This is a genomic window from Streptomyces sp. NPDC042100, from assembly GCF_055582325.1.
In genome coordinates this window covers 1-230,686 of record NZ_JBVJDK010000003.1, presented here as the reverse complement: position 1 = coordinate 230,686, position 230,686 = coordinate 1, and the positions used below count along the sequence as shown (strand labels likewise).

180 protein-coding genes, 5 pseudogenes and 1 riboswitch (1 of these 186 cut by a window edge) are annotated in these 230,686 nt (G+C 74.6%); of the genes and pseudogenes, 90 read left to right on the top strand and 95 right to left on the bottom strand.

Features of this window, described 5'->3' with window-relative positions; all coding sequences use genetic code 11:
• From ACZ6J5_RS08420 to ACZ6J5_RS08400, 5 genes and pseudogenes are all read left to right on the top strand, one after another.
• Positions 1–1,265 carry the 3' portion of a VWA domain-containing protein gene (locus ACZ6J5_RS08420; protein WP_469389033.1) on the top strand. 142 nt of this gene lie to the left of the window's left edge, so 1,265 of the gene's 1,407 nt are visible here — the last part of the coding sequence; its start codon lies off the left edge, out of view; the stop codon is at positions 1,263–1,265.
• 38 nt (positions 1,266–1,303) lie between these two features.
• The gene (locus tag ACZ6J5_RS08415) at positions 1,304–1,888 is read left to right on the top strand and encodes a nucleosidase (RefSeq protein WP_469389031.1); all 585 of its coding nucleotides are present in this window, start codon (positions 1,304–1,306) and stop codon (positions 1,886–1,888) included.
• A 390-nt stretch (positions 1,889–2,278) separates the two neighbouring features.
• The gene (locus ACZ6J5_RS08410) at positions 2,279–3,403 is read left to right on the top strand and encodes an LLM class flavin-dependent oxidoreductase (RefSeq protein ID WP_469389029.1); all 1,125 of its coding nucleotides are present in this window, start codon (positions 2,279–2,281) and stop codon (positions 3,401–3,403) included.
• Entirely contained in the window at positions 3,400–4,761 is a 1,362-nt protein-coding gene (locus ACZ6J5_RS08405) for an NtaA/DmoA family FMN-dependent monooxygenase (RefSeq protein ID WP_469389027.1), read from the top strand. The genes ACZ6J5_RS08410 and ACZ6J5_RS08405 overlap by 4 nt, the downstream gene beginning before the upstream one ends.
• A gap of 53 nt (positions 4,762–4,814) precedes the next feature.
• Positions 4,815–5,740, top strand: a pseudogene (locus ACZ6J5_RS08400) (IS5 family transposase).
• 9 nt (positions 5,741–5,749) lie between these two features.
• Here ACZ6J5_RS08400 and ACZ6J5_RS08395 read toward each other — a convergent pair.
• Positions 5,750–5,971, bottom strand: a complete 222-nt coding sequence (locus ACZ6J5_RS08395; protein WP_469389627.1) for a hypothetical protein — start codon at positions 5,969–5,971, stop codon at positions 5,750–5,752.
• 219 nt (positions 5,972–6,190) lie between these two features.
• Here ACZ6J5_RS08395 and ACZ6J5_RS08390 point away from each other — a divergent pair, with 219 nt between their 5' ends.
• A complete protein-coding gene (locus ACZ6J5_RS08390; protein ID WP_469389025.1) occupies positions 6,191–6,409 on the top strand; it encodes a heavy-metal-associated domain-containing protein in 219 nt (72 codons plus the stop codon).
• Between the two features lie 72 nt (positions 6,410–6,481).
• Here ACZ6J5_RS08390 and ACZ6J5_RS08385 read toward each other — a convergent pair whose 3' ends face one another.
• From ACZ6J5_RS08385 to ACZ6J5_RS08370, 4 genes are all read right to left on the bottom strand, one after another.
• Complete coding sequence (locus tag ACZ6J5_RS08385) at positions 6,482–8,395, bottom strand: CocE/NonD family hydrolase C-terminal non-catalytic domain-containing protein (protein ID WP_469389023.1); 1,914 nt, start codon at positions 8,393–8,395, stop codon at positions 6,482–6,484.
• A 199-nt stretch (positions 8,396–8,594) separates the two neighbouring features.
• Positions 8,595–9,740: a PP2C family protein-serine/threonine phosphatase gene (locus tag ACZ6J5_RS08380; RefSeq protein ID WP_469389021.1), complete on the bottom strand. Its 1,146-nt coding sequence runs from the start codon at positions 9,738–9,740 to the stop codon at positions 8,595–8,597.
• A gap of 39 nt (positions 9,741–9,779) precedes the next feature.
• Positions 9,780–11,153: an MFS transporter gene (locus tag ACZ6J5_RS08375; protein WP_469389019.1), complete on the bottom strand. Its 1,374-nt coding sequence runs from the start codon at positions 11,151–11,153 to the stop codon at positions 9,780–9,782.
• Complete coding sequence (locus ACZ6J5_RS08370) at positions 11,150–11,809, bottom strand: TetR/AcrR family transcriptional regulator (protein WP_469389625.1); 660 nt, start codon at positions 11,807–11,809, stop codon at positions 11,150–11,152. Before ACZ6J5_RS08370 ends, ACZ6J5_RS08375 begins: the two co-directional genes overlap by 4 nt.
• 447 nt (positions 11,810–12,256) lie before the next feature.
• Here ACZ6J5_RS08370 and ACZ6J5_RS08365 point away from each other — a divergent pair, with 447 nt between their 5' ends.
• The 7 genes from ACZ6J5_RS08365 (at position 12,257) to ACZ6J5_RS08335 (ending at position 19,402) form a co-directional block, all read left to right on the top strand.
• The gene (locus ACZ6J5_RS08365; RefSeq protein ID WP_469389016.1) at positions 12,257–12,841 is read left to right on the top strand and encodes a TMEM165/GDT1 family protein; all 585 of its coding nucleotides are present in this window, start codon (positions 12,257–12,259) and stop codon (positions 12,839–12,841) included.
• Positions 12,842–13,033: 192 nt separating this feature from the next.
• Positions 13,034–13,675 (top strand): TetR/AcrR family transcriptional regulator, encoded by a 642-nt coding sequence (locus tag ACZ6J5_RS08360; RefSeq protein WP_469389014.1) that lies wholly within the window; start codon positions 13,034–13,036, stop codon positions 13,673–13,675.
• Positions 13,659–15,311 carry an acyl-CoA dehydrogenase family protein gene (locus ACZ6J5_RS08355; RefSeq protein ID WP_469389012.1) on the top strand — a complete coding sequence of 551 codons (1,653 nt, stop codon included), beginning with the start codon at positions 13,659–13,661 and terminating at the stop codon, positions 15,309–15,311. The genes ACZ6J5_RS08360 and ACZ6J5_RS08355 overlap by 17 nt, the downstream gene beginning before the upstream one ends.
• A gap of 83 nt (positions 15,312–15,394) precedes the next feature.
• Positions 15,395–16,720, top strand: coding sequence for a M20 metallopeptidase family protein (locus ACZ6J5_RS08350; RefSeq protein WP_469389010.1), 1,326 nt, complete (start codon positions 15,395–15,397; stop codon positions 16,718–16,720).
• Between the two features lie 111 nt (positions 16,721–16,831).
• A complete protein-coding gene (locus ACZ6J5_RS08345) occupies positions 16,832–17,110 on the top strand; it encodes a polyprenyl synthetase (RefSeq protein WP_469389008.1) in 279 nt (92 codons plus the stop codon).
• Positions 17,103–18,161, top strand: coding sequence for a polyprenyl synthetase family protein (locus ACZ6J5_RS08340; RefSeq protein ID WP_469389006.1), 1,059 nt, complete (start codon positions 17,103–17,105; stop codon positions 18,159–18,161). Before ACZ6J5_RS08345 ends, ACZ6J5_RS08340 begins: the two co-directional genes overlap by 8 nt.
• Before the next feature lie 77 nt (positions 18,162–18,238).
• The gene (locus ACZ6J5_RS08335; protein ID WP_469389004.1) at positions 18,239–19,402 is read left to right on the top strand and encodes an oxygenase MpaB family protein; all 1,164 of its coding nucleotides are present in this window, start codon (positions 18,239–18,241) and stop codon (positions 19,400–19,402) included.
• Between the two features lie 2 nt (positions 19,403–19,404).
• Here ACZ6J5_RS08335 and ACZ6J5_RS08330 read toward each other — a convergent pair whose 3' ends face one another.
• Positions 19,405–20,304 (bottom strand): LysR family transcriptional regulator, encoded by a 900-nt coding sequence (locus ACZ6J5_RS08330; RefSeq protein ID WP_469389002.1) that lies wholly within the window; start codon positions 20,302–20,304, stop codon positions 19,405–19,407.
• Between the two features lie 89 nt (positions 20,305–20,393).
• On the opposite strand from ACZ6J5_RS08330, the gene ACZ6J5_RS08325 reads away from it, so the two are divergent.
• Positions 20,394–22,034, top strand: a complete 1,641-nt coding sequence (locus ACZ6J5_RS08325; protein ID WP_469389000.1) for an MFS transporter — start codon at positions 20,394–20,396, stop codon at positions 22,032–22,034.
• A gap of 51 nt (positions 22,035–22,085) precedes the next feature.
• Here ACZ6J5_RS08325 and ACZ6J5_RS08320 read toward each other — a convergent pair whose 3' ends face one another.
• The 4 genes from ACZ6J5_RS08320 to ACZ6J5_RS08305 all read right to left on the bottom strand — a co-directional run bounded on the left by ACZ6J5_RS08320 (position 22,086) and on the right by ACZ6J5_RS08305 (position 27,756).
• Complete coding sequence (locus tag ACZ6J5_RS08320) at positions 22,086–25,520, bottom strand: molybdopterin-dependent oxidoreductase (RefSeq protein WP_469388998.1); 3,435 nt, start codon at positions 25,518–25,520, stop codon at positions 22,086–22,088.
• 164 nt (positions 25,521–25,684) lie between these two features.
• Positions 25,685–26,185, bottom strand: a complete 501-nt coding sequence (locus ACZ6J5_RS08315) for a tetratricopeptide repeat protein (RefSeq protein ID WP_469388996.1) — start codon at positions 26,183–26,185, stop codon at positions 25,685–25,687.
• Positions 26,186–26,219: 34 nt separating this feature from the next.
• On the bottom strand, positions 26,220–27,044 hold the full coding sequence (locus ACZ6J5_RS08310; RefSeq protein WP_469388994.1) for a cache domain-containing protein: 825 nt from the start codon (positions 27,042–27,044) through the stop codon (positions 26,220–26,222).
• Positions 26,995–27,756, bottom strand: a complete 762-nt coding sequence (locus ACZ6J5_RS08305) for a FadR/GntR family transcriptional regulator (RefSeq protein ID WP_469388992.1) — start codon at positions 27,754–27,756, stop codon at positions 26,995–26,997. Before ACZ6J5_RS08305 ends, ACZ6J5_RS08310 begins: the two co-directional genes overlap by 50 nt.
• Before the next feature lie 185 nt (positions 27,757–27,941).
• Between ACZ6J5_RS08305 and ACZ6J5_RS08300 the strand changes: the two genes are divergently transcribed.
• The 7 genes from ACZ6J5_RS08300 to ACZ6J5_RS08270 all read left to right on the top strand — a co-directional run bounded on the left by ACZ6J5_RS08300 (position 27,942) and on the right by ACZ6J5_RS08270 (position 37,157).
• Positions 27,942–29,084, top strand: a complete 1,143-nt coding sequence (locus ACZ6J5_RS08300; protein WP_469388990.1) for an ABC transporter ATP-binding protein — start codon at positions 27,942–27,944, stop codon at positions 29,082–29,084.
• A 130-nt stretch (positions 29,085–29,214) separates the two neighbouring features.
• Entirely contained in the window at positions 29,215–30,414 is a 1,200-nt protein-coding gene (locus ACZ6J5_RS08295; protein WP_469388988.1) for an ABC transporter substrate-binding protein, read from the top strand.
• Positions 30,415–30,423: 9 nt separating this feature from the next.
• Complete coding sequence (locus tag ACZ6J5_RS08290; RefSeq protein ID WP_469388986.1) at positions 30,424–31,326, top strand: ABC transporter permease; 903 nt, start codon at positions 30,424–30,426, stop codon at positions 31,324–31,326.
• A gap of 49 nt (positions 31,327–31,375) precedes the next feature.
• Positions 31,376–32,191 carry an ABC transporter permease gene (locus ACZ6J5_RS08285; RefSeq protein WP_469388984.1) on the top strand — a complete coding sequence of 272 codons (816 nt, stop codon included), beginning with the start codon at positions 31,376–31,378 and terminating at the stop codon, positions 32,189–32,191.
• A gap of 144 nt (positions 32,192–32,335) precedes the next feature.
• Complete coding sequence (locus ACZ6J5_RS08280) at positions 32,336–33,856, top strand: threonine/serine exporter family protein (protein WP_469388982.1); 1,521 nt, start codon at positions 32,336–32,338, stop codon at positions 33,854–33,856.
• 132 nt (positions 33,857–33,988) lie between these two features.
• A complete protein-coding gene (locus ACZ6J5_RS08275) occupies positions 33,989–36,553 on the top strand; it encodes an ATP-dependent Clp protease ATP-binding subunit (RefSeq protein WP_469388980.1) in 2,565 nt (854 codons plus the stop codon).
• A 112-nt stretch (positions 36,554–36,665) separates the two neighbouring features.
• Positions 36,666–37,157 carry a DUF6069 family protein gene (locus tag ACZ6J5_RS08270; RefSeq protein ID WP_469388978.1) on the top strand — a complete coding sequence of 164 codons (492 nt, stop codon included), beginning with the start codon at positions 36,666–36,668 and terminating at the stop codon, positions 37,155–37,157.
• A gap of 2 nt (positions 37,158–37,159) precedes the next feature.
• On the opposite strand, the gene ACZ6J5_RS08265 is transcribed toward ACZ6J5_RS08270, so the two are convergent.
• The 4 genes from ACZ6J5_RS08265 to ACZ6J5_RS08250 all read right to left on the bottom strand — a co-directional run bounded on the left by ACZ6J5_RS08265 (position 37,160) and on the right by ACZ6J5_RS08250 (position 40,257).
• Complete coding sequence (locus ACZ6J5_RS08265) at positions 37,160–37,504, bottom strand: CU044_2847 family protein (protein ID WP_469388976.1); 345 nt, start codon at positions 37,502–37,504, stop codon at positions 37,160–37,162.
• A 17-nt stretch (positions 37,505–37,521) separates the two neighbouring features.
• Positions 37,522–38,871 carry a L,D-transpeptidase gene (locus tag ACZ6J5_RS08260; RefSeq protein WP_469388974.1) on the bottom strand — a complete coding sequence of 450 codons (1,350 nt, stop codon included), beginning with the start codon at positions 38,869–38,871 and terminating at the stop codon, positions 37,522–37,524.
• A gap of 187 nt (positions 38,872–39,058) precedes the next feature.
• A complete protein-coding gene (locus tag ACZ6J5_RS08255) occupies positions 39,059–39,622 on the bottom strand; it encodes an MBL fold metallo-hydrolase (RefSeq protein WP_469388971.1) in 564 nt (187 codons plus the stop codon).
• 149 nt (positions 39,623–39,771) lie between these two features.
• On the bottom strand, positions 39,772–40,257 hold the full coding sequence (locus ACZ6J5_RS08250) for an SRPBCC domain-containing protein (protein ID WP_469388969.1): 486 nt from the start codon (positions 40,255–40,257) through the stop codon (positions 39,772–39,774).
• 388 nt (positions 40,258–40,645) lie between these two features.
• Between ACZ6J5_RS08250 and ACZ6J5_RS08245 the strand changes: the two genes are divergently transcribed.
• A complete protein-coding gene (locus tag ACZ6J5_RS08245) occupies positions 40,646–41,224 on the top strand; it encodes a PadR family transcriptional regulator (protein WP_469388967.1) in 579 nt (192 codons plus the stop codon).
• A 73-nt stretch (positions 41,225–41,297) separates the two neighbouring features.
• On the top strand, positions 41,298–41,753 hold the full coding sequence (locus tag ACZ6J5_RS08240; RefSeq protein ID WP_469388965.1) for a peroxiredoxin: 456 nt from the start codon (positions 41,298–41,300) through the stop codon (positions 41,751–41,753).
• 9 nt (positions 41,754–41,762) lie between these two features.
• On the opposite strand, the gene ACZ6J5_RS08235 is transcribed toward ACZ6J5_RS08240, so the two are convergent.
• Complete coding sequence (locus ACZ6J5_RS08235; protein ID WP_469388964.1) at positions 41,763–42,164, bottom strand: SHOCT domain-containing protein; 402 nt, start codon at positions 42,162–42,164, stop codon at positions 41,763–41,765.
• A gap of 5 nt (positions 42,165–42,169) precedes the next feature.
• A complete protein-coding gene (locus ACZ6J5_RS08230) occupies positions 42,170–42,616 on the bottom strand; it encodes a DUF6325 family protein (RefSeq protein ID WP_469388962.1) in 447 nt (148 codons plus the stop codon).
• 164 nt (positions 42,617–42,780) lie between these two features.
• Between ACZ6J5_RS08230 and ACZ6J5_RS08225 the strand changes: the two genes are divergently transcribed.
• The 5 genes from ACZ6J5_RS08225 (at position 42,781) to ACZ6J5_RS08205 (ending at position 46,933) form a co-directional block, all read left to right on the top strand.
• Positions 42,781–43,182 (top strand): SHOCT domain-containing protein, encoded by a 402-nt coding sequence (locus tag ACZ6J5_RS08225; protein ID WP_469388960.1) that lies wholly within the window; start codon positions 42,781–42,783, stop codon positions 43,180–43,182.
• A gap of 137 nt (positions 43,183–43,319) precedes the next feature.
• Positions 43,320–44,297: a hypothetical protein gene (locus ACZ6J5_RS08220; RefSeq protein WP_469388958.1), complete on the top strand. Its 978-nt coding sequence runs from the start codon at positions 43,320–43,322 to the stop codon at positions 44,295–44,297.
• 36 nt (positions 44,298–44,333) lie between these two features.
• The gene (locus ACZ6J5_RS08215) at positions 44,334–44,780 is read left to right on the top strand and encodes an RrF2 family transcriptional regulator (protein WP_469388956.1); all 447 of its coding nucleotides are present in this window, start codon (positions 44,334–44,336) and stop codon (positions 44,778–44,780) included.
• A 120-nt stretch (positions 44,781–44,900) separates the two neighbouring features.
• Positions 44,901–46,088: a globin domain-containing protein gene (locus ACZ6J5_RS08210; protein WP_469388954.1), complete on the top strand. Its 1,188-nt coding sequence runs from the start codon at positions 44,901–44,903 to the stop codon at positions 46,086–46,088.
• A gap of 104 nt (positions 46,089–46,192) precedes the next feature.
• Positions 46,193–46,933, top strand: a complete 741-nt coding sequence (locus ACZ6J5_RS08205) for a rod shape-determining protein (RefSeq protein ID WP_469388952.1) — start codon at positions 46,193–46,195, stop codon at positions 46,931–46,933.
• Between the two features lie 16 nt (positions 46,934–46,949).
• Here the strand turns inward: ACZ6J5_RS08205 and ACZ6J5_RS08200 are convergent, their stop codons facing one another.
• The 4 genes from ACZ6J5_RS08200 to ACZ6J5_RS08185 all read right to left on the bottom strand — a co-directional run bounded on the left by ACZ6J5_RS08200 (position 46,950) and on the right by ACZ6J5_RS08185 (position 49,982).
• On the bottom strand, positions 46,950–47,321 hold the full coding sequence (locus tag ACZ6J5_RS08200; RefSeq protein WP_469388950.1) for a peptidase inhibitor family I36 protein: 372 nt from the start codon (positions 47,319–47,321) through the stop codon (positions 46,950–46,952).
• 55 nt (positions 47,322–47,376) lie between these two features.
• Positions 47,377–48,093, bottom strand: coding sequence for a hypothetical protein (locus tag ACZ6J5_RS08195; RefSeq protein ID WP_469388948.1), 717 nt, complete (start codon positions 48,091–48,093; stop codon positions 47,377–47,379).
• Positions 48,094–48,525: 432 nt separating this feature from the next.
• Positions 48,526–49,308 carry a polysaccharide deacetylase family protein gene (locus ACZ6J5_RS08190; protein ID WP_469388946.1) on the bottom strand — a complete coding sequence of 261 codons (783 nt, stop codon included), beginning with the start codon at positions 49,306–49,308 and terminating at the stop codon, positions 48,526–48,528.
• A gap of 296 nt (positions 49,309–49,604) precedes the next feature.
• A complete protein-coding gene (locus ACZ6J5_RS08185; protein WP_469389623.1) occupies positions 49,605–49,982 on the bottom strand; it encodes a hypothetical protein in 378 nt (125 codons plus the stop codon).
• A 90-nt stretch (positions 49,983–50,072) separates the two neighbouring features.
• Between ACZ6J5_RS08185 and ACZ6J5_RS08180 the strand changes: the two genes are divergently transcribed.
• Positions 50,073–50,603, top strand: a complete 531-nt coding sequence (locus tag ACZ6J5_RS08180) for a DUF6328 family protein (RefSeq protein WP_469388944.1) — start codon at positions 50,073–50,075, stop codon at positions 50,601–50,603.
• A 70-nt stretch (positions 50,604–50,673) separates the two neighbouring features.
• Here ACZ6J5_RS08180 and ACZ6J5_RS08175 read toward each other — a convergent pair whose 3' ends face one another.
• The 9 genes and pseudogenes from ACZ6J5_RS08175 to ACZ6J5_RS08135 all read right to left on the bottom strand — a co-directional run bounded on the left by ACZ6J5_RS08175 (position 50,674) and on the right by ACZ6J5_RS08135 (position 59,924).
• On the bottom strand, positions 50,674–52,221 hold the full coding sequence (locus ACZ6J5_RS08175) for an ATP-dependent DNA ligase (RefSeq protein ID WP_469388942.1): 1,548 nt from the start codon (positions 52,219–52,221) through the stop codon (positions 50,674–50,676).
• A 217-nt stretch (positions 52,222–52,438) separates the two neighbouring features.
• On the bottom strand, positions 52,439–53,305 hold the full coding sequence (locus tag ACZ6J5_RS08170; RefSeq protein WP_469389621.1) for a DUF6397 family protein: 867 nt from the start codon (positions 53,303–53,305) through the stop codon (positions 52,439–52,441).
• 255 nt (positions 53,306–53,560) lie between these two features.
• Positions 53,561–53,716: pseudogene (locus ACZ6J5_RS08165) on the bottom strand (DUF6397 family protein); the annotation flags it as partial.
• Between the two features lie 60 nt (positions 53,717–53,776).
• Positions 53,777–54,199: a roadblock/LC7 domain-containing protein gene (locus ACZ6J5_RS08160; protein ID WP_469388940.1), complete on the bottom strand. Its 423-nt coding sequence runs from the start codon at positions 54,197–54,199 to the stop codon at positions 53,777–53,779.
• A 116-nt stretch (positions 54,200–54,315) separates the two neighbouring features.
• The gene (locus ACZ6J5_RS08155) at positions 54,316–54,930 is read right to left on the bottom strand and encodes a GTP-binding protein (RefSeq protein WP_469388938.1); all 615 of its coding nucleotides are present in this window, start codon (positions 54,928–54,930) and stop codon (positions 54,316–54,318) included.
• Complete coding sequence (locus ACZ6J5_RS08150) at positions 54,911–55,327, bottom strand: DUF742 domain-containing protein (protein WP_469388935.1); 417 nt, start codon at positions 55,325–55,327, stop codon at positions 54,911–54,913. Before ACZ6J5_RS08150 ends, ACZ6J5_RS08155 begins: the two co-directional genes overlap by 20 nt.
• A 12-nt stretch (positions 55,328–55,339) precedes the next feature.
• Positions 55,340–55,774 carry a roadblock/LC7 domain-containing protein gene (locus tag ACZ6J5_RS08145; protein ID WP_469388933.1) on the bottom strand — a complete coding sequence of 145 codons (435 nt, stop codon included), beginning with the start codon at positions 55,772–55,774 and terminating at the stop codon, positions 55,340–55,342.
• Positions 55,771–58,920, bottom strand: coding sequence for a sensor histidine kinase (locus ACZ6J5_RS08140; RefSeq protein ID WP_469388931.1), 3,150 nt, complete (start codon positions 58,918–58,920; stop codon positions 55,771–55,773). Before ACZ6J5_RS08140 ends, ACZ6J5_RS08145 begins: the two co-directional genes overlap by 4 nt.
• A gap of 107 nt (positions 58,921–59,027) precedes the next feature.
• Positions 59,028–59,924: an MHYT domain-containing protein gene (locus ACZ6J5_RS08135; RefSeq protein ID WP_469388929.1), complete on the bottom strand. Its 897-nt coding sequence runs from the start codon at positions 59,922–59,924 to the stop codon at positions 59,028–59,030.
• A gap of 184 nt (positions 59,925–60,108) precedes the next feature.
• On the opposite strand from ACZ6J5_RS08135, the gene ACZ6J5_RS08130 reads away from it, so the two are divergent.
• The 5 genes from ACZ6J5_RS08130 (at position 60,109) to ACZ6J5_RS08110 (ending at position 66,728) form a co-directional block, all read left to right on the top strand.
• Complete coding sequence (locus tag ACZ6J5_RS08130) at positions 60,109–60,711, top strand: class I SAM-dependent methyltransferase (RefSeq protein ID WP_469388927.1); 603 nt, start codon at positions 60,109–60,111, stop codon at positions 60,709–60,711.
• Positions 60,712–60,842: 131 nt separating this feature from the next.
• Positions 60,843–63,011: an InlB B-repeat-containing protein gene (locus ACZ6J5_RS08125; RefSeq protein ID WP_469388925.1), complete on the top strand. Its 2,169-nt coding sequence runs from the start codon at positions 60,843–60,845 to the stop codon at positions 63,009–63,011.
• 140 nt (positions 63,012–63,151) lie between these two features.
• Positions 63,152–64,033, top strand: coding sequence for a hypothetical protein (locus tag ACZ6J5_RS08120; protein ID WP_469388923.1), 882 nt, complete (start codon positions 63,152–63,154; stop codon positions 64,031–64,033).
• 192 nt (positions 64,034–64,225) lie between these two features.
• The gene (locus tag ACZ6J5_RS08115) at positions 64,226–65,677 is read left to right on the top strand and encodes a tannase/feruloyl esterase family alpha/beta hydrolase (protein WP_469388921.1); all 1,452 of its coding nucleotides are present in this window, start codon (positions 64,226–64,228) and stop codon (positions 65,675–65,677) included.
• 115 nt (positions 65,678–65,792) lie between these two features.
• On the top strand, positions 65,793–66,728 hold the full coding sequence (locus ACZ6J5_RS08110) for a MurR/RpiR family transcriptional regulator (RefSeq protein ID WP_469388919.1): 936 nt from the start codon (positions 65,793–65,795) through the stop codon (positions 66,726–66,728).
• Positions 66,729–67,045: 317 nt separating this feature from the next.
• On the opposite strand, the gene ACZ6J5_RS08105 is transcribed toward ACZ6J5_RS08110, so the two are convergent.
• From ACZ6J5_RS08105 to ACZ6J5_RS08095, 3 genes are all read right to left on the bottom strand, one after another.
• On the bottom strand, positions 67,046–68,710 hold the full coding sequence (locus ACZ6J5_RS08105) for a phospholipase D-like domain-containing protein (protein WP_469388917.1): 1,665 nt from the start codon (positions 68,708–68,710) through the stop codon (positions 67,046–67,048).
• A 153-nt stretch (positions 68,711–68,863) separates the two neighbouring features.
• Positions 68,864–69,463: an MOSC domain-containing protein gene (locus ACZ6J5_RS08100; RefSeq protein WP_469388915.1), complete on the bottom strand. Its 600-nt coding sequence runs from the start codon at positions 69,461–69,463 to the stop codon at positions 68,864–68,866.
• Between the two features lie 87 nt (positions 69,464–69,550).
• Positions 69,551–70,657, bottom strand: coding sequence for a fatty acid desaturase family protein (locus ACZ6J5_RS08095; protein ID WP_469388913.1), 1,107 nt, complete (start codon positions 70,655–70,657; stop codon positions 69,551–69,553).
• 491 nt (positions 70,658–71,148) lie between these two features.
• Between ACZ6J5_RS08095 and ACZ6J5_RS08090 the strand changes: the two genes are divergently transcribed.
• Positions 71,149–74,004 carry a DEAD/DEAH box helicase gene (locus tag ACZ6J5_RS08090; protein WP_469388911.1) on the top strand — a complete coding sequence of 952 codons (2,856 nt, stop codon included), beginning with the start codon at positions 71,149–71,151 and terminating at the stop codon, positions 74,002–74,004.
• Positions 74,001–75,446 carry an SWIM zinc finger family protein gene (locus ACZ6J5_RS08085; RefSeq protein ID WP_469388909.1) on the top strand — a complete coding sequence of 482 codons (1,446 nt, stop codon included), beginning with the start codon at positions 74,001–74,003 and terminating at the stop codon, positions 75,444–75,446. Before ACZ6J5_RS08090 ends, ACZ6J5_RS08085 begins: the two co-directional genes overlap by 4 nt.
• A gap of 86 nt (positions 75,447–75,532) precedes the next feature.
• Here the strand turns inward: ACZ6J5_RS08085 and ACZ6J5_RS08080 are convergent, their stop codons facing one another.
• Both ACZ6J5_RS08080 and ACZ6J5_RS08075 read right to left on the bottom strand, forming a co-directional pair.
• Positions 75,533–76,312: a hypothetical protein gene (locus ACZ6J5_RS08080; RefSeq protein ID WP_469388907.1), complete on the bottom strand. Its 780-nt coding sequence runs from the start codon at positions 76,310–76,312 to the stop codon at positions 75,533–75,535.
• A gap of 148 nt (positions 76,313–76,460) precedes the next feature.
• Positions 76,461–77,315 carry a bifunctional 5,10-methylenetetrahydrofolate dehydrogenase/5,10-methenyltetrahydrofolate cyclohydrolase gene (locus ACZ6J5_RS08075; RefSeq protein ID WP_469388905.1) on the bottom strand — a complete coding sequence of 285 codons (855 nt, stop codon included), beginning with the start codon at positions 77,313–77,315 and terminating at the stop codon, positions 76,461–76,463.
• 28 nt (positions 77,316–77,343) lie between these two features.
• A riboswitch (ZMP/ZTP riboswitch) is annotated at positions 77,344–77,448 on the bottom strand.
• A 274-nt stretch (positions 77,449–77,722) separates the two neighbouring features.
• On the opposite strand from ACZ6J5_RS08075, the gene ACZ6J5_RS08070 reads away from it, so the two are divergent.
• The 7 genes and pseudogenes from ACZ6J5_RS08070 (at position 77,723) to ACZ6J5_RS08040 (ending at position 84,275) form a co-directional block, all read left to right on the top strand.
• Positions 77,723–78,961 carry a GAF domain-containing protein gene (locus tag ACZ6J5_RS08070; protein ID WP_469388903.1) on the top strand — a complete coding sequence of 413 codons (1,239 nt, stop codon included), beginning with the start codon at positions 77,723–77,725 and terminating at the stop codon, positions 78,959–78,961.
• A 49-nt stretch (positions 78,962–79,010) separates the two neighbouring features.
• Positions 79,011–80,534 (top strand): acetaldehyde dehydrogenase ExaC, encoded by a 1,524-nt coding sequence (gene exaC, locus ACZ6J5_RS08065; RefSeq protein ID WP_469388901.1) that lies wholly within the window; start codon positions 79,011–79,013, stop codon positions 80,532–80,534.
• Positions 80,535–80,691: 157 nt separating this feature from the next.
• Entirely contained in the window at positions 80,692–80,892 is a 201-nt protein-coding gene (locus tag ACZ6J5_RS08060) for a hypothetical protein (RefSeq protein ID WP_469388900.1), read from the top strand.
• A gap of 212 nt (positions 80,893–81,104) precedes the next feature.
• Entirely contained in the window at positions 81,105–82,703 is a 1,599-nt protein-coding gene (locus tag ACZ6J5_RS08055; protein WP_469389619.1) for an eCIS core domain-containing protein, read from the top strand.
• A 165-nt stretch (positions 82,704–82,868) separates the two neighbouring features.
• The gene (locus ACZ6J5_RS08050) at positions 82,869–83,408 is read left to right on the top strand and encodes a transposase family protein (RefSeq protein WP_469388899.1); all 540 of its coding nucleotides are present in this window, start codon (positions 82,869–82,871) and stop codon (positions 83,406–83,408) included.
• Between the two features lie 13 nt (positions 83,409–83,421).
• Positions 83,422–83,619 (top strand): hypothetical protein, encoded by a 198-nt coding sequence (locus ACZ6J5_RS08045; RefSeq protein WP_469388898.1) that lies wholly within the window; start codon positions 83,422–83,424, stop codon positions 83,617–83,619.
• Positions 83,620–83,887: 268 nt separating this feature from the next.
• A pseudogene (locus ACZ6J5_RS08040) lies at positions 83,888–84,275 on the top strand (TIGR03618 family F420-dependent PPOX class oxidoreductase).
• A 206-nt stretch (positions 84,276–84,481) separates the two neighbouring features.
• Here ACZ6J5_RS08040 and ACZ6J5_RS08035 read toward each other — a convergent pair.
• Positions 84,482–85,306, bottom strand: a pseudogene (locus tag ACZ6J5_RS08035) (transporter).
• Between the two features lie 313 nt (positions 85,307–85,619).
• Between ACZ6J5_RS08035 and ACZ6J5_RS08030 the strand changes: the two are divergent.
• Positions 85,620–85,787, top strand: coding sequence for a hypothetical protein (locus ACZ6J5_RS08030; RefSeq protein ID WP_469388897.1), 168 nt, complete (start codon positions 85,620–85,622; stop codon positions 85,785–85,787).
• A 1,804-nt stretch (positions 85,788–87,591) separates the two neighbouring features.
• Here the strand turns inward: ACZ6J5_RS08030 and ACZ6J5_RS08025 are convergent.
• The 6 genes from ACZ6J5_RS08025 to ACZ6J5_RS08000 form a co-directional block, all read right to left on the bottom strand.
• Complete coding sequence (locus ACZ6J5_RS08025; protein WP_469388896.1) at positions 87,592–88,611, bottom strand: ferritin family protein; 1,020 nt, start codon at positions 88,609–88,611, stop codon at positions 87,592–87,594.
• Position 88,612: 1 nt separating this feature from the next.
• Positions 88,613–88,972 (bottom strand): MmoB/DmpM family protein, encoded by a 360-nt coding sequence (locus ACZ6J5_RS08020; RefSeq protein WP_469388894.1) that lies wholly within the window; start codon positions 88,970–88,972, stop codon positions 88,613–88,615.
• On the bottom strand, positions 88,972–89,328 hold the full coding sequence (locus tag ACZ6J5_RS08015) for a Rieske 2Fe-2S domain-containing protein (protein WP_469388893.1): 357 nt from the start codon (positions 89,326–89,328) through the stop codon (positions 88,972–88,974). Before ACZ6J5_RS08015 ends, ACZ6J5_RS08020 begins: the two co-directional genes overlap by 1 nt.
• A complete protein-coding gene (locus ACZ6J5_RS08010) occupies positions 89,325–89,570 on the bottom strand; it encodes a toluene-4-monooxygenase system B family protein (RefSeq protein ID WP_469388892.1) in 246 nt (81 codons plus the stop codon). The genes ACZ6J5_RS08015 and ACZ6J5_RS08010 overlap by 4 nt, the downstream gene beginning before the upstream one ends.
• Position 89,571: 1 nt before the next feature.
• Positions 89,572–91,062, bottom strand: a complete 1,491-nt coding sequence (locus ACZ6J5_RS08005; RefSeq protein ID WP_469388891.1) for a YHS domain-containing protein — start codon at positions 91,060–91,062, stop codon at positions 89,572–89,574.
• Positions 91,063–91,248: 186 nt separating this feature from the next.
• Positions 91,249–92,472 carry a glycosyltransferase gene (locus ACZ6J5_RS08000; RefSeq protein WP_469388890.1) on the bottom strand — a complete coding sequence of 408 codons (1,224 nt, stop codon included), beginning with the start codon at positions 92,470–92,472 and terminating at the stop codon, positions 91,249–91,251.
• 143 nt (positions 92,473–92,615) lie between these two features.
• Between ACZ6J5_RS08000 and ACZ6J5_RS07995 the strand changes: the two genes are divergently transcribed.
• Both ACZ6J5_RS07995 and ACZ6J5_RS07990 read left to right on the top strand, forming a co-directional pair.
• On the top strand, positions 92,616–93,458 hold the full coding sequence (locus ACZ6J5_RS07995; RefSeq protein WP_469388889.1) for a PP2C family protein-serine/threonine phosphatase: 843 nt from the start codon (positions 92,616–92,618) through the stop codon (positions 93,456–93,458).
• A 147-nt stretch (positions 93,459–93,605) separates the two neighbouring features.
• Positions 93,606–94,625: an MASE1 domain-containing protein gene (locus tag ACZ6J5_RS07990; RefSeq protein WP_469388888.1), complete on the top strand. Its 1,020-nt coding sequence runs from the start codon at positions 93,606–93,608 to the stop codon at positions 94,623–94,625.
• 43 nt (positions 94,626–94,668) lie between these two features.
• Here the strand turns inward: ACZ6J5_RS07990 and ACZ6J5_RS07985 are convergent, their stop codons facing one another.
• Positions 94,669–95,634 (bottom strand): LysR family transcriptional regulator, encoded by a 966-nt coding sequence (locus ACZ6J5_RS07985; RefSeq protein ID WP_469388887.1) that lies wholly within the window; start codon positions 95,632–95,634, stop codon positions 94,669–94,671.
• A 160-nt stretch (positions 95,635–95,794) separates the two neighbouring features.
• On the opposite strand from ACZ6J5_RS07985, the gene ACZ6J5_RS07980 reads away from it, so the two are divergent.
• The 3 genes from ACZ6J5_RS07980 (at position 95,795) to ACZ6J5_RS07970 (ending at position 98,190) form a co-directional block, all read left to right on the top strand.
• The gene (locus tag ACZ6J5_RS07980) at positions 95,795–96,301 is read left to right on the top strand and encodes a hypothetical protein (RefSeq protein ID WP_469388886.1); all 507 of its coding nucleotides are present in this window, start codon (positions 95,795–95,797) and stop codon (positions 96,299–96,301) included.
• A gap of 162 nt (positions 96,302–96,463) precedes the next feature.
• Positions 96,464–97,690 carry a hypothetical protein gene (locus ACZ6J5_RS07975; RefSeq protein WP_469388884.1) on the top strand — a complete coding sequence of 409 codons (1,227 nt, stop codon included), beginning with the start codon at positions 96,464–96,466 and terminating at the stop codon, positions 97,688–97,690.
• Between the two features lie 2 nt (positions 97,691–97,692).
• Positions 97,693–98,190 (top strand): hypothetical protein, encoded by a 498-nt coding sequence (locus tag ACZ6J5_RS07970; RefSeq protein ID WP_469388883.1) that lies wholly within the window; start codon positions 97,693–97,695, stop codon positions 98,188–98,190.
• Here ACZ6J5_RS07970 and ACZ6J5_RS07965 read toward each other — a convergent pair.
• From ACZ6J5_RS07965 to ACZ6J5_RS07950, 4 genes are all read right to left on the bottom strand, one after another.
• Positions 98,177–100,273: an MMPL family transporter gene (locus tag ACZ6J5_RS07965; RefSeq protein WP_469388882.1), complete on the bottom strand. Its 2,097-nt coding sequence runs from the start codon at positions 100,271–100,273 to the stop codon at positions 98,177–98,179. The two genes, ACZ6J5_RS07970 and ACZ6J5_RS07965, sit on opposite strands and share 14 nt — an antisense overlap.
• 99 nt (positions 100,274–100,372) lie before the next feature.
• On the bottom strand, positions 100,373–100,933 hold the full coding sequence (locus tag ACZ6J5_RS07960) for a hypothetical protein (RefSeq protein WP_469388881.1): 561 nt from the start codon (positions 100,931–100,933) through the stop codon (positions 100,373–100,375).
• Positions 100,930–101,871, bottom strand: coding sequence for a DUF6286 domain-containing protein (locus ACZ6J5_RS07955; protein ID WP_469388880.1), 942 nt, complete (start codon positions 101,869–101,871; stop codon positions 100,930–100,932). Before ACZ6J5_RS07955 ends, ACZ6J5_RS07960 begins: the two co-directional genes overlap by 4 nt.
• 63 nt (positions 101,872–101,934) lie before the next feature.
• Positions 101,935–102,429 carry an Asp23/Gls24 family envelope stress response protein gene (locus tag ACZ6J5_RS07950; RefSeq protein ID WP_469388878.1) on the bottom strand — a complete coding sequence of 165 codons (495 nt, stop codon included), beginning with the start codon at positions 102,427–102,429 and terminating at the stop codon, positions 101,935–101,937.
• 144 nt (positions 102,430–102,573) lie between these two features.
• Here ACZ6J5_RS07950 and ACZ6J5_RS07945 point away from each other — a divergent pair, with 144 nt between their 5' ends.
• The 4 genes from ACZ6J5_RS07945 (at position 102,574) to ACZ6J5_RS07930 (ending at position 105,032) form a co-directional block, all read left to right on the top strand.
• On the top strand, positions 102,574–103,161 hold the full coding sequence (locus ACZ6J5_RS07945; protein WP_469388876.1) for an RNA polymerase sigma factor: 588 nt from the start codon (positions 102,574–102,576) through the stop codon (positions 103,159–103,161).
• Entirely contained in the window at positions 103,152–103,880 is a 729-nt protein-coding gene (locus tag ACZ6J5_RS07940) for a hypothetical protein (RefSeq protein WP_469388874.1), read from the top strand. The genes ACZ6J5_RS07945 and ACZ6J5_RS07940 overlap by 10 nt, the downstream gene beginning before the upstream one ends.
• Positions 103,877–104,293 carry a hypothetical protein gene (locus ACZ6J5_RS07935; RefSeq protein ID WP_469388872.1) on the top strand — a complete coding sequence of 139 codons (417 nt, stop codon included), beginning with the start codon at positions 103,877–103,879 and terminating at the stop codon, positions 104,291–104,293. Before ACZ6J5_RS07940 ends, ACZ6J5_RS07935 begins: the two co-directional genes overlap by 4 nt.
• Before the next feature lie 148 nt (positions 104,294–104,441).
• On the top strand, positions 104,442–105,032 hold the full coding sequence (locus ACZ6J5_RS07930; protein ID WP_469388870.1) for a helix-turn-helix domain-containing protein: 591 nt from the start codon (positions 104,442–104,444) through the stop codon (positions 105,030–105,032).
• A 59-nt stretch (positions 105,033–105,091) separates the two neighbouring features.
• On the opposite strand, the gene ACZ6J5_RS07925 is transcribed toward ACZ6J5_RS07930, so the two are convergent.
• Positions 105,092–106,369 (bottom strand): NAD(P)/FAD-dependent oxidoreductase, encoded by a 1,278-nt coding sequence (locus ACZ6J5_RS07925; RefSeq protein WP_469388867.1) that lies wholly within the window; start codon positions 106,367–106,369, stop codon positions 105,092–105,094.
• Between the two features lie 142 nt (positions 106,370–106,511).
• Here ACZ6J5_RS07925 and ACZ6J5_RS07920 point away from each other — a divergent pair, with 142 nt between their 5' ends.
• The 3 genes from ACZ6J5_RS07920 (at position 106,512) to ACZ6J5_RS07910 (ending at position 109,571) form a co-directional block, all read left to right on the top strand.
• Entirely contained in the window at positions 106,512–107,000 is a 489-nt protein-coding gene (locus ACZ6J5_RS07920) for a MarR family winged helix-turn-helix transcriptional regulator (RefSeq protein ID WP_469388865.1), read from the top strand.
• A gap of 84 nt (positions 107,001–107,084) precedes the next feature.
• Positions 107,085–108,020: a LysR family transcriptional regulator gene (locus ACZ6J5_RS07915; protein ID WP_469388863.1), complete on the top strand. Its 936-nt coding sequence runs from the start codon at positions 107,085–107,087 to the stop codon at positions 108,018–108,020.
• 186 nt (positions 108,021–108,206) lie between these two features.
• The gene (locus ACZ6J5_RS07910) at positions 108,207–109,571 is read left to right on the top strand and encodes a carbohydrate-binding protein (RefSeq protein ID WP_469388860.1); all 1,365 of its coding nucleotides are present in this window, start codon (positions 108,207–108,209) and stop codon (positions 109,569–109,571) included.
• A gap of 78 nt (positions 109,572–109,649) precedes the next feature.
• On the opposite strand, the gene ACZ6J5_RS07905 is transcribed toward ACZ6J5_RS07910, so the two are convergent.
• A complete protein-coding gene (locus tag ACZ6J5_RS07905; RefSeq protein WP_469388857.1) occupies positions 109,650–110,996 on the bottom strand; it encodes an ROK family transcriptional regulator in 1,347 nt (448 codons plus the stop codon).
• A gap of 138 nt (positions 110,997–111,134) precedes the next feature.
• Between ACZ6J5_RS07905 and ACZ6J5_RS07900 the strand changes: the two genes are divergently transcribed.
• The 6 genes from ACZ6J5_RS07900 (at position 111,135) to ACZ6J5_RS07875 (ending at position 119,490) form a co-directional block, all read left to right on the top strand.
• Positions 111,135–112,451, top strand: a complete 1,317-nt coding sequence (locus ACZ6J5_RS07900; RefSeq protein ID WP_469388855.1) for an ABC transporter substrate-binding protein — start codon at positions 111,135–111,137, stop codon at positions 112,449–112,451.
• A gap of 11 nt (positions 112,452–112,462) precedes the next feature.
• Positions 112,463–113,455, top strand: a complete 993-nt coding sequence (locus ACZ6J5_RS07895) for a carbohydrate ABC transporter permease (RefSeq protein ID WP_469388853.1) — start codon at positions 112,463–112,465, stop codon at positions 113,453–113,455.
• A 22-nt stretch (positions 113,456–113,477) separates the two neighbouring features.
• Positions 113,478–114,317, top strand: coding sequence for a carbohydrate ABC transporter permease (locus ACZ6J5_RS07890; RefSeq protein ID WP_469389617.1), 840 nt, complete (start codon positions 113,478–113,480; stop codon positions 114,315–114,317).
• An 80-nt stretch (positions 114,318–114,397) separates the two neighbouring features.
• A complete protein-coding gene (locus tag ACZ6J5_RS07885; protein ID WP_469388851.1) occupies positions 114,398–115,768 on the top strand; it encodes a GH1 family beta-glucosidase in 1,371 nt (456 codons plus the stop codon).
• Positions 115,769–115,839: 71 nt separating this feature from the next.
• Entirely contained in the window at positions 115,840–118,026 is a 2,187-nt protein-coding gene (locus ACZ6J5_RS07880) for a discoidin domain-containing protein (RefSeq protein ID WP_469388849.1), read from the top strand.
• An 81-nt stretch (positions 118,027–118,107) separates the two neighbouring features.
• Positions 118,108–119,490, top strand: a complete 1,383-nt coding sequence (locus tag ACZ6J5_RS07875) for a GH1 family beta-glucosidase (protein WP_469388847.1) — start codon at positions 118,108–118,110, stop codon at positions 119,488–119,490.
• Between the two features lie 19 nt (positions 119,491–119,509).
• Here the strand turns inward: ACZ6J5_RS07875 and ACZ6J5_RS07870 are convergent, their stop codons facing one another.
• The 5 genes from ACZ6J5_RS07870 to ACZ6J5_RS07850 form a co-directional block, all read right to left on the bottom strand.
• A complete protein-coding gene (locus ACZ6J5_RS07870) occupies positions 119,510–120,172 on the bottom strand; it encodes a deoxynucleoside kinase (protein WP_469388845.1) in 663 nt (220 codons plus the stop codon).
• Between the two features lie 238 nt (positions 120,173–120,410).
• Complete coding sequence (locus tag ACZ6J5_RS07865; RefSeq protein WP_469388843.1) at positions 120,411–121,073, bottom strand: M15 family metallopeptidase; 663 nt, start codon at positions 121,071–121,073, stop codon at positions 120,411–120,413.
• A complete protein-coding gene (locus ACZ6J5_RS07860) occupies positions 121,057–121,407 on the bottom strand; it encodes a hypothetical protein (RefSeq protein ID WP_469388841.1) in 351 nt (116 codons plus the stop codon). The genes ACZ6J5_RS07865 and ACZ6J5_RS07860 overlap by 17 nt, the downstream gene beginning before the upstream one ends.
• Entirely contained in the window at positions 121,404–123,830 is a 2,427-nt protein-coding gene (locus tag ACZ6J5_RS07855; RefSeq protein WP_469388839.1) for a glycoside hydrolase domain-containing protein, read from the bottom strand. The genes ACZ6J5_RS07860 and ACZ6J5_RS07855 overlap by 4 nt, the downstream gene beginning before the upstream one ends.
• Before the next feature lie 373 nt (positions 123,831–124,203).
• Positions 124,204–125,229 carry an MBL fold metallo-hydrolase gene (locus ACZ6J5_RS07850; RefSeq protein ID WP_469388836.1) on the bottom strand — a complete coding sequence of 342 codons (1,026 nt, stop codon included), beginning with the start codon at positions 125,227–125,229 and terminating at the stop codon, positions 124,204–124,206.
• A 514-nt stretch (positions 125,230–125,743) separates the two neighbouring features.
• On the opposite strand from ACZ6J5_RS07850, the gene ACZ6J5_RS07845 reads away from it, so the two are divergent.
• Both ACZ6J5_RS07845 and ACZ6J5_RS07840 read left to right on the top strand, forming a co-directional pair.
• Complete coding sequence (locus ACZ6J5_RS07845; RefSeq protein WP_469388834.1) at positions 125,744–126,538, top strand: AfsR/SARP family transcriptional regulator; 795 nt, start codon at positions 125,744–125,746, stop codon at positions 126,536–126,538.
• Between the two features lie 52 nt (positions 126,539–126,590).
• Positions 126,591–127,847 carry an MFS transporter gene (locus tag ACZ6J5_RS07840; protein ID WP_469388831.1) on the top strand — a complete coding sequence of 419 codons (1,257 nt, stop codon included), beginning with the start codon at positions 126,591–126,593 and terminating at the stop codon, positions 127,845–127,847.
• A 14-nt stretch (positions 127,848–127,861) separates the two neighbouring features.
• On the opposite strand, the gene cs1 is transcribed toward ACZ6J5_RS07840, so the two are convergent.
• Genes cs1 through ACZ6J5_RS07815 form a run of 5 tightly spaced genes read right to left on the bottom strand, consistent with a single transcriptional unit; the run spans position 127,862 to position 134,381 of the window.
• Positions 127,862–128,839 (bottom strand): clavaminate synthase Cs1, encoded by a 978-nt coding sequence (cs1, locus tag ACZ6J5_RS07835; protein WP_469388829.1) that lies wholly within the window; start codon positions 128,837–128,839, stop codon positions 127,862–127,864.
• Between the two features lie 2 nt (positions 128,840–128,841).
• Positions 128,842–129,780: an agmatinase gene (gene speB, locus ACZ6J5_RS07830; RefSeq protein ID WP_469389615.1), complete on the bottom strand. Its 939-nt coding sequence runs from the start codon at positions 129,778–129,780 to the stop codon at positions 128,842–128,844.
• Positions 129,781–129,833: 53 nt separating this feature from the next.
• On the bottom strand, positions 129,834–131,114 hold the full coding sequence (locus tag ACZ6J5_RS07825; protein WP_469388827.1) for an ATP-grasp domain-containing protein: 1,281 nt from the start codon (positions 131,112–131,114) through the stop codon (positions 129,834–129,836).
• Entirely contained in the window at positions 131,111–132,658 is a 1,548-nt protein-coding gene (locus ACZ6J5_RS07820) for an asparagine synthase-related protein (protein ID WP_469388825.1), read from the bottom strand. The genes ACZ6J5_RS07825 and ACZ6J5_RS07820 overlap by 4 nt, the downstream gene beginning before the upstream one ends.
• A 1-nt stretch (position 132,659) precedes the next feature.
• Positions 132,660–134,381 (bottom strand): thiamine pyrophosphate-binding protein, encoded by a 1,722-nt coding sequence (locus ACZ6J5_RS07815; RefSeq protein ID WP_469388823.1) that lies wholly within the window; start codon positions 134,379–134,381, stop codon positions 132,660–132,662.
• A gap of 157 nt (positions 134,382–134,538) precedes the next feature.
• On the opposite strand from ACZ6J5_RS07815, the gene ACZ6J5_RS07810 reads away from it, so the two are divergent.
• The 4 genes from ACZ6J5_RS07810 (at position 134,539) to argJ (ending at position 140,282) form a co-directional block, all read left to right on the top strand.
• Positions 134,539–135,621, top strand: coding sequence for a GNAT family N-acetyltransferase (locus ACZ6J5_RS07810; RefSeq protein ID WP_469388821.1), 1,083 nt, complete (start codon positions 134,539–134,541; stop codon positions 135,619–135,621).
• Positions 135,621–137,249: an ABC transporter substrate-binding protein gene (locus tag ACZ6J5_RS07805; RefSeq protein WP_469388819.1), complete on the top strand. Its 1,629-nt coding sequence runs from the start codon at positions 135,621–135,623 to the stop codon at positions 137,247–137,249. Before ACZ6J5_RS07810 ends, ACZ6J5_RS07805 begins: the two co-directional genes overlap by 1 nt.
• A 68-nt stretch (positions 137,250–137,317) precedes the next feature.
• Positions 137,318–138,964: an ABC transporter substrate-binding protein gene (locus tag ACZ6J5_RS07800; RefSeq protein WP_469388817.1), complete on the top strand. Its 1,647-nt coding sequence runs from the start codon at positions 137,318–137,320 to the stop codon at positions 138,962–138,964.
• Between the two features lie 142 nt (positions 138,965–139,106).
• Positions 139,107–140,282, top strand: coding sequence for a bifunctional glutamate N-acetyltransferase/amino-acid acetyltransferase ArgJ (argJ, locus tag ACZ6J5_RS07795; RefSeq protein ID WP_469388815.1), 1,176 nt, complete (start codon positions 139,107–139,109; stop codon positions 140,280–140,282).
• A gap of 73 nt (positions 140,283–140,355) precedes the next feature.
• Here the strand turns inward: argJ and ACZ6J5_RS07790 are convergent, their stop codons facing one another.
• Both ACZ6J5_RS07790 and ACZ6J5_RS07785 read right to left on the bottom strand, forming a co-directional pair.
• The gene (locus tag ACZ6J5_RS07790; protein ID WP_469388814.1) at positions 140,356–142,716 is read right to left on the bottom strand and encodes a M9 family metallopeptidase; all 2,361 of its coding nucleotides are present in this window, start codon (positions 142,714–142,716) and stop codon (positions 140,356–140,358) included.
• A gap of 243 nt (positions 142,717–142,959) precedes the next feature.
• On the bottom strand, positions 142,960–144,234 hold the full coding sequence (locus ACZ6J5_RS07785) for an MFS transporter (RefSeq protein WP_469388812.1): 1,275 nt from the start codon (positions 144,232–144,234) through the stop codon (positions 142,960–142,962).
• Positions 144,235–144,496: 262 nt separating this feature from the next.
• On the opposite strand from ACZ6J5_RS07785, the gene ACZ6J5_RS07780 reads away from it, so the two are divergent.
• The 4 genes from ACZ6J5_RS07780 to ACZ6J5_RS07765 all read left to right on the top strand — a co-directional run bounded on the left by ACZ6J5_RS07780 (position 144,497) and on the right by ACZ6J5_RS07765 (position 161,459).
• On the top strand, positions 144,497–148,336 hold the full coding sequence (locus tag ACZ6J5_RS07780; RefSeq protein WP_469388810.1) for an amino acid adenylation domain-containing protein: 3,840 nt from the start codon (positions 144,497–144,499) through the stop codon (positions 148,334–148,336).
• 45 nt (positions 148,337–148,381) lie between these two features.
• Positions 148,382–149,431 carry a MupA/Atu3671 family FMN-dependent luciferase-like monooxygenase gene (locus ACZ6J5_RS07775; RefSeq protein ID WP_469388808.1) on the top strand — a complete coding sequence of 350 codons (1,050 nt, stop codon included), beginning with the start codon at positions 148,382–148,384 and terminating at the stop codon, positions 149,429–149,431.
• Between the two features lie 101 nt (positions 149,432–149,532).
• Positions 149,533–157,491 (top strand): amino acid adenylation domain-containing protein, encoded by a 7,959-nt coding sequence (locus ACZ6J5_RS07770; protein WP_469388806.1) that lies wholly within the window; start codon positions 149,533–149,535, stop codon positions 157,489–157,491.
• Entirely contained in the window at positions 157,488–161,459 is a 3,972-nt protein-coding gene (locus ACZ6J5_RS07765) for an amino acid adenylation domain-containing protein (protein ID WP_469388804.1), read from the top strand. The genes ACZ6J5_RS07770 and ACZ6J5_RS07765 overlap by 4 nt, the downstream gene beginning before the upstream one ends.
• A 137-nt stretch (positions 161,460–161,596) precedes the next feature.
• Here ACZ6J5_RS07765 and ACZ6J5_RS07760 read toward each other — a convergent pair whose 3' ends face one another.
• The 25 genes from ACZ6J5_RS07760 to ACZ6J5_RS07640 form a co-directional block, all read right to left on the bottom strand.
• A complete protein-coding gene (locus ACZ6J5_RS07760) occupies positions 161,597–162,991 on the bottom strand; it encodes a sulfate adenylyltransferase subunit 1 (protein WP_469388802.1) in 1,395 nt (464 codons plus the stop codon).
• A gap of 2 nt (positions 162,992–162,993) precedes the next feature.
• A complete protein-coding gene (gene cysD, locus ACZ6J5_RS07755) occupies positions 162,994–164,001 on the bottom strand; it encodes a sulfate adenylyltransferase subunit CysD (protein ID WP_469388800.1) in 1,008 nt (335 codons plus the stop codon).
• Complete coding sequence (gene cysC, locus ACZ6J5_RS07750) at positions 163,998–164,543, bottom strand: adenylyl-sulfate kinase (protein ID WP_469388798.1); 546 nt, start codon at positions 164,541–164,543, stop codon at positions 163,998–164,000. The genes cysD and cysC overlap by 4 nt, the downstream gene beginning before the upstream one ends.
• Positions 164,540–165,505 (bottom strand): LnmK family bifunctional acyltransferase/decarboxylase, encoded by a 966-nt coding sequence (locus tag ACZ6J5_RS07745; RefSeq protein WP_469388796.1) that lies wholly within the window; start codon positions 165,503–165,505, stop codon positions 164,540–164,542. Before ACZ6J5_RS07745 ends, cysC begins: the two co-directional genes overlap by 4 nt.
• Positions 165,502–166,587 (bottom strand): histidinol-phosphate transaminase, encoded by a 1,086-nt coding sequence (locus tag ACZ6J5_RS07740; RefSeq protein WP_469388794.1) that lies wholly within the window; start codon positions 166,585–166,587, stop codon positions 165,502–165,504. Before ACZ6J5_RS07740 ends, ACZ6J5_RS07745 begins: the two co-directional genes overlap by 4 nt.
• A gap of 68 nt (positions 166,588–166,655) precedes the next feature.
• The gene (locus tag ACZ6J5_RS07735) at positions 166,656–166,886 is read right to left on the bottom strand and encodes a phosphopantetheine-binding protein (protein WP_469388793.1); all 231 of its coding nucleotides are present in this window, start codon (positions 166,884–166,886) and stop codon (positions 166,656–166,658) included.
• Between the two features lie 55 nt (positions 166,887–166,941).
• Entirely contained in the window at positions 166,942–167,979 is a 1,038-nt protein-coding gene (dmpG, locus tag ACZ6J5_RS07730) for a 4-hydroxy-2-oxovalerate aldolase (RefSeq protein ID WP_469388790.1), read from the bottom strand.
• Entirely contained in the window at positions 167,976–168,869 is an 894-nt protein-coding gene (locus ACZ6J5_RS07725) for an acetaldehyde dehydrogenase (acetylating) (protein WP_469388788.1), read from the bottom strand. The genes dmpG and ACZ6J5_RS07725 overlap by 4 nt, the downstream gene beginning before the upstream one ends.
• A gap of 52 nt (positions 168,870–168,921) precedes the next feature.
• On the bottom strand, positions 168,922–169,719 hold the full coding sequence (locus ACZ6J5_RS07720; protein ID WP_469388786.1) for a 2-keto-4-pentenoate hydratase: 798 nt from the start codon (positions 169,717–169,719) through the stop codon (positions 168,922–168,924).
• Between the two features lie 320 nt (positions 169,720–170,039).
• Positions 170,040–170,999: a helix-turn-helix domain-containing protein gene (locus tag ACZ6J5_RS07715; protein ID WP_469388783.1), complete on the bottom strand. Its 960-nt coding sequence runs from the start codon at positions 170,997–170,999 to the stop codon at positions 170,040–170,042.
• 66 nt (positions 171,000–171,065) lie between these two features.
• Positions 171,066–171,431 (bottom strand): hydroxyisourate hydrolase, encoded by a 366-nt coding sequence (uraH, locus tag ACZ6J5_RS07710; RefSeq protein WP_469388781.1) that lies wholly within the window; start codon positions 171,429–171,431, stop codon positions 171,066–171,068.
• Between the two features lie 309 nt (positions 171,432–171,740).
• Positions 171,741–172,058, bottom strand: coding sequence for a hydroxyisourate hydrolase (locus ACZ6J5_RS07705; protein WP_469389613.1), 318 nt, complete (start codon positions 172,056–172,058; stop codon positions 171,741–171,743).
• 261 nt (positions 172,059–172,319) lie between these two features.
• The gene (locus ACZ6J5_RS07700) at positions 172,320–175,388 is read right to left on the bottom strand and encodes an AfsR/SARP family transcriptional regulator (protein WP_469388778.1); all 3,069 of its coding nucleotides are present in this window, start codon (positions 175,386–175,388) and stop codon (positions 172,320–172,322) included.
• Between the two features lie 154 nt (positions 175,389–175,542).
• Positions 175,543–178,293 carry an AAA family ATPase gene (locus tag ACZ6J5_RS07695; RefSeq protein ID WP_469389612.1) on the bottom strand — a complete coding sequence of 917 codons (2,751 nt, stop codon included), beginning with the start codon at positions 178,291–178,293 and terminating at the stop codon, positions 175,543–175,545.
• A 172-nt stretch (positions 178,294–178,465) separates the two neighbouring features.
• Positions 178,466–178,681 carry an MbtH family protein gene (locus ACZ6J5_RS07690; RefSeq protein ID WP_469388776.1) on the bottom strand — a complete coding sequence of 72 codons (216 nt, stop codon included), beginning with the start codon at positions 178,679–178,681 and terminating at the stop codon, positions 178,466–178,468.
• A gap of 112 nt (positions 178,682–178,793) precedes the next feature.
• Entirely contained in the window at positions 178,794–180,122 is a 1,329-nt protein-coding gene (gene lat, locus ACZ6J5_RS07685) for an L-lysine 6-transaminase (protein ID WP_469388774.1), read from the bottom strand.
• 1 nt (position 180,123) lies between these two features.
• Positions 180,124–180,768: an HAD family hydrolase gene (locus ACZ6J5_RS07680; RefSeq protein WP_469388772.1), complete on the bottom strand. Its 645-nt coding sequence runs from the start codon at positions 180,766–180,768 to the stop codon at positions 180,124–180,126.
• On the bottom strand, positions 180,768–181,658 hold the full coding sequence (rfbD, locus tag ACZ6J5_RS07675; protein ID WP_469388770.1) for a dTDP-4-dehydrorhamnose reductase: 891 nt from the start codon (positions 181,656–181,658) through the stop codon (positions 180,768–180,770). Before rfbD ends, ACZ6J5_RS07680 begins: the two co-directional genes overlap by 1 nt.
• The gene (locus ACZ6J5_RS07670) at positions 181,658–182,332 is read right to left on the bottom strand and encodes an RraA family protein (protein WP_469388768.1); all 675 of its coding nucleotides are present in this window, start codon (positions 182,330–182,332) and stop codon (positions 181,658–181,660) included. Before ACZ6J5_RS07670 ends, rfbD begins: the two co-directional genes overlap by 1 nt.
• A gap of 13 nt (positions 182,333–182,345) precedes the next feature.
• The gene (locus tag ACZ6J5_RS07665; protein WP_469388765.1) at positions 182,346–184,271 is read right to left on the bottom strand and encodes a transketolase C-terminal domain-containing protein; all 1,926 of its coding nucleotides are present in this window, start codon (positions 184,269–184,271) and stop codon (positions 182,346–182,348) included.
• A gap of 26 nt (positions 184,272–184,297) precedes the next feature.
• On the bottom strand, positions 184,298–185,107 hold the full coding sequence (locus ACZ6J5_RS07660) for an SDR family oxidoreductase (RefSeq protein WP_469388763.1): 810 nt from the start codon (positions 185,105–185,107) through the stop codon (positions 184,298–184,300).
• Complete coding sequence (locus ACZ6J5_RS07655; protein ID WP_469388761.1) at positions 185,091–186,158, bottom strand: N-acetylneuraminate synthase family protein; 1,068 nt, start codon at positions 186,156–186,158, stop codon at positions 185,091–185,093. Before ACZ6J5_RS07655 ends, ACZ6J5_RS07660 begins: the two co-directional genes overlap by 17 nt.
• Positions 186,159–186,162: 4 nt before the next feature.
• Positions 186,163–187,485 (bottom strand): aminotransferase-like domain-containing protein, encoded by a 1,323-nt coding sequence (locus tag ACZ6J5_RS07650; RefSeq protein WP_469388759.1) that lies wholly within the window; start codon positions 187,483–187,485, stop codon positions 186,163–186,165.
• Entirely contained in the window at positions 187,482–188,591 is a 1,110-nt protein-coding gene (locus ACZ6J5_RS07645) for an alpha-hydroxy acid oxidase (protein ID WP_469388756.1), read from the bottom strand. Before ACZ6J5_RS07645 ends, ACZ6J5_RS07650 begins: the two co-directional genes overlap by 4 nt.
• Positions 188,588–189,610, bottom strand: a complete 1,023-nt coding sequence (locus ACZ6J5_RS07640; RefSeq protein ID WP_469388754.1) for a VOC family protein — start codon at positions 189,608–189,610, stop codon at positions 188,588–188,590. Before ACZ6J5_RS07640 ends, ACZ6J5_RS07645 begins: the two co-directional genes overlap by 4 nt.
• Positions 189,611–189,867: 257 nt before the next feature.
• On the opposite strand from ACZ6J5_RS07640, the gene ACZ6J5_RS07635 reads away from it, so the two are divergent.
• From ACZ6J5_RS07635 to ACZ6J5_RS07625, 3 genes are read left to right on the top strand one after another with little or no spacing between them, the layout of a single operon-like run.
• A complete protein-coding gene (locus ACZ6J5_RS07635; protein ID WP_469388752.1) occupies positions 189,868–192,534 on the top strand; it encodes an AMP-binding protein in 2,667 nt (888 codons plus the stop codon).
• 6 nt (positions 192,535–192,540) lie between these two features.
• The gene (locus ACZ6J5_RS07630) at positions 192,541–193,722 is read left to right on the top strand and encodes a cytochrome P450 (RefSeq protein ID WP_469388750.1); all 1,182 of its coding nucleotides are present in this window, start codon (positions 192,541–192,543) and stop codon (positions 193,720–193,722) included.
• Between the two features lie 23 nt (positions 193,723–193,745).
• A complete protein-coding gene (locus tag ACZ6J5_RS07625; protein WP_469388748.1) occupies positions 193,746–194,042 on the top strand; it encodes a phosphopantetheine-binding protein in 297 nt (98 codons plus the stop codon).
• A gap of 216 nt (positions 194,043–194,258) precedes the next feature.
• On the opposite strand, the gene ACZ6J5_RS07620 is transcribed toward ACZ6J5_RS07625, so the two are convergent.
• Positions 194,259–201,320, bottom strand: coding sequence for an amino acid adenylation domain-containing protein (locus ACZ6J5_RS07620; RefSeq protein ID WP_469388746.1), 7,062 nt, complete (start codon positions 201,318–201,320; stop codon positions 194,259–194,261).
• 207 nt (positions 201,321–201,527) lie between these two features.
• On the opposite strand from ACZ6J5_RS07620, the gene ACZ6J5_RS07615 reads away from it, so the two are divergent.
• Both ACZ6J5_RS07615 and ACZ6J5_RS07610 read left to right on the top strand, forming a co-directional pair.
• On the top strand, positions 201,528–210,875 hold the full coding sequence (locus ACZ6J5_RS07615; protein ID WP_469388743.1) for an amino acid adenylation domain-containing protein: 9,348 nt from the start codon (positions 201,528–201,530) through the stop codon (positions 210,873–210,875).
• Between the two features lie 53 nt (positions 210,876–210,928).
• Positions 210,929–211,903: a class I SAM-dependent methyltransferase gene (locus ACZ6J5_RS07610; protein WP_469388739.1), complete on the top strand. Its 975-nt coding sequence runs from the start codon at positions 210,929–210,931 to the stop codon at positions 211,901–211,903.
• Between the two features lie 140 nt (positions 211,904–212,043).
• On the opposite strand, the gene ACZ6J5_RS07605 is transcribed toward ACZ6J5_RS07610, so the two are convergent.
• The gene (locus tag ACZ6J5_RS07605; protein ID WP_469388737.1) at positions 212,044–213,174 is read right to left on the bottom strand and encodes a hypothetical protein; all 1,131 of its coding nucleotides are present in this window, start codon (positions 213,172–213,174) and stop codon (positions 212,044–212,046) included.
• 126 nt (positions 213,175–213,300) lie between these two features.
• The gene (locus tag ACZ6J5_RS07600) at positions 213,301–213,936 is read right to left on the bottom strand and encodes an ArsR/SmtB family transcription factor (protein WP_469388735.1); all 636 of its coding nucleotides are present in this window, start codon (positions 213,934–213,936) and stop codon (positions 213,301–213,303) included.
• Positions 213,937–213,992: 56 nt separating this feature from the next.
• Between ACZ6J5_RS07600 and ACZ6J5_RS07595 the strand changes: the two genes are divergently transcribed.
• From ACZ6J5_RS07595 to ACZ6J5_RS07580, 4 genes are all read left to right on the top strand, one after another.
• Positions 213,993–215,294: an MFS transporter gene (locus ACZ6J5_RS07595; RefSeq protein ID WP_469388732.1), complete on the top strand. Its 1,302-nt coding sequence runs from the start codon at positions 213,993–213,995 to the stop codon at positions 215,292–215,294.
• Between the two features lie 80 nt (positions 215,295–215,374).
• Positions 215,375–216,439 carry a sulfotransferase family protein gene (locus ACZ6J5_RS07590; protein ID WP_469388729.1) on the top strand — a complete coding sequence of 355 codons (1,065 nt, stop codon included), beginning with the start codon at positions 215,375–215,377 and terminating at the stop codon, positions 216,437–216,439.
• 28 nt (positions 216,440–216,467) lie between these two features.
• Positions 216,468–217,499 (top strand): quinone oxidoreductase family protein, encoded by a 1,032-nt coding sequence (locus ACZ6J5_RS07585; RefSeq protein ID WP_469388727.1) that lies wholly within the window; start codon positions 216,468–216,470, stop codon positions 217,497–217,499.
• Positions 217,500–217,562: 63 nt separating this feature from the next.
• Positions 217,563–218,636 (top strand): NAD-dependent epimerase/dehydratase family protein, encoded by a 1,074-nt coding sequence (locus ACZ6J5_RS07580; protein WP_469388724.1) that lies wholly within the window; start codon positions 217,563–217,565, stop codon positions 218,634–218,636.
• A 195-nt stretch (positions 218,637–218,831) separates the two neighbouring features.
• Here the strand turns inward: ACZ6J5_RS07580 and ACZ6J5_RS07575 are convergent, their stop codons facing one another.
• Both ACZ6J5_RS07575 and ACZ6J5_RS07570 read right to left on the bottom strand, forming a co-directional pair.
• Positions 218,832–219,941 carry a sensor histidine kinase gene (locus tag ACZ6J5_RS07575; protein ID WP_469388721.1) on the bottom strand — a complete coding sequence of 370 codons (1,110 nt, stop codon included), beginning with the start codon at positions 219,939–219,941 and terminating at the stop codon, positions 218,832–218,834.
• Entirely contained in the window at positions 219,938–220,747 is an 810-nt protein-coding gene (locus ACZ6J5_RS07570) for a response regulator (RefSeq protein WP_469388719.1), read from the bottom strand. The genes ACZ6J5_RS07575 and ACZ6J5_RS07570 overlap by 4 nt, the downstream gene beginning before the upstream one ends.
• Before the next feature lie 117 nt (positions 220,748–220,864).
• Here ACZ6J5_RS07570 and ACZ6J5_RS07565 point away from each other — a divergent pair, with 117 nt between their 5' ends.
• From ACZ6J5_RS07565 to ACZ6J5_RS07555, 3 genes are read left to right on the top strand one after another with little or no spacing between them, the layout of a single operon-like run.
• A complete protein-coding gene (locus ACZ6J5_RS07565; protein ID WP_469388717.1) occupies positions 220,865–221,572 on the top strand; it encodes a glycosyltransferase family 2 protein in 708 nt (235 codons plus the stop codon).
• Positions 221,569–222,201: a TIGR04282 family arsenosugar biosynthesis glycosyltransferase gene (locus ACZ6J5_RS07560; RefSeq protein WP_469388714.1), complete on the top strand. Its 633-nt coding sequence runs from the start codon at positions 221,569–221,571 to the stop codon at positions 222,199–222,201. The genes ACZ6J5_RS07565 and ACZ6J5_RS07560 overlap by 4 nt, the downstream gene beginning before the upstream one ends.
• Positions 222,198–222,848, top strand: coding sequence for a class I SAM-dependent methyltransferase (locus tag ACZ6J5_RS07555; RefSeq protein ID WP_469388712.1), 651 nt, complete (start codon positions 222,198–222,200; stop codon positions 222,846–222,848). The genes ACZ6J5_RS07560 and ACZ6J5_RS07555 overlap by 4 nt, the downstream gene beginning before the upstream one ends.
• Before the next feature lie 140 nt (positions 222,849–222,988).
• Here ACZ6J5_RS07555 and ACZ6J5_RS07550 read toward each other — a convergent pair whose 3' ends face one another.
• Genes ACZ6J5_RS07550 through ACZ6J5_RS07540 form a run of 3 tightly spaced genes read right to left on the bottom strand, consistent with a single transcriptional unit; the run spans position 222,989 to position 224,784 of the window.
• Entirely contained in the window at positions 222,989–223,186 is a 198-nt protein-coding gene (locus tag ACZ6J5_RS07550) for a hypothetical protein (protein ID WP_469388710.1), read from the bottom strand.
• 18 nt (positions 223,187–223,204) lie between these two features.
• On the bottom strand, positions 223,205–223,618 hold the full coding sequence (locus ACZ6J5_RS07545; RefSeq protein ID WP_469388708.1) for a hypothetical protein: 414 nt from the start codon (positions 223,616–223,618) through the stop codon (positions 223,205–223,207).
• Positions 223,615–224,784: a molybdopterin-dependent oxidoreductase gene (locus tag ACZ6J5_RS07540; protein WP_469388705.1), complete on the bottom strand. Its 1,170-nt coding sequence runs from the start codon at positions 224,782–224,784 to the stop codon at positions 223,615–223,617. Before ACZ6J5_RS07540 ends, ACZ6J5_RS07545 begins: the two co-directional genes overlap by 4 nt.
• A gap of 113 nt (positions 224,785–224,897) precedes the next feature.
• Between ACZ6J5_RS07540 and ACZ6J5_RS07535 the strand changes: the two genes are divergently transcribed.
• Positions 224,898–226,253 (top strand): glycosyltransferase 87 family protein, encoded by a 1,356-nt coding sequence (locus ACZ6J5_RS07535; protein WP_469388703.1) that lies wholly within the window; start codon positions 224,898–224,900, stop codon positions 226,251–226,253.
• A gap of 5 nt (positions 226,254–226,258) precedes the next feature.
• Here the strand turns inward: ACZ6J5_RS07535 and ACZ6J5_RS07530 are convergent, their stop codons facing one another.
• Positions 226,259–226,762, bottom strand: coding sequence for a carboxymuconolactone decarboxylase family protein (locus ACZ6J5_RS07530; protein WP_469388701.1), 504 nt, complete (start codon positions 226,760–226,762; stop codon positions 226,259–226,261).
• A 106-nt stretch (positions 226,763–226,868) separates the two neighbouring features.
• Between ACZ6J5_RS07530 and ACZ6J5_RS07525 the strand changes: the two genes are divergently transcribed.
• Both ACZ6J5_RS07525 and ACZ6J5_RS07520 read left to right on the top strand, forming a co-directional pair.
• Entirely contained in the window at positions 226,869–227,792 is a 924-nt protein-coding gene (locus tag ACZ6J5_RS07525; RefSeq protein WP_469388699.1) for a pirin family protein, read from the top strand.
• Positions 227,793–227,870: 78 nt separating this feature from the next.
• Positions 227,871–228,224, top strand: a complete 354-nt coding sequence (locus tag ACZ6J5_RS07520; RefSeq protein WP_469388697.1) for a GNAT family N-acetyltransferase — start codon at positions 227,871–227,873, stop codon at positions 228,222–228,224.
• Between the two features lie 10 nt (positions 228,225–228,234).
• Here ACZ6J5_RS07520 and ACZ6J5_RS07515 read toward each other — a convergent pair whose 3' ends face one another.
• Positions 228,235–228,822 (bottom strand): molybdopterin-dependent oxidoreductase, encoded by a 588-nt coding sequence (locus ACZ6J5_RS07515; protein WP_469388695.1) that lies wholly within the window; start codon positions 228,820–228,822, stop codon positions 228,235–228,237.
• 256 nt (positions 228,823–229,078) lie between these two features.
• Here ACZ6J5_RS07515 and ACZ6J5_RS07510 point away from each other — a divergent pair, with 256 nt between their 5' ends.
• The 3 genes and pseudogenes from ACZ6J5_RS07510 to ACZ6J5_RS07500 form a co-directional block, all read left to right on the top strand.
• Complete coding sequence (locus tag ACZ6J5_RS07510; RefSeq protein WP_469388693.1) at positions 229,079–229,864, top strand: class I SAM-dependent methyltransferase; 786 nt, start codon at positions 229,079–229,081, stop codon at positions 229,862–229,864.
• A 103-nt stretch (positions 229,865–229,967) separates the two neighbouring features.
• On the top strand, positions 229,968–230,357 hold the full coding sequence (locus ACZ6J5_RS07505) for a TOBE domain-containing protein (protein WP_469388691.1): 390 nt from the start codon (positions 229,968–229,970) through the stop codon (positions 230,355–230,357).
• A gap of 66 nt (positions 230,358–230,423) precedes the next feature.
• Positions 230,424–230,686, top strand: a pseudogene (locus tag ACZ6J5_RS07500) (molybdate ABC transporter substrate-binding protein); the annotation flags it as partial.

Sequence of the window (230,686 nt, the reverse complement as noted above, 5' to 3'; positions counted from 1 at the left end):
TCGCCGCGACGCTGCTGCACGGCCAGGCCCTGCGGCCGGTGTTCGACCGGGTCTTCGACCTGTACTTCCCGCTGGTCGAGGCGCTGCCGGACGCGGCGGAGGCGCCCCGGGAGCCGCACGACACGGCCGCCGTCCCGCCCGGGGAGCTCGCCCGGCTGCGCGAGGAGCTGCGCGAGCGGCTGGCCCTCGCGCTCGCCGCCGGTGACGACGCGGCCCTGAACCGGCTGGCCGGGGAAGCGGTGGGCGGGCTCGGGGCGTACGGCTCGGGCGCCGCGCCCGGCTCGGACGGCTGGTCCTCGTACCAGACGCTGTCCCGGCTGCGCCCCGAGACGCTGCTGGCCCGGGTCCGGGCGATGCTGCGCGCAGGGGCCGCCGGGGAGCCGGAGTTCGCCGACCGGCTGACCGACGACGAGATCCGGCACCGTATCGAGGGCTTCCGGGAGCGGGTGCGCACCGAGGCGCGCCGCCGGGTGGCCGAGCGTCAGGGCCGGGACCGGGTGGCCCGCCGGGCGGTCGGCACGCCGCCGGACCGGATCGACTTCCTGCTCGCGGGACGGGACCAGCTCGACGAGCTGCGGCGTACGGTACGGCCGCTGGCCCGGCTGCTCGCGACCCGGCTGGCGGCACGCCGCCGCCGGGCCGCGCGCGGCGAGATCGACCTGCGGCGCACCCTGCGGCGTTCGCTGGCCACCGGGGGCGTGCCGGTGCGCCCGGTGCTGCGGCGCAGGCGCCCCGCGCGGCCGGAGCTGGTGCTGCTGTGCGACGTCTCGGGTTCCGTCGCGGGCTTCGCGAGCTTCACGATGCTGCTGGTGCGGGCGCTGCACGACCAGTTCGGCCGCGTCCGGGTGTTCGCCTTCGTCAACCGGACCGACGAGGTGACGGACCTGGTGGCGCGCGGCCGGGACGATCCGGCCGGGCTCGGCGCGCGGATCCTGGCCGAGGCGGCCGTGACCGGCTGGCACGGGCAGAGCGACTACGGGACGGCGCTCGACGAGTTCACCGAGCGCTACGCGGACGCGCTGGGACCCCGTACCGTCGTGTTCGTGCTCGGCGACGCCCGCACCAACCACGCCGACCCCCGGCTCCCGGCGCTCGCGCTGATCGCCGGACGGGCCCGCCGGGTGTACTGGCTCAACCCCGAGCGGCGCGCCCTGTGGTCCACCGGCGACTCGGTCGCCCACACCTACGCGGAGCTCGTCGACATGCGGCCCTGCCGGGACGCCCGGCAGCTCGGGGAGCTCATCGGGCGCCTCCTCCCGGTCTGAGCGCCGACCGCTCCCGGGCACCGGGTAGCGTGAGGCGCATGGAACTCTCGGGTGAGATCACCGCCGGCCGTCCCCTCCTCGTCCTCGCGGTCAAGGAGGAGGCGCAGTACCTCGACACGGACCTGCCGGTCCTGCTCACCGGCATAGGCAAGGTGAACGCGGCGACGGCGCTCGCCACCGTGCTCGCCCGCGGCCCGCTCCCCTCCGAGGTGGTCAACCTCGGCACGGCGGGCGCGCTGCGTCCCGGCTGGACCGGCACCCACGTCGTCGGCACGGTCATCCAGCACGACCTCGACAGCGACGTCCTCGCGACCCTCACGGGCGAGACGTACGGGGCGCCGCTCACCCTGCCGGCGGGCGGCGACGTGGTCCTCGCCACCGGTGACGCCTTCATCTCGGACGAGGCCGCGCGGGAGCGGCTCGCCGAGCGGGCGGCGCTGGTGGACATGGAGGGGTACGCGCTGGCGACCGCGGCGCGGCTGGCGGGCGTCCCGGTCCGGCTGGTCAAGCACGTCAGCGACGAGGCGGGCGAGGGAGCGGCCCGCAGCTGGCGCGAGTCGGTCGCCGACTGCGCCCGGGTGCTCGCCGACTGGGCGGCGGCGAACACCCCGTACCGGGCGTAGCGGACCCGGAGCACCCCCTTTCCCGGCCCCGTGCCGCCGTGTGCGGCCGGGGCCGATGTCCGCCTGGCAGAAGCTTCTTGACAGCCCCGAACACCGCCTGCCTAAGGTGGGGCGTTCCCGTTCGGATCCTGGAGGCTCCCGTGCCCGCACCTCTCGCCGCGCCGCGTCGCGGGCGTGGTGTCGTGTGCTCCGGGGCCCTGCTGAGCTGCCGGCGGCATGTCGACTTCTGCCGCACCGCCTCCGCCATCTGTCCTTCCGCGCACCGCTGAATCCCACCCCGCCGCCGCGCACCTCGCGCGCGTCCGGGGCCGGCCCCGTCCCGTATCGCCGTGTCCTCGGCTCCGGGCGGTGTGCCGTCGTGTTCGCCGTGTCGTTCCGGAAGGACCCCCGATGCCTCACCCTGCCCTGCACCTGGCCGTCGAGATCGACGGTGACGGTGCGCATCCCGCCGCGTGGCGCCGTGCCGCGCACGCCCCCGGAGAGCTGCTGACGCCGCGCCGGACCGCCAAGGTCGCGGCCGTCGCCGAGAACGCCGGGTTCACCCTGGTCACCCTGGACGACTCGATCCTGCCGCCCGCCTCCGCCGCGGGCGGCGGTCCCGCGGGGCGGCTCGGGGCCGTCGAGCGGGCCGCCTTCATCGCCGCGTCCACGAGCGTGATCGGCGTGGCCCCGGTGCTGGCCACCACCTACGCCGAGCCGTTCCACGTCTCCACCAGGATCGCCTCGCTCGACCACGTCTCGGTCGGCCGGGCGGGCTGGGTCCTCGGCGTGGAGGAGAGCGCCGAGGCCGCCCGCGCCTGGGGCCGGCCCCGGGTCGAGGGCGAGGCGGCGCTGCGCCGCGAGGCCCTGGACGGGCTCCGGGTGGCGCGGGACCTGTGGGACTCCTGGGAGGACGACGCCGTCATCCGGTCCGTCGCCACCAGCCGCTACCTCGACCGGGAGCGGCTGCACTACATCGACTTCGAGGGCGAGACGTACAGCGTGAAGGGCCCGGCGATCGTGCCGCGCCCGCCGCAGGGCCGCCCCGTCGTCCTCGCGCCGGCCGGTCTCGTCCCGTCCGGTCTCGTGGACGTGGCGCTGGTCGACGGCGCCACCCCGGCGCTGCTCGGCGAGGCGGCCGCCGCCTCGGGCGCGCCCCTCGCGTTCGCCGAGCTGGAGGTCGCCCTGGACACCCCCGGCGAGACCGCCGCCGACCGGCTCGCCGACCTGGACCGCTCCACCGCCTGGGCCGGGCACCCCGGCCGGCTGCGCTACACCGGCTCCGCGCGCGGACTGGCCGATCTCCTGGAGGAGTTGAGCGCCCTGGTCGACGGGGTGCGGCTGCGTCCGCTGGTGCTCGACGAGGACCTGGCGGTGCTCTCCCGGCTGGTGCTGCCCGAGCTGTTCTCCCGGCGGGTCGCCGCCCGCCCGCTGCCCGGCACCACCCTGCGCGCCACCCTCGGACTGCCCCGGCCCGAGAGCCGTTTCGCCACCGCGGGCCCCGCCTCCACCACGACCCGGGAGGGGAACCGATGACCGGCACCGACCCGTACGACGTCCCCCGTCCCGACGCCCGACTGCACTTCGGCGTCTTCTTCCAGGGCGTCAACCACTGGACCATCTGGTCGGACCCGGCCAGCGGCTCGCAGATCGACCCCGGCTCCTTCCGCAAGGTCGCCCTGACCGCCGAACGCGGCCTGTTCGACGCCTTCTTCCTCGGTGACGGGCTGCGGCTGCGCGAGACCGACGGGCACATCCACGACCTGGACGTGGCCGGGCGCCCCGACTCCCTGGCGCAGCTCGCGGCGCTGGCGGCGGTCACCCACCGGATCGGCCTGGTCTCCACCTCCAACACCACCTTCAACGAACCGGCGGACCTCGCCCACCGGCTGGCGAGCCTGGACCTGCTCTCCCAGGGCCGGGCCGGCTGGAACGTCGTCACCACCGACAACGCCTGGACCGGCGCCAACTTCCGGCGCGGCGGCTTCCTCGACCACGCCGACCGCTACACGCGCGCCGAGGAGTTCCTGGCCGTCGCCCGCGCGATCTGGGACGGCTGGGCACCGGGCGCGGTGAGCGAGAGCGCCGAGGCCCGCGCCTGGTCGGTGCCCGGCACGATCGGCCGGGTCCGGGCGGCGGGCGCGCAGTTCGACGTCGACCTCGTACCGGCGCTGCCGCGCGGCCCCCAGGGGCATCCGGTGATCTTCCAGGCGGGCGACTCGCCGGCCGGGCGGGACTTCGCCGCGCGCAACGCCGACGTCATCTTCTCCGCGCACGGGCGGGACTTCGCGGACGCGCTGGGCTTCGCCGAGGACATCCGGCGGCGGCTGCGGGCGGCGGGCCGCCCGGAGGACGCGCTGCGCATCCTGCCGGCCACCGAGATCGTCATCGGCGCGACCGAGAAGGAGGCGGAGGAGAAGGCCCGCTGGGTGCGGCTGGAGCAGGTCACCCCGGCGACGGCGCTGGCCGTGGCGAGCCGGCTGTGGAACATCGACCTGTCGGAGCGCGACGCCGACGGCCCGCTGCCCGCCGAGGACCCGGTGGTCGAGCAGAACACGGGCGCGTTCGGCTCGGCGCGGGTCGCCGACCCGCACGGCGTGGTGGCCACCTGGCGTGCCAAGGCGGAGGCCAACGGCTGGTCGCTGCGGGAGACGGTGATCGAGCTGGGGCCCCAGCGCGGGCACGTCGGCACGGCGTCCGGTCTCGCCGACACCTTCGCCCACTGGGTGCGGCACGGGGCGCTGGACGGCTTCAACGTCTCGCCGTATCTGATCCCCGACGGCCTGGACGACATCGTGGACCTGCTGGTCCCGGAGCTCCAGGAGCGCGGGGTGTACCGCACGGCGTACACCGGGACGACACTGCGGGAGCACCTGGAGCTGCCGCCCGGCTAGGACTTGTCCGGCCGATCATGTGACTCCTCCGCAGTCGTGTCGTTGATGCGGGCATGGGGCGGGGTGATCTGACGGATGCCGAGTGGGAACGGCTGCGGCCGTTCCTGCCGGTCAGCAACGGGCGTTGTGGCAGGTGGCGTGATCACCGGCAGGTGATCGACGGGATTCTGCACCGGGTGCGAACCGGGGTTCAGTGGCGTGACCTGCCTGAGCGGTTCGGCCCGTGGAAGACGGTCTATGAACGCCATCGTCTGTGGTCGGCCGACGGAACCTGGGAACGCCTGCTCCAGCAGGCCGAGGCCGACGCGGCCGGGGAGATCGACTGGGACATCTCGGTCGACTCCACCATCGTGCGGGCACATCAGCACGCTGCCGGCGCCCGTACCGAACCACCGCCGTCTCCCGCCTCAAAAGGGGCCGAACTGGCGGAACACCAGGACGAGACGCCGTGGCAGAGTCTCGTCGCCCGCCTGGTGGAGGTGGTGCGGGAGGTGAGGGCCTGGGCCGCTCGCGGGGCGGGTTCACCACCAGGCTCCACCTGAGCGCGGACGGCCGCTGCCGCCCGCTGTCCCTGATCGTCCACACCAGGCCAGCGGGCGGACTGCACGCAGTTCAAGCCAGTGCTGGAAAAGATCCGCGTGCCGCGGCCAGGGCCGGGCAGACCCCGCCAGAAGCCGGACAGTCTGGCGGCCGACAAGGCTTACAGCAACGGTCCCTGCCGCGAGCATCTGCGGCGCCGGGGCATCCGGCACACGATTCCGGAGAAGACCGACAGCCAGGCCGCCCGCCTGCGCAAAGGCTCACGCGGCGGAGGCCACCTGGCTTCGATGAAGAGCGGTACAAGAAACGCAACACCGTCGAGCGGGCGATCAACCGCTTGAAGCGGCACCGGGCCGTCGCCACTCGCTACGACAAGCGCGGCTACGCCTTCCTCGGCACCGCGACTGCTGCAACCCTCGTCACCTGGCTCCGTTCGTGAAGACCAGAATCAGTCCTCATCCTCAGGCAGGTGGAAGTACACGGTCCCCGACCGCCAGGGGCCGTGCTCGGTCATCTCCGACGCGATGACCACGTCCTGGATCTCGGCGGGGCCCAACGCCTCGATGGAATCCGCGAGCCGCCGCAAGAGCGCCGGAACACTGTCGCAGCCGGGGCCAGCGGGGTTGGCCTGTGAGAAGTGGCGCACGGTCCAATGCATTGGCTTATCCATCACGGATAGATCGTAAGACCTGCCATCGCTTGAACTGTGATCGCCCGGAGGGCGGCCTCGCGGCGTCAGGCGCGTGCGCTCGGCGTACTGGGCGCCCGGCGTTCCTGGCCTGAGCCCGTCGGCCGGAACTCCTCCTTGCGCGGGATACCCCCCGGGGGTACAAAGGGATCAACGGAATACCCCCACGGGGTATCACGCGCACACGCTCAGGAGGTTCCCATGTCCGCTTTCTCCACCACGTACAAGGTTTCCGGTGTCAACAGCGGTCACTGCAAGGCGATCGTCTCGGAGGCCCTGCGCGGCCTGGACGGCGTCGACACGGTGAGCGTGGAGATCTCCACCGGCCTGGTCACCGTCAACACCGCCGCCGAGCCGGACGACACGCTGATCTCGACGACGATCGACGACGCCGGCTACGACTTCCACGGCCGCGCCTGACCCAGGGCGCGGGACCGGGGAGGGGAGGCGGGGAGGGGTCGGGCGGCACGCCCGGCCCCTCCCCCGCGTGCGTCAGCCGAGCGGAAGCTCCAGCACCGCGGGACCGCCGACGGCGGTCTGCGTCCAGACCGCGGCCACGTCCCGGTACAGCGGGTCCCTGCTGTCGATCACCAGCATCAGCCGGTGCCCCTCGGCGAGGTCGTACGCGGCGGCCTGCAGCCGCCACTCCACCCGGCGGACCTCGCCGGGGCGAAGGTTGGTCACGTTCAGCGGCTCGTGGGTGACGATCCGGGCCGTCTCGTCCGCGGCCACGTCGAAGAGGTGGGCGAAGAGGCTCGCCGAGCCGGTCGTGGAGCGGACGGCCAGGCGCAGCACCGGGACGCCCCGGATCCGCCGCGCCGCCGTCCCCGCGCCGCGCCCGGCGCCTGTCCGGGGTGCGGTGAGCGGCTCCGACGTCCAGACCAGGGCGTGGACGCGGTCGATCTTGCGGGTGTCGTAGATCTTGGGGTCGCCGGCCCACTCCTTGCGCCCGGTCTCCACGATCCGGTCCAGGACCGTGGCCGCCGTGTCCACGCCCGCGACGAAGGACCGCTCCCAGCCGCCCGCCGCGCCCGCGCCCGCCCCGGTCACCGCGTCCTCGCCCGCGCCCGCGCCCGCGCCCGCGACGAGCGCGCCGTCCGTGCCGCCCGCCCCGCCGCCGGTCAGGGCGAAGGGCTCGGTCCGCGCGGTCACCTCGCGCCAGCCCGGCCGGCCCTCGCGCAGTGCCGGGGCGACGATCCGGTGCTCGCCGGTCGGCCGCCCGGTCTCGGGGTCGCGCACCGGGACCGTCCGGTACGTGAACATCACCTGGCTGCTGACGGCCGGCCACTGCTCGACCCCGTTGCGCTCGCCCTTGAGGTGGTGGTCGAGCCAGGCGTACGCCTCCTGCATCGGGATGTTGACGTCGCCGGAGCGCGCGGGCGGGGCCAGCAGCCCGCGCCCCTCGGGCACGAGGTGGTCGCCGATCCACAGGTTGAGCCGCTTGGGCACGGTGAGCGCCTCGAAGTCCGCGACCGCCTGGTTGACCGGGAAGAGGGCCTCGTGCCAGGCGTGCGAGAGAAGGGTCGGCGTGCCGAGCGCGTTGGCCCGCTCCAGATAGGCCCGCGGGGCGCGCCTCGCGGCCCAGGCGGCGAAGACCTCGGGGTCGGTGCCGTCCCGTAACTCCGCGAGGGCCGCGCGGTTTCGTGTGTCGAACTTCTCCTCGACCGGGCCGCCGGCCAGGGCGAGCAGGGCGTCGAGGGCGGCCACATGCCGGACCCCGTTGCCGTGCAGGGCGCCGGCCAGGTCACCCCAGGCGCTGAGGGCGACGACGGCGCGGGCGCGCGCGTCGTGGGCGGCGACGAGCCGGCCGATCGCGGAGCCGTACGAGACGCCGAGGAAGCCGGTGGCGCTGGGGCCGAAGCGCTCCACGGCGTAGTCGAGGACGGCGAGGCCGTCGGCCAGGTCGTTCGGCCCGGCGAGGTCGACGAACCCCGGCGAGGTCGACGGCAGTCCCCGGGTGCCGAGCCCTCGGGGGGTGTACGCGAGGACGTGGTAGCCCTTCAGCGCCAGCGTGAGGTACGCGTACATGAACGGCGTCCAGCCGAAGGGCTGCCAGGCGGCCGGGAGGATCACGAGGGGGTGCGGGCCGGGGGCGCGCCGGCGCAGGGTGAGGGCGGAGAGCCCGAGTCCGTCGTGGGTCTCGACGGCCGTGACGAGCGGGAGAGCGGTGGCCCGCACCTGCGCGACGAGCTCGGCGAGCTCCTCGGTCAGCAGGTCGGTGCGCCCGCCGGGTTCCAGGGCCGCGGCCAGGTACTGGCCGATCCGGGCGGCGTCGGGGTCGACCGTCCCGTCGGGCGCCCACAGTCCGCGGGCGGCGACATGGGCGACGTCGGCGTCCGTGAGGGCCCGCGCGGAGCGGGCGCTGAGGAGGGAGCTGAAGCGGGGCTGGGGGGTCTCCTCGGGCACGTGCACCCGGTCCTCTCGTCTGGTCCTGCGATTCCGTGTACGGACGTCCGCATTGCGGACGTCTGACGTACGGTCAGCAAGCCTGGGCCATGGCGGAGTGTGTCACCAGGGAGCGCACGAAGGGCGCGTGAGACACCGCGCCGGGGCGGCGGCGACACCGCTCGCCCGGTTTCGCACGTTTGAAAGGGGCCCCCGGCCGCTACCCCCGGACGGTCCCGGAGCGGGCGGCGGGCGCGGCGGCCGGTTCCGGCGGGCGGACCAGGAGCAGCGCGGCCACGTCGTCGTCGAGGCCGCCCGCGCTGTAGGTGTCGAGGTCGTGGTGGAGCAGCGACAGGACCCGGTCGCCCGGCTCGTCCGCCCAGGCGCCGAGCCGCTCCTCCAGCGGGTATAAGTCACCGGCCCGGTTCCGGGTCTCGCTGACCCCGTCCGTGAAGAGCAGCAGCCGGTCGCCCGGCCCGAACGGCACCACCTCGACCCGGTGCCGGGAGGGCAGCAGTCCGGCCAGGTTGACCGGCAGCGACGGGTCGGTGAGCGGGACGGGCGCGACCCGCCCGGCGTGCTGGAGGAGGGGCGCCGGGTGGCCGCAGCTCACCAGCCGGACGACGTCCTCGTCATCGGGGAGTTCCAGGAGCAGCACGGTGGCGAAGCGTTCGGTGACGTCGGACTCGGGGTCCCAGACGCCGTAGCGTTCCAGGCCCTCTTCCAGGCGGTCGGCGAGGGCGGGGAGGTCGGGCGCGTCGGTGACGGCGGCGCGGTAGGCGCCGAGCAGCACGGAGGCGCTCTCGACGGCGCCGAGGCCCTTGCCCTGGACGTCGCCGAGCATCACGCGGACGGCGCCGGGGACCCGGACGGCCTCGTAGAAGTCGCCGCCGATGCGGGCCTTCGCGGCGGCGGCGACGTACAGCAGGTGCAGTTCGTCGCGGCCGAGCCGGGGGGCCAGCGGGCGCAGCAGCACCCGCTGGACGACCTCGGCGACGGCGGTGACCTCCCGCATGTCCTGCTCGTAGCGGGCCCGGACCCGGCTGACCCAGACGGCGGCGGCGATCACGACGGCCAGCACCGCCTCGGCGGCCAGGATGTCCTTGGCGGGATCTCCCTGCGCCAGGGCGAGCCCCAGGCGCAGCGCCATGGCGAGCAGGCCGATGGCGACGGTGCCGCGCACGTTCCAGGTGACGGCGGCGAGCGCGGGGCCGATGACGAGCAGCCGGTCGAAGTGCTGCCCCTCCGCGCTGGCGAGGTCGAGGACCACCACCATCGCGAGGGCGAGCAGCGGCAGTGCGAGGCCGATCGTGAACTGGGTGCGCGTCCCCTTGGGCGTGGGGAAGCGGTGACCACCTGTGGGCATGACCCGATCGTACGTAGGGGGCGGGGCCGGACCCCGTCGTTACGGTGCCGGTGGCGTGTCCGGGTCCCGGCGCGGGCCCGGCAGGGCGAGGGCGGCGGGGACGGCGAGCAGGGCGACGCAGGCCGGCACGGACAGGGTGGTGCCGGGTCCGGGCAACAGGGCGGCGAGGGCGACACCGAGGACGGGGCCGGTGTTCATCGCGGTCTGCTGGAGCCCGCCGGCGACCCCGGCGTGCCCGGCCGGCGCGCGGCGCACGACGACGGAGGTCGCGGTCGCCATCACGGCCCCGAAACCGGCGCCGGTCAGCGCCGCGCCGACGCCCGCCGCGAGCGCGCCGCCGGATCCGCCCGGCAGGCCGAGGAGCAGCACCCCGAGGGTCATGAGCAGGATGCCGCCGAGCACCGTGGCCCGGGGCCCGTAGCGGCGCTGGAGCACGGCCCCGGCGGGCGCCCCGGCCATGAGGAACAGGGCCAGCGGCAGCATCCGCAGCGCGGTGTCCAGGGGGCCGAGGCCGAGACCGTCCTGGAAGAGGAAGGTGGCCGCGAAGAGGGTGCCGGAGAGCGCGGCGGACACCGCGAGCAGCACCCCGAGCCCGGCGGCGACCGGCCCCGGTCCCAGCAGCCCCGGCGGCAGCAGGGGGTGCGGGGCGCGCCGTTCACGCCGGACGAGCAGGAGGGCGGCGAGCCCGGCGGCGGCGAGGGCGGCCGGGGATCCGGCGGCGATCCCGTGCACGAGGCAGGCGAGGGCGAGCCCGAGCAGACCTGCGCCGGGGAGGTCGAGCGCGCCACGGCCCCCGGCCGCCTCGTCGGCGGCGGGGCGGCGCTCGGCGACGGCCAGGCCGAGCGGGGCGAGGGCCGCCGTGGGCGCGACGCCGATGAGGAACACCGCGCGCCAGCCGTACGCGTCGACCAGCCAGCCGCCCAGCAGCGGTCCGGCCGCGGCGGCGAGGCCGATGGCGCTGGTGCGCAGCGCGACCGGCATGGCGAGCCGCTCGGGCGGATAGGCGGCCCGGAGCATCCCGAGGGTCGCGGGCTGGAGCAGCGCCCCGGCGACGCCCTGGACGACCCGCAGCGCGATCACGGCGCCCAGCCCGGGGGCGACGGCGATCCCGGCGGAGGCGGCGGCGAAGCCGAGGCAGCCGACGGCGAAGAGGCGACGGTGCCCGTAGCGGTCCCCGAGCCGGCCGGCGAAGACGAGCAGTCCCGCGACGGCGATCAGATAGCCGGTGCTGGTCCACTGGACCCGGCCGAGGCCGCCCCCGAACTCGCGCTGGAGGGCGGGCTGGGCGACGGTCAGCACGGTCCCGTCCAGCGCGACGACGGCGGCGCCGACGACGGAGCAGGTCAGGGCGGCGAAGCGGGACCGGGACCCGGCGGCGGGCGCGGTCCGGGCCGGGGCGGCGGTGCCGCTCACCGGGGGCCGCCGGCCGGGCCGAGGTGCGCGGCGAGCGCGGCGTCGAGCAGCGGGGCCACGTCGTCGGCGCCGGTCGCCAGCGACAGGCTGCCCCAGCGCCAGAGCTGGGCGATGCCGTGCAGAGTGGCCCAGAGCGCCCCGGCGGCGACGGCCGGGTCGGCGCCCGGGCGGGCCTCGGCGAGCAGGGCGCCGAGGCGGGCGAAGAGCGGGAGGCTGGTGTCGCGCAGCCCGAGCCGGCCGCTCTCCAGCAGGTCGTGGCGGAACATCAGCTCGTACATCCCGCCGCGCCCGTCCGCGAAGTCGAGGTAGCAGCGGGCGACCGCCTCGATCCGCCCTCGGGCGTCCCCGCGCCCCTCGGCCTCGGCGCGCTCCTCCGCGCGGGCGGCGCGGTCGCCGAGCTCGCGGAAGCCCTCGCGGGCGATGGCCGAGAGCAGGTCCAGGTGGGTCGGGAAGTGGCGGCGCGGCGCGCCGTGCGAGACCCCGGCCCGGCGGGCGATCTCGCGCAGCGACAGCGCCTGCGCGCCCTCCGCGTCGACGAGCGCGACCCCGGCCCGGACCAGCCGCTCGCGCAGCCCGGTGCCGGGGGGCGTCGCGGAGGGGGCGGGAGCGGGGGTGGAGGTGGGGGCGGGCTCGGGGAGCGCGGATTCATGGGGCATGGGGGTCATGGCGACCGTTCTAGTCGATCAACGTAGACACTGTCTACTCCCCGTCTGCCCCCTTGCCGTCTGCCCCCTTGCCGTCTGCCCCCTTGCCGGCGCCCCGTCCACTCCCTGTCTTCTCCCTCGCCCGATCCCCCGGCACCTCCCGGCACCTCCCGTCGTCAAACCCTGCCCCGCCCCTGCCCCCGCCCTCGCGGAGCCGTCCGTTACACTGGTGTCAGCGAAGGGGAGTAGCCCTGCGAACCGGTCGTCGACACACTGGAACCCCCGGGTTCCCGGTGACCGGGTCCGTGCGGAAGCGCGGACGGGCGAGACCTTCGGCCAGGCATCATCGCCACGTCCGCAGAAGTGGGCGTGGTTCGTCATGCCGGGCCGAGTGGTCCTCCCGTCGCCAGCCCAGGCGCCGTGTCGGCCCGGGCCCGGTCCGAGCAGAGAGCTCCCGGTATGCACCTCGACCCCTTGGCGATCATCACCGCCTTCGGGCTGATCTTCCTCGCCGAGCTTCCCGACAAGACGATGTTCGCGTCGCTCGCGATGGGCACGCGGATGCGTCCGCTGTACGTGTGGTTCGGCACCTCGACCGCCTTCATCGTCCATGTGGCCATCGCCGTGGGCGCCGGCAGTCTGCTCGGGCTCCTGCCCGACTGGAGCGTCAAGCTCGTCTCGGCCCTGCTGTTCGCGTTCGGCGCGTTCATGCTGCTGCGCGGCGGGGGCGACGAGGACGAGGAGGACGCCGGCGGCAAGACCGTGACCGGCTTCTGGCCCGTCTACTCGACCGCCTTCATGGCCGTCTTCATCAGCGAGTGGGGCGACCTGACCCAGATCACCACCGCGAACCTCGCCGCCACCAACGGCACCTGGTCCACCGCGATCGGCTCCGCCGCCGCCCTGATGAGCGTCTCGGCGCTCGCGCTCGTCGCGGGCCGCTTCATCGCGAAGCGCGTCCCGCTCAAGACCGTGCAGCGCATCGGCGGTCTGTGCATGGCCGGCCTCGCGATCTGGTCCCTCGTGGAGATCTTCACGGGCTGAGGCCACCCGGCCGACCGCCGAACGACCGGCCTACCGGCCTACCGGCTGTGCCGAACCGAACCCGGGGACATGCCCGTGCGCCTTCCAGGCCGCGGGCATGTCCCTTTCCCGTTCCGGGGCCGGGGCCGGGTCCGGGGACCGGACGCCCGGCGGTTCCTTGCTGAAGCAGTGAATCACTGCTTCACTCCTTCCATGCCCTACCGACGCACACCGGCGGTCCAGGCCCGGCTCGACGCCCAGCGCGCCACCGTGGTCGAGGCGGGCCTCGGCCTGCTCGCCGAGCACGGGTACGCCGGGTGCACCATGGCCGCCGTCGCCGCGCGGGCGGGCATCGCCACCGGCAGCGTGTACCGCCACTTCCCCAGCAAGGCCGCACTCTCCGTAGAGCTGTTCCGCACCGTCGTGGGCCGGGAGGTCGCCGCCGTCTCCGCGGCCGCCGCGCTGGGCGCGCACCGCACCGCCGCCGACCGCGTCGTCGCCGTCATCGAGACCTTCGCGGGCCGCGCCCTGAAGGCGCCCCGGCTCGCCTACGCCCTGCTCGCCGAGCCGGTCGACCCTGCCGTCGACGCCGAGCGGCTGGTGTTCCGGCGCGCCTTCCGCGACGTCTTCGCCGCGGTGATCGCCACGGGCGTCGAGAGCGGCGAACTCCCGCCCCAGGACGCCCGGCTGACCGCCTCGGCACTCGTGGGCGCGGGCGCCGAGGCGCTCATCGGCCCGCTGACCGGCCCCTCCGCCGACGACGACGGCGCGGAGCCCGTCGGACCCGGCACCGTACCCGCCCTGGTCACCTTCACCCTCCGAGCCCTGGGAGCTCCCGATGCCCGTCACGCATGAGGTCACCAACCAAGCCCCGCCGCTGACCGGTTACGACGTCTCCGCCGACCCCGCGCTCCTGGAGGCGCTGCGGCGGGAGGGCGCCGCCTGGGCGGAGACCGACGTCCGGGAGCTGGGCGTGATGGCGGGCGGGCAGCAGGCGCAGGAGTGGGGGCGGCTGGCCGAGCGGCACTCCCCCGTGCTGCACACCCACGACCGGTACGGGCACCGGATCGACGAGGTCGAGTTCCACCCGTACTGGCACGAGCTGATGAACGTGGCCGTCCAGCACGGACTGCACGGCGCCCCCTGGGCCGACCCCCGGCCGGGCGCGCACGTGGCGCGCGCCGCGAAGGTGTTCGTGTGGGGGCAGGCCGACCCGGGGCACCTGTGCCCGGTCTCCATGACGTACGCGGCGGTGCCCGCGCTGCGCGCCGCGCCGGAGCTCGCCTCGGTCTACGAGCCGCTGCTGACCTCGCCCGCGTACGACTTCGGGCTGCGGGTGCCCACCGAGAAGCGCGGGATCATCGCCGGGATGTCGATGACCGAGAAGCAGGGCGGCTCCGACGTCCGCGCCAACACCACCCGCGCGGTACCGACGGGCGAGCCGGGGACGTACGCGCTGACCGGGCACAAGTGGTTCACCTCGGCGCCGATGTCGGACGTCTTCCTGACCCTGGCGCAGGCGCCGGGCGGGCTGTCCTGCTTCCTCGTGCCGCGCGTGCTGCCGGACGGCTCCCGGAACGCGATCCGGCTCCAGCGGCTCAAGGACAAGCTGGGCAACCGCTCCAACGCCTCCAGCGAGATCGAGTACGAGGGAGCCCTCGGGCAGCTCGTCGGCGAGGAGGGCCGTGGGGTCGCCACCATCATCCGGATGGTGAACATGACCCGGCTCGACTGCGCCGTCAGCTCGGCCTCCGGGATGCGGCAGGGTCTGGTGCAGGCCGTGCACCACGCCACGCACCGCAGCGCGTTCGGGGCGCGGCTCGTCGACCAGCCGCTGATGACCAACGTCCTCGCCGACCTCGCCGTCGAGGCGGAGGCCGCGACGGTCGCCGCGCTGCGCCTCGCGGGCGCGGTGGACCGGGCGGCGGCCGGGGACGCCGAGGAGGAGCAGCTGCGCCGCCTCGGGCTCGCCGTCACCAAGTACTGGGTGTGCAAGCGGGCCCCCGCGCACGCGGCCGAGGCCCTGGAGTGCCTGGGCGGCAACGGCTACGTCGAGGACTCGGGGCTGCCCCGGCTCTACCGGGAGTCGCCCCTCCCCTCCATCTGGGAGGGCTCCGGCAACGTGGCCGCGCTCGACGTGCTGCGCGCGATGGCCCGCCAGCCCGAGGCCGTCCAGGCCTTCTTCGCGGAGGTCGACCGGGCGGCCGGCGCCGACCGTCGGCTCGACGCGGCCACGGCCCGGCTCCGCAAGGACCTCGCGGAGCTGGGCGACCCGGACACACTCCAGTACCGCGCCCGCCGGACCGTCGAGCGCCTCGCCCTGGTGCTCCAGGGCTCGCTCCTGGTCCGCCACGGGCACCCGGCCGTCGCCGACGCCTTCTGCGCCTCCCGCCTCGACGGCGACTGGGGCGTCGCCTTCGGCACCCTCCCGGCGGGCCTGGACACGGCGGCGATCATCGAGCGGGGCGCGCCCGGGTACCCGCCGGCCTGACCGGCCCCCGGGCGGCGGGACCGGAGGCGTGGCAGTCTGGTGCCGCACGCCCCCGACCATCCCCCGGCGCGACGGAGGACCCCGTGAGCTCGGAAGTGACGGACGCGACGAAAGGCGCGGAGGCGCCTGACGACGCGGTCCACGCGGATCTGGACCGCGCCGCGGAGAAGGTGTCGGGGCAGGTGGTCGGCTGGCGCCGGCACCTGCACCGGCATCCCGAGCTGTCCAACCGGGAGGTGGAGACGGCCCGGTTCGTCGCCGAGCACCTGCGGGGGCTCGGTCTCGACGAGGTGCGGACCGGCATCGCGGGCCACGGTGTGGTCGGGGTGCTGCGCGGCGGGCGGCCGGGCCCGCGCACGGTGGCGCTGCGGGCCGACATCGACGCCTTGCCGGTGAAGGACCTGTGCGGCGAGGAGTTCGCCTCCGAGGTCGTCGACGCCGCCTATCCGGGCGGGCCCTTCCCCGTCTCGCACGCCTGTGGGCACGACTGCCACACCGCGATGCTGATGGGCGCGGCGACCGTCCTCGCCGGTGCCCGCGACCGGCTCCCGGGCACCGTGCTGTTCGTCTTCCAGCCCGCCGAGGAGGGGCCGCCGGTCACCGAGGAGGGCGGGGCGCGGGCGATGCTCGCGGCGGGCGCCTGCGCGGATCCGGTGCCGACGATGGTGTTCGGGATGCATGTGACCCCGTTTCCCAAGGGGTACGTGGGCTACCTGGCCGGCAACCAGTACGCGGCGTCCACGCTCGTACGGATCGTCGTCACCGGCCGGCAGGTGCACGGCTCGACGCCGTGGCAGGGCGTCGACCCGATGCCGGCGGCCGGCGGCATCATGACGGGGATCGGGCAGATCTACCGCCAGGTCTCCGCGTTCGACGCGGTCACCGTCACCATCGGGCACGTCGAGGACGTCGGACGGTTCAACATCATCGGCCAGACCGTCACCCTGTGGGGCACCGTCCGCTGCGCGGTCGAGTCGGACATGGCGGAGGTCCAGCGGCGGCTGACGACGCTCGCCACGCACACCGCGGAGGCGTACGGCGCCACGGCGGCCGTCGACTACCTCCAGCCCGTGCCGCCCGTGCACAACACGCGGGAGTGGGTGACCGCCGCCCTGCCGACGCTGCGCCGGGTGGCCGGCCCCGAGCGCGTCGTGGAGACCGCCGGGACGCTCGGCTACGACGACGTGTCCGAGTTCCTGAACCGCTTCGGCGGGCTCTACGTGACGCTCGGCGTGCAGGACACGACCCTGGACGCCGCCGGGCTGCCGGTCCCCGCGCCCGGCGGCCGCGGCCTCGCCACCAACCACAACCCTCGCTTCTACGCCGACGACACCACCCTGACGACCGGCGTCCGGCTGCACGCGCACATGGCGTACGACCACCTCACCGGTGGGCTCACGGCCGGATGACGCCCCGGACGACGACCGGAATCCGCGTCACCCTTTCGTGAGTTCCACCGCCCTCCCGCGCCGCCGCCCCGCCACTCTGGGGCGGACGGACCCGAGAGTGGGAGGGCGCGCATGACACGGGACGCGGGACACCGAGAGGGCCTGGACGACCAGGCCCTGTTGCTGGTGGCGGGACTCGCCGATCTGGCGATCGGCACACTGGGCTCGGCGTTCGGCACGGTCCGGGGCCTGCTGCGCCGCTCGGACTCGGCCGAACTGGCCTCGGACGCCGAGCGGGAGCTGCTGGCGCGCGGGCGCCTCGCCCTGGACCGCTACGCCGCCGCGCCGCCCCCGCACCTGGAGGTGCTCGCCCGGCACGTGGTGGCCCGCCGGGACGCCGACGATGTCTGAGGCGTGGGACCCGGTCGCGTTCAAGGCCCGCGTGGACACGGCCCTGCACCGGTTCGTCGCCGAGGAGGCCGACCTGCTGGCGGCGGTCGACCCCGCCCTCGCGCCGGTGGCCGTCCAGTTGGAGACGGCCACCGCCGAGGGCAAGCGGCTGCGGGCGGCGTTCTGCTACTGGGGCTGGCGCGCCGCAGGACAGCCCGACAGCGAGGCCCTCGTCCGGGCCGCCGCCGCCCTGGAGCTGGTCCACGCGGCGGCCGTCGTCCACGACGACCTCGTCGACGACAGCCCCCTGCGGCACGGCCGGCCCACCGCGCACCTGGCGCTGCGCACCGCCGTGCCGCACCACCCGGCGGCCGACGGCGCCGCCCGCTCCCTCGCCATGCTCCTGGGCGACCTGCTGATGTCGCTGGCCGGCCAGCTGTTCGTCACCAGCGGCCTGCCCGCCGCCTACCTCGGGCGGGCCCGCCCGCTGTGGGCCCTGCTCGCCCGGGACCTGGTCGCGGGCGAATGCCTGGAGATCCTGCACACGGGCGCCGTCCCCGACACGGAGGCCTCGCTGAAGGTCATCCGCTACAAGACGGCCAAGTACACCGTGGAGCAGCCCCTGCTGATCGGCGGCGCCCTGGCGGGCGCCGGACGGCTCCTCGGCGAGGGCTACGCGGCGTACGGGCTGCCGCTGGGCGAGGCGTTCCAGCTGCGGGACGACCTCCTCGGCCTGTTCGGCGACCCCGCCCGCACCGGCAAGTCCAACGGCGACGACCTGCGCGGCCACCGCCCCACGGCCCTGCTCGCGGAGACCTGGCGGCTCGCCGGACCCGGCGAACGCGACCGGCTGCGCACCCTCCTCGGGCCCGACGGCCCGGGGGCCGGGCCCGGCGCCCTGGCCGAGGTCCGCGCGCTCATGCTGCGGCTGAAGGCGCCCGACCGGGTCGAGGAGATGATCGCCGCCCGGGTCGACGAGGCGCTGGGCGCGCTCGACGCGCTCGACGTACCCCCGGCGAGCGCCGCCGCGCTCACCGCGCTGGCCCACTCGGCCGCGATCCGGCCGTCCTGAGCCGCCGCCCGTCCGCTCCCCGCCCCGTCCCCGCCTCCGTCTCCCCCGCCCTCCCCGCAGCCCGAAGGAGCCCCCGTATGCCCTCCACCGACGCGTCGCACGACGCCCTGCGCCGGGTCGGCGACGAACTCGCCGACGCCACCGTCGCCACGCTCTTCGAACGCGGCGAGGTGGGCACGTTCAACACCCTGATGCGGTACGTCTCCGTCGCCGGGGCGCCGCTGCCGGACGGGCTGCCCGAGGTGGCGCGCGAGTACCTGCACGTCACGAGCGCGGCACCGGCCTGGGTGGACTGGGAGGAGATGGAGAAGGCGCGGCTGTTCTTCATCGACAACGACGTGCACATCACCACGGCGCTGTCGTTCGCCTCGATGCCCGCCTGCTATCTCGTGCCGCACGTGGCGAAGCTGCTGTCGACGACCCATGGGCTGAAGTACCCGTCGAAGCGGATGGCGGAGACCGGTCAGTTCACCGTCCACCTGATGCGGCCCGACGCGTTCGAGGCCGGCGGGCGGTTCATCCCGGCCGCCCAGAAGGTGCGGCTGCTGCACGCCTCCATCCGCCATCATCTGATCCGCGAGAACCGCTGGGACACCGAGGCGCTGGGGGTGCCGATCTGTCAGGAGGACATGATCGGCGGGCAGATGTTCTTCTCGATCCTCGTCCTCGACAGCCTGCACCGGCTCGGCGTCCACATGTCCACGGAGGGTGCGGAGGCCTACTACTACGCCTGGAAGGTGGTCGGCGCGATCCTCGGGGTCGACCAGGACGCCGTGCCGCAGAACCTGGCCGAGGCCCGGGAGTTCCTGGACCGGTACATGATCCGGTACATGGGTCCGTCCGAGGAGGGCGCGCTGCTGACCCGGCAGCTCATCGACCTGTACGAGGAGGTCGTGCCCGGCACCTTCTTCGACCCGGTCGTCTCCGCTCTCATCCGCTTCCTCGTCGGCGACACGTCCGCCGACTGGCTCGATGTCCCGCGCACGCCCTGGGACACCGTGGTCAAGGCCGTGCCGCACCTGCTGGGCGTCCTGGAGACCATCGAGGACCGTTCCCCGCTCGGCGCCTGGGCGCTGGACCGGATCGGGCACCTCACCACGGTCTTCGAGCTGTCCTCGCTCACCCGGGGCCGCGTCATGCACTACGCCATCCCCGAGCACCTGAAGGCCGACTTCGGGGTCTCCTCCTCGGTCCCGCGCTCCCGGCGATGGACCCCGCCCGCCGCCGTCCTCGGCCCGTGACGCTACGCGGGGAGCCCCCGTCCGCACCGCACCGCCGTCTCGGCGAAGGCCCTGACCAGGGCGGACTCCCCCGCCTTCGGCCAGACCAGGCCGTACTCCAGCGGCGGCGCGTCGTGGAACGGGACGTACGCGATGCCCGGGCGCGGGTGGTAGCGGGCGCCGCGCGCCGCGCCCGGGGAGACGCCCCGGCCCGCGCCGACCAGAGACAGCACCTCCTCCCAGGTGGCCGCCGCCGGGCCGTGGCCGACGGGCGCGCCGGACGGGGTGACGGTCGGGTAGTGGGCGTCGCGCCAGGCACGGGGCATGCCCGCGCCGCTGGTCACGAGGGTCTGGCCGGCGAGGTCCTCCAGGCCCACGGACGCGCGGCGGGCGAGCGGGTGAGCGGCGGGCACCAGCAGCACCCGGTCCTCGCGGATCAGGACCGGCCCGCCGGTGAGTCCGGGGGCGGCGACCGGGAGCGTGGCGTACTGGACGTCGAGTTCGCCGTCCTCGACGGGACGGGTGCCCGCGTCGAGGGGGATCTCCCGGAGGGTGATCCCGCAGCCGGGGTGGCGGGCGAGGAAGGCATCGGCGGCGGCCGTGAGCAGAGCGGCGCCCCAGGGGGAGGCGAAGCCGACGCGCAGGGTGCCGAGCATGCCGCGCCCGGCTGCCGTGGCGTGTTCGAGGGCGGCGAGGATCTGCCGGTGGGCCGGGCGGAGTTCCTCGTGGAGGCGGCGGCCGACCGGGGTGAAGCGGACGCTGCGGCTGGTGCGGGCGAACAGCGGGGTGCCGACGCGGCGCTCCAGCTTCTTGATCGTCTGGCTGATCCGGCCGGTGGACACGCCGAGGAGTGCGGCGGTGCGCCCGAAGTGCAGCTCGTCGCCCAGGGTCAGGAATGCCTCCAGTTCATGTCGTTCGAGCACCGGACGACCTCCCTTCGTTTAGCCCTGCTCAACGCCGGTTGCATTGTCGCACCTTGATGGACGCGGGCCCGGACGGAAGCCTGAAGGGCGTGACAGCCCTCTCCGCGAGCCCTCGAACGACGCCCCCCGCGTCTCCCGTTCCTCCCGCCGCCCTCGGCTCTCCCGCCCCCTCCCTGAACGTGCCGGTCCTGGCCGTCGCCGGGGCCGTGACGGTCGCCAATCTCTACTTCCCTCAGCCGCTGCTCGCCGCCGTCGCCCAGGGTCTCGGCGTCTCCGGCCGGGTGGCGGGGCTGCTCGCCACCACGGCGCAGCTCGGGTACGCGCTGGGCATCCTGCTGCTCGTGCCGCTCGCGGACACCGCGCGGCTGCGCCGCCTGACCCGCGTCCTGCTCGCCCTGACCAGCGCCGCTCTGCTCGCGGCTGCCGCCGCGCCCAACGTCCTCACGCTGCTCCTGGCGACCCTCGCCCTGTCGACGACCACGGTACTGCCGCAGATCCTCACCCCGGTGGCGGCCGTCCTGGCGGGGCCCGAGCGGCGCGGCCGGGTGGTCGGCCTGATCGGCCTCGGGCTGACGCTCGGCTCCACCCTGTCCCGTACGGTCTCGGGCGCCGTGTCCGACGCGAGCGGCAGCTGGCGTGCGGCGTACCTGGTGGCCTCGGTCGCGACGGCGGGGCTGCTGTGCGTGCTGCCGCGCGCGCTGCCGGAGCGCCTCGGCACGCCGGGCGCGCGCCGGGTGCCGTACGGGCGGATGCTCGCCGGGCTGCCCCGGCTGCTCGGTGTCCACCGGGCGCTGCGGGTCTCGGCGCTGGTCGGGGCGTGCGTGTTCGCCGCGTACAGCGTCTTCTGGGCGGCGCTCGTGTTCCATCTGGCGGCGCCGCCGCTCGGGTACGGGCCGGGGGCGGCGGGGCTGTTCGGGCTGCTGACCGTGCCGGCCGCGCTGGCGTCGGCGTGCGCGGGCCCGCTCACCGACCGTTTCGGTGCGGGCCGGGTGGGCCGCTGGGCGCTCGGCTGTGTGGGGCTCGGGCTCGCCGTCGCGGGCCTCGCGCCGTGCGCTCCGGTGGCGCTGGTGGCCGGTGCGGGTCTCGTCGTCCTGGGCACGAGTTCCTGCCAGGTGGCGAACCAGGCGCGGGTGCTGGGCCTGGGGCGGGAGGTGGCCGCCCGGGTCAACACGGTCTTCATGCTGGCGACGTTCGGCGGCGGTGCGCTCGGTTCGCTGGCGGCGGCGTGGCTGTACGGGGCGTACGGCTGGCGGGCGACGGTCCTCGGCGCGGCGGCGTTCGCTGCGCTGGGCGTGTGCGCGGCCTCGTGGCGTCGCGTCCCGTCCCTCCCGACTTGCGCCGCGCCCGCCACAGGGAAGGCTGGGGGTACCGGTCCGCGCCCCTCTCAGGGAGACACGATGCAGCAACCCGCCGCCCTCGACCTGGGCGCCCTCGCCGACGAGCACCTGGCCAAGGCGCGCACCGCGCCGCACGGCCGCAGCGCCCATCTGGTGGTGCACGACGGAGTACTGCGCCAGAGCGTGATCGCCCTGACCGGGGGCACCTCCCTCGACGAGCACAACGCCCCGCCCGCGGCGACCCTCCAGGTCCTGCGCGGCCGTGTGGAGCTGACCGCCTCGGGCCGCGCGGAACGACTGGCGGCCGGCGGGCTCCAGATGATCCCGAAGGAACGGCACGGTCTCACGGCCCTGGAGGACGCGGTCGTACTCCTTACGGCGGTCAACGACTAGGGCGTGTCTCCTGGGCCGGCCGATCGTCGTCGCGGGTGTGCTCAGGTCCGCTCACAGGTCGAGGACCAGGTCGGACGTGGGCAGGGACTGGCAGGTCAGGACCTCGGTGTCGGGCAGGTCCTCGGGAGGGGACACCAGGTGCGCGGCCGTGCCCTTGAGCACGGTGCACGCACAGCTCTCGCACTGGCCGACCCGGCAGCCGCTCGGCATGGCCACGCCGGCCGCTTCGCCGAGGGCGAGGAGCGGGCCGTCGTTCTTGCGCCACGTGGCGCTGCGCCCCGAGCGGGCGAAGGTGACGGTGTAGGCGGCGTCGTCGGGAACGCTCACCTCCCGGCGGGCCGGGCGGAACTTCTCGCTGAACACCTCGAAGCGCGGCACCCCGCGCGCGATCAGGGCGCTGGTGAGGGCGTCCATCATGGGCTGCGGGCCGCACATGTAGAAGCGGGCCCGCCGCCGGAGGAGCCCCGGGTCGACGCTGTCGGCGGTGATGAACCCGGTGTGGTCGAAGTCGCGGCCGGCGACCTCGCCGGCACGCGGCGCCGCGTAGTGGTCGACGATCCTCAGCACGGGTACGCGGGTGGCCAGTGCGCGCAGCCGGTCCCGGAAGGGGTGGTCGGCCGCGTGGTTGTTGCCGTGGTGCAGGACGACCTCGGGGACGGTACCGCCGGTCGCGGCGAGCGTCTCCAGGTAGCTCAGGAACGGGGTGATGCCGATGCCGCCCGCCAGCAGCACCACCGGGCTGTCGGTGTGCGTCGGGATGGCGAAGACGCCTCCCGGGTTCGTCAGGTGCAGCCGGTCGCCGACGCGGAGCTCCTCGTGGACGCGCGTGGAGAAGGCGCCGCCGGGGATGTGGCGCACCGCGAGTCCGTAGTCGGTGCGTCCGCTCGCCAGCGCCGGGCCGGTCAGTGAGTAGCCGCGTCCGTCGGCGGGGTCCTGGAGGGTGCCGTCGGGGTGTTCCGCGCGCACCGTCAGGTGCTGGCCGGGCCGGTAGTCCGGCAGCGCACCGCCGTCCTCGGGGGCGAGCCGCAGCCCACGTACACCGGGGCTCACCTCGGTGAGGGCCGTCACGGTGAAGGGGCGGGTCCCCCGCCAGGTGCCGTCGCCGGGCAGCGGAGCGATCCGGCAGGCCGCGGAGCGCAGCGGGGCGGAGCCGCTGAGCGGGTCGGTGTCGGCGTGGTCGACGAGCCGGTTGAAGTTGCTGCCCGCGGTGGTGAGCGGGTCGGCGCCCGGCAGGGCGAGGTCGGTGGCCTCCTGCCACCAGCCGTATTCGCCGACGACGACGGAGGGGTGCAGGGAGTCGTCGAAGCGGGCGCGCAGCCGGATAGAGCCCAGGCGCGTGGTGAGCTCCAGCCACTGGCCCTCGCCGATGCCGTGGGCGGCGGCGGTCCGTGGGTGCAGGTCCACCGAGGGGTCGGCGGCCCGGCGGCGCAGTGAGGTGAGGGAGCGCTGCTGGCTGTGGACGAAGTAGCCGTGCTTGGCGCAGGTCAGCACGAGGGGGTAGGCGGCGTCCGTGGGTGCCGGGTCGTGGTGCTCGGGCACCGCCGGGTACCCGTGTTCCAGCAGCCGCTCGGAGTACAGCTCGACGCGTCGGGTCGGCGTCGCGAAGCCCGTCACGGGAGTTCCGGCGCCGTCGTCGTCCGCTGTGGCGGCGGCGTACTTGCGGTAGGTGTCCTCGCGGGGCACCCGGACGCCGCCCGGGCGTCGGCGCAGTTCCTCGACGGTCAGGCCGAGGGGTTCGAGCTGCCAGTTCCAGGCGGCCTCGATGTCCCCGTCGAAGAAGTCGGCGCCCATGCCGAGCCGGCGGGCGAGGTCGAAGACGAACTCGGTGTCGCTGCGGGACTCGCCCTGTGGTGCGACCATCCGGGGCCGGAGCTGGACCTGTTCCTGGGCCCGGTGGCTGACTTCGAAGCCGAAGCGCAGGGCCTCGTGCTCGTAGGCGCTGTTGACCGGCAGGACGATGTCGGCGGTGCCGCTGGTGGGGTTGTGGAAGAGGTCGAGGTGGACCTGGAAGTCCAGGGTGCCCAGGGCCCGTGCCGTGCGGTCGGAGTCGGGCTGGGCGACGACGAGGTTCGACCCGAAGCCGACGAGGGCGCGTACCGGGTAGGGGCGGCCGGTCTCGATGGCGGTGCACAGGTCGCCGGAGTTGATGTAGCCGAACGCGGGCGGGCCCAGCGGATGCTTGTCGAGCCCGAGGGCCTTGGCGCGTTGTCCGGGGGCGAGCTGGGCGAAGGAGGTCGCCGGGTTGTAGGCGGGGGCGGGGACGACGTGGTTGCCGCCGGGGGCGTCGTAGGAGCCGGTCAGCGCGTACAGGGTGGCCAGGGCCCGCTCGGTCTGCGCGGCGTTCGCGCTCTGCCCGACCCCGGTCCACCCGTAGTAGGTGACCGAGGGGGCGGCCGCGATCTCGGCGGCCAGTTCACGTATCTCCCGCTCGGGGATCCACGTGGTGGCCGCGACCCGCTCCGGGGTCCAGGGCGCGCAGGCGGCGGCGTAGTGCTCGAAGGCGGGCGCGCAGGCGACCGCGGTACCGTCGCGCAGGGTGACGGTCCGGGTTCCGCGCAGCGCGAAGCGCTCCGGGCGGACAGCGGCACGCGCGGTGTCGTACGGCTCGGGCCGGCCGGTCTCCTCGTCGAGAACCACGAAGCCCGGGCACCGTTCTTCGGCGCCGGGGAGTTCCCGCGCGCGCAGGAACCGGCCGGAGTCGGCGCGGACGAGGAGGGGCGCGTTGGTCCAGGCCCGGACGAACGCCTCGTCGTACCCCTCGTCGGCGATCAGGAGGCGGGCGAGGCCCAGGGCGAGAGCCGCGTCGGTGCCGGGCCGCACCCGCAGCCAGTGGTCGGCCCGTAGCGCGCTGGTGGAGCGGCGCGGGTCCACGACGGCGAGCTTCGTGCCGCTCGCCTGGGCGGCCGAGAGGGCGGCGGACTGGGCGAGCCACGTCTTGGCCGGGTTGAAGCCCCACAGCAGGGCCAGACCGGCCTTGGCGTAGTCCGGCGGCGGGATCGGCGAGCCGAAGGTGAAGGCGTGCGCGAAGTCCTTGTGCCAGTTGCAGATCTCCGCGCTGTAGACCGTGTTCGGGCTGCCGAAGGAGCGGACGAATCGCTCGATCCACTCGGTGGCGTCCGACACCATCGTCCCCGAGGGTGTGGCCACCGCGAAGGCCACCGCTTCGGGGCCGCTTTCGGCGGCGATCGCCCGAAGCTTCGCGGCGATCTCCTCCATCGCCTCGTCCCAGGAGACGGGGACCCAGCCCGGGTCCGGGTCGGACTTGGGGTTGGTCCGGCGCAGCGGGGTGGTCAGCCGGCGCGTGCTGTGCGCGATCTCGGGGGCCGAGCGGCCCTTGGGACACATCGCGGTGCCGGTCGGATGACCGGGGTCGGGCCGCACGCCGGTCAGCCGGCCGCCCTCGATCGTGAAGATCGCACCGCAGCGCGACTTGCAGAGGGTGCAGAAACCCCTCTTCTCTTCGGACACGGCGGTTGCGACGGGCACGAAATCCTCCTGGCTGACGGACCTCTCTCCATGGCACCGTCTGCGGCGCGCCGCCGACCAGCGGCGATCGTCGTGATCTCCGGCGGGACGGCCCGGTTCGGAGGGGACTTGCTCCCCGGACCCCTCGGGCCGTTCGGCCCGAGGGCAGCTCGCGCGCGCCGGGCTCACTCCACCCGGTCGAGGTCCTCCGCGTAGTACTCGATGGCCTTGCGGTACCCGCGCACGTGCGGGTCGGTGCTGGTCTCCGCGAGGAGGCGGAGCAGGAGCCGGGTGGAGTCGTGGTGCCGGCCGGTGTTGTAGAGCGCCATGGCGAGGAAGGCGCGCAGCGCGCCGTCGTCCGGGAACTCCTCGGTGCCGCGCCGCAGGGTGGTGACGGCGTCCTCGTAGCGGCCCAGGGTCCGGTAGGTGCTGCCGAGGCCGAGGAGGGCGCCCCTGCGGTCCTCCGTGCCGAGGCCCTCGGCGGCCAGGGCCTTCTCGTAGTACGGCACGGCCTCGGCCTCCAGGCCGAGCACGTCGTGGGCCCACGCGGTCTGGTAGGCGATCTCGGGGTCGTCCGGGTGGTCGGCCGTGAGGACGAGGAGCCGGTCGCGGGCCTCCTCTCGGCTGCCGCGCTCGCGCAGGGCGACCGCCTCGGCCAGCCGGGTGTCTCTGTTCTGGGTGTGCACGGGGCCATCCTGGCAGCCGGGTACGGGCCGAGTGTCACCGGTCCGGCTGATCCGGGGTCACCAGGACCAGCGGGGTGCCCGCGCAGGGCGTCAGGAGCAGGGAGCCGTGGCGGTGGCCGGAGGGGCGGGCGGGGCCGGTCCCGGCGTCGGCCAGGACGGCGGCGAAGTCGGGGCCCTTGGTGAGGAAGCCCGCGAGGTGGCCCGGGTCGGTGGAGGCGGCGACCCGGCCTCGGGCGTTCACCAGGCGGGCGGGGACGGGCAGCCGCTGGAGCTCGGGCAGCACGGCCGCCTCGAAGTGGCGGAGGTAGACGTCGGCGGCGGCGACCCCGGCGAAGCGCCCGCCGGTGTGGACGGGTGCGGAGAGGGTGAGGCTGTACTCCTCGGAGCAGAGGTAGTCGACGTAGGGTCCGGCGACGGCCCGGCGGCCGGTCTCGCGGGGCAGCGCGTACCACTCCCAGTGGGTGTAGTCGGAGTACGCGGAGTGTGCCGGGTCGAGGTCGAGGAGCAACGGGCGGACGGTGTCCTCGGGGCCGCGCTGCCACCACTCCAGCCAGCCCGGCGCGTCGGCGAGGAGGCCGGGGGCGGCGACGAAGCCGGCGCCGGAGACGAGCGGGTGGGCGGCGAGCGCCGCGCGCAGTCCGGGCCGCAGCGCGGCGAGTCCGGCGGAGACGGGGGCCCGGCCGCCTGCCGTCGCGGCGGTGAGCAGCTCCGCGGTCTCGGCGCGGATCGCGGCGACGGCGCCGAACACGCCCTCCAGGGTGTCGCCGACGCGCCGCGCGACGGCTGCGGGCCCGGCGGGGCGGGGCGGGTCAGCGGTGGCGGCCCCCTCGGGGCGGGCGAGCCCGGTGCTCCTGGCCATCGGTGTCCTCCTCGGGAGCGAGCCGCAGGGCGATCAGCCGGTCCACGGACTCGCGGACGCACTGCTCGGCCAGCATCCTTGCCCGTTCGTCGGCCTCATCCTGCACGGCGGAGATCACGGAGCGGTGACGATCCGCCACGCGTCCGGGATAGCCGGGCTCGTCGAGGACGAGGACGAGGAGGGCGCCCAACTCGGTCTGGAGCGCGATCTCCTCGCGGGTGAGCCGGGCGGACTGGGCGGCGGCGGCCAACTCCACGTGGAAGCGTCCGTAGAGGCGGCTGCGGGCGGCGGGGTCCTCGGCGGCGGTGAACTCGTCCACGGTCCGGGCGAGCGGGCGCAGTTCGCCGGGTCCGGTGCGGCGGGCGGCGAGGAGCGCGGCGGCGCCGGAGACGGCGGCCCAGTGGTCGCCGAGGTCGCGGAGCTCCTCGGTGGACCAGTCGGCGAGGCGGGCGCGCAGCCGGTCCTCGGGCGGGCCTTCGGGGACGGTGACGAAGCTGCCGCCGCCCCGGCCCCGGCGGGTGGTGACGAGACCCTGCTGCCGGAGGGCCATGAGGGCCTCCCGCAGGGTCACGGTGGAGACGCCGAGCTGGGCGGCCAGCTCGGCCTCGCCGGGCAGCTGCTCGCCGTCGGCGAGGAGTCCGAGCTCTATGGCGTCGCCGAGCCTGCGCGCCACGGTGTCGACCCGCGCGCGGGTGTCGACGGGGGTGAACACGGTCCTGCGGGCGCTCCTGTGCGCGCCCGCGCTCTGTCTGCCGTCTCCGTCTGGCCTCACGGTGTACCACCTCGCGCGTTGACTCAGCCTTTACCTTAAAGGGGTCTTGAGATTTGAACTATGACTTCATATGTTTACGCTCACGCTCGTCACAACGCATCACCGCACCAGAAAGGTTCCCGCCCATGGAGGGAATGGCGGTCCGGCTCTCGGGACTGCGTAAGAGCTACGGCCGCACCGAGGCGGTGGCGGGGGTGGACCTGGAGATCGCCGACGGCGAGTTCTTCTCGATGCTCGGACCGTCCGGCTCGGGCAAGACGACCGTGCTGCGGATGATCGCCGGCTTCGAGAGCCCGAGCGCGGGCACCGTCGAGCTGGCCGGCCGGGACGTCACCCGGCTCGCGCCCTTCGAGCGGGACGTGCACACCGTCTTCCAGGACTACGCCCTCTTCCCGCACATGACGGTCGAGCAGAACGTGGCGTACACGCTGAAGGTGCGCGGGGTCGGCAAGGCCGAGCGGCTGGTCCGGGCCCGCGCCGCGCTCGCCCAGGTCCGCCTCGAAGGGCTCGGCGGGCGCCGGCCCGGCGAGCTCTCCGGCGGCCAGCGCCAGCGCGTCGCCCTGGCCCGCGCGCTCGTCGGGCGCCCCCGCGTGCTGCTGCTCGACGAGCCGCTCGGCGCGCTCGACCTCAAGCTGCGCGAACAGATGCAGGTCGAACTCAAGGCGATCCAGCGGCAGGTCGGCATCACCTTCGTGTTCGTCACCCACGACCAGGAGGAGGCCCTGACGATGAGCGACCGGATCGCCGTCTTCCACCAGGGCCGGATCGAGCAGGTCGGCTCCCCCGCCGAGATCTACGAGCGCCCCGCCAGCCCCTTCGTCGCCGGCTTCGTCGGCACCTCCAACCTGCTCGTCGGCGAGACCGCGCGAGCCGTGCTCGGCGCCTCCGGCACCTACAGCGTCCGGCCGGAGAAGATCCGCGTCGTCAGGGACCCCGCCGCGCTCGCCGAGCCGGGCCTGACGCGCGCCGCCGGGACCGTCGCCGAGGTGGTCTACCTGGGCGACGCCACCCGCTTCCTGGTGGACCTCGACGTGGGCGGGCGGCTCACCGCACTCCAGCAGAACCTGGAGACCTCCGCCGACGACCTCGCCGGCTTCCGGGGCGCCCGGGTCGAGCTCCGCTGGCACCCGCGCCACGCGGTCGGTGTCCCGGTGCCCGTGCCGGGTCCGGCGGCTGGACCGGACCACGCCTCGGGGCACGCCCCGGCGGCGGAGCCGGCCCGCGCGGGGGCGCCCGCCGAGGCCGGGCCGCCGCCACAGGGGGCCTGAGCCCCCTCGTACGCGGGTCCCCTCGTACGCCGGTCCCCTCGTACGCAGGTCCCCGGCATCCCGTCACCCGTCCCCCGTCCCCCGTAGCCAGCCCCTCCCCGTACCGCACCCTCACGCAACGGAGAACCCCGTGCGCCTGCACCGCTCGCTCCTGACGGCCGCCGCCGTCTCCGGACTGCTCCTCCTGACCGCCTGCGGCTCCACCGGCCAGGGCGGCTCGGGCAAGTCCGGCGGTCTCAACCCGCCCGCGCTCAAGGCGCCGACCTCCCTCGGCGCGCCCGAGGGCGAGGTCAACCTGGTCGCCTGGGCCGGGTACGTCGAGGACGGCTCCAACGACCCCAAGACCGACTGGGTGAGCGCCTTCGAGAAGCGGACCGGCTGTCAGGTCAACGCCAAGACCGCCGCCACCTCCGACGAGATGGTCGCCCTGATGAAGACCGGCGCCTACGACGCCGTCTCCGCGTCCGGCGACGCCTCGCTGCGCCTGATCGCCTCCGGTGACGCGGCCCCCGTCAACACCGCGCTGGTCCCGAACTACGCCGACGTCTTCGCCGGGCTGAAGAACAAGGAGTGGAACTCCGTCAAGGGCGTCTCCTACGGCATCCCGCACGGGCGCGGCGCCAACCTCCTGATGTACGCCAAGGACAAGGTCGTCCCCGCCCCGGACTCCTGGTCCGCCGTCTTCGACAAGGCGTCCGCGCACAGCGGCAAGGTGACCGCCTACGACTCGCCCATCTACCTGGCCGACGCCGCCCTCTACCTCAAGGCGACCCGGCCGGAGCTCGGCATCACCGACCCGTACGCGCTCGACCAGAAGCAGTTCGACGCCTCCGTCGAGCTCCTGAAGGCGCAGAACAAGCACATCGGCGAGTACTGGAGCGACTACCTGAAGGAGATCTCCGCCTTCAAGAGCGGCGACTCCGTCGTCGGCACCAGCTGGCAGGTGATCGCCAACCTCGCCAAGGCGGAGGGCGCCAAGGTCGAGGCGGTGCTGCCGAAGGAGGGCTCCACCGGCTGGTCCGACACCTGGATGGTGTCCGCCAAGGCCAAGCACCCGACGTGCGCCTACAAGTGGCTGGACTGGATCGTCTCGCCGAAGACCAACGCCCAGGTCGCCGAGTACTTCGGCGAGGCCCCCGCGAACGCGAAGTCCTGCGCCGAGACCGCCGACAAGGCGCACTGCGCCACCTTCCACGCGAGCGACGAGGCCTACTGGAAGAACGTGCACTTCTGGACCACGCCGATCGAGCAGTGCCTCGACGGGCGCACGGACGCGACCTGCGTCCCGTACGCCAAGTGGGTGCAGGCATGGAACGAGATCAAGGGCTGACGCCGTCCCATGACCATCCTCTCCCCCGCGCCCGCCGGGCAGCGCGCCGCCGGTCCCGTCCGGCGGCTCGCCGGCGCCCTGCACCGCAGGCCCCGGGTCCGGCTCGCCGCCCTGCTCACCGCGCCGCTGCTGTGGCTGGTGCTGGCCTACCTCGGCTCGCTGGGCGCGCTGTTCCTTTCGGCGTTCTGGACCACCGACACCTTCACCTCCGAGGTGGTGCGGGTCTGGTCGGGCCGGAACTTCCAGGAGCTGGTCTCCTCGCCGGTCTACCGGACCGTCGCGCTGCGCACGGTCGGCGTCGCGCTGACCGTGACGGTGCTCTGCGCGCTCATCGCCTTCCCGCTCGCCTTCTACACGGCCCGGGTGGCGAGCCCGCGCCGCCGCCCACTGCTGGTGGTCGCCATCCTCACCCCGCTGTGGGCCAGCTACCTGGTGAAGGTGTACGCGTGGCGGCTCATCCTCTCCGAGGGCGGACCGCTCGACTGGGCGCTGCGCCCGCTGGGGCTCAGCGGCCCCGGTTACGGGCTGACCGCCACGGTCATGGTGCTCACGTACCTCTGGCTGCCGTACATGATCCTGCCGATCCACACGGCGCTGGAGCAGCTCCCGGACAACCTGCTGCACGCCTCCGCGGACCTCGGCGCGCGGGCCGGGCGGACCTTCGTCTCGGTGGTGCTGCCGGTGGTGTGGCCGGCGGTGGCGGCGGGCTCGGTGTTCACCTTCTCGCTGAGCCTCGGCGACTACATCACCGTGCAGATCGTCGGCGGCAAGACCCAGTTGATCGGCAACCTCGTCTACTCGAACGTCACCCTCGACCTGCCGCTGGCCGCCGCGCTCGGCACCGTGCCGGTGGCCGTCATCGTGCTCTACCTGCTCGCGGTGCGGCGCACCGGGGCGCTGCGCGGCCTGTGACCGGGCCGCGAACCGTCAGCCGGACCCGTCCGCGGAAGGACCGCTCCCGATGAACCTCTCCCGTCCCGCCCGGATCGCGCTGCGCACCGCCGCCGGGCTCGGCTTCGCGGTGATCTACCTGCCGCTGCTGCTCGTGCTGCTCGGCTCGCTCAACCCGGACCGCTCGGCGAGCTGGCCGCCGCCCGGCCTGACGCTGGAGTGGTGGGCGGCGGCCTGGGACAACGAGGGGGCCCGGGAGGCCCTGTGGGTGTCGGTGCGCACGGGGCTCGCGGCGACCGCGATCGCGCTGGTCCTCGGGACCCTGATCGCCTTCGCCGTGCAGCGGCACCGGTTCTTCGGGCGCGAGGCGGTGTCCTTCGCGGTGGTGCTGCCGATCGCGCTGCCCGGGATCGTCACCGGTATCGCGCTCAACTCGGCCTTCGGGACGGTGCTGGCGCCGCTCGGGGTGGGCCTCGGGCTCTTCACGGTGATCGTGGGGCACGCGACCTTCTGCATCGTGGTCGTCTTCAACAACGTGACGGCCCGGCTGCGCCGGCTCCCCGGCTCGTACGAGGAGGCGGCGATGGACCTGGGCGCGCATACCTTCCGGACCTTCTGGGACGTCACCTTCCCGCTGACGCGCTCGGCGCTGCTGGCGGGCGGGCTGCTGGCCTTCGCGCTCTCCTTCGACGAGGTGGTGGTGACGACGTTCACGGCCGGGCCGGGGGTGCGGACGCTGCCGCTCTGGATCTTCGACAACATGACACGGCCTCAGCAGGCGCCGGTGGTCAACGTGGTGGCGGCGCTGCTGGTGCTGCTGTCCGTGATCCCGATCTACGCGGCGCAGCGGCTGACCTCGGACACGACGGGCGGCGGCCGGGTCTGAGGCCGCCCGGTCCGAGCGGCTCCGGGCGCGGGGCGGGTGCGGGCGAAGGGCGGAGGTGCGGCGCGGGGCGGGGGTGCGGCTCGGCGGGGTGCGGCTCGGCGGGGGTGCGGCGCGCGGCGGACCGAACGCTGCTAGCTTTCCGGAATGCGGCAATTGCCCTCCTTTCATCTGCGCGGGCTCGCCCGCAAGGCGTCCTCGATCCGCCCGCTGCGCCGCCGTACCCCCGGCACGCTCACGCTCCCGGAGGCCGAGGACGCCGGCCGGGAGCGGCTGCGCGACCTCGCCGCGCTGCTCTGCGAGATCGGCTCCGAGCTGCTGCGCTCCGGGGAGCGCACCGCCGACGTGGAGGCCGCCGTCCTCGACATCGCCGCCCGCTACGGGATGCGCGCCCGCTGCTTCGTCGTGCCGACGGGCCTGTTCGTACGGGTCGGCGGCGGGCGGGACGGGCGCGGCGGCGAGCTGGACTTCGCGCCCGTCGAGGGGCCGGACCTGCGCCTGGACCAGATCGAGGCGTTGCAGTCGCTGGTGGACCGGCTGCGCGAGCGGCCGCTGCCGATGGAGGAGGTGCGGGCGGCGCTGAAGGCCGAACGGGAGCGGCCCGAGCGGTTCAGCCCGGCCACCACGGTGCTCGGCTACGTCCTGCTGACGGTGGGTCTCGGCACCATCCGGCACGCGACCGTCGCCGCCGTCGTGGGCTACGCGGTCCTCGGCCTCGGGGTGGGCCTGCTGCGCCTGTTCGGGGACCGGCTGCCGGCCGCCCGCTCGGCGCTGCCGGTGATCACGGCGATCCTCGTCACGGCGGTCGCGCTGCGCTGGGCGGGCCCGATCCTGCACGAGGAGCCCACGCTCCTCTACATCCCGCCGCTGATCGCCTTCCTGCCCGGCTCGGCACTCACCCTGGGCGCCATCGAACTGGCCACCGGCGCCGCCCTGTCCGGCATCGCCCGGCTCGCGGTCGCCCTCAACGTACTGCTGCTCCTCGCCCTCGGCATCCTCGTCGGCACCGAACTCGTCCCCTCCCGCCCCGTCGGCAGTCCGGCGTCCCACGCGCTCGGCGCCTGGGCCCCGTGGGCCGGGGTGCTGCTGCTCGGCTTCGGCTTCCTGCTCTACTACTCGGCGCCGCCCCGGGTCACCGGCTGGCTGCTCGGCGCGCTGCTCGCCGAGCGCCTGGTGCAGTCGACCGCGAGCGAGCTGGGCGGGGCGGCCCTCGGCGCCTTCGCCGCCGGAATGCTGCTGCCGCCCATGGCGGGGTGGATCGAGCGCCGCTCCAAGACCCCCGACCAGGTCGTCTTCCTGCCCTGCTTCTGGCTGCTCGTGCCGGGCGCGATCGGGCTCACCAGCGTCTCCGAGATCATCGTCGAGAAGGACACCGACGGCGGGCTGTCCAGCCTGGTCAGCACCGTGGTGACGGTCGCCGCCATCGCCCTGGGCGTCCTGGTCGGGGCCGGTTTCCAGCGCCGGACCCGGCTGCGGGTCGGCGAACCGTCCCCCGTCGGCCTGTTCGACCCCGTGGAGCCGACCACCGCGTCCGCCGCGTCGGGGACTTCCGGGGCTACCGGGGTGTCCGGAGCGTCCGCACCGGACGGCCAGGCCGCTCCGGACACCGCCGCTGACCCGGATGGCTCAGCCGGCGCGGCGGATTCGGGGCCGGTGCGCGGGAGCTGAGCCCGTACGACCGGCGGCCGGCCACGGCGCCGGCCACGGTCCGTGACCGGCGCCCGGCGGGTGGGAAGGGCGCGTTGCTGGTCCAGTGGAGACAGAACTGCCCGGAAGTCGACGCACCCTGGACGGCACTCCATGACCATGTCCCCCTTCGGATCCTTCGGGGGTTCCGACCCCTTCGGCGGCTCCGACCACTTCAACGACTTGCTCAACCGCTTCTTCGGCACGTCCCCCTCGGCCTCTCCCCCGGCCGTGCAGCGGGTGCCGATCGGCCGGCTGCTCACCGAGTCGGCCCGCGAGCTGCTGGGACGGGCCACCGACAAGGCCGTCGAGGACGGCAGCGCCGACCTCGACACCGAGCACCTGCTGTGGGCCTGCACCCAGGTCGAACCGGCGCGCGGGCTGCTCGCGCGGGCCGGGGCCGACCCCGACGAACTGGGCAAGGCCGTCGCCGAGGTGCTGCCCGGCGAGAGCGCGACGCCCTCGGCCGAACCGGGGCTCACCCCGGCGGCGAAGCGGGTGCTGCTGCGCGCCTACGAACGCTCGCGGGAGTCGGGAGTCTCGTACATCGGGCCCGAGCACATCCTCGGCGCGCTCCTCGACAGCCCGTCCTCGGCCGCGGCCAGACTGCTCGGCTCGTACGGCACGGACGTCGGGACGCTGCGCACCACCGCGGACCGGCAAGCGCGCGCCGAGGCGCCGTCCTCGGCGAAGCCGGAGTCGAAGACGCCGACCCTGGACGAGTACGGCCGGGACCTCACGGAGGAGGCCCGCGCGGGAAAGCTGGACCCGGTGGTGGGCCGGGCGGAGGAGATCGAGCAGACGGTGGAGATCCTCTCCCGCCGCTCGAAGAACAACCCGGTGCTCATCGGCGAGCCCGGCGTCGGCAAGACCGCGATCGTCGAGGGCCTGGCGCAGCGGATCGTGGCGGGCGAGGTGCCGCGCACCCTGGAGGGCCGGCGCGTGGTGGCGCTGGACCTGTCGGGGCTGGTCGCCGGGGCGCAGTACCGGGGCCAGTTCGAGGAGCGGCTGAAGAAGGTCATCGACGAGGTGAAGGAGGCCGCCGACTCGACGGTCCTGTTCATCGACGAACTGCACACCGTGGTCGGCGCGGGCGCCTCCGGCGAGGGCGCGATGGACGCGGGCAACATGCTGAAGCCGGCCCTCGCGCGCGGGGAGCTGCACGTCGTCGGCGCGACGACGATCGACGAGTACCGGCGGTACGTGGAGAAGGACGCGGCGCTGGAGCGGCGCTTCCAGCCGGTGCTGATCCCGGAGCCGACGGTCGAGGAGACCATCGGCATCCTGGAGGGGCTGCGGGACCGCTACGAGGCCCACCACCAGGTGCGGTACGGCGACGACGCGCTCGCCGCGGCGGCGGAGCTGTCGGACCGGTACGTCCGGGACCGGTTCCTGCCGGACAAGGCGATCGACCTGATGGACCACACCGGCGCCCGGGTGCGGCTGCGCTCGCTGGGGCGCTCGACCGAGGCGGTCGAGCGCGAGGACCGGCTGGCCAAGCTGCGCCGCGAGAAGGACGAGGCGGTGGCGGCGGAGGACTTCGAGCGCGCCAACGGGATCAAGCAGGACATCGCCCGCCTCGAAGGCGAACTGGCGGGCATCGAGGAGCGCCGCGAGGGCGTCCTAGAGGTCACCCCCGCGGACATCGCCGAGGTGCTGTCGCGGCGTACCGGCATCCCGGTGAGCCAGATGACCGAGAACGAGAAGGAGCGGCTGCTCAAGCTGGAGGACGCCCTGCACAGCCGGGTCGTCGGCCAGGACGAGGCGGTCGTCGCGATCGCCCAGGCCGTGCGGCGCAACCGGGCGGGCATGGGCGACCCCAAGCGGCCCGTGGGCTCCTTCCTCTTCCTCGGCCCGACGGGCGTCGGCAAGACGGAGCTGGCGAAGGCACTGGCCGAACTGCTCTTCGGCGACGAGGACCGGCTGATCCGCTTCGACATGAGCGAGTTCCAGGAGAAGCACACGGTCTCGCGGCTCGTCGGCGCCCCGCCCGGGTACGTGGGGCACGAGGAGGCCGGTCAGCTCACCGAGAAGGTGCGCCGCCAGCCGTACAGCGTGCTGCTCTTCGACGAGGTGGAGAAGGCCCACCCGGACGTCTTCAACACGCTGCTCCAGGTGCTCGACGACGGGCGGCTGACCGACGCGCAGGGCCGCACCGTCGACTTCCGGCACTGCGTGGTCATCATGACCTCGAACATCGGCGCCCAGCGGATCCTCGCCCACCACGGCGACGTGTCCGAGATCCGCGAGGACCTCAAGCAGGACCTGCGGGACTATTTCCGGCCGGAGTTCCTCAACCGGATCGACGAGACGATCATCTTCCACGGGCTCGGCGAGGAGGACCTGTCGCGGATCTTCGACCTGCTGATCGACCAGAGCAAGCGGCGGGTGAGGGCGCAGGGGCTGGACCTGGAGGTGACGGAGGCGGCGAAGAAGCTGCTCGTGGCCCACGGCCACCAGCCGGAGTTCGGCGCCCGCCCGTTGCGCCGCACGATCCAGACCGAGCTGGACAACCGGATCGCCTCGCTGCTGCTGGGCGGCGAGGCGGACCCCGGGGACACGGTCGTGGCGGACGTCGAGAACGACGCGCTGGTGTGCCGGATCGAGAAGGGCGCCGCGGAGGAGGAGGGGGAGCCGGAGCGGGAGCGGGAGGAGGAGCGGGAGGGAGCAGAGGCGTAGGCGCTTCGGTTTCGGCTTCCATCGACTCGTACGGACCCGCCCGGCTTGCGGCGGGTCCGTGGCGGGTGACGATCGGAGGGACGCCGTCCGCCGTACCACCGGAGGGGATCCCATGGACCCGCAGCAGTCACCCTATGGACCGCCGTCGACCTGGGAGGCCTCCCCGCGAGGTACCGGGGCCAGGGGACCCCGGGTGGACCCGGCCCGGCTGTGGTCGGGCGGGGTCATGACGGCCGTCGTGGCCGCGCTGATGGCCGTGGTGGGGGTGCTCCTGGTGCGCGGGGTGCTGGGGATCCCGGTGTTCGCGCCCGAGGGCGACGGCGTGATGGGCGACGCCTCCACCGGGCTGCTCGCGGGCGGCGCGGCCGTGGCCGCGCTCGCGGCGACGGCGCTGCTGCACCTGCTGATCCTGGGCACCCCGCAGCCGGGCCGCTTCTTCGCGTGGATCGTCGGTCTCGCGACGGTGGTGCTGGTGCTGCTGCCGTTCACGACGGGGCTGCCGCTGGACGCGAAGACCGGGACGGCCTCGGTCTATCTGGCCATCGGTGTCACGATCGGCTCGCTGCTGTCGGCGGTCGCCCGGGGCGCGGTCCGCGCGGACTGAGCTCAGCCGGTCCTGGTCCCGCCCTTGTCCCATTCGAGGGTGACCTTGAGGTTGGCGGTCGCGGTGCCCTGGACGACGAGCGCGGTCAGCTTGCCCGCCTCGACGCCGAGCTGGCAGCCGAACTCCACCACCGCCCGGTCCGGCGCGGCCTGGTGCAGGGCGTCGCCGAGCTGTCCCGCGAAGGAGGAGAGCGCGGCGGTCACCCCGGACAGGTCGGGCAGCCGGCCGCCGATCCCTTCGAGTCCGTCGTCGGTGCCGAGGGGCTGCGCCTCCACGTACATCACGCCGTCCGCGAGTCCGACCCTGGTCAGCTCGGTCTGGCCGGCCGGGCCGGTCTGCTCGGTCATCGTCGTTCCTCGCATCGTCAGAGGGCCGGGCGCAGCGCGCCGGTGTCGGGGCCCGCGGCGCCGGCGGGCGCGGAGCCGAGGGCGCTGCCTCGGCGCCACTCGGACCAGCTCAGGTTCCAGTCGCCGAAGCCGTTGTCGAAGGGGCTCATCGGCTCTCCGTACCCGTTGACGACCCGGACCAGGTCGCCCTCGCGGACGGTGTCGAAGAACCAGGCGGCGTCCTCGGTGCTCATGCCGGTGCAGCCGTGGCTGACGTTCTCGCTGCCCTGCGCGTCGAGCGACCAGGGGGCGGCGTGCAGGTACTCACCGCTCCACGTCACCCGGATGGCCCAGCGGACCTTGAGGTCGTAGAAGTCCTTGGTGCCCCGGGCGATGCCGATGGAGTCGCCGCGCATCCGGACGGTGGCCTCCTTGCCGAGGACGACCTTGACGCCGCCTCGGGTGCGGTACCCGGCCTTGCCGGTGGTCACCGGGATGGTCCGGATCTCGCGGCCGTCGCGGTAGACGGTGAGGGTGTGCGCGGCGACGTCGGTGACGGCCTCGACGTGGTCGCCGGTGGTGAGGGTGAGCGGGGCGGAGGGTCCGCCGTAGAGCCCGTCGGTGACCCGGACCCCGTCGAGGGCGCTGTGCACCCGGACGGTGGCGTGGGCGGGCCAGTAGGCGCGCGGGCGGTAGTGGAGGGTGCTGGGGCCGACCCAGTGCCAGGCACCGTCGACCCGGGGGGTGGAGCGGACGTCGAGGGCCCGCTCGACCGTGCGCCGGGCCTCGGCGTCGGCGGCGGGCACCGGGTGGCTCAGCTCGGCGGTGAGCGGCTGGCCCACCCCGTACAGCTGCGGGCCGGGCCCCCCGTCGCGGGTGGGACCGAGCTCGGCGGTGAGCCGTTCGCCCTCGGGTGCCGCTCCGGTACGCAGGTCCAGGCGGGCGTTCTGACGGTGCGGGGCGCCGGGGTCGGTGCGCTCGACGACGAGCCGCGCGGTGAGGCGGGCGGCGGCGGGGAGGGGCGCCGCGCTGGTCCAGCGGCTGCCGACGGCGCTCAGTGCGCCCGCGATCCGGCGCCCCTTGTGGTCGGTGACGGTGACATCGGCGAACCGTCCGGGCGTGCGGAGGGAGAGCGTCAGGGGCCCGAGGGGGGTGCGCCCGTCGAGGGTGAGCGGGGGCCGGCGGGTGTCCAGGAGGACGGTGCGGCGGGGGACGGCGCAGAGTCCGGGGGCGCCGCCGGCGGGGCAGGCGTCCAGGCTGACGAGCGCGGGCGCCGTGCGGGGCGCGGCGGCTCCGGCGGCGGGCGGCTGGGCCGCGTTGAGGGCGAGGACGGCCCCGGCCGCGAGGGAGAGCGCGCCCCATCCCTTGATGCTGTTGCGTGACGCCACGTCGGGCACCCACCCCTTCTCGCCTGAGCCGACCCGGTCTGGTCGGGTCCGGTCCGGGCTGTTCCGGTCCGGTCCGTCGGGTGCATCAGAACCGATCAGGGGCGGAAAAGATGATCAACTGACCGGGCGTGGCGTGGGAGAGAGGCGCGAGACGACTCGAAAGCACCAACGGGGCGGGCGGCGCGCGTCAGCGGGGCGTCGCCGCACCCGGGGCGAAGGGCTCCCCGTGGCCGGGCACGACGAGGACGGGGCCGAGGTCGAGGATCGCCCGGCGGGAGGCGTGCAGGGCGTCGGGATCGGTCGCGTAGGGGTCCTCGGGCGGACCGTCGGCGGACCACCACAGGTGGGTGAGGACGACAAGACCCTCGGCGGTGTCGACGAGGGTGCTGATGTCCTCGGGGGTGTGTCCGGGCGTGGCGGCGAGCCGGATCGACGGCGACAGGGCGAAGCCGTCCGCCGGACGGTCGGTCCACAGGTCGTCCTGGTAGATCGCCCAGTGGTCGTGGTAGCGGGCGGCGGGGAAGAGGGCGGCGTTGAGCGTGTGGTCGGGGTGGTGGTGGCTGAACACCACGTCGGTGATCCGCTCGGGCGTCAGCCCGGCGGCGGCGAGCGGCGCGAGGATCAGCGCGCGGTCGGCGACCATGCCGGGATCGACCACGACGGCGGTGTCACCGTCGCGGAGCAGGGTGACGGTCGAGGCGGTGCGCGGGCCGACATAGCCGGCGGTCAGTACGGTCACGGTGGCGGTCATACGGGCACGCTAGCGCGGGAAGTTGAGCCGTCCGGGGGAATTTCGGGGTTCAGGGGGCATGCCGAGGCGAGGCGAGGTATGACGAAGCGAGGTGCGGCGGGGCGGGGCGGGGCCTGGAGCGTGCGCGCGGGGCGGCGGGGCACCACGGCTCAGCGGGGCACTTCGGGCAGTTCCTCGCCCGTCTCCAGAAGGGACTTCAGGCTGGAGAGCAGCGCGGGCCAGCCCTCGCCCACCATGTCCCGGATCAGACCGCCGGGTTCCAGGTCGTCGTGGACCAGGGTGAGCCTGACCATGTCCCCGGCGGGCTCGATCGCGAACGTGGCCTTGGAGCGGCGTTCCCCGGCGAGCCGGGCGCGGGTCGCCTCGTCGATGTGGACGGCCTCGGCCCAGGCGGGTGTGAAGGTGTGCCAGGTGTAGGCGAGCCGGCGGCCGGGGACGGCGGTGAGGACGCGCTGCCCGGGGTCGGTGGTCCGGCGCCCCGCCTCCTCCCAGACCATGGCGGAGCCCTCGGCCCAGTCGGTCTCGAAGGCCACGCCCCAGTAGCGGCGGGTGAGCTCGGGCTCGGTCAGCGCCCGCCACAGCTCGTCGGGGCTGGTGCGGATGTAGGTCGTGTAGACGAACGCGTTGCTGTCCATCGGGGCTTGCTCCCTCGGGAACTTCAGGGCGGTGGGGGCGTCGGCCGGGCGCCGCCCGTCAGCGCGGGATTCCTCCTCGGCACCAGGATCGCGCGCGGTCCGGGGTCGCGCACGCGCTCCGGCACGCGGGTGTAGCGGGCGGGTGACCCGTGCCGCCGTGCCGTGCCCGGCGGCGGCCCACGGCCCGGCCGGTCCCGCTCGCCGCGGCGGCGCTCGTCGGCCGGCACGCTCGTCGTACCTTTGCGCAACGCCCCGGTGCGCCGGGCAAGTTCGGGGCTCGCGCCGCCGGCGGTCTTCCGCCATGCCGACCGCTCCCCACCCCTCACCAGGGCTTTCACCGGCGAATAGGTGTGGAGGAAACTATTAAACGAACTGCTACTTTGTCCGGATGTCTCTCAAGCACGCCGTCCTTGCGGCCCTCCTGGAGGGCGAGGCGTCCGGCTACGACCTGGCCAAGCTCTTCGACGTGTCCGTGGCCAACTTCTGGGCGGCCACCCCGCAGCAGCTCTACCGGGAGCTGGACCGGCTCTCCGAGGCCGGCCTGATCGAGGCCCGGGTCGTGCAGCAGGAACGCCGCCCCAACAAGCGCATGTTCACCCTCACCGAGGCGGGCCGCGAGGACCTCGTCGCCTACACCGCGCACCCACCGAAGCCCACGGCGGTCCGCGACGAGCTGATGGTGCAGGTGCAGGCCTGCGACGAGGGGGACACGGCGGCGGTGCGGGAGCACGTGCGGGACCGGATGGAGTGGGCCCGGGGCAAGATCGCGCGCTACGAGCGGCTGCGCGAGTGGCTGCTCGACGGGCGCGACGAGGAGACCTACCTCCGCGAGGCCGAACGGGTCGGCCCCTATCTGAACCTGATGCGCGGCCGGGCCTTCGAGGAGGAGAACGTGCGCTGGGGCGAGCGGGTGCTGACGGTCCTCGCCGCGCGTGAGACGGCGTCCCGGGTCCCCCAGGACCGCTGAGGCCCTCGGCTCCCGCCTCCCCGGGCCCCGGCCCGGTGACGCCGGCGGCTACCGTGCGGTAGCGTCCGGGGGCATGAACGTCGGTGACATCGTCGAGGACTTCACTCTTCCGGATGAATCGGGGACGCCCCGCTCCCTCTCCGGTCTGCTGGCCGACGGGCCGGTCGTCCTCTTCTTCTACCCCGCGGCCCTCACCCCCGGCTGCACGGCCGAGGCCTGCCACTTCCGGGACCTGGCGGGCGAGTTCCGCGCGGTCGGCGCGCACCCCGTCGGCATCAGCACGGACGAGGTGGCGCGGCAGCGGGAGTTCGCCGACCGGCACGCCCTCGGCTATCCGCTGCTCTCCGACCCGAAGGGCATGGTGCGGGACAGATTCGGGGTGAAGCGGGGCTTCTCGCTGGCGCCGACGAAGCGGGTCACCTTCGTGATCGACGAGGACCACCGGGTGCTGGAGGTCGTCCGCAGCGAGCTGCGGATGAGCGCCCACGCGGACCGGGCGCTCGCTGTGCTGCGGACGCGCGGGCGCTGAGTCCCCGGCTCAGATCCCGAGCAGCCTGGCCTTGGCCGCCGCGAACTCCTCCGGGGTCAGCAGCCCTTGCTGGGCCAGCTCCCCGAGCCGGGTCAGCTGGTCGATGACCGAGGGCGCGGCGGCGGGCTGCCCGGGCGGGGGCACCGGCGGCGCGACCGCCTGGGCCTGCTGAGCTTGCTGGGCCGCCTGAGCCTGCTGGGCTGACTGGGCGGCCTGCGCCTCCTGGGCCTGTTGCGCCTGTTGCGCCTGGAGGTCCGCGATCGCCTGTTCCTGGTCCTGCTCCCGGCGGGCGCCGCGCGCGGCGCTGCGGCCCGCCGCGTAGGCGGCGCCGCCGACGAGCGCACCACGCAGCAGCGGGGCTCCGGCGGGCCGGACGACCGGGCGGACGAGGGGGCGGCGGCGCATGAACATCCCGGTCAGCTCCTTGCGGTCGTGTTCTCGGCCGCCGTGACGGCCTCCTGGTAGGCGGCGCGCGCCTGCTCGACGAAGGCGTGCGGGACGGGCACCCGCCCGGCCACGTACCCGTCGGCCTCGCGGACCGCCGCCGCGGCGCGGGCCGCCCAGACGTGCTCGACGAGCAGCATCAGGGCGCAGGAGCCGGGTTCGAGGGTCTCGCCCACCTCGGCGGCGTCCTCGGGGCCGAGCAGGTTGGCCTCGGGCCCGATCTCGGCGGCGGCCTCCTCGTACTCCTCGTACTCGACCAGTTCGGAGCTGGACACCTCACCGGCGGCCGACTTGGTGACGACCAGCGAGTCGATGAGCCGCACCTGCCCCTCCTTGCGGAGGTCGGCGATGGCCGTGACCGCCGCGACCGCGAGCCGCTCCCCGGGAAAGGCGAGCACCAGACATTCCACCGGCCCCATGTGACTCCTTGTGTGCGAGTGCCGTACGCGTGCGCCCGTTCATCCGATCACGCCCCCGGCGGGCCCGCACCCCGGGCCGGTCACGACATGCGGGACCCGGCGGGGTCGGCGAGGATCACTTTCACGCCAGGCTGTTCACGGCCGGCGGGAAAAGGAGTGCAGGCATGGACGACTATCCGCTGCTCAACCTCTTCTGGACCATGCTCTGGTTCTTCCTCTGGATCATGTGGCTGTTCCTGCTCTTCAAGGTGATCACGGACATCTTCCGGGACCACGAGCTCCATGGCTGGGGCAAGGCGGGCTGGCTGATCCTGTGCATCCTGCTGCCCTATCTGGGCGTGCTGATCTACGTCATCGCCCGCGGCAAGGGAATGGGGCAGCGCGACGTCAAGCAGGCCCAGGCGAGCGAGGCGGCGTTCCAGGACTACATCCGCAAGACCGCCGGCACCGCGCCGGGCGGAGGCGGCGGGAGCGCGGACGAACTCGCGCGGCTCGCCGAGCTCAAGGACAAGGGAGCCATCACGGACGAGGAGTTCGAGAAGGCGAAGGCCAAGGTCCTGTCCTGACCGGACGACGGGACGAGGAGGACCCCCGGGCCACCGGGACCGACAGGACTCCGGGGACCGACGGGACTCCGGGGACCGACGGGACTCCCGGGATCGACGGGATGCCCGGGGCCAACAGGACTCCCGGGACCGAAGGGATGCCCGGTACGCCCGGGACGTCGGCCGAACTCCCGCGCTCCCTGCTGCGCGCCGCGAGCCGGGAGCCGGGCCGGCTGCCGGAGCTCCTCGCCGACTTCGCCACCCGCCGGCTGGGCCACGGGGCCGGCCGGACGGTGGCGCGGCTGCGCGCCGAGCACCCCGGGGAGCCGCCCGAGCGGCTGCGCGCCAGGATCGTGGCACGCGGCAGCCGGGCGGCGACGTCCGAGGGCTCCTTCGTGGGCGGCCCGTTCCTGGTCTTCATCCCGGTCGCGTTCTGCGCCGCGCTGCTCTCGCAGGCGCGCATGATGCTGGAGCTGGCGGCCCTGGAGGGCCGCGATCCGTCCGACCCCGAACGGACCGCCGAACTCCTCGTCCTCCAGGGGGTGTACGAGGACACGGACGCGGCCCGGGCCGGGCTGGCCGCCCCGCACGCCCCGCCCGCGCGCCGCCCGGGGCGCGTCGCCGCGCTGTGGGAGCTGACCCTGCGGATGGCGCGGCTGCTGGGACTCGCCACCCCCGCCGAGGGCCCGGCCAGGCTGCTGGTGCGGCTCGGCCGGTGGCTGCTGGTGGCCGTGGTGTTCCTGGTGGGACTGGTCGCGCCGCTGGTCTGGCTGCCGTACATGGCCGACTCGTACCACCGCTCGACGGCCCGGGTCGCGGACCGGGCGACGCTGTTCTACTCGGGCGCCCGGCTGCCCCGGCGGCCAGGGCGGCTGGATCCGGCCATGGTCTTCGCGGCGCTGCGCGCGGTGGCGTCGCTCCTCGTCCCCCTGCTGGCGCTGGCGGTGGTCGCGCTCACGGACGCCCGGATCGCCGACCGGCGCTGGCCGGTGCTCGGCATCACGCTGTTCACGGCGTCGATGGCGGTCGGCGGCTGGTGGGTGTGGCGGCACTTCACACGGCGGCGCGGTTCCGGCCCCGAGGCCGACGAAGATCCCACCACCCCTCGACGGAAGCCCCGAGATCCCACCCCTTAATACGAATGCCAGATACGCCTTTGGTACGGTCGTTCTGTGCGGCTGACGAAATTCACCGACCTGGCGCTGCGTGCCGTGATGCGCCTGGCGGTCTCCGGGCAGGACGACTCCCCCACCACGCGCGAGGTGGCGGAGTCCATGGCCGTCCCCCACGCCCACATGGCGAAGGTGGTCACCCGCCTCCAGCACCTCGGCGTCGTCGAGGCCCGGCGCGGCAGGGGCGGCGGGCTGACGCTGACCGAGCTCGGCCGGCGCTCCTCGGTGGGCTGGCTGGCCCGGACGCTGGAGGGCGAGGAGGAAGTCGTCGCCTGCGAGGGCGATCCGCCGTGCCCGCTGCGGACCGCCTGCCGGCTGCGCGGCGCGCTCCGCGAGGCCCAGGAGGCGTTCTACCGCACGCTGGATCCGCTGACCGTGGCGGACCTGGTCGAGTCCCCCACCGGCCCGGTGCTCGTCGCCCTGTCGGCGGGCCGCCCCGCCGACTGACCGCCCCGCGGCACACCGCGCCGCATCGCATCACCCCCGCTCCCCCGCGCGCCCCGAGGGACCTTCCCACCCTTTTAAACACGTAGATCATCTACCACTTATCTAGCTGATGGAGCCGTCATGCTGTCCGAGCAGGCCACCCCGGTCGTCCGCGCCACCCTTCCCGCCATCGGCGGGGCGCTCGACGAGATCACCGAGCGCTTCTACGCGGGACTGTTCGCCGCCCACCCCGAACTGCTGCGGGACCTCTTCAACCGCGGCAACCAGGCCACCGGCGACCAGCGCAAGGCCCTGGCCGGCTCGATCGCCGCCTTCGCCGGGGCACTGCTCGAACACCCCGGGGCCCGCCCGGACGTGATGCTCTCCCGGATCGCCCACAAGCACGCCTCGCTCGGTGTCACCTCCGCGCAGTACAAGGTGGTCCACGAGCACCTCTTCGCCGCGATCGTCGCCGTCCTCGGCGAGGCCGTCACGCCCGAGGTCGCCCGCGCCTGGGACGAGGTGTACTGGCTGATGGCGAACGCCCTGATCGCCCTGGAGGCCCGCCTCTACCAGGAGCGGGGCGTCGCCGAGGGCCAGGTCTGGCAGCCGATGGAGATCGCCGGGCGGGCGGCCGAGACCCCCGACACCGCCTCCTTCACGCTGCGCCACACCGACGGCCGCCCGGCCGGGTCCTTCCGGCCCGGCCAGTACGTCAGCGTCCAGGTGGCGCTCCCCGACGGCGCCCGCCAGATCCGCCAGTACAGCCTCTCCGCCGCGCCCGGCGCCCCGGACTGGCGGATCACCGTGAAGCGCGTCGACGGCGACCCCGCCGGCGAGGTCTCCTCCTGGCTGCACGCGCACGCCGCCGTCGGCGACACGGTGAACGTGTCGGCCCCGTTCGGCGACCTGGTCCTGCCCGAGGGCGACGGACCGCTGCTGCTCGCCTCCGCCGGCATCGGCTCGACCCCGATGCTGTCGATGCTTGGGCACCTCGCCGCCACCGGCTCCGCCCGCCCGGTGACCGTCGTCCACGCCGACCGCTCCCCCGAGGGCCACGCGCACCGCGAGGAGCTGCGCCGCCTGGTCGAGGCGCTGCCGCAGGGCTCGCTGCACCTCTGGTACGAGGAGCCCGGCACCGCCGACGCCGGGCGCGGCCGGGCCCGGGTCGCCGAGCTCGGCCTGCCCGGAGACCTCACCGCGTACCTCTGCGGTCCGCTGCCCTTCATGCGCGCGGTCCGCGGCGACCTGCTCACCCTCGGCGTCGCCCCGGCGGCCGTGCACTACGAGGTCTTCGGCCCCGACCTGTGGCTGGGCAGCGAGGCGTGAACACCCCGGAGCGCCTGCGATCCAGCGCCCCATAGCGTTATCGCCCGAGATATTGCATAGTGATGCCGCTAAATCACCTCATGATCAGTGGCAGGAGCGGGCGAATGGGTACGGCGCAGAGGGCGGTTCGCGGGTTCGCCCTGGACATCGGCAGCTCTCGCACCCGGGTCTGGGCGCCCGGTGCGGGCGTCCTGGCGGACGTGCCGAGCGGGCCGGTGCGGCGCGGGCGGGTCACCGACGCGACGCCGCACCAGCGGCTGCTGCGGCGGGTCGCGGACACGGCGTTCGGCGGGACGATGGACGACACGGTGGTGATGCTCTGCCATCCGGTGCTGGCCGGTCCCGCGGAGCGCGAGGAGGCCCGCCGGATGGTGACCGGGCTCGGCGCCGCGCGGGTGGTGTCGGTGAACAGCGCCCGTGCCGCCGCCGCGTACGCGGGGCCCTCGGGCGGCGGTCCGCTGCTCGTGGTCGACCTGGGGGCGGAGCTCACCGAGGTGACCCTGCTCGTCGACGGCGTGGTCCAGGACGCGCGGCTGGCCGAGATCGGTCTGGACGACCTCGCGGAGCCCGGGGTCTCGCCTGTCGTGGTCGTGCACACGGCCGCGGAGCTGGTACGCGAACTGTGGCGGGAGGACTCCACGGGCGCGGTGCGCGGTGCGCTGGGCCGCGGGGTGCTCGTCACCGGCGGCGGCGCGCTGCGGCTCGACCTCACCGGGCGTCTCGCGCTCCGCCTCGGGGCGCGGCTGCGGCTCGCCAACGACCCGGCGACCAGCACCGTGCGGGGCGCCGGGCTGCTGCTCTCCTCGGCCCTGCGGCACCCGGGCGGCGGACCGCGCCGCCCGTGACGCGACCGGCGGGGGCTCAGCAGCCGGTGGCCCAGATGTGGGAGTCGCCCCGGTCGTTGGCCGCGCCGTTGTACCCGACCTCCTGGCCGGGGGCCAGACAGACGGTCATCGCACCGCCCTGCCAGGCGCTCTCGTAGACCTGGACGTGATCCTTGATACCGGGGCCCGAGATGCCGTGGTTGGCCCAGGAGGAGTCGGTGTCGGCGATCCAGCTCTCCCACCAGCCGTCGTCGCCGCTCCAGTTGGCCCGCTGGCCGCCGAAGTCAGCGTCCTGCCAGACGCAGAACTCCCCGGAGGGGCACTCCGCGGCGGCGGCCGGGGCGGCCAGGGCGAGCCCGCCGGCGAGGGCCAGCAGGGCCGCGGCGGTGGAACCGAGGAAGCGCTTCATGGGACGTCGACGCCTTTCGTCGTGGGAATGGGGCGCGTCGCGGGAGTGGGCCGCGTCACGGGGCGGGAATCGTCGTGGGAGTCGGGCGCGCCGCCGGGGTGGCGGGCGCGGACAGCTCGGCCGCGCGCCGGAGCGCGCCCGCGCGCAGCTGCTCGTAGGCGGCGACCTGGTCGCGATGGAGGGCGCGCACCGCGGCCAGTTCGGCGGGCTCCAGCCGGGCCCTTACGTCGTCGAGGCCGCTCTCGCGGGCGCAGCGCTCGGCGAGGAGCGGGTCGGGGCGGCCCCGGCGGGGTCCGCCCTCGGGGGCGGCGCAGCGGGTCCAGCGGTCGAGGGCGGCCCGGTGGGCGGGGTCGTCCTTCATCCGCGCCTGGGCCTCGGCTCGGAGGTTGTCGACGGTGACCTGGGCGCGGAACCAGCGGTTCTGGTCGCCGTAGAGCCCGGCGCGGGCGGTGGCCACACAGCCGTCGCTGTTGGCGGTGACGGTGAGCCCGCCGGCCAGGGTCAGGGACAGTTCGCGGGGCTCGCTGCCGAAGAGCGCGGTCTGGAGCCTGCGGTCCTCGGCGGGGGCGCGGGCGCGGCCGGAGAGCCTGAGGCCCCGGGCGCCGAGGCAGTCGGTGACGAGTCGCTGTTCGGCGGTCTTCAGGAGCCGGTCCTGCTCCTGCCGGGTGGTGCCGCCGGGCGCTCCGGCGGGGCCGGGCCGGACGGTGGTGCAGGCGGCCAGGACGAGCGCGGCGGCGGCGGTGACGAGTGCGCGGCGGCTTGCGTGACGCACGGGGTTCCCCCTGGTGGCGGGCCTGATCGGCGAGGTCGGGCGGCGCGGTCGGCGCCGTTCACCGCGATCAATGCCCGGTGCCGTACGGGCCATGCGAGGGCTCCGCGCGACTCACTCGAAGGGGGCGGACACGCCGGAGCGCGCGCCGCCAAGAGGGCGCGCGGCGGGCACCCGGGAACGACAGAGCCCCGGTTGGACGGGGGATTCCAACCGGGGCCGTGTGCCGTGACGGGCCTGAAGGGCGGTCGCCTCAATGGGGGGGACCTTGGGCACCGGGCCCCTTCACCGTCACATACAGATGAACGGTCAACCGTCGTCCGGTGTTCCGGGGTGTCCCCTGTGCCGAGTGTGAGTCACCTCACCCGATTCGCTCCACTGTGTGCCATACGCGTGTGCCGTACACGGCCGCCCTACGCGTGTGCCGTACGCGGCTCAGTCCTTCTCGGGGCGGTAGACGGATCCGGGCTCGGCCTTGCCGGGGGCGAGCAGCTGGGGCACGGTCACGAAGGTGTAGCCCTGGCGCTTGAGCTCCTCGATGATCCCGGGCACGGCGGGGACGGTGCCGTCGTAGATGTCGTGGAGCAGGATGATCCCGTCCCGGTGGGCCTGGTCGAGGACGCGCTTGCGGATGAGGGCCGTGTCGGTGGTGGAGTAGTCCTTGGCCGTGATGCTCCACAGGACCTGGGCGAGTCCGAGCTCGCGGCTCACCTCGGCGACGGTGTCGTCGGTGCGGCCCTGCGGCGGGCGCATCAGGGTGGGCTTGGTGCCGGTGATCTTCGCTATCGCGTCCTGGGTGCGGGCGAGCTCCTCGCGGACCTCGGACTTCTCCAGGTCGGTGAGGATCTCGTGGGTCCAGGTGTGGTTGGCGACCTCGTGGCCCTCGTCGGAGATCCGCTTGACGACCTGGGGGTAGCGGTCGACGTGCTTCTTGCCGAGGAGGAAGAAGGTGGCGGGGACCTTCTCGGCCTTGAGCGTGTCGAGGAGCTGGGGCGTGTCCTTGCCCGGTCCGGCGTCGAAGGTCAGCGCGATGCACTTGGCCTTGGCGCAGTCGACTCCGGCGGCCCGCGCCGCGCCCTTGCCGTCCGAGGACGCGCTCTCACGCGCGTCACCCGGAGTGACCGCGTCGACCCCGCAGCCGGAGACGGTGAGGGCCAGCGACGCCGCCGCGAGCACGGCGAGGACCCCCCGGCGTCGGCCCGACGTGGTTCGGAACATGAGATACCCGCTTTCCCCGAGAATGGTTCGAGCGCCGGCCTCCCCCTGGTCATGGCGGAGCCCCGTGGCGCGATCGCAACTCTACACACTGTGTATAGCCGCCATGTCACGGGGCTCTTCCGGGCATGCCGACGCCCCCGAACGGCGCCCGTCCGCTCCGCCCGGGGGCGTGGGGACCGGGGCTCGGGGACCAGGACAGGCCCCGGGGCTCGGAGCCCGGGGCTCGGAGCCCGGGGCTCAGGCCGGGCTCGGGGCCCAAGGCTCAGGCCGGGCCCGGGGAGTCGGGGCCCTGGCTCTCAGCGGGTCGCGAGCAGCAGGCGCGCCTCGGTCTCCTGGTCGCCCGAGACGGACTGCAGCGACCGGATGTCGAAGGTGCGCGCGAGCGCCTTCTCGACCTCGTCCACGGCGTGGTACCCGCCGGTGAGGGTGGCGTCGACCGGCGCGGTCAGCCGCGTCGGGGGCGTCCGCTCGTGCCGGCCGCCCGCCGTGTCGAAGGTCGCCGTCCAGACGGTGGCGGCGGGCGAGGTGGCCGAGGCGGGGCCGGGCGCACCCGTGTCCTCCAGGCGGTAGGTGTGGTCGAGGACCTCGAAGACGGCCTGGGCGTCCTCCCGGCAGCAGTCGCTCAGCTGCACGGTGACATCTGTGTCGATGTGCAAGTCGTACACGTCGCTCATCTCCTCCTGTCCCGCTTCCAGGATGCCCCTCGGCAGGGCGTCCCGCGAGGTTCGTGCCACCGTGGAGGGGGGGCGAACCGGGAGGACGACGTGACCGGAGCACCGGAGGAACCGCCGGGTCCCGCGCGGCCGGACGGCGAGCCGCTGAACCGAGGGCGCCACGAGACGCCCGAGGAGCAGGCCGACCGGCGCTGGGGCGAGCTGATGCAGGAGATCCGGGTCGCCCAGACCGGGGTACAGATCCTCTTCGGCTTCCTCCTCACCGTCGCCTTCACCCCCCGCTTCACCGAACTCGGCGACACCGACCGGACGATCTACGTCGTCACCGTCTCGCTCTCGGCCGCCGCGATCGGGGCGATGATCGGGCCGGTCTCCTTCCATCGGATGATCTCCGGTCGCCGCCTCAAACCCCGGGCGGTGACCTGGGCGTCCCGGCTGATCCTCATCGGCCTCCTGCTGCTCCTGGCCACTCTGACGGCGGCCCTGCTGCTGGTCCTGCGGGTGGCGACCCGCGCCGCGTACGTGCCCTGGCTGGTCGGCGTCCTGTTCCTCTGGTACCTGCTGTGCTGGTTCGTCCTGCCCCTCTGGGTCCGCCGCCGGCACACGGCGGACCGCGGCTGACCGTACGGGGGGGGTGACGGGTCGACAGGGTCGGGCCCGCACCCCGGGCGTACCGCCACCCTCAGCCGCCTCAGTCCCCGGCGAGCACCCGCCCGACCGTGTCGGCCTCGGCCGCGCTCTTGTCCGGGCGGTGCCGCAGCACCCGGGCGAAGCGCAGGGTCACCCCGGCCGGGTAGCGGGTCGACCGCTGGAGGCCGTCGTAGGCGACCTCGACGACGAACTCGGGCCGCACCCGCACCGTGAACCCGTCGTCCGACACGGCCAGTTCGCCGAGCCGCTCGGTCTGGCGCCGCAGCATCTCGTCCGTAAGGCCCTTGAACGTCTTGCCGAGCATCACGAACGAGCCGTCGGCGGCCCGCGCGCCCAGGTGCAGGTTCGAGAGCAGCCCGGTGCGCCGCCCGTGCCCCCACTCGGCGGCCAGCACCACCAGGTCCACGGTGTGCACCGGCTTCACCTTCAGCCAGCTCCGCCCGCGCCGCCCGGCCACGTAGGGCGCGTCGAGCGCCTTCACCAGGACGCCCTCGTGGCCCCGCGCGAGCGTCTCCCGGAAGAACCGCTCGGCCGCCTCGGCCGCGCCCGGCTCCGCCGGGTCGGCGACCACCCTGCGCCGCACCCGCGCGGCCTCCGGCAGCAGCCGCGCCAGCACCTCGTGGCGCTCCTCCCCCGGCAGGTCGAGGAGGACTTGGCCGTCCGCCGCGAGCACGTCGAAGAACACCGGCGACAGCGGCAGCGCGGCCCGCGCGCCCGCCACGTCGACGCGGGACCCGACCCGCGCGGCGATGTCCTGGAACGGCACCGGCCGCCCCGTCCCGGGATCGACCGCGATGACCTCGCCGTCCAGGACGAGCCCGTCGCCGGGCACCGCCAGGGCCACGGCGACGACCTCGGGGAGCCGGTCGGTGATGTCGTCGAGCGAACGCGTGTACACCCGGACCCGGTCGCCCAGGCGGTGCACCTGGATCCGGATGCCGTCCAGCTTCTCCTCCACGGCGCAGGGCCCCAGCGCCGCCACGGCCTCCGCGACGCCGCCCGCGGTGTGGGCCAGCATCGGCTGCACCGGGCTGCCGACCCGCAGGGCGAACGCGTCCAGCGCCGCGGCCCCTTCGGCGAGCACCGCCCGCGCGACCCTCGGCAGCGAGCCCTCCAGCATCACGGCCCGCCGCAGCTTCTCCGGCGCCACCTCCGCCGCCCGCGCGACGCCCTCAAGGGCGACGGCGTCCAGGGCGCCCTGGCGCACCTCACCGGACAGCAGCCGGAGCAGGAACTCCTGCTCGGGGAGGGTCGCCACGGCCATCAGCCCGCGCACCAGCCCCTCGCGCCGGGCCCGCGCACCCGCGCCGGAGACGGCGGCGAGCCGGGTCATGGCCTCGTCGGTACCGGTGAGGGTCAGCGTCGGCAGGGCGGCGGGCTCGACGGCCGGCGGGACGAAGTGGCGGAGCACGCTCCAGCCCACGCCGATCCGTCCCTGAGGCAGCCGTCCGGACAGGTACGCGATGACCAGCGGGCTCTCCTCGGGGTCCGCCTCCGCGAACAGTCCGGCCAGCAGGTCGGTCTTCCCCGAGCGCGCCGACGTGGCCGCGACCTGCCCCGACACCTCCGCGACCCGGGCCAGCAACATGTGCCCATCCTGCCCGCGCCCCCGCCCCACCGCACCCCGGCTATCCCGGACCGCACCCGGCCCCGACCCTGCCCCGACCCGACCCGACCCGGCTCGACTCGGCCCGGCCCTGCCCCGGCTCGGCTCGGCTTGGCCCGCCCGGCCCCGCCCCGGCTCGGCCCGTCCGGCTCGCCCCGGGCCGCACCGCCCCGGCTCACCCCGCCCCGCCCCGGCTCGATCAGCTCTCCTCGCGCACCGCCTCCCCGCGCCGCCGCCGCAGCCGGTCGAGCAGACCGCGCCGAACCCGCCTCCCAGGCGGCCGTACGCTCCCCGCCGCCCTCCCGGGCGCGGGCCCGATCGGGACCGGGCCCCTCCAGGCCGCGCCGGACCCCTCGCGCGCCGGGGCCGGTCCGGACGCGCCGACCGGCACCGGCACCGTCCTCCGCCACGGCGGCACCCCGCTCGCGAGCTCCCCACGCGTGTCCGGTCCCGGAGCCTGGCGGTCGGCGCGGGCCTCGTCCAAGGCGAGCGCCAGGCTCATCCGGTGCCAGAGGATCTCGTCGGGGTCGTCGGCGAACATCAACCGGTCGGCGATCTCCCGGGCGGTCGGACCGGCCGGCCGCCAGGCGGGCGGCGCGGGCCGCAGCCGCTCCAGATAGGCGCGCTCGAACGGATCGTCGACCACCTCGGCCAGGTCGAGCGGATCGAGCAGCGAGGCGATCGCGGCCGTGCGCACCCAGGGATCGCCGCTCGCCCGCAACAGCGAACCGAGCCGCCGCGCCCGCCAGTTGCGCGGGCGCCAGTCCACGCTGCCGTCTGCCTCGGACCGCACGTCGACGGGGAGGCGGCCGGTCAGCAGGCCCGGGTGAATGCGGGCGAACTCACGAAGCTCCGCCGCCGGGTAGAGCCAGACGACGGCCCGGTAGCGATTGACGTAGAAGCGCAGCGGGCTGAAGTGACCGGTGCGCGCGAGCCGGGCGAAGCGGTGCGGGGTGACCCCGAGGAGCCGGGCGCCCTCCGCCGAGCCGACGGCCCGGACCCGCTCCCGCAGGCCCTCGGGGAAGTCCGGTGCCGCTCTCAGACGCTCGATCTCGCTGCGGCGCACGCGGCTGGGCACCTCGCCGCGCCCGGAGACGCCTCCCCGGGGCGTGATGTCATCGGCCGCGCGGATCCCGGACTCAGCCCCGATGCCGGTCCCGGCGGCCCCAGGCACACCGGGCTCGTCAGATCCGTCCGGTCCGTCCGGTCCGTCAGCCCCATCAGACCCAACAGGCCCTTCGAACCCTTCAGGTCCTTCAGGCCCGTCCGCCCCCTCCAGGCCCTCCAGGCCGCCGGATCCGCCCCGGTCCCCGGACGGCGGCACCGTCCGGACGAGGCCCAACTGGACGGCTAGCTGGAACTCGTCGCGCCGCAGTCCCAGCTCCTCCGCCGCCCGTCCCGGCGACACCGTCGGCGGGTCTTCCTCCCCCGTACGCGTGCTGTGGTCCGGTCCGGTCGTGCGTCCCCGTGTGGTCATGGGCTCGGTCCTCCCCCGTGAGTCGTGAACACTCTCGGTGATGACCGTAACCCTTCGTGACTAGCCTCCGCTCGGCCTGTGGATAACCTCGCCGCCGGGCTGCCGCGCCGCCACGCCCAGGTGTTCGCCGACCCGGTTGACCAGGAGCGTCATCTCGTAGGCGACCTGGCCGACATCGGCCTCGGCCGCGCTCAGGACGCACAGGCAGCTTCCGTCGCCCGCGGCCGTCACGAACAGCAGCGCCTCGTCGAACTCGACCATCGTCTGCCGTGGCCGGCCCGCGTTGAAGTGCCGCCCGGAACCCCTGGCGAGGCTGTGCAGACCGGAGGAGACCGCGGCGAGGTGCTCCGCGTCCTCCCTGGCCAGTCCGCTGCTCGAACCGGTCACCAGACCGTCGTTCGACAGCACCAGCGCGTGCTGTATGGAATCGACCCGACCGGTCAGGTCGTCGAGCAGCCAGTCGAGTCCTCGGTCCAACGCCATCGTGCGGTCCTCCCCCTGTTGACGCGTGTCTCCGGTCAGCCTTACGCACTGTCGTGGACAGGGCAAGCACCCGTCGTCACCTGCGCGCCGTGCGCCCCCCGAACGCGCCCCGGCGCTCAGCCCGCCGAGTCCAGGAGCCGCGCCGTGTGCATCCGTCCGGCGTACTCGACGAGGCGGATCAGCACCTCCTTGCCGGAGTCGCGGTCGCGGGCGTCGCACAGCACCACGGGGGTGCCTCGGTCGAGGTCCAGGGCCCGCGACACGTCGTGCGCGCCGTACGTCCGGGCGCCCGCGAAGCAGTTGACGGCGACGACGAAGGGGATCCCCCGGTGCTCGAAGTAGTCGACGGCGGGGAAGCAGTCCTCCAGCCGCCGGGTGTCGGCGATCACGACGGCGCCGAGCGCGCCCTGCGAGAGCTCGTCCCACAGGAACCAGAAGCGGTCCTGGCCCGGAGTGCCGAAGAGGTACAGGGCGAGCCCGGAGCGGATGGTGATGCGGCCGAAGTCCATGGCGACGGTCGTGGTGGTCTTCTGGGCGACGCCCCCGGTGTCGTCCACCGATTCCCCGGCACGGCTGAGCAGTTCCTCCGTCCGCAGCGGCCGGATCTCGCTCACCGAGCCGACGAGGGTGGTCTTCCCGACGCCGAACCCTCCGGCGACCAGGATCTTCAGCGCGAGGTCGGTGGCGTCCACGCCGCCCTCGGGAGTGCTCTCAGAGCGCTCGTAGGCCATCGATTACTTCCCTCAGGATGCGTTCATCAGGGAGCTGGGCGGGCGGCACGGGCCTGCTGACCCGTACGAACCCCGCTTCGAGGAGGTCGCCGAGGAGCACCCGCACGACGCCGACGGGGAGGTCGGCGTCGGCCGCGAGTTCGGCGACCGACTGGGTCTCCGCCCGGCACAGGGCCAGCAGGGACCGGTGTTCGGGGCCGAGCAGGGACTCCTCGGCCCCACCCGGCGGTGCGTCGTCGACGACGACGAGCGCGATGAGGTCGAACCGCACGTTGCTCGGTCCCGGCCGGGTGCGCCCGCCGGTCAGGGCGTACGGGCGGACGATCGGTCCGGCCTCCGCGTCGTACCACTGACTGCCCGGCCCGGCGGAGAGCGGTCCGGTGCTGTCCTCGTTCATGGGGATCTCCGGTCAGCCGGCGGCCGGCGGGGTCGTGGTGAGCCGCGGCGGGGTGTGCAGGTGTTCGCCGACCCGCTTCACCAGGCGGGCCATCTCGTACGCGATGAGGCCGATGTCGGCGTGGACGGAGCTGAGCACGGCCAGGCAGGAGCCGTCCCCGGCGGCGGCCACGAAGAGGAAGCCGTCGTCCATCTCGACCATGGTCTGGCGCACCCCGCCGGTGCGGAACTGCCGCCCGGCACCCTTGGCGAGGCTGTGGAAGCCGGAGGCGATGGCCGCGAGGTGCTCGGCGTCCTCACGGCTGAGTCCGCTGGAGGCACCCACGGCGAGGCCGTCGTTGGAGAGCACGACGGTGTGGCGTACCTCCCGGACGCGGGTGACGAGGTCGTCGAGGAGCCAGTCGAGTTCGCCGGAGCGGCGGTGGCCCGTCCTTCCGTGGTCGATCATGCGTCGTCTCCTTCACTGCCGGGGGCGCTGGTGGGGGGCAGGCCGTGGCGGCCGGGGCCCGGAGGGCGTCTGCTGTCGGACGGGGTGCCGTGGGCGGGGGTGCCCGGGGCGGGGCCGCCGCCGCGCCGCCAGCCGTCGCGGTAGGCGGCCATCCGGTCCCTGACCTGCTCGGGGGTGCGCTCGGCCGGGTCCCGCGCGGGGTCCGTCACGGAGTACCCGTACGGGGCGGGGGCGGGGGTCTCGCGCAACTGCGGGACGAGGCTGGCCTGGCGGATCCGCCGGGGCAGTTCGACGTCCGGGTCGGGGAGGACCGGGCCGAGGCCACCGGGCCCGTGGCCGTCGACCGGTCGGCCGTCACCGTCGATGGGCCGCCCACCACCCTCGTTCGGCCACCCGCCGTCCTTGGGCGGTCGCCCGTCGACGTCGGACGGTGGGGCGGCGTGGGGCGCTACGGGGGGCGGTGCGGGTGCCGGGGGCGACGGCAGGATCGTGGCGGCGTGCGGCGGGGGCGGGACGGTCAGCGGGCGGGGGCGCGGGCGGATGGCGGTCACTCCGGCGGGCGGCGGCTCGTGCCCGGCCGGTGCGTCCGTCCGACGCGGCGGTTCCTCCCCGGCCCGGACGTCAACCGTACGCTGCGGTTCCTGCCCGGATCGGACGGATCCGGTACGCGGCGGCTCCTGCCCCGCCCCGGCGGCGCCCGTACGCGGCTCCCGCGTCCCGTCCCACGGCGGCCGGGGCGCGGGGAGGGCGGGGAGCCGGGGCGCGCGGGGCGCCTCGGGGCCGGCGGCGTCCAGGATCCGGGGAGTGCCGGAGACGGGTGCGGGGCGTTCACCGCGTACGGGTGCCTCGACGGTGTGGCCGGAGGCGGTGCCCCGCGCGGGGGCGGGTTCGTGGTCCCGGGCCGGGTCGGGATGGCCTGTGGCGGCGCGCGGGCCCGGCGGGAGGGCGGCCTGGAGGAGGTCCGTGGGGAGCAGGACGACGGCGGTGGTGCCGCCGTACGGCGAGGTCCTCAGGTGGACCCTGATCTCGTGCCGCGCGGAGAGGCGGCTGACGACGAAGAGGCCGAGCCGGTCGCTGTCGAAGAGGTCGAGGGCCTCGGAGCGGGCGATTCGGGCGTTGGCCTCGGCGAGGCTGTCCTTGCCCATGCCGAGTCCCCGGTCCTCGATCTCCAGGGCGTAGCCGTTGCCGACGGGTTCGCCGCTGATCCGGACCTTGGTGTGGGGCGGGGAGAACTGGGCTGCGTTCTCGATGAGTTCGGCGAGCAGGTGGGTGAGGTCGGCGACGGCGCCGCCGGTGATGGCGGTCTCGGGGAGGCGGGTGACCTCGACGCGGGCGTAGTCCTCGATCTCGGAGACGGCCGCGCGGACGACGTTGGTGAGCGGCACGGGCAGCCGCCAGGCGCGGCCGGGGGCGGCGCCGGACAGGATGATGAGGCTTTCGGCGTGGCGGCGCATCCGGGTCGTGAGGTGGTCGAGCCGGAAGAGGTCGCCGAGTTCGTTGGGGTCGTCGGCGCGCCGCTCCATGGTGTCGAGCAGGTTGAGCTGACGGTGCACCAGGACCTGGCTGCGGCGGGCGAGGTTGACGAACACCCCGGAGATCCCGCTGGCGAGCTCCGCGCGTTCGACGGCGGCGGAGAGCGCGGCCCGGTGGACGGTGGCGAGCGCCTCGCCGACCTGGCCGATCTCGTCCTGGGGCGCGGGGCCGTGCGGCGCCTCGGCCCGGACGTCGATGTCCTCTCCGGCGCGCAGCCGGCGCATGGCGGAGGGAAGTTTGCGGCGGGCGATCTCCAGAGCGGTGTTGCGCAGGCTGACGAGTTCGACGACGAGGCCTCGGCCGATGCGCACGGAGATGACGAGGGAGGCGGCGACGGCGGTGAGGCCGAGGAGGACGGCGGCGCCGCCGGTGCTGAAGGCGCCGCCGCCGAAGGGGTCGGCCCGGTCGGCCGCGGTGCGGTGGGCGGCCGTCTCGATGCCGCTGATCCCGTCGCGTACGAAGGCGTGGGCGTCGTCCCAGTCGGCGGAGCGCGCGGCCTGGGCGGCACGGCGGCCGGGGGCGGCGGCGCGGACGCGGTCCTCGGCGGCGGTGAGCTGCCGGTAGCCGGGCTGGGCGGTGAGCCGGTGCCAGGCGGCGCGCTGGACCGGGGGCAGGTCGGCGGTGGCGGTCTCGACGAGGGTGCGGCGGGCCTCGACGGCGCCGGCGAAGGCGCGGAGACGGGTCGCGTCGAGTTGTCCGGTGAGGTGGGCCTGGCCGAGGAGGGCGTCTTCGCGGGCCAGCATCTCGCCCGCGCGGGCGAGTTCGAGGAGGACGCGCGCGTCGGAGCCCGCCTGGGGGTCCTGGATGCCGGTGAGGGCGCCGCCGACGGCGAAGCCCTCGGTGATGGCGGAGGTGTAGACGGTGTAGAGCTGGTCGCGGTCGGCGCGGCCTTCGGCGGCGGCGGTGCGGAGGCGCCCGAGTCCTTCGGCCCGGGTGACGAAGGCGGCGACGCGGGCGGAGACGTCCGGGGGGAGGGTGCCGGTGTCGCCGACGGTGTGCCGGGGGTCGAGGCGGAGCCGGGCGACGGCGGCGTCGGTGCGCGCGATCGCGTCCTTGAGCTCGGCCGCGCGGCCCCCGCTGGGGGCCGCCGCCTGGCTCAGGGCGGCGCGGCGTTCGTCCTGGAGGGTGGTGACGGCGGCGGTGACGGGCCGGCGGACCTCGTCGTCGACGGACTGGACCAGGCGGAGCCGGGCGATGTCCTGGGCGGTGGTGACCGTGGCGAAGCCCCAGAGGGCGAGCAGGGAGACGACCGGGACCATGAGCAGGGAGACGATCTTCGCGCGGACGGTGCGGGGCCGCAGGCGGCGCGCGGGGCCGCGGCCGGTCGTCGCGACGCCCCGGCGTCCGGTCTCCGGGCCATGGGCGTCCGCGCGTGGGGCGTCGGCCGCGTCGTGTCCCGTCCCGCCGCGTCCGGCGTCGCCGTGTCCGGGCTCGCCGTATCCCGTCGCGCCGTGTCCGGACTCACCGTGTCCGGACTCATCGTGTCCGGACTCACCACGCCCCGTCTCGTCGGCGGGGCGCCCGGCGTGCGCGCGCCGCCCGCGGGCCGTGGTGGCGGTCGGGCCGGACGGGTCCGGGCTCGCGGTGTCCGGTGTCCTGCGGGGAGTTCGCATGGCCTCCTCGTTCCTTGGTTCACGGCCGTCCGGTAAGGGGCGGTCCGCCTGGTGCTCGGGGCTTACGGCTCGTGCGGCCGCGCACCCGGTGTACGGAGGGGCGCCGCTCAGGCGCTCACCTGGCGCGGTCCGGCCGGGAAGTCGTCCACCGGACCCGAGGGATAGGTGGGCGGCGGGCTCGGGCGGGCGGCCGGGGGCTCGGGACGGAAGCCGGGGGGTGCGACGTCGACCGCGCGGTCGTCGGGTTCGGTGAGGCGGCCCGCGGAGGCGTAGGCGGCGCGCTCGCCGGCCGTCGGGGAGAGGGCGACGAAGGCGGAGGTGATGAAGAGGTACGAGCCGAGGCCGACGGCGAGCGGGAAGATGAACTGCATGACCGAGGCGCCGGGAAGGGGCGCGGCGGAGGGGGTGACCTCGACACCGACGGCGGTCATGCCGGTGTAGTGCATGCTGCTGACCGCCGCGCCCATGACGAGCGAGGCGAGCGCGACGGCGGCGGGCGCGTGGATGTTCAGTGCCGCCCACAGGGCCGCCGTGGCGGCGACGACCGCGATGACGACGGAGAGGGCGACGAGCAGCGGGTCGTAGTCGATCCGGCCGTGCAGCCGGAGGGCCGCCATGCCCATGTAGTGCATGCTCGCGACGCCGAGGCCGGTGGTGAGGCCGCCGATGAGGAGCGAGCGGCGGCTGTCCCGGCCGTAGCCGACGGCGAAGACGCCGGTGCCGACGACGAGCATGGCGACGAGCAGGCTGAGCAGGGTGAGCGGGACGTCGTAGCGGATGTCCGTGCCGGTCACGCCGAAGCCGAGCATGGCGACGAAGTGCATCGTCCAGATGCCGGTGCCGAGGGCGGAGGCGGCGGTGAGCAGCCAGTTGCGCCGGGAGCGGCCGGTGGCGTCGAGGGCGCGTACGGTGCAGCGCAGGCCGAGGGCGGCGCCGATGCAGGCCATCGCGTACGACAGCGCGGGTGTCAGCCAGCCGTAGGTGGCGTGGTCCAGGTGTCCCATGACTCAGGGACGCTAGTGCGCCCCCCGGGGCGCACCAGGGGCGCATTTCGAAAGCTGATGGAATATGACAGAGAGATGTTCCCGAACGATCACGGCCGACTCGAACGTGCACACAGAACGTTCACTCGTCCGGGTCGGAACCTCACGCCTGTGAGTGACGGACCGATCCGCGATCATGGACCACATGAGCGACGACCCCACACAGGTACGAGAGTTCTTCGGCGTCCGCGCCGCCGACTGGGACTCCCGGTTCCCCGACGACGGGCCCGCCTACGCGGCGGCCGTGGCCGGGATCGGGCTGCGCGCGGGCGACGCGGTCCTCGACGCGGGCTGCGGCACCGGCCGCGCGCTGGCGCCGCTGCGGGCGGCGGTCGGGCCGACGGGCAGCGTGCTCGGCGCGGACCTGACGCCGGAGATGCTCGACGCGGCGGTACGGGCCGGGCGCGGGGAGGCGGCCACGCTGCTCCTCGCGGACGTGGCGCGGCTGCCGCTGCGGTCCGGCGCGCTCGACGCCGTGTTCGGGGCCGGTCTGATCTCGCACCTCGCCGACCCGGTGGGCGACCTGCGGGAGCTGGCCCGGGTGGTGCGGCCCGGCGGGCGGCTCGCGCTCTTCCACCCGATCGGCCGCGCCGCCCTCGCCGCCCGGCACGGCCGCCGCATCACCCCGGACGACCTGCGGGCCGAGCCCAACCTCCGCGCGGTGCTGGCCGATTCGGGCTGGGACCTGACGAGCTACGCGGACGAGGACACCCGCTACCTGGCCCTCGCGGTACGCCGTACGGAGTGACTGACGGAGTGACTGTGCGGGCGATCAGGTGATCGTACTAACACCGCGAGGAAGCCATCTGACGATCCGACAGCACGGGCCCGGGCCGTCAGAACGACAGCCCGGGCCACAGGACGGCAGGAAGGCGACAGATGGCCCGCAACAGATGGACGGGCGGCGCGGCACTCGGGGCGATGGTGCTCGGTGCCACCGCGATCACCGGCTTCGCGCCCCCCGCGGACGGGGCGGAACACGACGGCCCGGCCGCGTCGCGCGACCGGGAGGTCCGGGCGGCCGTCACCGAGGGTGTCTTCGAACGCGGTCCGTCCGACCGCGACCACACCGCCCCCCGGGGCGCGGCGCGCACCGGCACCACCCCCGAGGACACCGACGCCGGCGAGGACTTCGGCGCCGACTACGTGCGCCACCGGGTCGCCCGGGTGATGCCGGCCGCGCTCGCCCCGGTCTGCAGCAGCGCCTACGGGCAGAAAGTGACCTTCCCGCTCTTCGACGACATCACCGTGCAGGCGGTCGAGACCAAGCGGAGCACCGTCGGCTCGATCCTGGTCTGGCACGGCACCGTCTCCGGCACCACCGACCAGGACGTGGTGCTCACCCTGGAGGGCGGCTGCGACCGGAAGCCGGGGAACGAGGTCCTGAGCGCCCAGTTCATGCTGGGCGGCGACCTGTACGCGGTGGAGCCGCTGGCCAAGGGGCGGGTGCTGATCACCCAGACCACCCCGCTGACCGACGAGGACGAGCCCGCCGTGCTCCTCCCGCCCACCACCCGGCCCGTGGCCGGCGCGCGGCCGGCCCAGGCCACGGCGCTCGCGGGCGCGGTGCTCTCCTCCGGGGAGGCCGCCCGCGCGGCCGCCGCCTGCAAGGGCGGCAAGGGCTACGCCCTGGTCGACGTCCTGGTCGGCTACACCCCCGGGGCCCGCACCGAGGCCGGCGGGGACGCGCAGATCAGGGCCGCCGCCGCGCGCGGTATCGCGCTCACCAACGAGGCCTTCGCCGAGAGCGGGGTGAAGACCCGGGTGCGGCTCGTCGGCACGGCGCTGGCGAGCGTGTCCGCCGCCCAGGACGGCGTCACCGGCTCGCTGCTGTCCGCCGTCGCCACGGCGAACGACGGCGTCGCCGACAACCTCCCGCAGCTGCGCGACCAGTACGGCGCCGACCTGGTGTCCGTCATCGCGGCGGGCCGCGCCGCCGGCGGTCTCGGCTACACCCCGCCCAACCCCGGCCCCTCCACCGCCGCCTGGGGCTACTCGGTGGTCGGCCAGAGCGCCATCCCGCGCTTCTCGATGGGTCACGAGATCGGGCACAACCTGAGCGCGGACCACGACCGGGTGACCCAGCCGGTCCAGCCCGAGAACGGCGCCACCGGCTACTTTCCCGTGAAGGGCGAGTGGTCCTCCCTGATGGCGTACGAGTCGAGCTGCCGCAAGGCCACCAAGGGCGTGTGCACCCGGATCAACCGCTTCAGCAACCCCAAGCAGTCCTACCGAGGCCTGCCGCTCGGCGTCCCGATCGGCAAGCCCGACTCGGCGGACAGCACCGACGTGCTGAGCCGCACCGGCAAGGCCGTCGCCGCCTACCGCGCCGCCAAGACCTCCGACGCGATGTGCGCGGTGACCGCCTCGGTCACACCCAAGGGCGCCGGCACGGTCACGGCCGGCACCCCCGGCCCGTACTCGCCCGGCACCAGCTCCACGTACAACGCGGCGGCCGGCAAGGGGTACGTCTTCTCGGGCTGGAAGCTCGACGGCAAGGCCGCCAAGGGCGGCGCCACCGGATTCCGCGCGCCGGCCGGGGACCACACCCTGGTCGCCGAGTTCAAGAAGGGCACGACCCCCACCTCCAAGGTCACCACCAAGAGCTCCGGCAGCGGCACGGTGAAGAAGGCCCCCGCCAAGCGGGCCGAACTGGAGGGCGTCGACCTGCTCTACGAGGCCGTCCCGGCGGCCGGCTGGGACTTCGCGGGCTGGGTGCTCGACGGCTCGAACGCGGGTGACCAGGACGTCATCGGGATCGACGTCGGCGCGGACGACATGCGGCTCACCGCGGTGTTCGAGCAGAAGCGGCACAAGCTCACGGTCGTCGAGCGGGGTCGCGGCACCGTCGAACTGTCCCAGGAAGGCCCCTACTCGGACGGCGACACGGTCACGGCCACCGCGACCCCGGCCCCCGGCTACGTCTTCAAGGACTGGCTGCTCGACGGGGAGCCGTACGGCGGCGACGAGGACCGCGCGAAGGGCGAGACGGCCGTGCTCTTCGAGGAGGAGAGCCACACCCTGACGGCCGTCTTCGAACGCGGCTGACCCCGCCCCGCCACCGCGGCCCCGCCGGGACACCTGTCTCGCGGGGTCGCGGCCCGTTCCTCTCGACGGGCAGGTTACTCACTGGTTAGGGTGCGCCGACAACCAGAGACGACCCGAGACGACCAGTTGGGGAGGCTGCCGTGGGCGGTCCGGAATCCGTGGTGCCCGGTGCGGCCGACGGCGACGACGACGCGCTGTTCGTGCTGACGGCGGCGCTGCTCACGCCCGCCTCGTTCCCGACCGTGCTCGGCGACGACTACCCGGCCGCCTGCGCGTCCCTCGGGCTCGAACCGTACGCGGAGGGCTACGGGCTCGTCTTCGGGCAGGACGGTGCCGGAGCCCGGTGGACCGTGATCGTGGACGACGTCTCGCTGGTCGCCGTGGCCATCTCCACCTGGGACATCGGGATGCCGTACGACCTCTCCCCCGGCGAGGACTCGGTCGTCTCGGCGCTGCCCGGCTGGCCGCTGCCGGTCGCCACGGCCGCACCGGGGGTCCCGGCACCCCACGACCCCGCGCCGGAGGAGGGCGCCCCGGCGACGCTCGCCCCGCCGGACGAGACGGAGTGGGGGCCCGCCCAGCGGCGGCTCGGCGCGGACATGGTGGCGCTCCAGTGGGAGGAGTGGCGGGGACGGATGGAAGAGAGCGGGGCCGGGGAAGGAACCGGGAACGGGAACGGGGCCGTCGGCGGAGCCGGCTCCAGCGACGGAGACACGGGTACCGGCTCCGGCTCCGGCTCCGACTCCGGCGGGCCCTCCGGCGGCGTGCGCCGGGCCCTCGCCGAGCTCGGCTCCTATCTGGAGCAGGCGCCGCCCGTCGGGCGGGTCCGGTCGCGTTTCGCCGGGGGTGGCGCGCGGACGCTGCGCGCCGACGGTCCCGGCTGGTCGCTGGTCGCGCGGACCGGCGACATGGCCTTCGTCCTCCTCGACACCGAACCGAACGAGGTGCACCCGGTGACCTCGGGCCCCAAGCTGCCCGCGCTGCTGGAGGCCCTGGACGCGATGGCGGTCCGGCCCGCGTAGCCGCCCGCCGGGCCCCGCGAGCCACATGGCGGCGCGGGCCGAGGTGTGGCGCGGGCCCATGGCCGGGCGATCGGCGCGCCGCGCACGATGTGGCGGCGCGCCGAGGTGTACGCCGACGCACCGGTGGCGCGCCCCGGCGCCGTACCGGCGGCCGGGCAGCCCCCCGTACCGTCGTCCCACCGGAGGCCCGCCATGCGCCCGACCCGAGGCGTTCCGCTGCTCGCCGCACTCCTGGCCGGGGTGACCGTCCTCGGTCCCTCGGCCCCCGCCGGGGCCGAGGTCCCCGGGCACTGCGCCCGGCAGGACCGGCTGGCCGTGCCGGGCGCGCAGCGGCAGGAGTCGGCCTGTCTGGCCGACCTGACGACCGCGGGCCTCGCGGGCACCCCGTACACCGACCTGGGGGACCAGGCGGGGCTCTCGGCGAAGGGGACGCGCAACCCGTCCGGCGTTCCGGGTGTGCAGATCGACGGCTACTTCCCCGACGACTCGCGGTCGAACGCGACCCACGGCTGGGCACACGACGCGCAGTTCGTGATCCGGCTGCCCGACCGCTGGAACGGCGGCCTGGTCGTCACCGGCGCGCCGGGGACCCGGCGGCAGTACTCCACCGACACGCTGATCTCCGACCAGGTCCTGGCCCAGGGCTTCGCCTACGCGTCGACCGACAAGGGCAACACGGGCGCCGACTTCTTCACCGACGGGCGGGAGCCGGGCGACGCGGTGGCCGAGTGGAACCGCAGGGTGACCGAGCTGACGCGGGCCGCGAAGCAGGCGGTCCGGCAGCGCTACGGCCAGGCTCCGCGCCGCACCTACATGACGGGCATCTCCAACGGCGGCTATCTGACCCGCTGGCAGCTGGAGAACCGGCCCGAGCTGTACGACGGCGGCGTCGACTGGGAGGGCGTGCTCTGGACCACCCGGGGCCCCAACCTCCTCACCAGCCTCCCGGTCACCGTGGCCCGCACCTTCGGCACGGCAACGGACGACGACCTGCTCCGGGCCGGTTTCGCGCCGGGCTCGCGCTTCCTGTGGCCGTACCACGAGAAGGCGTACTGGGGGCTGACGCAGAAGATGTTCCGGGCCGAGTTCGACCCCTCGTACGACCCGAAGTGCCCCGGCGCGACGGCCGGGACGACCGTCCCGGAGATCCTCGCGCCGTGCGCCTCCGACGCCTCGTACACCTACGCGTCCCGGCCCGCCTCGGTGCGCCGCGCGGTCGCGAAGGTGGCGCTGACCGGCCGGATCGGCAAGCCGCTGATCACGCTGCACGGCGATCTGGACACGCTGCTGCCGCTCGCCACCGACTCGGCGGTGTACGCGCGGATGATCGACGACCGGGGCCGGGGCGCTCTGCACCGCTTCTACACGGTCCAGGACGGGACCCACACCGATGGCCTGTATGACACCTATCCGGACAGGCTGCGGCCGATGCTGCCCTGCTACCGCTCCGCCTTCACCGCGCTTACCCGCTGGGTGGAGCGGGGCACGACCCCGCCCGCCGACCACGTGATCGCGCGGCCGGCCGGGGGCGACCCGGTCAACTCCTGCTCCGTGACGGGCCCGGCGACGGGCTCGGTGACCGGCCCGGTGTCGGGTGACGTGGCGGACACCGCCGGGGTTCCGGCCGCCGCCCCGGCCCGGTAGCCGCCCGCCCGCGCGCCCGGTTCCCCACCGCTCCGCCCCGTACGGCGTGATGATCATCCGCCGTCGGGGCGTGGGCTATGTTGGAACACGAGCGACGCGAGAGGGAGGTCCGCCGGTGTCATCGGGGCAGCAGGCACGAGCGCAGGCGGCCGCGATCACGCCCGGGGGCACCCCGCCGGAGCAGGAGAGGCCGCCCGCCGAGCGGCTGCTGGCGCTCTTCGACGGGCGCCGCCTCTCCCCCGGTCAGCGCCGGATCGCCCAGTACCTCGTCGACCACCTGACCGAGGCCGCGTTCCTCTCCATCACCGAGCTCGCCGAGCGGGTCGGGGTCAGCCAGCCCTCCGTGACCCGGTTCGCGGTCTCCCTCGGCTTCAGCGGCTATCCCGCGCTGCGCGAGGTGCTCCAGCCCATCGCGCTGAGCGCGGTGGCGGGCGCCCCCGGCACCCCAGGCGGCCCGGACCCGCGCGAACAGCTCCGGAAGAACGGCCTCCAGGCGGCCGTCGACGCCGAGATCGAGAACCTGGAGAGCGTCCGCCGCCTGCTCGCCGACACCGACCAGGTCCTGGAGATCGGCCGCGAGCTGGCGCGTTCGGTGCCGCTGACCGTGTTGGGGCTGCGGATCTCGGCGTCGCTCGCGGAGTACTTCGCGTACGCGGCGCGCCGCATCCACCCCGACGTGCGGCTGGTGACGCGCGGCGGCAGCGTGGCGTACGACGCGCTGCTCCAGGCCCGGGCGGCCGGCGGCACGTGCGTGCTGGCGTTCGCGATGCCGAGGCACGCCCACGAGAGCCTGGCCGCGCTGCGGGCCGCGCGCGCGGCGGGGCTGCGCGTGGTGCTGATCACCGACCCCACGGTCGGCCCGCTGGTGGAGGAGGCCGACACGGTGCTGACCGCGGGCACCGGGTCGCGGCTGGTCTTCGACTCGTACGCGGCGCCCGGGATGCTCTCGGCCGCGTTGCTCCAGGCGATGGCGGACGCCGATCCGGAGCGTACCCAGGCCCGGCTCGAACAGTATGAGCAGGCCGCCGACCAGCACGGCTTCTTCCTTTAGAGCGGTGCCCGGGCGAACCCGCCGAGGCGCATGAAATTTTTCATACCCTTGCGTACTCGACAGTAAATATATTTACTGACTTTCCGGTGTTCCGGATCCCTCGGGAGCCAGGGAGGACGACCCCACGTCCTCGTCGGATCAGCCACCCACCGCGTTGCACCTCCTCGCCGCGCGGCCGGGTGAGGTTCAGGCTCGTGGATCCCCACGGAACGCCCGTGGCGGCCTCGGCCAACCCCCCCTGGGCCGAGGCCGCCTCCCTTTGCCGCCGCCCCGCCCCTCCCCTCCCTTCCCCGCCCCGGTCCGCCCCGGTCAGGGCGTCAGGCCTGGCAGACGCCTCGCGCGTAGTCGTACGTGGCCGTGGCCTGCGAGTACGTCCACTGCGGGGCCAGCAGGCCGTCCGCGAGCTGACGGGCCGCGGCCGGGCTCTCGATCACGTAGCCGAAGTCCTGGAGCCAGGACGGGTAGAGGTTCTTCGAGCCGATGTAGAAGGCCGCGCCGTCGACCGCGACCAGCTTGTGGTGCTGCGCGTACGGCTTGCCGTCCGCCCAGGTCGGCCGGTCGGAGGCACGGAAGGACGCGAGCTGGAGGTTCCGGCACATGGCCGTCCTGGCCTTGCCGTCGTCGCCGGTCAGGACCTTGAGGCGGCTGCGGAGCACGTCGCTGACCTCGTTCAGCGAGGTGATCTGGGAGTAGCCGCCGCTGCCGATGGCACCCCGGTTGGCCGGGTCGCTGACGACGATGCGGACCTTCACGCCCTCGGCCAGCTTGGCGGCGAGGGTGTCGTAGAGCCGGATGTCGTAGCGGGGCAGCAGCGGGCAGAAGGCGTTCAGGTCCTGCTGCGAGATCTCGACGTGCTCGCCGGCGCTCGCCACCAGCGCGCGCAGGGCGCTCTCCTCCGGGTTGACCGTGTCGTAGTCCCGGTCGGCGTTGGTGTGGTCGCGCCCGGTCAGGCCGCACTTGGCGGCGGAGGCGTCGGGCAGCGCGGGCGTGAACGGCGAGCTCGGGTCGCTCTGCCGGATGCCGACGCCGAGGCCGCCCACCGCGATGGCGGGGACGTCGCCGGTCCGCGCCGGGGCGGCGGTGCGGGGCAGGGAGGGCAGGCAGCCCGCGCCGTTGGAGGAGGCGAACCAGACGCTGCTCCAGCTTCCCTTGTTGCGGCAGGTCCAGTCCCACAGGGCGTCGAGATAGCGGCCGGCGGAGCCCGCCGCCGGGCCGGACAGGGCGAGGTCGACGTCGTTCACCGGGTGGGCGGTGTCGAGGTAGTCGTCCTTCCAGCTGTTGATGCCGCCGGTGATGACCGACTCGCCGTCCACGACGACCAGTTTCGAGTGGTTCCAGGAGAAACCGGTCTTGGAGGTCGTCATCGAGGCGACGTTGAGGGCGACGCTCGCGGCGTCCGCGCCGAGCCTGGTCACCAGCTCGTCGCGGTACGAGGAGGGGATCACGTTGGCGTGGTAGACCGGCGCGGCGCCGACCAGTATCCGCACCTGGAGCCGGTTGCCCTTCCGCACCGCGTCCTTCAGGCCCGCCACGACGGCGTCCTGGAAACCGCCGTTCGGGAACGGGGCCAGAGTGGATATGTCGACGCTCTGCCGGGCGCCCGCGATGTCCTCGCGCACCTTCTCCAGCAGGCGTCGGGAGCCCGGCCGGTCGGCGCAGGACGGGTCGCCCCAGCAACCGGGCGTCTGGAGCAGCCAGTCGGAGCCGCCGGGGACGGAGGCGCCCAGGCGGTTTCCGGAGGTGCGCTCCCAGACGGAGCCCTCAAGACCCGGGGAGACCTCCCGCAGAACCCGCTCCACGGCGTCGAGGCGCGGCGTGGCGGCGGGGGCCGGGGCTTCCGCCGGCGGAGCGACGGCGGGGGCCGGGGTGGCTGCGGCCGGGGTGGTCGCGGCCGCCGGGGTGGCCGGCAGCAGAGCGAGGGGCAGGGTGAGGGCGAGAGCCGTCGTGCGGACCGTGCTGACGGTGCGGACGGTGCGGGTCAATGTGGTTCCTTGCGCTGTTCGGGGAGTGGCTCAGGCCGGAGGGCGCCGCTCTGCGACGCCCCCGACCTTGATCAACTCGCGCAAGTTACCAGCCCGTAGCCCGTGGTTCACCCGAACCGGTCGGAATCCGGCCATCCGGGAAACCGCCGCCGATCAGACCTTTTCCAGGGCCCGGTGCGGCTCCGCGGGCAGCTCCACGCGGATCGCGTCGCCGGGCCGCACTTCGCCGCCCGCGAGCACGACCGACATGATCCCCGCCTTGCGCACGATCCGGCCCTCCCCGTCCCGGCCGAGGACCTGCTTGAGCAGCCCGTGCCGGAAGTTGTCGATCTGCGCGCACGGGTTGCGCAGTCCGGTGACCTCCACGACGGCCTCGGCGCCCAGGTGCAGCCGGGTGCCGGTCGGCAGGCCGAGCAGGTCGAGCCCCCGGGTGGTGACGTTCTCCCCGAGGGCGCCCGGCGTCACGTCGAAGCCGGCCAGGGCCACGTCGTCGAAGAGCTCGGCGTGGATCAGGTGGACCTGGCGCAGGTTGGGCACGGTCGGATCCTTGGCCACCCGCGAGCGGTGCTTCACGGTGACGCCCGCGTGCACGTCGCCCTCCACCCCGAGGCCGGCGAGAAGCGTGATGCTCTCCCGGTTGGGCTTGGTGAACGAGTAGACCCCGTTGCTGCTGACCTTGGTGACCACGGCTTCCCCGCTGCCGCCCGCGCCGCTGGTACCGCTGATACCGCTCGTTCCACCCGTGCCGCTCATGCCACTCGTGTCATGCGTACCACTTGTGCCGCTCATGCCGCTCATGCCGTGGAGCTCCCCTCTGCTCTGTCGTCGGGCTCTCCGACCCTATGCGACGCCCTCCCCTGCCCTGAGGGGCGCTCCCACCTCGTGCAGGTGGCCGAGTGCCTGCCGGTACGACTCGACGAAGCCGGTCTCCGTGTACGGGATGCCGAGGGCCGCGCAGTGGGCGCGCACCGCACCCTGGGCGAGGCGCAGGTGCGGGCGGGGCATGCTCGGGAACAGGTGGTGCTCGACCTGGTAGTTGAGGCCGCCGAGGAACCAGTCGGTGAGCGCCCCGCCCCGGATGTTGCGCGAGGTCAGCACCTGGCGGCGCAGATGGCCCCAGGAGTCGCCGTCCGGGTGGGCGTCGGGCATCTCCATCCCCTTGTGATTGGGGGCGAAGGCCATTCCCAGGTGCACGCCGAGCAGCATCTGGTGGACGAGGGCGAAGGCGAGGGCCTGGAGCGGGGTCAGCAGGGTCAGGAGCAGCGTCGCGTAGCCGACGAAGTGGGCGAGGAGGAGACCGCCCTCCACCAGGCGCTCGCGGCGGGTGCGGCAGGGGCCGTCCTTGGCGAGCAGCGCCTGGACCCCGTACACCTTCAGCGCGATGCCCTCCAGAGTGGTCAGCGGGAAGAAGAGCCAGGCCTGGTGGCGGGTGAGCCAGCCGCGCAGTCCGGTGCGCCCGTCGGTCTGGTGGGCGGCGAAGACGAGGATGTCGGCGGCGACGTCGGGGTCCTTGTCGAGGTGGTTCGGGTGGGCGTGGTGGCGGTTGTGCTTGTCGTTCCACCACTCCCGGCTCATCCCGAGCAGGAGGTTGGCGTGGACGAGCTGGATGGCCCGGCCGATCCCGCGCCGGTCGGTGATCTGGGCGTGTCCGGCATCGTGGCCGACGAAGGCGACGCGCGCGGAGAGCACGGCCAGCGGCAGGGCGAGGAACAGGGCCCACCAGGACGGGCCGATGAGCACGAGGCCGGCGACGACGGCGGCGATGCCGAGGAGGTTGGCGAGGATGCCTCGGGCGTACCAGCCGGGGCGGCGCTCCAGGAGCCCCTGCTCCTTGACGGTACGAAGAAGGGGGGCGAACTCGCTGCCGCCGCCTTTGCCGTGGCGGCGGGCGGGGCGCGGGTCGGGTGCCGCTGCGGGAGCGGCGAGCATCGCGGTGGCCTGGGGCATGGCGGGGCTCCGGAGTCCGTGGGAGGGGGCGCCGCGCGGGTCGCGCCGGCTGTGGGAAAACTACGGAGCGGTGGTGGTCCCGGGCCATGACGGCACCACCCGGGCATGCTCGGGGGGCGCCCCTCGGGCGGGAGGTGGGGCCTTCCCCACCCTTAGGGGTCGAGGTGACGGGGATCACGGCATGAAGGGGCGCGCGCGGAGGGAGGTTCAGGTACCCTCGACCGCTCCACCTTAGGTAGTCAAATTTGAGGAATGCGTTGTCGCTGTCGCCCTCGTCTCCGTCCTCTTCAGCCTCTCCGTCCTCTCCAGCCTCTTCATTCGCTCCAGCCTCTTCGTTCTCTTCGCCGTCATCCCCCTCCCCCGGACTCGGGCGCTGTTCCGCTGTCTTCCTGCCCGCCGATCCGCCGCGCGACGGCCGGGTCGCCTTCTGGGCCCCGGAGTTCACGCCGCCGGCCGGAACGGTCACGGAGCTGACCGTCGTCGGTGACGACGTGCTGCCGCGCACCGTGCCCGCACTGCTGCTTCCCGTACGGGAGGCCCTGCCGGTGCTGATGCGGGCGCGGTCCGCCCCCGACGCCTCTCCCGCGAGTGCCTTCTGGGGCGCGGCGGTCCTGTTCTCCCTCGACCTGGTCGCCCGGGGGCTGCTGCTGCCGGGGCTGACGGCCGGGGACCACGACGCGTGGCGGGTCGGTCCGCTCGGCCCCGAGGAGCTGGCCGCGCTGCGCGACCTCGCCGCCTCCATGCCGCCCGCCGCCCACGCCGTACCGCTCGCCGCCGGGACCGGGACCGGGACCGGAGAAGAGGACGCCGACGAGAGCGAGTCCCTGTTCCTCCCCGAGCAGGAGGGGCTGTTGCGGGCGTTCGCCGACGCCGTCGCCGACGTGCTGCCGCGCACCCCGGCGGCGCCGCTGGCCGCGGGCGGTCCCGCCTTCGCCGCCGACGAGCGGCTGGCGCCGACCGCGATGCCCGAACTCCGGGGCTGGGCCGCGGACGTGGCGGCCGGTCACGACGCGGGCGTGCGGCTGTCACTGCGCCTTGAGCTGGTGGGCGCCGACGGCATCATGGGCGTCGGCGGTCCCGAGGGGATCGACGGAGACTCTCCCGGGCCGTCCTTCCGTGCCGTCCTGCAGATGCACGCCGTCGCCGACCCCTCCCTCGTCGCCGACGCGGCCGAGGTGTGGGCCGGGACCTCCCCGGCGGGCGGGTCCTTCGGCCCCCGGGCCCGGATGGACGCGCTCCTGGCGCTGCGACGGGCCGCGCGCGCCTGGCCGCCGCTGTCCCCGCTGCTCTCGGCGGCCGTGCCCGACGCCGTCGAACTCGCCGACGAGGAGATCGCCGAGCTGCTCGGGCCCGCCGCCCGCGCGCTCGCGGCGACCGGGGTCCGCGTCCACTGGCCGCGCGAGCTGGCGCACCGGCTCACCGCCCGCGCGGTGATCGGACCGCCCGACGGGCCCGAGGGAGCCGACGGGACAGCCGGGACAGACAGGGCCCATGGGGCTGATGCGGCCGATGAGCCGAGTGGTCAGGGCGGGCGGGACCGGGGGGACTGGCTGCCGTCGTTGCTGTCCGCCGGCGCCCTGCTCTCCTTCGACTGGCGTTTCGCGGTGGGCGACGAGGAGCTGACCCGCGCGGAACTCGACCGGATCGCCGAGGCCGGCCGGCCGCTGGTCCGGCTCCGCGACCAGTGGGTCCTGGTGGACCCCGAGGAGCTGCGGCGCGCCCGGGGCTACCGGGACCAGAAGCTGACGCCGGTCGACGCGCTGGGCGCCGTCCTCACCGGCACCGCCGAGATCGGGGGCCGTCAGGTCGAGGTCGAGGCGACCGGCTGGGTGGCGCGGCTGCGCGCCCGGCTCGCCGACCCGGAGGGCGGCGGACCGGCAGGCGGCGGACAGGAGGGCGGCGGGCAGGAGATCGAGCAGCCCGCCGCGCTGGCCGCGACCCTGCGCGACTACCAGCTGCGCGGCCTGGGCTGGCTGCACCGGATGACCTCGCTCGGGCTCGGCGGCTGTCTCGCCGACGACATGGGGCTGGGCAAGACGATCACCCTGATCGCCCTCCATCTGCACCGGCAGACCGCCCCGGAGTCCACCGGGCCCACCCTGGTGGTGTGCCCGACCTCGCTGATGGGCAACTGGCAGCGTGAGATCGAGAAGTTCGCGCCCGGCACGCCGGTGCGCCGCTTCCACGGTCCGGCGCGCGAGCTGGAAGGGCTCGCCGACGGCGAGTTCGTCCTCACCACGTACGGCACGATGCGGCTCGACGCGCCGCGGCTCGCCGGGTGTTCCTGGGGTCTGGTCGTCGCCGACGAGGCCCAGCACGTGAAGAACCCGTATGCGGCGACCGCCCGCGCGCTGCGGACGATCCCCGGCCGGGCGCGGGTGGCTCTCTCGGGCACGCCGGTGGAGAACAACCTCTCCGAGCTGTGGGCGATCCTCGACTGGACGACGCCCGGACTGCTCGGCGGGCTCGGCGCGTTCCGCTCCCGGTACGCCTCGGCCGTCGAGGGCGGGCGCGATCCGGCGGCGGCGGAACGGCTCGCCGCGCTGGTGCGCCCGTTCCTGCTGCGGCGCCGCAAGTCGGACCCGGGGATCGCTCCCGAGCTGCCGCCGAAGACGGAGACCGACCGGGCGGTGGCCCTGACGAAGGAACAGGCGGGTCTCTACGAGGCCGTCGTGCGCGAGACGCTGGCCGCGATCGCCGAGGCGGACGGCATGGAGCGGCGCGGTCTGGTGGTCAAGCTGCTGACCGGGCTCAAGCAGATCTGCAACCACCCGGCGCAGTACCTCAAGGAGGAGGACCCCCGGGTCGAGGGCCGCTCGGGCAAGCTGGAACTGCTCGACGAGCTCCTGGACACGATCCTCGCGGAGGGCTCGGGCGTCCTCGTCTTCACGCAGTACGTGCGGATGGCGCGACTGCTGGAAACGCACCTGGCCGGGCGTGGCGTGGCCACGCAGTTCCTGCACGGCGGCACGCCGGTGGCCGAGCGGGAGGCGATGGTCGCGCGGTTCCAGGGCGGCGAGGTACCGGTGTTCCTGCTGTCGCTGAAGGCTGCGGGCACGGGCCTGAACCTGACCCGGGCCGGGCACGTCGTGCACTACGACCGCTGGTGGAACCCGGCGGTGGAGGCGCAGGCCACGGACCGCGCGTACCGGATCGGGCAGACCCAGCCGGTGCAGGTGCACCGGCTGATCGCCGAGGGGACGATCGAGGACCGGATCGCGGACATGCTGGAGCGCAAGCGCGAACTGGCCGACGCCGTGCTGGGCGGCGGCGAGGCGGCGCTGACGGAACTGACCGACGGGGAGCTGGCGGAGCTGGTGCGGCTGCGTGGGGAGGAAGGGCGATGAGCGGGTACGGGCACGAGACCGGGCACGGGCACGAGACCGGGCACGAGACCGGGGACGAGCGGACGTTCGCGGCGCTGCCGCCGGTGCGGGGCTCGGTGTTCGCCCGGACCTGGTGGGGCCGCGAGTGGCTGCGGGCGCTGGAGGACACGGCGCTCGACGGGCAGCAGCTGAAGCAGGGGCGGCGGCACGCGCGGGCCGGGGCGGTCGGCGCCGTGTCGGCGCGGCCCGGCCGGCTGACGGCCGTGGTGCGGGACCCCGACGGCACGGGGTACCGCGCAGACGTGCTGCTCCAGGAGCTGTCGGCGGCGGAGTGGGACCGGCTGCTCGACCTGGCGGTGGACAGCGCCGGGCACATCGCGGCGCTCCTGGACCGGGAGCTGCCGCCGCACCTGGTGGAGGACGCGGCCGCCGCCGGGCTCGAACTGCTGCCGGGCATCGGCGACCTGGAGCCGGAGTGCGGCTGCGGCGCCTGGGACCACTGCCCGCACACGGCGGCGCTGTGCTACCAGGTGGCGCGGCTGCTCGACGAGGACCCGTTCGTGCTGCTGCTGATGCGGGGGCGCGGGGAGCGGGAGCTGCTGGACGCGCTCCAGGAGCGCAGCGCGGCGCGGGCAGCCGGCGCGACGGTGCCCGGGGAGGGCGCGGGCGGGTCGGACGCCCCGGACGGTTCCGGTGACTCGGGCGCGTCGGACGGCTCGGGCACACCCTGTCTGTCGGGCGGATCGGGTGTGCTGGGCGTGTCGGGCGCGCCCGGGGTCCCGGGCGGCGTGTCCGGCGGCGTGTCGGCGGCGGAGGCGTTCGCCGCGGGCGCGATCCTGCCGCCGCTGCCCGCCCCGCCGGTGCCGCTCGCGGCGCCGGGCGAACCGCCGTCGCTGGACACCGAGGGCGGGCCGGGGCCCGGGCTCGACCCGGCGGCGCTGGAGTTCCTGGCGGCGGACGCGGCGGACCGGGCCCGCCGGATGCTCATGGGCTCGCTCGACGACACGCCGCTGTCTCCGTCGCAGGACGCTGCGCGGCTCGCCGCGGGCGCGCCGGTGGCGTGGATCGCGGCACGACTCGCCGAGGGCTCGGGCCGGGACCGGGCCGCGCTCGAACGGGCTGTCCGGGCCTGGGGCTTCGGCGGCGCGGCGGCGCTCGCGGTACTGGAGGAGGAGGCGGAGCCCGCGCCCGAGGCACTGGTCCGGGCGCGGACCCGGCTGGCGGAGGCGTGGGAGGAGGGCGAGCGGCCGGTGCTGCGTCCGGCGGGGGCGGCGCGCTGGACGGTCGCCGGTGCGGGTGCCCAGCTCCGGCTCGGCGCGGACGGCCGCTGGTGGCCGTACCGCGAGGAGAGCGGTCACTGGACACCGGCCGGCCCCGCCGAGCAGGACCCGGCAGCCGCACTCGCGACCGTGACGGCTACGGGCACGGGCACGGGCACGGCTACGGCTACGGCTACGGCCTGACGGGCCACCGGCCCGCGTGGGGTGACGGTGGGCGCGCCCCGGCCCGCCCGCCGTCCCCCGGCGGCGCGGTCACCCCGGCCCGGCCCTCACTGAAGCGGCGCGGTGAGCCGGCGCCCCGTGCCGGAGGGGGCGGCGAGGCTGCAGACCACGACGTCGTCGCCGAGCAGATAGCTGGTGCGGTACGGGTACTGGACGAAGGTCGTCCAGCGGGTGCCGAGCGGCTGGTCGGCGGCCTTGCGGCGGAGCAGCGCCCGGCACAGCTCGGCGGCGGTGTCCCGGACGGCCCCGTCGTCGGCGTATCGTCCGGTGAGCCGCAGCCGGGCGACGACCTCGGCGTCGTGCGGCGTGTCGCAGCCACGGCGGACGACGGTGCCGGGCGCGTCGCGGTCGATGTCGAAGCAGGCGCCGGCGTGCAGCCGGTCGTACGGGGTGCCCGTGGGCGCGGCCGTACGGCGCGGGTCCGGCCGCGGCGTCCTGGTCACGGGGGCCGGCGCGGTGGGCGTGACGGCCGGTGTGGCGGGGGCGGTGCGGATCTGGCGCGGCTTCGGCGTCCGGGTCGGTTCCGGGGTGCGGGAGGGCCGTGACGAGGGGCTCGTGCCGCGCGCGGAGGGCTGCCTGCCGGGCGTGTCGTACGGCGTGTCGGAGCGCCCTCCGGCGGGTCCCGCGTCCGGGGGCGGCGCGGTGCCCGCCGCGGCGCGCGTGGGTCCGGTGGCGCGCGGCACGCGGGCGTCGGTGCCGCCTCGGGCGGTGAGGGCGACGGAGAGGAACAGGACCGCGGCCAGCGCCAGGGCCAGCAGGGCGCCTGCGCCCGGCCGCCGAGGGGGCCGGGCGCCGCGGGACGGGGATGCCGTCGGCGGGTGGAGCATAGGGAACAGGTTCACCCGGCGTCGCCCATGTGGCGAGCGATATCCGGGACTTGGGCACCGCTCGTACAGAACCGTGACAATCCCGCCGCTGGGGCGAGACCCCGATCACGGGCGGAGGCCCACGGAAGGGACATCCCGGGCGGGCGGGTCACAGTCCGAGCTGGCGCTCGGCCCCCTCGACGGTCTGGGCGAGCAGGACGGCGATGGTCATGGGGCCGACGCCGCCGGGGACGGGGGTGATGAGGGAGGCGCGCTCGGCGGCGCTGTCGAAGTCGACGTCGCCGACGTTGCCCGGGTTGTAGCCGGCGTCGATGACGACGGCGCCCGGCTTGATGTCCTCGCCCTTGATGAAGGCGGGCTTGCCGACGGCGGCGACGAGGATGTCGGCCTCGCGGACGGCGGCAGAGAGGTCCGTGGTGCGGGAGTGGCAGTAGGTGACGGTGGCGTCGCGGCCGAGGAGCAGCAGGCCGGCCGGCTTGCCGAGGATGGCGCTGCGGCCGACGACCACCGCCCGCTTGCCGCTGAGCTCGACGTCGTACGCGTCGAGCAGGCGCATGATGCCGCCGGGCGTGCAGGAGACGAAGCCGGGCAGGCCGAAGCCCATGGCGGCGAAGGAGGCCATGGTGACTCCGTCGACGTCCTTCTCGGGGGCGATGGCCTCGAAGGCGGCGCGCTCGTCGATGTGCGGGCCGACGGGGTGCTGGAGCAGGATGCCGTGGACCTCGGGGTCCTCGGAGAGGGCGGTGATCGCCGCGACGAGCTCCTCGGTGGTGGTCTCGGCGGGCAGCTCGATGTGCTTGGAGCGGATTCCGGCCTTCGCGCAGCGGTTCTGCTTCATCTTGACGTACGTGACGGAGGCCGGGTCGGCGCCGACGAGCACGGTCGCCAGACAGGGGGTGACGCCGGTGCGGCGGGTGATCTCGGCGGCGCGGGCGGCGGTCTCCTCGACCGTGCGGCGGGCGAGGGCGGTGCCGTCCATGAGGCGGGCGGTGCTGGTGGACATGGGCCACTCCTGGGCGTCGACGATGACCGGTGGTTGCCCAGGCGCGCGACGACGGCACGGCCGCGTGATGAGCGCGTCCGCCGGGCCGCTCCCCGGTGGTGATCCACCTCCAGCGCCAGTCACGGCCCGGGACCACTGTACGTGACGGCCCTCCTGACGGGTACCGGACAGGGGGCACATACACGTCCGACGGGACGCTTGTCGGCGCCTCGCGCGCGCACGACGATGGCCTCCATGAGGCGGACGACCTCGCCGGGGAGGCCGAGTTGAGCGAACCGTTGACCGCCGCGACGGGCGGGACGGGCAGGACGGGCAAGACGGACGGAACGGCTGGGACGGCTGGGACGGGCTCGACGGTCGGTGCGGCTGGGACAGGCTCGGCAGGAGGGGTCGGCGGGGCCGGTGCGGTGCGGCGGGCGTACGAGGCGTTCACGGCCGGGGGCCCGCTCGGGGTGCCGCCGGTGCGCCCGCTGGTCGCCGAGTCCTGGCGGCGCTCCGTGCGGGCGCGGGTGAGCCCGGACGGCGCGGCGCGGGTGGAGCTCGACGAGGACGAGCTGGCGGGGCACCGGGAGGAGCATCCGCTGGCGGCGGTGATGCCGGTGATCCGGGAGCTGATGGGGACGTACGCGCGGGACGGCGAGCATCTGATCGCGGTGTGCGACGCGGCGGGGCGGATGCTGTGGGTGGAGGGGCATCCGGGGACGCTGCGCAGCGCGGGGCGGATGAACTTCGTGCCGGGGGCACGCTGGTCGGAGTCGGCGGCGGGGACGAACGCGCCGGGGACGGCGCTCGCGATGGACCGGCCGGTGCAGGTGTGCGCGGCCGAGCACTTCCAGCGCCCGGCGCAGGCGTGGACGTGTGCGGCGGCTCCGGTGCACGACCCGCGCAGCGGGCGCCTCCTCGGCGCGGTGGACATCACGGGCGGGGAGGGCCTCGCGCATCCGCACAGCCTGGCGTTCGTGCAGGCGGTGGCGCGGGCGGCGGAGTCGCAGCTGGCGCTGCTGGCGCCCGCCCCGGCCGCCGGCCGGCCCCGGCTCTCGGCGCTGGGCCGTGACGAGGCGCTGCTCCAGACGGGCGGGCGGCGGCTGCGGCTGAGCCGGCGGCACAGCGAAATCGTGGCGGTGCTGGCGCACCGGCCGGAGGGCGTGGGCGGCGAGGAGCTGCTGACGCTGCTGTACGAGGACGGGGCGGTGACGCCGGTGACGCTGCGGGCGGAGCTGTCCCGGCTGCGGGGCCTGCTGGGTCCGGAGCTGCTGGCCTCGCGCCCGTACCGGCTGACCGGTGAGGTCGACGCGGACTTCCTGACGGTGGACCGGCGGCTGGCCTCGGGGGCGCTGGCGACGGCGCTGGGCGAGTACGCGGGGCCGCTGCTGCCGGGGTCGCGGGCGCCGGGGGTGGTGCGGCTGCGGGAGCGGCTGGCGGGTCGGCTGCGGGCGGCGCTGGTGGACCGGGCCGATCCGGGGCTGCTGGCCGACTGGGCGTACAGCGCGTGGGGCGAGGACGACCTGGCGGTGTGGCGGGCGCTGGCCGCGGCCGTTCCGGCGGCGCAGGCTCCGGCCGTACGGGCGCGGCTGGCCGCGCTCGACGCCGAACTGGGCGCGGGCGCAACGGGCTTGCAACGTCGGGCGGCACAGACTCGGCGCTGAGCACAGCCGGCCCGGGACGGCCGGCGCGGTACGAGGAGAGGCCAGAGCCATGACGCGTTACGCCGCACCCGGCACCGAGGGTTCGATCATGTCGTACGAGCCCCGCTACGACCACTGGATCGGCGGTGAGTACGTCGCCCCGGCGCGCGGGGGGTACTTCGAGAACCCGAGCCCGGTGGACGGCCGGCCGTTCGCCGAGGTGGCCCGGGGGACGGCCGAGGACGTGGAGCGGGCGCTGGACGCCGCGCACGCCGCCGCGCCGGGCTGGGGGCGGACGGCGCCGGCGGAGCGGGCGCAGGTGCTGCTGCGGATCGCGGACCGGATGGAGGCGAACCTGGAGGCGCTGGCGGTCGCCGAGAGCTGGGAGAACGGCAAGCCGGTGCGGGAGACGCTGGCCGCGGACATCCCGCTGGCCATCGACCACTTCCGCTACTTCGCGGGGGCGCTGCGCGCGCAGGAGGGCGCGCTGAGCGAGATCGACGAGGACACCGTGGCGTACCACTACCACGAGCCGCTGGGCGTCGTCGCGCAGATCATCCCGTGGAACTTCCCGATCCTGATGGCGGTGTGGAAGCTGGCGCCGGCGCTCGCGGCGGGCAACGCGGTCGTCCTGAAGCCGGCCGAACAGACCCCGGTCTCCGTGCACTTCTGGATGAGCCTGGTGACGGATCTGCTGCCGCCTGGTGTGGTGAACATCGTCAACGGCTTCGGCGAGGAGGCGGGCAAGCCGCTGGCGTCCTCGCCGCGCGTCGCGAAGATCGCGTTCACGGGCGAGACCTCGACGGGCCGGCTGATCATGGGGTACGCCGCCGAGAACCTGAAGCCGGTGACGCTGGAGCTGGGCGGCAAGTCGCCGAACATCTTCTTCGACGACGTGTGGGCGGCGGACGACGACTTCCGCGACAAGGCGCTCGAAGGCTTCACGATGTTCGCGCTCAACCAGGGCGAGGTCTGCACCTGCCCGTCGCGCGCGCTGATCCAGGGCGGCCACTACCGCGAGTTCCTGGAGGCGGCGATCGCCCGCACCGAACTGATCGTCCCGGGCCACCCGCTGGACCCGGCGACGATGATCGGCGCGCAGGCGTCGGAGGACCAGCTGAAGAAGATCCTCTCGTACCTGGAGATCGGCCAGCAGGAGGGCGCGAAGATCCTGACGGGCGGTCAGCGGATGGAGCACGGCGGTGACTTGGCCGGGGGCTACTACGTCCAGCCGACCATCTTCGAGGGCGACAACCACATGCGGATCTTCCAGGAGGAGATCTTCGGCCCGGTCGTCGCCGTCACCTCCTTCACCGACTTCGACGACGCCGTCCGCACGGCCAACGACACCCTGTACGGCCTGGGCGCGGGCGTCTGGACCCGCGACGCCAACACGGGCTACCGCGCGGGCCGGGCCATCCAGGCGGGCCGGGTCTGGCTGAACTGCTACCACGCCTACCCGGCCCACGCGGCCTTCGGCGGCTACAAGCAGTCGGGCGTGGGCCGCGAGAACCACAAGATGATGCTGGACCACTACCAGCAGACCAAGAATCTTCTGGTGTCGTACTCGCCGAAGCGGCTCGGCTTCTTTTAGGAACACGAGAAGCGGCGCCTGAACTGGGCTTTTACCCGTCAGGCGCCGCTTGCGATGCCACCTCATGCAGACGCCGCTTTTCTTCCGCTCCTCCCGGTTCGTCCCACACCACCCCCAGTCCTGACCAGCTGTTTCCAGCCACCATGTCAGAGATGCGGTGTTCGCCGAGGACGCCTCCACTGTCCATACCGGCAGTGCGCCGAGGGCGATGGCCACGCTGCGGAACCTGGCAATCGGCAGACTGCGGCTGCTGGGAGTGGACAACATCGCCAAGACCACCCGAGCGATCCGGGACGCACTCGAACATGCCATCTGGATCTGGGGCATCACCGACAGCCCACTCCTACCGGGAACTTGAAGCCGACCTGGGCGCTGCGGGGGCCGTCGTGTGGCCGGAAGGCCGGGCTTGCTGCCCCAACCACTGCCCTTGCGGTACTAGCAGGACAGGCTGTGGACAGGTGTCATGAGGGATGTCTCACGTTCCTGAAAGGCATTCCCTTGGCACAGCGCGAGCAACATCAAGACCAGACGTCCACTCCTAAATCCCCGGCGCCCGCCCGGCCGGCGCAAATGAGTCCGGCAGGGCTCCTCGCGCTCCAGCGCACCGTGGGCAACGCCGCCGTCCTGCGTATCCTTCAGCAGGCCGGACATCCTAATGCCCAGCCTCCGGTGCAGCGCAAGGAGGAGGCCGCCGAGCAGCATGTGCATGGTGCGGGCTGTGGTCACCGCCAGGCCGAGCAGCCCGCGCCCCAGGTGCAGCGGTCCGCCGTCCACGACGTCCTCGCGGGCAGCGGCCGTCCCATGGACGCCCCCCTCCGCGAGGAGATGGAATCCCGCCTCGGCGCCGACTTCTCCGACGTCCGTATCCACGACAGCAGCGCCGCCCGCGCTTCTGCAGCCGAGATCGGCGCCCGTGCCTACACATCCGGCAGCAATGTGGTCCTCGGCGATGGGGGGACTGACAAGCACACCCTGGCCCACGAGCTGACTCACGTCATCCAGCAGCGCCAGGGTCCGGTCGCGGGCACCGACATGGGGAACGGGCTGAGGGTCAGCGACCCCTCCGACCAGTTCGAGCGGGAGGCCGAGGCCAACGCCCGCCACGTTTTGTCAACCCCTGCCCCTGTCCAGCGAACCGAGGCTGAGGGACCTCCTCTCGGCTCGGGGACTCGCCCGTCCTCGGATGCACCGATCCAGCGGATGGCATTCATGCGGGCCGGAAACCCAATTAAGGAGTTTCCTGAGAATTGGGGAGTTGAGGAGGAAACTTTCTTCGACCCTCCGCCCAAGGACAACAAAAAGCATTTCGGTCACCCTAGGCCAGGAGCAAACGCTGCGGCCAGCAAAAAGCTGGAGGAGTACAGGAAAAAGAAGCGGGTTCTCCTCGCGGAAATGCTGGCCGACGAGGAGGAGTATCGAGTGAGTGATGCAGCCAGCCTCAAGAGTGCGGTATCGACCTATGGCACCGAGAAGGCGAAAAGGGAAGCCCGCCCCGGAGGAGGGCAAGTGGTGGAGCCCGGCCAAATGTCAGACCATGTGAAAGAGGTCTACGACTCTTTGATCGAGAGTAAACGAGCCTTTCCCGTAGACGAGATATCGAAGTTGGCCAGCAAGGCCGATACACCTGGTAGCGGCTTCTACTACGAGCTCAAGTTTGGAGCGGATGAGCTCGAGAGAGAAAAGGATTGCAAGGTTCAGTTCGGTTCGATGATGAGGACCCACCTTCCGGAATACCTTGGCGGAAACCTGTCCTCCTTCCAAGAGGATAAGCGTACCGAAAAAAGCCCGACTGGTGCCGACATCGTCATCTGGCGCCCTGTGACGCGAACGGGGAACGAGGGCATCCCGCAGGAATATGCCGCCGAGTTCGTCCAGGCGAAGTCAACAGTGTTTGATAATGTCAAAGACAATATCAAAGCCGCCCGGAATCAACTCGAAGGCAATAATGCGAGCGGGGTGGGCGAAAAGAACGATCAGAAAGAAATCACCCTGCGCGGCGAAGGCTACAGTGGTACCATCGCACTCGACATCTCCGGCGGAATCACAGATCTCGGGAAACTAAGGAAACTGGCGGAAGCTGAGCTCATCAGCTCTTACGTCGACAAGGTTCTTGCGTGGGACTCAGTTGAGAAGGAAATGCACGAATTCACGCGACGATCGAGCACGTAATGACCGCCCAGGGGGACCGGTCGGTCCTGGGCGTACATGTGGTCGCGGGCCTCGGTCATGAGTGGTGCAGGGAGTCGGTGGCCAGGGCGGTTGCAAGTTCCGGGTTCGCGTAGATCGTCTGCGCCCAGCGGGAGTTGAGGCAGCAAGAGCACAGGCACGGGACCGGTGATCATCAGGGTGTCTACGCCAGCTGATCACATCGAGGTCCCGTGCCTGCCGCTCCATCCTCCCTGGTCCCTGCCGTCCTGGCGAAACTGGGCCCCCTTCACCAGTACGACACCGGCCGCCTGCGCGCCCACCTCCAGCGCAATACCCGACCCGCGTTCGCGTCGCGGACGGTGGTATCCCCTGGCCGGCCTGCTGCTGATTTGCGCCTGCGCAGTCGTCTCCGGCGCCCGGACCATCACCGAAATCACCGAGTGGGGACAGCGCGCCACCACTACGGTGCTCGAACACCTCGGCATCCGCCGCCATCTGCCCGGATGTCGACGCGCCCCGTTCCATGCCACCTTCACCCGGCTCCTGGCCGCTCTCGACGGTGATGCCCTGGACGCCGCGATCGGCGCCTACCTGACCGGTGAGACCGCCCGCCAGGCGCCGCCGACCGGGACAGCGAAGCGCCGCTGGGCGACGACAGAGAACGGTCGGCGCCTGCATCGCCTGGCTTCGCATCGTCGGCTACGCGAGAGCATCCTGGAGACATGAGGTCGCCCCGCTAGTGGTGCATCCGCCTTCGCCCTCGGGCGGGCGGCGGGTCACCGTCCGCCAAGGCGGCATCCTCGGCCTCGCCCACACCGACAAGGATGTCGTCGAGTTCCTGCGGCGCGCGGGCCTGGAAGATGCCGAGACGCTGCTCGACGATCCCTCCTGGGTGGAGTGGCGCGGCAGTCAGGCCCACACGTACAGAGCCGCCTGAGATCGCAGACTCACCAGCGGTCGGGCTCGCGATTGAGCACGGTACGAGGGCTTCCCACGGAGCGGTCGTGTCACTCGACCGCCTTCCAGAAGACGTACTCCCGGGGTCCGTACGCCCTGCCGGCGTCAGGCGCGTAGTCCCTGACGCCCGGGCGCGGAAGGATTCGCGTTACGGTCGGGGCGCCCTGCGCGGCGCCATTCCGGCGTCCGAGCCACCGCGCCGAGGAGACCGACCGTTGGCCACCGACCCCCTGCCCACAGACGGGGACATGTTCTGGCAGGGGCGCCGGACCTGCTTCCTGACCACGCTCCGGCCCGATGGCTCCCCGCACACCATCCCGGTCGGGGTGACCTACGCCCCTGCGGCGCGGATCGCCCGCGTCATCACCGACGGCGGCAACAAGAAGGTCCGCAACATCCGCGCCGCCCTGGCCTCCGGGGTAGAAGCCCGCGTCAACGTGAGCCAGGCCGAAGGCCGGCGCTGGTCCACCCTCGAAGGCAACGCCGTCGTCAAGGATGACCCCGCCGCCGTCGCCGACGCCGACGCCGACGCCGGTACGCCCAGCGGTACAAGACCCCGCGCGTGAACCCCAACCGGGTCGTCATCGAGATCACCGTCACCCGCGGCCTGGGCCCACCAAGCCTTCCGGCTGGTAACCCTGAGCGGCCTCGGCACGGGCGGCAATATAGGCGGGGATCCCCGGTTTCCGAAACCGGGGATCCTGCGGAGGATGGACGACACCACCGCCACTCCCCCGCCCCTGCGTCGAAAGGCACCTCCAGCACCGAGATCCCCTCCCAGCCGAGCGCTACGCCGAGGCGTACGACAGCCGGAACAGCTCCAGCGCCCGCTCCACGTCCTTCTAGGAGCGCAGCTGGACCTCCAGGTCGCCCGTTCCGTGATGGCCCAGCCCCGTCACGTCCCGGGTGAAGCCCGGCACGAGCTCGACCGTGGCCGGCACCACCTTGAGGTACACCAGCAGCTTGTACTGCCGTCCGGTGACGCAGGCGAAGTTCCGCAGCCGCTGGTAGGCGTCGTACTGCTTGCGCTTGACCTTCGTCACCTCGCCCAGCCCCCTCAGCGCCTCGTCGAGCACGGCCGCCAGATCCGTCATGGCGTCGGTCCGCCGGTGCGGTGACGTGCCCTGCCCGCCGCGCAGGCTCCGCCGCTGCGCCCCGCCGCCCTGGGGAGCGACCTATGCGACCGTCTCCAGGGCGATGTGGTGCTCACCCAGCATCGAGTAGCGGACGAGGTCGATTGACCGCCGGTGCTCGCGCACCGCGAGCAGGTCGTAGCGCGTGAAGCAGCCGGCCAAGCAGATCAGCCGGGGCGTGCTCCACAGGACACCGGCAGCTGCCGCCGGCCCGAGCTTCCCACGGACCGGGGCCTGGAACTCCTCCCGGTGATCCATCAGCCAGGCCACGTAGAACAGACCCTGCGACAGCACGCCAGGGTCGGTCGCCCGCTTGTACTCGACGATCACGGGCGAGCCGTTCTCGTCCAGCCCGAGCGAGGCGACGCCCTCGCCGTGCACGGGGCCGGTGCTGTACTCGGTCGCCAGGAAGCGGACCCCGAGCATGGGCTCCATCGCGCTCTCGACGAGCGCCTGCACAACGGCCTCAGCCTCAGCCAGCCACGGCGTGACCTCGGTCACGCCGTTCGTCGTGTCGAACAGTTTCAGGTCCATCCACCCCCCCACTCGGCGATACCGAGCGGCAGCACCACGCGAGGCCGGGATCATTTCCCGAAGGACTCCCCAGATCCACAGGATCGGACTAGACCGGCATGTAGCCCAAGTGGGGCATCTAGACCTCCTGGGACATGCTTGAGACCGCGTGCTTGACGAACCGTCAGATAGGCCGCTGACCTGCGGTACACGTGAGAACAGCCAACGGCCTCCGGAGCCGGTGCACTTCAAGCCTGCGGCAGCGCCTTTCTCCGCTCGGCCCCGTCCTTTACGCCCGTGCGCGGTTTTCTCACGAAGGACCTCTCCCCTCTCGTTGCCGGCGGACTGGCTGCCCGTCCCGGCGGACCAGTGCAAGTACGCGGGCGACTGCATAGAGGACAAGCTGCGCTGGGATCTCACAGCGGACCCCGCCGGGATCAACGCCTTAACCGGTCTCGCCGAGGCGCCCAACGCCCGGATCAACTACGAGCAGGCCGCCTGACCACGGCTCCTTCCAGAGTGCGGCCAGGCCTTCGGGCTCCCGTCCTGTCGGATGCCGTACACCGTCGGCACGACGCTGCGGGTCCAAGGGCTCGTGGCGAGGCGTTGTTCGAGCGGGGTTGGGTGACCTGATCAGGCATTCGGCGGAGCGTTGCCTGCAGAGATCGTCCTGGCGCGGGGCAGTAGGCCTATAGAGAAGGGCATGGATGTCTCAGTCCGACCCGCGAGCGCACCTCTGGACGGGCCGCAGTGGGAGGCGGTCCAGGCGGATGTCCTGGACGGGCTGAACATGGAGGATCCGGTCAAGCAGCAATTGTCCGGGCGGGTGCGGGCGCTGGACGCGGCCTGGCAGCTGATGACCCAGCGACCGAGGTCACCGGCGACCCCGACGGCGCGATGCCCGCCGAGGTCCGTGTCGTCGCCGTCAACCTCACCGTCCGCACCAGCCGCCGCTTGACGCCCCCATCGTGCCGTTCCCGCCCGGCGGGCAGCTCCGCGCCCTGGCCGCCGAGCGGACCTCCAAGGAGAAGGTCAGGGATGCCGCCCGCCAGCCTCTTCGAGTGGGAACCGACAGCGCTGTGTCCACATTGCCGGTTTCGGTGAAGGTGGTTCAGGATGCCTGCACGGTGAGGTAAAACTGCTGCTCAGCAAGGCTGCTCCCCGCACGCGCGGGGATGGTCCCTCGCTCGGGAACACAAATGTCCCAGGTGGAGGCTGCTCCCCGCACGAGCGGGGCGTTGCGTGGTCGGACGCAGAACCCGGAGGTGGCCCCCATGCGAGCGATGACGAGTCGGCGACGTGGATGACCGACTACCCGAACGGTGACTCTCCCAGCGGACTTGTCGGCCCTGGCCCTTAGGTGTGCAGCGACGACCTGCACGGCAGCCAGACGTGAAGAGACCGATGAGGGCCAGCACTACACTCGCCCGCTACGACGATCAAGCGGCGGTACCGCCTACGCCTGCTGCCGGCCGAAAGAGGCTGACCACTCTGGGCGATAACAACCTTCGGAGCTGGAGCCCCCCCCTGACGCCCCAGACACCCTCCACTCCCGGACCAGCACTTACCTTCCCGTGCTGGTCCGGTGCTGGTTCTCCCGCCCCGTCGGCAAAAACCTGCAGGTCCTAGCGATGGTCCAGTGAGTTGTCGTACAACGTCCCCAAGGCCGCGTTCTCGCCCGACGCCCACTGCTGGTGGAACACCCGAGCAGCCGGGCGGCTCCCCACCTCCTGCCCATCGGACGCGCAGACGCCGCCTCCGCACAACAACAGGCACAGCGCGCCCAGGGACCTTGGCGGTAAGACGTCCCTCGGGCCCAGCCGGCGAGCGCAGCAGACGTCTCGCACATGGATGACTCCCAGAACTTCCCATCCCACGCCAGCTTCTCCGCCGGGGACCAGCAGGACCAAGATCCGGACCAATTCCGGACCAGCCTACACCTAAGGGCCACACCAGCCCTCGTTTTCCCTGGTCAGCATGGGTACAGCTGCTGTACCACCAGGAGACCAAGAACGTCCTGCAGAGCTTCTCCCCGAAGAAGCTCGGCTTCTTCTAGGAGCCGGAACAGCGGCGCCTGAGCGGGGCTTCGGCCCGTCAGGCGCCGCTGGTGCGACCACTCCTCCGTGGACGGCTTGCGTCACATGGTGAACTCCCGTATCACCGTGCCCCGGAACACCGCCTGTCCGCCCAGCGTGGAGAGTGCCAGGCCCGTGTCGACCAGGTAGGGGAACGCCTCCATCGAGTGGGTGTGGCGGCTGCCGTCGTGACCGGCGGGGCGGCGTGCGCCAGGTCGCGGCGACCCCGGGTCAGGACGGTGGCAGGAGGCCGCCGTCCCTGTGCAGTGCGGTCAGTCCGTCGCCGACGGCGGTGCGGACCTCCTCGAGAGGAACGGGGACGGGCGCCTCGGCGAAGAGGGCGGCCAGCGCCGCTGTGCCCTGCTCCATGTCCGGCCGTCGGGCGTCCGTCCAGCCCCGCAGCAGCTCCGCGTGGCCGGGGCATTGTTCCAGGGCGTAGCGGACGAGGGCGCGGGTCCAGTCACGGCTGCGGCGGCCGTCGTGCGCGAACTCGGTGCACAGGTCGGCGAGAAAGACGTCGCCGTTGTCCCGGGCCAGTCCGGCGAGCGACTCGTCGACCAGGACGTCGAGCGCCGGTTTGACGACGAGGTTGAGCGCGGTGAAGGCCTCGCCCCAGTCCCGTACGGTCAGGAGTTCCTCCAGGGCGCGGCGCAGCGGCTGCCAGGCGGGGTCCTCCTCCCACGCCGAGCGGGCCGTGGCGGTCGCGGCCAGGTCGTCGTCGTGCGCGTCCGCCAGGGCTCTGGTCCAGTAGGCCAGGCGTTGGATCCGGCGGGCCTCGTCGGCGGCCTGGAAGGCGGCGCAGTTGGTGATGAACGCGGACGGCGCCATGTGGGCCGTGTACGAGGCGGTCATCTGGAGCACGTGCAGGGGGAAGCGCAGTGGGACGACGAGCCGGCGCAGCAGCGTCACCCAGGCGGGGTCCAGCGTGTGCAGGGCGCGTGCCGCCTCGTGCTCGTCGATCAGGAGGTCGGTGTGGACCTCCCGCTCGTGCTGCAGCGTGACGTAGTCCTTGTAGGTCAGCCGGTGCGGGTCACGGAAGCCCTCCCAGTCGGGCACCTGGAAGGCGGAGCCCTCCCGGTGGGCCAGATACCACTGGTTGAGGGGCGCGCCCCGGTCGAGTTCGAAAGGGGCGGGCTCGCGCCGGAAGGTGTACTGGAACCGGGCGGTGACCGCCTCGTACGGGCTGGGCTTGCGCCGGACGTCGCCGAGAAGGCTCCAGGTGCGTGCCCTGGGGCGTGGTGAGTGCGTCACGTCAGTCCTCCTGCCTCGCCAGATACCAGACGATCTCGTCATCGGTGATGCGCATCCGCCCGGCGAAGGCGCCCAGTGCGGGTTCCAGCCGGGACAGCGGGAAGTCGTGCCCCAGCTCCGACTCCAGGCCCGCCCGGGTGAGCCGGCAGCGGCCGACGGTGTGGACCCGGATGTACCCGCCCCGGTCGGCCACGTGGACCTCCTGCCCGGGGTTGTCCGCCTCCACGGCGGCGATGACGGCCTGGGCCAGGTCGGCGTCCATGCCTCGGAGCACCGGGCCGACGAGCCTCGGCGGCGGGTCGTCCGCGGCCGCTCGGTCCTCGGTCCGCGCCGCTTCGCGGCCTGTCCGGTCGGCGTGCATCAGCCGGTTCCCTTCTGGGCGTCGCTCCGCGCGGGAAGGGCGATGTCCACCGATCCCTCCCGCACCCGGACCGTGTACGCGGTCAGCAGACAGCTGCTCGGGTTGATGCCGCCGCCGGTGGCCGCGTCGAACTCCCACAGGTGCCCGGAGCAGGTCAGGACACCCGTGTCCACGTCGAAGTCCGCGTCGGCCAGCGGGAGCCCCTGGTGCGGGCACCGCCCCTGGTACGCCTTGACCGCTCCGCCCGCGAGGCGCACGAGAAGGACCGGGCGGCCCGCCACCTCGACACCCAGGAGGTCGCCCTCCCAGAGGTCCTCGTCGGCGGCGGCCCGCGTCCAGCGGACGTCCGCGCTCATGGGTACGCCACCCGGAGCACGTCCATCGGCCCGACCGCGCAGGCGCCGAGGGAGAGGCGCGGATCGAGCACGTGCCCCTGGTGGGAGACGGTCAGCGGCTGCTCCCGCACGGGGACGAAGGCGCCCATGATCTGGTCGGTGATCTTCTGTGCGGCCTCTTCGACCGAGTCGGTGTCGTCCAGCAGCACGAGCCGGAGGAACAGTTCACGGTCGACGGCCACCTGGACGGGGAGAGCGGCCATCTCACGGTTCCTTCCGGTCGAGGATCCACGCGTAGCCGACGGAGTCGTCGCCGTACTCCTCGGGAGCCAGTCCCATGTAGGCCAGGGCCCCCTCCAGGGTGGCGGGCTGGACGTCGCCGGCCACGAACCGTGCCGTGAAGTCGACGTGTCCCGCGTACCGTTCGGGCCGCAGCGAGAAGATCCACCGGCAGGGCGCGGAGCAGAAGAAGTAGCGCCGCCCGGCGTGTTCCCGGGTGAGGGGTTCGGGGGAGTCCAGTGTGCCCGCGCGGTGGCCCGACGGGTTCGTGAGCGGGAGGTTGCACAGGTGGCACAAGGCGGGCAGAGCCGTGGGGATCTCCCGGCCTTCCCGCAGGCAGTCGGCGAGCTGGTCCCACATGGGACCGTAGTTCTCGCCCCACCCGGGATACTTCTCCTCCAGCCAGGCGCGCTCCGGCGCGGACACGCCCGCGTGCGGGTTCCACCACATGGTGGCCCGCAGGTACCACACGCCGATCTGCACGGTGTGGTGGTACCAGTCCAGTTCGGGCAGGAAGTGGTCGTTCCAGTACCAGGGCAGCTCCAGCCCCAGATCGTGGAACTGCTCGCGGAACTGCTTGACGATCCACTCGTTCATGAATTCCTTGAACGACTGGCTCCGGTGTTCCAGCGGCGTGTAGTAGTCCATCGACATGCCCGTGAGCAGCGCGAAGATCCGCCACACCCGCCAGAACGCCACGTCGACGAGTTCCTGGACAACGTCCTTGCGGCCCGCGTCGAGCAGCACCTTGATCGTCGGTTCGCCCTGCTGGGCATGACGTGCCTCGTCCGTCTGGATGGACGAGATCAGCGCGGCGAACTCCAGGTCCCCGACCTCCAGGGCCTCCGCCGCCATCCCCAGGAACTGGAGGTTGGAGAACCCGGTCTCCAGCGCGAAGGTGAGCTGGATCGCCGTGGAGACCGCGTCGTTGCCGCCGAAGGTGTCGTCGAAGGCCGACCGGGCGGCGATCGCCCCCCAGTGCTGGGTGTGAAAGGTCCGGTGCGCCCAGTCGGCGCGCGGTTCCCTGCCCAGCAGGCTGTACGCGAAGTACGCCTGGATCTGCGCGTGCCGGATCTCGTCGAGCATGCCGAAGACGGCCATGTTCCGCCACGCCGCCGATCTCCCGAACCGTGCCATCCGGCCTTCGGCGATCGCCCCCAGGTACTCCGTCAGCGGCGTCACGCCGTAGTGCGCCAGTACCGCCGCCCGCCATCCCGGATCGAGGCGTTCGTAGACGTGCGAGCGCGCGGCCACCTGGTTCACCGCGTAGACCGCCGCGTCTTTGCCCGCCTGGTTGTGCACGTACTCGGGATAGGTGATCTTGTACGGTTCGTCCCATTCCCACCACGCCTCGGCGGGCACACCACGCGTGTCGCTGACTTCCTGGGGGAACGCCTGGTCCTCTTCCACGTACGACAGCGTCCAGTTCATGTCCCGGGTGAGGTCGTACCAGGCGGAGCGGGGAAGGGCAGGCATGGGCCACTCCTTCGATGCCGTTCTCGTATGCGCCGGGCACCCACTGTCGAGGACGGAGCACCGTTCGGGAACTGTTCGAGGACCCTTCTTCGGGGCACGGCGGAAATCGGCGCGTACCACCGGAAACACCCCAGTGCGCCCTGGTCGCCGGCCCGGGGCTCTGCTAGGGCCTGTCCGGCGGGAGGGTCAGGAGCCCAGGCGGTCGAGCGCCGCGAGCACCGGCGCGACACCGTCCTCCTTGGCCAGGCGGTCGGCCAGCGCCTGGGAGCGGGCGCGGTAGGAGCCGTCCTCCGTAGCCTGGCGCAGCGCCGTGGCCAAGGCCCCGGAGGTCAGGCGGCGCAGCGGCACCACTCCCGGAGCGGTGCCCAGCGCGGTCAGCCGGGACGACCAGAACGCCGCGTCGAACTGGACCGGAACCGGAACGGACGGCACTCCCGACCGCAGGACCGCGCCGGTCGTACCCGCCCCGGCGTGATGGACGACGGCGGCCGTCCGGGGGAAGAGCGAGGCGTGCGGCACCTCGTCGACGGTCAGGATGTCGTCGCCTCCGGCCGCCAGGCCCGCCCAGCCCCGCTGTACGATCCCGCGCACCCCGGCCGCGCGCAGGGCGGTGACGACCTCGCGGCTCACCCGCTTGGGATCGGGCACCGTCGCGCTGCCCAGGCCGACGAAGACCGGTCGGGGCCCGGCCGCGAGGAAGTCCTCCACCTCCCGGGACAGCCGCCCGGTCTCGTACGGCCACCAGTACCCGCACACCTCCAGCGCGGCGGGCCAGTCGCGGGGACGGGGGACGACGAGCGCGCTGTAGCCGTGCAGCACCGTCCGCGGCGGCAGCCCCCGGGAGCGGCCCGCGGGCACGAGCCCGTACCGCCGCAGCGACCGCACCGCGTCGGAGAAGAGCAGGTCCACCGACGTCAGCACGGCCCGTCCGCTCAGCCGGTTCCCCACCGCTCCGAGGGACCGCGTCCCGAGGACCGGGGCGGGAAACTCACCCGTCGGATGCAGGGGCTGGAGGTGCAGTCCCAGGGCGGGGACCGACAGGGCGTCGGCGATGGCGTACCCGAGCGGCCCCAGTGACCCGCCCACCAGCAGGACGTCGCCCTCCCGTGCCGCCTCGACCAGGATCCCCGTCATCTCGTCGACGGCTCCCCGTGCCATGGCCGCCAGCCGTACGAGCTTTCCCACACCGGTCCGCGCGTCGTGCAGCCGCCGGCCCCGCGCGGAGCGCAGTTCGGCACGGGGGTCCACCGGCAGGGACCGGAACCGCACCCCCGACCCCGCCACCAGCGGCTCGAACATCCCGTGCGCGGCCAGCGTCACCTCGTGCCCCGCCCGTACCAGCCCGGCGCCCAGCCCCGTGTAGGGGGCGACGTCACCCCGCGATCCCGCCGTCATCATCACGATGCGCACGCCGACAGTGTGCCGCACCCGGACTCCCCACGCGTCCTCCGCCGATGAGATGCGGACGCCGTCCTCTCCGGGCAGAGTGGGAGGGACCTGTTCGTACCGAGGTGGTCCCGTGTGGTCCCGCGTTCGTGACGTCGGAGTGATCGATGTTCCGCAGACGGCCGGCCGACAACAGCGAGGACCTTCTGGTCCGGCTCGGGTCGCTGACCGCCAGGGCGCGGGAGCTGGCCGAGACGCAGCGTTCCCGTGTCGAGCTCGCCGTGGCCCTCCAGCGCGGCATGCTGCCCTCCGACCTGCCCCGTTTTCCGGGCGCCCGGCTGGCCGTCCGCTACGAGCCCGCCAACCACGGCCTCAACGTCGGCGGCGACTGGTACGACGCCTTCTCCCTGCCCGGCGGGCGGATCGGCATGTCCATCGGCGACGTGCAGGGACACAACATCGAGGCGGCCGCCTTCATGGGACAGGTCCGCGTGGCCCTGCGCGCGCTGGCCTCCGTCACCGGAGACCCGGGCGAGCTGCTCGGGCGCACCAACGACCTGCTCGTCTCCCTGGGCGCCGACCTCTTCGCCACCTGCACCTTCCTGCGGCTCGATCCCGCCGCCGGCACCCTGGAGTGCGCCCGGGCCGGTCACATCCCCCACATCTGGGCCACCACCGACGGCCGCTCCGGCATCGACGACAGCGAGGGCGGGCCTCCGCTCGGTGTGCTGCGCGGCGTCGACTACCCGGCCACGCGGCACCGGCTCACCACCGACGGGGTCTTCGTCCTGCTGACCGACGGGGTGGTGGAGGGGCCCTCGCTCCACATCGACGAGGGCCTGGAGCGGGTGACGAGGCTCGCCGGGATCACCGCCGTCGCCGGGCTGGACGTCGACGCGCTCGCCACCGCCGTGATGAAGCTGGCGGCCACCGTGGGGCACGAGGACGACGCGGCCGTCCTGGTCGTCGGCCACGACGGCGTCCCGGCGCGGCCGGCGGCCGGGGAGTGAGGAGGGGAACGGCTCGCCTAGGGCCGGGCGGTCCTCGGGCCGGCTGTCCTCGGGCCGGCTGTCCTCGGGCCGCGTCCGGCCCGGGCCGGACTGCCGTGGCCGACACGCAGGGGCCTTGCCCGGTCGTGGCGGCCCGGCCGGTGTCTGATGGCTGACGTGTTGGATACTCGGCAGTTCCGGTTCTCCGCGGAGACGGCCCTGATGTCGCTGGCGGTCGCGGTGTGCTACTTCGCGGCCGGACGGCTCGGCCTGATGGGACGCCTCGTCGTCGAAGGCGTGGTGGTCACCCCCGTCTGGCCCCCCACCGGCGTCGCCGTCGCCGCCCTGCTGCTGCTCGGCGCGCGGGTCTGGCCCGGGATCGCCCTCGGGTCCTTCCTCGTCATCGCCTCCCTCACCACGCCGGGGCCCACCACCGTGGTCACCGTGGTCAGCAACACCCTCGCGCCGCTCTGCGCCTTCCTGCTGCTGCGGCGGGCCGGCTTCCGGCGCGACATGGCGCGGCTGCGGGACGGGCTCTCCCTGGTGTTCCTCGGCGGGTTCGGCGCCATGACGATCAGCGCGACCGCGGGGGTCGGGCTCCAGGTGGCGAAGAGCTCCCTGGACGCGAGCGAGTTCTGGCCCGTCTGGCTGGCCTGGTGGGTGGGCGACACGATGGGGGTGCTGCTCGTCGCCCCGCTCGTGCTCGTCCTCGCGGGTCCGGCCGGGCGGCTCCGGATGCGGCGCTGGAAGGAGGCGGTCTTCCTGGGGCTGACGACCTTGGTCCTCATGCCCGTGGTCGTGCTCAGCCCGATGAGCATGCTCTTCCTCGTCTTCCCCCTGCTGATCTGGGCGGCACTCCGCTTCCAGCTCGCCGGAAGCATGCTGTGCGCGCTCTTCGCCTCCGTGCTCGCCACCTCGGCGGCGACCTCCGGGCGGGGCGCGTTCGTCCACCTCTCGGACGTCGAGATCATGGCGAAGCTCCAGGCGTTCAACGGTTCCGCCGCGCTGACCGCCCTGCTTCTCGCCTCGGTCATCACCGAGCAGCGTGCGACCCGCCGGTCGGTGCGGCGCGCCTGCCAGGAACTGGCCGAGGTCCTGGAGCACCTCGCGGCGGGCGAGCCCTCACCGGCTCCGCCCGGCACCGCCGAGAGCCGGGCGGCCCCACCCGGCGGACACGGGAACCCGTGATCCCCGCGTCCCCACGTCCCCACGTCCCCACGTCCCCACGTCCCTACGTCCCCGTGTCCGCAGTCCTCGCGGCCACGTGTGCGGCAGCCGCCGCCACCGCCTCGACGAGCGGTTCCGCTCGGTTCTCCCGCAGCCAGGCGAGGCCCGCCGTCGACGGGGGCAGGTCCGTGACCTCGACGTAGCGGATGCCGGGGCGCGGGAACAGCTCGCGTGCGGCGGCCGGCAGGAAGCACATGCCCTTGCCCTGGGCCACGAGGTGCAGCAGGCCCTCCAGGTCCGAGGCGACGGGTCCGTAGCGCACCGGGGTGCCATCGGGACGCGGGTCGGCGGCCCAGAAGTCCCACCAGAGCCGCGGCACCTGCGGCGGGACGTCGATCACCGGGTGGCGGGCCAGCTCGGCGAGGGGGATCCGGTCGCGGTCCGCGAGCGGGTCGCTCGCGGGGAGGCAGGCCAGCCGGGGTTCCGTGGCCAGGTGCCGCACCTCCACGCCGGGCGGCACCGGTGGGCGGAGGAAGGCGACGTCGACGTCATGGCGGAACAGGGCGTCGAAGTGGTCGGCGAAGTGGAGGCTGCGCACGTCGACCTCGACCAGCGGGTGCCGTTCGTGGAGCAGACGCAGCACGGCGCGCGTATAGGGCATCGCCGCCTCCGCGCCGATGGTGCCGACGACGAGCCGGCCGGAGAGACGGCGCGCCTGCGTCGAGGCGCTGCGGCTCAGCCGGTCCATGGCCGCCACCACTCCGCGCGCGTCCGCCAGCAGCACGCGGCCCTGCGGGGTGAGCGTCACGGCCCGGCTCGAACGGTCGAACAGCTTGACCCCGAGGCGTCTTTCCAGGTCTCTGATCTGCTGGCTCAGGGCCGACTGCGTGATGAACAGCCGGGCGGCGGCGCGCGAGAAGTGGAGTTCCTCCGCGAGGGCGACGAACAGGCGGAGTTGATGGGCGCTCGGCGTCCGGGGGTCGGGGCCTGTCGGCACGGCGCCTCCGGCGGCCGTTTCGCCAGCAACCATGATGAATCCCTTATCGATCGTCTTTCATGTCGCATGGCCACATGCGATGACATGGACAGAGGGCGGGTGGAAGGCTCGGTGCTCAAGCGACGCCCCGCGCGACCGCCTCGGTTCCGCAGGGCCGTCCGACCATCGTTTTCTCGACAACGGGGGCCGAAACATGTCTATGAGACGAGCGGTGGCGATGCTCGCCGCCCTCCTGGCCGTGCTGTTCTGCGCCGGCGCCGTTCAGGCGTCGTCGCCCCAGGCCGGTACGAGCGCCCGGGCGGCGGCGACGGTGAGTGCGCCGTCCGCGGCCGCCGCCGCGCCCCTGGCGGCCCGGGCCTCGTGCACCGCACGCGTCGTCAGCCACTACGACGCGTACACGGGGCGCACCTGGACGCGTGACTGGGTGTGCGGCAACCGCGCCGGCGCTCCGCTGTACGGCTGCGCCTCCTTCATCGCCGCCTGCTCGGCGATCGGCTGGATCGACACGTCGCCGAGCTGGTTCGTGTGCTGGGGCAGGGGCGCGTCGCACAGCGGCGGCAACAACATCTGGTACTACACCATGGGTGACCGCATCGCTCCCGGTCGCGAGCGCCAGCACGGGTGGGGCTTCATCCCCGCCGTCGACGTGTGGACGTCGACCGATCCCTGGCCCGGCATGACGGAGTGCGACATCCCGTAGACCGCCGGGAACCCCGCGATTCGAGAACCGAGATCCGAGCCCCGGTACCCAGGATTCGAGATCCGAGCCCGGAGATCCGAGCCCAGAGATCCGGGATCCGGGATCCGGGATCCGGGATCCGGGCAGCCCGCTCCCACCCAGCAAGCGAGGACCCCTCACCCCATGATCCGCATCGCCATGCGCTCCCCCACCAGCCCTCGCCACCCGCCCCGGCGCCTGCTCGCCGCGGCCACGGCCCTCCTCTCCCTCGCCTTCACCGGCGCGGCGCTCCCGCACCCGGCCTCGGCGGCGGAACCGGCGGGTGACTCCGCGCCGGTCACGCCCGCGAGCCCCCAGGTGCCCGCGGGGGTCACGGCGGGCGTGGCCGTGTTCGACCGGCAGACCGGGACGTTCACCGAACAGTTCGCCCCGGCCGCCACGTTCCGGTCCGCGTCGGTCGTCAAGCTCCTGATCGCCCTCGACTTCCTGTGGACCCGCAGCCCCGACGCCCTCCCGGCCGCCGACCGCACCCGGCTGGACGCCATGCTCCGCGGCAGCCAGGACGCCGCCGCCAGCCACTACTGGTCGGCCTACGGCGGCCCGGCGATCGTCGAGCGCATGGTCACGCGGCTCGGGCTCGCCGACACCGCTCCCCCACCGGCGGGCTACGAGGGCTACTGGGGCTACACGGCCATGTCGGCCCGCGACACCGTGACGACCTACCGGTACATCCTGGAGTCCGCTCCGGCGCGGGTCCGCACCTTCGTGATGGAGCGTCTGCGCCAGTCGACGCGGTGCGCGTCGGACTCCTTCGACCAGCATTTCGGCATCGCCGCCGCGTTCGACCGCCCGTGGGCCGTGAAGCAGGGCTGGTCGGGGAGGTACGAGAAGGGCAACTGCGGCCCGACCAGCACCGCGTCCGCCCGCGACGGCGAGGATGACGCGAGCGTCGACCTGAGCCGCCCGGCGCTGCACACGACCGGCACCGTCGGGGCCGGCGACCGTTCGATCGTGGCCGTCCTGACCCTGCACCCGGACGGCACCTCGTATGGGAAGGCGTACACCGACCTCGGCCGGCTGACCCGTTCCCTGAACGTTCCCGGCGGAACGGCGCCGAAGGGGAAGTGGTACGGGACCTGGGGTCAGGACGTCGCCGTCCGGCCGGAACCGGTCGTCGGGGACAAGCCGCTGACCCGGCTCCCGGCCGGCGTGGAGGTGCTGGTGGGCTGCCAGAAGAAGGGGCAGCTCGTCTCCGTCCCGCCGTACACCAACGACTGGTGGGCGTATCTCCCGCAGTACGGGGGCTACGTCTCCAACATCTTCATCAGCCATCCGGACAACCAGTTGCCCGACGTACCGCTGTGCACGAGCCGGAAGACCTCAACCCCGGGAACTCCCGGAAAGGAGTGACGATGTCGCGAACCTGGCGTTCCGCCCTCGGTGCGGCCGGTGCCGTCCTGTGCGTGCTGGTGTCCGCCGTCGCGGCGGGCCCGGCTCAGGCCGCGGCCCCGGCCGGGCCCCGCGCGGGCGGCGGGACCATCATGGTCATGCCGCCGGCGCCCCGGGGCGAAGGCCCCTCCTCGCGTGCCGTGGCGGCCGTGTCGCCGACGGTCTCGCCCTGGGCGGACTTCGTGCACACGTCGTCGGGCAGCCCCGTCACGTGCGCGTCGGGGAACCTCTGCACCGGGGTCTGGGACCCGGCGGTGGGCAAGTACAAGGTCTTCTTCCTCTACCGGTGCGCCCAGTACTCCCTGTCCTACTGGAACGGCGTCGGCCAGGTGGTGAACAACCAGGTCGGCGCCGCCGCGTTCTTCTACGGCCAGAACGGCCAGGTGCGGGACGTGGTGCTGCCGGACCCCACGCCCTTCACGTACGACTGGACGCCCGTGTGGTCCGTCAGGAACTGCTGAGCGGGCGGCCCTCGCGGGCGAGGGCGCTGGGCCACCAGGCGCGGGGGCCCATGTCGATCACCAGGGCGGGGACGAGGAGGGAGCGGACGACCAGGGTGTCGAGGAGGACGCCGAAGGCGACGATGAAGGCGATCTGGACCAGGAAGGCCAGCGGGATCACCATCAGGGCCGCGAAGGTGGCCGCGAGGACCACGCCGGCCGAGGTGATGACCCCGCCGGTCGTGGTCAGTCCGCGCAGCACGCCCTGGCGCGTCCCGTGTGTCAGGGTCTCCTCGCGCACCCGCGTCATGAGGAAGATGTTGTAGTCGACGCCCAGCGCGACGAGGAACACGAATCCGTAGAGCGGTACGGAGGCGTCGGTGCCGCTGAAGCCGAGCAGGTGCTCGAAGACGAGGGCCGACACCCCGAGCGTGGCGAAGAAGTTGAGCGCGACCGTGGCCACCAGGAGGACCGGGACCAGCAGGGAGCGGAGCAGCAGGACCAGGATCAGGAGGATGACGCCGAGGATGACGGGGACGATGACGCCTCGGTCCCGCTCGGCTGTCCGCTGGGTGTCGTACTGCTGGGCCGTGTAGCCGCCGACGAGCGCGTCCGCGCCGGGGAGCGCGTGGAGGCGGTCGCGCAGGCGCTCGACGGTCCGCTTGGCCGCGTCGCTGTCGGCCGGCGCGGACAGCGTGGCGTCGACGCGGACGCGGCCGTCGACGACGAGCGGGGTGCCGGATCCCGGGCGTCCGGTCGCGGTGGCGGGCGCGGCGGACGCGACCCCGTCGGTCTCGGCCGCCGCCCGGGTGACCTCCTCGGTATGACCGGCGTCGGCGATGATCACGGTGGGGTTCCCGGACCCGCCCGGGAAGTGCCGGGCGAGGGTCTGCTGCGCGGCGACGGAGGGGGCGTCGTTCACGAAGATCTCGTCGAGCGGCACGCCCTTGGCGGACAGTCCCGTCGAGAACGCGGCCAGTCCGAGCAGGACGGCGGCGGTGGAGACCCACACCCGGCGGGGCGCGCGGTCGATGAGGGCCGCGGCGCGGCGCCAGATCCGGTGCCCCTCCTCCGCTGTGTCCGAGGGTGTGGGGGCGGCGGGCCAGAAGGCGGCGCGGCCGAGCAGGACGAGCACCGCGGGCAGGAACGTCAGCGTGCTGAGCACCGCGCAGACGATGCCGATGGCGCCGACGGGGCCGAGCGCCCGGTTGTTCGTCAGATCGCTGGCGAGCAGGGCGATCAGGCCGAGGGCGACGGTGGCGGCGCTCGCCACGATCGCCCCCGCCGAGCGGCGCACCGCCGCCAGGGCCGCCGCCGCGAGGTCGTCGCGGGCGGCGAGTTCTTCGCGATGGCGCGCGGCCAGCAGCAGGGCGTAGTCGGTCGCGGCGCCGATGACCAGGATCGACAGGATGCCCTGGACCTGGCCGTCGACCCGGACGATGTCGCGCGCGGCCAGCGCGTAGACCACCGCGCAGGCCAGGCCGAGGGCCAGCACGGCGCTGATGATGATCACCAGGGGCAGCAGCACGCTGCGGTAGACCAGCAGCAGGATGAGCAGGACCGCGCCGAGGGCGACGCCCAGGAGGAGGCCGTCGATCCCGGCGAAGGCCCCGGACAGGTCGGCCTGGCTGGCGGCGGGGCCCGCGATGGCGACCCGGGTGCCGGGGACCGATCCCGCGGCCGTACGGACGTCGTCGAGGACGGACCGCAGTTCGTCACCGAGGCCGGGGGCGAGGGGGACGACGGCCTGGAGCGCCTGCCCGTCCTCGGAGAGGAGCGCGGGCGAGGGCGTCCCCGCGACGCCGGCGTCCCCGGCCAGTCCCGCCACCGCGCGGGTCGCCGCCTGGCGCTGGGCCTCCGTCACGGTGCCGTCGGCGGTGGTCCAGACGACGATCGCGGGCACCGTCGCCGAGGTCTCGAAGGCCTTGCGGGCTTCGAGGACGCGGGTCGACTCGGCGCTGCGCGGCAGGAACGCGGCCTGGTCGTTCGTGGCGACCTCGCCGAGCTTGCCGGCGTACGGGCCCAGGGCGCCGCCGACGCCCAGCCACACCACCAGAAGGGCGATCGGCACCAGCCAACGTACCCACCACGATGCGCTTCTCATGTCAGTCCTCTGGAGACGATGGCACAACAAGTTCGACAGAAAAGTATCTCATTGATTGAGTTACCTCTCTCCCGCCCCCTCGCCGTGCGGGCCGGCGGCTCACTCGACCCGCCCCGCACGAGTGCGCCGCCGTCGCGCCGTCACGCGGATCTCCGCGGCCAGGCCCGCGTCGAGCGCGGCGCGGGCGCGGCGTACGGGTCCGTCGACCACCTCGCGCAGCACCTCCCCCGGCGGCGCGGTCCCCGCCAGCCGGAGCCGCACCCTCGCCCGGAGGCCACCGGCGTGCCCGCGCAGCGTGACTCCGGCCGCGTCGACACCGGGCAGTGCGCGGATGTCCTCGGCGATCGCACGGGCCAGCGCCCGGCGCCGGACGCGGAGCCCCGGTACGGTCGCGATGAGCCGCGACCGGCGCCCGTCGGGCAGTTGGCCGATGCCCCAGAGGAGCGACAGCGCGAGCACGGCCGCGAGCGGCAGGAGGAGGACGGCGGCGGTGGACCGTCCGTACGCCTCCCACAGCTCGGCCGGCCCGGACGGCGGCGACCAGGGCAGGGTCTTCCGGACGGCCGGCCCGCTCCAGAGGAGCAGGGCCCCCGCCGACACCGCCGCGCCGCCGGCCAGCAGGATGAGGAGCCGGTTCACGACGAGCCGGGCGGCGCTCACGCGGCACCCTCCGCGTCCTCGTACGGGCGGCCCCGGCCGGCGCTCGCCGCCGTGACGGACAGCCGGGGAACCCGGACCAGTCCGGCGCGCCCCAGCGCGTCCGAGGCGGCCCGCGCGGCCTCCGCCCGCACCGCGCCCGCCGCACCGGGCGAGGCCGTCCGCACCCGGATCCGTACCCGGCGGCGGCCGGGCCGCACCCGGGCCGAGCCCACCCCCTCGACGCCCAGGACGGCCTGTCGGAGCGTCAGGGCGAGGGCGTCACGGTCCAGGGTGGCGCGCGTGGCGGCGTCGGGCGAGGCCATCGGCAGCCGGCGCCGGTGGCCGGGCGTGACGGCCAGCACCAGCAGGACGAGGCCGAGCAGGACGACCGCCGCGCCGGCCGCCGTCAGGAATCCCGGTGACAGCGGGACCTCACGCCGCCCGCCCCACGGGCCGAGTCCGTCCCGGACCGCCCGCACCAGGAGCGCTCCGGCCGTCGCCGCCCCGACGAGGGAGAGCGCGAGGGCCGGGAGCCGCCGCGCGGACCACGGCCGACGCCCCGCCCGGCGCGGCGGCCCCGCCCGCTCCGCCGGTGCCGCGTCCGGCTCGGGCGCGGCGCCCTCCTGAGGGCCCGGGGACGCGGCCGGGATGGCCGACAGTCCCTCGATGACGACGTCGGCCCGCCTGATGTGCAGACCGGACAGCTCCGACGCCCGGTCGATCACATACCGCCGCACCCGCTCGCCCTGCCCGACCAGATCGGCGGGATAGGCGAGTTCGATGCCCACCCGCACCCGCGCGTACCCCTCCCCCGGCCTCGCGACCGAGGGCTCCCTCGGCGTACCGGCGCCGTCCAGGACCTCCGTCGCCGCCTGCCGGACGATCCGCCGGACCGCGCGATCGGAGACCCGCACGCCGCCGCGCTCGGCGACCGCCGGTCCCGTCAGAGATCTGCTCACTCCACACCCACCTCACGAGAAGTCGACCGTCCGTCGCCGGACGGGGAATCGGCCACGGCCGGACTAGGAGACGCGGCTCTCCCCGGTGGACGGCTCCGCGGGCTCGTCGGGGAGGTGCACGTCGTTCACCGCGATGTTCACCTCGACGACCTCCAGGCCCGTGGTCCGTTCCACCGCCGCGACGACGTTCTCCCGTACGTCACGGGCGACGTCCGCGATGGGGACGCCGTACTCGACGACCAGCTCGATGTCCAGCGCCGCCTGGCGCTCGCCGACCTCGACCTTCACGCCGCGGCCGACGTTCGGGCGCCCGCCCGGCACGCGGTCCCGCACCGCGCCGATCGTCCGGGACAGGCCACCGCCCATGTCGTGCACGCCCGGGATCTCGCGCGCCGCCATGCCCGCGACCTTGACGACCACCAGGTCCGCGATGGTGGTCCTGCCCCTGCTGCCCGCGGCCTCGGCGACGGCACCTTCCGCGCCGTCCCCGGGGGCGGGCAGCGGGCGCGTCCGCCGTACGCGGCTGGTGTCCCCGGGGGCCAGGGTCGTCTCGGTCATGTGATTTCTCCTCTTCGGTCCTCGACACGACTGGTCGTTCACGTCGTTGGACACCGGCGAGCGGCATTCGTCACGCGGCGAGCCGCGCACATGCGAGCGCGCCCCGTCCTGGAGGGACGCGCCCGGTGAGGAGAGGAACGGCCAGTGCGAGGGCTGACGGACGAACCGCCGGGGCCGACCCGGTGCGGGACCGGCCCGGACGACACCCTGCTCGTCGAACGGGCGCGCGAGGGCGACGAGGAGGCGTTCGAGACACTGGTCCGCCGGCACGCCCCCACCTTGCTGGGGCTGGCCCGGCGGATGCTGAACGACTCGGCGGAGGCCGAGGACGTCGTTCAGGACGCCCTGGTCAGCGCGTGGCGCAGGCTCCCGGACTTCCGCGGGGACGCGGCGTTCCTGACCTGGATGTTCAAGATCGTCACCAATCGCTGCCTCAACCGGCTCAGAGCCCGGAGGCCGACCATGGAACTCGACTCCGTCCCCGAGCCGCCCGCTCCCGCGCACGAGGGTTCGCCCGCCCGTGCGGCGGAATCGAGCGCGGCGCTCGCCGACCTGACGGCCGCTCTGGCCGAGCTCTCCCCGGAGCAGCGCGCGTGCTGGATCCTGAGGGAGCTGCACCTGCTGTCGTACGAGGAGGTCGCCGAGGCGGTGGGCATCAGCGCGACAACGGCGCGCGGCAGAATCTTCCGGGCCCGGCGCAGTCTGACGGAGGCGATGAGCGAATGGCGTTGAACGCGGACCCGCGTCCCTCCGGAGAAGGCGACGGGGAGGACGAGGTCCTGCCCTGCGGCCGGTCGTTGGAGGCGGTCTGGGAGCGGGCGGCCGGGCACGGCCGGGGCCCGGCGGCGGACGACGGCCACGTCGCCCGCTGCCCCCACTGTTCGGCCGCCGTCGCCGAGCTGCGCTCGCTCGACCGGCTGATCGCGGCGGCGCGCGACGTCGACGGCGGGGGTGCCCTCGGCGTCCGAAGCGACCCCGGTACGCCCGGCGCCGACGACGCCGACGACATCCACGACGCCGCCGAAGCCCTGACCGCCCGGGTCATGGACGTCGTACGCCTGGAGCTGCGGCCCGGCCGCCGGCTGCCGCTGGGCGATGGCGCGGACGCGGCCGGCTGGATCTTCGAGTCGGCGGCGGCGCGCGAGCTCCGCGCCGCCGTGGACGCCCTGCCCGGCATCCGGGCCGGAAGCTGCCGCATCCATCCGCCGGCGGAGACCGGAAGTGGGTATGGCGCGGGCCGTGGCCCCCTGCGCGTGCGGGTGGCTGTCGCCGCCTCGCTCGCGGCGCTGCCCGACGCCGCCGAGAAGGTGCGCGACGCCGTGTTCGCCGTGGCGGACGAGGCACTGGGCATGGACGTCCGGGAGGTCGACGTACGCGTCGTCGACGTGCTCGCGGAGGACGTCCCGCCGGGGCCGGAGGGCGGCCCCGGGGCGGAGAGGAGCTCAAGGTGACGCAGCGGGACACACGGACCGAGCTGGAGCGGACGGCGGGTGCGGCCGCCCGGGCCACCGAAGGGGTCGCCTTTCTGCGGCCGAACCTCGCCGGGCTGCTGCGCAGACTGGCCGGGGGAGGCTCCGGGCGCGGGGCCGTCTGGACGCCGGACGGCGAGACGTCCGGACGGGGGGACCGGGAGGCGGCCCGGAGGGTGCCCCACCCCGGCGGGGTCCGGGCCGTCAGGAACGCGGCCGACGGTACGTGGGAGGTGGAGATCCTGCTGACGGTGCGCCGGGGCGGCCGGGCGCTGGACGTCGCGCGGGAGGTCCGCCGCGCCGTGGAGGACGCGGCCGAGCCGATGCTGGACGAGGAGGGCGCGCCGCTCGGCGGGCGGGTGCGGACGACGGTGGTGGTGACCGGAATCGTGTGAACGGCGGCGCGGGGTGCGGCCGGGACGGGAGGGCGGCCAGGGCGGAGCCTGGCCCTGGCGGGAGAGCGGAGGGAGCGGGTACTGCGCCGCCCGGGTGAAGCCGGTGGGCGGGGCGTGACGATCCGTCAGGAGGATGGTCCGACTTCATATGAACGCCACCTTCGCGCCCCCGGCGCCTCCCACACCGGCCCCTCACACGCCCGTCCGCCACGCACCCGTCCCCCACACACCGGCCCCGCGCGGATCGGCCCCGCGCACAACGGCCCCGCCCGCCCCGGCCCGCGCCGTCGCTCGCACCCGCGCCCGCACCCGCCGCTCCTCGTCCCTCCCGCAGCTCCCGCCGCCCGCGACGCGGCTGCGGCTCCGCGAGGACTGGGGGCTCACCCGTCCTCAGGTGGCGGCGGCCTTCGGGGTCACCGCGGCGACGGTGCGCTGCTGGGAGTCGGGCCGGTCCGCCCCGCGCGGGGCGCGTCGCCGGGCCTACGCCGAGCTCCTGAACGGTCTCGCGCTGCTGGAGCTCCGGTCGGCCGCCGCGCACGGGCCCGCCGTCGAGCCCGTGTCCGCCGCCGCCCCTTCGTGGCATCCGGCCAGGGCCGTGCCCGTGGGCAGACCCGTTCGGCCCGTCCGGGCCGATCCCGTGTCGGAGCCCCGTCGGCGCCGGTGGCGCAGAGCGGCGACGGCCGCGGGCTGCTGGACCCTGGTCCTGCACCTGCTGCTGACCATGCCCGTCGTGGGCTGACCGCCGGTAGGCGACGGCGGGCCGGCCCCAGGCCGGCCCCAGGCCGGGTCAGGGCCGGGTCAGGGCTTCGGCGGCGCGGCGGCGCGTCCGTCCCGTGCCGCCCGGAGGTCCGCGAGGACCTCCCGGGCGGCGCGGGCCCCGGAGGCGAGGGCGCCCTGGAGCGAGCCCGTCGCCCGGTGGTCGCCGCAGACGTAACGCCCCGGCCCGAAGCGGCTGGTGCGGGACAGGGTCAGGGGTGGGGGCATGGCGGGCAGGGCGTCGCGCACCGTGACCCGGTGCACCGCCTCCCAGCCGGCCACGTCCGCTCCGTACGCCTCGCCGAGAGCCGCTTCGACCGCCGCCGTCGCGGCGGGCCCCGGGGAGCCGAGGACCGAGGTCGAGACGAGGGCGCGGCCGTCCTCGGCGTACCCGGGATGGAGCTCGGTGAGGACGCAGGAGTTCAGGAACCGGCGGCGCGCGTCCACGACGAGGGTCGGTTCGGCCAAGGGAGACCGCGCTGCCGCGTGGTAGAGGGTGGTCACCGTCCGGCCGGGCGGCACGCCGAGGCCGGGCAGCAGTCCGGCCGCCGCGCTCTGGCCGGTCGCGACGACGACGGTACGGGCGGACAGGCCGCCGCCCTCGGCGAGGGCCACTCCGTCCGGGGTCAGCTCGGCGACCCTGGCACCGGTGCGGAGCACGCCGTCGGGGAGCCGGGCGGCGAGCTGGGCGGGGACGGCGCCGATGCCGTCGGCGGGCAGACACGGCGTTCCCCGCAGCATCGTCCGCCAGACGAGGTGGAAGAAGCGCGCCGACGTCTCCAGGTCGTCTTCGAGGAAGACGCCCGAGAGGAAGGGCCGGAGGAAGGTCTCGACGATTCCGGCGGACAGGCCGGCCTCGGCGAGCGCGGTCGCGGTGGTCCCGTCAGGACGTCCTCGCAGCCACGACACGGGCGCCAGCATGTCGCGGGCGGACAGCAGGCCCAGGGCCACCGTGTCGCGGACCGAGGCGCCTTCGGCGGGCAGCGGCCCGCCGTGCCGGGGGCGTCGGGTCGGGTCGCCGAAGCGGCGGGGCCCGTCGGAGGTGTGTGCCAGCACGCCCGGGGTGAACGGACGCAGCCTGAGCGCCTTGAGATCCAGGCGCCGTTTGACCTGCGGATAGGCGGTGTTGAACACCTGGAATCCCCGGTCGAGGGTGAAGCCGCCGATCCGGTCGGTCCGCATCCGGCCGCCCACCGTGTCGTCCGCCTCCAGCAGACGCACGCTCAGCCCGGCGGCGAGGAGGTCCGCCGCGCACGCGAGACCGGCCGCCCCGGCCCCGACGACCACCACGTCCACACCAGCTCCGCCGGTCCCGCGCATCGCCGCCGCCTCTCCTCGGTGCCCTTCGCCCGCTGCCGGACGACGGTCACGTTACTGCCGGTGGCCGGACGGTCGCGGGAGGACGCGGCGGGGCGGCGCCTCGCCGGTGATCGGTCGCCGCCGGGGCACGTAGGCTGGCCGTGTGGCCGGTACCGATGACGAAACGACGTCGCCCCCGAGGCGTGTGACGGGTGATCTCCAGGGCTTCGCGGTGGCGCTGCGCCGGACGCACGGGGAGCTGAACCGGCTGGTCCACGGCTTCGCGCTGGCCCACGGGCTGCACCCGACCGACGTACAGGCCCTCGGGATCATCCTGGACAGTCCGCAGCCGATGACGCCGAGCCTGCTGCGCGAGAAGCTGGGGCTGACCTCGGGGGCGGTCACCGCCTGTCTCGACCGCCTGGAGAAGGCGGGCCATGTCCGGCGGTCGCGGGAGAGCGCGGACCGCAGGGTCGTGCACGTGCGCTACGAGGTGGGGGCGCGCGCCGTGGCCCGGCAGTACTTCCGGCCGCTGGCCGAGGCGACCTCGCGGGCCCGGGAGCGGTTCGACGACGCGGAACTGGCGACGGCGCTGGCGTTCCTGACCACGCTGAACGAGGAGCTCACGGCTCTCCGCACGCCCGAACGCTGACCGCGTGACGCGTCCGGCGGGACGGGCCCGGTCCATCCGCCCCTTGGTCTGGACCTGTTGGGGGCGGCGCGCCAAGCTGGGCGCATGGACTTGGAGTTGCGGCATCTGAAGACGGTCCGGGCCATCGCCGAGGCGGGCAGCCTCACCCGCGCGGCCACCGCCCTCGGGCTGGCGCAGCCCGCGCTCAGCGCCCAGCTCAAGCGGATCGAACGAACCCTGGGCGGCCCGCTGTTCGTGCGCGGCCGGGACGGGGTGCGGGCGACCGCGCTCGGCGACCTGGTCCTCGACCGGGCCCGGGTGGTGCTGCCCGCCGTCAGCGGGCTCCAGGAGGAGGCGGTCAGGTTCGCCCGCGACGGCGTCGCCCCCGGGCACCGGCTCGGCGGGACCCACGGGCCGCTCCTCGGCGGCCTCGTGGACCGGCTGGCCAGGGCCGATCCGGACGCCCGGGTCACCACGTACACCTCCTGGTCGGAACGGGAGGTGGCCCGGGGGGTGGTGGCCGGGCGGCTCGACTTCGCGCTGGTCGGCGTCTGCGGGGAGAGCCCGCCGCCCGAGGCCGGGCGGCTCGCCTGGACGGAGGTGGCCCGCGACCCGGTGTACGCGATGCTGGCGAGCGGGCATCCCCTGGCCGCCCGCGCCCAGGTGGCCCTGGCCGAACTCGCCGCCGAGGAGTGGACGGACGTGCCGGGAGACGGCTGCTTCGGCGACTGCTTCGCCGCCGCCTGCGTGCGGTCCGGCTTCACCCCGGCCCGGGTGTACGAGACGGACACCGCGTCCTGTGTGCACCTGGTCCAGGTGGGCCGGGCGGTGGGCCTGTGCCGGGCGACCTTCCCGGCCACCCCCGGCGTGGTGACCCGCCCGCTCACCGGGGCCCCGCTGCTCTGGCGCCACCTCCTCGGCTGGCACCCCGAGAGCGCGGCGGCCGGGCGGGCCGCCGCCGTCCTCGCGCACGCCCGTGACGCCCACGCGGAGGCCCTGGCGCGCAGCGCGGGGCGGACACCGGCGGACGCGTCTCCCTGACCGCCGCCGCGCCCCCAGAGCCTGTCGTCACGCTCCCGTCCGCCTCGCGACGACGGGACTTCGACGACAGGCCCCAGACCGCCGGGGCATAACGCGGAGGGAGGGGCCGGCCGGAGGCTCCCGCTCCCCCGGTGCCGTTCCTACGGTTCTCCGCAGACCCCCCACCGAGAACCGAGGAGACTCCTCATGCTCCGACGACACGCCCGCGCGGCCTGTACCGCGCTGGCCGCCGCCGGGATGGCGCTGGCCGGGCTTCAGGCCGGGTCGGCGACCGCCGCGCAGCCCTCCCCCGGGACCTCCCCCGGCGCGCGGAGCGCCGCCCGGGCCCTCGGCGCCGCCGACGCGCGGCCCGAACTGCTCGCCGCGATGGGCCGCGACCTGGGGCTGACCCGGGCCCAGGCCGAGCGCCGGCTCGTGAACGAGGCGGAGGCCGGGGCCACCGCCGCCCGGCTCCGCGACCGGCTCGGCGCCTCGTTCGCCGGCGCCTGGGTCGACGGAGCGGAGTCCGGCACCCTGACGGTGGCGACGACCCGCGCCGCCGATCTGGACGCGATACGGGCAGGCGGCGCGACGGCCCGGCTGGCCGGCCACGACCTGGCCGCGCTGGACCGGGCGAAGGCCGCCCTCGACCGCGCGGCCGACGCCTCGGCGCCGGTGCGGTACGTGGACGTGCGGGCCAACGTGCTCGTCGTCGAGGAGGTCAGGCCGGGCGCCGCGGCCCGCCTGGCGGCGGCCACCGGTGTCCCGGCCCGGCTGGTGCGGGCGGTGCGCGTCGCCGAGGCGCCGCGTCCGCTCTACGACCTCCGGGGCGGCGACGCGTACTACATGGGCGGCGGCGGGCGCTGCTCGGTGGGCTTCCCGGTGACCCGGGGCACCACGCAGGGCTTCGCGACGGCGGGCCACTGCGGGCGCGCGGGCCAGAGCACCAGCGGCTTCAACCAGGTCGCGCAGGGCAGCTTCCAGGCGTCGGTCTTCCCCGGCAACGACATGGCGTGGGTGGCGGCCAACTCCAGCTGGACGGCCACCCCGTACGTGAAGGGCGCGGGCGGGGCGAACACGCAGGTCGCCGGTTCGGTGCTGCAGCCGGTCGGCGCGTCGGTCTGCCGCTCCGGCTCCACCACGGGCTGGCACTGCGGCACGATCCAGCAGCACAACACGAGCGTCACCTACGCCGAGGGCACGGTCGGCGGCGTGACCCGCACGACGGTGTGCGCCGAGCCGGGCGACTCGGGCGGCTCGTACATCTCGGGGAGCCAGGCGCAGGGGGTGACCTCGGGCGGTTCGGGCAACTGCTCCAGCGGCGGCACCACGTACTTCCAGCCGCTGAACCCGATCCTGTCGGCCTACGGCCTGACGCTGCGGACCGGCGGCACGGACCCGGGCCCCGGCCCGGGCGAGCCGCAGCCGGGCGGTACCTGGAAGGCGGGCACGGTGTACGCCGCCGGCGCCACCGTGACGTACGGCGGCGCGACGTACCGCTGTCTCCAGGGCCACCAGGCCCAGACGGGCTGGGAGCCGCCGGCCGTGCCGTCGCTCTGGCAGCGCGTCTGACACCCGTCCCGCTCCACCGGGGCCGCACCCGCCGACCGGCGGGTGCGGCCCCTCACGCGTGTCCTCGCGCGCGTCCCCTCACGGCGTGACCCGGTCCGCCAGGGCCGTCCGCCAGGCGGGGGCCGGGGCGGCCGGGGCGGTTTCGGGGCGGCGGCCGCCCCGGGCGAAGAAGTCCGCCAGGGGGAGGAGGGCGGCGCCGACCGTGACCGCCTCCGGGCCCAGGGTGCCCAGGGTGACGCGGGTGCGGCCGGCCGGGTAGCGCAGGGCGTAGCGGGTGGCGTGCGCGGTGACGGTGTCCAGGAAGCGGGCGCCGAGCTGGAGGCCGGCCCAGCCGCCGACGAGGACGCGCTCGGGCTGGAAGAGGTTGATGAGGTCCGAGAAGCCCGCGCCGAGGTATTCGGCGGTCTCCTCCAGGACGGCCAGCGCCGTGGTGTCGGGGGCGGCCCCCGAGTCCTCGGGCGGGTAGGCGGCGGTGAGCATCGCGGTGAGCGCGGTCTCCTCGTCGGCGCCCTCGGGAGGCCGGCCGCCCGCCTCCGCCCAGCGTTCCAGGAGGGCTTCGGCTCCCGCGTACGCCTCCAGGCAGCCCTGGGAGCCGCAGCGGCAGCGGCGTCCCCGGACGCTGACGGTGAGGTGGCCCCATTCGAGGGCGCGGCCGGGGCCGAGCGGGTCGGTGACGACGCAGGCGCCGACGCCGGAGCCGAAGAGGACGACGACGGCGCTGCGGGCTCCGCGTCCGGCGCCGAACCACATCTCGGCCTGGCCGAGGGTCTTGGCGCCGTTGTCGATCCAGTACGGGACGGTGCCGGGCAGGTCGACGGCCTCGCGCAGCAGGCGCTCGAAGGGGACGGCGTCCCAGCCGACGGTCTGCCCGTGGACGACGGCGCCCTCCTCCGGGGTGTACGCGATGATGCCGGGGACGCCGACACCGACGCCGAGCAGCCGGTCGGCGGGCACGTCCGCCGTGCGCAGCACCTCGGCGATGCCGTCGCGGACATGACGGACCACCAGGTCCACCTCGTAGCGCGAGATGCGCGGTCCGGTGCTGGGCAGGGCCCGTTCGGCGCGGGCGAGTTCGTTGAGCGTGAGGTCGAAGAGCTCGACCCTGACCCGGGTCTCGCCGACGTCGACGCCGATCATGCAGCCGCTGCCGGGGCTGATCCGCAGCAGGGTCTGCGGGCGGCCGCCGGCCGAGTCGACGCTGCCGGCCTCCTCGACCAGTCCCTCCGCGACGAGTTCGGCCACCACGTTGCTGACCGATCCGGAGCTCAGCCCGATGGCGGGGCCGAGCATCAGACGGCTCATCGGTCCGTCGAAGTACAGCCTGCGCAGTACGGCGGTGCGGTTCTCGCGCCGCAGGTCACGCACCGTACGGCCATGTGTCGCGTGCACGTGGGTTCCCGTCTCTGAAGTCTTTCGCTGCAACATACCCGGATTCCGGGCCTTGACGCGCCCTTCCCGTGAGGCTTAACTCACATCCTAAATTAAGCCGATGACACGGGCTGGCGGTCGGGACCGCCCCCGTTCCCTCGGTCCTCCCGTCGTCCCTGAAAGGGCCCTGGAGCCATGCGCACACGCAGAGCCGCCGTCACCGCCGCCGTCACCTTCTCCCTCGTCCTCGCCGCCTCCGCCTGCGGCGGCGGCACCACCGGCGGCGCGGGCGGCTCCGGCTCCCCGAAGACGCTCACGTACTGGGCCACCAACCAGGGCCCCAGCCTGGAGGCCGACAAGAAGGTGCTCCAGCCCGAGCTCGACAAGTTCGAGAAGCGGACCGGCATCAAGGTCAAGCTGGAGGTCATCCCCTGGTCCGACCTGCTCAACCGGATCCTCACCGCCACCACCTCCGGTCAGGGCCCCGACGTCCTCAACATCGGCAACACCTGGAGCGCCTCGCTCCAGTCCACCGGCGCCCTGCTGCCCTGGGACGAGAAGAACTTCGGCGCGATCGGCGGCAAGGACCGCTTCGTCGGCTCCGCGCTCGGCTCCACCGGCGCCCCCGGCAAGGACCCCGCCGCCGTGCCGCTGTACTCCATGGCCTACGCGCTCTACTACAACAAGAAGATGTTCGCCGACGCGGGCATAGCGAAGCCGCCGGCCACCTGGGCCGAGGTCGAGGCCGCGGGCCGCAAGCTGAGCCGGGACGGCAGGTGGGGCATCGGCGTCGAGGGCGCCAACCTCTCCAACAACATCCACCAGGTCTTCGTCCTCGGCAAGCAGCACGGCGCCGACTTCTTCACCCCCGACGGCAGGCCCGACTTCACCTCCGACGGCGCCGTCGCCGCCGTCAAGCAGTACGTGGACCTGATGGCCGCCGCGAAGATCACGGCGCCCGGCAACGCCGAGTACGCGCAGAACCAGTCCCTCTCCGACTTCGCCAGGAACCGCACCGGCATGGTCCTGTGGCAGACGCCCTCCCAGACCTTCGCCGCCCAGGGCATGAAGCCCGAGGAGTGGGGCGTCGTCCCGGCCCCCGTCGCCTCCGGCACCCCCGGCCAGGGCGCGCAGACCAACTCGATGGTCGCCGGCATCAACATCTCCGTCTTCAAGAACACCCGCAACCTCGACGGGGCGCTGAAGTTCGTGAACTTCATGACCGGCGACGAGGAGCAGATCCTGCTCAACAAGGCGTACGGCTCCGTCCCGCCGGTCAAGACCGCGCAGGCCGACGCGGCCTTCGGCTCCGACTCGCTGGCCGTCATCCGCGACACCCTGGCCACCAGCGCCGCCGCGCTGCCGCAGGTGCCGGAGGAGTCCCAGTTCGAGACCGTCGTCGGCACCGCGGTGAAGGAGCTCTTCGCCGACGCCGCCGCCGGCCGGCCGGTCACCGCCGAGTCCGTGCGGGCCAAGCTGGACAAGGCCCAGCAGCAGATGCCGAAGAAGTAGGCAGCGCTCCCATGACCCAGACCGCCGTCGCCCCGCGCGGCGAGCCCGCCGTGCGCGGGGCCGCGCCCGGCGGGGCGCCCGCGCCGCGCCGTCCGGCGCGCCGCCGCGTCGCCCTCCCGTACCTGCTGCTGCTCCCCGCCCTCGTCCTCGAACTCCTCGTCCACCTGGTGCCGATGCTCATGGGCATCGGGATGAGCTTCAAGGAGCTCACCCAGTTCTTCATCCGGGACTGGTCGGCCGCGCCCTGGGCCGGCCTCGGCAACTACTCCGTCTCCCTCGACTTCGACGCCCCGGTCGGCCAGGCGCTGCTGCGCTCCTTCGCCACCACCTGCCTGTTCACGCTCGCCTCGGTGGCCCTGTGCTGGCTGCTGGGCACGGCCGCCGCCGTCTTCCTCCAGGAGGGCTTCCGGGGCCGGGCGGTCCTGCGGACGCTGTTCCTCGTCCCGTACGCCCTGCCGGTCTACGCGGCGGTCATCACCTGGGCGTTCATGTTCCAGCGGGACAACGGCCTGATCAACCACGTGCTGCACGACCAGCTCGGCCTCACCGACGGGCCCGCCTTCTGGCTCATCGGCGACAACAGCTTCTGGGCGCTGCTGACCGTCTCGGTCTGGAAGGGCTGGCCCTTCGCCTTCCTCACCGTGATGGCCGGGCTGCAGAACATCCCCCGGGACATGTACGAGGCCGCCGCCCTCGACGGCGCCGGCGTCTGGCGGCAGCTTCGGCACATCACCCTGCCGTCGCTGCGCCAGGTCAACCAGGTCCTCGTACTGGTGCTGTTCCTGTGGACCTTCAACGACTTCAACACGCCGTTCGTGCTCTTCGGCAAGGCGGCGCCCGAGGCGGCCGACCTGATCTCCCTGCACATCTACCAGTCGTCCTTCCAGACCTGGAACTTCGGCACCGGCTCGGCCATGTCCGTCCTGCTGCTGCTCTTCCTGCTCCTGGTGACGGGCGCGTACCTGCTGCTCACCTCCCGGGGAAGGACGGCCTCCGATGCCTGAGCTCCGCGCCGCCCGCTCCCCCATGGCGGCCCCCCGGTCCTTCCTGTGGACCCGGCGGATCTTCCTGACCTTGCTCACCGGCTTCGTGCTGCTGCCGGTGTACGTGATGGTCTCCAGCTCCCTGAAGCCGCTCGCGGACGTCTCGGGGACCTTCCAGTGGCTGCCCTCCCGGCTGACCTTCCGCCCCTACCTCGACATCTGGGAGACGGTCCCGCTCGCCGACTACTTCCTCAACTCGCTGGCCGTGGCGGGCGCGGCGACCGTCTGCTCGGTGGCCGTGGCGGTCTTCGCCGCGTACGCGATCAGCCGCTACGACTTCCGCGGCCGGCGGGTCTTCGCGGTCACGGTGCTGTCCACGCAGATGTTCCCCGGCATCCTCTTCCTGCTGCCGCTCTTCCTCATCTACGTCAACATCGGCAACGCCACGGGCATCGCGCTCTTCGGCTCCCGCGAGGGCCTGATCCTCACCTATCTGACCTTCTCGCTGCCCTTCTCGGTCTGGATGCTCACCGGCTACTTCGACTCGATCCCGCGCGAGCTCGACGAGGCGGCGAAGGTGGACGGCTGCGGACCGGTCGGCGCGCTCTTCCGCGTGATCGTCCCGGCCGCGCTGCCCGGGATCGTCGCGGTCGCCGTGTACGCCTTCATGACCGCCTGGGGCGAGGTCCTCTTCGCCTCGGTCATGACCAACGACACCACCCGCACGCTCGCCGTCGGCCTCCAGGGCTACGCCACCCAGAACGACGTCTACTGGAACCAGGTGATGGCCGCGTCCCTCGTGGTGAGCGTGCCCGTCGTGGCCGGGTTCCTGCTGCTCCAGCGCTACCTCGTCGCGGGGCTCACCGCGGGCGCGGTCAAGTGACCCGCACCGCCCCGCCCTTCGCCCCCGCCCCCGCTCCCGCTCCCGCCGCCGCAGCGCGGCCCCTCACGAAAAGGTGCTCCGTGTCCGACTCCGCCCGCTCCCACCCGCTCGACCTGGAGGCCTTCCCGGCCGGATTCGCCTGGGGCACCGCCACCTCCGCCTACCAGATCGAGGGCGCCGTCGCCGAGGACGGCCGCTCCCCGTCCATCTGGGACACCTTCAGCCACACCCCGGGCCGGATCGACAACGCCGACCACGGCGACACGGCCTGCGACCACTACCACCGCTGGCCCGAGGACATCGCGCTCATGCGCGAACTCGGCGCCGACTCCTACCGGATGTCGATCGCCTGGCCCCGGGTCGTGCCCGGCGGCGACGGGCCCGTCAACGCCGCCGGACTCGACTTCTACGACCGGCTCGTCGACGCCCTGCTCTCCGCCGGGATCACCCCCAACATCACGCTCTACCACTGGGACCTGCCGCAGGCGCTCCAGGACCGCGGCGGCTGGACCGAGCGCGCCACGGCCGAGCACTTCGCCGCGTACGCCTCCGTCGTCGCCGGCCGCCTCGGCGACCGGGTCACCCGCTGGGCCACCCTCAACGAACCGCTCTGCTCCGCCTGGATCGGCCACCTGGAGGGCCGGATGGCCCCGGGGCTCACCGACCTCGCGGCCGCCGTCCGCGCCTCGTACCACCTGCTGCTCGGACACGGGCTCGCGACCGCCGCCGTGCGCGCCTCGGCCCCGGGCGCCGAGATCGGCCTGGTCACCAACCACTCCCCCATCACCCCCGCCTCCGGCCGGCCCGAGGACCTGGCCGCGGCCCGGCGCGCCGACGGGCACACCAACCGCTGGTGGCTGGACCCGGTCTACGGGCGCGGCTTCCCCGCCGACATGCGCGAGCTGTACGGGGTGGAGCTCCCCGAGCGGCCCGGCGACGCCGCGCTGATCGCCGCCCCGCTGGACTGGCACGGCCTCAACTACTACTTCCCGGAGACCGTCGCCGACGACCCGGAGGGCCCCGTCCCGCACGCCCGCGCCGTGCGCCTCCCGGACGTGCCGCGCACCGGCATGGACTGGCAGATCGACGCCGGCGGCCTGGAGGCGCTGCTGCTGCGGCTCACCGAGGAGTACGGGGTGCGCAGGCTGTACGTCACGGAGAACGGCTGCGCCTTCCCCGACACGACCGGTCCCGGCGGCGCGGTCGACGACCCGGACCGGGTGCGCTACCTGGAACAGCACCTCGCGGCCTGCGCCCGCGCCGTGCGCAAGGGCGCGCCGCTGGCCGGCTACTACGCCTGGTCCCTGCTGGACAACTTCGAGTGGGCCTACGGCTACGACAAGCGCTTCGGCCTGGTGCACGTGGACTACGCGACCCAGCGCCGGACGGTGAAGGCGAGCGGCCGGCGGTACGCGGAGATCATCCGCGCCCACCGGGAACTCCACGGCTGACCCCGGCCGCCCGACCCGCCCCCCGAGGAACGTGCGCCACCCCCTGCCCCCACGTCTCCCCAGGAGTCCCCATGCCCTTCCTGACCTCCCCGCCACCCGCCCGGCGCCGCGCCTCCGGCATCCGGCGGGCCGCCGTCGGCGGCCTGGTCGCCGCGCTCGCGGGCGGTCTGCTCGCGGTCGCCCCGGCCGCGCCCGCCGCCGCCGCGCCCGCCCTGCTCTCGCAGGGCAGGCCGGCGACCGCCTCCTCCACCGAGGGCCCGTTCGGCGCGGGCGCCGCCGTCGACGGGAACCTCACCGGCACCCGCTGGGCGAGCGACTGGTCCGACGCCCAGTGGTTCCAGGTCGACCTCGGCCGCAGCGCCGCCCTGAGCGGTGCCGTGCTGACCTGGGAGGCCGCCTACGGCCGGAACTACCAGATCCAGGCGTCGGAGAACGGCACCGACTGGCGCACCGTCACCACCGTGACCGGCGGCGACGGCGGCACCGACGAGCTCGCCCTGTCCGGCACCGGCCGCTACGTCCGGATGAACGGCCTGGCCCGGGGCACCGCCTGGGGCTACTCCCTGTGGGAGTTCCAGGTGTACGGCACCGCCGACGGCGGCGGCACGCCGCTGCCCGGCGGCGGCGACCTCGGCCCCAACGTGCACATCGTCGACCCGGCCACCCCGGACATCCAGGGGCGGCTCGACGAGGTCTTCCGGCAGCAGGAGTCGGCGCAGTTCGGCAACGGCCGGCACGCGTTCCTGTTCAAGCCGGGCACGTACAACGGGCTCAACGCGCAGCTCGGCTTCTACACCCAGATCGCCGGCCTCGGGGTCCGCCCCGACGACACCACGATCAACGGGGACGTCACCGTGGACGCGGGCTGGTTCAACGGCAACGCCACCCAGAACTTCTGGCGGAGCGCCGAGGGCCTGGCGCTGAACCCGGTGAACGGCACCGACCGCTGGGCCGTCGCGCAGGCCTCCTCCTTCCGCCGGATGCACGTCAAGGGCGGGCTCAACCTCGCCCCCAACGGCTACGGCTGGGCCAGCGGCGGCTACATCGCCGACTCGAAGATCGACGGCCAGATCGGCAACTACTCGCAGCAGCAGTGGTACACCCGCGACAGCTCGATCGGCGGCTGGTCCAACTCGGTCTGGAACCAGGTCTTCTCCGGCACCGAGGGCGCGCCCGCGCAGTCCTTCCCCGAGCCCCGGTACACGACCCTCGCCACCACCCCGGTCTCGCGCGAGAAGCCGTATCTGATCTGGGAGGACAACCAGTTCAAGGTCTTCTCCCCGGCCAAGCGGACCGACGCCCGCGGCACCACCTGGGCGAACGGCGCCCCGCAGGGCGAGCGGATCCCGCTCAGCCGCTTCTACGTGGTGAAGCCCGGCACCACCGCGGCCACCATGAACCAGGCGCTCGACCAGGGCCTGCACCTGCTGTTCACGCCCGGCGTCTACCACGTCGACCGGACCGTCGAGGTGAACCGTCCGGGCACGATCGTGCTCGGCCTCGGGCTGGCCACGCTCATCCCGGACAACGGCGTCACCGCGCTGCGGGTCGCCGACGTCGACGGCGTCCGGCTGGCCGGCTTCCTCGTCGACGCCGGTCCGGTGAACTCGGCGACGCTGCTGGAGGTCGGCCCGCAGAACGCGTCCGCCGACCACGGCGCCGACCCGACCACCGTCCAGGACGTCTACATCCGCGTCGGCGGGGCGGGCGCGGGCCGGGCCACCGTCGGCATGGTCGTCAACAACGACGACACCATCGTGGACCACACCTGGGTCTGGCGCGCCGACCACGGCGAGGGCGTCGGCTGGGAGACCAACCGCGCCGACTACGGCGTCCGCGTCAGCGGCGACGACGTGCTGGCCACCGGACTGTTCGTCGAGCACTTCAACAAGTACGACGTCGAGTGGTTCGGCGACCGCGGGCGCACGATCTTCTTCCAGAACGAGAAGGCGTACGACGCGCCGAACCAGGCCGCGATCCAGAACGGCGCCACCCGGGGCTACGCCGCCTACCGCGTCGACGACTCGGTGACCACCCACGAGGGCTGGGGGCTCGGCAGCTACTGCTACTACAACGTCGATCCGACGATCCGGCAGGCGCACGGCTTCAAGGCGCCGGTGAAGCCGGGTGTCAGGTTCCACGGGCTGCTGACCGTCTCGCTCGGCGGCAACGGGCAGTTCGACCACGTCGTCAACGACACGGGCGCGCCCACCGAGGGCACCGCGACCGTGCCCTCGACCGTCGTCAGCTTCCCCTGACGGTCCCCCGACGCCTTCCGGGCGGCCGGCGGTCCGAGGCGGCCGCCCGGAAGGCTCCCCCCTTCTCCCCAGGAGCCCGCCGTGTACGACGACGCGTCCGCGATCGACCTGCTGCCCCCGGACTTCCGGCTCGGGGCCGCGACCTCCGCGTACCAGATCGAGGGCGCCGTCGCCGAGGACGGGCGGACCCCGTCCATCTGGGACACCTTCTGCCGGGTGCCCGGCGCCGTCGCGGGCGGCGACACCGGTGACGTGGCCTGCGACCACTACCACCGGATGCCCGAGGACGTGGCCCTGCTGGCCGCGCTGGGCCTCGACAGCTACCGCTTCTCCGTCTCCTGGCCCCGGGTCCAGCCCGGCGGCCGGGGCCCGGCGAACCCCGCCGGGCTCGCCTTCTACGACCGGCTCGTCGACGAGCTGCTGGCGCGCGGGATCACGCCCTGGCTGACCCTCTACCACTGGGACCTGCCCCAGGAGCTCCAGGACGCGGGCGGCTGGCCGGCCCGCGACACCGCCTTCCGGTTCGCCGACTACGCGGAGCTCGTGCACGGGCGGCTCGGCGACCGGGTCACCCACTGGACCACGCTCAACGAGCCGTTCTGCTCGGCGGTCCTGGGCCATGTCGAGGGGGTCCACGCGCCCGGCGGGCGGTCCCTCGCCGACGGCGTCCGGGCCGTCCACCACCTGCACCTCGCGCACGGGCTGGCGGTCCGCCGGCTGCGCGCCTCGGCCCGAAGGCCGCTGGACCTGTCCGTCACCCACCTGCTGGGCACCAGCGGCCCCGCCTCGGACACGCCCGCCGACCGGGAGGCGGCCCGCCGGGCGGACGCCTTCGGCTTCCGCTGCTACCTCGACCCGGTGCTGCGCGGCGGCTACCCGGCGGACCTGGTCGCGGACCTGGCCGCCCGGGGCGTCGGCATCCCGGTCCGCGACGGCGACCTGGAGACCATCGCGGCGCCCGTCGACACCCTCGGGGTGAACTACTACCGCTCGGCGCGCAGCTCCGGGGTGGACGCGCGCGGCTCCGCCACCGGCCCGGACGGGCTGCCGGTCACCCGTGGGGTGCCGCACGGCGGGCTGCCGGTGACCGGACTCGGCTGGGAGGTGATGCCGCACGACCTGACCGCGCTGCTGCTGCGGATCGCGCGCGACTACCCGGGCACCCGGATGGTCGTCACGGAGAACGGCGCCGCGTACGGGGACCGGCCGGACCCGGCGGGCTTCGTCGACGACCCGGAGCGCGCCGCCTACCTCGCCGCCCATCTGGCGGCCGTGGCGCGCGCCCGCGCCGCCGGGGCCGACGTGCGGGGCTACTTCGTCTGGTCGCTGCTGGACAACTTCGAGTGGGCCTACGGCTACGCGGGCCGCTTCGGCATCGTCCACGTCGACCGCGCCACGCTGCGGCGCACCCCGAAGGGCAGCGCCCTGTGGCTGCGCGACACGATCGCGCGGCTGCGCGGCTGACGGGGCCCGCGGGGCGCCGTCAGGCGCGGGCCCGGGCGGTGGCCAGGGCGTCCTTGACCTCGCGGACCACGCGGGCGGCGTCGTCCGGGTCGTTCACCACGTCGGTGCGGTTCATGTCGATGACGAGGACCTCGCTGGCCGCGTAGTGCAGGTTGACCCAGTCGTCGTAGCCGGACCACAGGGTGCGGTAGTACTCGACGAGGGCCTCGTCCTGCTCGAAGTCGCGGCCGCGCAGTCCGATGCGCCTGAGGACCGTCTCGAAGTCGGCCTTGAGGTAGACCATGAGGTCGGGCGCCTTGCGGTAGGGCAGGCCGTCGATCTCGCGCATCATCTCGTTCAGCAGGCCCTCGTAGACCCGCATCTCCAGGGAGCTGATGCGGCCCAGGTCGTGGTTGACCTTGGCGAAGTACCAGTCCTCGTAGATGGAGCGGTCGAGGACGTTGTCGCCCTGCCGGTAGGCCTCCTTGATCGAGGCGAAACGCGTCTGGAGGAAGTAGAGCTGGAGGAGGAAGGGGTAGCGCTTGGCCTGGATCTCCTCGGGGCTCGCCGTGTAGAAGAGCGGCAGGATCGGGTTGTCGTCCACGCTCTCGTAGAACACGTCGCTGCCCAGCTCCTTGGCGAGCAGCTCGGCGACGCTGGTCTTGCCGATCCCGATCATGCCTCCGACGCAGATCACCGACATACCTCACTTCTCCCTGGGGGCTTCCGTGCACGGGCGCGGACCGGGCTGCCGGCCCCGCGGGTGCGGAGGCGGCGGTCGGCCGGTTGTTCCCCAGGATCTTCATGATCGGTGTCACGTGGTCCCCGCCCGGGCCTCGGAAAGCATAGAGGACGCCGGGTGGGGGCCCGCCCGGCGGTCCCGGAGGCCGTCGGGCGGGCGGAAGGGGCGGGCCGGGAGGCGGCCGGCCGGGCGGTGGCGGTCAGCCTCGGGGGAAGGCGCGGGCCTTCGCGCGCCGGTCGGGGGCGAAGGCGTCGGTGGCCCCGGCGCCCACGCCGCCGGGGCCCGCGTTCCAGCCCTCGATCCGCGCCGCGACGGCCTTGAGGCGCCGGTCGCCGGGGCCGTGGGCGAGCTGGAAGTGCGACTCCTTGGGGGTGCGGAAGTCGCCGCCCCAGGCGACGGTGCCCTCCAGTTCCGCCAGGATGTCGCGGACGACGACCAGCTCGCGCGGGTAGAGGCCGTCCTTGACACCCGCCGGGTAGGCGGCGGGGCGGATCGCGAGGGCGGTGCCGGAGAGGTGGTTGGACTCGTAGCGCTGGGTGACGGTCCGGCTCCGGGTGTGTCCGCGCAGGTCGTCGGCGCGGAGCTCGGCTATCTCGTAGTGGAAGCGGCGGGCCACGTGGAGCAGGAGCACGGCGGCGGGGCCGGCGGCCAGCCGGACGCGCCGGCCGGAGCCCTCCACGGCGAACTCCTCGGCCTGCTCCAGGACCGGCCAGCCGTTGGCGGTCCGCTTCCCGGTCCAGGCGGCGGTCCGGGGGGCGGGCGCGGCGTGGGCCGTGCCGGTCAGGGCGGGGGCCAGGGCCGTGGCGGCGCCGAGCGCGGCGCCGGCGGCCAGGACGCGGCGGCGGTCAATGGGGTGCGTCATGCCTCTTCCTTCGAACGGTCAGCGCCCGGACCGCGCCGCAGAGCGCGACGAGGACGCAGACGGTGAGTACGGCGACCGCGGGGTTCACCCAGGCGGGTACGAGGTCGTAGGTCGCGTTGCATCGGTTGTGCAGCGGGAAGAGCCGCCACGGTTCGTCGGGGTGCCGCTCGCGGTAGGCGGGGTCGTACACGGTGTGGTGGGCGAAGCGGCACAGCTTCTCGGTGTCGAGCCCGCCGGCGAACAGGCCCCGGAGCCAGACCAGCGCGTCGGCGAGGAGCAGCGCCGACGCGAGCTTCAGCCACCAGCCGGGGCGGTCGCGCCGGTGTTCCCTCACCGTCCGGTGCCGGCGGCGCTCCGGGAGCGGGCGGCGCGCAGGTAGCTCGCGTGGTTGGCGCGGTAGGTGGCGAGGGAGCGGGTCTCCATGCCCATGCGGGCGAGCATGGCGTCGACGAAGCCGAGTTCGAAGGAGTCCAGTTTGTCGCCGCCGCCGGGCAGGTTCTGCAGCAGCGAGGGCAGCATGGCGCCGGCGAGCGAGATGAGCTGTTTGCGGGCCAGGCCGAGGGTGAGGTCGGTGGCGGTGAGCGCGTTGTGGGCGGAGAACTTGCAGTTCTCCGCGGTGCCCCAGCGGTTGGTGAAGAAGTCGTTGAAGCGGCGCAGTCCGCCGCCGCCGTTGTAGTGGTCCCGGACGGCCTGGAGGATGGTCTTGCCGCCTCGGACGGCGCGGGCCAGGAGATAGCCGTCGGCGTCCTCGATCATGTCGTTGAAGCCGAAGGAGGAGGCCACGTTGGGCACGGCCAGCTTGGCGGCGCAGAAGGCGCGGCCGGAGGCGTACTGCTCCTCGGAGTTGCGCCAGTCGGCGTAGAAGGTCATCCAGTCGCCGGCCCAGCCGGCGACGTCGCCGCCGTTGGCGGCCTTCTGGTTGGAGTCCTGGGCGGTGAGGAGGTGCCCGTTGGCGGTGGCCATGAGGTGTTCGGCGCCGAGGTTGTAGCCGGTGAAGGGGTCCTTGAACTCCTTCATGATGGTCATGCCCCGGTCGTTGGCGTAGGTGATGAAGTTCTCGTCGTAGCCGCCGATGAGGAACCACCAGCCGAGCTCGTTCATCCAGTCCTTGTTGCCGTACTCGGCGTGCCGGATGTACTCCATGACGAGCTGCGAGGCGCTGCGGTCGGAGGAGTTGTAGGAGACGGCGATGTTGTAGAGGCGCTCGATGTACGCGATGAAGGCGTCGGCGGGTCCGGTGGGGTCGTTGACGGAGCCGGTGGCGGGGTCGCTGCCGTTGCGCCAGACGTCGCGGTCCAGGTCGAAGGTGTCGGAGCCGTTGACGACCTGGAACTCCTTGATCTGGTTGAAGGACCAGTTGTTCGGCAGGGTGAAGCCGAGGTTGCCGGAGAAGCCCCAGGACATGCCGGACACGAAGGAGTAGCGGGCGAAGGTCTTGTTGGTGACGTTGATGCAGACGTTGCGGGAGCCGTAGACGCCGTGGACGTACTTCTTGCCCTGGCCGGCGAGTCCGGCGGCGACGCCCTGGAAGTAGGGCACGATCGCCGAGTCGATCTCGTCCTGGGTGGCGTCGTAGTCGACGGCGAAGTAGAGGACGGTGCCTCGGTTGAAGCCGTAGCCGCCGGCCAGCGAGTGGGCGTTGAGGGCGTGCTGGTAGCCCTTGGTGTACGTGAAGTCGGAGAGCTGGCGGGCGTTGTCCTGGTAGATCGGGAAGACCCGCAGCCCGGCGTCGAAGAGGGTGCGCAGCTCGCCCGGCTTGATCTCCTTGTCGAGGGTGGAGCCCGGCGGGTCGTAGAGGTAGCGGCCGACCACGCGGTAGCCGTTCGCGTAGAGCCACTGGGCGCGTGAGGCGGTGATCTCGAAGCGGGTGTCGGAACCGCCCGCGGCGCGGTCGGGGTCGCCCATGGAGACGAGCAGCTGGGCCCAGGTCGGGTAGTCGGCGCGGCCGTTCTCGGGCAGCTGGGAGAAGCGCTGGAAGGCCTTGACGTAGTCGGCGAGGGCGTTGTCGTAGCTCGCGCGCTGGTTGGTGCGGTAGTCGCCGATCGGCTCGTTGAACACGCAGGCGGCGGAGAAGAGTTCGACGAAGACGCCGGAGTCGCCGGGGCCGAGGTTCTTGCCGCGCAGGCCGGACTGGGTGGCGGGGCCGAAGTTGCCGTTCGGGGAGGCGATGCCCAGTTCGTACTGGACGGCGATCATCAGCGCCTTCTGGACGTCGCGCGAGTAGATGCCGTCGGCGGGGCCGATGCTGTAGGCGTCGCGCTGCCAGTAGCGTCCGTTGAGCCAGCGCTGGATGCCGCGGATCTTGTCGGTGCCGCCGGCGACGACGACGTACGCGTCCATGTTGAGGATGCACTTGAAGAGCTTGGCGTCGACGCTGCCGTCGCCCTCGGGGATGCCCATGTTGGAGCGCAGGTCCTTGACGGCCTGCCGGGTGACACCGGTGTACCAGCCGTAGCTGTCGGGTTCGACGGCCCAGTAGCCCTTGCAGAACAGGCCGTGTTCGAGGATGGCGACGATGTTGCGGTTCTTGTCCCAGCCGAAGCCGATCTGGCCGAGGGCGGCGACCTTGCTCATGGTGGTGGGGCCGAAGCTGGCGACGACGGGGCTGATGCCCAGTTCCGCCTGGAGGCCCATGATCAGGGCGTTCATGGTGGACCAGCCGGTGCGGCCGTCCTCGGGGCAGCGGACATAGCCCGCCACGGTCCCGTAGGTGGCGTTCACCCATTTCTGCGCTTCGAGCACCTTCTGGTCGGCCACGGCTGATCCCTGCCTCTCGGTACACGCTGTCCGGTCCGGCCGGCGCCGGGGGGCCGGGCGCGGGCCGGACCGAAGGTAGCCGCCGCGCGGCCGGGACCGGCGGGGGCCGGCGGCGCGCGAGGGGCGCGCGCCCGGCGGGGTTCCGGGCGTCCGCGCAGGTCACGGGCGGGGCCGGGCGGGGCGGACGGGGGCCGGGCGCGGGGGCGGGAGGAGAGCGGGCGGAGAGCGCGGGAAGAGCGCCCCGGCCGGGGGCGCGCCGGGCGCCGCCGGGGCGCGCCGCGGCGGTCCGGCGGCGGACCGGCGACGGACCGGCGACGGACCGGCGACGGACCGGCGACGGAGAACGGACGGCGGACGGCGGACGGGCCGGGCGTCAGGTCCCGGCGGGTCCGGTGGCGGCGAAGGGCCTCAGTGGTGCGGGGTCGAGGACCAGGGTGGCGTGCGCGCCCCGGGCGCCGGCGGCCCGGTCCAGGGCGTGCGCGGCGGCGGAGCGGGCGGCTCCGGCGGCCCCCGCCGCTCCGGCGGCCCCGGTCGCGGGGGTCAGCGGGGAGACCATGTCGTCGTGGTGGCTCGGCAGGAGCAGCGGGGGGTCGCCGAGCGCGGCGAGCAGCCGCTCCGGGTAGCGGTGGACGGCGCTGTGCGAGGTCATGCCGACGACGGCGATGTCGGGCCGCAGGCCGGTGAGTTCGCGTGCGGCGAGGTTGCTGGTCCCGGAGAGGTAGACGGAGGGGCCGTCGTCGAAGGTGACCTGGTAGGCGAGGGTGCGGCCCTCGACGAGGTCGCCGAGGGTGCGGGGGGCGCGGGGGCGTCCGACGTGGGTGCCGGGGGCGAAGTAGCCGTGGTCGGCGAACTGGCTGTGCAGGCTGCGGAAGACCTCCACGGTGAGGCCGGGGAAGCGCAGCTGCTCGCCGCCGCGGACCCGGATCACGTCGGCGAGCCGGTGTTCGGGGGTGCCCATGGCGGTGAGCAGGTGGTCGGAGGTCTCGTCGCAGAGGGTGCGGACGCGGTGGCCGGCCCAGTCGGGGTGGGCCAGCAGCTGGGGCACGTCGGCGAGGTGGTCGAAGTGCCCGTGGCTGACCAGGATCAGGGCGGGCGGCCCGGCGAGCGCGCGTTCGGCGACGGCGGCGACCGCCTTCGGGTCGAGCCGCAGCGGGAGGGCGGGGTCGAGGGCGCCGTCGGCGCCCGCGTAGGGCATCCGGCTCAGGTACGGGTCGAAGAGCAGCCGGGTGTCGCCGAAGCGGAGCTCCCAGCCGGCCACCCCGAGCCACTGGAGGGTCAGTCCCCCGGGGACCGGGCGCCGTTGTTCCGCGCCGGCGCGCTCCGGGCGCGCCCGGCCCATGAGCGCCGCCGAGCCGAGCGCCATGGTGCTCCTGAGGACCGTCCGTCGTCGCTGTCTCATGTGCCCCTCCGCCATCACCTTCGCGGTCAGGAAGCTACACAGCGGGCGAGCGGATGCCGCTCTTTCCGGTCATTTCGGATCGCCGGCGTGGCGGCCCCGGAGCGCTCCGATCCGAACGCGGGTTCGTGCGGCGGGGGTGCCGTCCTGGAGGGTACTCGCCGGTACGCTCTGCGGCGCGGGCCCGTGGTGAACGGCTCGAACGCCATGGCGGGTCGGCGATTGTCCGAGAACGCACTGGTGCCTCCGCTTTCCCGTCCGGATAGACGCACGCGCGGATCCCGGACCCAGCCGGCGCGCGCCCCTTCCCCGGCCCGGACTGACCTGTTGCGGAGGCATATGCGGAACTCTCCATACGGCGGGGGCGTACGGGAGTCGAGATGTACCACCCCCGGCGGAACCAGCCATTCGTTTTGGGCCCTCCGGAGTCCATTGACATGGCCCTTACACACTCCGTCTACTTCTCACGCACCAATCATTCCCAGTCGACGCGCGCAACCCTCGGGGGAGGACCGGAATGAACGCTGTTGACGGTGAGAGCGGTCCCGTATCGGTGCACATCGCGGTGCTGGGTCCGCTGGAAGTACGCGTCGGAGAGACGCGCGTGCCCGTCCCGGGGCGCCGCCAGCGCGGCATCCTCGCCGCCCTGGCCCTCCAGCCCGGCCGGGTCGTGCCCATCGACCAGCTGATCAGGGCCGTCTGGTACGACATGCCGCCGCGCACCGCCATGGGCCAGGTGCAGACGGGCATCTGGATGCTGCGCACCGCCCTGGTGAACGCCGGCAGCCCCTCGGAGGCGGTCCAGTCCTGCGCCACCGGCTACCGCCTCAACGGCGACTGCTGCGCGGTGGACGTGGCGGCCTACCGGGCCACCGTCGCGGCGGCCCGCGACATGCAGCGGCGCGGCCGGATCGACGAGGCCGCCCGCCTGGTGCGCTCGGCGCACGAGCTGTGGCGCGGGCCGGCCCTCGCCGACATCACGTACCAGGGTTTACGGGGCAGCGCCACGCGGCTGGAGGAGGAGTACACCGCCTCGGTGCACTACCGGGCCTCGCTCGAACTCCAGCTGGGCCGGCACGAGGAGGTCATCTCCGACCTGTTCGAGCTGGTCGACCGCTACCCCCTCCGGGAGAGCCTGCACGCCGACCTGATGCTCGCCCTGTACCGCTCGGGCCGCCAAGCCGACGCCCTGGAGGTCTTCCACGGTGTGCGGCGGACCCTCGCCGAGGAGCTCGGCATCGACCCGGGCCCCACCCTGCGCACCCTGGCCCAGGCGATCCTGCGCCAGGACAGCGCCCTCATCCACGCCTGAGCGACGGCCGCCCGGCCCCGCACCCGTCATCGACGACCCGGAGGACATCACCGTGAGCAACGCCGGCAAGGGGAGCCGGGGGCCGACGCTCCCCCGGGGCGCGGGGGTCGGCTGGTTCGGCACGGCCGCCCTGGTCAACGCCGTCGGCACCGGCTTCTTCTACCCGTACCAGCTGCTCTTCTTCGTGGCGGTCACGGAACTCTCCCTCACCACCGTGGGCGCCGGCCTCACCGTGGCCACCCTCATCGCGCTGCCCGCCGTGCTGCTGGTGGGGCGCTGGGTGGACGAGTGGGGCACCAAGACGGTGCTGATCGGCGCCGCGCTGCTGCGGGCGGCGGTCTTCGTCGCCTACCTCTTCGTCCACAACGTCGTGGCCTTCGTCGCCCTCGCGGTCGTCGCGGCCGTGGCGCAGCGGGCGGAGCAGGTCTCGGTGCCGGTGCTCGCCTCGGGGATCGCGCCCGAGGGCGAGGTGGGCCGCTGGCTCGCCCTGACCCGGGTGACGCTCAACGCGGGCATGGGTTTCGGCGGACTGCTCGCGGGCCTCGCGTTCGTGGCCGGGGACGGGCGCTCCGGCTTCGTCACCATGGGCCTGCTGAACGCCCTCAGCTTCGCCGTCGCGGCCCTGCTGTACCTGCCGCTGCCGAGCGTCCGGCCGTCACGCGCCAAGACGCCGCTCAGCGGCGGCCGGCCGTGGCGGCGCGGCATGTTCCGGTGGATGGCGCTGGCGAACTTCCTGCTCATCACCGTCATCGTCGCCACCGAGGCGGGGCTGCCGGTCTACCTCATCGAGGAGCTGGACACCCCGAGCTGGACGGTGGGCGTGCTCTTCGCCGTGAACACGGTGCTGATGGTCCTCCTCCAGCTCCCCGTCACCAGCCGGGTCGAGGGCCGCTCCCCGCTGCGGGTCGTCGCCGTGGGCAGTGTGCTGCACGCCGGGCTGCTCGCGGTGCTGGGCCTGGCCGGCGCGCTGCCGTTCGGGGCGCTGCTGCCCCTGCTGATCGCGGGCATGGCGGTCTACACGCTCGGGGAGATCCTGGCCACCCAGACGCTGGCGGTCCTCCTGGTCAAGCTCGCCCCCGAACGCGAACTCGGCTACTACCAGGCCTTCAACCAGGTGCTGGTCGGACTCGCGCTGGCGGTGGTGCCGCTGCTGGTGACCTTCTTCCTCACCCACGCGCCGGCCGGGCTGTGGTGGCTGCTCACCGGAGCGACCGTGGCGCTGGGCCTCGCCATGCTGGCGCTCCGGCGGGATCCGGCCGCGGAGGCGACGGCGCCGGTCCCCGCGACCGCGAGCGGCCCCGGGGACTGACGTCGGCCGTGCGCCTACCGGCGCGGCGTGAAGGTGATCACGTCACCCGCGCGTTCGCCGCCGGTGGGCAGCTGGCCGTGCGAGTTGGTGCGGATGTAGACCCGGTGCAGCCAGCGGTCGTGTCCGTCCCAGCGCGGCGTGAACGGCGTCCGCGCGTGCGTGGTGCGGAAGTTGTCGATGATCAGCAGGTCGCCGGGGGTCAGGAACACGCCCTCGGTGACGTCGTCCAGGGCCTGCGACAGCTTCGCCACGGCCTCCGCGTCGGCGCCGTCGTGGGGCTTGAGGAGCTCGCGGTCGTAGCCGAGCAGCGGGTCCTCCTGGGTCCCGTACAGCGGCTTGACCTTCGCGATCGCCCCCGGGTCCTCGACGCCGCCCCGGAAGGCCACGTCGACCTCGCAGGGCTGCTTGTTGTCGTAGAGGCGCTCGACGGTGCCGGGGTCCAGCAGCCCGAACGCCTTGCGGATCGAGCCCACCAGGGTCTCCGCCCGGCGCTCGTGGTCGGCCCGGGAGCAGGCCAGCATCACGTAGTTGGGCTGGAGCGTGTGGTACGCCATCTCGGTGTGGAACTCCAGCAGGGTCTCGCTGGTCTCCGAGGACAGGTGGTGCGCGCCCGGCGAGGGGTACACGTCGTGGTAGACGGTCCCCGACCGGAGCTCGGCGTAGCCGGTGTGCAGGCCGAGCCGGCGGCCGAAGACCGCCAGGTACGCCTCCATGTTGAGCCGGGGGCGCTCGACCGGGGCGGGGGTGCTCGTCGGCGTCGGCGGCAGCTCGTGGTCCTCCTCGACGCCGAGGCCTCGGATCAGGAGGTACCCGTCCCCGTTGCCCGCGTGGTTGAAGGCGTCGAGCGTGTCGCTGATCTCGTACGGCAGTTCCTGGGCGAGCCGGTGCGCCACGTCCAGGAAGTGGTACAGGTCCTGGCGCGGCACCGCGGGAAGCCGCGACGCGAGCGCCAGCAGCCGCTCCCGGTGCTCGGTGACATCCAGAATGGCCATTCCTACTCCTCCTTGTCCTTCTCGTGCTTCTCGTGCTTCTCGTGCTTCTGGTGCTGCTTCTTGGGGTGGTGCGCTCGGGCGTACTGGTAGAGCAGTTCGGCGGCGACCTCGGTGGCGAGCACGCTGGTGATCCCGGCGTGGTCGTACAGCGGGGACACCTCCATCACGTCGAAGCCGACGGGGTTGAGCTCGCCGACCGTGCGCAGCAGTGCCAGCACCTCGCGGCTGGTGGGCCCACCGGGGGCGGGGGTGCCGGTGCCGGGGGCGAAGGCCGGGTCGAAGACGTCGATGTCGACGGAGACGTACACCGGGCGGTCGCCGAGCCGTTCGCGGATGAGCGCGGCGGCGGCGCGGACGCCGAGGTCGGCGAACTCGTCGGCGGTGACGATCCGGACGCCGTGGCCGCGCGCGTAGTCCAGGCTGTCGGGCTTCGGGTTGTGGCCCCGGATCCCGAGCTGCACCATGGCGTCCGCGACGACCAGGCCCTCCTCGATGGCGTGCCGGAACGGCGTGCCGTGGTGGAACTCGCCGCCGATCATCGCCGGGTTGGTGTCCGAGTGGGCGTCCAGGTGCAGGACGGCCACCGGGCCGTGCCGGTGGTGGACGGCGCGGAGCGCGGACAGGGTGAGCGAGTGGTCGCCGCCGAGCATGAGGAAGGCGGAGTTGTCGGCGAGCAGCGCCGTGAGGTGTTCCTGGGCGGTGGCGATGGCGATGTGCTGGTTGAACGGGGTGAGGTTGATGTCGCCGGCGTCGACGACCTCGATCAGGTCGAAGACGCCGGGCCCCCGGTCGATGCCGACGCCGTGGATGAGGCCGGACTCGCAGCGGATCTGCTGGGGTCCGAAGCGGGCGCCGGGCCGGTAGCTGGTGCCCCCGTCGTACGGTGCCCCGATGACCACGACGTCCTTGTCGCGGGGCGCGGGGTCGTGCGGCAGGCGCATGAAGGTGGGGATCTGGGCGTAGCGCGGCGAGACGCTGGAGTTGAGCTGTCCGCTCACGGGGCCGTCCTCCGGGTGTGGATGCGGATGAGCGCGGCCGCCGCGCGGGCCAGCCGGAGCGCGGCGTCGGCGTCGGTGGCCCGCGCGTAGACGAAGCCGACGGAGGCCGAGTTGTCGAGGCGGTCGGCGACCAGGTCGCCGGGCGCGTGGTGGAAGCGGACGGTGACGCCGAGCCGTTCGGCGTCCTCGACCCCGTCGGCGCCGGTGAACTCGCCGGTCTCGTCGGGGAAGAGGACGGTGACGGCGGCGCCGCCGGCGGCGCCCCGGCCGGGCGCGCCCTCGGGGGTGTGCGGGGCGCCGAGGGCGAGCAGTTTGGCGTCCAGGTGCGGGTTGGTGCCGCAGACGTCGGTGACCATCGTGGAGATCATGTGGGCGGGCAGCCGGGGGTTGACCTCGACGATGCGGGGTCCGCCGGAGGTGAGCATGACCTCGGTGTGGGCGGGGCCCTGCCGGTAGCCGATGGCGCGCAGGGTGCGGTCGACGGCGGCGCGGACCGCGTCCCAGACGCCGGGTTCCAGGGCGACCGGGAAGGAGTGGGCCTCCTCCAGCATGGTCTGCTTGTGGAGGTCCTTGGAGGTGGCGCCGAAGAAGTGGGTGGCCCCGTCCACGGTCATGGACTCGACGCTGATCTCGGTGCCGGACACGTACTCCTCGACGAGGACGTGGCCGGGGCGGGGCTGGCCGCGCAGGGAGTGCCGGATGGCGGAGAGCTCCGTCCAGGCGGTGTGGGCCTCCTCGCGGGTGGCGCACTTGCGGACGCCGTAGGAGATGGCCTCCGAGGGCGGTTTGGCGATGAGCGGCAGGCCGACGTGGTCGATCGCCTCGTCCATTCCGGCGGCGTCGGTGACCAGCCGCCAGCGCACGTTGGCGGGGTCGTCGCCGAGCGCGGCCCGCAGCAGGTGCTTGTGGTTGGCGGCTTGGACGGCCGCCCGTCCCTGGGAGGGCAGGCCGAGGGCCTCGGCCGCCCGGGCGGTGGCCTCCGTGTGGTAGTCGGAGAACGACAGCACCCCGTCGACCAGCGGTTTGCCGTCGGCGTCGGTGAGGGCGTCGACGACGGCGCGCCAGTCGTGGGTGTCGACGTGCAGGACGCGGTCCACCCGGCCGAGCGGGTGGTCCTCGATGGGCCCGCCGCCGGTGTACCACTCCTCGCCCTGGACCAGGAGCCAGATCTCGGCGCCGTGGTCGCGGGCGCGGTGGATGCCGTCGTAGAAGGCGTCGTGCAGCATCGACTCGACGACGGCGAGCCGCCGGCCGCGGAATCCCTCGTAGCCGCTCATCCCCTGCCCTCCGCCACGATCTTTCCGGTGAGCTCCTCGACGTCGACCGTGTCGGGGTGTTCGCCGCCGACGACGACGCGGTCGTAGAGCTCGCGGACGACCCGTCCCTTGACGGCGGCGACCTCGTCCTCGGCGGCGCCCGCCCGCAGGACCAGGGCGGAGAAGGAGGCGGTGGTGCCGGAGCCCTCGTGGACGCCGAGCTTGGGCCGGTTGACGGTCTCGGCGGGCAGCAGGTCGCCCATGGCGGCGCGCAGCACCCATTTGTCGCGTCCGTAGCGGCGCTTGAGGCCCGCCTCCAGGGAGGTGAGGGTCTCCAGCACCTCCCGGTCCCAGTAGGGGTGGGTGGACCAGTGGCCGGAGACGGTGGACAGGACGGGGCTCATCTCGTTCAGCCCGTCGAAGGTGTCCATGTCGTGGGCGACGGCGGTGTCGAGGTTGGGCAGCCGGTCCTCGCGGTGCATCCCGCCGAGCGGGATGTCGGCTCCGTAGCCGGTGAGGACCCGGCGGGCCGGGCCGTCCATCCGCCGGTAGAGCGCGGTGAGCGGCAGCAGGTACTCGATGACCTCGGGGTCCAGGGACTCCGCGGCGTGCACGGTGTGCGGGAGGAGGGTGAGCAGGTCCGCGGAGGGGACGGTGATCTCCCGGTGGGTGGAGCGCAGGTGCCGGGCGACGACGCGGGCCTGGGGGAACTCGTCGGAGGTGTCGGTGCCCATGGACAGGGTGTCGATCCCGGCGGTGGCGACGCCGTCGGAGAGCGCGGCGACGGCGGAGGAGTCGATGCCGCCGGAGAGCACGACGAGCGGGCGGTGGGTGCCGGGGAGGCGGCGGACGACGGCCGCCTCCAGGGCCGCCCGGACCCGGTCGACGGCCTCGTCCTCGTCCATGAGGCGCCGGTGCACGGGCGGCACCCAGGTGCGGTGCGCGGTGACCGTGCCGGCGGCGACGTCGATGTCGAGGACGGCGCCGGCGGGCACCTGGTGGACGCCGGGCAGGCCCCGGACGCGGCGGGCGCCGGGGATGGGGGCGCCCCTGACCGTGCCGAGGGCGCCGCCGGTGCCGCCGTCGCCCGCGCCGGTGAGCGCCTTGACCTCGGTGGCGGCGAGGGTGTGGCCCGGCTCGGCCCGGACGTAGAGCGGGACGGAGCCGGCGTGGTCGGTGGCGGCCAGCAGGCGCCCGCCGGTGGCGAGCAGCGCCGCGTACCGGCCGTTGACCACGCGGAAGGCGTGCGCCCCGTACTTCGCGAACAGGCCGGCGAGGAGTTCGGCGTCGGTGGCGTCCGTGGGGGTGCCGAGGGTGTCGTGGATCTCGTCGCGGTTGTAGATCTCCCCGGCGAGGAGCACCAGGGTGTCCTCCTCGGCGGTGTGCGCCCCCGCGCAGTCGGCGCCGGGGTGGACCAGGACGGCGTCCACGGTCTGGCCGGGCAGGCGCTCGGTCAGCCGCGTGTGCCGGCCGCGGGTGGCGAACTGGGCCTCGGGGACCCGGCCCCCGCCCAGATGGGCGGAGGCCAGGAGGCCGTAGGCGGCGGGAAGCTCGGGCTGCGTCATGTCAGATCTTCAGCGCCCCGAAGCCGCCCGAGGTGAACTCGTAGTTCACGGGGACCTCGATGAGGTAGGGGCGGCCGAGCTCGACGCCCTTGCGCAGCGCGGCGAGGAGCTCCTCGCGGGTGGTGGCCTTGGTGCCGTCGACGCCGTTGGCCTGGGCGAGCTGGACGAAGTCGACGCCGGTGAACTTGATCGCCGGGTCGTGGCTGCGCTTGTGGCCGATGTTCTGGTAGAGCTCGATGAGGCCGTTGGTGTCGTTGTTGACGACGACGGTGATGATGGGCAGGTTGAGGCGGGCGATGGTCTCCAGGTCGGCGCTGTTGGAGTGGAAGCCGCCGTCGCCCGCGATGAGGAAGGTGGGCTGGCCGGGGCGGGCGAGCTGGGCGCCGATGGCGGCGGGGACGCCGTAGCCGAAGCTGGAGCAGCCGGCCGAGGTGAGGAAGCCGTACGGCTGGTCGGCGCGGGCGAACAGCACGCCGTAGTGCCGGAAGAAGCCGATGTCGGAGACGATGGTGCCCTCGCCCGCCTGGGCGGTCTCCTCCATGACGGTGTTCATGGAGTCGATGACCTGGTGGACGCGCATCCCGTCCTCGTAGCCCTCGGGGTCGGCGAGCAGCTCGCCGATCCGCTCGCGCAGGGCGTCGACGCGGTGTCTGTCCTTGGCGGGGGTGTCGGCGGTCCCGGCGTCGAGGTACTCGACGAAGGCGCGGACGTCGGCGACGACGTCGACGGTGGGGCGGTAGATCCTCGGGACGGGGTTGGCGGTCGGGGACACCCGGACGGTCCGCTTGGCGTCGCCGCGCTCCCACATGGAGGGCCGCAGGTCCTCGGCGTAGTCGTAGCCGAGGGTGAGGATGACGTCCGCCGGGCCGAAGAGGTTCTCCAGGGCGGGGAAGCCGAGGATGCCGTCCATGTAGCCGGTGACGGCGCCGTAGTTGAGCTCGTGGTCCTGCGGGAGCACGCCCTTGGCGATGTACGTGGTGATGACGGGGATGTTGAGCCGCTCGGCGAGTGCGCGGATGGCGGGGACGGCTCCGGCGCGGATGGCGGCGGCGCCGACGACGAACACCGGGTTGCCGGCCTCGCGGACGAGGGCGACGGCGCGCTCGGCCTCGTCCTCCCAGCCGGGCTGGACGGCGTTGATCGGGCGGGCCGGGGTGCGGGCCGCGCCGTGGTCGGCGTCGAGGTCGATGCCCTCGGAGGAGCCGAGCAGGTCGACCGGGAGGCTGATGAAGGAGGGGCCGACGGGCTCGGTCATGGCGGCGGTGACGGCCGAGTCGACGAGGTCGGTGATCTCGTGCGGGCGCTCCAGCTCGACGGCGTACTTGGAGATCGGCTCGGCGATCTTGACCAGGTCGAGGCACTGGTGGGTGTCGTTCGGGAAGATGTCGTGCGACTCGGACTGGGCCGCCATCGCGATGACCGGGGAGCGGTCGAGGGCGCTGGTCGCCATGCCGGTGGCGAGGTTGGTCATGCCGGGGCCGAGGGTGGCCCAGCAGGCCTGCGGGCGGCCGGTGATGCGGGCGAGGACGTCGGCGGCGACGCCGGCGGTGAACTCGTGGCGGGTGAGGATGAACTCGATGCCGTCCTGCTCGTCGAAGAGGATCGACGCGGCCTCGCGTCCGACGACGCCGAAGACCTTCTCGATTCCGTGCTCTCGCAGACGCTTCAGCAGCGCGTGCGCGGTGGTCGGCTGCTCGCTGGGGCCGGTGGATACGCGCGACATGGATCGGTCTCCTGATTCGCGGGGCGACGGGGAAGCAGGACACACCCTGCGCCGGTCCGCTCTCCCCGCTCTCTCAGGCCGCTATCCGGTCGCGGCGGGCGCCGCCGGGGAGCGCGCCGAGAGCGGGTGAAGACCGCGCGGGCCGAGGATCCTCCCCGTGACCAGTGGAGTGGTGATCAGGCAATGGCAGTCGCCCGAGGACGCGCGCGAGGCCGGCTGGGACGGGCTCGTCGGGGCGGAGGACTTCTTCCTCAGCCCGGACTGGATGCGGGTCCTGCAGGACTCCGCCGGGGCGTGGATGGGCTATCTGACCGCGCACGACGGGGACCGGCTGCTCGCCGCGCTGCCGATGGTGCGGGCGACCCACGAGTCCCCCTGGTCGCTGGGGCGCACGGACCTGCTGATCCGGCACTGCGCCGAGGAGAACATGGCGGGCGCCGCCGGGATCCTGGCCGGTTTCGGTGAGGTGGACCGGCTGATGCCGTCGATGATGTCGGGCGGCCGGCACCTGGGCCGGACCCGGCTGCTGCTGGCACCGGACGCCGGGGCGGACACCGCGCACGAGATCGTGGAGCGGGCCGAGCGCACCGCCGCGCTGGACGGCTGCCGCTCGATCTGCCTGCCGTACGTGGACGCGTCCGACGTGCTCCAGCGCGAGGTGCTGGCGGAACGCGGTTACGTGTCGCACGAGTCGGGGCGGTTCGCGAGTCTGGCGCTGCCCGGCGAGGGGTTCATGGACTACGCGATGGCGCTGCCGGGCCGCCGCTCGCGCCGGGTCCGCTCCGAGCGGCGGCACATCGAGGCCTCGGGCGTGCGGATCACGCTGGACCCGCTGGACCCGGCGGACGTCCCTCGGCTGGCGGCGCTGGAGACGCAGCTGTTCGGCAAGTACGGCATGACCGGCTGGGACCCCCGCCGCTCGGAGGCCGTGCTGCGGGCGGCGGCGGAGCGGCTCGGCGAGCGGGCGCTGGTGTCGCGCGCCGAGCTCGACGGGAGCGTCGTGGGCTTCGGGCTGGTCCTGGCGCACGGCGACGCCTGGTTCGCGCACCGGGCGGGCTTCGACTACGCGGCGGTCGGGAAACTGCCGCTGTACTACGAGCTCCTGTACTACACGCTCGCCGACCACGCCCCTCGGCACGGGGTGCGGACGGTCCACTACGGCATCGGCTCGACGGAGGCGAAGGTGTCCCGGGGTTGCGGCCTGTCGGCCCAGTACCTGTACGTGAAGGAGCTCGGCTGATGGCGGGCTGGAACGCGGCCGTCGGCGCCGTCGCGAACCCCGGCGGGAAGCCCGGCGGGCGGCTGGCCATGGTGGCCTCGGCCGACGTGGACTCGCTGGACCCGGCGCGGACGTACTACGTGTGGTCGTGGCTGCTGCAGCGGACCATGCACCGCACCCTGATGGCCTTCGGCACCGACCCGGCGGCGCCGACGGTGGTGCCGGACCTGGCGGTGGGGCCGGGCGAGGTGTCGGACACCGGGCTGACCTGGACCTACCGGCTGCGGGACGGGGTGCGCTTCGAGACCGGCGAGGAGGTGTCCGCCCGGGACGTGGCCTACGCCGTGGAGCGGGTCTTCGCGCAGGACGTGCTGCCGGGCGGGCCCACCTACCTCCTGGACCTCCTCGACCACGGGGGCTACCGGGGCCCGTACGGCGGGGAGCGCTGCCGGGCCGTGGAGTGCCCGGACGAGCGGACCCTGCGCTTCCGGCTGCGCCGGCCGTTCGCGGACTTCGACTTCCTGATGGCGCAGCCCAACACGGCGCCCGTACCGGCCCGGCACGACACGGGGGCGGCGTACGGGGCGGCGCCGGTGTGCTCGGGGCCGTACCGGATCGAGCGCTACCGGCCCGGGAGCGAGCTGCTGCTGGTGCGCAACCCGCGCTGGGACCGGGACACCGACCCGGTGCGGCCGGCGCTGCCGGACGAGCTGGCGGTGACCTTCGGCGTCGAGGTGGACGAGCTGGACGCGCGGCTGCTCGCCGGGGAGTTCCACGTGGACGTCGAGGGGCGCGGGATCCAGCACGCGGCGCGGGACGTGATCCTCGGCGACCCGGAGCTGCGGTCCCGCGCCGACAACCCGGCCACCGGCTTCCTGCAGTACATCACCGTGCAGACGGCCGTCCCGCCCTTCGACGACGTGCACGCCCGGCGGGCCGTGTTCTACGCGGCCGACAAGGCGGCGCTGCTGGAGGCACGTGGCGGGGACGGGGTGGGCGGCTCACTCGCGACCAGCCTGATCCCGCCCACGTTGCCCGCGCACACCGGCGGCGACCGCTACCCTTCGGGCGCCGGTCTGACCGGCGACCTGGCCGCCGCGCGCGCCGAACTGGCCCTGGCGGGGCTGCCGGACGGCTTCGGGACGGTGATCGGCACCCAGCCGGGGAAGTTCGAGCTGGTGGCCAGGACGCTGGCCCGCTCGCTGGCCCGGGTGGGCATCCGGGCGCGCGTGGAGGTGCTGGACACCGCCTCGTACTACCGCTCCGGGCTCGGGCACCCCGGCACGGTCCGCGCCCTGGGCCTGGGGCTCGGGGTGACCGACTGGGGCGCCGACTACCCGACCGAGTACGGCTTCCTCGCCCCGCTGGTGGACGGGCGGCAGATCAAGCGGGGCGGCGGCAACTTCAACTTCGCCGAGCTCGACGACCCGCTCGTGCGGCGGCTGATCGACGAGGCGCAGGCGGGGGCCGATCCGGCGGAGCGGCGGCGGCTGTGGCGGCGCGTGGAGGAGACGGTGATGGAGCGCGCCGTGATCCTGCCGATGGCGCACGACCGCACGCTGCACTACCGGCACCCCGACGTCACCGACGCCTTCGTACACCCCGCCTTCGGGCTGTACGACATCCAGGCCATGGGGCTGGCCCGGTGAGCCCGCTCCCCCGCCGCCCCCGCGTCACTCCCCCGTCCCCCGCACCCTCCCAGAGCACCGGAGAACCCGTGGCATTCAATGCGGCAGCACACGGCGTCGTGAACCCGTCGGACCAGCGGGGCGGGACGCTCCGGTTCGTCCGCACGGACGACTTCGACTCGCTCGACCCGGCCGACACGTACTACGCGTACACGTGGAACTTCATCCGGCTCATCGGCCGCCCGCTGATCGGCTACACCACCGCCGCGGACGGCACCCCCCGGCTGGTGCCGGACCTGGCCGAGGCGCCGGGCCGGGCGTCCGACGGCGACCGCACCTGGACCTACCGGCTGCGCGAGGGCGTCCGCTTCGAGGACGGCACCCCGGTGACCTCGGCGGACGTCCGGTACGCGGTGCTGCGGGCCGCGTTCCCCGAGGAGGTGTACGAGGGGCCGGCGACGCGCGGCGGGCCCGCGTACTTCCGGCAGTACCTGACCGGGCCCGAGGGGATCGAGACCCCGGACGAGCGGACGCTGGTCTTCCGGCTGCGCGAGCCCTTCGCCGCCTTCGACTACTTCGCCGCGCTGCCCACGACGATCCCGGTGCCCCGCGAGCACGACACCTACCCGCGCTACCGGCTGCGGCCGGTCTCCTCGGGTCCGTACCGCGTCGAGGCGTACGAGCCGGGGGCGGAGCTGGTCCTCGGCCGCAACCCGCACTGGGAGGCGGCGGGCGATCCGGTGCGCACCGCGCTGCCGGACCGCGTCACGGTGCGGCTCGGGGTGAGCGGGGCGGAGGTGGACCGGATCCTGCTGGCCGGGGAGGCGGACATCGACCTCGCCGGGGTCGGGGTGCAGCCCGCGACTCAGGACCGGCTGCTGGCCGAGCCGGAGCTGCGGGAGCGGGTGGACAACCCGCGCACCGGCTTCGTCTGGCTGTACTGCATCAACCAGAACATCGGCCCGCTGGCGGACGTGCACGCCCGGCGCGCGGTGCAGTACGCGACGGACAAGGCGGCGATGCTCCTCGCCTACGGCGGGGACCCGGCCGGGGAGATCGCCACCACGCTGCTGCCCGCCTCGGTGCTCGGCCACGCCCCCTTCGACCGCTATCCGGTGGGCCCGGACGGCAGCGGCGACGTCGAGGCGGCGCGCCGGGAGCTGGCCCTGGCGGGGCTGCCGGACGGCTTCGAGACGCGGATCGGCGCCCGCGAGGACCGGACGAAGGAGTGGAACGCGGCGCTCGCCCTGGCGAAGGGGCTGGCCCGGGTCGGCATCCGCGCCGAGGTGGTGCCGTACACCTCGGGCGACTACTTCACGAAGGCGGTGGGGGTGCCGGAATATGTGCGGGAGCACGGCATCGGCATCGCGATGTTCGGCTGGGCGGCCGACTTCCCGGACGGCTACGGCTTCCTCCAGCAGATCGCCGACTCGCGCGCGATCAAGGAGACGGGCAACCAGAACCTCGGGGAGCTGGCCTCGCCTCGGATCGACGCGCTGCTGGACACCGGGGCGGCGACGAGCGACGAGCGGGTGCGCGCCGGGATCTGGGCGGCGGTGGACCGGGCGGCCCTGGACGAGGCGGTGATGTGCCCGTACATGTACGTGAAGTCGGTGCTGTACCGGGGGCCGAGGGCGGCGAACGTGGCGATGTCCCCGGCGTACGGGATGTACGACTACGCGGTGATGTCGGTGGCCGACGGGGGCGGCGAGGGCGCCGCGCGCACGAACGGCTGACGCGATGCGGCGTTCGCGGGCGTGAGGGCCGCGGCGTCTGGTACCAAGGACGTGGGCCGGCGGGTCGAGGACCCCCCGGCCCCTTACTCGACCCGACATGAATACTTATTCCGTAAGGAGAAATTCCATGCATAATGAGGCCATGCACTCCGACACCGCCGTCCCGCGGGGATTCCTCGTCCACACCGCGCCCGTCGGCATCGAGGACGACGGGCGCGACGACCTCTGCCTCATCGTCTCCGAGGTCCCGGCGCGGACCGCCGCCGTCTTCACCCGCTCGCGGTTCGCCGGACCGTCCGTGACGCTCTCGCGCGCGGCGGCGGCCGACGGCGCCGCGCGCGGCGTGGTCGTCATCGCGCGCAACGCCAACGTGGCCACCGGCGCGCGGGGCGCGGCCAACGCGGTCACGGTGCGGGACGCCGCCGCCCGGGCGGCCGGGATCGACCCGGAGGAGCTGCTGATCGCCTCCACCGGGGTCATCGGGCGCCAGTACCCGCTGGAGCGGATCACCGGCCACCTGGAGGGGCTGGCCTGGCCGCCGGCGGACGGGGCCCGGGACATGGGGACGGCCGCGCGCGCCATCATGACCACCGACACCCGGGCGAAGTGCCTGAGCGTGCGGATCGGCGACGCGACGCTGACCGGCATCGCCAAGGGCGTCGGGATGCTGGAGCCGGACATGGCGACGCTGCTGACCTTCTTCGTCACCGACGCCGAGCTCGACGGGGAGACGCTGACGGCGGTCTTCAAGCGGACGATGGACGTCACCTTCAACGCGGTGTCGATCGACACCGACACCTCCACCTCCGACTCGGCGGCGCTGTTCGCCAACGGGCTGGCCGGTCCGGTCGACCCCGCGGCCTTCGAGGAGGCGCTGCACACGGTGGCGCTGGGCCTGGTGAAGATGATCGCCTCGGACGGCGAGGGGGCGTCCACCCTGATCCAGGTCGAGGTGACCGGCGCCCGGGACACCGCGCAGGCCAAGCGGGTGGGCAAGGCCGTGGTCAACTCGCCGCTGGTCAAGACGGCGGTGCACGGGGCCGACCCGAACTGGGGCCGGGTCGTGATGGCGGTCGGCAAGTGCCAGGACGACGTGGACATCGTGCCGGAGAACGTCGCGGTGCGCTTCGGCGACATCGGCGTCTACCCGCCGGGTGCGGACGAGGACGAGCGCCGGGAGACCGTGGCCGCGTATCTGAAGGCGCACGAGGAGGTGGTGATCGGCGTGGACCTCGGCATCGGGGAGGGCCGGTTCACCGTGTACGGCTGCGATCTGACCGAGGGGTACGTGCGCCTCAACTCGCAGTACACCACCTGATCCCGGCGGCTGACGCGGAGGCGCCGGGGCCCCTGGGGGCCCCGGCGCTCCGGGTCGGCCGGACGGCGGTGGATCAGCCGGTGCGGGCGGTGAGGGTGACGCCGCCGAAGTCCTGGGCGGCGGCGAGGCTGAAGTAGACCCAGCCGGACGGCGGGTTGTCGATCGTCAGCGTCTCGGCGTTCCCGGCGTTGACGGACTTCGCCTGGTAGGAGCCGGTGGTGGCCCAGCTGCCGCCGCCGTAGTACAGGTCGGCGTTGCCGGTGCCGCCGGCGCTGGTGAGGGTCAGCTTCTTCACGCCGGCCGGCAGGTACACGAAGTGGTAGCTGTAGTTGCCGGCCGTGGCGGCCAGCCCCTCGCGGCGGCAGTTCTGGTCGAACTGGCGCGGGTCGCTCAGGGTGCACAGCGGGGCGGCGTCGGACGGGGCGTCCGGCAGCGGGCCGCAGTCGGCGGTGGCGCAGTCGGTGGCCAGCCAGGTGGCGAAGTCGGCGTCGTAGCGGGTGCCGATGGTCTGCTTCAGGAGCGTGCGGGCGCCGGTCCAGTCACCCGCGCGGTAGCGGCCGAGGACGGCCTGGACGTCCGCGGGGTGCTTCTGGAGCATGTAGCGGACGGCGAGCCAGCCCCAGCGGTAGACGCGGTTGGAGTTGACCGTGGGGTCCTCGTCCTGGCCGTAGACGGTGTCGAACAGCTCGCTGAGCCGGTAGGTGTTGCGGGCCGCCTCGGCGATCGCGTCGGCGTTGCGCTCGTTCCGGTAGCCGTACGAGATGTTCTCGGCGATGCCCTCGACCCACCAGATGGTCGGCGTGGTCATGCCCGCCTCGAAGTCGCCGTACATGTTGGAGCGGCCGTCGAGGTAGTGGGTGTACTCGTGGTTGAGGTTCCAGATCTGGAACTCCGGGCGCAGCCAGCTCGCCTCGTGGGCGATGAAGCGGGCCTGGTTGCCGGGGAGCGCCGGGTTGCCCTCCTCGTACATGCCGCCGTTGTCGACGTCGATGTCGTAGATGGCCCAGGCGTACAGGGCGTACTGGGTGTAGTCGTCGAAGGCGACGACCTCCAGGTCGGTGTTGACGTCACCTGGGATGGCGCCCTTGTCGCCGATGATCCGGTGGAAGTAGGCGTCCTGGCCGATCAGGCTGGCGCAGGTGGTGGCGAGCTGGCCGGGCGACATGTCCTGGGCGCGGATCTTCAGGCCGGCGTTGCAGGTGTGCTGGATCGGCAGGACGACGGGCAGGACCCGCTGGCCGAGGTCGCAGATGGCGTAGGCGGCGCAGTTGCCCCGGTCGTACTGGCGGGTGTACCAGCCGAGGTTCATGGTGAGCGGGGCCGTCGGGCCGGTGTTGGGGTAGCGGTTGATCAGGTCCTTGAGCAGCGGCCGGACGCGGTCCTTGAGCTCGGGGACGTCGAGGGCGTTGCCGAGGTAGCGGCCGACGTTGCTGACGACGTCGAGGCGGTTGAGGTCCGCGCCGTTGCGGGTGACGAAGCCGGCCCAGGTGTCGAGGATGGACGGGTCGGCCTTGAGGGCGGCGCGCCAGCCCCGGGAGTCGTTCCTGGCCTTGAAGGCGTTGTCGACGACCCACTCGACGTGCTGCATGGCGAGGTTCATCTGGGCGGGCCAGCTGCCGGTGTACGAGCCGAGCAGCCACTTCACGACACCGGCGTAGCGGCCGGCCTCCTGGGTGCTGTCGATGAGGGTGACGACCTCGTTGAGGATCTCGCCGTTGGCGTCGGTGACGTCCTTGCTGCGCGGGGCGGCGAAGAAGGCGTCGAGGGCGCCGCGCGCGGCGGTGGTGAGCGCCGGGCCGTAGGCGCCGACCGCGTCGGCGTTGTTGTCCTGCACGTAGTAGCCGGCGCGCAGGAACATCACGAGCTGGCCGGTGGAGGTGGCGTTGTTCCCGGCGTACGTGGCGGCGTCGGCGCGCAGCGCGTCGGCGACGGTCACCATCTGGGCCTCGCGGAAGGCCTTGCGGGCGTTGTCGCCGGTGAGGTTGAACAGCGGGTACGTGCAGGTGATCTGCGGGAGCGCCTTGAGGCGCTGGACGAGCGTGGCGCCGGTCGCGTCGATGACGCCGGAGAGGTCGGGGCAGGCCTCGGCGGCGGCGCTCGCGGTGAGGCGGCCCGCCTTGTCCTGGGCGGCGGGCTTGGCGGTGGCGGGCGCGGGCCGGGCGCCGTTCTCCTCCGTGCCGTCCTGCGAGGAGAGCCGGAAGCGCGGGGTGGTGCTGATGGCGTGCGGCGACTTGGGGACGGGGATCGCGCGGGGCGCGGTGGCGCCCGCCGCGTCGGCGGCGAGGGCCGCGGCCGCGCCGGCGGCGTCACCGGCGGCGGCGGTGGCCTGGGCCTGGGGGGCGAGCAGACCGAGGGAGAGGAAGAGGGCGGCGCCGAGCACGGGGAGTCTTCGGGCGCGGGTCTTCGATATCCGGGAGGGACGCAAGGGACGCATCGGTGGGGGCCTCCGGGGCCGTTGGAGCCACATGCTGGGAAACACGGGCGGCTGACACGAGGTCTGTAAAATTTCACATGTCGCATTGTTCTGGAAGACCTGTGACCGGATTCTTCCTGGACGCGTCTGGTCCGCCGCCTCGCGGTGGGGCCCCGAGTCGCGGCGTGAGCAGGCGAAACACCCCGACGGCGGATCCGGCGGGGTGACGGCACATCAGGGTGCCGGAGGGGGTGTGCGGGCGGATCAGGCCCCGGCGGCGGGGGCGCCCGGGAGGTCGCGCAGGCCCCGGAGGGGGCCGACGAGCAGGAAGCCGCCGGCCGCGATCAGCGCGGCGGTGACGGCCCACAGGGTGGCGCGGGCCCCGAGGATCGAGGCCAGGGAGCCGCCGAGGAGCGCGCCGAGCGGGATGGTGCCGTAGTTCAGGAACAGGGTGGTCGCGGTGACGCGTCCGAGCAGCTCGGGCGGGCAGTAGGACTGCCGGAAGCTGACGATGACGACGTTGCAGGCGACCACCCCGGCGAACATCACGACCGTCCCCGCGACGAAGCACGCGAGGCGCGGCCCCGGACCCGCGAAGGGCGCGAGCAGCCCGAAGGGCGCGGCCGTGAACTGGACGACCAGCAGCGCCCGGGCGCTGCCCAGCCGCCGCACGAGCCGCCCGGCGGCGAGTCCGCCGAGCACCCCGCCGAGCCCGCCGCAGGAGACGAGCCAGCCGAGGGTGTCGGAGCCGACGCCGACGGTGCGTACCAGGAAGACGATCTGGACCGCCTGGAAGCCGGCCATCGCCAGGTTGACCGCCGCGCCGAAGCCGGTGACGGCCCGCACCCAGGGGTCGCCGGTGACGAAGCGCAACCCGTCGGCGATCTCCCGGGCCAGCGGCCGCCGGGGCGGCGGGGCGGGCCGCGGTGCGGCGCCCCGGATGGCCGTGAGGCAGAGCGACGAGAAGAGGAACGTGGCCGCGTTGAGCAGCAGTCCGGGCGCCCCGCCCGCGGTCTGGGCGATCAGCCCGCCGAGCCCCGGGCCCGCGACCCTGGCCGCCTGGTCCCCAGCCTGTAAGCGCGCGTTGCGCTCCATGAGTTCCGCGCGGGGCACCAGCAGCGGCAGATACGAGGAGTAGGCGGTGGAGAAGAAGACGGAGGCGGCGCCCGCGATCAGGGCGGCGGCCAGCAGGTGCCCCATGGTCAGCGCGCCGAGCCACCAGGTGACCGGCACGCTGACGAAGACCGCCGCCGAGACCGCGTTGCACACGAGCATCACCGGGCGCGGCGCGAGCCGGTCGACCCAGGCGCCGGCCGGCAGCCCGAGCACCAGCCACGGCAGCCAGGGCGCGGCGGTGAGCACGCCCATCATGAACGGGGAGGCGTGCAGGGTGGTGACGGCGATCAGCGGGAGCAGCACGGAGGTGACGCTGATGCCGAGCTTGCTGGTGGTCTCGCCGACGAGCAGCAGGCGGAAGTTCCGGTGCGGGCGGTGGCCGTGGCCCCGCGCGGACCGTGCGGCGGTGGGCGGGGCGGACACCAGCGCGGCCTCCGGGATGCGATAGCGCGAACGGATTTCCGAACGCGCCACAGCGTACGTGCGGTGGCCACGAGCGCGTGCTGGATCGTACAAGTTCAGCGCCCTGGAAACCAGGGTGGCCATTTCCCGTCGGTGCCGCTTAGGCTCGACCGCGTCGACGACCGACACCGCAGGCCACGCGGGGGCATGGGGCGCCCCCGCTCCCTCCGGCGACGCCCGACCGGCACCGCACCCTTTCCGTTCCCCGTGCAAGGAGCTGTCCGTGGTCACCAGCGCGCACGAACTCCTCGGCCCCTTCCTGCGGGAGTCGGCCGGACACCCCGGGCGCGTCGCCGTGACCACCCCGGCGGAGTCGGTGAGCTTCGGCGAGCTGGCCGCGCGGACGGAGCGCACCGCCCGGGCGCTGCGCGCGGCGGGCGCGGGCCCCGGCACGGCCGTCGTCTTCCGGCTGCCGCGCGGCGCCGACCTGGTCGCGGCGATGCTCGCCGCCTGGCGGGTCGGCGCCGGGTACGTCCACGTGCCGTCGGGGCCGGGCCGCTCCGGGCCCGAATCCCCGGACGGCGAGCCGGTGTTCGCGTTCGCGGAGGGCGCGGCGGCGGAGGCGGCCGTGAGCGAGCGGCGGGCGGCCCGGCTGTTAGCCGCGGGCGGGGAGGCGGCGACGGCGGCCGTTTCCGGTCCCCCCGCCGTCGCCCCTTCCGAGCCCGTGGTGTGGGACGCCGGGCTCGGGCTCGACGCCTCCGTCCGGCAGTGGGCCCGGGTCTGCCGGGGCGAGACCCTGCTGGTCCCCGACGCCGAACGGCCCGCCGGCCCCGGTCTGCCCGGCCGGTCCCTCCCCGCGCCCGGCACCGAAGGGCCCGCCGGACTCCGCCCGTCCGCCCGCACCTCCGACGCGCCCGGCACCGAACGGCCCGCCGCACCGGGCGCGTCCGCCCCCACCTCCCCCGCGCCCGACGCCGAAGGGCCCGCCGGACCCGGCCCGTCCGCCCGCCCCCTCCCCGCGCCCGGGGCCGCCTCCCCCGAGCCCCCGCCGCGCCCCTTCCTCGACCTCTTCGAGGAGCGGGCCCGGACCTCCCCCGACGCCGTCGCCGTGGTCTTCGGCGGGGAGCGGGCGGGGTACGCCGAACTCGACGCGCGCGCGAACCGGCTGGCGCATGTGCTGGCCGCGCGGGGCGCCGGGCCGGGCGCGCTGGTCGCCTCGGCGCTGGACCGCTCGGTGGAGCTGGTGGTCGCCGTCCTCGCCGTCCTCAAGACCGGGGCCGCCCTGCTGCCCGTGGACCCGCGCTACCCTCGGGCGCGCGTCGTCCAGGTCCTCGGCGACGCGCGCCCGGTCCTGCTGCTCACCCGTACCGGCGGCGTCCCGCCCGAGGACGGTCCGGCCGCGCTCGTGCCCGACGACGGTCCCGCCGCGCCCCGGCTCGACCTCGACGCCCCGGCGACCGCCGAGGCGCTGCGCGGGGCCCCGGCCGGCGGGCCGCCCGCCGGGGCGCGGCGGGCGGCGGGCGAGCTGCCCGCGTACGTCGTCCACACCTCCGGCTCCACCGGCCGCCCCAAGGGCGTGGTCGTCACCCGGTCCGGGCTCGCCTGGCTGACCGCCCATCAGCGCGACAGCCTCGGGGTGACGCCCGCGAGCCGGGTCCTGCAGTTCGCCTCGCCCGGCTTTGACGCGTTCTTCTGGGAGCTGGCGATGGCGCTGTCCGCCGGGGCGGCGCTGGTCATGGCGCCCGCCCGCGAGCTGCTGCCCGGCCCGGGCCTGAGCCGCCTCGTCGCGGAGCACGGGGTCAGCCACGCGACCCTGCCCCCTTCGGTGCTGCGGGCCCTGCCGCCGGACGGCCTGCCCGGGGTGCGGGTGCTGGTCGCCGCGGGCGAGGCGATGGACGCGGAGCAGCGGCGGCGCTGGGCGCCGGGGCGGACCCTGATCAACGCGTACGGGCCGACGGAGACGACGGTCTGCGCCAGCATGAGCGGTCCGCTCGCGGCGGGCGACGCGGGCCCGCCGCCGATCGGCCGGGCGGTCCTGGGCGCCCGGCTGCACGTCCTGGACGGCGCGCTGCGGCCGGTGCCCGACGGGGTGGTGGGCGAGCTGTACGTCGCCGGGTCGGGCGTGGCGCGCGGCTACCTGGGGCGCCCCGATCTGACGGCGAATCGTTTCGTCGCCGACCCGTACGGCCCGGCCGGAAGCCGGATGTACCGCACCGGCGACCTGGTCCGCCGCACGCCCGGGGGCGAGCTGGTGTTCGCCGGCCGCGCGGACGCGCAGGTGAAGGTGCGGGGGCACCGGATCGAGCCGGGCGAGGTCGAGGCCCGGCTGGCCGCCCACCCCCGGGTGGCCGCCGCCGCGGTGACCGCGCGCGAGGACGCCGGAGGCCCCGGGAGCGGCGGGGCGGGCGCGGTCGGTGACCTGCGGCTCGTCGCGTACCTGCGGCGGGAGCCCGGCCCGGCGGCCGGCACGGAGGCGGGCGACGCGGCGCGGGTGGCCGAGTGGCGGCGGGTCCACGATGCCGTGCCGGGCGACGCGACGGCCCCCTTCGGCGAGGACTTCACCGGCTGGAACAGCACGTACGACGGCGCCCCGCTGCCGCTCGCGGGGCTGCGCGAGTGGCGCGAGGAGACGGTCCGGGCGATCCGCGCCCTGCGGCCCCGCCGGATCCTCGAACTGGGCGTCGGCAGCGGCCTGCTGCTGTCGCGCCTCGCCCCGGACGCCGCGTCCTACTGGGGGCTCGACCTGTCGCCCCGGGTGATCGCCCGGCTGCGGGAGCAGGTGACCCGGCGGCCGGAGCTGGCCGGGCGGGTGGAGCTGCGCGTCGGCGCGGCCGACGCCCACGAGGGCGTGCCGCGCGGCCACTTCGACGTGGTCGTCCTCAACTCCGTGGCCCAGTACCTCCCGAGCGGACGGCACCTCGCGCGGGTCCTCGGGCTCGCGGCGGCCGCGCTGGCGCCCGGCGGGGCGGTCTTCGTCGGCGACGTGCGCCACCTGGGCCTCGCGGAGGTCCTGCACGGAGCGGTCGCGGCCCGTGCGGCGGGCGGCGCGCCGGGCGGGCCGGAGCAGCGGCGGGCGGCGGCGCGCGGCCTGGCGGCGGAGCCGGAGCTGCTGGTGGACCCGGAGTTCTTCCGGTCGCTGACCGTCCCGGACGGGGCCGCCGCACCGCCGTTCGCGCACTGCGACGTGCGCCTGAAGCGCGGCGCCCACCACGACGAACTGACCCGCTACCGCTACGACGTGGTCCTGCGCACCGGCCCTCGGCGGCACGGGGGCGACGGCGGCGGCACGGCGACGGCGGAGCTGGCGTGGGGGACGGACGTGCGCACCCCCGGCGCCCTCGCCGAGGCCCTGGGCGCCCGCGCCGGGGGCGGCACGCGGGTGCGGGTGACCGGGGTGCCGAACGGGCGGCTCGCCGAGGACCTGCGCGCGGCGGGCGGGACGCCGGGGGCCGGTGCCGACCCGGAGGAGCTGGCGCGGCTCGGCGAGGGGTTCGGCTTCCGGGCCGCCGTGCGCTGGTCCGCGCAGGCGGGCCCCACGCACATGGACGTCGAATTCGCCCCGGAGGGACGGGAGTTCCCGGCCGAGCCGGGGGCGGAGCCGCTGACCGACCCGGAGCGGTACGTCAACGTGCCCTGCGCCGGGTCCGACGACGCCGCACTCGTCGCGGAGGTCACCGCGTGGGCGGCGGAGTACCTGCCCGCCTCCATGGTGCCGTCCGCGATGGTCGTGCTCGACGCCTTCCCGCTCACCCCGCACGGCAAGCTGGACCGCGCCGCCCTCCCCGCCCCGCCGGGCGCCCGGCGCGCGGCGGGCCGCCCGCCGGGCACGCCCACGGAGGCGACGCTGTGCCGGCTGTACGCGGAGGTCCTCGGGCTCGGGGCGGGCGACGCGCCGGACGGGCCGGACGCGCCCGGCGCGGTCGGCGTCGACGACGACTTCTTCGGGCTCGGCGGGCATTCACTGCTCGCCACGCGCCTGGCCGGCCGCATCCGCGCCGAGCTGGGGGTGGAGGTGCCGGTGGGCACGGTCTTCGAGGCGCCCACCGTCGCCGCGCTCGCCGCCCGGATCCCGGGCGCCCGCAAGGCCAGGCCGGCCCTGCGCAGGATGGCCCGCCCCGACTGACGGAGCGCCCCCGTCCCGACCACCAGGCAGACCGAGGGATCCCCGATGGACTTCAGCCTCTTCTACTTCGCCGACGACAGCACGCCGGTCGGCGACGCCGGACGCTACGAACTGCTCCTGGAAGGCGCCCGCTTCGCCGACCGGCACGGGTTCCGCGCCGTGTGGACGCCCGAGCGGCACTTCCACCCCTTCGGCGGGCTCTACCCGAACCCGTCCGTGGTGGGCGCCGCCCTGGCCATGGTGACGAGCCGGGTCGCCCTGCGCGCCGGGAGCGTCGTCGCGCCGCTGCACCACCCGCTGCGGATCGCCGAGGAGTGGTCCGTCGTGGACAACCTCTCCGGCGGGCGCGCCGGGATCTCCCTCGCCTCCGGCTGGCACCCGGTGGACTTCGCGCTGGGCACCGTCCCGTACGAGGACCGCAAGCGGGCCCTGGCCGAGACAGCCGGGCGGCTGCGCGCGCTGTGGCGCGGGGAGGAGTGCGAGGTCGTCGACGGCAACGGCGCCCCCGCGCGCGTACGGATCTTCCCGCCGCCCGTGCAGCGGGAGCTGCCGCTGTGGGTGACGAGCGCCGGGGACCCGGAGACCTTCCGCACGGCGGCGGTGGCGCGCGCCGGGGTGCTCACCCATCTGCTGCACCAGGACGTGGACGGGCTCGCCGCGCGGGTCGCCGAGTACCGGCGGGTGGCGCGGGAGACGCACGCCGGCTGGGACGGGCACGTCGTCCTGATGCTGCACACCTTCCTCGGCGCCGACCGGGACGAGGTCCGCGCGCGGGTCGAGGCGCCGCTGTCCGCGTATCTGAAGAGCTCCGTCGAGCTGCTGACCCGCTCGTTCGGCTCCCTGGACCCGGACTTCGACCTCGACGCGCTGGAGGAGGAGGACCTGGACTTCCTCGTCGCGCGCTCCTTCGACGCGTACTTCGAGCAGCGGGGGCTGTTCGGGACGGTGGCGGACGCGCGGCGGACGGTCGAGCGGCTGCGCGCCGCCGGGGTGGACGAGCTCGCGTGCCTCATCGACTTCGGCATCGACACCGAGACCGTCCTGGACGGGCTGCGCCACCTGGACGCGCTGCGCGCCTCGTACGCGGCCGGCTGACCGGCCCACCGGCCCACCGGCCGACCGGCCGAGATCCCCGAGAGACCCGAGATTCCCGAGAGACCCGAGAGACCCGAGAGAGCTGAAAGGCCGAGACCACCGTGATCCCTCTGTCGTTTTCGCAGCTGCGGTTCTGGTTCCAGGAAGAGATGGACCGCGCGGGCGGCTCGCCGCACGCCTCCATGGCGCTGCGCCTGACGGGCCGGCTGGACGCGGGGGCGCTGCGGGAGGCGCTGCGGGACGTGGTGGCGCGGCACGAGATCCTGCGGACGGTGTTCCCGGTCGCCGACGGGGTCCCGGGGCAGCGGGTCCTGGCCGACGCGCCGGTGGAGCTGCCCGTGCGGCGGGTCGCGGAGGAGGACGTCGAGGCGGCCGTGGCCGAGGCCGCCGGGCACGTCTTCGCCCTGGAGCACGAGATCCCGCTGCGGGCCGTCCTGCTCGCGGTCGGCGCCCCGGAAGGACCCGAGGTCCATGTGCTGGCGGTCACCGTGCACCACATCGCCTTCGACGGCTGGTCCGTCGCGCCCTTCCTGCGCGACCTGGCGGGCGCCTACACCGCCCGGACCGGCGGCCGGGTCCCGGAATGGGAGGAACTGCCCTTCCAGTACGCGGACTTCACCCTCTGGCAGCGCAAGGAGCTCGGCGCGCCCGACGAGCCCGGCAGCCTCTTCGCCGAGCAGGTGGCCCACTGGACCCGGGCGCTCGCCGGGGCCCCGGCCGAGCTGGCGCTGCCCGCCGACCGGCCCCGGCCCGCCACCGCCACGTACCGGGCCGGCAGCGTCCCCTTCCACCTGCCGCCCGAGTCCCTCGGCGAGCTGTCCCGGCTCGCCCGGCGGCACGGCGCCAGCACCTTCATGGTGCTGCACGCGGCCCTCGCGGGCTTTCTGCGGCGGCTCGGCGCCGGGACGGACGTCCTGGTCGGCAGCCCGGTCGCGGGGCGGGCCGACGTCGGCCTCGACGAGCTGGCCGGCTGCTTCGTCAACACCGTCGTCGTGCGCACCGACACCTCCGGCGACCCCGACTTCCACGCGCTCGTGGGGCGGGCCCGGGCGGGTGTGCTGGCCGCGCTCGACCACCAGGACGTGCCGTTCGAGCAGGTCGTGGAGGCCCTCAACCCGGCGCGGACGGCGGCCCGGCACCCGCTGTTCCAGGTGATGCTGAGCCTCCAGAACAACGCGGGCGCCGCCCTCCGCCTGCCCGGTCTGGACGTCCGGCCGCTGGACCCGGTCCCGCACCGGACGGTCGCCTTCGACCTGCTGCTCGACCTCACCGAGACCGATGGGGGCGGCCTCGGCGGCTCCCTGGTCTACGCCCGCGACCTCTTCGACCACGCCACCGCCGAACGCCTGGCCCGCCGCTTCGCCGCCTTCCTCGCCCAGGCCGTCGCCGCGCCCGAGCGGCCCGTCGCCGCGCTGGACCTCCTCTCCCCCGCCGAGCTGCGGACGGTGCTGGAGCAGTGGCAGGGCGTGGAGACCGCGCTCCCGGCCGGCTCCGTGCCGGAGCTGTTCCGGCGGCGCGCGGCGGCCGAGCCCGAGGCCCTCGCGGTGGTGTGCGGCGCGACCCGGCTCACGTACGGGGAGCTGGACGTCCGGTCCGCGCGCCTGGCGCGCCGGCTGCGCCGGGCGGGCGCGGGTCCGGAGCGGGTGGTCGCGGTGGCCGCCGAGCGCTCGGCGGAGCTGGTCGTCGCCCTCCTCGCCGTGCTGCGGACGGGCGCCGCCTACCTGCCCCTCGACCCGCGCAACCCGGACGAGCGGCAGCGCGCGGTCCTGGCCGAGGCCCGGCCCCACCTGCTCCTCGCGGACCCGGCGGCCCGAAGACGCGCCGAGGCGCCGGCGGGCCCGGCGCTGGACCTGCCGCTGCTCCCGCTGCTCCCGCTGACCGAGGACGCCGGGGAGGACACCGAGCGGCACGCGGGGCAGGCCACGGACGAGGACGCCGGACGGGAGGCGGACTCGGGGCCGGACGCCGGGGATTCCGGGCTCGGCGTCCGCGCCGCCGACCGGGCCGCGTACGTGATGTACACCTCGGGCTCCACCGGCCGCCCCAAGGGCGTGCTGGTGACGCACCGGAGCGTCCTCGCGCTGGCCGGCGACCCCTGCTGGGCGGCGGACGGCGGACACGCGCGGGTGCTGGCCCACTCTCCGCACTCCTTCGACGCCTCGACGTACGAGCTGTGGGTGCCGCTGCTGTCCGGCGGCACGGTCGTGGTGGTGCCCTCGGGCGACGCGTCCCCGGGGGCGCTGGCGCGGGCGGCGGCCGAGGGCGGGGCGACGAGCGCCTTCCTCACCACCTCGCTGTTCAACCTGCTGGTCGCGGAGGGCGACCCGCTGCTCGGACGGCTCGGGCACGTCTGGACCGGCGGCGAGCAGCCCTCGGCGGGGGCGGTGCGGCGGATGCTGACCGCGTTCCCCGGCACGGCGCTCACCCATGTGTACGGGCCGACGGAGAACACCACGTTCTCCGCCTTCCGGCGGCTGGACCCGGCCCGGGACGCGGACGGCGGGAAGCCGCCGATCGGGCGGCCCATGGCGGACACCCGGGCGTACGTGCTCGACGGGCGACTGCGGCCGGTGCCCGCCGGGGTGCCGGGCGAGCTGTACCTGGCGGGCGCCGGGCTGGCCCGCGGCTACCTCGGGCGGCCGGACCTCACCGCGGGGCTCTTCGTCGCCGACCCGTACGGTCCGCCCGGCGGGCGCATGTACCGGACCGGCGACGTGGTGCGCTGGACTGCGGACGGGGAACTCGACTTCCTCGCCCGCGCCGACGACCAGGTGAAGATCCGGGGCTTCCGGATCGAGCCGGGCGAGGTAGCGGCCGTCCTGGAGCGCCACCCGGCCGTGGGCCGCGCCGCCGTGCTCGTACGGGAGGAACGGCCCGGGGAGCGCGCGCTGGTGGCCTATGTGGTCCCGGTCCCGGGGGCGGCGGAGGATCCGGTGCCGGAGCTGCTGGAGCACGCCCGCCGGTCGCTGCCCGACTACATGGTGCCCGCCGTCGTGGTGCTGCCGGGCGGGCTGCCGCTGACGCCCAACGGCAAGCTGGACGCGGCGGCGCTGCCCGCGCCCGTCGTGCGGGCCGGTTCGCGGGCGCCCGCCACACAGGCCGAGCGGCTGCTGTGCGGGCTGTTCGCCGAGGTGCTGGGGGTGCCGGAGGTCGGCGCGGACGACGACTTCTTCGCGCTCGGCGGGCATTCGCTGCTCGCGGTCCGGCTGGTGAACCGGCTGCGCGCGGCGCTGGACGAGGGGATCGGGCCGCAGGCCGTGTTCGAGTCGCCGACACCGGCCGGTCTCGCGGCGCGGTTCGGCGCCTCGGGGGCGGGCCGGGGCGCGCTGCGGCCGGGGCCGCGCGGGGAGGTGCTGCCGCCGTCGTTCTCGCAGTTGCGCTTCTGGTTGCAGGGCGAGCTCGCGGAGGGCGCCGCCGCGCAGACGGTGACGACGGCCCTGCGGCTGACGGGCGCGCTGGACGCGGGGGCGCTGGAGGCGGCGCTGCGGGACGTGGTGGCGCGGCACGAGAGCCTGCGCACGGTCTTCCCGGCCACCGACGGCGTCCCGCGCCAGGAGGTGCGGGACGGGGCCGGGTTCGGGCTGCGGGTGCGGGAGGTGGCGGAGCGGGACGTCGGGGCGGCGGTGGCCGGGGCGGCGGAGCCGGGCTTCGATCTGGCGCGGGAGCTGCCGCTGCGGGCCGAACTGCTGGTGTGCGGGGCCGCGTCGCACGTCCTCGTGGTCACCGTCCACCACATCGCCTTCGACGGCTGGTCCGCCGCCCCGTTCCTGCGCGACCTCTCCGCCGCCTACACCGCCCGGCTGCGGGGGCGGGCGCCGGAGCTGCCCGAACTGCCTTTGCAGTACGCCGACTTCACGCTGTGGCAGCGGGCTGCGCTGGGCGATCCCGGGGACCCCGGCAGCCCGTTCGCCCGGCAGCTCGCGCACTGGAGGGCGGCGCTGGCGGGAGCGCCCGAGGAGCTGCCGCTGCCGACGGACCGGCCGCGTCCGGCGGTGGCCTCGCTGGAGACGGGCACGGTGCCCTTCCGGCTGGCGCCCGCCGACCACTCCCGCCTGACCTCGCTGGCCCGGCGGCACGGGGCGAGCGTCTTCATGGTGCTGCACGCGGCGCTGGCGGGGCTGCTGGGGCGGCTCGGCGCCGGGACGGACATCGTGGTCGGCAGCCCGGTCGCGGGGCGCGCCGACAGCGCGCTCGACGAACTGGTCGGCTGCTTCGTGAACACGGTGGCGGTGCGCACCGACGTCTCCGGCGACCCGGACTTCGGCGCGCTGCTCGACCGGGTGCGGCCCGGGGTGCTGGCGGCACTGGAGCACCAGGACGTGCCGTTCGAGCAGGTCGTGGAGGCCCTCGCCCCGGCCCGGTCGGCGGCCCGGCACCCGCTGTTCCAGGTGATGCTGAGCCTCCAGAACAACGCGGGCGGCGCGGTGGAGCTGCCCGGGCTGCGCGCGGAGGCGCTGGACCACGCCCGGTACCGCGGGGTCCCCTTCGACCTGCTGCTCGACCTCGCCGAGTCCGACGGGGGCCTCGACGGCACCCTCGTCTACGCCCGGGAGATCTTCGACCACGGCACGGCGGAGCGGTTCGCCGGCTGGTTCACCGCGTTCCTCGCCGACGCGGCGGCCCGTCCCGCCCTGCCCGTACGCCTGCTCGACCCGCTGTCCCCGGCCGAGCGGTCCGCCGTGCTCGGCCCGTGGAGCGGCCCGGCGCCCGGCACGGTCCCGCCGGGTCCCTCGGTGCCGCGCCGGTTCCGGGAGCGGGCCGCCGAGACACCGGACGCGCCCGCGGTGCTGCACGGGGCGCGCCGGATCACGTACGGGGAGCTGGACGCCCGGGTGGAGCGGCTGGCCGTGCGGCTGCGGGGGCTCGGCGCCGGTCCGGAGGCGCTGGTCGCGGTGGCGATGAACCGCACCCCCGACCTGCTGGTGGCGCTGCTGGCGGTGCACCGGGCGGGCGCCGCCTACCTGCCGGTCGATCCGCACCACCCCCGGGACCGGGTCGCGGCGGTGCTGGCCGAGGCGGCGCCGCTGCTCGTGCTCGCCGACGCCGCCACCCGCGACGCCCTCGGCACCCCGGACTGGCTGACCCCGGACGACCCCCGGCTCGACGCCGCGGCCGCCGGGGCGGCGGGTGCGATGGCCGAGTGGGCCGCCGACAGCGCCGCGTACGTCCTCTACACCTCCGGTTCGACGGGCCGCCCGAAGGGCGTGGTGGTCGGCCACGGCAGCCTCGCGCACCTGCTCGCCGCCGTGCGGGAGCGGCTGCCGCTGGGCCCCGCCGACCGGCTGCTCGCGGTGACGACCGTCGCCTTCGACATCGCCCACCTGGAGCTGCTGCTGCCGCTGGTCGAGGGGGCGGCGGTCGTCCTCGCCTCGCCCGACGAGGTGCGCGACCCGCGTGCCCTGGGGCGTCTGATCGGGCGTCACGGGGTGACCGCCGTCCAGGCGACACCCTCGCTGTGGTCGGGGCTGGTCGCGGAGGTCCCGGACGCGGTGCGGGGGCTGCGGGTCCTCGTCGGCGGCGAGGCGCTGCCGCCCGCGCTGGCCGCCGGTCTGCTCGGCCTGGCGGCGGAGGTCACCAACGTGTACGGGCCGACCGAGACGACCATCTGGTCCCTCGCGGCCCGCCTCGGCCCGCGCGACGCCGCGCGCCCGCCGCTCGGCTCCCCGCTCGGCGACACCCGCGTGTACGTCCTGGACCGGGCGCTGCGGCCGGTGCCGGTGGGGGTTCCCGGCGAGCTGTACCTGGGCGGCGCCGGGGTGGCCCGCGGCTATCTGGGGCGCCCGGGGCTGACCGCCGAGCGGTTCGTCGCCGCCCCGTTCGGGCCGCCGGGGGCGCGCCTGTACCGCACCGGCGACCTGGCGCGGTGGACGGCGGACGGGGAGCTCGACTTCCTGGGGCGCGGCGACGACCAGGTGAAGCTTCGGGGCTTCCGGATCGAGCCGCGCGAGATCGAGGCGGTCCTGGACGGGCACCCCCGGGTCGTCCGCAGCGCGGTCGTGGTGCGCGAGGACCGGCCGGGCGAACGGCGGCTCGTGGCGTACGCGGTGCCCGCGCGGGTCGCGACGGACGGCGCCGCCGAGGGGGTGGGAGCGGATGGCGCGGCCGAGCGGGCGTACGGCCGGCGGGCCGGTGCGGGAGCGGGAGCGGGAGCCGACGGCGGGGGCGCGGGGGACGACGGCGACGCGCTCGTGCGCGAGCTCGACGGCCTGGCGCGGAGCGCGCTGCCCGCGTACATGGTCCCCGCCCTCGTCCTGCTGCCCGGCGGGCTGCCGCTGACACCGAACGGGAAGCTGGACCGGGCCGCGCTGCCCGCCCCGCAGGCGCCCGCCGCGCCGGGCGGGGCGGGGCGGGAGCCCGCCACCGACGCCGAGCGGCTGCTGTGCGAGCTGGTCGCCGCCGTCCTCGGGCTGCCGTCGGTGGGCGTGGAGGACGACTTCTTCGCGCTCGGCGGCGACAGCATCGTGTCGATCCGGCTGGTGTCCCGGGCCCGTTCGAGGGGCCTGGGGCTCTCCACCCGGGACGTGTTCCGGTACCGGACGGTCGCCGAGCTGGCCCGGCACGCCAAGGTCAGGCCCGCGAAGGCGGCCCCGGCCGCGTCCCAGGCCCCGGCGGTCCCGGCCGCGTCCCAGGCCCCGGCGGTCCCGGAGGCGTCCCAGGCCCCGGCGGTCCCGGCCGCGTCCCAGGCTCCGGCGGTCCCGGAGGCGGCGGGCGGCGAGGTGCCGCTGACGCCGATCCTGCACTGGCAGCGGGAGCGGGGCGGCCCGGTCGCCGGGTTCCATCAGTCGGTGCTGGTCCGGACCCCGGCCGGGCTGTCCGGCGCGCGGCTGCGGGAGCTGCTCCAGGCCCTGCTCGACCGGCACGAGGCGCTCCGCGTCCGGCTGGCCCGCGAGCCCGCGTGGCGTCTGGAGGCGCTGCCGCGCGGCGCGGTCGGGGCGGCCGGGTGCCTGCGGGTGATCGACGCGCCCGGGGCGGACGGCGGGGTGGCCGAGGAGCGGGTGCGGGCCGAGGCGGAAGCGGCCCGGCGGCGGCTGGCGCCGGAGGAGGGGCGGATGGTCCAGGCGGTGTGGTGGGACGCGGGTCCCGGCCGCGCCGGGCGGCTGCTCCTGATGGTCAACCACCTCGTCGTGGACGGCGTGTCCTGGCGGATCCTGCTGGAGGACCTGGCCTCGGGCGTGGCACCGCGCGCGGCGGCGGGGGACGCCGTTCCGGTCTCGTTCGCGGACTGGGGCCGCCGGCTGGCCCGCGAGGCGCTCGCGCGGGCGTCGGAACTCCCGCTCTGGCTGGGCCAGTCCGAGGGGGTCGGGGCGCTTGTGCCCGGCGCGGGTCTGGTGCCCGGCCGGGACGTGGAGGGCGTCAAGCGGACGGTGACCCGGGTGCTCCCGGCCGACCGGACGGAGGCGCTGCTCACGCGGGTGCCCGCGCGGCTCGGGGCGGGCGTGGACGCGGTGCTGCTCGGCGCGCTGAGCGCGGCCGCCGGGCGCTGGCGCGCGGCGGCGGGCGGCCCGGACGCGGGGGCTCCGTTCCTGGTGGACGTGGAGGGGCACGGCCGCGAGGAGATCGCCGAGGGACTCGACCTGTCGGCGACCGTGGGCTGGTTCACCAGCATGTTCCCCGTGCGGCTCGCGGGCCGCCCGGAGACTCCCGAGGAGGCCGTGCGGGCGGTGGCGGCGCGGCTCGGTGCCCTGCCCGACAAGGGGCTCGGGCACGGGCTGCTGCGCCATCTGCATCCGGAGGCGGGGCCCGTGCTCGCGGCGCGGCCCCGGGCGCAGCTCCTCTTCAACTACCTGGGCCGGTTCGGCCGGCCGGACGGGGGCGACTGGGGGCCGGCGCCGGAGGCGGGCGCGGTGTCCAGCGGCGGCGATCCGGAGCTGCCCCTGACGCACCTGCTGGAGCTGTCGGCGGTCGCGCACGAGCGCGCGGGCCGGCCCGAGCTCCATGTCACCTGGGCGTATCCGGAGAGGCTGCTGGACCGGGCGCGGGTGGCGGCGCTGGCCGACGCCTGGTTCGAGGCCCTGGAGACCCTGACCACTTCCACCGGCGAACCGGGAGAGACGGCGTGACCGCACTGGACCGCACCGACGAGCACGGCCCCCAGCCCTCCCCGGGGCGGGCCGAGGGGACCGGCACGGGGCACTTCACGGGGCGGGACGACGGGCCGGTGTCGCGGCCCGCGCCGCTCCAGCAGGGCCTGTTCTTCCACACCGCGTTCGACGCGGAGGGCCAGGACGTCTACACGATCCAGCTCGCGCTGGAGTTCGTGGGGCCGCTCGACCCCGAGCGGCTGCGCGGGGTCTGCCAGGCGCTCCAGGACCGGCACGACAGCCTGCGGTCGGGCTTCCGCACGGACGCCTCGGGGGCCCCCGTACGGTTCGTCGCGTCCGGGGTCGGGGTCGAGTGGCGGACGGCGGACCTGACCGGGACCGCGCCCGAGGCGCGGCGGGCCGAGGCCGCGCGGCTGCTGGACGAGGAGCGGCGGCGGCGCTTCGACACCGCCCGGCCGCCGCTGATCCGCTTCCTGCTGATCCGGCTGGGCGGCACCCGCTGGCGGTTCGTGCTGACGAACCATCACATCATCCTGGACGGCTGGTCCACGTCGATCCTGCTCGACGAGCTGTTCGCGCTGTACGAGGCGGGGCCCGGCGGCGCGGAGCTGCCGCCCGCGCCCGCGTACACCTCCTATCTGGAGTGGCTCGACGCGACGGACCCGGAGTGGTCGCTGGAGGCGTGGGCCGGGGCGCTGGCGGGGATCGACGGGCCGACGCTGGTGGCGCCGCGCGCGCCGGGCGCGGGCACGGTGGTGCCGGAGCGGGTGCTGCGGACGCTGCCGCCCGCGCGGACGGCCGCGCTGGCCGAGCGGGCGCGGGAGGCCGGGGTCACCCTCGGCACGGTGACGCAGGTGGCGTGGGGGCTGGTGCTGCGGGAGCTGACCGGGCGGGGCGACGTGCTGTTCGGGCTGACGGTGTCGGGGCGGGCCGCCGACGTCGACGGGGTCGACACGATGGTCGGGCTGCTCATCAACACCGTCCCGGCGCGGGTGCGGGCGGAGCCCGGGGACTCGCTGCTCGACGTGCTCGAACGGGTCCAGGACGAGCAGGTGGACCTGCTGGACCACCATCACCTGGGGCTGACGGAGATCCAGCGGCAGGCCGGGTTCGGGGCGTTGTTCGACACCACGGCCGTGCTCGACAACTATCCGGCGGGCGCGGGGCGGCGGCGGCTCGGCGAGGCCCTGCTGGTGGACGTGTCGGGCTTCGACGCCACCCACTATCCGCTCTCGCTGATCTGCACCCCGGCCGAGGAGCTGGGCCTGCGGCTCGACTTCCGGCCCGACGTGCTGGACCGGGCGGCGGTGGAGGGGATCGCCGACCTGCTGGCGCGGATCCTGGAGGCCGTCGCCGAGGACCCCAACCTGCGCGTCGGTGCCCTGCCGTCGCTGCCGGACGGGGAGCGGCGCAGGCTCCTGGAGGAGTGGAACGCCACCGCCCGGCCGGTGGCCCCGGCGACGCTGCCCGAGCTGATCGGGGCGCGGGCGGCGGCGGACCCGGAGCGGCCCGCGCTCGTCCACGGGGAGCTGGTCCTCGGCCACGGCGAGCTCAACCGGCGGGCGAACCGGCTGGCGCGGGTGCTGCTGGCCGAGGGGGCGGGGCCGGAGACCCTGGTGGCGCTCGCGCTGCCGAGGACGGCCGACATGGTCGTGGCGCTGCTGGCCGTGCTGAAGGCGGGCGCCGCCTACGTGCCGGTCGACGTGCGCTATCCGGCGGACCGGGTGGCGCGGATGCTGGGCGACGCCCGGCCGCGCCTCGCGGTGGTCACGGAGGCGACCCGGGAGGTGCTGCCGGAGGGCACCGCGGCGCTGGTCCTGGACGATCCGGCGGTGGCGCGGCGGATCGCGGAACGGCCGGACGGGGACGTCACGGACGCGGAGCGGCCGGAACCGCTGCTCCCCGCGCATCCCGCGTACGTCATCTACACCTCGGGCACCACCGGGGTGCCCAAGGGTGTGGTGGTCGAGCACGGGAACGCCGTCAACTTCACGGCGACCGTGGCGGACCACTTCGGCGCCGAGGGGATGGCGCGGGTGCTGGCGTCCACCTCGCTCAGCTTCGACGTGTCGGTCTTCGAGATCGTGACGACGCTGGCGCTCGGCGGGCGCCTGGAGCTGGTGGACGACCTGTTCGCGCTGCTGGACCGGGGCGGCTGGGAGGGCAGCCTGGTGAGCGGCGTGCCGTCGGCGGTGGCGAGCATGGTGGCGGGCGGCTCCTTCGAGGTGGCGGCCCGGCACGTGGTACTCGGCGGCGAGGCGGTGCCGGGCGGGCTGCTGCGCGACCTGTGGGAGCGGGTGCCCGGCTGCGCGGTGACCAACATCTACGGGCCCACCGAGGCGACCACGTACTCGACGTGGTGGCGCGGGCGGGCCGGGGACGCGGCGGGCGACCCGCCGATCGGCCGGCCGGTGCCCAACGCCCGGGTGTACGTGCTCGATCCGTGGCTCCGGCCGGTGCCGGTGGGGCGGCCGGGCGAGCTGTACATCGCGGGGGCGGGGGTGACCCGCGGCTATCTGCACCGGGCCGCGCTGACCTCGGAGCGCTTCGTGGCCTGTCCGTTCGGGGAGCCCGGCGGCCGGATGTACCGGACGGGCGACCGGGTGCGGTGGCGGGCGGACGGGGAGCTGGAGTACCTGGGGCGCTTCGACGGCCAGGTGAAGGTGCGGGGCTTCCGGATCGAGCTGGGCGACGTGGAGGCGGCGCTGCTGCGGCAGGAGGGCGTGGCCCAGGCGGTCGCGGTGGTGCGGGAGGACCGGCCGGGCGACCGCAGGCTGGTCGCCTACGCGGTGCCGGGCGGGGCGGGCGCCGCGCCGCTGGACGGGGCGGGGTTGCGGCGGGCGCTGCGCCACATGGTGCCGGACCACATGGTGCCGTCGGCCGTGGTGCCGCTGGAGCGGCTGCCGCTGATGCCGAACGGCAAGCTGGACCGGGGGGCGCTGCCCGCCCCCGCGTACGGGGCGTCGGTGCGACGCGAGGCGGCGCACGCCCACGAGGAGCCGCTGTGCGCGCTGTTCGCCGAGGTCCTGGGGGTGGAGCGGGTCGGTCCCGACGACGGCTTCTTCGACCTGGGCGGGGACTCGCTGCTGGCGACGCGGCTGGTCAGCCGGGTGCGGGCGGTGCTGGGCACGGAGCTGACGGTGCGGGCCCTGTTCGAGGCGCCGACCCCGGCGGCGCTGGCCCGCCGGACGGGCCGGCTGGACGGCGAGGGCGGCGGCCCGGGCCTGGACGTGCTGCTGCCGCTGCGCTCCGGCGGGCGGCTGCGGCCGCTGTTCGCGGTGCACGCGGCGAGCGGCCTGGCCTGGCCGTACGCGCGGCTGCTGCCGCATCTGCACCCGGAGGTGCCGCTGTACGGGCTCCAGGCGCCGAGCCTGGGCGCGCCGGAGGGCGGCGCGGGCAAGCCCGGGGAGCTGGTGCGGGAGTACGTGCGGCGGATCGTGGAGACGCAGCCCGAGGGGCCGTACCGGCTGCTGGGCTGGTCGGTGGGCGGGACCCTCGCGTTCGCGGTGGCGGCGGAGCTGGCGGAGGCGGGGCGGGCGGTGGAGTTCGTGGCCCTGCTCGACTCGTATCCGGCGCCCGGGGAGGGCCTGCCGGACTGGGAGGAGACCCACCGGCACGTGGCCGGCTCCGCCGGGTTCGCGGCCGACGGGACGCCGCCGGAGCAGCTCGCGCTGCTCGGGGAGCGGGTCGTGGAGGGCGCGCGGCTCGCGGTGCGGTCGGCGGTCGACGCGCTGCGGACGCCGCCGGCGCGGACGCGCGGGGTGGACGTGCTGCACTTCCGGGCCTCGGCCGACGACTTGGCGGGCGCGGACCCGGCGGCCTGGCGGGCGTACGGCGGCGGGCGGCTGACCGCCGTGGACGTGCCGTGCGGGCACTACGAGATGCTCGATCCCGCCCCGGTCGCGGCGATCGGGGCGGTGCTGTCGGCGTGGGCGACGGGGGGCGCGGGGGCCGCCGGAGACGCGGTGGGCCGGGCGGGGCGCTGACCCCGCCCGGGCTCCCCCGGGCCCGGGGTCCCCGGGCGGCCCGGGGTCCCCGGACCGCGCGGGGTCTCCGGACCGCCCGGGGTCTCCGGACCGCGCGGGATCCCCCCGGCCAGCCGGGATCCCCGGCCCGCGCGGGCTCAGAAGTCCCAGCCGTCCTCGTCGTCTCCGGTCTCGGCCTCCGCCTCGGCCCCGGCGTCCGCGTCGGTCTCGGCGTCGGCGGGCGCGCCGAAGGAGGCGCCCGCCATGCCCGCCGTCAGGGTGGTGCCGTCGCCGGGGTCGATGAGCAGGAAGGAGCCGGTGCGGCGGGAGTCGGCGTAGGCGTCGACGGGCAGCGGCTCGGCGGTGCGGAGCCGGATCCGGCCGATGTCGTTGGCCGCGAGGGCGCCGGAGTGCGGGCGCAGCGACAGGTCGTCGAGGTGGAGCCGGGCCGTGATGTCCTCGACGAGCGCCTTGACGGTGCGGGTGCCGTGCTTGACGAGGACCCGGTGGCCGACGGTCAGCGGCCGGTCGGCGACGTGGCAGACGGTGGCCTCGATCTCCTGGACGGGCACCGGGGCGCCCTCGGTCGGGGCGATCAGGTCGCCGCGGGAGACGTCGAGGTCGTCGGCGAGCAGCACGGTCACCGAGTCCCCGGCGCGGGCGCTCCGCACCGGCCGCCCGAGCCGGTCGATGCCGGAGATCCGGGTGGTGCGGCCGGAGGGCAGCACGGTGACCGGTTCGCCGACGCGCAGCGAACCGGCCGCGAGCTGGCCCGCGTAGCCCCGGTAGTCGGGGTGCGCGGCCGTCTGCGGGCGGATGACGTACTGGACGGGGAAGCGGCCGGGGCGCTCGGCCGGGCCGTCGTCGAGCGGGACGGTCTCCAGGTGTTCGAGGACGGTCTTGCCGCCGTACCAGTCCATGTGCGCCGAGGGCTCCACCACGTTGTCCCCGGCGAGCGCCGAGACCGGGACGGCGGTGACGGCGGGGACGCCGAGGCCGGCGGCGTGCTCCCCGAACTCGGCGACGATCGTGGCGAAGACGGGCTCGCGGTAGCCGACGAGGTCCATCTTGTTGACGGCGAGGACGAGGTGCGGGACGCGCAGCAGGGCGGCGACGGCGGCGTGCCGGCGGGTCTGCTCGACGACGCCGTGGCGGGCGTCGACGAGGATCACGGCGAGGTCGGCCGTGGAGGCGCCGGTGACCATGTTGCGGGTGTACTGCACGTGGCCGGGGGTGTCGGCGAGGATGAACCGGCGCCGGGCGGTGGCGAAGTAGCGGTGGGCGACGTCGATGGTGATGCCCTGTTCCCGTTCGGCGCGCAGGCCGTCGGTGAGGAGGGCGAGGTCGGGGGCGTCCTGGCCGCGCCCGGCGGAGGCGCGGGTGACGGCCTCCAGCTGGTCGGCCAGGACCGCCCGGGAGTCGTGCAGCAGCCGGCCGACCAGGGTGGACTTGCCGTCGTCGACGGAGCCCGCGGTGGCGAACCGCAGCAGGCCGCCGGCCGGGAGTCCGGTGGCCGCGGGCGCGGATGTGGTGGGTGTCGTCGTGGGCGTCATGCTCAGAAGTACCCCTCGCGTTTGCGGTCCTCCATGGAGGCCTCGGAGAGCCGGTCGTCGGCGCGGGTCGCGCCCCGCTCGGAGAGCCGGGCGGCGGCCACCTCCGCGATCACCTGGTCCAGGGTCGCGGCCGCCGAGTCGACGGCCCCGGTGCAGGACATGTCGCCGACGGTGCGGTAGCGGACCAGCCGCCGTTCGACGGTCTCGCCGTCCCGGGGGCCGCCCCAGTCGCCGACGGGCAACCACATCCCGGAGCGGCGGAAGACCTCGCGCTCGTGGGCGAAGTAGATCTCCGGCAGTTCGATCCCCTCCCGCTGGATGTACTGCCAGACGTCCAGCTCGGTCCAGTCGGAGAGCGGGAAGACCCGGACATGCTCGCCGGGGGCGTGCCGCCCGTTGTAGAGGCGCCAGAGCTCGGGGCGCTGGCGGCGCGGGTCCCACTGGGAGAAGCGGTCGCGGAGGCTGAACACCCGTTCCTTGGCGCGGGCCTTCTCCTCGTCGCGCCGGGCACCGCCGAAGACCGCGTCGAAGCCCTCGGTCCGGATGGTCTCGGTCAGCGGCAGGGTCTGCAGCGGGTTGCGGGTGCCGTCGGGGCGTTCGGTGAGCACACCTCGGTCGAGGTAGTCCTGCACGGAGGCCACATGGAGGCGCAGCCCGTGTGCGGCGACCACACGGTCCCGGTAGGCGAGGACCTCGGGGAAGTTGTGTCCGGTGTCCACGTGCAGCAGGGCGAACGGGAGGGGGGCGGGCGCGAAGGCCTTCAGCGCGAGGTGCAGCAGGACGACGGAGTCCTTGCCGCCGGAGAAGAGGATCACCGGGTGCTCGAACTCGCCCGCCACCTCGCGGATGATGTGCACGGCCTCGGCCTCCAGCACGTCCGCGTGCGTCCGCGCCTCCGCCCCGGCCGGGGCGGGCGGGGCGGGCGGGACCGATGCGGGTGGTGGCGCCGGTGCCGCCGGTGCCACCGGCGCGGATGAGGTCGCCGTCGTCGCCGTCGTCGCCGTCGTCATGCCAGCCCCCTCTCCCGCAGCAGCGCCAGCAGCGCCCCCGCCGACTCGGTCCCGGTCTGCTCGTGCGCCGGGAGCCGCAGCTCCGGCGCCGCCGGCGGCTCGTACGGGTCGTCCACACCGGTCAGCCCGGAGAGCTCGCCGCGGGCCTGGCGGGCGTAGAGCCCCTTCACGTCGCGGTCGGCGCAGACCTCGACGGGTGTCGCCACGTGCACCTCGACGTACGCGGCGCCGGCGGCCTCGTGCCGGGCGCGGACCTCCGCGCGGGCGTCCGCGTACGGGGCGATGACGGGGACCAGCACCGTGACACCGTGCGAGGCGAGGAGCTGCGCGACGTAGCCGACGCGGCGCACGTTCACGTCCCGGTCCTCGCGGGAGAAGCCGAGGTCGGCGGTGAGGTGGGCGCGCAGTTCGTCGCCGTCCAGGATCTGGGTGCGGCGCCCGGCGGACCGCAACGCCTCGGCGGCGGCGCGGGCGATGGTGCTCTTGCCGGCGCTGGGCAGACCGGTCAGCCACACCGTCGCTCCGACGGCGGCGGCGCTCACGGCGCACCCGGGGTGCCGGGGGCGAGCTCGGTCTCGATCGCGGTGACGGCGATCAGCTGCCCGGTCGCGGCGTCGCGCAGGGCCATGTCGGCGACCTCGGTGCGCGGGTCGGTGTCGGAGCGCCAGCGCCGTACCGTGACGGTGAAGACCGTGCCGGGGTCGGCGTTGCCGAAGTAGCCGATCTTCTGGTCGGTGACCTTGCGCCGCAGGAACTGCTTGTCCGTGCGGCCCAGGGACCGCCACAGGCGCAGCAGCATGGTGTCGAAGACGGCGAAGTAGGAGGCGAAGTACATCAGTCCGGCGCCGTTGAGGTCGCGGACGACGTCCAGGGTGTACGGGAAGGCCAGCGGTTCGCCCGCCGCGTGGCAGCCGGGGGGTCCCTCGGGGTGGAAGCTGCCGGTGGCCCGGGCCCGGCCGACGAGCGAGCGGGGCGAGTACGTGTTGGGGAGCGGCGCGAGGTCCTGGTAGGCGAAGTCGGGGGGCGTGACCTGGGCGAGGCCCCGGTTGCTGCCCTCGGTGGTGCGGGCGATCCAGCGGTTGAAGTTCTCCGCGTAGAGGCAGTGCGGGTGCGGGTGTTCGTACACCTCGGCCGGGTCGAGCGGGCCCTCGGGCAGGTCGAGGCCCGCGGGGGCCAGCCGGTGCAGGGTGATGACGGACTGGCCGCCGAACTGGAACGAGCGGGAGTCGACGCGCAGTTCGTCGCCGAAGGTCAGTCCGTGCGGGTGGACGGTCTCGCCGCCGCGCACGTGGAAGTAGTAGAAGGACAGGTAGGCGGGGTCTCCCCCGGCGGTCCTGGCGGCGTGCACGTTGATGCCGCAGGACGCGGCGACGACGTCCCAGGTCCAGTCGCCGATGCGGCCGAAGACCAGGGAGCCGCCGCTGCACATGCCGGGGGCGACGACGACGTGGCGGGTCACCCCGGCGAGGGCGGGGGCCGGGCGGGCGGTGTCGAGGGTGGTCACGCGTCGGCCTCCTTCCGGGTGGCGCGCCAGGCGTCGGCCGCGGCGAGGAACCGGTCGTCGTCCTCGGCGGTGCCGATCGAGACGCGGACGCCGGCGTCCGCGAAGGCGCGTACGGCGACCCGCCGTTCGGCGCACCAGGCGCCGAAGGCGGCGGCGTCGGGGCCGAGCGGCAGCCAGACGAAGTTGGCCTGGCTGTCGGGGACCGTCCAGCCCTGGCGGAGCAGGGCGTCGCGGACGCGGGCGCGTTCCGCGACGGTCTCGTCGACCCGCGCCAGCAGCGGTCCGGCCAGGCCGAGAGCGGCGACGGCCGCCTCCTGGGCGGCCGTGTTCACGGCGTACGGAAGGCTCGCCCTGCGCAGCCGTTCGACGACCCAGGGGTCGCCGATCAGATAGCCGGTGCGCAGTCCGGCGAGGCCGTACGCCTTGGAGAAGGTGCGCAGCACGACCAGGTTGGGGTGGTCGGCGAGGAGGGCGAGGGCGCCGGTGGGCTCGCCGCCGCGCACGTACTCGTGGTAGGCCTCGTCGACGGCGACCAGGCAGTCCGGGGGGACGGCGGCGACGAACTTCCGCAGCTCCTCGTGGCCGAGGAGGGTGCCGGTGGGGTTGTTGGGGTCGCAGACGATCACGAGCCGGGTCCGGTCGGTGATCCGGTCGGCCATGGCCCGCAGGTCGTGGGCGTGCCCGGCCAGCGGCACGGGGACGGCGGTGACCCCGGACAGGGCGGCGAGGGTCGGGTAGACCTCGAAGGAGGGCCAGGCGTAGACGGCTTCGGCGCCCGGTTCGGCGACCGCGTGGAAGAGGGTCTGGAGCAGGGCGACGGATCCGGCGCCGACGGCGACGCGGTCCTCGGTGGTCCCGTGGGCGTGGGCGAGGGCGCGGATCAGCTCGCCGCAGCCGGGGTCCGGGTAGCGGTTCACCTCGGTGCCGGCCCGGGCGACGGCCTCGGCGATGCCGGGCAGCGGGGTGTGCGGCGACTCGTTGGCGGACAGCGGGCTGGGGCGGGCGGCCGGGTCGTGGAGGCCGGCCGCGGGCGTGTAGGCGGCGACGGTCTCCAGGACCGCGCGCAGGCGTGGGTGAGACATGGGACTCCCGGTGGAGAGGGCACCGCCGCGCCCGGTCGCGGGGGCGGTGCCGGGATCGACGGTGGGGCTCAGCCTCCCGGCCGGCGCTCCGCCATCAGGCGGGCCACGTCGGCGAGGGTGCCGGCGTCGAGCAGTTCGTAGTCCTGCACCTCGATGCCGAGGCGCGCGTCGAGCGCGGCGGCGAGTTCCAGCACGGCGAGGGAGTCGAGTCCGACCTCCTCGCGGGTGGCCGTCGGCACGATGTCCTCGGCCCGTACGTGCAGTTCGCTGACCAGGATGTCCTTGAGTTCCTCGTACACGTCCGGCTCTTCCCTCGTCGTCCTCGCCCGAACGGAAGCCGCGGGATTGCGGCGTTCACGCACTGCGGGCCGCCTTCAGGGCGAGGGCGACCTCGACGATGAGGTCCTCCTGGCCCGCGACGGCCTGTCTCCTGCCCAGTTCGAAGAAGACGTCGCGCGGGTCGACGTCCTCGCGCCGGGCGACGTCCAGGACCCGGGTCTTGAAGCCGGAGAAGACTCCGGCGAGACCGCTGACGACGCTGACCGAGTCGATGGTCGGCGGGGCCGGCATCAGCTCGCGTTCGGCGAGGTCGGCGGCGTCCAGCAGTCCGTACAGGTCGATGCCGGTGGCGAAGCCCATCCGTTCCAGGACCGGTACGAGCACTTCGAGCTGGGTGTTCCCGGCGCCCGCGCCGAAGCCGCGGGCGCAGGCGTCGAGGATGTCGGCGCCCGCCTCGACGGCGGCGACGGAGTTGGCGACGGCCATGCCGAGGTTGTTGTGGGCGTGGAACATCACGGGCACGTCGACGGCCTCGCGCATGGCGCCGACGCGCGCGGTGACGTCGGCGGGCAGGTAGTGGCCGGAGGAGTCCATGATGCCGACGGCGGTGGCGCCGAACTGGACGAGCCGGGCGCACTCCTGCGCGAGCCGTTCGGGGGTGGCCATGTGGCTCATCAGGAGCACGGCCTGGGCGTCGACGCCCCGCTCGCGCAGATGGCCGAGGTGCCGTTCGGCGAGGTCGCCCTCGGTGCAGTGGGTGCCGACGCGGACCACGTCGACCTCGTGGGCGATGGCCCGTTCGAGGTCGGCGGTGGTGCCCCAGCCGGGCAGCATGAAGACGGCCATCCGGCTGCGGGTGAGGGCTTCGCGGACGGTCGACAGCATGGTGTCGTCGTCGAGGCGGGCCTGGCCGACCTGGAGGGAGGAGGCGCCGAGGCCGTTGCCGTGGCCGATCTCGACGACCGGTATCCCGGCGGTGTCGGCGGCCTCGGCGTAGGCGCGGAGCTGTTCGCGGCCCAGTTGGTGGCGGACGGCGTGGTGTCCGTCGCGCAAGGACGCGTCGTGGATGAGGACCCGCTTCCCGGCGGGGCCGGCGGGGGGTGCTGCGCTCATGACGTCTCCGTACCGATGCCCGTCGGGCCGGCCGCCGCGCCGCGTTCGGCGAGGTGGACGGCTGCGGAGTTGATGATGTCGAGGTTGCCCGCGTAGCGGGGGATGCGTCCGCCGGTGGAGGTCACCTCGGCGGCGACGAAGACCTTGTTCTCGTCGACGACGCGGGCGGTGATCCGGTAGCCCGGGGCGAAGGAGCGGACCTGTGCGGCGGCCGTGGTGACGGCCGCCTCCACGGACGCGGCCCCGAAGCCCTCGCCGAGCAGGGACATGGCGACCCGGAAGGTCGCCGGGGGTCTGGCGGGGCTGACGTTGAGGATCGCCTTGACGTCCTTGACGCCGGTGAACTCGCGGACGGCGTCCTGGGTGGTCTCGATGTACTCGTCGAGGTTGAGCCGGGTGGAGCGGCCGACGCTGGGGCTGGCGGCCGTGGTGACGACCTCGACGTAGTCGACGCGGTGGCTCTGGGTGATGGCGTGGAGGACGGGGATCGAGGCCTGCCCGCCGCAGCTGATCATGTTGATGTCGGCGCAGCTCAGGGCCTCTTCCCCGTTGACGCTGGGGATGACCATCCGGCCGACCTTGCTGGGCGTCAGGTCGACGAGGCGGGCCCCGGTGGCACGCAGGCGTTCCGCGTGCTCGGCGTGGGCCATGGCATTGGTCGCGTCGAACACGACGCGGAACGGCTCGGGGGCGTCGAGCAGGGACTCGATCCCGCGCGTCCCGACGGGAAGCCCGAGTTCGGCCGCCTGGCGCAGGCCGGGCGTCCTCTCGTCGCGTCCCACGACCAGGCCGCACTCCAGGTACTCCGAACGCATGATCTTCTCGGCCAGATCGACGCCGATGAGGCCGGCGCCGAGGACGGCCACGGGCAGGCGCCCGGTTCCCTTCATGGCTGCATCGCCCTTCCCTGTCTAGAGGTGCGCCGTGAGGCGCGTCGGTGGTCTACGCGTCGCCCACGTGGAGCGTGACGGTGCCCAGCCGGTCGAACTCGGCGACGAAGGTGTCGCCGGGGGCCATCGGGACCGCGGCGTGGAGCGCGCCCGTCATGATCAGCTGGCCCGCTTCGAGGGTGACCCCGTGCTCGCCGAGGACGTTCGCCAGCCAGGCGACCACCGCGGCCGGGTCCCCGAGGGCGGCGGCGCCGGCGCCGGTCGCCACGAGTTCGCCGTTGCGGGAGAAGGCCATGCCGATGAGGCGTACGTCGCAGTCGGCGGGCAGCTCGGCCGGCCGGCCGAGCACCACGGCGCCGTTGGAGGCGAGGTCGGCGACGGTGTCCGCGAGGCGGATCCGCCAGCCCTCGATGCGGGAGTCGACGATCTCCAGGCCCGCCATGACCTCGGAGACCGCGGCACGGGCCTCGGCCACGGTCACCCCGGGGCCGCGCAGCGGCGCGCCGAGCCGGAAGACGATCTCCGCCTCGACCTTGGGCGCGATGAACGCCCCGTCCCGTGTGGTGGCCCCGTTCTCGTACACGGTGGAGGCGAGCACCGGCCCGTAGTCGGGGGTGGTGACGCCGAGGAGCTGCTGCATGGGGGCGGAGGTGAGTCCCGCCTTGTAGCCGATGACCGTGTCGCCGGCCTCGGTGAGCAGGGCGACCAGCTCGCGCTGGACGGCGTAGCCGTCGTCCATGCCCAGCTCGGGCTGCGCGTCGGTGAAGGGGGGGATGGGGCGTCCCGTGGCTCGTGCCTCGTAGAGCGCCTTGGCCTTGAGTCTGACGTCGTCGTCCACCGGGATGTCCACTCCGCTCCTGTCCGAGCTGCCTGGTCTGACGGGGTCGGCCGGCCGGCCTGGTCTGGCCGGTCTGCCTGGATCGGCCGGCCCGCGTGAGCCGGCCGGTCCGTCCGGTGTGGCTGAACTGCCCGATGCCGTAAGCGCGTTCCGCGTCGTCGTGCGAGGAGGTGCCGCGCGCGGACCCGGTCACGCGGACCGGCGGGTGCGGATCGGGGCGGGGGCGGCCGGCCGCGGGGCTCGCGGGCCGCGGGCCGTCCCCTCGTCGCGCGTCTCACCGTAACGACGAAGTGTGCGGCGCAGAAGGTTTTCCCTTGGGCCGGTCGTCGGCCTCAGCGGACCGCCCGCCAGGGGCCGTCGACGGGGTCGCCGCGCTGCATTCCGGCGGCGAGCCGCTCCCATTCGCGGGCGTAGTGGCTCATCACCTCGGTGAGGGCGCGGGCGCAGTGCGGGGGCACGGCGGCGAGCAGCTGTTCGCCGGCCGCCAGCCCCTGGGCCTGCCCGTTGAGCCAGCGCAGCAGGGCCCGGCCGCTGTCGGTGAAGCGGATCGAGGGGTCGTTGGCCAGCACGTCCAGGGCCCGGACCCGCAGCGTGGCCGCCGCGGGCGCCCGCTCGGCGGGGCCGGGCGGTCCGGTGCGCAGTTCCTGCCGCAGCCGGTGGGCGGTGCTGACGGAGACCCCGGCCTCCTGGGCGACCTCGCGCAGGGTCGCGCGGGGCCGTTCGGCGAGCAGCGAGCGGGCCTTGCGGCGCCGCTCGGGCATGTCGGCGGGGCGCGCCCGGCCGTCCCTGCCGACCCGGTGGACCAGCGGGTTCGACTGAGGAGATTCCTCAGTCGAACGCTGCCCCCGCAGGACCCCTACGGTCTTCGGCGACACCCCTGTGACGGCGGCGATGGCCCGGTCCGACCAGTGCGGGTGGGTGCCGAGGATGCGCCGTACGGCGGCCTTGCGGTCGCCGAGGGTCAGCGGCAGTCCATGGGCGATGTTGGCGTGCACCGAGCGGATGAAGAGGTCCGCCGCGGCGCCGTCGACGTGCCGGACGGCGATGCCGCTCTCGCCGCGCAGGACGGCGGCGCGGAGCCGGTGCATCCCGTCGATGACCCGGCCGGTCTCCCGGTGCACGAGGATCGGTTCGAAGGCGGTGCCGCTCTCCGCCAGGGCCCGTGCGTGGCCCTCGTTCAGGCCGGCCAGCCGCGGCGAGTCCGCCGGCAGCAGGGATCCGACCGGCACCGTGCGGACCGGTGCCGTGTGTGTGGTCGCCGTGTGCGTGGTCGACTGCGTGGTGTCCGGCAACTCCTTCACCCCTTCTGCCTGCCGCGGTGCCCCGGTGCCGTGTCCGCGGGCGCCGTCCGCCGGGTCTCAGACCCCTCCGACCGCCCGCGCCTTCGCGGGGACGTGGCCCCGGTAGGTGGTGTACGAGAAGGGGCTCACCAGCAGTTGGATGTGCAGGTCGCGGGGGTCGCCCTGGTGGTGGAGCGAGACGATGACCTCCGCGTAGAGGCTGTCGACCGCCCGTTCGGCGAAGTAGTCGCCGGTGTCGAAGACGAGCCGGTACGCGCCGGGCGCGAGGGGTCCGGGGCTCAGGGAGCCGATGGTGCCCGCGCTGTCGGTGCGGGTGCGGGCCACCACGGGCCAGTCGCCGTGGTCCCGGGCGTGGAGGGTGACGGCGAGGTCCGCCACCGGGCAGCCGTTGGTCGAGTCGATGACCCGTGCCGAGATGCTCACCGGTTCAGCCCCAGATGGTGTCGTCCGTGGTGAAGAAGCCACCGAAGCCACCGAAGCCGACCAGGGTGTTCAGCAGTGCCAGCATGTTTTCTCTCCCCTACGGAAACTCGCGACCCGGAGGCCCGGGTGGACGACTCCAGTTCTAGTGAGCTCCGTTTTCGTCCTCCTACTGGAACGCTAAGTACTCGCTAAGCGCGGGCGGCGGGCCGCCAGGGAAAGGGGTCTCCTTCGCCGTGGGGCGGGCCGCGGCAGGGGGGACGACCGGGGTGGGGCCGTCCGTCGTCGCAGGTCGGCGGGGGTGGGCCGGCGCTATCGGGCGACGGCGCTCACCGCGTAGCCGTGCGGGGCGATGACGATGGGGATCTCCTGGTCGGACTCCCATTCGGAGAAGGCGACCGCGATGTGGCTGTAGAAGGGGCGCATCCCGAGCGTGGTGAAGTACCGGTCGGTCTCCAGCACCAGCCGGAAGGGGCCGGGTTCGTCCTCGGGCAGGGCGGGTCGGTCGAGCCGTCCGTCCTGTCCGGTGAGCCCGTGCCAGACGGTCCGCCACTCGTCCGGGCTCTGCCGTTCGAGGCGGACCATCAGCCCGTCCACGGGCCGCCCATTGGTTCCATCAGAGACACACACTCCGAGCTTCACGTGACACCGGCCTCATCGATTGCGTCCTGGGTGGACGGGGTGCCGGATGCGCCCCGTCCGCGAGATCTCGGCCCTGCCGCGACCGCGGCGTCCCGCGCGCCGCCGAGGCGGGCATCCTGACACGCGGCCGGTGGGGGCGTGAGCGTTTTCGCACCCCGCTGGCCGGTTCCGGTGCCGCCCCGGGCCCGGTGGGCCGGTACGGGGCGGGGCGGGACCGCGGTGCGCCGCCGGGCGCTCCGGGAGCGGGCGTCAGCCGGTGCTCGCCGGTGCGTAGGCGGCGGCCTCGGCCGCGTCGTCGGAGGCCGCGCGGACCTCCTCCATGAGCCGCAGCGCCTGTTCCTGCCACCGGGTGGCCTGCATCCGCCCGAAGACGTCGAGGGCCGCCCGGATGTGCTCCTTGGCGCGTTCATGACTGCCCTTGTCGGCGGCGACCTCGCCGAGCGAGAGCTGGATCCGGCCGATGGCCAGGTACTCCCGGGCCCGGGAGGCGATGCCGGCGGCCTCTTCCAGCATCTCGTAGGCGGCGTCGTGGCTGCGCTGGCGGGAGCGGACCATCGCGAGGCCGCGCAGCACGTAGCACTCGCCGACCGGGTCGCCGACGGAGCGGACCGTGTCGAGGGCCTGGCCGAACACGTACTCGGCCTCGGTGATCTCGTCGATCTGGAGGTGCGCCTCGCCGAGCCGGCACAGGATCTGGGCGCGGACCCGCCGGTTCCCGGAGCGTTCGACGGCGGCGAGTCCGGCGGCCATCGTCTCCTTGCCCTCGGCGATCAGGCCTCGGTCCAGGTGGATCTGGGCCATGTTGCTGAGGACGTGGGCCTCGGCGGTGGAGTCGTTGACCTCGGCGAGCATGGCCAGCGCCTGCTCGTAGCCGGTCATGGCCTCGTCCAGCCGCCCCTGGATGCGGTCGACGAAGGCGAGGTTGCGCAGCGCGAGGGCCTCGCCGTGGACGTCGCCGACCTCGCGGAAGAGCTCGCGGGCGGGCCCGAGCCGGCCGCGGGCCTCGTCCATCTTGTACTCGAACATGTGCAGGGCGCCGAGGGAGTACAGCATGGCGGCCTGGCCGCGCCGGTTGTCGTTGTGGCGGGTGACGGCCAGGGCGATCTCGTGGGTGGTGCGCCAGTCGTCGAAGTACCCGTACATCTCGAAGAGGGTGACGAGGGTGAGCGCCAGGTCCCAGCAGAGCTCGTCGAGTCCGGCGCCGGCGGCCTGCCGGACGGCCGTGATCAGCCCGGCCCGCTCGTCCTCGAACCACCGCAGCGGGTCGTCCAGTTCGCGGTCCAGGACCGCCTCGTCGAGCGGCAGCCGGGGGGCGTCGCCGTGGATGAGGGTGTGGTCGCCGCCGTACGCCCGGCGGTGGGCCTCCTCGACCAGCATCAGCCAGGTGCTCAGCACCCGGCCGAGGACGGCGGAGCGCTCCGCGGTGTTCTCGTGCTCGGCCAGGCACTCCTGGGAGTAGACCCGGACCAGGTCGTGCAGGCGGTAGCGGGGGCGGCGGCCCCTGACCACCTCGACGTCGACGAGCTGGGCGTCCACGAGGAACTCCAGGACGTCCTCGGCGTCGGTGGCGTCGAGGCCGAGCAGCGGCGCGGCGACCCAGCTGGAGAACTCGGCGGCCTCCAGCATGGACAGCCGGCGGAAGAGGCACTGCGCGTCGGGGGGCAGGCCCTGGTAGACCATGGCGAGTCCGGCGCGGACGCCGACGCCGCCGTGGGTGAGCTCGTCCAGCCGCTGGCTCTCGTCGCGGAGCCGGGACACCATCTTGGCCAGCGGCCAGTGCGGGCGGGCGGCGAGCCGGGCGGCGACGATGCGCAGGGCGAGGGCGAGGTTGCCGCAGAGCTCGATCAGCTGGAGGGCGCTGGGCAGTTCGCTCTGGACGCGGTCGGCGCCGAGGATGCGGCTGAGGAGCTGGATGGCCTGTTCGGTGGAGAAGACGTCGATCTGGACCGCGCTCGCGCCTTCGAGCCCGGCCAGCCGGGAGCGGCTGGTGATGAGGACCGGGCAGTTCGCCGATCCGGGCAGCAGCCAGCGCACCTGCTCCTCGTCGATGGCGTCGTCGAGGACGATGAGCATCCGCCGGTCGGCGACGAGGTTGCGGAAGAGCTCGGCGCGCTCCTCGATGGCCGGCGGCATCGTGGAGCCGGGGATGCCGAGGCTGCGCAGGAAGCGTTCGAGGATCCGGGCGGGCAGGATCGGCTGGGCGGAGGGACCGCGCAGCTTGGCGAACATCTGCCCATCGGGGAATCGTTTCGCCAGGGAGTGTCCGAGATGTACGGCGAGGGTGGTCTTGCCGACGCCGCCCCGGCCGGTGATGGAGACGATCCGCAGCGCGTACGACGACTCCGTCTCGTCCTCCAGCAGCCGCTTGAGCCGGGCGAGCAGCTCGTCGCGGCCGGTGAAGTCGGCGATGGCGCCGGGCAGCAGCCTCGGCACGGGCGGCGGCTCGACGGCGGCGGTCGCCGTAGAGGGCGCGGCGGGCGCGGCGGGCGCCGGGGGCGCCCCCTCGGCGGACGGCCCGGGGCCCGGGGCGGCGGCCACGGCGACGGCGGGCACGCCCGCCGGGGGCGGCCCGTCCAGCCGGCCGGAGAGGATCGACTCCTGGAGCCGGCGCAGCTCCTCCCCCGGCTCGATGCCGAGTTCGTCGATCAGCTCGCGCCGGCCGCGCCGGTAGACCTCCAGCGCCTCCGCCTGCCGCCCCGACCGGGACAGCGCCACCATCAGCTGGGCGCGCAGGTGCTCGCGCAGCGGGTTCTGCATGACGAGGTCGATCAGTCGGGCCACCAGCGGCTGGTGCAGCCCGAGGGCGAGCCGGGCGTCCACCCACTGCTCGACGACGGTGAGCCGCTGCTCGTCGAGGCGGGCGGCGGGGGCCTGGAGGACGGTGCTGGTGATGCCGCCGCCGAAGCAGGCGGAGCCGCGCCAGAGTCCGAGCGCGGTCTCGAAGGCGGTGGCCGCCTCCTCGAAGCGGCCCGCGTCGGCGGCGGTACGGCCGGCCGTCGCGGCCCGCTCGAAGACGTGCAGGTCCAGCTCGCCGTCGGCGACCTCGACGAAGTAGCCGGGCGACCGGGTCTGGATGACGTCCGGCAGACCGGCCTTCGCCATGCTCGCGCGCACGATGGAGACGCAGATCTGGATCTGGGCGCGGGCGGTCGGCGGCGGGGAGTCGCCCCAGACGGCGTCGACGAGCGTGCCCATGGGTACGATGCGGTTGGGTTCGAGCAGCAGGACGGCCAGGACGATGCGCTGACGCTCGGCGGTGATCAGCGCCGGGCCACCGGGACCGACCACTTCCAACGGCCCGAGTAATCGAAAGCGCATGACCGTCCTTCACATCCACGACACAGTTTCCGCCGGTCAGCTACGCGCAGCAACACCATATCTACCTAACCCGATCGGGTCTGTCCAGTGAGCGGTGTGCCGGAAGTGGCCGGGGGGACCGGGCCGGGCTGCGGGCCGGGAGGCGGGCCCGCCGTCAGCGCCGCCGCGCGTCGGTGAGGTCCCCCGCGGCCGGCCCGCCCAGCAGCGGCGGAAGGTCGGCGCGGCGGCTGATGCGCAGCTTCCGGTAGGTCCGGGTCAGATGCTGCTCGACGGTGCTGACGGTGACGTGCAGGCCCTCGGCGATCTCCCGGTTGGAGCAGCCGACGGCGGCCATCGAGGCCACCCGGCGCTCGGCCTCGGTGAGGCCGTCGCCGCCGTCGGCGGGGGTGGGCAGGGCGGTGGCGCTCTCCACGGCGAGGCCGCGCACCAGCGCCTCGGCGTGGCAGTCGGCGGCCACGATCACGGCGCGGCGCTCGGCGGCCGCGGCCCGGCGGAACTCGCCGAGGGTGCGGTAGGCGCGGGCCAGGTCGGCGAAGGCGAGGGCGAGTTCGTAGCGGTCGCCGTCGTCGGACTGGAGCAGTTCGGCGGCCTGCCGCAGCAGGGCCGGCCGGTGCGCGGGGGCGCTGGCCCCGGCGAGGACCCGGCTCGCGGTGCCGCGGACCCGGCTCGGCATGAAGGTGAACCTGGCCTGCTGCTCGGCGAGCAGCCGCCGGGCGTCCTCGGGGCGGCCGAGGCCCAGGTAGACCTCTGCCGCGTCGGTGCGCCAGGGGATCAGGCCGGGGGTGTCCATGCCCCACTGGGCGAGCCTGGCGCCGCAGCGGCGCAGGTCCTCCAGGGCCATCTCCAGGTAGCCGGTGGCGAGTCCGAAGCGGGCCCTGGCGTACAGGTAGTGCATCCCGTAGCGGGTCTCGAACATGGCGTCCGGGACACGGTGGTCCAGGTGGGCCTGGGCCTCGTCGTAGCGGCCCATGGCGGTGGTGGCGAGGACGAGGGTGCTGAGCGGGGCGCCGACGGTGACCCCCCAGCTGATGGCGGGGAGCAGGGCGAGGGCCTCGGTGGCGTGGCGCCGGGCGTCGCTCAGGTCGCCGCGGCGCAGGGCTATCTCGGCCCGTACGGCGCCGAGTCTGGCCCGCCTGCTGGGGGTGTGGCGGGACCGCATCCGGTCCAGGAAGAGGTCGCACCAGGCGGCGGCCCGTTCGGCCCGGCCGCTGTAGGCGAGGGCGAGCAGGGCGCTCTCGACGGTCTCGGTGGACAGCTCGTCGGGCCGGGTGCCGTGGAGCACCCGCTGGGCGATGCCGACGGCCTCGTGGTTCGGGCCCTCGCCGAGCACGGCGGCCAGCGCGGAGACCGCCTGGAGCCGCCGGTCGGCGCTGACCGAGTGGGTGGGGGGCCGTCCGGCGGCGGAGCGGGGGCCGAGCGCGGGCAGGAAGGAGGGGTAGGTGTGGCGGAGCCTGCGCCGGGTGATCTGGAGTTCGGTGGCGGTCTCCGGGTCGGCGGGCTGGCCGGCCCCGGCGAGGTGTCCGAGGACCTCCTGGGCCTGTTCGAAGCGCCCGTGCCAGAGCAGCGCACGGGCCAGGGTGAGGGCGTCGGCGCCGCGCAGGCAGCCCTTGCGCATGGCTTCGACGAGTTCGCCGAGGCGGCCGCTGGACACGCCGGGGTTGATGCTCCACTCGGCGCGGATCAGGGCGGCGGTGAGGCGGGAGCGGCGCTGCGGGTCGGTGCAGACGGCGCGGGCCAGCCGGAGGCACTCGACCGCGCGGTCGGCGGCGCCGTCGCGCAGGGCGTGCGCGGCGGCGTCCTCCAGCGCGGGCAGTGCCCAGGGCTCCTCCAGGACGCCGCCGCCGGCGCCCCGCAGGTGCTCGGCCACCACGTCGGTGCCGGCGCCGCGCTCGTGGGCGAGGACGGCGGCGCGGGCGTGCAGCCGGGAGAGCTCCTCGGGGTCGGCGGCGCCGGTGACGGCGGCGCGGGCGGCCTCGTGCCGGAAGCCGTCCATGGTGAGCAGTCCGCCGGCGATGAGCGCGTGCACCGCCTCGGTGGTACGGGCCGGGCCGAGGTCCACCAGGCCGTCGAGGTGGTCGAGTTCGCCGAGGACGAGATAGCCGTCGAGCGCCGTGATCATGTCCGGGCAGCTGCGGCGCAGGCAGGACAGGACGGCCTCGCGGTAGCGCGGTCCGGCCTCGCCGCCGCCGAGGTGGTCGCGGACCAGGGCCTCGACGAGGAGCGGGTTGCCGCCGCTGTAGGCGTGCCAGTCGGCGGCGCGCTCCTCCGCGACGGCGTCGCCGAGGTGCTGGGCGATGAGCCGGCGCACCCCGGCCGGGGAGAGCGGGGTGACCTCGGCGCGGTGGCAGTTGGGCTGGCGCAGCAGGTCGGCGGCGAAGCGGAAGTCGGTGTCGCAGCCGTGGCCGCCGTGGGTGAAGACGGCGAGCACCCGGGCGTTGTTGAGGCGCCGGGCCAGGTAGGCCAGGCAGGTCAGGGACGCCTGGTCGGCCTGTTCGACGTCGTCGACGGCGAGGTAGAGCGGGTGGCGTTCGGCCAGCTCCAGGAGGAGGGCGCAGAGTCCGTGGACGATCGCGGGGTCGAGCCCGGGGCCGGCCGCGCCGGTGCGGTGCCGGGCGGCGTGCACGCCCTCCTCGACGAGGGCGACGGCCCGGGCCCGGTCCGCCTCGTCGAACGGGGCCTCGTCCACGAGCTGCCGGACGACGCCGAGGGGCAGGTGCCGTTCGTCCGCCGAGGCCAGGGCCGTGAGCGGGAGCAGCCCCAGGCTCGGGGCCCGATCGGCGAAGTGGTGTATCAGGACGCTCTTGCCCGCCGCGACCGGTCCGGAGACCAGGACGGCGCGCCCTTGGCCCTCCCCCGTCCGTTCGGACAGTGCGGTCAACAGCGCCAACGGTGCTTCGCGCTCCACCAGTTCCACCGTGAACTCCTCCCCTGCCGTCGCCGAGGCGGCCCATGTTTCCCGCCGTGCTCATCGAGCGGCTATCAGCGCGCTATCGATGAGGGCGGGGGGTGTTTCCGGGAGAACGCGGCCAGGGACCCCGCGGCCTTGCCGCGGGGTCCCTGGCGGTGCGGAGCGGGTGTCAGCCGGTCTGGCTCATCGCCTCGACGAGGCTCTTGGGCCGCATGTCCACCCAGTGCTCGTTCACGTAGTCCAGGCAGGCCTGGCGGGTGGTGGTGGGCAGGGCGACGGTCCAGCCGGCCGGGACCTCGGCGAAATCCGGCCACAGGGAATACTGCTCCTCCGCATTGACCAGAACGCGGTAGGAGGCGTCTTCGTCCTCGAACGGATTGCTCATGACCTTCGCACTCCTCAATTGCCGGTGAAATAGAGAGCCGCCCGAATTCTTGTCGCGCGGCCCGGTGCTGACAACCCCTATGTCCCCTTGCCCCGGAGGCCCCGGGGGCCGTTCACCGCACGTCGAGCGAGGTCAGCACCGTGTCCAGGGCGGCGACGCCCTTGTCGAGCTCCTCGGTCCCGACGGTGAGGGCGGGGCGGAACCGCACGGCGCGCGGGCCGCCGGGCAGCAGCAGCACCCGGTGGCGTTGACGCAGCCGCTTCAGGACCTCGTCGCGGGTCGCCGGGTCGGGCAGGTCGAAGGCCCACATCAGGCCGAGTCCCCGGACGTCGCGCACCAGGGCGGGGTGGGCGGCGGCCAGGTCGGCGAGGAGGCGGCCGAGGTGGGCGCCGGTGGTGTCGGCGGCGGCCATGAGCCCGTCCCGTTCGATGATCTCCAGGACCCGGGTGGCCCGCACCATGTCGGCGGTGTTGCCGCCCCAGGTGGAGCCGAGCCGGTCGGGCACGGCCAGCGCCCCCTCGGGCACCTGGTCCACCCGGCCGCCCGCCATCAGGCCGCACACCTGGGTCTTCTTGCCGAAGGCCACGACGTCCGGTTCGAGTCCGAGCCGCTGGTACGTCCAGGGCGCGCCGGACAGTCCGCAGCCGGTCTGCACCTCGTCGAGGACGAACAGGACGTCGTGGTCGTGGCAGAGCTCCTGCATCCGCAGCAGGAACTCGCGGCCGAGGTGCCGGTCGCCGCCGGCGCCCTGGACGGGTTCGGCGACGAAGCAGGCGATGCGGCCGGCCCGCTCGGTGAGGTGGCGCCGGGCGGCGTCGACGGCCTCGCGTTCGGCGCCGGGGACGGGCAGCGGGACGCGGGGCCAGTCCCAGGCCGGGTAGCGGGCGGTGACGGTGGGCGAGGTGTTGGTGAGGCTCAGGGTGTAGCCGCTGCGGCCGTGGAAGGCGCCCTCCATGTGGAGGACTTCGAGGGGCGCGGCCGGGTCGGCGCCGGGGCGCTGGGCCCGCCAGTCGAAGGCGACCTTGAGGGCGTTCTCGACGGCGAGGGCGCCGCCGTCGATGAAGAACAGGTGCGGCAGCCGGGGGTCGCCGAGCACCCGGCGGAAGGTGGCGGCGAAGCGGGCGTACTGCACGGTGTAGATGTCGGAGTTGGTGACCTTGTGCAGGGCGGCCCGGGTGAGTTCGGTCAGGAAGGCGGGGTCGTCGGCCATGCCGGGGTGGTTCATGCCGAGCGGCAGCGAGCCGTAGAACGTGAGCAGGTCCAGGTACTCCTCGCCGCCGCGCGCGTCGACGAGGGTGCTGCCTCGGCTGCGTTCCAGGTCGAGGACCAGGTCCAGGCCGTCCATCAGGACGTGCCGGGAGAGCTCCGTCAGGGCGTTGTCCGCCGTGATCTCCGGGCCGGCCGCGTTCGCCGCGCCCGCCGTGCTGACGGTGATGTCCATGTCACACCTCGTTGTGCTGGTAGCGCCGCGGGTCCAGTGCGTCCAGGCCGGGGAGCACCGCGTCGGCGGCGGCCAGCGCGGCGGCACCGGCGGGTTCCCAGGGCACGGCCACGCAGCGCAGTCCGGCGGCCAGGGCGGCGCGGACCCCGGTCGGGGAGTCCTCGACGGCGAGCGCCTCGGCGGCGGCCAGGCCGGCGCGGTCCAGGGCGAGCAGGTACAGGTCCGGCGCGGGTTTGTGCCGGTCGGTGTCGTCGCCGGTGACCAGGAAGGCGAAGCGGTCGCGCAGCCCGAGCCGCCCGAGGTGGTCCGCCACCCAGGCGTACGGGCTGCTGGAGACGATCGCGGCGCCCCGGGCGCCCGCCAGCAGCGGCTCCAGGCCGGGCCTGGCGGGGGCGGCGGAGCACCGCACGGCCCGCCGTTCCCGCTGCCAGGCCCACTCTTCGGCGGTGACCGGGCGGCCGAGGCGGCCGGCGAGGTCGGCCAGGGCGAGGCGCGCCCCGGCCGAGTTGCCGGTCATCCCGGCCCGTACCCCGGGGTCGAAGGGCACGCCGAGCCGGTCGTACAGGTCCTGCCAGGCGAGCAGCGCGGCGCGTTCGGTGTCGCAGACGACGCCGTCGAAGTCGAGCAGCAGGAACGGGACGGGCATCAGCGGCTCACCGCCCCTCGGTCGCCCGAGGTGAGCAGGGCGCAGTAGCGGGAGAGGGCGTCGGTCCAGTGCGGCATCGCGTGGACGAAGGCCGCGGCGCGGGTGCTGTCCAGGCGGGAGTCGCGCGGCCGGCCGCCGACGAAGCCGGCCTCGGCCATGGACATGGGCACCGGGTGGGCGGTGCCGAGCCGTTCGGCGAGGGCGAGGCCGACCTGGTACCAGCTCGCCCGGCCGCGGCCCGCGATGTGCAGCAGACCGCGCACGGCGAGGGCGCCGGGGAGCAGCCGGACCAGCGCGGAGGCCAGGTCGGGGATGTACGTGGGGCTGCTGAACTGGTCGTCGATCAGGCGGGGCCGGCCGCCGTCCAGGAACTCACGGGCGGCGGCGAGGACCTGGTCGAGGCGCGGGTCGGTGCCGCCGTAGAGCCAGGAGGTGCGCACCACGAGGTGGTCGGGGACGGCCTCGACGATCCGCTCGCCGGCGAGTTTGCTCAGGCCGTAGACGCTGACCGGGGCGGGGATGTCGTCCTCGTTGTAGCCGGCCGGGCCGGGGGCCCGGCCGTCGAAGACGTAGTCGCTGGAGATGTAGATCAGCCGGCTGCCGTGGCGGCGGCAGGCCTCGGCGACGTGGCGGGTGCCGCCGACGTTGACGCGCAGGGCCAGGGCCGGGTCGCGTTCGCAGGAGTCGACGACCGCGTTGGCGGCGGTGTGCACGACGACGTCGGGGCGGAAGGCGTCGATGGAGGCGCGGACGGCGGCGGCGTCGCCGATGTCGAAGTCGGCGAGGGAGACCCCGTGGACGGGCCAGTCGGCGGTCTCCGGGCGGCTCGCGAGCTCGTGCCGCAGGGCGGTGCCGAGCATCCCGTCCGCGCCGGTGAGGTAGACCCGCATCACAGGTGCCCGAACTCGGCGATGAGTTCGGCGACGGAGAGGCCGGAACTGATCTTGTCGCGGATGACGCGCTCGCGGTCGATGTTCATCCGGGTGCGCTCCAGGACGGCGGCGGCGTCGTCCTTGGGGACGACGGCGATCCCGTTCTCGTCGGCGACGACGATGTCCCCGGGGTTGATGACCTGGCCGTCGACGACCACGGGCACGTTGACCTGGACGGGCTCGGTGCGGTCGTGGACGGCGGTGGGCGAGGGGCGCGGGACGGTGCTGCGGTACCAGACGGGGAAGTCCAGGTCGCGGATCTCGTCGACGTCGCGGACGGCGCCGTCGACGACGCCGGCGGCGATGCCGATCTGCTTCGAGAGGGTGGACATCAGGCCGCCCCACATCGCGGTGCGGGTGGTCTCGTGGCAGGCGACGACGATGACGTCGCCGGGCTGGGCCTGGACCAGGACCGGCATGCAGTCGACCAGGTCGTCGATGGAGAGGTTCACGGTGAGCGCCGGTCCGGCGATCTTGTGGTGGTGCTTGACGGGCAGCAGCCCGCCGATGGCGCCGACCCGGCGGCGCGCGTCGGTGACCAGGCAGCTCGGGCTGTACTCGGCGAGGACGGCGCGGAAGCCCTCGACGATCTCCAGGGGCGGCCGGTCGAGTGCGTTGCGGACGGTCTCCACGGTGGTTCTCCCGTCAGTGGGTGGGTGCGGGCGCGGCGTCGAGGACGTCGGCGCCGATGAGCTGGGCGAGGTGGGCGGCGTCCAGGCCGTGGGCGGCGAGGACTTCGGCCTCGGTGCCGCAGCGGGGCACCTCGGTGAGGCCGATGCCGCGGAAGGCGGTGCCGTCGGCGGTGCCGGACTCCAGGAGGCGGCGGGCGATCAGGTCGGCCTGGCCGCCGTGCCCGTACTGGTGCTCGACGACGTACACGTGCCGGACGCCGGCGAGGAGTTTGCCGAGCCATTCGGGGTCGATCCGGTTGTGCCAGGGCAGGTCGACGACGGTCAGTTCGACGCCCCGGGCCGCGAGCAGTCCGGCGGCGCCGAGGAGCTGGGCGAGGACGACGGGTCCGGCGCCGAGGGCGACGACGGGGCCGCCGGGCCGCAGCACCCGGCCTCGGCCGACCTCCAGCGGGGCGGGCGGCAGTTCGGCGAGCTCGGGCGGCACGGGCTGGCTGGACAGGCGCAGGTAGACGCTGTCCGGGGTGGTGCGGCAGTGGTCGAGGGCGGCGGCGAGCTGGGCCGGGTGGGAGGGCTCCAGGATGGCGAGGCCGGGGACGCCGGAGAGCGCGGAGACGTCGCGGACGGCCTGGTGGGAGTGGCCGGGCGCGGCGGGCAGCAGTCCGGCGAGCGAGCCGACGTAGACCACCGGCCGCCCCTCGGTGGCGTTGTTGTAGATGTGCTCGTTGGGGCGGGAGTGGAGGAAGCAGGAGAAGGAGTGCACGAAGGGGCGCAGTCCGCCCGCGGCGAGTCCGCCGGCCATGGAGACCATGTCCTGTTCGGCGATGCCGCATTCGACGAAGCGGTCGGGGTGCGTCTCGCGGAAGGGGATCAGGCCGGTGTCGAGGACCAGGTCGCCGTCGAGGGCGACGATCCGGGGGTCCTCGTGGGCCGCCTCGGTGAGCAGCCGCCCGTACACCTCGGGCAGCCGGACCGCGGGCGGCTTCGGCGGCAGGTCGAGGGTCAGTTCCACGGGCCGCAGCGGGTCCAGGCCGCTCGCGCGGAGGACGCCGTCGGCGGTGTCCAGGAGCTCCCGGTAGGCGGTGTCGTGGTCGGCGGGGCTCGGGGCGCCGCTGTGGTGGCGGTAGCGCCATTCGCCGGGTGCCATCGAGGTGGCGGCGAAGGTGGCGCAGCCGCCGCCCTTGACGGTGTCCGCGATGATCACGACGGGCCGGTCGGGGTGGTCGGCGGCGCGGCGGGCGAAGGCCTCGGCGAGCCGCCGGGGGTCGTGTCCGTCGCAGCGCAGCACGCCCCATCCGGCGGCGGTGAACTTGCCCGCGAGGTCGCCGAGGTCGCTGACGTCGGTGACGTAGGTGTCGGACTGGAGCCGGTTGTGGTCGACGACGACGGTGAGCTCGCCCATGCCGTGGCGGGCGGCGCTGGGCAGCGCCTCCCAGTTCTGGCCCTCCTGGAGCTCGCCGTCGCCGGTCATGACGACGACGCGGGAGCTCCGGCCGGTGAGCCGGTGGGCGAGGACCAGGCCCTTGGCCTTGGAGATGCCCATGCCGAGGGAGCCGGTGTTGAAGAGCATCCCGGGGGTGCCCACGTCGGGGTGTCCGGGCAGTCCGTCGATGCGGCGCAGCCGGTGCAGCAGGTCCTCGTCGAGCAGCCCGAGGCCGATCATGGCGGCGTACAGTCCGGGCGCGTCGTGCCCCTTGGAGGAGAAGTAGACGTCTCCGTCGGCCTCGAAGGGCCGGTCGAGCTCCTCCAGCAGCAGCCGGCTGACGATGTCGGCGGCGCTGAAGCTGGAGCCGATGTGGCCCGATCCGGCGCGGGTGATCATGTAGAGGGTGTTGATCCGGCACATCGCCGAGAAGGCGAGGGCCCGCTCGTGCGGGTCGGCGACGTGGCCGAGGACGCGCGTGAACTCGGCGCGCGGGATCCAGGCCAGGGGCCTGTCCATGGCTTCTCCTCGGGGAGGGGTGGGGGTCACCAGCAGCCGAACCCGCCGTCCACGGCGAGTTCGGTGCCGGTGACGTAGCGGCTCAGGTCGGAGGCGAGGAACAGCAGCGGTCCGGTCAGGTCCTCGGCGCGGGCCATCCGCCGCAGCGGGACGCGGGCGTCGAACTTCTCCCGGAAGACGGGGTCCTGGGCGCCGAGCACCCCGCCGGGCGACAGGGTGTTCACCCGGACCCCGGCCGGTCCCCACAGCGCCGCGAGGTAGCGGGTGAGGGCGGCGACGCCGGCCTTGGACATGCCGTAGGCGGGCGGCTTCAGGAACGGCGGGTCGACCGGCAGGTGGGCGTACATCCGCGGGTCGGGGGCGAGGGAGCCGTACATGGAGCCGATGTTGACGACGGAGCCGGCACCGTTGCGGGCCATCCGGGAGCCGAAGACCTGGCACATCCGCAGCGTCCCGTGGGCGTTGACGTCGAGCACGGCGCCGGACGCCTCGTCCGGGACGTCCTCGAAGAGCCGGCCGCCGCCGTCGGCGGACGGCGGGCTGTCGATGCCCGCGTTGTTGACGAGGACGGCCGGCTCGCCGGCCCGCTCCAGGCAGGTGTCGAGCGCCCGGCGCAGGCTGCCGGTGTCGGTGACGTCCGCGACCAGGTGCAGGAAGCGCTTCGGGTCGTGGGCCTCCACGACCGCCCGCAGCTCGGGCCCCTCGGTGTCGCGCACGTCGAGGCCGACGACGTCGGCACCGGCGCCGAGCAGGGCGTCCACCCAGACCGGGCCGAGCCGCCCGCAGACGCCGGTGACGACGGCGACCGAGCCGGTCAGGTCAGTCGCGGCCGGCATCGCCGTCCACCAGTTCGTCGAGGACGATGTCGGCGTCGGCGGCCAGGGCGCCGCGCAGGCGGCGGCCGACGACGTCGGCGAGCCGGTCGGGGGTGAGCCCGTCGCCCGGTGACTTGATGGCCACGTCCTCCAGGGTGAGGCGGTGCCCGGCCGGCAGGTCGCGCTGGGCGACCAGCTTCTTGCCCATCTTGAGGACGGCGGGCCGCTCGGCCGCGAGGACCTGCTTGTCGGGGCTGCCGAGCGAGCGGCGCACCCGGCGCAGTCCGTCGACGAGTTCCGCGATGTCGTCCTGCTCCAGCGAGAACTTGTGGTCGCTGCCGGGCCGGGTGCGGTCGAGGGTGACGTGCTTCTCCACCACCCGGGCGCCCAGCGCGTAGGCGGTCCACGCGGCCCAGGGGCCGAGGTCGTGGCCGGAGTAGCCGATCACGGTGTCGGGGAACTCGTCCCGGTAGGTGCCGAGCACCGCCAGGTTCAGCTCCTCCGGCTGGGCGGGGTACGTCGCCGTGCACTGGAGCAGCGCGAGCTCGGGGTTGATGGGCAGGATGGTGCCGCAGGCGCGGCGGACCGTCTCCATGTCGGCGCCGCCGGTGCTGACGATCAGCGGCTTGCCGGCCTTCGCCGCGTAGGCGAGCAGCGGGGTGTTGCGGACGTCCCCGGAGGCGATCTTGATGGCGGGCACCCCGAGTTCGGCGAGGAAGTCCACGCTGGCGAAGTCGAAGGCGGTGGCGAAGAAGTCGACGCCCAACTCCGCGGAGAGCTGCTGGAGATGGGTGTACTCGGCGCGGCCGAACTCCAGGAACTCGCGGTGCGCCCCGTAGGTGGGGCCGAAGCTGTTGCGCCCGGTGTACGGGGAGTCGTACATCTCCCGGGTGTAGAGGGAGCGGTTGTCCCGCTTCTGCAGTTTGACCGCACTGGCCCCGGCCGCGGCGGCCTGGCGGATGAGTTCCTCCGCCTTGGCGAGCTCGCCCTCGTGGTTGTGGCCGATCTCCGCGATCACGTAGGCGTCGGTGTCGTCCGAGACGATCCGCTCGTTTACCGTCAGCGCTCTCATGGTTTCAGGTCCTCTCCAGAAGGTCGGTCACCAGCGAAGCGAACCGGTCCAGACCGAGGTCGATCTTCTCCGGGGTGAGCGAGCTGATGGACAGCCTCAGCTGCCGCAGTCCGCCCCCCGCCGCGTAGAAGTGGTGCATCGGCGTCCAGATGACCTTGTGCCGCTTGGCCGAGTAGGCGAGCAGGTCGTCGTCGGCGACGAACGGGACCGTGACGACCAGGAAGAATCCGCCGTCGGGCCGGTTCCAGCGGACCGGCGACGGGGCGGGGAAGCGTCGCGCGAGGCCGTCGAGCAGGTGGTCCAGCCGCTCGCCGTAGCGGGCGGTGGCGTCCCGGTTGGCCTCGCGCAGGGCGAAGTCGTGCTCCAGCAACATGCCGCCGATGACCGCCTGGGCGATCGGCGGGGTGTTGACCGTCATCATGCTCTTGATCTTCGAGAGCTCGTCGGCGAGGATGCCGGCCGCCGTGCCGTCCCGGACGACCGGCTGGTCCGCGACGACGAAGCCGATGCGGGCGCCGGGCAGGGCGGTCTTGGCGTACGAGCCGAGGTAGACGACCCGGTTCCCGGTGTCCAGCGACTTGAGCGTCGGCCGGGGGGCCGCGCCGCCGCCGAAGAAGCCGTACGGGTTGTCCTCGATGATCAGGATGTCGAGCTCCGCGGCCAGGTCGAGCAGCCGGTGCCGGGTCGGCACGTCGAGGCTGAGCCCGGTCGGGTTGGCGAAGTCGGGCACCAGGTAGCAGGCCCGGGGCCGCAGTCCGGCCTCGCGGGCGCCGCGCACCGTGGCCGCCAGGTCGTCCAGGTCGATGCCGCCGGTGCCGCTGCCGACCGGCACGACCGGCAGGTCGACCAGGCGGGCGGCGCCGGTGATCCCCACGTACGCGGGGTCGGTGGCGAGCAGCACGTCCCGGTCGTCGGCGCGCAGCGCGCGCAGCACCAGGACCATCGCCTCCTGGCAGCCGACGGTGACCAGGATCGACTCCGGGTCGACGTCGATGGACTCGTCGGCCGCGAGGTTGCGGGCGACCAGGTCCTGGATGACGCCCTTCGTCCTGCCGTACTGGTAGAGCCGGTTGCGGGCGGTGGCGGCGCCCTCGGTGCCGGTGACGTGCCCGGTCCAGGCGCGCAGATAGCGGTGCACGTCCTCGACGGCGAAGCCGCCGGGGTCGGGCCGGCCGGCCGCGAAGGAGACCGCGTCCGGGTAGCGTTCGGACACCTCGTTGAGCAGGTTCATCGACAGCAGCGCCGGATCGGACAGCGAGCCGTGCAGCCCGGCCAGGTCCAGCACCGTCCCCGGTCGTGCCGTCGAGGCGCGGGACGCCTCGGTCATGTTCCCTCCCGTTCGTCCGGGCACGGTGCCCAGCGCACGCCGAGGCGTCGGGCCGCGGCCACGTGGGGCGCGCCGGCGAGGGCCATCGACACCTCCAGTTCGGTCCGCAGCAGCTCCAGCGTCCCGGCCACCCCGGCCTCGCCGCCGGCGGCCAGCCCCCACAGGACCGGCCGGCCGAGCAGCACCCCGGAGGCGCCGAGGGCGAGGGCGCGCAGCACGTCCGTGCCGCTGCGCACCCCGCTGTCGAGCAGCAGTTCGCAGTCGTCGCCGACCGCGTCCCGGATCGCCGGGAGCGCCGTCAGGCTGGGCACGGCGCCGTCGAGCTGCCGTCCGCCGTGGTTGGACACCACGAGGCCGTCGGCGCCGAGTTCCACCGCGCGCCGCGCGTCCGCCGGGTCGAGGACCCCCTTGAGGACGAGCGGAAGCCGGGTCCGGCCGCGCACCCACTCCAGGTCGGCCCAGGACAGCGTGGGGTCGATCACCGAGGCGGCGTGGCCGCCGACGCTCTGTCCGGCGCCGCGCTGGGTGTCCGACAGGTTCGCCGGGGCGGCGTGCGCCGGGACGGTGAAGCCGTTGCGCAGGTCCCGCAGCCGCCGCCCCATGAAGGGGACGTCCACGGTGAGGATCAGGGCGCGGGCGCCCAGCCGCTCGGCCTCCGCGATCAGCCACGCGGTGCGGTCCCGGTCGCGCAGCCAGTACAGCTGGAGGTACGTCTCTCCCCCGGCGGGGGCGAGCTCGTCCAGCAGCCGGCTCGCCAGGGTCGCCGCGGTGAACGGGACCCCGGCCGCGCGGGCCGCGCGGGCCACGGCCGGCTCGCCGTCGGGGTGCACCATGGCGTGGAAGGCCATCGGCGCCACGGCGACGGGCATCGAGGCCGGCGCCCCCAGCAGGGTCACCGAGGTGTCGGCGTGCTCCACCCCGTTGAGGACCCGGGGCACCAGGTGGCACCGGTCGAAGGCGCCTCGGTTGGCGAGCAGCGTGGACTCGGCGCCGCTGCCGCCCGCGACGAAGTCGTAGACCTCGGGGGGCAGTACGGCACGGGCCCGGTCCTCGACGTCGTCGAGGGTGAGCGGTTCGCCCGTGAGGACGCCCGGCCCGCCGGTCACAGCAGGTCCTGCCGTTCGACGGCCTCGTACAGCTTGCGGATGTTGTTGCTGCCGAAGGTGGTGGCGCCGCGCCGCTCGATGATCTCCATGAAGAGGGTGCGGCGCGGGTGCTCGGAGCGGGTGAAGATCTGGAACAGCTCGCCGTCGTGGTCCCGGTCGGCGAGGATGCTGTACTTGCGCAGCTCCTCGACCGCGTAGCCGGAGTCCCCGAGGCGCTCGCCCAGGTCCTCGTAGTAGGTGTCGGGCGTGGACAGGAAGCGCACGCCGGCGGTGCCGAGGTCGGCGACGGCGTCCACGATGTCCGGCACGGCGAAGGCGAGGTGCTGCACACCGGCGCCGCCGTGCTTCTTCAGGAAGTCGTCGATCTGGCCCGGGGCGGCGCCGCTCATCGGCTGGATCAGCGTGAGCGTCACGCCCCCGTTCGGGCTCTGCACCACCTTGGACTGCATGGCCTGCGCGCCGACGTGGATGTCCTCCTCGAAGACCACCTGCCAGCCCAGGCTGCGACGGTAGGCCTCGACGGTGCGGTCGAGTGCGCCGTTCTCCAGGCAGACCGCGATGTGGTCCACGCTCAGGAGGTGCCGGGACAGCGTCCCGGAGGCGCCGTCGGCGCCCCGGTCGGCGCCGTCGGCGGGCACCGGTGTGATGCCGGGCAGCGACCAGGGCTCGCCCTCGGGCCGGTGCACGAAGCTGTGGGTGACGTCGCCGAAGGCGTCGAGCACCGTGGGGTCCGGTGCGGCGACGCGCAACGCGATGTCGCTGACGCCGTCGCCGTGCCGGGCGGTGTAGAGGCTGGCCGGATGGGAGTCGACGCGCCCCTGGAGGAGCAGCAGGACGGTGTCCCGCCGGCCCACCGCCACGGCGGTGAACTCCGGGGTCTCGCCGGCGGCGATCACCTCGAAGCCGTAGCGCTCCACGAACTCGGCGGCCCTGGCGTGGGCGTCGCCGACGGAGAGGGTGATGTGGTCGATCTCGGCGTCGACGGCGTGCTGATTTCTGGTCTGGGGTCCGGACGACATTGAATTCCCCCAAGGCTCGATAATCGGTTTCGACGTCGGGAACAAGAATTGTTCAGATCCCGGTACCGCGACGCCGAAAAGCTACGGACGGCCTCGGAAGAATGTCAACGGAAGTCCGTGCCAGCCGCCGAATGGTGCGGAACCCGCCTTCTCGCCCTTGGGTACAGGGGGGTTCGCTATGGGGTTCATAGGGGTTGCGCGGGCCAGGGCGGCAGGTGAGTATGCGACGGATCGAAGCTGCGGACAAGGAGCGGTACGTGCTGATTCACAAGGCACTCGACGAACGCGCGGCAGAATACGGCGACCATATTGCTCTGATTGACGAAAACGGCCCCGTCACCTATTCCGAACTGGTCGCGGCGGCGGATTCGCACGCCGCCGCCCTGGCCGCCGCGGGGGTGGGACCGGGCAGCCTGGTCCCGGTCCGCGTCGCGCGCTCGGCGCGGATGGTGACCCTCCTGCTGGCCGTGCTGAAGACCGGCGCGGCCTACTGCCCCATCGACGTGAAGTGGCCCGACGAACGGGTCCGCGAGCTGCTGCGCCTGCTGGACGCGGAGCTGTTCGTCACGGACACCCCGCTCGCCGGCGCCCCCTGCTGGACCCCGCCGGCGACGCCGGTGGCCGCGCCTCGGCCGGTCCCGGCGGAGCTCGGGCCCGAGGCCCCGGCCTGCGTCTTCTTCACCTCCGGCTCGACCGGCGCCCCGAAGGGGGTGGTGACCCCGCACCGGGCGGTGCTGCGGCTCTTCGACGGCGGCCCGCTGGCGGCCTTCGGCCCCGGGCGCACGCTGCCGCAGCTCGCCCCGGTCGGCTGGGACGCCTGCGGACTCGAACTGTGGGGGATGCTCAGCCGGGGCGGCACCGTGGTGCTGCCCGAGGAGGACCACCTGCTGCCCGACGCCCTGCGCGAGCTCGTCGAGCGGCACGGGGTGAACACCCTGGTGCTGGTCGCCTCCGTGGTGAACCTGCTGGTGCGGCTGGACCCGGACTGCTTCCGGGGCGTGGACCTGATGTTCATCGGCGGGGAACGCCTGTCGCCGGGCCCCGTCCGCGAGCTGCTGCTGGCGCACCCCGGCACGACCGTCGTCAACTGCTACGGACCGGTGGAGAGCTTCGCCTTCGCCACCATGCACCGGATCAGCCCCGAGGACTGCGCGCTGCCGCACGGCGTGCCCATCGGCCGCCCGGCGCCCGGCACCGGGATCCACCTCGTCGACGGCGAGCTCTGCGTCTCCGGCGCGGGCCTCGCCGACGGCTATCTCAACGCCCCGGAGCGCACCGCCGAGGTGTTCGTCACCATCGAGCCCGACGGGGTGCCGACGCGGGTCTACCGCACCGGCGACCGCGCGGAGCGCGACGCCGAGGGGGTGCTGCACTTCCTGGGCCGGGCCGACCGGCAGGTGAAGATCCGCGGCTACCGGGTGGAGCTCGGCGAGGTGGAGAGCCGCGCCACGGCGCGGGGCGGGGTGCGCGACTGCGTCGCGGTGGCGCTGCCCGGCCGAGGCGGCGGCGCCTACGAGCGCCTCGCGCTGGCCTTCACCGGAGACGCCGAACCCGACCGGCTGCGCGCCGAGTTGCGCGACCGGCTGCCCGGCCATCTGGTGCCCGACGTGGTGCGTCGGCTGGACGCACTCCCCCTCAACGCCAACGGCAAGGTCGACCACCGTGCCGTGACCGAACTGCTGCGCGTACCGACCCCCGGAAAAGGGCTGACGATGACCACCACGTACACGGAATCCGCCGAGACGACGGCCGGGAGCACCCTCGCCACGGAGCTCACGGAGCTCACGGAGAGCACGGAGAGCACGGAGCTCACCGAGCTCACCGAGCTCACGGAGAACACGGAGCACCCCGGGCACCCCGAGAGTCCCGGGAGTCCCGCGAACAGGCCCAGAGCGGAGAGAGCCGAGGCCGTCGAGGCCACCGACCCGATCGTGCGGGACTACCTCACGCTCGTCGACGACAGCATGGTCGCGGTCCTGCCGCACGCCCTGCGGATCGCCGTCGAGCTCGGCGTCGCCGACGTGCTGGACCCCGCGAGCGCCCAGCCCGTGGCCAAGACCGCGGAGCTGATCGACGCCGACCCCGACGCCCTGGGCCGGCTGCTGGCCGCCCTCGCCCCCGCCGGGTTCTTCGCCGGCGACCGGGAGGGCGGCTTCCGGCTGACCGCGCTCGGCGCGCGGCTGCGCCGGGACCACCCGGACAGCCTCTCCGCGTCGCTGGTCAACGCGGAGAGCCCGCTGGCCTGGCTGCGGGCCACCGACACCTTCCGCACCGGCACCGCCTCGTTCGGCGACGGTGCCGGGAACGACGGCGACGGCGGCTTCTTCGGCGTCAAGAACACCCGGCGCGGCGAGAACCTGGCCTTCCTGCGCCGGATGCGGGAGCGCACCGGACGGCTCTACCGGCAGGCCGCCGGGGCCGTCGACTGGTCCGACGCGCGCGTCATCATGGACATCGGCGGCGCCGACGGCTTCCTCCTCGGCGAGATCCTCGCCGTCGCCCCGCACGCGGACGGCGTGCTCTTCGACCGCCCCTCGGTGATCGAGGAGGTGAACCTGCGCGGCGGGGTGCCCGGTTGCCGCCCGGTGGCCGGGGACTTCTTCGCCTCGGTGCCCACCGGCGCCGACACCCATCTGCTGTGCAGCGTGCTGCACGACTGGACCGACGCCCAGGCGGTGGAGATCCTGCGGTCCAGCCGCCGGGCGCTGCCCGCCGGGGGCCGGCTGCTGGTCATCGAGATGCTGGTGCCGGAGGACGGCGCCGGGCACGTCAGCCACTGGAGCGACCTCGGCATGATGGTGCTCACCGGCGGCCGGGAGCGCGACCGGGCCGGCTTCCGCCGGATCCTGGAGGCCGCCGGCTACGCGCTGCACCGGGTGCTGCCCATCCCGGGCTCGCCCTTCTCCGTCATCGAGGCGCGCTGAGCGGCGATGGACATCGACCTGCTCGCGCCGGACGTCTTCTCCGGACACCGGTTCCCCGGCCTGCTGGCCGCCGTCCGCGAACGGCCCGGCCTGACCTGGCACCCGGAGCCCGAAGGGCCCGGATTCTGGGTGGCCGCGCGGTACGACGACGTCCTCGCCGTCCTGGGCGACCCGGCCGTCTTCAGCTCCCGGGCCGGGATCCGGCTCGGCGGCTCGGGCGAGGCGGCCGAACGGGTCGCCGACCGGATGATGGTGGTCAGCGACCCGCCGCGGCACGGCCGCATCCGCCGCGTGGTGGGGGCGCCCTTCACCCCGGCGGCGCTGCGCCGCTGGCAGGACCGGATCGTCGCCGGCGTCACCGAGCTGGTGGACGAGGCGCTCGGCCCGCCCGGCGGCGGCCCCGTCACCCTGGACGCCGTCGGCGGGCTGGCCCAGCTCCTGCCCAACCAGGTCATCTGCGCCATGATGGACCTGCCCCGGGCGGACTGGCCGCTGATCGGCCGGCTCACCACGGACGGCCTGGACTCCCCCGACCCGATCGACCGGCTGGACGCCAACGCCGAGATCTTCGGCTACTTCGCGGACCTGATCGCCGAGCGCCGGGCCCGCCCCGGCGACGATCTGGTCAGCGGTCTGCTGGCGGCCGGCGGCGACCTCACCGACGACGAACTGATCCTCAACTGCAGCGGGGTGCTGACCGGCGCGAGCGAGACCGTGCGCTACTCGGCGGCCGGGGCGCTGCTCGTGTTCGGCGAGCGCCCGGAGCTGTGGGAGGCGCTGCGCGCGCGGCCCGGACTGCTGCCGACGACGGTCGAGGAGATCCTGCGCTGGACCAGCCCCGGCCTGCACGCGCTGCGGACGGTGACGCGGCCCGTGACGGTCGCCGGGACCGCGCTGCGCCCCGGTGACCGGGTGACGGCCTGGATCTGCGCGGCCAACCGCGACCCGGCCGTCTTCGCCGACCCGGACGTCTTCCGGCCCGACCGGACGCCCAACCGGCACCTCGCCTTCGGCTGGGGCCCGCACGTCTGCGTCGGGTCCCGGGTCGCGCGCCTGGAGCTGACGGCGCTGCTGACGGCGCTGCTCCGCCGGGTCGGCGCGATCGCCCCGGCCGGGGAGCCGGAGTGGAGCCCCGGCAACTTCATCCACGGACTGACCCGACTGCCGGTGCGGCTGAGCCCGGCGTGATCCCGTCAAGGAGCTGATCGACCATGGACACGGCCGACCCCGCCGGCACCGGCGGCACCGCCGACGCCACCGGCACCTCGGTGCCGCCCGAGCTCGGCGAGCTCGCCGCGATCTGGGAGGAGGTGCTGGGCGTCCCCGTCACGGCGGACGCGGACTTCTTCGCCCTGGGCGGCCAGTCGCTGGCCGCGATGGAGGTGGTGGCCGCGGTACGCCGCCGCCTCGGCGTCTCGGTCCGGGTCCGGGTCCTGCTGGAGCACCCGGTCCTCGCGGACTTCGCCGCCCGCCTGGCCGGTCCCGGGGGGACCCCGGGCGAGGGCTGACCCCCGGGGCGGCCCGGCGGGACCCGACCGGACGACGGCGGGAGCGGACCACCGCTCCCGCCGTCTTCGCGTGCCCGGCGGGGGCGGTACGGGAACGGGGCCGGGCGGGACCGCACCCGGACGCGCCGCCGCCTCGTACCTACCGCGCCCGGACGCGCCGAGGCCCCGGCCGGTGGACCGGCCGGGGCCTCGGCGCGTACGCGGGCGGGGCGGGCGTCAGGGGCGGACCAGGCGGGCCAGCACCCCGCGCAGGCTCTCCGCCAGGGCGGTCAGGTGGGGCTGCTGGAGCATGGTGTGGTGGTCGCCGGGGACGGTGTGGTACTCGAAGCCGCCTCGGGCCAGGACGCGCCACGGCCGGGTCTTCGGCCGGTGCGGCTGCTGCTTCGCCGAGAGCAGCACCAGGCGCGCGTCGATCGGCCCGGGGCGGTGGCACAGCAGGGCGCGGGTGTTGGCCTCGAAGACCCGGATCCGCTCGCGCATGTCCTCGCGGATGCCGGCCGGGACGAGTCCGGCGCGCTCCAGCAGGTCCAGCAGCCGCTCGTCCTGGAGCTCCGGCGGCAGGCCGCGCAGCGCCGCCTCGTCGTACGGGGGCGCCGGGACGCCCGCGAGGCCGGCCAGGTCGTGGACGAAGCCGCCGAGGAGCACCGCCCGGTCGGGCAGGCGCTCGCCGAGGTACGGGGGCATTCCGGTGTCCAGCATGACGACGAGGGCGGTGGTCTCGCCCTCGGCGGTCAGCCGCGCGGCCATCTCGGCGGCGACCACGCCGCCCAGCGACCAGCCGCCGAGGTGGTAGGGCCCGTGCGGCTGGACGGCGCGGATCGCGTCGGCGTACCGGGCGGCGAGCGAGCCCAGGTCCGCGGTGAGGGGGCCGCCGTCGAGTCCCGGGTCCTCCAGGCCGTACAGCGGCTGGTCGGGGTCGACGAGCCGGGCCAGCGGCAGGTAGGGCACGACGGAGCCGCCGACGGCGTGGACCAGGAACAGCGGGGGCCGGCTGCCGGATGCCTTGATCGGGACCAGCGGGGAGGGCTGGGTGCGGGCGGTGCGGGAGGGTTCGAGCAGCATGGCGGTCATCTCCACGGTGGGTGCCGAGTACAGGTCGCGCATGTCGAGTTCGACGCCGAGCCGGTCGCGGAGCGCGGCGCGCAGCCGGGTCAGGTCGAGAGAAGTGCCGCCGAGGTCGAAGAAGCTGTCGCGGACGCCGATCCGCTCGGTGCCGAGCAGCGCGGCCCAGACCTCGGCGACCGCGCGTTCGGTGGCGTCGCGCGGGGCGAGGAACGCGCCGTCGCGGGCGGCCTCCGGGGCGGGCAGCGCGGCCCGGTCGACCTTGCCGTTGCCGGTGAGCGCGATGCGCTCCACGGGGACGAGGGCGGAGGGCACCATGTAGCCGGGCAGCCGCTCGGCGAGGTGGGCGCGCAGCGCGGCCACGTCGATGCCGGTGCCGCCGGGCGCGCCCGTCCTGGGCACCAGGTAGCCGACGAGCCGGTCGTCCCGCACGGTCACGCAGGCGTTCTCGACCTGGGGGTGGGCGGCCAGCACGGCCTCCACCTCGCCGAGTTCGATGCGGAAGCCGCGGATCTTGACCTGGTGGTCGATCCGGCCCAGGTACTCCAGGCCGCCGTCGGCGCGGCGGCGGGCCAGGTCGCCGGAGCGGTAGAGCCGGGCGCCGGGGGTGCCGCCGAAGCGGTCGGCGACGAAGCGGCGGGCGCTCAGTCCGGGCTGGCCGAGATAGCCCCAGGAGAGTCCGGCGCCGCCGACGAGGAGTTCGCCGGGGACGCCGATGGGGGCGGGCTGCCCGGCCTTGTCGACGACCCACAGGGAGAGGTCGGGGATGGGCTCGCCGATGGGGCTCGCGTTGTCGCGCAGCAGCTCGCGGGTGAGCGGGCAGTAGGTGACGTGGACGGTGGTCTCGGTGATGCCGTACATGTTGACCAGGCGCGGGTACTCCTCGCCGTGCCGGTCGAACCAGCGGCGTACGGCGTCGACGTCCAGCGCGTCGCCGCCGAAGACCACGTACCGCAGGGCGAGTTCGCGGGGGTGCTCCGCGTCGGCGGCGACGAGCTGCCGGAAGGCGGCCGGGGTCTGGTTGAGGACGGTGACCCGCTCCTCGGCGAGCAGCCGGTGGAAGTCCTCGGGCGAGCGGGTCTGCCACTGCGGTACGACGACCAGCCGGCCGCCGTGGGCGAGGGCGCCCCACAGCTCCCAGACGGAGAAGTCGAAGGCGAAGGAGTGGAAGAGCGTCCACACGTCCCGCTCGTCGAAGCCGTACCACTCCTCGGTGGCCCGCAGCAGCCGGACGACCTGTCCGTGCGGGACGGTGACGGCCTTGGGCGCGCCGGTGGAGCCGGAGGTGTAGATGAGGTAGGCGAGGTCGGCGGCGGTCGCGGCCGGTGCCGGGACGGGGAGTTCGCCGTCGGTGTCGGCGTCCAGGAGGAGCGGTTCGGCGGGCACGTCGAGGCCGGTGCGGGTGACGACGACCGACAGGCCCGCGTCGGCGGCCATGTAGGCGAGGCGCTGCGCCGGGTGGTCGGGGTCCAGGGGTACGTACGCGGCGCCGGCGCGCAGGATGCCGAGGATGCCGACGACGAGGTCGGCGTCCCGGTGGAGGCTCAGGCCGACCAGGCCGCCTCGGGTGACGCCGCGCGCGGCGAGGCGGGCGGCCAGCCGTTCGGCGCGGCGGGCGAGTTCGCGGTAGGTGACGCGTTCCTCGCCGGCGACGACGGCGACGGCGTCGGGGCGGCGGCGGGCCTGGGCGGCGAAGAGATCCCACAGCGATCCCTCGGCGGGGACCTCGCGCCGGGCGGCGCTCCAGCCGCGCAGCAGGGCGGACTCCTCGGGGCCGGTGAGGGTGAAGGTGCCGAGGGTGGCGTCGGGGGCGGCGGCGGCGCGGGTGAGGACCCGGCCGAGGTGGCCGAGGAGCCGGGTGATCCGGCCGGCCTCGTAGAGGTCGGTGGCGTATTCGGCCTGGAGGCGCAGTCCGCCGTCGGCGGTGACGGTGGCGTGGGCGGCGAGGTCGAAGCGGGCGACCCGGCCGGCCACGGGGACGGCCTCGGCGGTGACCGGGCCGAAGGCGGGTCCGGCGGCCTCGGTCTCGTCGGCGTGCAGGGTGAGGCTGATCTGGAAGAGCGGGTTGCGGCCCGGTTCGCGGGCCGGCCGCAGCTCCTCCACGAGGCTGGTGAAGGGGAGGTCCTGGTGTTCGCCGGCGCCCCGGACGGCCTCTTCGCAGCGGCGCACGAGCTCGCGGAAGGTGGGGTCGCCCGAGGTGTCGGCGCGCAGCACCACGGTGTTCGCGAAGTAGCCGACGAGGGGTTCGAGTTCGGGGCGGTCGCGGCCGTAGAGGACGGAGCCGATGCCGATGTCGTCCTGGCCGGTGTGGCGGGAGAGGACCAGCAGGAAGCCGGCCATCAGGACGGAGAGCAGCGAGCCGCGTTCGGTGTCGGCGAGGCGGCGCAGGGCGGTGCCGAGGCCGTCGGGGAGGTGGAGTTCGGCGGTGGCGCCGGGGTGCGCGGCGGCGGTGGTGCGGGGGTGGTCGGCGGGGAAGTCGAGCTGGGGCAGGGCGTGGAGCCGTTCGCGCCAGTAGTCGAGCTGTTTGTCGAGTTCGGCGTCGGCGAGCCGGGCGCGCTGCCAGACGGCGTGGTCGGCGGGCTGGATGCCGAGGGCGGGCAGGGTGGTGCCGGGCGTGGTGTAGAGGGTGGCGAGTTCGTCGAGGAGGACGCCGGCGGACCAGCCGTCGGCGACGATGTGGTGGGCGCAGAGCACGAGGACGTGCTCCGCGGGGCCGAGCCGCAGGAGTTCGGTGCGCAGCAGCGGGTCGGCGGCGAGGTCGAAGGGGCGGGTCGCGGCGCGGGCCAGGGTGTCGGCGAGCTCGTCGGGGTGGAGCGGGGTGACGGGGAGCGGCCAGTCGGCGGGGGTGGGGTCGGTGACCTGGACGGGGGCGCCGTCGGCGACGAGGAAGCGGGTGCGCAGGCTCTCGTGGCGCCCGACGAGGCGGGCCAGCGCGCGGGCGAGGCGTTCGGGGTCGAGGGGGCCGTTCAGGCGCAGCGCGAGCGGCACGTTGTAGACCGGGGAGGCCGGGTCGAGCTGGTGGAGGAACCAGAGGCCCTCCTGCTGGTGGGAGAGCGGCATGGCCTCGGTGCGCGGGGCGGCGGGGATGCGCCGGGTGGTGTCGGGGGCGGCGAGCCGGGCGGCGAGCTCGGCGACGGTGGGCGCCTGGAAGAGGGTGGCGACGCCGAGTTCGGCCCCGAGGGCGGTGCGGACGCGGTTGACCAGGCGGATGGCGAGCAGGGAGTGGCCGCCGAGGGCGAAGAAGCCGTCGTGGACGCCGACCTCGGGGAGCTGGAGCACTTCGGCGAACAGGGCGCACAGGGCGCGTTCGCGGTCGTCGCGGGGGGCGACGCGGTCGCCGGCGGCGGTGTCCGTCGCGGGGGCGGGCAGCGCGCGCCGGTCGATCTTGCCGTTGGGGGTGAGGGGGAGCTGGGCGAGCGGGACGAGGGCGGCGGGCACCATGTAGGGCGGCAGGACGGAGGCGGCCGCGGCGCGGATGCCGGCGAGGTCGGGTTCGGGCACGGCGGGCACCAGGTAGCCGACGAGCCGCTTGTCGCCGGGGCGGTCCTCGCGGGCGTGGACGTGGGCCTGGGCGACGTGCGGGTGGCGCGCGAGGACGCTCTCCACCTCGCCGGGTTCGACGCGGAAGCCGCGTATCTTCACCTGGGCGTCGGCGCGTCCGGCGAATTCGAGGGTGCCGTCGGCGCGCCAGCGGGCGAGGTCGCCGGTGCGGTACATGCGGGTGCCGGGCGGGCCGAAGGGGTCGGCGAGGAAGCGTTCGGCGCTCTGTCCGGGGCGTCCGTCGTAGCCTCGGGCGAGTCCGGCTCCGGCCGCGTACAGCTCGCCGACGACGCCGACGGGGACGGGGCGCAGCCGCTCGTCGAGGAGGTAGACGGCGGTGTCGTCCATGGGCCGGCCGAGCGGCACGGCGTCGGGGACCGCGTCGGGGTCGTGGAGCGGCATCTGCACGGAGCACATGGTGAGTTCGGTGGGGCCGTAGGTGGCGCGGACCCGGAGCTCCGGGTGGCGGCGCAGGACGGCGCGGACGGCGGTGGAGCTGATGACGTCGCCGCCGGTCATCACCTCGCGCAGCCCGGCGAAGCAGTCCGGGTCCTCCTCGGCGATGACCTGGAAGAGGCCGGAGACGAGCAGGACGTCGGTGAGGGCGGCGGCCTTGACGACGGCGCCGTCGACGTCGCCGGGGGGTGCCACGACGATCTCGCCGCCGGAGAGCAGCGGCACCCAGATCTCGCAGGTGGAGGCGTCGAAGGCGTGCGGGGAGTGGAGCAGGGCGCGGCGCGGGCGGGGGTCCTGCCAGCAGCGGTCGCGGGCGAAGGCGAGGACGCCGCGCTGGGTGGTGACGACGCCCTTGGGCGTCCCGGTGGAGCCGGAGGTGTACATGATGTACGCGGCCTGGTCGGGGTGCGCGTCGGTGCCGGGGACGGCCGCGCGGTCGGCGTCGTCGGGGCGGAAGCCGGTGACGTTCAGGGTCGGCAGTCCGGCGCCGGTCGCCGCGTCGTGGGCGTGCAGCGTGTCGTCCGTGAGGAGGAGGGTGACGCCGGAGCGCTCCATGATGTCGAGGAGGCGGTCGGTGGGGGCGGTCAGCGGCAGCGGTACGAAGCAGCCGCCGGCCTTGAGGACGGCGAGCATCGCCACGATCAGGTCGGCGGAGCGCTGCTGGAGGAGGGCGACCCGGGTCTCGGCGGTGACGCCGAGCCGGGTGAGGCGGCCGGCCAGCAGGTCGCCGCGGTGGTCGAGGGTGGCGTAGTCGAGGGTGCCGGACGGGTCGGTGACGGCGGGCGCGGCGGGGGTGCGGGCGGCCTGGAGGGCGACGGCGCGGGCGAGGCCGGTGTCCGGTTCGGGGCCGGTCTCGCCGTTCCAGGCGTGCAGCACGGCGTGGCGTTCGCGGGGGTCGAGGAGGTCGAGTTCGCCGAGGGTGCGGTCGGGGTCGTCGACGACCTGTTCGAGGATCCGGACCAGGCGCTGGGCGAGGGCGGTCACGGTGTCCCGGTCGAAGAGCTCGGTGCGGTGGACGAGTTGGGCGGTGAGGCCGAGCGGGGTGCCGTCGGGGGCGTAGCGGTCGGTGAAGCTGACGGAGAGGTCGAAGTGGGCCGCGACGGCTCGGTTGCGGGTCTCGGTGACGGTGAGTCCGTCGAGGGCGTACCGGGCGGCGGCGTTGTTCTGGAGGACCAGCGCGACCTGGAAGAGCGGGTGGCGGTTGAGGGCGCGGCTGGGGTTGAGGGCCTCGACGAGCCGGTCGAAGGGGAGTTCGGGGTGGGCGAGGGCGGCGAGGTCGGCCGCGCGGGCCCGGCCGAGGAGTTCGCGGAAGGTGGGGTCGCCGGCGGTGTCGAGGCGCAGCACGAGGGTGTTGACGAAGAAGCCGATGAGGTCTTCCAGGTCCTCCTCGGCGCGGCCCGCGTCCATGGTGCCGAGGGGGATGTCGGTGCCCGCGCCGAGCCGGGTCAGGAGGGCGGCGAGGGCGGCGTGCACGACCATGAAGAGGGAGGCGTCGGCGTCGCGGGCGAGCCGCAGCAGCCGGGCGTGCAGCTCTGCGGGGAGCTCGGCCAGCACCTCGGCGCCGTCGTCGCCGGAGACCTCGGGCCGGGGGCGGTCCAGGGGCAGCGGGAGCTCGTCGGGGAGTCCGGCGAGCCGCTCGGTCCAGTGGGCGAGCAGCTCGGCGCCGTCGGGCCCGTCGAGGAGCTCGCGCTGCCACAGCGCGTAGTCGGCGTACTGGACGGGCAGCGGCTCCCAGTCGGGCGCGGTGCCGGCCCGGCGGGCCGCGTAGGCGGTGCCGAGGTCGCGGCCGAGCAGCGCCATGGACCAGCCGTCGCCGACGATGTGGTGGAGCACCACGTACAGGGTGTGGTCCTCCTCCCCCGCGCGCAGCAGCCACACCCGCAGCGGCAGGTCGGCGGTGAGGTCGAAGGTGTGCCGGGCGAGCCGGTCCAGGTCGGCGGCGAGGCCGTCCGGGCCGACGTCGAGCACGGTCACGAACGCGTCGGGCTCGACGTGCTCGCGGACCCGCTGGCGGGGTTCGCCGTCGGTCTCGGGGAAGACGGTGCGCAGGCTCTCGTGCCGGGCCACCAGGTCGCCGAGGGCGGCGCGCAGGGCGGCGGTGTCGAGGGGGCCCTCCAGGCGCAGCGCCAGGGGCAGGTTGTAGGTCCAGGCGTCCGGGTCCAGGCGGTTGAGGAACCAGAGGCGTTGCTGCGCGAAGGACAACGGAACCAACGGGAACACGGATCCTCCTGTGCCGGCGAGGCGTCGACGGGCGTCGGCCGCACGATAGGGCGGCGCGCGCGGAAGGCGAGGTCACGGGTGCCGAAAGGGGGTTCGGCCAGGGGTTCCGGGGCGCGCGGATAGGGGTTGTCGCCCTCTTCGGGGTCCGCCCATCATGGGCCAGCCCGCATGGGACCCACCGGCACACAACGACCATGGAGACCCGCGATGCCGTTTTCGCCGGAGCGCTTGCCGTCGGCCGCTATCGACCCGAACGAGTCCTTGCACGGCCTGGTGGCCGGGCACGCGGCGAGCCGAGGTGCCGCGCCCGCGCTGCGCTGCGGCCCGGTCGAGCTGAGCTACGCCGAACTGGACGCCCGGGCCGGGCGCCTGGCCCGGGTGCTGCGCGCCCGGGGCGTCGGCGCCGAGGACCTGGTGGCGCTGGCCCTGCCGCGCTCGGCCGAGCTGATCGTCGCGATGCTGGCGGTCGGGAAGGCGGGCGCCGCGTTCCTGCCGGTGGACGTGCACCACCCGGCCGAGCGGATCGCGTTCATGTGCGCGGACAGCGCGCCGCGCGCCCTGCTGACCTCGGGGGCGGAGCGGTACGGCCTGCCCGAGACCCCGGGCACGGACCAGTGGTCCCTGCCGGAGCTGCTGGCCGAGGCGGAGGCGGGCGGCTCCGGCCCGACGCCCGCGTCCGGTACGGGCCCGGCGTCCGCGTCCGCGTCCGGCTCCGGCCCGGCGGACGGGCCCGCCCCCGCGCACCGTCCGCTCTCCCTCGCGTACGTCATCTACACCTCCGGTTCGACGGGCCGCCCCAAGGGGGTCGCCGTGCCGCACCGGGGGCTGCCCGCGTTCGCCGCCGATCTGGTGGAGCGGATGGCGTCGGGCCCCGACGCGGTGGTGTCCCAGCTCGCCTCGCCCAGCTTCGACGCCATGATCATCGAGGTGCTGCTGGCGTTCGCGCCGGGCGGCACCCTGGTCGTCGCCCCGCCGGACCCGCCGGCCGGCGAGGAGCTGGCCGCGTTCCTCGCGGAGCACGGGATCACCCACGCCTTCGTGGCCCCGTCGGTGCTGGCGACCGTGCCGCCCGCCGGACTGCCCGCGCTGCGGTCCCTGATGGTCGGCGGCGAGGCGTGCCCCGCGCGCCTGGTGGAGCTGTGGGCGCCGGGCCGCCGGATGGTGAACGGCTACGGGCCCACCGAGACCACGATCGCGATCACCCTGTCCGCGCCGCTCGTGCCCGGCCCCGACGCGCCGCCGATCGGCTCCCGCTCCGGGGACACCCGGCTGTACGTCCTGGACGCCCGGCTGCGCCCGACGCGGCCCGGTGAGATCGGCGAACTGTACAGCGGGGGCGGCGGCGTGACCCGCGGCTATGTGAACCGGGCCGCGCTCACCTCCGAGCGCTTCCTGGCCGACCCCTTCGGGGAGCCGGGGAGCCGGATGTACCGCACCGGCGACCTGGTGCGGCTGCTGCCGGACGGTCAGCTCGCCTACTGCGGGCGGGCCGACGACCAGGTGAAGATCCGGGGGCTGCGGATCGAGCCGGGCGAGATCGAGGCGGTCCTGGCCGGGCATCCGGCGGTGGAGCAGGCCCGGGTGCTGGTGCACGAGGACCAGCGGGGCGAGAAGCGCCTCGCGGCCTATGTGGTGGCCGCGCCGGTCCGGGAGAGCGACGACGACGGCAACGCCGGGCGGCACGTCGACGAGTGGCAGCAGATCTACGAGACCTTCTACGACGAGTCCGACCGCTCCGCCTTCGGCTCCGACTTCTCCGGCTGGAACTCCACGTACACCGGCGAGGGCATCCCGGTCGAGGAGATGAGCCGCTGGCGGGAGGCGTTCGTCGGCCGGGTGCGGGACTTCGCGCCCCGGCGGGTCCTGGAGGTCGGCGTCGGCTCGGGCCTGATCCTGACCCGGCTCGTCGGCGAGGTCGAGGAGTACTGGGGCACCGACTACTCGGCGTCCGCCGTCGAGGGCCTGCGCGACCGGCTGGCCGGGGAGCCGGAGGCCGCGAAGGTCACCCTGCGGGTCCAGCCCGCCGACGACACCGAGGGGCTGCCGCGCGGCCGCTTCGACACCATCCTGATCAACTCCGTGGTGCAGTACTTCCCCGACGAGCGCTATCTGCGGGACGTCCTGGTCAAGCTGCTCGGCCTGCTCGCGCCGGGCGGCCGGCTGCTCGTCGGCGACGTGCGCTGCCTGCCGCTCGTGGACGCCATGTGGACCGGCGTCCGGCTCGGGCAGCTCGGCCGCGACCCGGAGCCGGAGGTGCTGCGCCGCGAGGTCGAGCAGGCGGTGCTCCTGGAGAAGGAGCTGCTGATCGACCCGGGCCTGTTCGGCACGGTCGGCGCGGGCGCCGTGGACGTACGGCTCAAGCGCGGCGCGGACCACAACGAGCTGACCAAGCACCGCTACGACGTGGTGCTGCACCGCCCGGGCACCGCCGTGCAGGACCTGGCGGGCGTCCCGGAGCTGCGCTGGGGCCCGGACGTGCGGGACCCGGAGGAGCTGGCCGCCCGGCTGGCCGGCGGGACGGCGCTGCGGCTGACCGGGGTGCGCAACGCCCGGGTCGCCGGCGAGGTCGCCGCCGCGCGGGCGGTCCGGGCGGGCGAGCCGGTGGCGGCGGCCCGCGCGGCGCTCGACGGCCCGGCGGACCGGACCGACCCGGAGGACTGGCACGCCCTCGCCGGGGCGCACGGCCGCACCGCCGTGGTCACCTGGTCCGCGGCGGGCCCCGACCTGGTGGACGTGGTGTTCCCGGCGGCCGGCGGCCCCGAGGCGCTGGACGGGACGTACCGGGCCGGGGGCGCGGCAGCCTTCACCAACGACCCGATCGCCACCCGGCGGCGCGGGCTGCTCGTCGCCGCGCTGCGCGACCGGGCCCGGGAGGAGCTGCCCTCCTACCTGGTGCCCGCCGCGTTCGTGGTGCTCGACGCGCTGCCGCTGACCGCGAGCGGCAAGCTGGACCGGCGGGCGCTGCCCGAGCCGGACTTCCGCGGCGAGGTGTCGGGGCGGGCGCCCCGGGACGCGCGGGAGAAGCTGCTGTGCGAGCTCGCCGCCGAACTCCTCGACCGGGCCTGGATCGGCATCGACGACGACTTCTTCGAGCTGGGCGGGCACTCGCTGCTCGCCGCCCGGCTGCTCAACCGGATCCGGGGCGCCTTCGGCGTACGGCTCGGGCTCGACGCGCTGTTCGCGACGCCGACCATGGCCGGGCTCGCGGCGACGATCGCGGCGACCGGCGAGCTGGAGGCGCCGCCGCTGGTGGCGGCCGCCCGGCCGGAGCGGGTGCCGCTGTCCTGGGCGCAGCAGCGCCTGTGGTTCGTCAACCGGATGGACCCGCTGGGCTGGACGTACAACCTGCCGGTGGTGCTGCGGCTGGCCGGCCCGGTGGACCTGGCGGCGCTGAACGGCGCGGTCCGGGACCTGACGGCCCGGCACGAGACGCTGCGCACCGTCTTCGACGAGCGGGACGGCAGCCCGTTCCAGCGGGTGCTGCCCGGGGTCCCGGACGGCGACCCGGTGCTCGTCCGCGACGTGGCCGAGGCGGAGCTGGACGAGGCGGTGCGGACCGCGTGCCGGGAGCCCTTCGACATCACGGCCGAGGCGCCGGTGCGGGTGCGGCTGCTGCGGACCGCGCCGGAGCGGCACGTCCTGGTGCTGGTGCTGCACCACATCGCGGGCGACGGCTGGTCGATGCGGCCCCTGGCGCGGGACCTGGCCGCCGCGTACGCGGCCCGCCGGGCGGGGGGCGCGCCGGAGTGGGCGCCGCTGCCGGTGCAGTACGCGGACTACGCGCTGTGGCAGCGGGAGCTGCTGACCGGCGCGTACCAGGAGCAGTTGACCGGCTTCTGGCGGGACTACCTGGCGGGGCTGCCGGAGGAGCTGGCGCTGCCCTACGACCGGCCCCGGCCCGCCGGGACCGACCACGCGGGCGAGCTGCTGCCGCTGCGGATCCCGGCGGAGCTGCACGCCGGCCTCCTCGACCTGGCGCAGCGCGGCCGTACGACGCTGTTCATGGTGCTGCACGCGGCGCTGGCGGCGCTGTACACGCGGCTCGGGGCGGGCACCGACATCCCGATCGGCACGGTGGTCGCCGGGCGCGGCGACGACCAGCTGGAGGAGCTGGTCGGCTTCTTCGTCAACAACGTGGTGCTGCGCGCCGACACTTCCGGCGACCCGACGTTCCGTGAGCTGCTGGAGCGTGCCAGGACCGCCGACGTGGCCGCGCTGAGCCACCAGGAGCTGCCCTTCGACCGGCTGGTGGAGGCGCTGAACCCGGGCCGCTCGCTGAGCCGCCATCCGCTGTTCCAGACCATGCTGGTGCTCCAGAACAACGAGGACGCCGGTTTCGGTCTCGCCGGTCTGGACGTCGAGGCGGTCCGCTCGACGCCGTCGGCCGCCCAGCTCGACCTGTTCGTGAACCTGACCGAGGGGTACGCGGGGGACGGTGCCGCCGACGGCATCGTGGGCGAGATCGTCTACCGCACCGGGCTGTTCGACCCGGAGACCGTCCAGGCGCTGGCCGACCGGTTCGTGCGGGTCCTGGAGGCCGTGGCCGCCGATCCCGACCGGCGGCTCGGCGGGCTCGACGTGCTGGGCGCCGCCGAGCGCGAGGCGCTCCTGTACGGCCGGCGGGACACCGCGCGGGAGCTGCCCGGGGCCTCGCTGCCGGGGCTGTTCGCGGCGCGGGCGGCGGAGCACCCCGACGCGGTGGCGATCGCGGGCCCGACGGTCCTGACGTACGCCGAGCTCGACCGGCGGGCCAATCACCTGGCGCACCGGCTGGTCGAGGCGGGCGCGGTCCCGGACCGGCCGGTGGCCCTGTTGCAGGAACGTTCGGCCGAGCTGGTCGTGTCGATGCTCGCGGTGCTCAAGGCGGGCTCCTCGTACCTGCCGCTGCCCTCGGGCGTGCCGGCGGCCCGGCTGCGCGAGATGGCCGCGCGGGCCGGTGCCGGACTGCTGGTCACCGACCGGGGGAACGTACCGGCCGGGCTGACCGGCCTGACCGCGCTGGCGCCCGGGGACGGCACGGCCGACCGCGCGCCGCGCCCCGATCCGCACCCGGACCAGGCCGCGTACGTGATGTTCACCAGCGGCTCGACCGGCGTCCCCAAGGCCGTGGTGCTGACCCACCGCAACGCCGCCGGGTTCGTCCGCGACGGCCTCTGGCGGGCCGGGGCCACCGTGCTGATGCACTCGGCGACCGGCTTCGACGCCTCCGTGCACGAGATCTGGACCCCGCTGCTGACCGGCGGCACGGTCGTCGTGGCGCCCGAGGGGGTCCTCGACGCGGCCGGGCTCGCCTCGGCGGTCGCCGGCTCCGGCGTGGACCGGATCTGGCTCACCTCCGGCCTCTTCGGCGCGCTCGCCGAGGACCCGGAGTGCTTCGCGGGCGTCCGGGAGGTGCTGACCGGCGGCGACGTGGTGCCGCCCGCCGCCGTCGCCCGGCTGCTGGAGCGCCACCCGGACCTGACGGTCCGCGCCCTGTACGGGCCGACCGAGACCACCACCTGCTCCACCCGCTTCTCGATGTCCGGCGGAGAGCCCGTGCCCGCCCGGGTGCCGATCGGCGGCGCGATGGACGACACCCGCCTGTACGTGCTCGACGCGCGGCTCCGGCCGGTGCCGACCGGGGTGCCGGGCGAGCTGTACATCGCGGGCTCCGGGGTGTCCCGGGGCTACGCCGGACAGTCCGGGCTGACCGCCGAGCGCTTCACCGCCGACCCCTGGGGACCGCCCGGCGCCCGGATGTACCGCACCGGCGACATCGTCCGGTGGCGGCGGGCCGGCCGCACGCTGGACTTCGTCGGGCGGGCCGACGCCCAGGTGAAGATCCGGGGCTTCCGCGTCGAGCCCGCCGAGGCAGAGGCGGCGCTCACCGCGCTGCCGGAGATCGCGCGGGCCTTCGTCACCGCCCACGAGGACCGAGGCGGCGAACGCCGCCTGGTCGCCTACCTGGTGCCCGACGGCGCAGCGCCGGACCTCGGCGCCGTCCGCGACCGGCTGGCCGGGGCGCTCCCCGACTACCTGGTGCCCAGCGCCTTCGTCGTCCTGGACCGGCTCCCGCTGACCGGCAACGGCAAGGTGGACCGCCGGGCGCTGCCCGAGCCCGAGTTCACCGCCGGGGCCGGCTACACGGCGCCGCGCACCCCGGCCGAGGAGATCGTCGCCGGGCTGATGGGCGAACTCCTCGGCCGCAACCGGGTCGGCGCCCACGACAACTTCTTCGACCTCGGCGGGCACTCGCTGCTCGCCACCCGGCTGGTCAACCGGATCCGCACCCACCTCGGCGCGGACCTGGGCGTGGCCGACCTGTTCGAGGCCCCGACGGCGGCGGCGCTCGCCGCGCGGATCGGCTCCGGCGGCCCCGCCGGCCGCACCCGCCCCGCCCTGGTCCCGGCCCCCCGCCCGGAACCGCTGCCGCTGTCGTACGCCCAGGAGCGCCTCTGGTTCCTCTCCCGGTGGAACGGGCTGGGCTGGCCGCTGCCGCTGCGCGTGGACGGGCCCGTGGACACCGGCGCGCTGCGCGCCGCCGTCGGCGACCTGCTGGCGCGGCACGAGACGCTGCGGACCCGCTTCCCCGAGACGGACGGGGTGCCCCGCCAGGAGGTCCTGGAGCGGGCCGACCCGGACGAGGTGCTGCGCGTGACGGAGGTGGCGCCGGAGGAGCTGGACCGGGAGCTGACGGCCGCCGCCGCGCACCGCTTCGACCTCACGGCCGAACTCCCGCTGCGGCTGCACCTGTTCAGCACCGGCGCGGAGCGGCACACGCTGCTCCTGGTGATGCACCACATCGCCGGTGACGGCTGGTCGCAGGTCCCGCTCGCCCAGGACCTGGGCGACGCGTACGCGGCGCGGCTGACCGGCGGCGCCCCGGCAGCCCGCCCGCTGCCGGTGCAGTACGCGGACTACACGCTGTGGCAGCGGGCGCTGCTCGCGGGCCCGGACGGGGCCCGGCTCACGGAGCACTGGCGGGAGCGGCTCGCCGGGCTCCCGCAGGAGCTGGCGCTGCCCTACGACCGGCCCCGGCCGGACTCCTCGGACCTGCGCGGCGCGCTGCTCCCGGTCGCCCTGCCCGCGCCGCTCCACGCGGGGCTGCTCGACCTGGCCCGGACCACCCACACCACGCTGTTCATGGTGCTGCACGCCGCCCTCGCCACGCTGTACACCCGGCTCGGCGCGGGCACCGACATCCCGCTGGGCACCGCGGTCGCGGGGCGCAGCGACGACGGTCTCGACCATCTGGTCGGCTGCTTCGTCAACAGCCTGGTGCTGCGCACCGACACCTCCGGCGACCCGAGCTTCCGCGAACTGCTGGGCCGGGTGCGGGAGCTGGACCTGTCGGCGTACGCCCATCAGGAGCTGCCGTTCGACCGGCTGGTGTCCGCGCTGAACCCGGCCCGCAGCCTGAGCCGGCACCCGCTGTTCCAGACGATGCTGGTGCTGCAGAACAACGCGGAGTCCGTCTTCGGGCTGTCCGGCACGGAGGTGTCGGCGGCGCCGACCGAGGGCGAGCTGGCCGCGCTCAAGGTCGGTCCGGTGGACTTCGACCTGAGCCTGAGCTTCGCCGAGCGGCACGGGGCGGGCCGGGAGCCCGAGGGCATCACGGGCGAGGTGCGCTACCGCACCGACATGTTCGACCGGGAGACCGTGGCGGGCCTGATGGACCGCCTGGTCCGGGTGCTGGCCTCGGCGGTCGCGGACCCGGACGCCCCGATCGGGCGGTTCGAGCTGCTCTCCGACGAGGAGCGGCGCACCGCGCTGGCCGCGCCGCGCGAGACCGGGCGGCCGGTCGTCGGCGAGGACCTGGCCACGCTGTTCGCCCGGCGGGCCGAGGCCCGGCCGGACGCGGTGGCCGCGGTCGAGGGCGAGCGCTCGATCGGCTACGGGGAGCTGGACCGGCGGGCGAACCACCTGGCGCACGCGCTGGTCGCCGCGGGCTGCCGGCCCGACGACCCGGTGGCGGTGCGCCTGCCGCGCGGCATCGGCTACCTGGTGGCCGTGCTGGCCGTGATCAAGGCGGGCGGCGGCTACCTGCCGCTGCCCAGCTCGGCGCCGCTCGCCCGGCAGCAGCACATGGTCGACCACATGGGCGCGAGGCTGCTCGTGACGGAGGACCGGACGGAGCTGACCGGAGTCACGGTCGTCACGCCCTCCCCCGGCACCGCCGAGCACGGCCCGGCGGTCGCGGGCCACCCGGAGCTCACCGCGTACACGATGTTCACCAGCGGTTCGACCGGCGCCCCGAAGGCGGTGAGCGTCTCGCACCGCGCGGTCGCCGAGTTCGTGGCCGACCGCGCCTGGGCGGGGCTGCGGCCCGCCGACGCCCTGATGCACTCGCCGGTCTCCTTCGACCCGTCCACGTACGAGATCTGGCTGCCGCTGCTGACCGGCGGCCGGGTGGTGGTCGCGCCCGAGGGCGAGCTGGACACCGACGTGCTGGCCCGCGCGGTGACCGGGGGCGGGGCCACGACGGCCGTCTTCACCTCGGCCCTCTTCAACCTGATGGTGGCCGAGGCACCGGCGGCGATGGCGGCGATGGACCTGGTCTGGGTCGCCGGCGACGTGGTGTCGCCCGCGTCGGTCGCGGAGCTGCTGTCCGGGGCGCCGGACACCGCCGTCGCGGCGGCCTGGGGCACCACCGAGACCACGGTCATCTCCACCTGGCACCCGCTCGACGGGGCCCCGGCCCGTACGGTGCCGATCGGGCTGCCGATGGACCACACCGGGGTCTATCTGCTCGACGAGCGGCTGCGGCCGGTGCCCCCGGGGGTGCCCGGCGAGGTGTACGTGACCGGGACCGGGCTCGCCCGGGGGTACGCGCGCCAGCCCGACGTGACGGCGGGCCGCTTCGTGGCCGATCCGTACGGGCCGCCCGGCGGGCGCATGTACCGCACCGGCGACCTGGCCCGCCGACGGCCGGACGGGGTGCTGGAGTTCGAGGGCCGGGCGGACGCGCAGCTGAAGGTGCGCGGCTTCCGGATCGAACCCGCCGAGGTCGAGGCGGCGCTGACCGGGCACCCGGACGTGGCGCACGCGACGGTGACCGGGGACGGCGAACGGCTGATCGGCTATCTGGTGCCGGCCGGGGCGGACGTGGCCTCGGTGCGCGAGCACGCCGCCGCGCTGCTGCCGGAGCACCTGGTGCCGAGCGTGTTCGTGACGCTGGACCGGCTGCCGCTGACCGGCAACGGCAAGGTCGACCGCGCGGCGCTCCCGGCGCCGGACCCCAGGGCGGCCGGGCCGGCGTACACGGCGCCCCGGGACGAGCGGGAGGAGGCCCTGTGCGCGATGTTCGCGGAGGTCCTGAAGGCCGAGCGGGTCGGCGTGCACGACAACTTCTTCGACCTCGGGGGCCACTCGCTGCTCGCGACCCGGCTGCTGAACCGGGTGCGGACGCGCTACGACGCGAGCCTGAGCGTCGCCGCGCTGTTCGAGTCCCCGACGGTCGCGGCCCTCGCCGAGCGCCTGGGCCGGTCCGCGCGGCGCGGCCGCCCGAAGCTGCGGCGGCGCACCGGCCCCGCCGGGCCGCCCGAGTCCTCCGGCCACGAGCCGGACCCCCGATGACCTCAGAACCCGAGTCGATCCTCGTATGGGAATGGGAGAGCACGATGTCACGCATGAGCCCCTCGGAGACCGCCGCCGACCTCGCCGCCACGGCCACGCTGCTGGAGATGGCCGACCGGCTGGGCATCGTCCCGCTGCTGGAGCGCGGTGAGCCGGTCGGCGCGGCGGAGCTGGCGATGGCCGCCGACGTGCCCGAGGAGGGCATGGCCGGCTTCCTGGCCACGCTGGTCGCGGCGGCGCTGCTGGTGCCGACGGGGGTGAAGGAGTTCCGGATCGCGGACGACTTCGCCGACCGGATCCACGACGCCGGCTACCTCACCTGGTCGCTGCGGGCGAACCAGCCGTACGTGCAGAATCCGGCGGAGTTCCTGCGCGACCCGGCCGGGGCCGCCGCCCGCCACCAGCGCAACGGGCGGGAGGTCGCGGTCAGTTCGCGGTGGATCGGCAGCCAGGGCTTCTACCCGGCCGCCACCGAGGCGATCCTGGCCGCGCGGCCGAAGCGGATCGTGGACCTCGGCGCGGGCGCCGCGGGCCTGCTGATCGACCTGCTGGGCCGGCTGCCGGAGAGCACCGGCGTCGCCCTGGACATGAGCGCGGGCGCCTGCGCGGAGGCGGCCCGCGCGGCCGGGGACGCGGGGGTCGGCGAGCGGCTGACGGTGGTGGAGCGGCCGATCCAGTCGATCGCGGACGACCCGGGTCCGGTGGAGGGCGCCGACGTCATCCACGCCGGGTTCGTCTTCCACGACATCGTCCTGGAGGGCGACGTCTTCGACCGCGTGCTGCGCCGCTGCCGGGAGGCGCTGCGGCCGGGCGGCATCATGGCGATCACCGACGCGGTCCCGTACGCCTCGGCGGAGCGGGAGCGCCGTTTCAGCGCGCTCTTCACCTACCTGCACGCCGGCTTCATGAACGTGACCCTCCCCCCGGAGGAGGACTGGCTGGCCCGCTTCCGCCAGGCCGGCTTCGACAAGGCCGAGTGCGTCCCCCACCGCTTCCCGGGCGGCCGCCTCTTCATCGCGGCCAAGTAGCCGCCCCCGGCACGCCACCGGACGCCCCCGCCCCGGCCTCACCGGCCGGGGCGGGGGCGTCCGGACGCTGTGGGCACCCTGGGCGGCGTCCGCACCACGCCGGGTGAGGGATCCGCGATCCAGCCATACCTGATGGAACGTCAGGTTCCCGTGCGGGCCGCCTGCCGGCCTTCCCGCGTCCGGGCGCCTCCGACCGGGGCGCCTCGACCCTGGCCATCGCCTCGTACGGCTGGATCGAGAACGCCGGCTCCGGCCGGTGCCTCGCGGTGCCCGGGGCCACCCAGAACCCCGCCGCGCGCCTGATCCAGCGGGCCCGCGGCCTCGGGGCGGGTCAGCAGGGCCAGCAGGGCGTGGTACGCGCCTGGGTCCAGGGCGAAGTCCGTCTCGGCCGCGAGGGCGACCTGGCCGGAAGGCCGCTGGCCCCGGAGGAGGTCGACCGAGGTCTGGGCGAAGCGCTCGGGGAGACCGTTCCGCTCGGCGTCGGCCAGCAGCCGGCGCAGGTCGTTGACCGCGCCCTCGGCTTTCCGGCGCGCCATCGGGCCCGCCGGCAGCATCGCCCGCAGGCCGGCGGCGGGGGCCGCGTCGTTCAGCAGCCCGTCCAGCCGGTCGGCGAGCTCCCGGCCGAGCAGGGCCGTCTCGCGCGCCTGCGGGCCCGCCTCCCGCAGGACCCACAGGGCCGTGACGAGGCCGAGGTCCGGGGCGGTGCCGGTCGCCCGCGCCGGGAGCGCGCGGTGCTCCGCCTCCCGTACCGCCGCCACGGCCCGCTCGTAGTCCTCGTCCGCACACCGGGCCGCCTCGGACAGCCGGGCCGCGCGGCGGACCAGCCGGGCCTCCACTCCCATGACACGCGGCAGGGCGCGGAGGTTGCCGCCGATCAGTCCGACGCCGATGAGCGGCGCCCCCAGCAACAGGAGGACGCCCGAGGCCCCGAGGTCCGGCTCGGCGGTGAGGTCCTCCAGGTTCCCCCGGTCCGGGCCCTCGGTGAGCATGAAGCCGGACTCCCAGCCGTAGCCGCGAAGGTCGAAGTACTGGGGCGCCTTGAGACTGTCGGCCCGCCCGGGGTCGCAGTGGTAGGGCGCCTCCCTCACCTTCTTCCGGTAGGGGTCGGCCCACCGCACCCTGCACGTCCCGTCGGGTTTCTCGTCGACCACCGCCAGATCGATCTGGCGCGCCTCCGGCAGCTCCGACCTGACGCTGTCGAGCCCCACCGAGCACGCGAAGAGCACGACCCCCAGTGTCAGCACCCAACGGAAAAACGGCACATGCCTCATCCTGCTCCCCCCCCTTGCGGCTCCATCCTCCCCCGCGCGAGGGCGGCGCCACGAGAGGGCGGATCCGGCAGCGCGTGGGCCGGTGCGCTGCCGGGGTCCGGCAAAGGGGCTTCGCTCGGGCGGGGGCTAGCCGTCCGAGGGGTCCTTGGGCGCCCAGAACATCAGCAGGAACTCGACCGGCACATCGGCCCTCTCCTCGTCGTCGGGGCGGTTGAACTCCTCCATCAGCTCCGTCAGGCGCGAGCGGAACTCCACCGCCCGCTCCGGTGTCAGGCGCCGGTCGAGCGCGACGACCATCGGCCCCAGCGGGTCCGCGCCCGCGCCCTCGTCGCCGGAGCCGGCCTCGGGCCCCGGCTGGAAGCGACCGCTGATGATGTCCCGGACGAGCCGGTCGCGGAAGTCGTTCAGGGTCACCGCGAAGGCGTCCGCCAGGTCCCCCGCGTTGCCCGGGGCCGCCAGCAGGTCCCGGCTCAGCCGCAGCGCGAACTGCGCGACCTGGTACTGGCTCTCCTGGATCCCGGAGACCATCCGGGTCTGCGCCACCTTGATCAGGCCCGCCGCCTCCAGCACCTTGATGTGCCGGTAGAGCCGGGTGGGCGGCTGGTCGAGCAGCCGGGCGATGTCCTTCACCCGGTGCCCGGCGCGCACGTCGCTCATCATCGTGCGCAGGATCGCCAGCCTGAGCGGGTCGGACAGGGCCTTCAGCGTCTCCACGTCGTCCACCTCGCGGACGACCGTCACCGCTTCGGCATCGTCGGCCATGTGCCCCACTCCATTTCCTCGTAGCGAATCATTCATGTCCATGCTACCGTTCACGCATGAGTGAACGCTTACATCAGGGTGATAGCGCGACTCTCCCCACGCCGACACCCCTGCGCCGAAACCGGCGCTTCCAAATTCTGTGGATCGGAGCGGCTGCGGCCAACCTCGGCCTCGAAACCGTGGAGGTCGCCTATCCGCTCCTGATCATGTCGCTGACCGGATCCCCGGCCCTGGCGGGCCTGTTCGGCTTCGTCCAGATCGGCACCGCCCTCCTCGTCGGACTTCCGGCCGGCGTGTTCGTCGACCGCTGGGACCGGCGCCGCGTCCTCCTCGTCTCCGAGGCGGTCCGCGCCCTCACCCTGGCGTTCATCGTGCTCGGTCTGGCGGCCGGGTGGGCGGACTTCGGCCTGCTGATGGCGGCCGCGGTCGCCCTGGGTGCCGGTACGGCCTTCGGGGCGCCCGCCCGGATGCTGCTGATCCGCGCCGTGGTGCCGGACCATCAGCTCACGGCGGCGCTCAGCCAGGACGAGGCCCGCAGCGGGGCCGCGGCGCTGGCCGGACCGCCCCTCGGCGGCGCGCTCTACCTCGTCTCCCGCGCCTTCCCCTTCCTCGCCGCCATCGCCGGATTCGTCATCTCCTTCCTCTGCGCCCTGGCCGTCAAGGTCCCGGCGAGCCCACGGACCGACGGACCGGACAGCCCCGACGGGCCGGACGGCCCCGCCGAGGCCGACACGGGACGCAAGAGTGCCCTCGCCCCGCTCACCACGGCCTTCTCCGGGCTGGTCGAGCTCCTCGGTGACCGGCTGCTGCGCTCCGCCCTGCTCCTCGTCTGCGTCTTCTACTTCAGCGTCACCGCCGCCATCCTCATGGTGATGGTGACCCTGCGTCAGCAGGACCACTCCGCCGGCACCATCGGCCTGGCCCTCTCCGGCACCGCCGTCGGCATGCTCCTCGGCTCGGTGCTGGTGCCCCGGCTCAACCGGCTCCTCAGCCCCGGCGGGCTGCTGCTCGCCGCCTCCACGCTCACCACGCTCGCGGTCGCCCTGCTGGCGTTCCCGCTCGGCCCGGTCTGGGTCTTCGCGATGCTGACGCTCGCGGCGCTCGGACTGCCCGCCCTGAAGATCCTCGTCGACATCATGATCTTCCGGCAGACCCCGGACCACCGGCGCGGCCGTGCCATCGCCGCGACCATCACCCTCATCGGCGCGGGCTCCCCGCTCGGCTCCCTGGTCGGCGGCGTGACCCTGCAGTTCCTCGGCGTCACCGGCGCGATCGCCGTGATCGCCGGTGTCCAGGCACTGATCACCGCCGCCGGGCTGGCCAACCGGAACGTCCGGTCCGCCCGCTGGCCCGCGTGACCGGCCGCCTCCGCAGGCCACACATCACGCCGCTCCTCGCGCCCTTCCCCGCGCCCCTCCTCACGAAGGCGAGTCCCGTCATGCTCAAGCAGCCCATCTTCATCGTCGGCCACCCCCGCTCCGGCACCAGCCTGGTCCGCAGCCTCATCGAACGCAGCGAGCACGTCTGGAGCATCGGCCGCGAGGGCAAGCCGATCTGGGAGCGCGGGGAGCTGCACCCCAGCCGCCGCGGCTGGGAGTCCAACGCGCTCGACGCCTCCGACGCGACCCCCGAGGTGGCGGCGCGCCTGGAGGCGGACCTGCTGGCCGCCGCGCGCCGGCCCGGCGCCGAGTGGTCCGTCGACGACAAGCTCGACTACCTCGACTTCATCAGCGCCCAGGGGCCCCAGCCGTACTACTACGACGTCCCGCTGAAGGCCCTCCAGGAGCGCTTCCCCGGCGAGCTGCCGGTCGGCCCGCCCACCACCCGGGACGGCGGCGAGCTCGACGAGATCACCCCGTTCTGCTTCCCGCCGCGCGGCCCGCGCCCCACCGAGGCCGAACGCGCCGCCGGCATCCGGCTGGTGGAGAAGAGCATCCAGTCCTGCTTCCGGATCCCCTTCCTCCAGGCCCTGTACCCCGACGCGAAGTACGTCTTCGTCGTCCGCGACCCGCGCACCAGCATCGGCTCCCTCATGGACGCCTGGCTCAACCCGCGGATGTTCTTCTCCTACCCGGTGCCCGAACCCCTCGACATCAAGGGCTACTCGGACGTCTTCCCCTGGGGCAAGGAGTGGTGGAACCTGAGCCTGCCGCCCGGCTGGCGGGACTGGACCGGGCTGCCGCTCGCCGAGGTCTGCGCCCGCAACTGGCTGGCCCACAACCGGGCCGTGCTCGACGCGGCCAAGGCCCTCGCCCCGTCCGGCAACTCCGTGCTGCTGCGCTACGAGGACGTCAAGTCCGACCCGGTCGCCGCGATGGAGGCCGTCGCCGACACAGTGGACCTGCCGTTCGCCGAGTCCTGGGGCCGCCGCGACCTGCCCGTCGTGATGACCCAGACCAGGCCCGACCCGGACAAGTGGCTGCGCCACGAGCGGGAGATCCGCCAGGTCCTGCCGATCGTCGGCGGCCTGGCCGAAGAGGCCGGCTATGACGCCGCCGCCTGAGCCGTCGGCCCGGCGTACGATCCCCGCCATGAGAGCGATACGGGTGAGCGGCCCCGGCGGCCCCGAGGTCCTGCGGCTCGTCGACGTGCCCCGCCCGGCACCCGGCCCGGGCCAGGCGCTGGTCCGGCTGGCCGCCGCCGGGGTCAACTACGTCGACGTCTACTTCCGGTCCGGGGCCTACCCGCGCGACCTGCCCTACGTGCCCGGCCAGGAGGGCGCCGGCACGGTCGTCGCCCTCGGGCCAGGGGTCACCGAGGTCGCCGTCGGCGACGTGGTCGCCTGGGCCAACCTGCCCGGCGCGTACGCCGAGTTCGCCGCCCTGCCGGCCGACCGGCTGGTGCCGGTGCCCGCCGGACTGGCCCCCGACACGGCCGCGGCGGCTCTCCTCCAGGGCATGACCGCCCACTACCTCAGTCACGACACCCACCCGGTCCGGCCCGGCGACACCGTCGTGGTGCACGCCGCCGCGGGCGGCGTCGGCACGCTCCTCACCCAGCTCGTCCGGCTGCGCGGCGGCACGGTCGTCGGCACCGCCTCCACCCCGGCGAAGGCGGAGGCCGCGCGGGCCGCCGGGGCGGCCGAGGTGGTCGACTACACGCCGGGCGCGCTGGCCGAGGCGGTGCGCCGGCACAGCGGCGGCGCGGGCGCGGCCGCCGTCTACGACGGGATCGGCGGCCCCACCTTCGACGAGAGCCTGGCCGTGCTGCGCCCGAGGGGCGTCCTCGCGGTCTACGGCCAGTCCGGCGGCCCGGTCCCGCCGTTCGACCTCCAGCGCCTCAACGCCGCCGGCTCCGCGTTCGTCACCCGCCCCAACCTGGAGCACCACATCGCGGGCCGCGGGGAACTGCTGCGCCGGGGCGGCGCCGTGCTCCGGCTGGTCCGCGACGGCGACCTGCGGGTCCGGATCGGCCGCGCGTACCCGCTCGCCGAGGCGGCGGCGGCCCACGCGGCCCTCGAATCCCGCGCGACGATCGCGAAGACCCTGCTCGTGTGCGCCCCCGGCCCCGCGGACCCGGAGCCCGACAGCCCCGATAGCCCGGCAGGTCCTCCGCCCGTATGACGGAAGTCTTACGGCCCGGCGCGCACCGCCGCGCCGGGCCGGGCGGGTCCGTAGCGTGCGCCCATGCGCGTACTCGTCACCGGAGGAGCCGGGTTCATCGGCTCGCACATCGTCGGGGCCCTGCGGCGGGCGGGCCACGAGCCCGTCGTGCTCGATGCCCTGCTGCCCAGCGCCCACCCCGTCGCCCCCGAGCCGCCCGACGCGGAGTTCCTCCACGCGGACGTGCGGGACGCGGCGAGCGTCCGCACGGCCCTGCGCGGCGCCGACGCGGTCTGCCACCAGGCCGCGATGGTCGGCCTCGGCAAGGACTTCGCCGACGCCCCCGGCTACGTGGGCTGCAACGACCTCGGCACCGCCGTGCTGCTCGCGGCCATGGCGGAGACCGGGGTGCGGCGGCTCGTCCTCGCCGGTTCGATGGTGGTGTACGGGGAGGGCCGGTACGGCTGCCCCCGGCACGGTCGCGTCCGGCCGGGCCCCCGCCGCCCCGAGGACCTGACGGCGGGCCGCTTCGAGCCGCGCTGCCCCGACTGCGGCGCCCCGCTCGCCCCGGGCCTGGTGGCGGAGGACGCGCCCACGGACCCCCGCAACGTGTACGCGACGACCAAACTGGCGCAGGAGCACCTGGCCGCCGCCTGGGCCCGGACGACGGGCGGGACGGCGGTGTCGCTGCGCTACCACAACGTGTACGGGCCCGGGATGCCCCGGGACACCCCGTACGCCGGAGTGGCCTCCCTGTTCCGCTCGGCGCTCGCCCGCGGCGAGGCGCCCCGGGTCTTCGAGGACGGCGGGCAGCGCCGGGACTTCGTCCACGTGCGGGACGTGGCGGCGGCCAACACGGTCGTGCTGGAGGCCCTGCGCGGGGACGACGGCGTGCCGTCCGGCGCGCTCACCGCGTACAACACCGGCACTGGCGAGCCCCGTACGGTCGGCGAGATGGCGGCGGCCCTCGCGGCGACGAGCGGCGGCCCGGAGCCGGTGGTCACAGGGGAGTTCCGGCTCGGCGACGTCCGGCACATCACGGCGGACTCCGCCCGGCTGCGGCAGGCCCTGGGGTGGCGGCCCCGCGTCGGCTTCACGGAGGGGATGGCGGAGTTCGCGCGGGCCGGGCAGCGGGCTTCGGCGGCGGTCGGCGGGTAGCCGCGGGACGCCTGCCGGGTGGCGGGCGGCGCTGTGGGCTGGGCGGCGGGCAGCAGGCGGCGGCCCGTCGGCGCGGAGCTGTCCGGCTGCGTCAGCGCGCCGCCTTCCGTCCCGGCGTCTGCCCGCCCGCCGCCTCCCGGCCCGCCGCCTGCCGGCTCGCCCCCATGCGACCCGCCCCGTTCAGCCCGCCCCCGGTCAACCCGCCGTCGGCAGGGTCACCTCGAAGCGGCAGCCGCCCGGTACGTTCCGTACCTCCGCGCGGCCCGCGTGGGCCTCCACGATGCCGCGTACGATCGCCAGCCCGAGGCCCGCCCCGGAGGGCGGCGTGCGGGCCGGGGTGCCGCGCCAGCCGGTGTCGAAGACCCGGGGCAGGTCCTCGTCCGGGATCCCGCCGCAGCCGTCGGTGACGGAGACGACGACGGCACCGCCCCGGCGTTCGGCCGCCACGGCCACCGTCCCGTCGGCGGGGGTGTGCCGGATGGCGTTGACCAGGAGGTTGGCCAGCACCCGGGTCATCTCCTTGCCGTCCACCTCGACGGGCACCGGCTCGACCCGGCCTCCCAGCAGGCGCACCCGGTGCTCCCGGGCGAGCGGGTCGGCGCCACTCAGCGCGTCCCCGACCAGGTCGTACACCGACATCCGGCTCGGGCTGAGGGACAGCGCCCCGGCGTGGATCCGGGAGAGTTCGAAGAGGTCGGTGACCATCGTGGTGAGCCGTTCGACCTCGGTCCGGATCTGGCGGTGGTAGCGGGCCGGGTCGGCGGCCATCCCGTCCTCCAGCGCCTCGGCCATGGCCCGCAGCCCGGCGAGCGGGGTGCGCAGGTCGTGCGAGATCCAGGCGACCAGTTCGCGCCGCGACGCCTCCAGCGAGCGCTCGCGGCGCCGGGACGCCTCCAGTTTCGCGCTGGTGGCGGCCAGTTCCCGGGTGAGCGCGGCCAGTTCGGCGGTGGCGGGGCCGCGCGGCGCGGCGAAGCTGCCGCCGTCGCCGAAGTCGCGGGCCGCGTGGGTCAGGGCGCGGCTGCGGGCGACCACCCAGCGCCCGAGGAGCAGCGCGGTGCCCAGGGAGACCGGCGCGGCCATCGCGGCGACGACCGTCACCACCCACAGGTCGTGCCCGGACAGGAACATGGCCTGGGCGACGGCGAGCGTGCCGGCCAGCATCGCGGTCACGGTGACGGCCGCGACGACGGTCAGCGAGACGGCGACGGACCGGTGGCGCACCAGCCGGATCACGACCGCGCCGACGGCGCCCGCGCAGGCGGCACCGGCGAGCGCGAAGGCGGCGATGAGCAGGACGCCCCTCACAGGGCACCGGCCTCGGCCCCGGGCCGGGCCTCGACCTCGGCCTCGGGCCGGGCCTCGACCTCGGCTTCGGCTTCGGCTTCGGTCCCGGCCGGCTCGAAGCGGTAGCCGACGCCCCACACGGTCTGGATGAGGCGCGGTGCCGCCGGATCGTCCTCGATCTTGGCGCGCAGCCGGCGGACGTGGACGGTGACGGTGGACAGGTCGCCGAACTCCCAGCCCCAGACGCGGCGCATCAGCTCCTCCCGGGTGTGGGCCGTGGCCGGATGCGCCAGGAGATACGCGAGGAGGTCGAACTCCCTTAGCGTGAGCGGGAGTTCGCGGCCTTCCCGGGTCGCCCTGCGAGTGGCCGGCTCCACGGTCAGGTTCCCGGCCCGCAGCCGTTCCGGAATGGCGGGCCCCGCCCCGGCGGCCCCGGCGGTCGCACCGCGCCGGAGCACGGACGCCACCCGCAGCACCAGCTCGCGGGGGCTGAACGGCTTGGTCACGTAGTCGTCCGCGCCGACTTCGAGGCCCGTGATCCGGTCCTCCTCGTCGCCGCGCGCGGTGAGCATGATGACCGGTACGGGGCCGCTCTCCCGAAGCCTCCGGCAGACGTCGAGGCCGTCGAGCCCCGGCAGCATCAGGTCGAGGACGACGAGGTCCGGGCGGGTCTCGGCGGCGCGGCGCAGCGCCCCGGGGCCGTCGTCCGCGAACGTGACGGCGAAGCCCGCCCGGTCGAGGTAGCCGCCGACCACCTCGGCCACGGTCGGGTCGTCGTCGACCACGAGGATCCGGGCGGCCGGGTGGGGTGCGCTGTGCTCGTTCATGCCGGACAGCGTGGCACCCGGGCGGGCGTCCGGTCACCGCCGGCCGGGCGGTGTGCGGGGCGACGTCCGCGTTTCGTAAGGTCCCAAGCGGCCTTCCGGGGGGTCGGGGTTCCTACGGTGGGACCCGTGAAACCCGTGACCGTAGATGTCGTCCTTCCCTGTCTCGACGAGGCCGGGGCGCTGCCCTGGGTCCTCGCCCGCATCCCCGCCGGCTGGCGGCCGGTCGTCGTCGACAACGGCTCGACCGACGGCTCCGCCGCCCTCGCCGCCGAGCTCGGCGCGACCGTGGTGCACGAGCCGCGGCGCGGCTTCGGGGCCGCCTGCCACGCGGGACTGCTCGCCGCGGAGGCCGAGTTCGTCTGCTTCTGCGACTGCGACGCCTCGCTCGACCCGGGGCTGCTGCCCGGTCTGCTGGCCCCGGTCGCCGAGGGCGCGGCGGACCTGGTGCTCGGGCGGCGCCGCCCGGTGGGGCGCGGGAGCTGGCCGCCGCACGCGCGGGCGGGCAACCTGGCGCTGTCGCTGCTGCTGCGCCGGCGCACCGGGCTGCGGCTGCGCGACCTGGGGCCGATGCGGGTCGCGCGGCGCGAGGCGCTACTCGGCCTGGGGCTTTCGGACCGGCGCAGCGGCTATCCGCTGCAGATGGTGGTGCGGGCGGCCGACGCGGGCTGGCGGGTGCGCGAGGCGGATGTCCCGTATCTGCCGCGAACCGGCCGTTCGAAGGTCACCGGCACCTGGAAGGGGACCTGGCAGGCGGTACGGGACATGAGCCGGGTCCTCGACGAGCCCGCGCCGGCCGGCCTGGTGGCCGGGGGTGCCCGCCCGTGACGGACCTCCTCGTCATCGCGAAGCAGCCGCTGCCGGGCCGGGTGAAGACCCGGCTCACGCCCCCGTTCACCCCCCGGGAGGCGGCGGAACTGGCCGAGGCGGCGCTCGCCGACACCCTCGCCGCCGCGCTCCTCGTCCCGGCCGCCCGGCACGTCCTGGTGCTCGACGGGCGGCCGGGGCCCTGGCTGCCGCCGGGCTTCGAGGTCGTGCCGCAGACGGCGGGCGGGCTGGACGCGCGGCTCGCCGCCGCGTTCGCGGCGTGCCCCGGGCCCGCGCTGCTCATCGGCATGGACACCCCGCAGGTGACACCGGGTCTGCTCGCGCCCGCGCTGTGCTGGGAGGCGCACGACGCCTGGTTCGGTCCGGCGGCCGACGGGGGCTTCTGGGCCCTCGGCCTCGCGGCGCCGGATCCCGCCGTGGTGCTCGGCGTGCCGATGTCGCGCCCCGACACGGGCGCCCACCAGCGGCGCCGGCTGGGCGCGGCCGGGCTGCGGATCGGCACCCTGCCGGTGCTGCGCGACGTGGACACGGCCGAGGACGCCGCGCTCGTGGCGGCCCAGGCGCCTGGGACGCGGTTCGCGGCGCGGCACGGCGCGTGGACCGCGCGGGGGGCGGGGGCGGCCGGGTGACGGCCACGACGACGTGGCGCGCCGGTCCGTACGGCGCCGCCCTGCGCTCCGGGCGGGGCCCGCTCTTCCTGCGCCGGGACGACGGCCGGCTGCTGCCGCTGGAGGTGGAACGCTGGTGCCGGGCGCCCGATCTCGCGGACCGGTCGGTGCTGGAGCGCTGTCGCGGCACGGTCCTGGACGTCGGCTGCGGCCCGGGCCGGCTGGTCGCCGCGCTCGCCGCCGAGGGGCGCCCGGCGCTGGGCATCGACCTGAGCCCGGAGGCGGTCGCGCGGGCCGGGCAGCTGGGCGGTCCGGCTCTGTGCCGGTCCGTGTTCGAGCCGCTGCCCGGGGAGGGCCGCTGGGACACGGCGCTGCTGATCGACGGCAACATCGGTATCGGCGGCGATCCGGCGGCGCTGCTGCGCCGGCTGCGGCAGGTCGTGTCGCGCTCCGGCGCCCTGGTCGCCGAGTGCGCGCCCGCCGACGTCGACGAACGCTGCGAGGTCCGCGTCGCCGACGGCCGGGGCGGGCTGGGCGCCCCGTTCCCCTGGGCCCGGGTCGGCCCCCGCCCGCTGGCCCGGCACGCGGCGGCGACGGGCTGGCGGGTCACGGACCACTGGTCGGTGGCGGACCGCCGCTTCACGGCGCTGACGCCGGGGGCGGACTGAGCCGGGGGGGGGCCGGGCCAGGCCAGGGCAACGGGCTGAGCCCGGGGAGCGGACCGAGCCCGGAGGCCGGGCCCAGCCCAAAGGCCGAGGCCGAGCCAAAGGCCGAGGCTCACCCCGCCCAGCCCTCCGCCCCCTCCCCCTCACCCCCCGCCCCTCCGCCGCGCCGGGATCAGCACGTGCCGGCCCGTGAACGACTCCTCGCAGGAGGTGCCGCCCGTGCTGTCGACCACCGCGGTGCGGCGGTGCGCCTCCCACTGGAGGCCCAGGTCGCAGACGTGGCAGTGCCCGGCGAAGCGTCGGTACGGGGGCGGCACTTCGTGCGGTTTCGGTCTGCGCATGACGGCAGCGCAGAGCGGTCACTCCTCCCGCGCGTCCCGCCGGGCGCGGAGCCGTCGGGTCAGGGCGACGGCCGCGGTCGTCGCGGCCACGACCGCGAGCAGCAGGAGCAGGTTGCGGGCGTAGGGCAGCGGGAGGACGGAGGGGTTCGGGGGCGGGCCGGGGCGCAGGAGCGGGGGCAGGGCGATCAGGACGAGGGTGCCCGCCACGATCGACGCCCCGCGCAGCAGGCCGCGGTCGCGCCGGGCGGCGAGCAGCGCGCCGGCGGCGAGGACCAGCGGGGCGATGATCCCGTCGTGCAGGAGGAGCGCCCCGGCCAGCCAGACGAGGACGCCCAGCGGGTCGGGGCCCGTCGTCAGCAGCCACAGGCCGAGGCCGATCGAGGCGACACCCAGGGCCCCGGCCCCGTACCGTACGGCTTCGCGGGTGTTCACAGGACCTCCAGTCGGTGGACCCACTTGGTCTGGAGGACGCCGGGCCGGTTCGGGGCGATGATCCGTGCGGGGAAGCCGTGGTCGAGGGAGAGGGCGCTCCCGTTGAGGGTCAGGGCGAGCAGGGTCAGCGGGTCGTCGGCGTACTGCGGGCCCATCTCCATCACCCGGTAGGCGCCGCTCACTTCGAGCGAGGTGACGCGGAGTGCGGCGGTCCCGGGCCGCCCCCCGGCCCGTTCGACCAGGTCGCGCACCCGGAGCCCGGCCCAGCGCGCCTGGACGCTCCAGCCCTCGACGCAGGCGATGGGGAGCGCGGCCGCGGTCTGCGGCATCGCGCGCAGTTCGTCGAGGGTGAGGGTGTACGGGCGGGGGCCGGCGACCTCCAGTCGCCAGGCGCCGAGGCCGGCCGCCGAGACCCCGGCCGCCGCCGCCGTCCGGTTGACGGGAAGTCCTTGCGGGCCGTGGTCGGGGTGGCGCGGGGCGAGCAGGTCGAGGGTCTTGAGCGGGGTGAGGGACTGTCCGACGGTGGTCAGGGTGACCGCCCCGGCCGCGGCGGCGGTGCCGAGGAGCAGCGAGCGGCGGTCGACGGCGTCGGCGGCGGGGAGCGACCGCGTCCCCGGGGAGCGGCGTCCCCAATGGGCGGCGATCTCGGGGGCCTTGACGGCGATGTGCAGCAGGATCGCGCCGGCCGCCACCCAGGCGACCGCGAAGTGCGCGGGCACGAAGGCGAACGGCCAGGGGTACCACTGGGCGATGTTGAGCAGCCCGGTCAGCACCTCGAAGACGGCCGAGGCCACGAGGACGGCGACGGAGAGGCGTTCCAGCGCGTGCCGTACGGAGCGGAGGGGCGGCCAGACGAAGAGGCGGGGGTAGACCGTCCACAGTTTGACCAGGAGCAGCACGATCGCCGCGATCCCGGTGGAGACGTGCACTCCCTGGGTGAGCCGGTAGCCCCAGACCGGGCGGGCGGGCAGCCGGCCGGCGAGCCAGTCCGGCGGGTGCTGGAGGTAGTGGCTGACGAGCCCGGTGAGGAAGCAGACGGCGAACGCGGCGCCGAGCCAGCGGCCGACGGCGGTGGCAGTGCGGGCGTCGTGGAGGCGGCCGGTGAAGGAGGGCGGCCGGAACTCCGGCCGGACGGGCGGGCGCGGCCCGGACGTGCGGGGGGTCATGCCGTCCATGACACCGCTCCGGGCGGGCCGGTGGGCGGTCCGACACCTTACGAAACCCGAACGCCCCGCCGGGTCGGCGGGCCCGCCCGCCCGGCCGCTGGCACGCTGCGTCCATGTTCCGCCCTCTGCTCACGGCCGTCCTTCCGCTGGCGGCGCTGGTCACCGTCCTCGCCGCGCTGGTGCGCGGGAGCTCGGGCGGCACCGCCTTCCTCGCCGGGTACGGGGCCGCCTGGGCGCTGTTCGCCTGTGCGGTCGTGGCGCTGCGCCGGGTGCCGGGCCGGGCGGTGGTACCGCTGGTGCTGGCGGGGGCGGTCGCGGTGACCGCGACGGGGCTGCTGGCGGGGCCGCGCACGTCGACGGACTCCTTCCGGTACGCGTGGGACGGGCGGGTGCAGGCCGCCGGGATCTCGCCGTACGACCATGTGCCCGGGGATCCGGCGCTCGTGCCGCTGCGGGACACCTGGCTGTTCCCGGATCCCGCCGGCTGCGTGGCCGGGGGGGAGCTGTCGGCGCTGCCGGGCGGCGGCTGCACCCGGATCAACCGGCCCTCGGTGCCGACGATCTATCCGCCGGTCGCCGAGGGCTGGTTCCTGCTGGTGGAGGCGGTCGGGCCGCCGGACGCGCGGCACAAGCCGCTGCAGGCCGGGGCCGCGGTGCTCGCGCTCGCGGTGACCGGGGTGCTGGCCGGTTTCCTGCGCCGTCGGGGCGAGGTCTGGCGGGCGGCGCTGTGGGCCTGGTGTCCGGCGGTGCCGGTGGAGGCGGTGGACAACGCCCATGTGGACGTGCTGGCCGTGCTGTTCTCGGTCGTCGGCCTCCTGGTGGTGGCCCGGCGGCGGGTCGTCGGCGGGGTGCTGCTCGGGCTGGCGGTCGCGGCGAAGCTGCTGCCGGTCCTGCTCCTGCCGGGCGCGCTGGCCGGGCTGCGGAGGCCCCGGGCAGTGCTCGCGGTGCTGGTCCCGGCGGCGGTCACGGTGACACTGTCCTACATCCCGTACCTCCTGGTGTCGGAGGGTTCCGTCCTCGGCTATCTCGGCGGGTACGCGCGGGAGGAGGGGTACGACTCGGCCGACGCGGGCGGCCGTTACGCGCTGCTGCGGCTGGTGCTGCCGGACGCGTGGGCGGCGCCCGCGGCCCTGCTGGGGATCGCGGCGGTCGCGGCGGCGGTGTGGTGGCGCGGGGATCCGGAGCGGCCCTGGAGCGGGGCGCTGGTGCTGACGGGCTCGGCCTTCCTGCTGCTGACCCCGGGCTACTCGTGGTACGCGCTGCTCCTGGTGGCGCTGGTGACCCTGGACGGCCGGTGGGAGTGGCTGGGCGTGGCGGCGGCCGGGGCGGTGGCGTATCTCGCGGGTCCGGCGACGGGCCCCTGGGGGACGGCCGCCGCCTACGGGGCGGCGGCCGTGGCCGTGGGGGTGGGCGCGGCTGCCCGGGGGCGGCGGACCATGGCGGCCGGGGGTGTGTGCGCGGCACCCTGAGCGGGTCAGCGGGCCGGGGTGTCCCGTACCGGGTGCTTGCTGAGGATCGAGACCCGGTTGAAGGCGTTGATGGCGACGGCGACCCACAGCACCGCCGAGATCTCGTCGTCGGTGAGGGCGGGGCGCGCCTCGGCGTAGGCGCGTTCCTGGGCGAGGGCGTCGGAGGGGTGGGTGGTGGCCTCGGCGAGGGCCAGGGCCGCGCGCTCGCGGTCGGTGAAGAGCTCCGTGTCACGCCAGGCGGCGAGCACGCCGAGGCGACGGCTGGTCTCGCCGGCGCGCAGGGCGGCGCGGGTGTGCACGTCGAGGCAGGAGGCGCAGCCGTTGAGCTGGGACACCCGGAGGTTGACCAGTTCGACGAGGATCCGGTCGAGCCCGGCGTCGGCAGCCGTGGCGCGGACGGCCTCGGCGGTGCCGAGCAGTGCCTTGTAGGCGGCGGGGCTCTGCTTGTCGAGGTAGATCCGGCCCTGCGTCCGGGGGGCCGCCGTCGTGGTCTGGGGGGTCTCGGTCACCCTGTGCTCCTTCGCCCGTGGTGGTGGGTTGCCTTCGGCTCTATGATCACTCATAATTGTTGAAAGCGAAACTATATCTGGGAAACCGGGAAAGAGGACCGACAAGATGGCGCAGACCGAGGTGCAGGTCCTCACCGCCCGGGACGTCCCGCTCGGCGGCCCCCGCGCGATGACCGTACGCCGCACTCTGCCGCAGCGCGCCCGCACCCTCATCGGCGCCTGGTGCTTCGCCGACCACTACGGCCCCGACCGCGTCTCCGAGTCGGGCGGCATGGACGTGGCCCCGCACCCGCACACCGGCCTGCAGACGGTCAGCTGGCTCTTCGCCGGGGAGATCGAGCACCGCGACAGCCTCGGCACCCACGCCTTCGTACGGCCCGGCGAGATCAACCTCATGACGGGCGGTCACGGGATCGCCCACACCGAGGTCTCCACCCCGGACACCACCGAGCTGCACGGCGTCCAGCTCTGGGTGGCCCTGCCCGACGCGCACCGCCACGCCCCGCGCGCCTTCCAGCACCACGCGCCGGAGCCCCGCCGCGTCGACGGCGCCGAACTGCGCGTCTTCCTCGGCACCCTGGCCGGCGACACCTCCCCCGTGAGCACCTTCACCCCGCTCCTCGGCGCCGAGATCCTCATCGACGCGGGGGCCTCCGTCACGCTGGAGGTGGACCCGGAGTTCGAGCACGGACTGCTCGTCGACGAGGGGGACGTGCGCTTCGAGGGCGCCGCGCTCAAGCCCGCCGAGCTCGGCTACGCCGCCCCCGGCCGCGCCACCCTCACCCTCGCCAACGACTCCGGCCGGCCCGCCCGGACCGTGCTGCTCGGCGGGGCGCCGTTCGAGGAGGAGATCGTCATGTGGTGGAACTTCATCGGCCGCGACCACCGGGACATCGTCGAGGCCCGCGAGGAGTGGGAGCGCGCCTCCGACCGCTTCGGCGAGGTCCTCGGCTACCCCGGCGGGCGGCTCCCCGCCCCGGCGCTCCCGAACGCCGTGATCACCCCGCGCCGCAACCCGCCCCGCGCCTGACCGCGCCCGCCCCGCCCGACGCCGGCCTGACCGCCACCCGCCTGTCCGCCACCGCCGCGTCACCGACAAGGAAACGCCATGACCGAGCAGACCACCCCCGCGACAGCCGCCCCCGTCGTGCGCCGTGTCGACGAGCGCCACCGCTACGAGATCCTCGTCGACGGCGAGCGCGCCGGCCTCACCGCCTACCGCGACCGCGACGACCGCCGGGTGTTCTTCCACACCGAGACCGACGAGGCCTACGCGGGCCGGGGGCTCGCCTCGATCCTCGTCGGGCAGGCGCTGACCGACGTCCGCGCCTCCGGGATGCGGATCGTCCCGGTCTGCCCGTACGTCGCCGCGTTCCTCAAGAAGCACGAGGAGTTCGCCGACATCACCGACCCGGTCACCCCCGAGGTCCTCGCCTGGCTGGACACCAGGCTCGGCCGCTGAGACCGCCCGCTCAGACCGGCTCGTCCTCCTGGTACGCGTAGCGCTGCCCCGCCCACGGGTCGGCGGTGTTGTGGTAGCCGCGCTCCTCCCAGAAGCCGCGCCGGTCCCGGGTCATGTACTCGATCCCGCGCAGCCACTTCGGCCCCTTGTAGCCGTACAGGTGCGGCACGACCAGCCGCAGCGGGAAGCCGTGCTCGACGGTGAGGGGCTCGCCGCCGTGGTGGGTGGCCAGCAGCGTCCGCTCGGCGGCGAAGTCGGCGAGGCGCAGATTGGCGCTGTAGCCGTACTCGGCCCAGGCCATCACGTGCGTGACCGCCGGGGCGGGCGGGGCCAGCGCCAGGATCACCGCCGCCGGGACGCCGAAGAACTCGTGGCCGAAGGTCGAGGTGCCCGAGGCGCAGTGCAGGTCGGCCTCGATGGTGGCGGTGGGCAGGGCGGTCACCTCGTCGAAGGTCCAGGAGTGCTTCCCGCCGCCCGCCGTGGCGCCGAAGACCTGGAGGTTCCAGCGCTCGGGGCGGAAGCGGGGCACCGGTCCGTAGTGGGACAGCGGCCACCCCTTGGCCTCGCGCTGCCCCGGAGGAAGGGCGTCACCTCGCACCGCGCACCTCGCACCTGTGGGCCTCGTGGGTGATCCACTGTACCCAGCGCCCGCCCCGCCGGCCGGGAGCGGTAGGCATTTCGTCCGAACTCGCATCTGTGGGGCTCACAGGTGAATCACCAGGCATCTGCGAAGAGGCTTCCGCGTCTCCCCTTGTGAATGCACGATGCCTACGTGGGGCGCGGTCCCGCACCCGCGGCCCGGCACCTCCGTTGGTCGCGCGGCCCCGTTTCTGCTCACAAGGCGAGGTAGGACCATGCAGGTACGCACCGAGGACGGCAGCACCGGCGGCCTCGACCGCACCGCTCACGGCTCCACCGGCTCGGGCCGCTCCTCCTTCCGCCGGCCCGACGACCGGATCGCTCAGGCCATCGCCGAGGCGCTCGGCGGAGCCCGGACCGTCGTCAACGTGGGCGCCGGGGCCGGTTCGTACGAGACGGCGGCCGGCAGCGTGACGCCCGTCGAGCCCTCGGAGCCGATGCGCGCCCGGCGCCCGGTCCGGCTCGCGCGGGCGGTGGACGCCGTCGCGGAGGACCTGCCGTTCCCGGACGACGCCTTCGACGGGGCGATGACCCTCTTCAGCGTCCACCAGTGGAGCGACGCCACCGCCGGGCTGCGCGAGCTGCGGCGGGTGACCCGGGGCCCGGTCGTGGTCCTGACCCACGACCCGCTGCTCGTGCGCGACTTCTGGCTGTACGCGTACGCCCCCGAGGTCCTGGACACCGAGGCCCGCCGCCACCCGCCGGTCGCGACCATGGCCGAGGCCCTCGGCGGCACCGTGTCCACCCGGCGCGTGCCGATCCCGCTCGACTGCACCGACGGCTTCAACGAGGCCTACTACGGGCGCCCCGAGATGCTGCTCGACCCGGCGGCCCGCCAGGCGTGTTCGGCCTGGAGCTTCATCGACGACGCCGCCCGGGAGCGCTTCGATTGGGAGCTCACCCGCGACCTGCGCTCCGGGGAGTGGGACGCGCGCCACGGGCACCTGCGCACCCGGCCCACGTACGAGGGTTCCCTGGTCATCGTCCGCGCGACGCCCTGACGGTCCGGGGGCTCGTCACTTCCTCCAAGCGCGTTCTCATCCGCCATGGAGGCTCGTACGGCTTTCTTGCAGATGCGAGGCTGAGCGCCCTACGGTATCGAACATGCAGTCCTACACCATCGGGCAGGCCGCGCGTCTGCTGGGCGTCAGCCCGGACACCGCGCGGCGCTGGGCCGACGCGGGCCGGGTCGCGACACACCGCGACGAGAGCGGCCGGCGTGTGATCGACGGGAAGTCGCTGGCCGCGTTCTCGGCCGAGACCGCCCAGGGCGACGGCGAGGACGCCTCGTACACGTCGGCGCGCAACGCCTTCCCGGGGATCGTCACCGCGATCAAGCTCGGTGACATCGCGGCCCAGGTGACCATCCAGGCCGGACCGCACCGCCTGGTGTCCCTCCTCACCCGGGAGGCCGTCGAGGAGCTGGGACTGGAGGTCGGTATGCGGGCCACCGCCCGCGTGAAGTCGACCAGCGTGCACATCGATCGCACCTGACAGCTCGTCACCGCCGTTCACGCCGTTCACGCCGTCGCACGTCGTCCCCCAAGGAGTCGTACCGCCATGTCCTTCGCCCTGTCCCCGGCCGGACGCCGCACCGCCGCCGCCGCGCTCACCGCCGCCCTGCTCGTCCCCCTCGCCGCCTGCTCCAGCGGCGACGACACCAAGAAGGACACCACCGGCGGCGCCACCCCCACCACCACCACCGCCCCCAAGGCCCAGCTCACCGTCCTCGCCGCCGCCTCCCTCACCGACGTCTTCAAGACCGCCGGCGCCGCCTACGAGAAGACCCACCCCGGCACCACCATCACCTTCTCCTTCGCCGG

Bases quoted from the DNA above. Each gene is read 5' to 3' on its own strand.
- ACZ6J5_RS08415 (WP_469389031.1), top strand. From the start codon at position 1,304: ATGGAACTCTCGGGTGAGATCACCGCCGGCCGTCCCCTCCTCGTCCTC.
- ACZ6J5_RS08410 (WP_469389029.1), top strand. From the start codon at position 2,279: ATGCCTCACCCTGCCCTGCACCTGGCCGTCGAGATCGACGGTGACGGT.
- ACZ6J5_RS08405 (WP_469389027.1), top strand. From the start codon at position 3,400: ATGACCGGCACCGACCCGTACGACGTCCCCCGTCCCGACGCCCGACTG.
- ACZ6J5_RS08395 (WP_469389627.1), bottom strand. From the start codon at position 5,971: ATGGATAAGCCAATGCATTGGACCGTGCGCCACTTCTCACAGGCCAAC.
- ACZ6J5_RS08390 (WP_469389025.1), top strand. From the start codon at position 6,191: ATGTCCGCTTTCTCCACCACGTACAAGGTTTCCGGTGTCAACAGCGGT.
- ACZ6J5_RS08380 (WP_469389021.1), bottom strand. From the start codon at position 9,740: ATGCCCACAGGTGGTCACCGCTTCCCCACGCCCAAGGGGACGCGCACC.
- ACZ6J5_RS08370 (WP_469389625.1), bottom strand. From the start codon at position 11,809: ATGCCCCATGAATCCGCGCTCCCCGAGCCCGCCCCCACCTCCACCCCC.
- ACZ6J5_RS08365 (WP_469389016.1), top strand. From the start codon at position 12,257: ATGCACCTCGACCCCTTGGCGATCATCACCGCCTTCGGGCTGATCTTC.
- ACZ6J5_RS08360 (WP_469389014.1), top strand. From the start codon at position 13,034: ATGCCCTACCGACGCACACCGGCGGTCCAGGCCCGGCTCGACGCCCAG.
- ACZ6J5_RS08355 (WP_469389012.1), top strand. From the start codon at position 13,659: ATGCCCGTCACGCATGAGGTCACCAACCAAGCCCCGCCGCTGACCGGT.
- ACZ6J5_RS08345 (WP_469389008.1), top strand. From the start codon at position 16,832: ATGACACGGGACGCGGGACACCGAGAGGGCCTGGACGACCAGGCCCTG.
- ACZ6J5_RS08340 (WP_469389006.1), top strand. From the start codon at position 17,103: ATGTCTGAGGCGTGGGACCCGGTCGCGTTCAAGGCCCGCGTGGACACG.
- ACZ6J5_RS08335 (WP_469389004.1), top strand. From the start codon at position 18,239: ATGCCCTCCACCGACGCGTCGCACGACGCCCTGCGCCGGGTCGGCGAC.
- ACZ6J5_RS08310 (WP_469388994.1), bottom strand. From the start codon at position 27,044: ATGGCCAGGAGCACCGGGCTCGCCCGCCCCGAGGGGGCCGCCACCGCT.
- ACZ6J5_RS08300 (WP_469388990.1), top strand. From the start codon at position 27,942: ATGGAGGGAATGGCGGTCCGGCTCTCGGGACTGCGTAAGAGCTACGGC.
- ACZ6J5_RS08290 (WP_469388986.1), top strand. From the start codon at position 30,424: ATGACCATCCTCTCCCCCGCGCCCGCCGGGCAGCGCGCCGCCGGTCCC.
- ACZ6J5_RS08285 (WP_469388984.1), top strand. From the start codon at position 31,376: ATGAACCTCTCCCGTCCCGCCCGGATCGCGCTGCGCACCGCCGCCGGG.
- ACZ6J5_RS08280 (WP_469388982.1), top strand. From the start codon at position 32,336: ATGCGGCAATTGCCCTCCTTTCATCTGCGCGGGCTCGCCCGCAAGGCG.
- ACZ6J5_RS08275 (WP_469388980.1), top strand. From the start codon at position 33,989: ATGACCATGTCCCCCTTCGGATCCTTCGGGGGTTCCGACCCCTTCGGC.
- ACZ6J5_RS08270 (WP_469388978.1), top strand. From the start codon at position 36,666: ATGGACCCGCAGCAGTCACCCTATGGACCGCCGTCGACCTGGGAGGCC.
- ACZ6J5_RS08265 (WP_469388976.1), bottom strand. From the start codon at position 37,504: ATGACCGAGCAGACCGGCCCGGCCGGCCAGACCGAGCTGACCAGGGTC.
- ACZ6J5_RS08255 (WP_469388971.1), bottom strand. From the start codon at position 39,622: ATGACCGCCACCGTGACCGTACTGACCGCCGGCTATGTCGGCCCGCGC.
- ACZ6J5_RS08250 (WP_469388969.1), bottom strand. From the start codon at position 40,257: ATGGACAGCAACGCGTTCGTCTACACGACCTACATCCGCACCAGCCCC.
- ACZ6J5_RS08245 (WP_469388967.1), top strand. From the start codon at position 40,646: ATGTCTCTCAAGCACGCCGTCCTTGCGGCCCTCCTGGAGGGCGAGGCG.
- ACZ6J5_RS08240 (WP_469388965.1), top strand. From the start codon at position 41,298: ATGAACGTCGGTGACATCGTCGAGGACTTCACTCTTCCGGATGAATCG.
- ACZ6J5_RS08235 (WP_469388964.1), bottom strand. From the start codon at position 42,164: ATGTTCATGCGCCGCCGCCCCCTCGTCCGCCCGGTCGTCCGGCCCGCC.
- ACZ6J5_RS08230 (WP_469388962.1), bottom strand. From the start codon at position 42,616: ATGGGGCCGGTGGAATGTCTGGTGCTCGCCTTTCCCGGGGAGCGGCTC.
- ACZ6J5_RS08225 (WP_469388960.1), top strand. From the start codon at position 42,781: ATGGACGACTATCCGCTGCTCAACCTCTTCTGGACCATGCTCTGGTTC.
- ACZ6J5_RS08220 (WP_469388958.1), top strand. From the start codon at position 43,320: ATGCCCGGTACGCCCGGGACGTCGGCCGAACTCCCGCGCTCCCTGCTG.
- ACZ6J5_RS08210 (WP_469388954.1), top strand. From the start codon at position 44,901: ATGCTGTCCGAGCAGGCCACCCCGGTCGTCCGCGCCACCCTTCCCGCC.
- ACZ6J5_RS08205 (WP_469388952.1), top strand. From the start codon at position 46,193: ATGGGTACGGCGCAGAGGGCGGTTCGCGGGTTCGCCCTGGACATCGGC.
- ACZ6J5_RS08200 (WP_469388950.1), bottom strand. From the start codon at position 47,321: ATGAAGCGCTTCCTCGGTTCCACCGCCGCGGCCCTGCTGGCCCTCGCC.
- ACZ6J5_RS08190 (WP_469388946.1), bottom strand. From the start codon at position 49,308: ATGTTCCGAACCACGTCGGGCCGACGCCGGGGGGTCCTCGCCGTGCTC.
- ACZ6J5_RS08185 (WP_469389623.1), bottom strand. From the start codon at position 49,982: ATGAGCGACGTGTACGACTTGCACATCGACACAGATGTCACCGTGCAG.
- ACZ6J5_RS08175 (WP_469388942.1), bottom strand. From the start codon at position 52,221: ATGTTGCTGGCCCGGGTCGCGGAGGTGTCGGGGCAGGTCGCGGCCACG.
- ACZ6J5_RS08160 (WP_469388940.1), bottom strand. From the start codon at position 54,199: ATGGCGTTGGACCGAGGACTCGACTGGCTGCTCGACGACCTGACCGGT.
- ACZ6J5_RS08155 (WP_469388938.1), bottom strand. From the start codon at position 54,930: ATGGCCTACGAGCGCTCTGAGAGCACTCCCGAGGGCGGCGTGGACGCC.
- ACZ6J5_RS08150 (WP_469388935.1), bottom strand. From the start codon at position 55,327: ATGAACGAGGACAGCACCGGACCGCTCTCCGCCGGGCCGGGCAGTCAG.
- ACZ6J5_RS08145 (WP_469388933.1), bottom strand. From the start codon at position 55,774: ATGATCGACCACGGAAGGACGGGCCACCGCCGCTCCGGCGAACTCGAC.
- ACZ6J5_RS08140 (WP_469388931.1), bottom strand. From the start codon at position 58,920: ATGCGAACTCCCCGCAGGACACCGGACACCGCGAGCCCGGACCCGTCC.
- ACZ6J5_RS08135 (WP_469388929.1), bottom strand. From the start codon at position 59,924: ATGGGACACCTGGACCACGCCACCTACGGCTGGCTGACACCCGCGCTG.
- ACZ6J5_RS08130 (WP_469388927.1), top strand. From the start codon at position 60,109: ATGAGCGACGACCCCACACAGGTACGAGAGTTCTTCGGCGTCCGCGCC.
- ACZ6J5_RS08125 (WP_469388925.1), top strand. From the start codon at position 60,843: ATGGCCCGCAACAGATGGACGGGCGGCGCGGCACTCGGGGCGATGGTG.
- ACZ6J5_RS08115 (WP_469388921.1), top strand. From the start codon at position 64,226: ATGCGCCCGACCCGAGGCGTTCCGCTGCTCGCCGCACTCCTGGCCGGG.
- ACZ6J5_RS08100 (WP_469388915.1), bottom strand. From the start codon at position 69,463: ATGAGCGGCACGGGTGGAACGAGCGGTATCAGCGGTACCAGCGGCGCG.
- ACZ6J5_RS08095 (WP_469388913.1), bottom strand. From the start codon at position 70,657: ATGCCCCAGGCCACCGCGATGCTCGCCGCTCCCGCAGCGGCACCCGAC.
- ACZ6J5_RS08085 (WP_469388909.1), top strand. From the start codon at position 74,001: ATGAGCGGGTACGGGCACGAGACCGGGCACGGGCACGAGACCGGGCAC.
- ACZ6J5_RS08080 (WP_469388907.1), bottom strand. From the start codon at position 76,312: ATGCTCCACCCGCCGACGGCATCCCCGTCCCGCGGCGCCCGGCCCCCT.
- ACZ6J5_RS08075 (WP_469388905.1), bottom strand. From the start codon at position 77,315: ATGTCCACCAGCACCGCCCGCCTCATGGACGGCACCGCCCTCGCCCGC.
- exaC (WP_469388901.1), top strand. From the start codon at position 79,011: ATGACGCGTTACGCCGCACCCGGCACCGAGGGTTCGATCATGTCGTAC.
- ACZ6J5_RS08055 (WP_469389619.1), top strand. From the start codon at position 81,105: ATGAGTCCGGCAGGGCTCCTCGCGCTCCAGCGCACCGTGGGCAACGCC.
- ACZ6J5_RS08020 (WP_469388894.1), bottom strand. From the start codon at position 88,972: ATGCACGCCGACCGGACAGGCCGCGAAGCGGCGCGGACCGAGGACCGA.
- ACZ6J5_RS08015 (WP_469388893.1), bottom strand. From the start codon at position 89,328: ATGAGCGCGGACGTCCGCTGGACGCGGGCCGCCGCCGACGAGGACCTC.
- ACZ6J5_RS08010 (WP_469388892.1), bottom strand. From the start codon at position 89,570: ATGGCCGCTCTCCCCGTCCAGGTGGCCGTCGACCGTGAACTGTTCCTC.
- ACZ6J5_RS08005 (WP_469388891.1), bottom strand. From the start codon at position 91,062: ATGCCTGCCCTTCCCCGCTCCGCCTGGTACGACCTCACCCGGGACATG.
- ACZ6J5_RS07995 (WP_469388889.1), top strand. From the start codon at position 92,616: ATGTTCCGCAGACGGCCGGCCGACAACAGCGAGGACCTTCTGGTCCGG.
- ACZ6J5_RS07990 (WP_469388888.1), top strand. From the start codon at position 93,606: ATGGCTGACGTGTTGGATACTCGGCAGTTCCGGTTCTCCGCGGAGACG.
- ACZ6J5_RS07985 (WP_469388887.1), bottom strand. From the start codon at position 95,634: ATGGTTGCTGGCGAAACGGCCGCCGGAGGCGCCGTGCCGACAGGCCCC.
- ACZ6J5_RS07980 (WP_469388886.1), top strand. From the start codon at position 95,795: ATGTCTATGAGACGAGCGGTGGCGATGCTCGCCGCCCTCCTGGCCGTG.
- ACZ6J5_RS07975 (WP_469388884.1), top strand. From the start codon at position 96,464: ATGATCCGCATCGCCATGCGCTCCCCCACCAGCCCTCGCCACCCGCCC.
- ACZ6J5_RS07970 (WP_469388883.1), top strand. From the start codon at position 97,693: ATGTCGCGAACCTGGCGTTCCGCCCTCGGTGCGGCCGGTGCCGTCCTG.
- ACZ6J5_RS07965 (WP_469388882.1), bottom strand. From the start codon at position 100,273: ATGAGAAGCGCATCGTGGTGGGTACGTTGGCTGGTGCCGATCGCCCTT.
- ACZ6J5_RS07950 (WP_469388878.1), bottom strand. From the start codon at position 102,429: ATGACCGAGACGACCCTGGCCCCCGGGGACACCAGCCGCGTACGGCGG.
- ACZ6J5_RS07940 (WP_469388874.1), top strand. From the start codon at position 103,152: ATGGCGTTGAACGCGGACCCGCGTCCCTCCGGAGAAGGCGACGGGGAG.
- ACZ6J5_RS07930 (WP_469388870.1), top strand. From the start codon at position 104,442: ATGAACGCCACCTTCGCGCCCCCGGCGCCTCCCACACCGGCCCCTCAC.
- ACZ6J5_RS07925 (WP_469388867.1), bottom strand. From the start codon at position 106,369: ATGCGCGGGACCGGCGGAGCTGGTGTGGACGTGGTGGTCGTCGGGGCC.
- ACZ6J5_RS07915 (WP_469388863.1), top strand. From the start codon at position 107,085: ATGGACTTGGAGTTGCGGCATCTGAAGACGGTCCGGGCCATCGCCGAG.
- ACZ6J5_RS07910 (WP_469388860.1), top strand. From the start codon at position 108,207: ATGCTCCGACGACACGCCCGCGCGGCCTGTACCGCGCTGGCCGCCGCC.
- ACZ6J5_RS07905 (WP_469388857.1), bottom strand. From the start codon at position 110,996: ATGTTGCAGCGAAAGACTTCAGAGACGGGAACCCACGTGCACGCGACA.
- ACZ6J5_RS07900 (WP_469388855.1), top strand. From the start codon at position 111,135: ATGCGCACACGCAGAGCCGCCGTCACCGCCGCCGTCACCTTCTCCCTC.
- ACZ6J5_RS07895 (WP_469388853.1), top strand. From the start codon at position 112,463: ATGACCCAGACCGCCGTCGCCCCGCGCGGCGAGCCCGCCGTGCGCGGG.
- ACZ6J5_RS07890 (WP_469389617.1), top strand. From the start codon at position 113,478: ATGGCGGCCCCCCGGTCCTTCCTGTGGACCCGGCGGATCTTCCTGACC.
- ACZ6J5_RS07880 (WP_469388849.1), top strand. From the start codon at position 115,840: ATGCCCTTCCTGACCTCCCCGCCACCCGCCCGGCGCCGCGCCTCCGGC.
- ACZ6J5_RS07870 (WP_469388845.1), bottom strand. From the start codon at position 120,172: ATGTCGGTGATCTGCGTCGGAGGCATGATCGGGATCGGCAAGACCAGC.
- ACZ6J5_RS07865 (WP_469388843.1), bottom strand. From the start codon at position 121,073: ATGACGCACCCCATTGACCGCCGCCGCGTCCTGGCCGCCGGCGCCGCG.
- ACZ6J5_RS07850 (WP_469388836.1), bottom strand. From the start codon at position 125,229: ATGAGACAGCGACGACGGACGGTCCTCAGGAGCACCATGGCGCTCGGC.
- ACZ6J5_RS07845 (WP_469388834.1), top strand. From the start codon at position 125,744: ATGAACGCTGTTGACGGTGAGAGCGGTCCCGTATCGGTGCACATCGCG.
- cs1 (WP_469388829.1), bottom strand. From the start codon at position 128,839: ATGGCCATTCTGGATGTCACCGAGCACCGGGAGCGGCTGCTGGCGCTC.
- speB (WP_469389615.1), bottom strand. From the start codon at position 129,780: ATGCGCCTGCCGCACGACCCCGCGCCCCGCGACAAGGACGTCGTGGTC.
- ACZ6J5_RS07825 (WP_469388827.1), bottom strand. From the start codon at position 131,114: ATGAGCGGCTACGAGGGATTCCGCGGCCGGCGGCTCGCCGTCGTCGAG.
- ACZ6J5_RS07820 (WP_469388825.1), bottom strand. From the start codon at position 132,658: ATGACGCAGCCCGAGCTTCCCGCCGCCTACGGCCTCCTGGCCTCCGCC.
- ACZ6J5_RS07815 (WP_469388823.1), bottom strand. From the start codon at position 134,381: ATGTCGCGCGTATCCACCGGCCCCAGCGAGCAGCCGACCACCGCGCAC.
- ACZ6J5_RS07805 (WP_469388819.1), top strand. From the start codon at position 135,621: ATGGCGGGCTGGAACGCGGCCGTCGGCGCCGTCGCGAACCCCGGCGGG.
- argJ (WP_469388815.1), top strand. From the start codon at position 139,107: ATGCACTCCGACACCGCCGTCCCGCGGGGATTCCTCGTCCACACCGCG.
- ACZ6J5_RS07790 (WP_469388814.1), bottom strand. From the start codon at position 142,716: ATGCGTCCCTTGCGTCCCTCCCGGATATCGAAGACCCGCGCCCGAAGA.
- ACZ6J5_RS07775 (WP_469388808.1), top strand. From the start codon at position 148,382: ATGGACTTCAGCCTCTTCTACTTCGCCGACGACAGCACGCCGGTCGGC.
- ACZ6J5_RS07760 (WP_469388802.1), bottom strand. From the start codon at position 162,991: ATGACGCCCACGACGACACCCACCACATCCGCGCCCGCGGCCACCGGA.
- cysD (WP_469388800.1), bottom strand. From the start codon at position 164,001: ATGACGACGGCGACGACGGCGACGACGGCGACCTCATCCGCGCCGGTG.
- ACZ6J5_RS07740 (WP_469388794.1), bottom strand. From the start codon at position 166,587: ATGTCTCACCCACGCCTGCGCGCGGTCCTGGAGACCGTCGCCGCCTAC.
- dmpG (WP_469388790.1), bottom strand. From the start codon at position 167,979: ATGAGCGCAGCACCCCCCGCCGGCCCCGCCGGGAAGCGGGTCCTCATC.
- ACZ6J5_RS07725 (WP_469388788.1), bottom strand. From the start codon at position 168,869: ATGAAGGGAACCGGGCGCCTGCCCGTGGCCGTCCTCGGCGCCGGCCTC.
- ACZ6J5_RS07700 (WP_469388778.1), bottom strand. From the start codon at position 175,388: ATGCGCTTTCGATTACTCGGGCCGTTGGAAGTGGTCGGTCCCGGTGGC.
- ACZ6J5_RS07690 (WP_469388776.1), bottom strand. From the start codon at position 178,681: ATGAGCAATCCGTTCGAGGACGAAGACGCCTCCTACCGCGTTCTGGTC.
- lat (WP_469388774.1), bottom strand. From the start codon at position 180,122: ATGGACATCACCGTCAGCACGGCGGGCGCGGCGAACGCGGCCGGCCCG.
- ACZ6J5_RS07680 (WP_469388772.1), bottom strand. From the start codon at position 180,768: ATGCCCGTCCCGTTCCTGCTGCTCGACTTCGACGGCGTCGTCTGCGAC.
- rfbD (WP_469388770.1), bottom strand. From the start codon at position 181,658: ATGCGGGTCTACCTCACCGGCGCGGACGGGATGCTCGGCACCGCCCTG.
- ACZ6J5_RS07665 (WP_469388765.1), bottom strand. From the start codon at position 184,271: ATGGACAGGCCCCTGGCCTGGATCCCGCGCGCCGAGTTCACGCGCGTC.
- ACZ6J5_RS07660 (WP_469388763.1), bottom strand. From the start codon at position 185,107: ATGCCGGCCGCGACTGACCTGACCGGCTCGGTCGCCGTCGTCACCGGC.
- ACZ6J5_RS07655 (WP_469388761.1), bottom strand. From the start codon at position 186,158: ATGAGAGCGCTGACGGTAAACGAGCGGATCGTCTCGGACGACACCGAC.
- ACZ6J5_RS07650 (WP_469388759.1), bottom strand. From the start codon at position 187,485: ATGACCGAGGCGTCCCGCGCCTCGACGGCACGACCGGGGACGGTGCTG.
- ACZ6J5_RS07640 (WP_469388754.1), bottom strand. From the start codon at position 189,610: ATGTCGTCCGGACCCCAGACCAGAAATCAGCACGCCGTCGACGCCGAG.
- ACZ6J5_RS07630 (WP_469388750.1), top strand. From the start codon at position 192,541: ATGGACATCGACCTGCTCGCGCCGGACGTCTTCTCCGGACACCGGTTC.
- ACZ6J5_RS07625 (WP_469388748.1), top strand. From the start codon at position 193,746: ATGGACACGGCCGACCCCGCCGGCACCGGCGGCACCGCCGACGCCACC.
- ACZ6J5_RS07615 (WP_469388743.1), top strand. From the start codon at position 201,528: ATGCCGTTTTCGCCGGAGCGCTTGCCGTCGGCCGCTATCGACCCGAAC.
- ACZ6J5_RS07610 (WP_469388739.1), top strand. From the start codon at position 210,929: ATGAGCCCCTCGGAGACCGCCGCCGACCTCGCCGCCACGGCCACGCTG.
- ACZ6J5_RS07605 (WP_469388737.1), bottom strand. From the start codon at position 213,174: ATGAGGCATGTGCCGTTTTTCCGTTGGGTGCTGACACTGGGGGTCGTG.
- ACZ6J5_RS07600 (WP_469388735.1), bottom strand. From the start codon at position 213,936: ATGGCCGACGATGCCGAAGCGGTGACGGTCGTCCGCGAGGTGGACGAC.
- ACZ6J5_RS07595 (WP_469388732.1), top strand. From the start codon at position 213,993: ATGAGTGAACGCTTACATCAGGGTGATAGCGCGACTCTCCCCACGCCG.
- ACZ6J5_RS07590 (WP_469388729.1), top strand. From the start codon at position 215,375: ATGCTCAAGCAGCCCATCTTCATCGTCGGCCACCCCCGCTCCGGCACC.
- ACZ6J5_RS07585 (WP_469388727.1), top strand. From the start codon at position 216,468: ATGAGAGCGATACGGGTGAGCGGCCCCGGCGGCCCCGAGGTCCTGCGG.
- ACZ6J5_RS07580 (WP_469388724.1), top strand. From the start codon at position 217,563: ATGCGCGTACTCGTCACCGGAGGAGCCGGGTTCATCGGCTCGCACATC.
- ACZ6J5_RS07570 (WP_469388719.1), bottom strand. From the start codon at position 220,747: ATGAACGAGCACAGCGCACCCCACCCGGCCGCCCGGATCCTCGTGGTC.
- ACZ6J5_RS07550 (WP_469388710.1), bottom strand. From the start codon at position 223,186: ATGCGCAGACCGAAACCGCACGAAGTGCCGCCCCCGTACCGACGCTTC.
- ACZ6J5_RS07540 (WP_469388705.1), bottom strand. From the start codon at position 224,784: ATGACCCCCCGCACGTCCGGGCCGCGCCCGCCCGTCCGGCCGGAGTTC.
- ACZ6J5_RS07535 (WP_469388703.1), top strand. From the start codon at position 224,898: ATGTTCCGCCCTCTGCTCACGGCCGTCCTTCCGCTGGCGGCGCTGGTC.
- ACZ6J5_RS07525 (WP_469388699.1), top strand. From the start codon at position 226,869: ATGGCGCAGACCGAGGTGCAGGTCCTCACCGCCCGGGACGTCCCGCTC.
- ACZ6J5_RS07520 (WP_469388697.1), top strand. From the start codon at position 227,871: ATGACCGAGCAGACCACCCCCGCGACAGCCGCCCCCGTCGTGCGCCGT.
- ACZ6J5_RS07510 (WP_469388693.1), top strand. From the start codon at position 229,079: ATGCAGGTACGCACCGAGGACGGCAGCACCGGCGGCCTCGACCGCACC.
- ACZ6J5_RS07505 (WP_469388691.1), top strand. From the start codon at position 229,968: ATGCAGTCCTACACCATCGGGCAGGCCGCGCGTCTGCTGGGCGTCAGC.